Origin of the sequence: Micromonospora violae, from assembly GCF_004217135.1 — a bacterium.
GTDB lineage: Bacteria > Actinomycetota > Actinomycetes > Mycobacteriales > Micromonosporaceae > Micromonospora > Micromonospora violae.
Genome location: NZ_SHKK01000001.1, coordinates 1998194 through 2226932, shown reverse-complemented (window position 1 = coordinate 2226932; position 228739 = coordinate 1998194). Strand labels below are relative to the sequence as shown.

Here is a 228739-nt window from a genome sequence, read left to right as displayed (position 1 = left end):
CCGTGGGCGAGCGGCCTGAGCTGACGACGCCGGCCCGGGCGGGCGGCGCGACGACGCGCACCGCCCGGGCCACCCGACCAGCAGTTCGGAGTACCCACCGTGACAGTCCTCTTCGGTCAACTCTTCACCGGCATCAGCATCGGCGCGGTGCTGCTGCTCATCGCGCTCGGCCTCGCGCTGACCTTCGGCCAGATGAACGTGATCAACATGGCGCACGGTGAGTTCATCATGGCCGGCGCCTACACCACCTACGTGCTGCAACAGAGCATCACTGGTGCCGGCCTGTCGTTGGTGGTCGCGCTGCCGGTGGCGTTCGTGGTCGCCGGCACCATGGGTGCCCTGCTGGAGGTGCTGCTCATCCGCCGGCTCTACGCCCGGCCACTGGACACCCTGCTGGTCACCTGGGGTGTGTCACTGATGTTGCAACAACTGGCCCGGGACATCTTCGGCAGCCCGAACGTGCAGACCCGCGCACCCGAGCTGCTCACCGGCAACGTGGCGCTGCCCGGCGGGCTGACCGTCGCCAACAACCGGCTGTTCATCCTGGTCCTGGCGCTGGCCGCGGTGGCGGCGCTCACCCTGGCCCTGCGGCTCACCCCGCTCGGGCGTCGCATTCGCGCGGTGGTGCAGAACCGCGACCTCGCCGCCGTGTCCGGCATCGCCACCTCCCGGGTCGACCGGACGACCTTCTTCGTCGGCTCCGGCCTGGCCGGGCTCGCCGGGGTGGCCCTCACCCTGCTCGGCCCGATCGGCCCGACCATGGGCACCAACCTGATCATCGACGCCTTCCTGGTCGTCGTGGTCGGCGGGATCGGCCAGCTCAAGGGCAGCGTGATCGTCGCCTTCGCCCTCGGCGTGCTCCAGGCAACCGGGGAGTACCTGACCACCCTCAGCGTCGCCAAGGTGATCGTGTTCGTGGCGATCGTCGCGTTCCTCCAGTGGCGGCCACAGGGCCTGTTCACCCTGCGGACCAGGAGCCTCGCATGACCGCCGTCACCCCCGCCCGGCCCAGCACCGCCGTCCAGCCCGCACCCGTCGGGGCCCTGCCGCCGGGCCGGCCCGCCGGCGGCTCGCGGCTGTGGACGGCCGCCGGTTTCGCCTTCGGCGCGGCGCTGCTGTTCGCCGTCGCGCCGCTGGTGTTGTCGGACTTCCGGCTGGCCCTGCTCGCCAAGTACCTCTGCGTCGCCATGGTCGCGGTCGGCATCGGGATCGCCTGGGGCCGGGGCGGGATGCTCACCCTGGGCCAGGGCGTCTTCTTCGGCCTCGGTGGCTACGCGATGGCCATGCACCTCAAGCTCGCCGACGCGGGTCCAGGAGGGATGCCCGACTTCATGCAGCTGTACGGGCAACTCGACGAGCTGCCGCTGTGGTGGCGGCCGTTCGCCAGCCCGTGGTTCGCGTTGCCCGCCACGGTGCTGCTGCCGATGGCGGTCGCCTTCGGACTCGGCTCGCTGGTCTTCCGCCGCCGGGTCCGCGGCGCGTACTTCGCCATCCTCAGCCAGGCGCTGGCCGCCGCGATGGTGATCCTGCTGATCGGTCAGCAGGGCACCACCGGCGGCACCAACGGGCTCACCGACATCGAGGGCTTCTTCGGCTACGACCTGGACGACCCGGTCAACCAGCGGATGGTGTACTTCATCATCGCCGCCACGCTGCTGGCGTTGCTCGCGCTGACCCGCCAACTCATCCACAGTCGCTACGGCGAACTGCTGGTGGCGGTCCGCGACGGTGAGGAGCGGGTCCGCTTCCTGGGCTACGACCCGGCGTCGGTCAAGCTGGTGGCGTACGTGGTCGCGGCGGGGATGGCCGGGCTGGCGGGAGCGCTGTTCGTGCCGGCGGTGGGCATCATCTCGCCCGCGCTGATCGGCATCGTCCCGTCGATCGAGTTCGTCATCGGCGTCGCGGTGGGCGGCCGGGCGACCCTGCTCGGTCCGGTGCTCGGCGCGGTTGCGGTGGCCTGGGCGCGTACCGCCCTCTCCGAGCGTTTCCCGGGCACCTGGACGTACCTTCAGGGGTTGCTCTTCGTGGTCGTGGTGGCGTTCCTACCCGGCGGTTTGGCATCGCTGTGGGCGTTGGCCCGCCGCCCTGAGGCCGGCGCGCCACCACCGCGGCGCGGGTGGTCACCACTGGGCGGGCGACGCGCCGAGCGGACGGAGGTGCCTGCTCCATGAGCGGGGAACGGTTGGACGGGTTGTCCGTCCGTGACGTGCGGGTCAGCTTCGACGGTTTCACCGCCGTCGACGGCGTCAGCCTGGAGGTGCCGGCCGGCGACATCCGGTTCCTGATCGGGCCGAACGGCGCCGGCAAGACCACCCTCGTCGACGCGATCACCGGCCTGGTCCGGGCCACCGGCTCGGTCCGGTTCGGCGCCGACGAACTGCTCGGCCGGCCGGTGCACCGGATCAGCCGGCTGGGCGTCGGGCGGACCTTCCAGACCTCGACGGTCTTCGAGGAGCTGTCGGTGTTGCAGAACCTCGACATCGCGGCGGGGGCCCGGCGTAGCTGGGCGACCCTGGCCCGCCGTCGCCGGGGCGTGCCCGACGAGGTGGCCGCCGCGTTGGAGACCATCGGCCTGACCGAGCGGGCCACCCATCTCGCCGGGACGCTCGCGCACGGCCAGAAGCAGTGGCTGGAGATCGGCATGCTGCTGGTGCAGGACGCCCGACTGCTGCTGCTCGACGAGCCGGTCGCCGGGATGAGCCACGAGGAACGCGACGCCACCGGTGCCCTGTTGGAGACGGTGAGCCGGGATCGCACTGTCGTCGTGATCGAGCACGACATGGACTTCCTGCGTCGCTTCGCGCGCAGCGTCACCGTGCTGCACGCCGGCCGGGTGCTCAGCGAGGGCACGGTGGCGCAGGTCCAGGCGGACCCGCGCGTGCAGGAGGTCTACCTTGGCCACCCGGTCGACGCCGGGTCGGCCCGTACCGGCCGGGAGGCATGATGCTGACGCTGCGCGGGGTGCACGCCGGGTACGGGCGCTCTCGGGTGCTGCACGGGGTCGACCTGGCCGTCCCGCCGGACGGGGTGGCCGCCGTACTCGGGCACAACGGTGCCGGTAAGAGCACCCTGCTGAGGGTCGCCGCCGGGCTGCTCCGCCCGAGCGCCGGCACCGTCGAGTTGGACGGCGTGGACGTCACCCGCGCCGCGCCGCACGAGCGGGTGGCGAGGGGGATGGCGTACGTCCCGCAGGGCCAGCAGTGTTTCCCGCACCTGACCGCCGCGGAGAACCTGCGGTTGGTCGCCGACGGTCGACGCGACGGTGCGGTGGCCACGGCGGAGGTGCTGGATCTGTTTCCGGCGCTGCGCCCGCTGCTGCGGCGTCGGGCCGGGCTGCTCTCCGGCGGTCAGCGCCAACAGTTGGCCATCGCCCGCGCCCTGATCACCCGGCCGCGGTTGCTGATGCTGGACGAGCCGACCGAGGGCATCCAACCGTCGGTGGTCGCGGAGATCCAGGAGCGGATCGTCGAGTTGACCCGGCAGTCCGGGTTCAGTGTGCTCCTCGTCGAGCAGCACCTGGGCTTCGCGCTGCGGGTGGCGGACCGCTACCACGTGCTGGAGTCCGGCCGGGTCACGTCGCACGGCGACGGGGGTGTCACGGCGGAGCGGGAGGTCCGGTCGGCCCTGGCGGTCTGAGTCGGCGAGCCGTCCGACCGGTCCGAGCCTCGGCGCGGGCCCGGGCTGGGCTAGACCGCCGCGTAGTGCAGGGACAGCCCGGTGGCGGCCCGGTCGGCGGTGATCTGCACCATGCTGCCCACCATCGTCGCCCGGTCCGTCACCAGGGCCGTCCCGTCGGGCGCGTACGTGATCCGGTCGCTGACCAGGACCGGCGCTCCCTCGGCCTCGTCCAGGTGCCGGGCCACGTCCGCGCTCAACACCTCCGGTCGGATCGTCTCCGCCGCCCGGGCCACCACCACCCCGAGGTCGGCCAGGGCCGCGTACAACGACGTAGCGGTGAAGTCCACGTCGTGCAACCGGGTCGCGTGCGGTTCGCGTACCCAGGAAATCTGGTGAATGGCGCGGCGGCCGGCGAACGCGCGGACCCGTTCGAGGCGCAGGCCCGTCTCGGCCTCGCGGACCCGCAGCCGGGCCGCGACGCGCGAGGGCACGCGGCGCTGCGCGCGGGAGATCACCGTCGTGTGGACCTGGTGGCCCTGCTCGCGCAGGTCGTCGCCGAAGCTCCGCAGAGATCCCAGCTGGTACGCCGCATGCGACGGTGCGACAAAGGTGCCCTTGCCGGGCTGCTGGACGATCAGCCCTTCGGTGCTCAGCTCGCGCAGGGCCTGCCGCAGGGTCATCACGGTGACGCCGTACGCCGCGCTCAGTTCACGTTGCGCGGGCAGCGCCTCGCCCGGCAGGTAGTGGCCGTCGCGGATCTTGGCGGCGAGGTCGGCGGCGATGGCCCGGTAGCGTGCCACTGTTCTGCCTCCCGATGCGCCGACTGTCCGCCCACGTCGTCGACGGCCACCGCCGATCATCGCACGGGGGCCACCGGAGTCAGCGCGGCCCGCAGCGACGCCACGAAGGCCCCGACCTCCGAGGTCCGCCTCCGCGATCAGGGTGGCCACGTCCTTGTCACCGCGCCCGGAGAGGGTGACGAGCACCGTCGACCCGCTGGGCAGCTCCGGCGTGCCGGCGGCGCGAATGACCCAGGCGAGCGCGTGGGCCGACTCGATGGCGGGCAGCACGCCCTCCGCCCGCGCGAGCCGGACCGCGGCGGCGATCGCCTCCCCGTCGGTGGCGGTGACGTACCGGGCGCGCCCCAGATCGCGCAGGTACGCGTGCTCGGGGCCGACGCCCGGGTAGTCCAGCCCGGCCGCGATCGAGTGCGCCTCCTTGATCTGCCCGTGTTCGTCCTGGAGGAACAGCGACCGGAAGCCGTGCAGGACGCCGACCTCACCGTTCGCCGCGCCGGAGCCACCGTCGGCTTCCACCCCGACGAGCTTCGCGGACGTCTCGACGAACCCGGCGAACGTGCCGGCCGCGTTGCTGCCGCCGCCGACGCAGGCGACCACGTAGTCGGGGACCGCAGCGGGCAGTTCGGCCGCGCACTGCTGCCGGGCCTCGTCACCGATGACGCGCTGGAATTCGCGGACCATCGTCGGGTAGGGGTGTGGACCGATGACCGAGCCCACGCAGTAGTACGCCTCGTCGGCGTCCGTCACCCAGTGGCGCATGGCCTCGCTGGTGGCGTCCTTCAGCGTGCGGCTGCCGGTGGTCACCGCGACGACCTCGGCGTTCAGCAGCCGCATCCGGAAGACGTTGTGCGCCTGGCGTTGCATGTCGCGTTCGCCCATGAACACCGTCACCGGTAAGCCGAGCAGGGCGCCGGCCGTGGCTGTCGCGACGCCGTGCATGCCCGCTCCGGTCTCGGCGATCAGGCGCGTACGCCCCATGCGCCGGGCCAGCAACGCCTGCCCGAGCACGTTGTTGATCTTGTGTGATCCGGTGTGCGTCAGGTCTTCGCGCTTGAGCAGCACCGTCACACCGAGTTCGGCCGACAGCCGCACGGCCGGCGTCAGCGGGGTCGGCCGTCCGACGTGCGCCGACAGCAGCGCGGCGAGGCTGCCGCGGAAGCGGGGATCGGCCCACGCCTCCGAGAAGGCCTCGGCGACCGCCTCGCAGGCGGGGATCAGGGACTCCGGCACGAACCGCCCGCCATAGCTTCCGTACCGCCCCGGGGTCACCATCGATCGCACTGTTATAGAACTCATGAGGCAGTTATAGAACAGTCGGGTACGTCCTGGCAACCGAAGCTGAGCCTCGTCATCTGTCGACCTGCGCCGCGACGCCCGTCCGCTTCGTAGAATTCCTGCCATGCCGGAGATCGTTGAGTTGTTGGCCTCGCCCGTGCACCGCTTCCTGGGCCGGCCCGCCGACGGCCCGGCACCCGCCCCACCCGGCGAGCTGGTCGACGCCGTCCGGATCCGAGCCGGCCTCGGCATCGTCGGCGACCGGTACTTCGGCCAGCAGGCGCACCGCGACGCCAGCGTCACCGTCATCGCCCAGGAATCGCTGCCGGACGGCATCGGCCTGGCCGAGGTACGGCGCAACATCCTCACCACCGGGATCGCCGTCGACGAGTTGATCGGCAGAGTGCTGGTGCTGGACTCCGGCGACGGGCCGGTCAGCCTGCGCGTCAACCGGGCGGCCCGACCCTGCGCCTGGATGGACGTCACGGTCGGCCCGGGGGCGTGGAAGGCGCTGCGCACCACCGGCGGCATCCGCTGCACACCCCTCAACGACGGCACCCTGCGCGTCGGCCCGATCGACGCCGTCGTGAACTGAGGAAACGGCTCGACGTCAGCGCCGCGGACCGGCATGGTGTGCACCGGAGAACGGCCCTCTGGGCGGTCGACGGCGCTCGGGGAAGGCGGCGGCAGTGCAGCACACGCTGACGGATCAGCTGGTCGACGATCACACGATCCTGCAGGTGGTCGTCGGTTCCCGGGCGTTCGGGCTGTCCAGTGCGGCCTCGGACACCGACCGACGCGGGGTGTTCGCCCTGCCAGCCTCGGCGTTCTGGGGGCTACGCAAACCCGCGCGCCACCACGACGGTCCGCTCGACGAGCAGGTGCGGTGGGAGGTGGAGCGCGTCTGCACGCTCGGGTTGGCGGCGAATCCCACGGTCCTGGAAGTGCTGCACTCTCCGCTGATCGAAACGTGCACCCCGCTGGGCGCGGAGCTGCGGGCGCTCACGCCGGCCTTCCTGTCCCGGCGCGTGGCCGACACCTACCTGCGCTACGCCACCGCCCAGTTCGCGAAGGCCGAGCGCGGGATCGCCCGTACCGGCGCTCCGGTGTGGCGGCACGTGATGCACCTGGTCCGGCTGCTGACCGCCGGCGGTGACCTGGTCCGCACCGGCCGCCTGGTGCTGGACGTGGGCGCGGACCGGGATCGTCTGCTGGCGGTCAAGGCGGGTGAGGTGCCCTGGGCCGACATCGTCGCCTGGCGGGACCAGTTGGTGCGCCGGATGACGACGGACCTGGCCACCAGCCCGTTACCGGATCAGCCCGACGAGGGCAGGGTCGAGCAGTGGTTGATCTCGGTCCGGGAGCGTTCCGTGCGGTGCTCATCGTGACCGCCTGGGAGGGCGCCGGCCTGCCGGTCGACGTCGACCTGGCCGGCATCGTCGCCGAACAGCCGCACCCGCTGGTGTTCGCCACCGTCTCCGGCGCCCACCTGTACGGGTTCCCGTCCACCGACTCGGACGTCGACCTGCGCGGCGCGCACCTGCTCGCGGTCGAAGACGTGATCGGGCTGGCGCAGCCGGTCGAGACCCACACGGTGATGACGGACCGCGACGGTGTGGAGCTGGACCTGGTCACCCACGACCTGCGCAAGTTCGTCCGGCTGATGCTGCGTCGCAACGGCTACGTGCTCGAACAGCTGCTGTCACCGCTGGTGGTGCACAGCAGCGCGGTGCACCTGGCGCTGGTCGAGCTGGCACCGCAGGTGCTGACCCGGCACCACGCGCACCACTACCGCGGCTTCGCTGCCGGTCAGCGGCGGCTGTTCGACACGACCGGCGAGCTGAAACCACTGCTCTACGCCTTCCGCGCGCTGCTCACCGGCGTCCACCTGATGCGCACCGGTCGGATGCTGGCGCACCTGCCGAGCCTGCTGCTCGCCGAGGGCGCGCCGGCGTACCTTCCGGAGCTGATCGCCGCGAAGCGGTCCGCCGAACACGGCGGGCTGGGCGACCTGGTCGCGGGCCCGGTCCTCGGCCGGGACCTCGACGAACTGGTGGCGCGGCTCGACCAGGCGCAGCAGGACAGCCGGCTGCCGGAGCAACCCGCCGGGCTGACTCAGCTCGACGACCTGGTCGTGACGGCCCGGCTGGCGGAATCGGCGAGGTGACGCCCCGGCGGGCTGGTGCGTGGTAGAACCAAACCGCGCATCGGCTCGCGGGTCTCCGGGCAGCCGGGACCTCATCCGAACAGAGGTGGTGCAGTGAACCCCGAGCTGCGGCAGCTCATCGAGGAGCTGCGGGCCGATCTGGCCGACCTGCCGGACAGCCTGGCGTACGCCGAGTTCGGCGAGGGGGCGGCCATCGACGCCCTACCGGCAGGGCTCCCGACCGACCTGCGGGATCTCCTGCTGGTCACCGACGGGCTGCGGGCGGGTCGGATCGAGCTGGCGTCCTCGTCGACCCTCGCCGGCATCCAGTACCACCTGGACTACGCGCCGGACTTCTCGTCCATCCCGCAGGACCGGGCGGGCTGGCTGGTGGTCGGCACCCGCAGCGACGAGCCGATCTTCATGGACCGTGGCACGGGCGCGATCTGGTACTTCCCACCGAACGGCACCGAGTGGTTCATGTCCGACGCGTTCGAGGAGCTCGCCCCCGACGTGGAATCCTTCGTGGACTACTACCTGCTCGGGCCGGGCTACGCCGACCTCACCCCCGCCGACGACAGGTGGTTCGCGTTCCTCGACGAGCAGGGCCTGCTCGACGAGGACGACGAGGATGAGGGCTGAGTCAGACCGGGGTGATGTGCGCGGCCAGGACCCGCCAGCCGTGCGGGTCGTCGTGGACCCAGGTGCGGGTGTAGCGCAGCCGCGCCGTGAACGGCGCCCCCTCGAAGACACCCGACACCTGGCCCAGGAAGAACGTCACCCCCGTCGCGCCGGCGACGAGCAGGTCCAGCTCCTCCTCCACCAGCTCCTGCACGACCGAGCGGCCGTCCCGGTGGGCGGCCAGGTCGTCCTGCTTGGTGTGGATACGCCCGTCGGGGCCGACGGCGATCAGCTCGTCGACCAGCAGCTGATCGAGGGCGGCGACGTCGCCGGCCAGTTGGGCGGCCTGCAGGGTGCGCTCGGCGTCGAGCAGCTCAGCCTCGCGTGCGCTGTCCGGCATCGTGCCGTCCTCCCGTTTCGGGTCCGACCCGGTGTCACCGTCGGTCCGGGCTGTCCGCATTGTGGCAGCCGACGCGGCCCGGGCGGGCGGGGATCGCCGCCGATGCTCACAGACTCAAGCGAATCCGTACGACGGTCTCGCCGGGGCTGCTGAGCACGGCGACCTCGTCACAGACCTGCTCCACGATCGCCAGCCCGCGACCCCGTACCGAGTCGGCGGCCGGCATGTTCCGGCCGAACGCCCGGGTCGGCCCATGGTCGACCACGTCGCAGAACACCTGGCCCGGCTCGGCCCAGAGCCGGACCCAGCCGCCGCCGGTGGTGTGCTGCAACGTGTTGGTGGCCAGCTCGCTGACCGCCAGCGTCAACAGCTCCACCCGCTCGGCCGACAGGCCGTGGGCCAGCGCCCCGGCGCTGACGAACGCGCGCAGCGCTCGTACGTCGGTCGCGACCTGATACGCCATGGTGCCCGCGGGGTGGGTGGGGGCACCATGTTCGGCCACGGCCTCCCGTGGCTCGCCCGGCATCAGCTCGTCCGCTGCGGCTGCCCGGCCAGCGGCACCGCGATCCGCGCGGGTGTCGTGGGCGGGAGAGCCTCGAAGTGCGCCATCAGGCAGCCAGAACCCTCTCGTAGCGACAGTTCGTGTCGCCACATCATGTCATCCACTGCCCCCTGGGACGTCTCGTCCGTTCGGCGGTTGATCACCTGCGGGCCGGGTGAGCAGTCTCGCCGGCCCGGCAGGGGAGTCACGTCAGGGAATCGCATCGAAGGCGATCGACTCGCTCAACTCCCGCCACCGCGCGTCGGACGCGGCGAGGCCCGCAGCGGCCGCCTCGGCGGCCGCCACCGCGTCGGCGCCGAGCAGCAACCGCAGCGGCGGGTCGTCCACCTGGGTGATTCGGATGATCGCCTGGGCGGCGCGGGCCGGATCGCCCGGCTGCGCGCCGTCGGCCTGGCGCAGCCGTTGCACGGCCGCCTCGATGACCGGTCGGTACGGTTCGCTGATCGGCGGGGCGCTCATCGACGAGCCGGCCCAGTCGGTGCGCAGCCCGCCCGGCTCGACCGTGGTGACCCGGATCCCGAACGCCTCGACCTCCCGGGCGAGCACCCCGGACAAGCCGCTGACCGCCCACTTGGCGGACTGGTACGCCCCCAGACCTGTGCTCGTGACCCGGCTGCCGACACTGGAGATCTGCACAATGTGACCGCGCCCCTGCCCGCGCATTGTCGGCAGGGCAGCCCGGCACAGGTTGACCACTCCGAAGAAGTTGGCCTCGATCTGCGCCCGGAAATCGTCCTCCGAGATGTCCTCGATCGCGGCGACGTCGGCGTACCCGGCGTTGTTGACCAGGATGTCCAGCCGCCCGAACGTGTCCACGGCGGTGCCTACGGCGGCTCGCGCGGCGGCCGGGTCGTTGACGTCGAGGGCCACCGCGCGGACCTGGTCACCGTGCCGGTCGACCAGGTCGTCGAGCTGGGCCGGGTTGCGGGCGGTGGCCACCAGGTGATCGCCGTCGGCGAGGACCGCCTCGGCGAGGGCGCGGCCGAGACCACGAGAACAACCGGTGATGAGCCAGACTCGCGGCACCAGGGCTCCCTTCGGGTTGGTGGACCGGCTCGCCGTCAGGGACGGATGTCCAGGGCGCCGATCAGCCCATCGCGCAGCGTGAACCGGTACCGCAGCTCGATCGGGCTGCCGGGGAAGTCGCCGGACACCCGGGTGAGGGCCAGGTACGAGTCGCCGGCCTGCGGGGTGACCCGGACCGGCTTGGCGGTGGACGAGTACGCGTCCATCGTCTTCTGCCGCCAGGCGCGGATCGAGGCCCGCCCGTCGTGCAGCCGGTCCTCGTCGGCGACGCTCGCCGTGTCCGCGAAGCAGGCGACGAAGGCGTCCAGGTCCCGGTCGTTGGCGGCCCGGAAGTACCGGTCGATCACGTCGGGCAGGTCGAGGGCCATCCGCTCCTCCTGCGGCACGGGCCGCCGTCGGGCAGCCGTCGGGTTCCCGGTCCGACCTCACCGTACGAGAAGCCGACGGCACCGTGTGGGGCAACCAGCAGAACCATCCCGCTGCGGTTGCCGGGTTTGCTGCCGGGTGGCCCGGGTAGCCACGCGTTTCCGAAGCGAAGGGCGGGGGCATGGCCGAGCTGGCGTTCGTCGACAAGGTTGCGGCACGGGCGGGTGTTTCGCCGGAGCAGGCACGCCCACTGACCGAGGCGGTGCTGCGGACCCTCACCGAGCGGCTCTCCGGCGGTGAGGCGGGCGCGTTGGCCCCCCACCTGGCCGACGAGTTGAGCCCGCTGCTGGTCAAGGCGGCCGAGCCGCCCGAGACGTTCGACTTCGACGAGTTCCTGCGGCGGGTGGCCGACCGTGCCGGGATCGACCGTCCGGCCGCCGAACGGGGCACCCGTGCGGTGCTGCAGACGATGCACCGGGTGGTCGGGCATCGGGAGTTCGAGGACGCCCTGAGCCAGCTCCCGGCGGACCTGCGGGCACTGGCGCAGCCGCTGCCGCACGGCCCCTGACCGACGGCACCCGCAGCCGGACGCCTCGGGCGTCGGTGACCGTTCGGGCCCTGGTGTGTCGACACGACACCGGATCTACTGTGCGTTACCGATTGAACGCGCAGTGGTGATGGCTCCGCGCCCGTCCGCCGGGCCGTCGCCGCTCCGATCCGAGGAGCGTCCCGTGCCGTCCATGGTGTCCCCGCGTCCCCTGCTGACCGCAGCGACGACCGTCGTCGCGCTGATCACCCTCGCCCCCGTTTCCGCCGCCGCGTCCCCGCACGGCTACCGGGTCGTCGACCTCGGCACCCTGAGCGGAGGCGACGGCGCTGCCACGGCGATGAACGACCGCGGCGACATCGTCGGCTGGAGCACCGTCGCCGGCGGCGCCCGGCACGCCGTGCTCTGGCGCCACGGCGTCATCACCGACCTGGGCGTGCTGCCGGGCGACTCGGACTCCGCCGCCGTGGACGTCAATGAGTTCGGCGACGTGGCCATCACCTCGTTCGGCTCGGACTACGTGACCCGCGCGGTGCTCTGGCGTGACGGCCAACTCCACGACCTGGGCACCCTGGGTGGGGAGAACAGCGTGGCGATCGGGGTCAACGACCGGCGGCAGGTGCTCGGCACCAGCGAACCGGTCGGCGACATGCCGCACCGCTTCCTGTGGCGCAGCGGCGTCTTCACCGACCTGGGCCGGGAGTACTTCTACGAGTCCACCACCGACTTCAACAACGCGGGCGACGTGGTGGGCGGGTTCAACGTGCCGCCGCAGGACTACCCGTGCACCTGCGTCGGCGGTCGCCTGCGCGACGGGGTGCTCACCCAGATCGGCAGCGAGGCCCTCGGGATCAACAACCGCGGCCAGGTGGTGGGCGCGGCGAACGGGCGAGCGTACCGCTGGCAGAACGGGACACTGACCGACCTCGGCACGCTCGGTGGCGACTGGAGCCGCGCCACCGCGATCAACGACCGCGGCGACGTGGTGGGCCAGAGCAGCACCACCGCTGCGTGGCACCCGTTCCTCTGGCGCAACGGGGTGATGACCGACCTGACCACCCGGGGCCTGGTGGCGACCGACTGGATCGAGGACATCAATATCCGGGGTCAGTTGGTCGGTGCCCGAGGGAATCGGCCGGTGCTGTTCCGCTGAGCGTCGGTCATCCCCGTTGGGGTGGTTCGGGGCGTGGCCCGACCGGCAGGTCGGGCCACGCCCCTCGCCCGAGCTCAGCCGGTTACCCCGCTGCTGACCACCCACTTCTGGTGTGCGCCGCCCGCGTACGTGCCGAGCTGGATCTGGGTGCCGTTGGCGGTCGCGCCGCCGGCGGCCTCCAGGATCTTGCCGGACTGCGGATTGCGGATCGACCCGTCCGACTGCGGCTGCCAGACTTGCGCGCCGGTGCCGTTGCAGGTCCAGAGCTGGATCTTCGTGCCGTTGGTGGTGCCGCCGTTGTCCACGTCCAGGCACTTGCCCAGCACCCGGTACGTGTCGCCGATCCGGGTCCAGGACTGCGCGGCGGTCCCGTTGCACGTGTAGAGCTGGATCTTCGTGCCGTCGGCGGTGCCGGAGTTGTCGACGTCCAGGCACTTGCCGCCGATGCCGGTGATGGTGCCACCGAGCGGTGGGGGAGGGCTGCCCGGGATCGAGTTCAGCGTGTACCACGCCTCGGTGCTCCACAGCGACTGGCCACTGGTGGAGGTGAACGGGCGCGGCGAGCGCAGGTGCACCACCCGACCGGCCTTGCGGCCGGGCACCACGAGGCTGACCGTCCTACCGTCCGCCGAGAGGGTGGCCGAGGTGACGGTCAGCGTCTCCTCGTCGACCTTCGGGCCGCCGTAGTTCGACGTCGCCACGTACCGCCATTGCTTGACCTTGTAGCGGGCCGCCAGGTCGGCGGCGGTTCCCGCCGAGACGGGTTGGGTGTACTCCACCTCGAAGCCGGTCGTGGTGGCGCGCATCGCGAGCATCTCGAACGTGGTGGCGCTGTTCGGGGTGAGCTTCTGCAGCCCGTACGACAGCTTGCCGCTCTGGCCCCAGTTGCCGCCCGCGCCGAGCCCGCCGACGTAGATCGCGCCGTCCGGGCCGACGTTGACCTCGGAGACGCCCGCCTCCAGGCCCTGGGTGAGCCGGAACAGGGCGCCCTGGTACTCGCCGTTGACCTTCTCCACATTCGCCCGTTGCAGGCCGCCGTAGGTCACGTCGCCGATGACGAACTGGCCGGCGTACCGGCCGCTGGTCAGGTAGAGCGGCGTGCTGGGCGAGTTGGCGATTTCGTTCTGCGGCATCCAGAGCACCGGCGGGGTGACCGGGGCGGTGTCGAACGGCCCCGCCGGGTTCGTGTAGTGGTTGAAGAAGCGGCCCTGCTTGATGTGCACCACCTTCGACGAGGGCAGCCAGCCGCCCTGGTTGTCGGTGACGAAGATGCCGCCCTCCGGGCCCCAGCCGATGCCGTGCGGCGTACGCAGGCCGCCGGCGATGTAGCTGACCGCGCCGGTGTCCTTGTTGACCTTGAGGGTGGTGCCCCGGTTGGTGGCGGGTTGCGGGTTGGTGGTGGCGCCGCCGGAGTTGATCGACACCGACAGGTTCAGATAGAAAGACCCGTCGGCGTAGAGCAGGCCGAACGCGAACTCGTGGAAGTTGCCGCCGTACGGCCAGGTGGCGACGGTCTCCAGGCGCTCGGCCACCTCGTCACCGCCGGTGTTCACCAGCCGGGTCAACCGCTGCTTCTCCGTCACGTAGACCACCCCGTCGACGACCTTGAGCCCCATCGGTTCCTTCAGGCCGCCGGCGATCTTCTTGGTGGTCACGTTCCCCGGGCTCGTCGATCCACCGGTGTTGCCGAGGATCCAGACCTCACCGTCCTGGGAGGTGCCGGACTGGTCGCTGCCGCCCCAGGTGCAGATGACCAGTCGGCCGTCGGCCAGCCAGTCCATCCCGGTGACCTTCGGCTGGAAGCCGCTGGGCCGCAGGTTGGTCAGCGTGTAGCCGGGGTGCACACCGGTCAGCGGCAGGCCGTCGCCGGGGGAGTCGAAGACCCCCTCGCACTCCTTGCGCCCGGGCGCGGTCACCCGGACCACGCCGGCGTCGGTGCTCAGCGCCGAGTTCGGGACGACCACGAAGGTCGACGAGCCGGGCGTCTTCCACTCCAGGGTGATCTGCTGCCCGCCGCCACGCTCGAAGTGGTCGATGCGCAGCGAATGCAGGCCGGCGGTGAGGGTGACAGTGCCCTCCTTGGGCGGGGTCGCGCCGTGCAGACCGTCATGGTTGATCACCACGGCGTTGTCGATCGACAGCTTGGATCCGTCGTCGCTGCTGAGCCGGAACGTGTAGCTGCCGGCCTGGGTGGTGGTGATGTTGCCGAGCACCTGCGAGACGAAGTTGTCCTCGAAGCCGAAGTCGGCCGCGGAGGTCCAGTTGATGGTGGACATCAGCTTGTCCACGTTCGGGGTCTGGGCGGGCTTGAGGGTGCACAGCTCGGACAGCGGCACCTGTACGTCGAAGACGCGCAGTGTGACGCCTGGCTCCTGCGCGGGGGCGGCGGTGGCGGGGACGGCCCAGAGGCTGGTGGCGAGAACGAGTGCCAACGCGCCCAGGACGGGATGGTGGAGTCGGCGTAGCAGGGGTGTGCCCATCGTTCCTCCAGGAGGCAGTGGAGTGTCCGACGGCCGGCGTGGTTCAGCGGTGAGGATGACCGTCGGCCCCGGCTCCGTAACGTCCTCGACGCCGACGAGAGACAGTGCGGAAACACCGGGTGATGGGTCGAGACATTAAGGCGTTTCGATGGGACTGTCCATGGCTTCGCCTCGATACATCAAAAGTTTCCTATGTCCGTGCGAAAGTTCGTGAGGGTACGCGAAGAATGCCGGGCGCACCGGCCTGCCGCCCGGGTCGGCAGGGGTAGCGCCGCCAGCGGCCGTCGACAAGGCGGTCCACCGCAAGCCCAACGCCGCGCAACGCTGCTTGTGCCGCGTTGACGACGAGGCCCTCGATCATCGATGCTCGTGCCGGGCGGTCACCGGGGAGGTGTCATGGCGTTGCTGGATATCGCTGTCACGACGCTTGGCGGCGCGCTCTCGGCGACCGTCGGGGTTTTCGTCGGCGGACTGCTCACCCGCCGTGCCCAGGACCGACACTGGCTACGGGACCGGCAACTCGTGGCCTACCAGGACCTGCTGCGTGAGTACGCCACGTTCTCGATGATCTTGCGGCGCGCTCACTTGGGACGCACGGCCTGGGACTATGACTGGGGGCGTGGAGCGCCGCACTGATGTCAGCCAGCCTCGTCGCCCCGAGCGCGGTCACCGCCGAGATCGAAAACTTCGGCCACGCGGTGCAGCGACTCTTGGACGTCACCGCAGGGGTGGACACGACGACCGCGCCACTCTCGCAGGATCAGTTCGAGCAGGCGATGGTGGCGCCGGCCCGGGCGCAACTGGCCTTGGTCAATGCCATGCGCCGATCCGTAGGACGGAGTCAGGGACCGCTGTCGACGTGGCTGGGCGGAGCAGGCGGCCGCCCAACGCACTGGGAGACGGCTCGATCCTGACACCCTGCCAGGTGCCGGCCCGCGTCGGACCGGCCTACCGCCGTCCGCGCGAACCGCTGGACCGATTGCCGGGCTTGCGGGCCGGCGTGGCGGCCCTGCGGCCCGGGGTGCCGCCCTTGCCTGCCGAGCCGGCCGGGCGACGGCTCGGCGTGGTAGCTCCGCGCGTGGCGGGTCGACGGCGGGCCGCCGCCAACACGATCACCGAGACCACGACGACGATCAGGACCGGGACCAGCCAGGCCGGGAACCCACCGCCGCGCTGCTCCGGCGCGGCACCGGCCGGGTCGGTCGCCGGAGCGTCGGTGGCGGCCACCGGGCTGCCGGTGGCCCCGGCGTTGGTCGAGTGCCCGCCCTCGGCCTGGGCGAGCAGCGCCGGATCCGGCCCCGCCGTCGGCGCCGACCAGCCGGCCGGCGCCGCCGTGCCCGGACCCTGGTAATCGAAGGTCACCTCGCCCCGTACCGCCTCACCGTCGGAGGCGACCGAGAGGTAGCTGGCGGTGTAGCGGCCCTTCGCCGGCCAGTGGGCAACGGTCACCATGGCCGGGAAGCCGGTGTGGTAAAGCCGTGGCTCGAACACGCCGTTGACCATGAAATATTCGGTGACCGGCTTGTCCAGCCGCTTCGGCTCACCGTAGGACCAGCCATTGTCCACCCGCGACCCGCCCGGCCCGGTGATGGCGAAGTGCGCGTTGGCGGCCGGCTGCTCGGTGAAGTACAAGGCCAACTGGGTCAGCGGCTCGCGTACCACGGTGCCGGTCAGCGGAGTCGAGGTCGCCAACTGGCCGTGCGCGGATGCCGGGGCGACCGGCAGGAGCAGCGTCACCACCGCTGTCGCCGCCAGCGCCGCCACGGCACGACTCAGGACCTTACGCACAGTGACCAGCCTCGATCGCATTCGTTCATCATGGTCATTTCCCCGTCGCCGAACAAGACGTAGAGTTCTCCTCCCCGACGATCAACCCGACACCCGTCCCCCTCGCGTCGTTCGGAGTCCGCCCGTGTTCGCCCGTACCCCCGTCGCCCGCACCTCCGCCGCCCTCACCGCCGCCGCCCTCGCCGCCCTGCTCCTCGCCGGCTGCGGGCAGGACGACGACCCCTCGGTGGCCACCCCCTCCACGGCGCCCACGTCCGCCGCCCCGCCGAGCGCCACCGCGCCCACCCCCACGGCCACCGGCACGCCCAGCGCCACCGCCACCGCCACCGCCACACCCGTGGACCGGGAGATCACGGTCACGATCGCGAAGCGGAAAATCGATCCGCCGACCGGACGGGTCACCGTCAGTAAAGGCCAGCTGATCCGGATCACCGTCACCTCCGACGTGCCCGACGAACTGCACGTGCACGGCTACGACCTGGGTGCCCGGCTGCCAGCCGGCACGCCCGGCTCGGTGGAGTTCCGGGCCGACAAGACCGGGCTGTTCGAGGTGGAGACGCACGATACCGAGCTGGTGCTCTTCCAGCTCGTCGTCCGCTGACCAGCATGACGGCCGCTCCCACGCTGCTGGCCCACGGCGTCGGCGGCCGCCAGGACCTGCCGATCACACTGCCGCAGCTCATCGTCGCCGCCGCACTGACCCTCGTCGTCACGTTCGTGGCGCTGGGCCTGCTCTGGCGCGAACCCCGGCTCGACCGGGACGCCACCGGCGGCCGGCCGGTGCCGCACCGGCTCGCCCGACTCGTCGACGCGCCCGCGTTCCGGTGGGCCGTGCGCGGGCTCGGCCTGCTCGCCGCCGCCTGGTTCTGCCTCGGCCTGCTGGGCGGGCCGGACACCCCCGACAACCCGACCGCCGGCGCGCTCTACGTGCTGCTCTGGGTCGGACTGGCACCGCTGTCGCTGCTGCTCGGACCGGTCTGGCGGGCGGTCAACCCGCTGCGAACGGTGCACCTGCTCGCGGCGTTGGCGGCCCGCCGCGACCCGAACCGTGGGCTCCGGGAACTGCCCGACAGCGTCGGATGGTGGCCGGCCGCCGCGACCCTCTTCGGGTTCGTCTGGCTGGAACTGGTCGCCCCCGACCGGGCCACCCTGCCGGTCATTACCGCCTGGCTGGCCGCGTATGCGGTGGTCCTGCTGGCCGGCGCGGTGGTGTTCGGCGCGCGCTGGTTCGACCAGGCCGATCCGTTCGAGGCGTACAGCAGCCTGATCGGTCAGCTCGCCCCGCTCGGCCGGGCCGCGGACGGCGTCCTGGTGTGGCGCAACCCGCTGGACGGGATCGCCGGCCTGCGCCCCCGCCCCGGCCTGGTCGCCGTGGTGATCGTGCTGCTCGGCTCGACCATGTACGACAGCCTCTCCAACGCGCCGAGCTGGTTGCGCTTCAGCCAGGAGAACGGCCTGCACCCGGCGGTCACCGGCAGCGCCGGCCTGAGCATCGTCATCGCCGCCGTCGCGCTGGCGTACCTCGCCGCCACCGGCGCCGCGGCGCGCATCGGTCGCACCGACGCGGCCGAAGCCCGTGCGGTGCCGGGCGAGATCGCCCACTCGATCGTGCCGATCGCGGTGGGGTACGTGGTGGCGCACTACTACTCGCTCCTGATCCTGGAAGGTCAACGCACCCTCGCGTTGCTCTCCGACCCGCTGGGCACCGGCGCGAACTGGCTCGGCACCGCCGACTGGGAACCGCACACCGGGCTGGTCACACCCTCCGGGGTGGCGAGCCTCCAGATCACCGTCATCATCCTCGGGCACCTGCTCGGCACGCTGCTCGCCCACGACCGAGCCCTGTACCTGTTCCCCCGGGCCCGAGCGGTGGCCGGCCAACTACCCCTGCTGGCCCTGATGGTCGCCTACACCGTCGCCGGCCTGCTGCTGCTCTACGCGGGGTAGCAGCGCCCGGCTCCGACCCGTGCGCCATGATGGCGTGTGGATTCCGATCTTCAGCACTACCTCGACGACCTGGTCAACACCGCCCGGGACGTCCTCGGAGCCGACCTGGTCGGCGCGTACGCGGCCGGCTCGGTGGGGCTCGGGGCGTACCAGGCCGGCCGCAGCGACGTGGACGTGGCGCTGCTCAGCGCCGGGCCGCTCACCGAGACCACCAAACGGACGCTCGTCGCGCGGCTGCGACACGAGGCGCTGCCCTGCCCGGCGCGCGGGCTGGAGTTGGTCGTCTACGACCGGGCGGTGGCCGCCTCCGGCACCCCGGAGCCCGGCTTCGAGGTCGAACTGAACACCGGAGCCAGCATGCCGTTCCGGCGCACCCTCGACCCCGCCGACCGTCCGGTCGCCGACGGCCGATTCTGGTACGGCCTCGATCGCAGCATCCTGCACCAGAGTGGACTCCCACTGCTCGGGCCGCCAGCCGGCGAGGCGTTCGCCGACCTCGCCCCAGCCGACCTGCGCCGGCTGCTCATCGACGCGCTGACCTGGTGGCTGGCCCTGCCCACCCCGCCGGCCGACCAACCCGCACCCGGCACCGAGGACGCCGTGCTCGGCGCCTGCCGGTCGCTGGTACGCCACCGCGACGGCGTCTGGCTCGCGAAGGTAGCGGCCGGTCAGCGGCTGATCGACGCCGGCGACCGGGCCGAAGTGATCCATCAAGCGGTCGCCGCCCGGCACGGCGGGCCACCGCCCACCGGGGCGCAGGCCCGCGCCTTCCAACAACGGGTACGCGACGAGATCGCCGGGTAGCCGTCACACGCTTGTGGGGGCGGGCCGCACGACACTCAACGGACCGGGCGGGACCCCAGCGAGGCGAAGAGCAGGTTGAGACCCTCGGTCATGGTCGGGTGGGTGATGACCGCGTCCCGCAGGGCGGTCCACGGCATCCCGGCGAGCATGGCCAACTGCACCGAGGTGATCACCTCACCGGCCTCGGCGCCGAGCAGCGCCGCACCCAGAATCCGGTCGGTGCTGGTGTCGATGACCGCCTTCCACATGCCCTGGGTCTGGCGCAGGGTGCGGGCCCGGGGGATGGCGGCGACCGGCAGGTGGGCGACCTGGACGTCGTAGCCGGCGCGGCGCGCCTCGGTCTCGGTCAACCCGACCCGCGCCAGCTCCGGGGTGGTGAAGATTGTGTACGGGATCAGCCGGTCTACGGTGCTGCGCTGGCCTCCCGCGAGGTTCGCCCGGATGATCCGGTAGTCGTCCAACGAGACGTGGGTGAACTGGGGGCTGCCGGCGACGTCTCCGGCCGCCCAGGTGCGCTCGGCGCTGGTCCGCAGGTGCTCGTCGACCTCCACGAAGCCGTGCTCGCTGAGCCGTACCCCAGCCACGTCCAGACCGAGCCCTTCGGTGACCGGTTCCCGGCCGGCGGCCACCAGCACGTCGTCCCCGATCACCACGCCGCCGTCGTCCAGCGTCACCCGCAGCGAACCGTCGGCCTCCCGGTCGACCCGTGCGACCGCGACACCCACCCGTACGTCGATGCCGTCGTCGAGGAACACGCGCATCACCGCGTCGCTCACGTCGGGATCCTCGCGGGTGAGCAACCGTGGACCGCCCTCGACCAGCGTCACCGCGCTGCCGAACGCCGCGAACATCTGCGCGAACTCGACTCCGACGGTGCCGCCACCGAGCACCACCAGCCGGGCCGGCAGTCGATCGAGGCGCAGCAACTCGTCGCTGGTGAGCACCCCGGCCTCGGCCATCCCGGGCACCGACGGTAGGTGGGGGCGAGTGCCGGTGTTGATCACCACGTCGGTGCCGCGCAGCAGTCGCTCACCCCCGTCGGCAAGTGCCACCCGCACGGTCCGGGGGCCGACGAACCGGGCCTCGCCGATCACCAGGTGCAGACCGGAGTCGAGGAACTGCTGGCGATTGGCGGCGACCATCCCCTCGACCACGTCCTGCTTGTGCGCGCGCAACAGGTCCACGTCGACGCGTACGCCCTCCACCGTGAGGCCGAGCATCGACGCGTCGTGCAGGTGCCGGGCTGCCCGCGCGCTGGTCACCAGCGCCTTCGTCGGGATGCACGCGACGTTGATGCAGCTGCCGCCGATCATGCCGCGCTCGACCATGGCGACCCGCTGCCCGGATCGGGCGACGTCCATGCTCAACGTCTTCCCGGCCTTGCCGCCACCGACGACGAGCAGGTCGAACTCCTCCGGTTGGTCGGTCACCGGGCGCTCCTCTCGGTCACCGGCCACGCCGGCGGCCACCGCTGATGCGCGGCGGCCAGCCCAGCCTGCCAGCTCCGTCGGGCACGGTGATCCGGTTCCGGGCAGAATCCGCCCCTCTTCCCGCCCCGCCCCGCCCCGCCCCGCCCCGAGCTTGGGGCAGTTCGGCGAGCCCCGCTGAGGAATCATTGGTGGATGCCTGAACTCCCGCCGCAGTTTCGTGCACGGGTCCGCCATGAGCCGGATCGGTCCTACGCGGTGCTGGTCGAAGGACCTGACGGGGAGGTGCTGGTCGGCGGCACCGGCAGCCTGCGGGAGGTGCGCAGGGTGGCACGCCAGGGTGCGGCCCGCCTGTTCGGCGTGCCGGTGGATCAGATCGTCGAGGCCCGCCTGGACATAGTGATCCCCCAGCCGCCGTACGGGCGCGACGGGCAGTGGGTGCGCATTGTCGCAGCTGGCGACTCCACCGACGAGGAATCCTTCGACCTTGGTCTGGCCGGTCAGGCGCACTGGTTCGACCAACAGGGCGCCTGGTTCGTCACGGTGGCTCGCTCCGGCACCGGCGTCTACCCCAGCGAGTACCTCGACTTCGCCCCCGTCATCACCGAGGACGAAGTCGCTGAGCTGCGGAGCTACCTCGCTCGGACGCTCCTATGACGCGTCAAGTGGCTGGGGAGGGTTTTCGAGGCGCCGGTAGAGGTCTCGGGCGACGTAGCGTTTGAGGCAGCGTTTGATCTCGCGGTCGGTTTTGCCTTCGGCGCGGCGGCGCTCGGCGTAGGCGCGGGTGTCCTCGTCGCGTTGCAAACGGGTCAGGACGATGGTGTGTAGGGCGCGGTTGAGTTGGCGGTCGCCTGAGCGGTTGAGCCGGTAACGGACGGTCTTGCCGGACGATGCGGGGATCGGCGCGGCGCCAGCGAGCATGGCGAACGCGGCGTCGTTGCGGCAGCGTCCGGGGTGCGACCAGGCGGTGAGCACGGTGGCGGCGACGATCGGTCCGACGCCGGTGAGGTCGAGCAGGTCCGGGCGCCAGGAGCGGACGATCGCTCGGATCGCTTTTTCGTGTGCGGCGGCTTCGGCTTCGAGGAAGCGGACGCGGCGGGCGAGGTCCCGCAATACGCTCAGGCAGGTGAACACGTCGACATCGGCGCTGGTGGTGGGGCGTAGTCGGGTGGCGGTGGTAAGCATGACCCGGGTGCTCTGGCCGCGGAAGCGGGCTCGCACCACCTCCGGAGCGGTGATCACCAACGCGTGCAGCTGCCGTTGGGCATCAGCGCTGGCCTCCACGGCCGCTCGGCGGGCGGTCAGCCGCACCTGCAGCGCTGCGCGTTGCGCGCCGGTCTTGGGCTGCGCCAGCCGCGTGCGGGCCAGGGCGTCACGGGCGGCGCGTTCGGCGTCGATCGGGTCGGACTTCGCCCCGGCACGACGGGCTGGGCGCTGCGGCCGGTCCAATTCGACGACCAGCTCACCACTATCGGCCAGGTGCCGGGCCAAGCCAGCGCCGTAACCGCCGGAGCCCTCGAGAGCCCAGGCCCGCAGCCCCGAATGCTGTCCGGCTAGAGCCACCAACTGTGCGTAGCCGTCCGGGTCGGTGCTGACCGTGACACGGGCCAGCACTCCGCCCGTGCGGGAGTCGAGCACGGCGGCGGTGTGGGTGTCTTTGTGGGTGTCGACACCGATGACGACCTCGACCACGTCTGCCAGCATGGACATGCGTTCTCTCCTCACCGTGGGGACGCAATGGTCCGGTCCGGTGCGGAGATGGCAGGACTGTGATGAGACACGCCAGCCGCTAACTGGCGGTCAAGCTCCTGATCAGGCCAAACGTCTCCCGCCGGGCCGGCGCCGGCAGCAGCAGACGGACAAGTCCGGTCAAGGGCACGAAGCCAGTCAGGCCAAGAGTCACGCCCACCGCTGCCAGCTATCAGCTCACCACTGCTGAACCGACCCCGCCATGCTCACAGTCAGTCCAGCCTTCGTCCTGAGCGGCGGGGTCGTCGACCGACGACACGTCATATTCGGCGCGGCTCGGCTGCGTCCTGCCAGCGGTAGAGGTCGCGCAGCAGAGAAATCTCGGCGCCGTGATGGATCAGCTCCCGGTTGACGTGCAGGATGATGCCCTCCATGGGAAACCGCTCGGGGCCCACCGCGGGCGGACTTTCCAGGTCAGCGTCCGAGAGTTCGAGGACCCCCGCGTTCCATCTCCCATACATCTCATCGAGCTGCTTCAGCGCCTCGTCAGCGGTCCCCGCGTAAACGAACGTCTGAAAGTCGACGTCCTGCCCGCCGAAGTGCCATCCGACCCGATAGCCCAGGCAGGAGACGATGATGTGCGCCAGCCGCCAGGCAATCGTGGTCACAGGCGCCGGCGCCGGGGCCGGGTCGGCGGACGCGTAGTCCACCGTCCATTCCCCCGAACCTGCTGACATCGGTGCGGCCGACGTGCCACGTGGGCGGACGCTCCAGCAGTCGCGCACCGGCTCCCAGAAGTACTCCTCATCGGCGAGACCGTTCAGCCTCGGGCGCAGGTTCTTGTGCCAGTGCCGGTCCAACTGGTCCGCGAGTCGCTCGCCTCTTGTCATTTCCGCACACTACTGACGACGGAGGCTCGGCTGCGACCCGGCTGGCGGGGTCGTCGAACGACGACCGGGCGGTCGGCCCGGGCCCGCGCGGATTCGCTCCGGGCCCGGGGACGACCGTTGCTGAGGTCAGTGCCGGGCGGCGCCGTTCTCACTGACCGGCTGGCCGAAGGCCAGGAACGGTACGGGCGTCGGTGTGTCAGTGCCGATGTGCCGAGGGAAGATTGGCTCAGCGTCGTTGGCGGTCACCTCGGGGGCAGCCGTGCTGTCGGACGCCACCGAATCGTCCGCCACCGGTGCGCCAGCGTGCTCGCCGGTCACCTGCTCGTCGGGGGACTGGTCGGCAGTGCCACTGTCCACGGGGGCGTGGTCGACAGTGGCGCGCTCGGCGTCCGCGTCGTCGACTGTGGGTCGGTCGGCGGGGTGCCGGTCGACGGCGACACGGTCGAGGTTGAGCCGCTCGACGCCTACCCGCTCGGGGGCGGCTCGGTCGGCGCTGGAACGGGCACCCACCATCGGGTACTCGGCGGTCTCCGTACCCCCGGCTGCCGCGGCCATGACCGCGGCGGCCGCGAGGTCGGCGACCCGCTTCGCCTCCCGCTGCACGCGGGCGCGGACCTCCTTGGCGTGCCGCTCGGCGGAGTCCCCGGCCCGACGCGCCTCGTCCAGCCGGGCGTTCTCGGCGGTGAGGTCCCGACGGACCTCACTGAGCCGCTGCTGCATCCGGGACAGCTCGTTCTCCAGCGTCTCGCCCTCCTGGCGGACCTCGGCGAGCTGCTGACGACCGGTCTCCAGCTCGGCGTGCAGCTCGGCGGCCTCCTGCCGGCGCTCCTCAAGCTCCTTCTGGAGGGCGGCGAGCTGCTGCTGATGGCTGGCGGCCTGCTCGTCGGCGCGGTTGCGCAGCTCGGTCACGTGCTGCTGCGCCTCGGCCAGCAGCGCGGCGATCTGCTGCTCGGTCGCGCTGCGCTGCTCGGCCAGCTCCTGCTCGGCGGCGGCCTGCTGTTCGGCGATGTCCTGTTCGGCGGCGGTACGCCGTTCGTTGACCTCGCGCTCCACGTTGGCCTGCCACTGCGCCATCTCCTGCTGGTTCTTGGCGCGGGCCGACTGGAGTTCCTGCTGGATCTGGGTACGGGCCGACTTCATCAACGCGTCGGCGGCCACCCGGGTCTGGTTGAGCTGCTGCGCGCTCTGCTCGGTGATGCGCTTGGCCTCGTGCTGGGCGCGCTCGTGCGCGGCCTCACCGTCGGCCCGCAACTGCTCGGCGTGCTCGCGGATCGCCGTCAACTCGGCCTCGGCCAGGGCGCGCCGCTCCTCGTGCGCCTGCTCCTGCTCGGCGCGCCGGGTGGCCAACTCCTCGGACAGGTCCTGACGTGCCTGCGCGGCCCGCTCACGGGTGTCGGCGAGGATCCGCTCGGACTCGCTGCGCAGCTCGTTCGCCCGGTCGGTGGCCGACTCGGTGATGATGGCGGCCTGCTTCTCGGCGAGCGCCATGATTTCGCCGACCATCGGGCCCAGATCGTGGAACGAGGCGCGGTCCACCTGCACGGGTTGCTCCTGAAGCTCGGCCAGCTCGGCACGCAGCCGCTGCACCTCGGCGGTCAGTTCACGGACGCGGACGGCGGAGCGCCCATGCTCCCCACTCAGCATCGCGATCTGGCCGTCGAGCTGTTCCAGGTGCCGGTCCACCTGGCGTTTGTCATATCCGCGCAGGGCGAGCTCGAAGCTCGGCCGGGAGGCCGCATCGTCGCGTGCTGCGTGCGGCTCAGCGCCGATGGACATGCACCATCCTCCGTACGATCGGGGCGTCAGGGTCGGCGGTCGCCTGTCCCACGGGCCGTCAGTGTGGCGCAACGCTACCGCCGAGCGCACTTCATGCGAAGTCCTGCCCCACCACCTCTCACGTTGGCGTCCCGCCTCCCCCCTTTCCCGCGCCGATCATGGACTTGTGGTGCCGGAAAGATGGTGCTCCACCACCTTTGTCCACCACCACAACTCCATGATCGACGCAGGTCAACGGGGGACGGGGGGCGGGGGCGGGGCGGGGGTGGGGCGGGCGCGGGGGTGGGTTAGCGGCGGCGGGCTACCAGGACTGCGTCGTGGATGGTGACCTCCTCGCCGTTCGGGTCGGTGGCGGGGCGGGGGCGCTCCTGCGCCATCAGCACCTCCCAGTGGGCCGGGTCCAGGTCGGCGGCCACGTCCTGCGCGGTGTACATCATGTCCGGCATGTGCATCCGGTGCGCCGACGTCCACAGATCCGACGGGTGATGCCCGACGATCAGCAGGACGCCGCCGGGTGCCACCGCGGCGGCCAGCCGGCCGAACAACTCCCGCCGTTGTGCCGGGGGCAGGTGCATGAACTGCGCGGACACCAGGTCGTACGCCGCCTCGGCCGGTGGCTTGTCCCGCAGGTCGGCGTGGGTGAACTCGATCCGGTCGCCCACGCCGGCGGTCTCGGCGTGGGCGGCGGCGCGGGTCAGCGCCGTGGCGGAGATGTCCACCGCCGTCACCTGCCAGCCGCGCTCGGCCAACCACACCGCGTCGGCGCCCTCGCCGCTGCCCACGTCCAGGGCGCGCCCGGGGGCCAGGTCGGCGACCTCGGCAACCAACTGCGGATTCGGCCGGCCACTCCACACCGAGGGGCGGGACTGGTAGCGCTCCTCCCACGCCGGCTCCTCGAACGCCGTGGCCACCACCTGCCGGTACGCGGCCACCGCGGCGCGGGTGTCCTCGGCGATGAGGTCGGCGTTGATCGCCGCCGCGGCGTTCAGGCCGGCCCCGGCGGACGTGATCACCTGACCGCGCAGGTCGGCGACGTTGCCCGCCACCCAGACACCCGCGACGGTGGTCGCGCCGGTGGCGTCGGCCGGGATCTGAGCGCCGATGACGTGGTCGCCCATCGTCACCTCCTCCGGGGCCAGGCCCAGCCCCACCAGCAGGTCGGCGCGGGGAGTCAGCCGGGTGGCCACCACGATCGCGTCGAGCGCCACCACCCGGCCGTCCGCGAGCCGTACGCCGGTGAGCGCGTCGTCGGTCACCTCCACGGCGGCTACCGGACCGGGCACCACCGCGATGCTGCGGGCGGCGAGCCGTTCGGCGGTCTCCGCGTCCGGGGTCGGCGCGTCGTGCAGCAGGAGCAGCACATCGGCACTCCACTGTCGCCACATCTCGGCCTGGTGCACACCCAGCGGCCCGGTCGCCAGGACTCCGATGCGGCGGTCCCGAACCTCCCAGCCGTGGCAGTACGGGCAGTGCAACACGTCGCGCCCCCACCGCTGCGCCAGCCCGGGCACGTCGGGCAGCTCGTCGGTCAGGCCGGTGGTCACCAGCAGCCGACGGGCCCGTACCGACCCGCCGTCGTCGAGGCTGAGCCGGAACCCGTCGTCGTCGCGGGTCGCGGCCCGCACCCGCCCGGTGCAGAACTGCCCGCCGTACCCGGCGACCTCGGCCCGTCCGACCGCCAGCAGCTCGCCCGGCGGCGTCCCCTCCCGGCCCAGGTAGTTGTGCACCCGGTCGGCCGGCGCGTTGCGCGGCTCACCGGAGTCGATCACCAGCACCGAGCGTCGGGCCCGGCTCAGCGCCAGGGCCCCGCTGAGCCCGGCCGCGCCGCCGCCCACCACCACCACGTCGAATGTGTCGTCCACCGCTATCTCCCTCGTCCGTTGTCGGCTGCGACCACCATCCGTCGCGGCCGGCAAGGTGGCAACTATCCTTGCCGTTATGGCAAACGAAGACAGCGCCGCGCTGGCGGCCGTCGGCCCCCGGCTGCGTGCCCTACGCCACCAACGCGGGATTACGCTGACCCAACTCGCCGACCTGACCGGCATCTCGGTGAGCACCCTGTCGCGGCTGGAGTCCGGCAGCCGCCGACCCACCCTGGAGCTGCTGCTCCCACTGGCCAGGGCCTACCAGGTGGCGCTGGACGAACTGGTCGACGCCCCCGCCACCGGCGACCCCCGGGTACGCCCCAAACCGATCGTCATCCACGGCGTGACGTACCTGCCGTTGACCCGCCGACCGGGCGGCGTGCAGGCGTTCAAGCAGATCTTCCCGCCGGACCCGTCCGCCGGAGGCCGGATCCCGCAGGCCCACGAGGGGTACGAGTGGCTCTACGTGCTCTCCGGCCGGATACGCCTGCTGCTCGGTGACCGTGATCTGACGCTCACCCCCGGGGAGGTGGCCGAGTTCGACACCCGCATCCCACACCTCTTCTTCAACCCCGGCCCGGGCACCGCCGAAGCCCTCAGTCTCTTCGGGCCGCAGGGGGAGCGGATACACGTCCGGGCCCGCCCCGCCGGCCCGGACAAGCAGCAGTGATCACCTCGGGTTCCGTGCGGTCGGGGCGTCGCCGCGTCCGGGACGCCCCGACAACACCAACGGTCGGTGCGAAGATGGCGCGATGACCGACACGGCATCCCGGCCCTGGAGCGACCGGATCGAGCACCGTGACATCGTCGTCAACGAGGTCCCGGGCTTCCGCCCGCTCACGTTGGACCTGGTTTTGCCCGTGGCGGCCCCCCAACCCGTCCCGGTTCTGGTGTGGATCCACGGCGGCGCGTGGCTGTTCGGCTCGCCCAAGCAGCCGCCCGACTGGCTCATGGAGGTGGATCCGTTCACCGCCGCCATCCGGGCCGGATTCGCGGTCGCCTCCGCGCAGTACCGGCTCAGCGGCGAGGCGCACTTCCCCGCTCAACTCGACGACGTCACGGCGGCGGTGCGCTGGCTGCGCCGACACGGCCACACGGTGGGCGTGGACCGCGAGCGGATCGGGGTGTGGGGCGAGTCGGCCGGCGGGCATCTGGCCTCCATGATCGCCCTGACCGGGAATGACCAGGACGACACCCGCGTCCAGGCGGCGGTCTGCTGGTACGCGCCGTCGAACCTGTTGACCATCCAGTCGCAGGCCCACCCGGCCGGGACGATCGACCACGACGCGGCGGACTCTCCCGAGTCGCTGCTGATCGGCGCCCCGCTGGCCGGGAACCCGGCGCTGGGTCGGGCGGCCAGTCCGATCACCTACGTCACCGACCAGGCCCCACCCATGCTGCTGGTCCACGGCGACCAGGACCTGGTCGTACCGGTGGGGCAGAGCGAAGAACTTGCCGCGGCGTTGACCACGGCGGGTGCCGAGGTCGAGTTGTCGGTGGTGCGGGGGGCCGACCACTGCTTCGGTGGAGTGCCGCTGGAGCCGCTGATCCGCGACACTCTGGCGTTCTTCACCCGAGCCCTCGCTGGCTGAGCCGGGTTTGCGCGAATAGCGGTCGGACCGGGCGCACTTTCGAACTGTGCGCACCGTATCTCCGTGTTTATGATCGACAACCCCGATCGGGGATCCCGACCTGGCCGATCGGTTCTGGCCCGAAGCAGAGGTGAGGTGCGCGACGGTGAACCGCGAGGCGTACGCCTGCTGGGTGCGCGAACCCGGTGCGGCGGAGATCCGGCCGGTGTCGCTGACCGCCCCGGGCCCCGACGAGGTGCTGGTCCGGACCAGTTACTCCGGGGTCAGCCGGGGCACCGAGACGCTGGTCTTCGCCGGCCAGGTGCCCCCCGATCAGTACGCCGCGATGCGCGCGCCGTTTCAGGAGGGCGACTTCCCCGGCCCGGTGAAGTACGGCTACCTCAACGTCGGCGTGGTCGATCAGGGCCCGCCGGAGTTGCTCGGGCGGACGGTGTTCTGCCTGCACCCGCACCAGAGCGCGTACGTCGTGCCGGCCAGCGCCGTGGTGCCGGTGCCGGACGACGTGCCGCCCGCCCGGGCCGTGCTCGCCGGCACCGTGGAGACCGCCGTCAACGCGTTGTGGGACGCGGCGCCGCTGGTCGGGGACCGGGTCACCGTGATCGGCGCGGGCATGGTGGGCTGCTGCGTCGCGGCGCTGCTCGCGCGGTTCCCCGGCGTGCAGGTCGAGTTGGTCGACACCGACGCGCGTCGCGCGGGCGTGGCCGGGGCCCTCGGTGTCGACTTCGCCAACCCGGCCGACGCCCGTGGTGACCGGGACCTGGTCGTGCACGCCAGCGCCACCGCCGCCGGCCTGCAACAGTCGCTGGACCTGCTCGCGCCGGAGGGCACGGTCATCGAGCTGAGCTGGTACGGCGACCGCGCGGTGCAGGTGTCGCTGGGTGGCGCGTTCCACTCCGGTCGACTCACCGTACGCAGCAGCCAGGTCGGCATGGTGGCGCCCGCCCGACGGGGACGGCGCAGTTACGCCGACCGGCTGGCGCTCGCCCTGGACCTGCTCGACGACCCGGCCTTCGACGCCTTGATCACCGGTGCGTCCCGCTTCGCGGAGCTGCCCGACGTGCTCGCCAGACTGAGCTCGGGTGACCTGCCCGCCCTCTGCCACCTCATCACCTACGACGACGGAGAGTGACCGTGTTCAGCGTGACCGTTCGGGACCACATGATGATCGCCCACAGTTTCCGGGGCGAGGTGTTCGGGCCCGCCCAACGCCTGCACGGCGCGACGTTCGTGGTGGACGCGACGTTCCGACGGCCCGACCTGGACGCCGACGGCATCGTGGTGGACATCGGCCTGGCCACCGAGCAGCTGCGGGCCGTGCTGGGCGAGCTGACCTACCGCAACCTCGACGACGAGGCGGCCTTCGCCGGGGTGAACACCACGACGGAGGTGCTGGCCCGTACGGTCGCGGACCGGCTGGTCGAGCGGGTGCACGCCGGTCAACTGGGTGCCGGGGCCCGCGACCTGACCGGCATCACGGTCACCCTGCACGAGTCGCACATCGCCTGGGCGAGCTACGAGCGGTCGCTGTGACCGATGCGGGCCGGGCGGTACACGTCGTCCTGCCCGGTGACATCGACGACCCGGCCGCGCCCAGCGGCGGCAACGCCTACGACCGGCGGATCTGCGCGGGGCTGGGCGAGCGCGGCTGGTCGGTCCACGAACATCCGGTGCCCGGCGCGTGGCCGTACCCCGAGCCGACCGACCGGGCGACGCTGGGCGCGGTGCTCGCCGGCGCGCCCGACGACGCCGTGGTGCTGGTCGACGGCCTGATCGCCTCGACCGTTCCGGACCTGCTCGCCCCGCACGCCCGGCGGCTGCGACTGGTGATCCTGATGCACCTGCCGCTGGACGACGAGCCGGAAGCCCGCGCGTTGGCCACCGCCCGCGCGGTCGTCACCACCAGCGAGTGGACCCGCCGCGCCCTGCTGGCCCGGCACCCGACGCTCGCCGACCGGATCCGGGCCGCGCCGCCGGGGGTGCGGCCCGCACCGCCGGTGCCTGGCTCGGCGGCCGGCGACCGACTGCTCTGCGTCGCGGCGGTCACCCACCACAAGGGGTACGACGTGCTGGTCGACGCGTTGGCCACGCTGGTCGGCCGATCCTGGACGACGGTCTGCGCGGGCACTCTCGCCCGGGAACCGGACCTCGTGCACCGGCTGCGCGACCGGCTCACCGCAGCGGGCCTCACCGAGCGGGTGCGGCTGGTCGGCCCGCTGACCGGCGCGGCCTTGGACGACGCGTACGCCGCCGCCGACCTGCTGGTCCTGCCGTCCCGGGGCGAGACGTACGGCATGGTCGTCACCGAGGCGCTGGCCCGCGGCCTGCCGGTGCTGTGCACCGAGGTGGGCGGGCTGCCGGAGGCGCTCGGCCACGCGCCCGACGGTGACCGACCGGGACTGCTGGTCCCACCCGGTGACCCGGCGGCGCTGGCCGCCGCGCTGATCCGTTGGCTGGACGACGACGTGCTGCGCGCCCGGCTGCGGCATGCCGCTCTGGGCCGGCGCGACACCCTGACCGACTGGCCGGTGACCACCGCGCTGCTGGCCGGCGTGCTGAAGGAGGTGGCGGAATGACCGTCGAGGAGACCCTGCCGTTCGCCGACTGGCTGCGGTTGCGTGAGCCGGCCGACGCGGCGGCGCGCGCCGAGGACCTGCTGGATGCTGTCCGAGCCCGGTTGGCCGGGGACACCACGACGGTGATCCACGATCTGGGCAGCGGCACCGGTTCGATGAGCCGGTGGTTGGCCGCCCGGCTGCCCGGACCACAGCACTGGGTGCTGCACGACCGGGACGCCGACCTGCTGGCCCGTGCCGCCAAGGGCATGAGCGGGGTGACCGCCGCCGACGGCGCTCCGGTGACCGTGCACACCCGCTGTGGTGACCTCACCCGGCTCACCGCGGCCGACCTCGCCGACGCATCGCTGATCACCGCGTCCGCGCTGCTGGACATGCTCACCGCGGAGGAGATCGAACGGGTGGTGGACGCCTGCGTCGGCCGGCCCACCCTGTTCGCCGTCTCGGTGACCGGGCGGGTCCGGCTCACACCGGTCGACCCGTTGGACGAGGCGGTCGAGGCCGCCTTCAACGACCACCAGCGGCGTACCGTCGAGGGCCGGCGACTGCTCGGCCCGGACGCCGCCGCCGCCACCGCCGCCGCGTTCGCCCGACGGGGCGTCGACGTGCGGGAACGGCCCAGCCCGTGGCGTCTCGGCCCGGAGCAGGCCGACCTGGCCGCCGAGTGGTTGCGGGGCTGGCTCGCGGCGGCCTGCGAGCAGCGCCCCGAGCTGGCCGGCGCCGCCCAGGCGTACGCCCGACGTCGGCTGGCCGACGCGGCCGCCGGCCGACTCACCGTGCTGGTCGACCACAGTGACCTCCTCGCCGGCGGATGAACCGTTCACGCCCTGGGTACGTGGACTAGGGCAAGTGGACGATCTTCAAGGGGAGGGCCGGCGTCGATGTTCTGGGCCTGGGCACGAGTGGTCGGTGGGGTGGGTCTGCTCGCCGTCCTGCTGTGGCAGGTGGGCAGCGGCCCGTTCCTCGCCGGCGTCCGACTGATCGACGCGCCAGCGTTGGCGGCGGCGCTGGTCATCGGGGTGCTCACCACGGTCTGCGCGGCATGGCGGTGGAGCCTGGTCGCTGGCGGTCTCGGCGTCCGCCTGCCCCTGGCGACCGCGGTCGCGCACTGCTACCGGGCCGTGTTCCTCAACGCCACCCTGCCCGGGGGGGTGCTCGGCGACGTGCACCGGGCGGTACGCCACGGCCGGGACGCCGGTGACGTCAGCCGGGGCATCCGCGCGGTGGTCTGGGAGCGTACCGCCGGGCAGGTGGTCCTGCTCGGAGTCGCGCTGGTGGTGCTCGCGGCGTTCCCGTCCCCGGTGCGGCCGTACCTACCGGTGGCCGCCGCGCTGCTCGTCGCCGGCGGGCTGGTCGCCGTGCTGCTGGCGAGGGTGGTCCCGAACGCCGGCGGGTCACGGTGGGCGACGGCACTGCGTACCGCCGTGGCGGACGTACGGTCGGGGCTGCTGGCGCGGCGCACCTGGTTCGGTGTGCTGGTCGCCTCGGCCGTGATGGTCGCCGGTCACCTGGCCACCTTCCTGGTGGCGGCGCGCACCGCCGGGTCGGACGCTCCGCTGACCCGACTGCTGCCGTTGACGCTGCTCGCCCTGCTCGCGATGGGCCTACCGCTGAACGTGGCCGGCTTCGGGCCGCGGGAGGGGGTGGCGGCGTGGGTGTTCGGCGCGGCCGGCCTCAGCGCGGCCGAGGGTGTCGCCACCGCCACCGTCTACGGTGCACTGGTGCTGGTGGCCAGCCTGCCCGGCGCGGCGGTGCTGCTGGCCCGTCGGCGTCGAATCCCGGTCGCCGCCCGGGAAGCCGCCTGTGACGGCGGCTGTTGAGTCGGTTGTGAGACCGTACGCGTCGCCGGATGGCGGTGGCGCCGGACGAAGGAGTCCCATGCCCGAAGCATTGCCGGTTGCCACGATCCGCACGCAGGTCACGGTGCCGCTGGCGTTTCCCGACGGCTACCGAACGACCGCCCGGGTGTTCACCTTCAAGGGCCTGGTGGACGGTCGGGAGCACCTGGCCCTCGGCCTCGGCGACTGGGCGGGTGCCCTGGACCGGGCCGCCGCCGGGGGAGAAGCCCTGCTGGTCCGTCCGCACAGCGAGTGCCTGACCGGCGACGTGTTCGGCAGCGAACGCTGCGACTGCGGGCCGCAACTGCGCGAGGCGGTGCAGCGGATCGCCGAGACCGGAGGTTTCCTGCTCTACCTTCGGCAGGAGGGCCGGGGCATCGGGTTGTACGCCAAACTGGACGCGTATGCGTTGCAGGACGCCGGGTTGGACACCTACCAGGCCAACGTCGCCCTGGGCCGGGGTGAGGACGAGCGGGACTACACCGTCGCCGCGCAGATGCTGGCCACGTTGGGCGTGCCGCGGATCCGACTGCTGAGCAGCAACCCGGACAAGGCCGAGCAGTTGACCCGGCTGGGCGTGGACGTGACCGAACGGGTGCTCACCAGCGTCTTCCTCTCGGCGGCCAACGCGGACTACCTGGCGGCGAAGGCGGCCAAGGCGGCGGAGGTCGAGGCGGCGGAGGTCGAGGCAGCCGAGGCGCCGGATGTGCTTGCCGGTCGTACTCCTGAGCGGCCCGGCTCCCGATGAGCCGGCGGCCGTACGTGCTGCTGAGTTGTGCCACCTCCATCGACGGGTACATCGACGACGCCTCCGAGCAGCGGTTACTGCTCTCCAACGAGGACGACCTGGATCGGGTCGACGCGGTCCGGGCCAGCTGCGATGCCATCCTGGTCGGCGCCGCCACCGTCCGACGCGACAACCCTCGGCTGCTGGTGCGCTCACCCACCCGCCAGGCCGAGCGGGTGGCGGCCGGTCGACCCGCCTCGCCCACCAAGGTCACCCTGACCGCCCAGGGTGACCTCGACCCGGCCGCCCGCTTCTTCACCGCCGGTGATCCGACCCGGCTCGTCTACTGCGCCAGCGGCGCGTTGGAGAAGACCCAGGAACGGGTCGGCCGACTCGCCACCGTGATCGACGCGGGCGACCCTGTCGACCCGGCATGGCTGCTGACCGACCTGGCCGCGCGGGGCGTGGCGCGGTTGATGGTGGAGGGCGGCGGGACGGTGCACGCCCAGTTCCTCACCGCCGGGCTCGCCGACGAACTGCACCTGGTCGTCGCCCCGTTCTTCGTCGGTGACGGTCGGGCGCCCCGGTTCGTCGGCGAGGGTCATTTCCCCTGGCACCCGGGTCGGCGCGCCCACCTGGTCGAGGCCCGCCAGATCGGCGACGTGGTCCTGCTCCGCTACGCCCTCTCCGACCGTTTCGGCGAGGCCTGACGCCACCTCAGAGGTATTGAGCCTGGGGCCGGCTACTCCGTTGAGCGTGATGCCTGTGAATCATCATGATGACTCACAGGCATCACGCTTATCCCGGCCATGCCTGGCCGGCCGCAAGACGCCTGCGGTTGAGGCATCTCCACCGGCGCACGCCGACCTTTGTCAGCGCCATTGGAAAGAATCGAGCCTCGGGCGTCACGGAATGCGAATGCAACCCCGGTGATGGAGGGTTCGCAACCGTTCAAACCTCGCTCGACTGCCGTTTATTCAATTGTGATCATTTCGCGATTCCGTCGGCTTTCCGAAGCGTGACCCTCCACTTAGGATGATCAAGTAACTGCGCGCGGACATTGGCACGCGCACATTCTTCGTACATCCATTCTGGAGGCTTTACGTGGCCTGGTTCGTCAACCAGTCGCTGTTCATTATCCTGGCAGCTTTTCTGCTGGGATTGCTCGTCGGGTGGCTCGTCTGGGGAAACCGCAAGACCGCACCAGAGCCCGTCGCACCCCCACGAACCGATCCCGTCGAGCCTCCCCGCGAAGAGTTGGAGCGCATCGAAGGCATCGGCCCGAAGATGGCGAACGCGCTGCGCGCCGCCGGCATCCGCACCTTCCGTCAGCTCGCCGAGACCGATGACACCACCCGCCGCGCGGCCATCGAGAAGGCGGGCCTGTCCTTCGCCCCCAGCCTGGTGACCTGGGGCCGTCAGGCGCAGTTGCTCGCCGACGGCGACGAAGAGGGCTTCCTGAAGCTCACCGAGCTGCTGGTGGCCGGCCGCGACACCGGGCGGGCATGATGCTGCAGAACTGGAAGCCGAACACGTCGAACAACAAGCGCCGCTTCCGGCCCCTGGTCGGCCTGATCGTGGCCGTGCTCGGTCTGGCTGTGCTGATGGCCGCGCAGCAACTACCGAATCGGCACCGGATGGAGGCCGACCTGACCCAGCGTTCGACGCAGGCGTTGCACTCGGCCGGCCTCTCCGACGTGCGGGTCACCTTCACTGGACGCGATGGATGGCTCACGGCGGGCTCGCCCGCCGAAGCGGAACAGGCCCTCGACATCGTCCGGCCGCTGGAAGGCGTACGGGCCGCCGAAGCGCAGGTGCCTCCCGCACCAGCGAAGGCGGTGCTCGTACCACCGTCGGCGCTTGTGGTGATGGGCCACGGCACGGCATCGGTCAGCGGCACCGTGCCCAGCGAGAGCGCGCGAACCGCGCTGGTCGGCGCGGCCGCCGCCCTCGATGCCGAGAGCGTCGAGGACCGCCTCACGGTCGACGCTGGCGTGACCGACGCCGCGCTGCCCGGCTTGGCGGACGTGCTGCGCGCGATCGGCCACCGCGCCACCGGTGCGACGGTGCAGCTCGACGGCGGCACGTTGACCGTGAGCGGCGCGGTCTCCTCCGAGGCGCACAAGAACGCGGTGTTGACAGCGGCTCGGGCAACCGGCGCCCCGGTCGTCGACCAGCTCGCGATTCCGGACGTTGCACAGCAACTGCGCGACCTGCCGCAGCTCACGTTCGCCTCCGGCGGTGACTCACTCACCACCGCCTCCGAGGCGAGTCTGGTCATGGTGAGCCGGCTCCTCAAGGCCAATCCGAGCACCCGGCTGCGGATCGAGGGCCACACCGATGCCACCGGATCGGCCGAGTCGAACCTCGTTCTCAGCCGCGCACGGGCCGAGGCGGTGCAGGACTTCCTGGCCGCGCAGGGCGTCGCCGTCGACCGGCTCAGCGCCACCGGGTTCGGGGAGACGCGTCTCAAGGTCCCCGACACCTCCGCGGCCAACCGCGCCGAGAATCGACGGGTGGAACTGCTCACCGGTGACGGTCGCTCATGAACCGGAGACGCCACCGGTCGCCCCGAACCGAGTGATCAGCAGGGCGGCGGGGCCTGCGTACGATGCGGGGTCGAGTTCCCCTCGTTCGCGGCGGAGGTATCAGTTCATGGCAGGCCAGCACGAGGGTTTCGCTCTCGGCGTCGACCTCGGTACGTCCAACACGGTCGCGGTGCTGCGCTGGCCGGACGGGCGAACCCGTCCGTTGCTGATGGACGGTCAACCGCTCAGCCCGTCCGCCGTCTATGCCGATCCGGACGGCACCCTGCACACCGGCTGGGATGCCCGCCGGCTGGCCCAGACCGACCCGCTCCGGTTCGAGGCGAACCCGAAGCGTCGAGTGGACGAGCCGACCGTGCGACTCGGCGACCGCGCGTACCCGCCGGCCGACCTGCTCGCCGCGGTGCTGGCGGCGGTCGGGCGGGCCGCGGTGGGCGCGGTGGGTTTCCTGCCCCCGGCCGTGGTCACCTGCCCGGCCGCCTGGGACGCGACGCGGCGGCAGGTCCTCGCCGACGCGCTGCTGCGGGCGGGCTGGCCGCAGGCGGCCGAGCACACCCTCGCCGGGCCGACGCCGCCGGGCACCCGGTTGCTGCGCGAACCGGTGGCCGCCGCCCGCTACTACACGCAGGTGCTGCACCGTCCGGTGCCGGTCGGCGAGGCGATCGCGGTGTTCGACTTCGGTGGCGGGACGCTCGACGTCGCGGTGCTGCGCAACGAGGGCGCGGACCCCTGGGGTGACTCCGGCTTCAGCGTGGTCGCCGACGGTGGTCTGCCCGACCTCGGCGGCCTGGACCTCGACGCCGCGCTGGTGCGCCGGGTCGGTGAGCTGGTCGGTGAGCGGCACACCGCACAGTGGGCCCGGCTCACCCGACCGGCGGATCCGGCGCAGCGCCGCGACCAGATCCGGCTCTGGGACGAGGTGCGAGGCGCGAAGGAGACCCTGTCCCGAGCTGCGGTCGCACCGGTCGCGGTGCCGGGAGTGGCCGAGACGATCCAGCTGACCCGGGCGGACGTCGAGCGGGTGGCCACACCGCTGCTGCGGCGGGCGGTGCAACGGGCCCGGGAGGTGATCGCCGCCGCCGGCCTCAGCCCCGATCAGCTCGCCGGGCTGTTCCTCGTGGGCGGGTCGTCACGGATCCCGCTGGTGGCCCGCATGCTGCACGCCGAGTTGGGGATCGCGCCGACGGTGCTGGACCAGCCGGAGTTGCCGGTGGCCGAGGGCGCGCTGACCGACCTGCCGCTGCGCAAGCCGATGCCCACCCCGGCGTACGCGGGGGCGGCAGCCGCACCACCCGCGCCGGCTCCGGTGAGCCCACCCGTTCCGGCCGGAGCCCCCGCGCCGGTCGTACCGTCGCAGCCCTGGCCGGGATCCACTCCGCCGATGGGCCCGCCCTCCGGGCCGGGCCTGGCCGGTGCCACCCCGAGCCCGCCGGTCGGCGGGACCCGCTGGCGGTGGGCGCGCTGGGTGGTGCTCGGCGCGGTGCTGGCCCTGGTCGGGGTGTCCACCGCGGCGACGCTCTACCTGACCCGGGACCGCTACCCGGACTTGAAGTTCGACTCGCTGCGCGAGCTGGACCGCCGTCCGCCGGCCGGCGCCGAACGTCCGGCCGACATGTGGACGGCGGTGCTCGACGATCGGGCCTACCTCGCGTTTCCGCTACCCGACCGCCGGCTGGAGGTGGTGGCCGTCGACGCGGGCAACGGGCACGAGGTCTGGCGCAGACAGACCAAGGTGCAAGCCGACGACTGGGAGGGGATCATCGCCGTCCCCGGGGCGGTCGCGGTCGTCGCCGATGCACCAGGCAGCAGTGCCCCCCGGCCGCTTGCCGTCCTCGACGGTCGTACCGGTGAGCAGCGCTGGCAGCGCGTTGTCCGTGGTGACGACGATGTCTACTTCGCCGACGACACAGCGGTGCTGGTGGACCGGGCCGCGGACGAACTGGTCGGCCTGCGCCTGACCGACGGCTCGCCGAAGTGGACCCAACCCAACCCCCGCGACCAGTACGCCGGTGGGCGTACCGTCGTCAAGCCGGTCGGCACCGACGCGGCGGCGGGCGGGCCGGCCTTCGTCGACGGCACGCCCCGCAACCCGTGGACGGGCAAGGGGCGGCGACTCATCCAGGTGGGCGCGGACCGGTCGGTACGGCTGCTCGACATGGCCTCCGGCACGGTACTGCGCCAGTGGGGCAGCGTCGCCGACCTCGACGACCTGGTGGTCGCGCATGAGGACCGCCTGTACGTGGCCGCCAACGAGGGTGGATTCCAACTGCTCGCGTACGACCTGGGTTCCGACGCCGAGCCGGTGGTGCTGCACCGGTCCGGCAACGACGAGTACCGCCCGAAGGAACTGGTGGCCTGCGGCGCGCGGCGGGCGTGCCTGTTGCAGGTGCCGAACAATGACGCCGCGCGCACCGAGGTGGTGGCGGCCACCGAGGGCGAGCGGGTGATCAAGTGGTCGGCGCCGGGTGTCACCGGCCTGGTCCCGTTGGGTGAGCGGGTGCTCGCCCAACGGGAGTACCCGGAGCCGACCGTCACCGTCTTCGACGCTGCCGGCAAGCCGGTGCTGCGGGACCGGGGCGGGGTGGCGGTCCGCCTGGACGAGGGCAACCTGCTGGTCTTCGCCAAGGCCCCCAGCGTGGTCGCGGACAACCGGGTGCTGGCCGGGGTGTGGGCCAAGTCCGGGGAGGTCGACGAGTTGGGTGAGCTGAAGAACGTGCGCAGCTCGTCCTGTTCGTGGAACACCCACGTGATCGCCTGCGGGGCGGAGAAGGACTTCGTGCTGTACCGCTTCACCGACGACTGACGTCAGCGGCCGAGGCGCCGGCTCGTACGATGCTCCGGTGAATCTTCGAGGTACGGTCCGCGCCGATCGCCCGTTGGTGGTACTTGCCGTCGGGGAGGAGGCGCGCTACCTGCCGCCCGACCTGCCGGTCCTGCTCACCGGCATGGGCAAGGTGAACGCCGCCAGCGCGGTGGCGGCGGTGCTGGCCGCCGGGCCGCGCCCCGCCCTGCTGCTCAACCTGGGTACGGCCGGGGCGTTGCGCCCCGGGCTGGCCGGCATCCACGAGGTCGCCACCGTGCTCCAGCACGACCTGGACACCGACCTGTTGCGCACGCTCACCGGCGAGACGTACGGGGCGCCGCTGTCGCTGGCCGCCGAGGGCGCGGTGCTGGCCACCGGTGACACCTTCGTGGCCGACGACGCGGAGCGGGACCGGTTGGCGCAGCGCGCCGACCTGGTCGACATGGAGGGGTACGCGGTGGCCTGGGCGGCCGCGCAGGCCGGCGTGCCGTGCCGACTGGTCAAGCAGGTCAGCGATGAGGCCGGGGAGGGTGCGGCCCGGACCTGGCAGGAGTCCGTGGACGCCTGCGCCCGGGACCTCGCCGAGTGGGCCGGCCGACACCTGGCCTGATCGGTGCCGGTCATCCGACGGCCGGTCGTGGTCCGAGCCCTCGCCTGGTTTCCCGGCCGCCGCCGGGGACCAGGACGTGACCGGCCAGCCCGAGGGCCACGACCGCGCTGACCAGCACCGGTGGCCAGCCGCCGGCCCAGGGCAGCAGCACCAGGGGCAGCAGTTGCCACGCCACTCGCCGCCACGGCACACGGGCGGAGAGCAGATAGGTGAACAGTGCCCGGCCGAGCACGAACAGCAGCGGTCCGCCGACGATCAGCATCAACCACCGCACCGGGGTCGACCCGGTCGGTCGGTCGACGACCAGGTCGAAGGAGGCCGCCGTGACGGCCACGCCGATCAGCAGCACCAGATGGGTGTACGGAGCAATCCGGGTGGACCGGCCGGGCACTGACGCGGCCGCGGTCTCGAGCAACTCGCCGGCCCGGAAGACGTAGATCTGCCAGAGCAGCAGCATGATGACGAACCCGCAGATCAGGGCCGTTATTCGGAGGCGGTCGAACTCGCTGCGACCGAGTTCCAGGGTGGGCACCAGGATGATGTCGCCGAGGGCCAGGATGACGAACTGCTGGTACCGCTCGCCGAGGTGCGCTGTGGTGCGGTCGTACTGGTCGAGCGGCACCCGACCGAGCCCGGGTGTGGGGTAGCGCGCCGCCGCGGAGATCAGGTCGATCGCGATCGCGATGCTCCAGAGCCACCACCGCCCGCTGTCGGTCAGCGCGCCGACGATCCAGAGGACGCCGGACACCAGGAACCAGAACAGGAACCGGGCGGCCCGCGCCAGGGTCGAGCGGTGCTGCTGCCGGTACAACGTGCCGAGCAGGACGATGCCACGCACCACATGGGTGCCGACGTAGGCGAGCGCGAAGGTCGCGGCCTGCGCCCCGGTGATCATCGGCAGTGCTGCCGCCATCCCGACCGAGCCGACCATGGCGACCATCAGGATGACCTGGATGGGGCGCTGTTGCGGATCGTAGAACTCGGTCGTGGTGGAGGTGACCGACCACGTCCACCAGATCGCGATCAGCATTAGCATCACCGCGCCGCCGCGGGCCCAGGATTCCTGGTCGGCGAGGAGCTTCGAGGTCTGCGCGAGGGCGGCCACGAAGACCACGTCGAAGAGCAGCTCCAGCAGCGTGGCCCGGCTCGACCCGTCCAGCCGGCGTACCAGCGCCGCGGTGCCTCCGGTGGTCATGCCCGGCCTCCCGCCGTGTCTGCGAGGATTATCGGCGGTGCCGGCGCGGCCCGTCCCCGGATCGGCGATTCATTCGTCACTCGGGTTGTTCTGCCTCCACCCCCGGCCTGGTCTCCCGGTTTCCGCCCGGAACGGCGATGTGACCGGCCAGCCCGAACGCCACGGTCGCGGTGACGAGCACCGGCGACCAGCCGCCGGCCCACGGCAGGATCACCAGTGGCAGGAACAGCCAGGTCAATCGCCGCCACGGCACGACGTCGGACACCAGGAAGGTGAACAGGACGCGGCCGAGCACGAACAGCGTCGGGCCGCCGATGATCAACAGGAGCAGTCGGGTCGGCGTCGTTCCGGTGGGTTCGTCGACGATCCGTTCGAACGAGGCCGCCGTGGCGACCACGCCGGCCACCATCACCAGATGGGTGTACGGAGCCAGCCGCGCGGGCCGAACCATGTTGGACGCGGTCGCCAGCGCCAGATCGCCGGCCTGGAAGGCGTAGATCTGCCACAGCAGCAGCATGGTGGCGAACGCGCAGAGGAGGGCGATGATCCGGAATGCGTCGAGGTCGCCCCGGCTGACCTGCAGGGTCGGCAGTAGGAGGATGTCGCCGAGGGCCAGGATGATGAACTGCTGGTACCTCTCGCTCAGGTGCCCGGTGATCCGCCGGTACTGGGCGATGGGCACCCGACCCAGCCAGGGCGTGGGGTAGCGGGCCGCCGAGCCGACCAGGTCGATCGTGACGGCGATCGCCCAGAACCCCCAGTTCGGACCGTTGTGCAGCGCGCCGATGATCCAGAAGACGGCCGACACCGAGAACCAGAAGAGAAACCGGGTGGCCCGCTCCCGGGCCGTCTGGTGCCGCTGCCGGTGCAGGGCGGCGACCAGGATGACGCAGCGGATCACGTGCGTGCCGACGTACGAGAGCACGAAGAGCAGCATGTGCCCGACAGTGATCATCGGCAGTGCCACCGCCATGCCCACCGAACCGACCATGGCGATCATCAGGATGGCCTGGATCGGTCGCTGCTGCGGGTCGTAGAACTCGGTGGTGGTCGCGGTGATCGCCCACGTCCACCAGATAGCGGTCAGCATCAGCAGCACCTTGGCGCCGCCGGACCAGGAGTGCTCCTCGGCCAACAGCGTCGACGTCAGCGCGAGGGCGGCCACGAAGACCACGTCGAAGAGCAGCTCCAGCAGCGTGGCCCGGGTCGACCCCTCCATCCGGCGTACCAGCGCGGTAGTCCCTTTGGTGGTCATCCCCGGCCTCCCGCCGTGTCTCCGAGGATTATCGGCGGTGGCGGCGCGGCCCGTGTTCGGATCGGAGATTCCCGCCGGTCGGGGAAGAGGGCGGCGGGAGGTTGCCACGACGTCGTACGCCGGACGATGCTTGGGCGCATCCACAGATCTCGATCTATTCGGAGGTTCGGATGCGCCGCTCCCCGCTGGTCGCCCTCGTCCTGGCCATCCTGCTGCTCGTCGCGCCCGCAGCGGCGCAGGCCGCCGTCCCCGACCGTGCAGCCACGCCCACCGCCGACCCGGCAGCCATCCTGACCGGGGTACGCACCGCGGGCACCGCCTGGGGCTTCGATCCCGACGCCGGCCGGATGACCCTCACCGTCGACGACACCGTGGCCCCCAGCGAACTGACCGCCCTGCGGGCGGTGGCCGACCGTGCCGGGGCGCTGCTGCGCCGCGAGCCCGGAATCCTGCGCCCCCTGATCGCCGGCGGGCAGGGCATCTACGGCGGCGGCACCCGCTGCTCGCTCGGCGCGAACGCGCGCAGCGGCAGCACCTACTACGTGATCACCGCCGGGCACTGCACCACCACCGCCGCCACCTGGTACGCCGACAGCGCCCAGAGCACCGTGCTCGGCACCCGCACCGCCACCAGCTACCCCACCAACGACTACGGGCTGATCCGCTACACCGGGCGCATCGCCCACCCGAGCGCGGTCTACACCTACCCCGGCCTGCTCACCATCAACGGCCCCGGCAACGCGTACATCGGTCAGGCGGTGTGCCGCAGCGGCAGCACCACCGGTGTCCGCTGCGGCACGGTCACCGGTCTCAACCAGACCGTCAACTACGCCACCGGCGTGATCTACGGCCTGGTCCGCACCAACATCTGCGCCGAGCCGGGGGACAGCGGTGGGCCGCTCTACGTGGCCTCCACCGGCACCATCCTCGGCATCCTCTCCGGCGGCAGCGGCAACTGCACCACCGGCGGCACCACCTACTACCAGCCGATCGCGGAGGTGCTGGCCGCGTACGGGCTGACCTTGCCCTGACCGGCGGGACGCGGCTTGCCCGTCCCGCGCGCGACACCTAGGCTCGGCGACGCCCAGCACCCCTGCCGCGAGGACGTGTGCCCGATGCCGACCCACCCACGACCTGACCAGGCGAGCGTCCCGGCCGGCTCGGTGCCGGTCGAGGTGGCCGCGGTGGGGGAGACGATGGTGGTGCTCTGCCCCGCGCCAGGTGAGCCGCTGGAGCATGCGGAGCGGGTCGCCGTCTCGGTCGGTGGGGCCGAGTCCAACGTGGCCGGTTACCTCGCCCGCCTGGGACACCGGACGACGTGGGTGAGCCGGGTCGGCGACGACCCCTTCGGTCGGGCCGTCGTCCGGCACGTCGCCGCCGCCGGCGTCCGCGTCGACCAGGTGTGCGTGGACCCGGCCGCCCCCACCGGCCTGTACGTCAAGGACCCCCGCCCGGAGGGGACCGCCGTGCACTACTACCGGGCCGGCTCGGCGGCCGCCCGGATGGACCCCGCCACGCTGGCCGACCCGGCGCTGGCCGGTGCCCGGGTGCTGCACCTGTCCGGGATCACCCCGGCGCTCTCCGCCTCCTGCCGGGCGATGGTCGAGCACGCGGTGGCCGACCGGCCGCTGCCGCACGCGTTGGTCAGCTTCGACGTCAACCACCGGGCCCGGCTGTGGCCCGCCGAGCAGGCCGCGCCCGTGTTGCGTGACCTCGCCAACCGCTGCGACCTCGTCTTCGTCGGGCAGGACGAGGCGGAAACCCTCTGGGGCGTCACCGACCCGACGGCCGTCCGTGAGCTGCTGCCCGGCCCGGGAACGGTGGTGGTCAAGGACGGCGCGGTGGGTGCCACCGCCCTGCTCCGTGACACCGGGCCGGTCTTCGTGCCCGCTCCCCGGGTGACGGTGGTGGAGCCGGTCGGCGCCGGGGACGCGTTCGCCGCCGGCTACCTGGCCGGGCTGCTCCGCGACCTCGACCCGGTGCGACGGTTGCGCCTCGGCCACCTCGTCGCCGCGCAGGCGCTGACCAGCAGCGGCGACAACGCCCCGGTCCCACCATGGGCCTGGTTCGAGAAGCTGATCGACGCCCCCGCCGACGCCTGGTCGCCGCTCGACCTGACCGACCTGGGTGCGACGACCTGAGTCGGGCCGCCGGCCAGCGACCCGACCAGCAGTAACCGTGTCACCGCGACCTCGGATGGAGTGCACCATGACCACACCGGACTTCGACCACATCTTCGGCGGCGCGCGGGTGATGGCGATCCTGCGCGGCCTGCCGGTCGCCGAGACCGTTCGGCTCGCCGAACGTGCCTGGGACCTCGGCATCGACGTGGTGGAGGTTCCGGTGGCCACCGCCGACGCGGTGCCGGCGCTGCGGGCCGCCGTCGAAGCGGGGGCCGAACGCGACCGGATCGTCGGCGCCGGCACGGTGCTCGACGTCGAACAGGTCGCCGCGGCCGCCGACGCGGGCGCCCGGTTCACCGTCGCACCCGGCTTGGACCTCGCGGTCGCCGACGCTGCCGCCGCGCGCGGACTGCCGCACCTACCCGGAGTGGCCACCCCCACCGAGGCCCAGCAGGCGCTGCGGCACGGCCTCACCTGGCTCAAGGCGTTCCCCGCGATCTCCCTCGGCCCGGCCTGGTTCAAGGCGGTGGCCGGCCCGCTGCCGCAGGCGCGCTTCGTTGCGACCGGCGGCCTGGACGCGAGTAACGCGGGAGCGTTCCTGCAAGCCGGCGTACGCGTGGTAGCAGTCGGCTCAGCCCTGTCCGACGAAAACCAGCTGGACCGCCTGTCAGCCCTAACCCGCCCATCCCTGTAACACCCCCACCAGTCCCCGCCCCGCCCCGCCCCGCCCCGCCCGCGCCCTGCCCTGCCCGCTCCCGCCCGCGCCCCGCCCCTGCCGCGTCGATCATGGAGTTATGGTGGGGTGCGAAAGGTGCGTTTGGTGTTTACTCGGCACCACAACTCCATGATCGACGGCGGCGGGCGGCGGGCGGCGGGCGGCGGGCCGGGGGCGCGGGCGAGGGCGGCGCGGGGGCGGCGCGGGGGCGGCGCGGGGGCGGCGCGGGGGCGGCGCGGTGGCGGGCGCGGTGGCGGGCGCGGTGGCGGGTTTGCGTCATGGCGTAAGTGCGTCGGGGGACGGCGGGGTGGAGAGACGGGCTCTGCGTCGATGCTGTGGTGCGTACCACTTCTCGACACAAAGAGGTCATCGTGGCTCTGTCTCACCGGCGCCGCCGAACCGGGCTGATCGCCCTCGGCGCCGCCCTCACCCTGGCGGCCGGGTTCACCCCACCCGGCGCGGGAGCGGCCGCCGCGCCGCCGAACAACCCCCACCGCCCGGCGGGTCAGCCTCCGGCCGCCGCCGGACGCGTGTCCACCGTCACCCTGATCACCGGTGACACGGTCACGGTCACCACCTCGGCGGACGGCAGTACGGTGTCGACCGTGCGCCGCCCGGACGGCAGCACCCCGAGCTTCCACCGCACCGTGCGCGACGGCGACACCTACGTCTACCCGGACGCGGCGCTGTCCTACGTCACCAGCGGCGTGCTGGACCGGCAACTGTTCAACGTCACCGACCTCATCGCCGACGGCTACGACGACGCGCACACCGACGCGCTTCCGCTGATCGTCACGATGACCGACGCCGCCGCCCGCAACCGCACCCGTCCCGCCCTGGACGGTGCCGAGCTGGTCCGACCGTTGGACAGCGTGCAGGGCGCGGCGTTGACCCGTCAGCGCGCCACCGCCGACCGGTTCTGGGCAGCGCTCACCGCCGGTTCGGCGGCCCGTCGTACGGGCGACGCCCCGACTCTGGCCAACGGCATCGCGAAGGTCTGGTTGGACGGCCGGGTACACGCCGACCTGGCCGAGTCCACCGCGCAGATCGGCGCGCCGGCGATCTGGGCCGAGGGCAACACCGCCGCCGGTGTCGACGTAGCGGTGCTCGACTCGGGCGCGGACGCCGAGCACCCCGATCTGGTCGGCCAGATCGCCGGATCCAGCAGCTTCGTGCCGAGCGAGCCCGACATCCTCGACTACAAGGGCCACGGCACGCACGTCGCCTCGACGATCGCCGGCACCGGCGCCGCGTCCGGTGGCGCTGAGCGGGGTGTGGCCCCCGGTGCCCGGCTGCACGTCGGCAAGGTGCTCAACAGCGAGGGCAGCGGCCAGAACTCGTGGATCATCGCCGGGATGGAGTGGGCGGCCCGCGAACAGAAGGCCCGGGTCGTCAGCATGAGCCTGGGCGGTGAGGCCACCGACGGCAGCGACCCGATGAGCCAGGCGGTCGAGCGACTGAGCGCCGAGACCGGTGCCCTCTTCGTGATCGCCGCCGGCAACAGTGGCCCGGCCACCATCGGCAGCCCGGGTGCCGCCGACTCGGCGCTGACCGTGGGCGCGGTCGACAACACCGACCACCTCGCCGACTTCTCCAGCCAGGGCCCGCGCGCCGGCGACGGCGGGCTCAAGCCGGAGATCACCGCCCCCGGTGTGGACATTCTGGCGGCCCGCTCGCACTTCGTGCGGGGCGGCTCCGGGGATTACACGCTGATGAGCGGTACGTCGATGGCCACCCCACACGTGGCCGGCACGGCCGCGCTGGTCGCCGCCGCGCATCCGGACTGGACCGGGCAGCGCATCAAGGAGGCGTTGGTCAGCACGGTCAAGGCCACCCCCGAATACACCCCGTACCAGGCGGGTGCCGGCCGGGTCGACGCCGTCGCCGCCGTGCACGCCACCGTCTTCGCCACCCCGAGCGCCTACTCCGGCTTCCAGGCGTGGCCGCAGCAGCCGGGCAGGACCGTCGACCGTACGGTCACCTACACCAACGTGGGCAGCGCGCCGGTCGTCCTGAAGCTGGCCCTCGACGCGGCCACCGCACCGGAGGGCCTGTTCACGCTCTCCGCCGACCGGGTCACCGTGCCGACGGGCGGCACCGCCACCGTGACGCTGACCGCCGCGTACGACAAGCTGCCGGTGGAGAAGCAGGTCAGTGGCATGATCGTGGCCACCGACGAGGCGGGCTCGGTGCGCGGCCGGACCCTGATCGGGGCCGGCAAGGAGGGCCAGCGGCAGAACCTGACGCTGGTCGCCAAGGACCGGGACGGCAAGCCGCTCGTCGGCAAGGTGATCCTCACCGCCGACACCCTGTTCACCGCCGTGGACCTGCCCGAGAGCGGCACCGCCACGTTGCGGCTGCCGGTGGCGAGTTGGAACGGTTGGATCTCCGCCGACGTGCGCGGCGTGCACGGACCGCACTCCAAGGGCATGGCGATGCTCAGCTTCACCGATGTGTTCCTGGACCGGGACCGTACCGTCACCCTGGACGCGCGCGCCGCCCGCCAGGTGCAGGCCCGGGTGCCGCAGGAGGCGACGGCCAGCGCGCTGCGGATGGACATCCACCGGTCCACGAAGAACGGTCTCACCGAGAGTCAGGTGCTGCCCGACGACTCGTACGACAGCATGTGGGCGCTGCCGACGAGCCGACCGGTCACCGACGGCGAGTTCGAGTTCGGTGCCCGGTGGCGACTGGAACAGCCGGCGTTGACGGTCTCCGCGGGCGGTCGCTCGTACGACGATCTGCGGGTGAAGCGGGCGACCCCGGCGCTGCCGGCCGGTCGTCGCGACCTGGACGCTGTCTACGTCGCCGACGCGTCGGCGGCGGGGCTGGCCAAGCGGCCGGTCCGGGACCGGGCCGTGGTGGTGCGCCGCAGTGACAGCGTGGACATCGCCACCCAGGCGCAGGCCGCCGCGGCCGCCGGGGCGAAGCTGCTGCTGGTGGTCAACGACGGTGTCGGTCGGCTGCAACCGTGGGACGAGGCGGCGTGGAGCCCGGAGAGCCCGGCCCCGGTGACCGTGGCGACGCTCGGCGCCGACGAGGGTGGGCAGCTCATCGCCGCGCTGGAGCGCGGCCCGGTGCGGCTCACCGTCGAGTCGCACCCGGAGACCACCTACCTGTACGACGTGGCGCACCACTGGACCGGCACGGTGCCGGCCGACCCCACCTACCGGCCGACGAAGCGGCAGTTGGCCCGGGTCGACGTGGAGTTCCGCAACTACCGGCAGGGCAAGGCGCTGGAGTTCCGCACCGATGTCTGGCGCGGCTGGGCGTCGAGCAACCAGGAGCCGGCCCCGGCGCAGGGCCGGCGAACCGACTGGGTGAGCGCCGACCAGCGGTGGATCGACGACGCGTTCATCGCCGGGGAGACCGGTCAGCACCTGCAGGCGGTGACGACGTACCCGGCCGGCAAGCCGAGCGCCGTCACCTGGTTCGGGCCGATCCAGCGACCCCGGATGGGCGGCGGCTACGTGCCGCTGCGGTACCTGGACACCGTCTATCTCCCCGCGCCCGGGTGGGGCGACGGGGGCGGCCACATCGGTGAGGCGTACGCCAACTACGACATGGTCAACCGGACCACCCTCTACCAGGGTGACCAGGAGCTGAACTGGGGTAACGCCGAGTACCTCCAGGTCTCCGGGCTGGCGTCGCAGCGACTGCCGTACCGGCTGGTGGTGGAGAACGACCGGGCGGCCTGGACCAACCCGTACTCCCGGCAGACCCGCACCGAGTGGGGCTTCGGCTCGGCGGCCACCGGGGAGGAGTCGGCCGAGGTGCTGCCGATGATCCAGCTGGACTACCAGGTGGACATCGACTCCGCCGGTCGGGCGGCACGGCGGGCACCGCTGACCGTGGTCGCCTCCCACCTGCCCGACGTCACCGGCACGATCGGTGCGGTGACCGTCGAGGTGTCCTACGACGACGGGGCGACCTGGCAGAAGCAGCGGCTGACCCGGCACGGCGACGGCTGGCGTACCACGCTGGCCGCACCGGCGAAGGCCGGCTTCGTGAGCCTGCGCACCACCGCGCGGGACGCCGCGGGCAACACCGTGGACCAGCGCATCACCCGGGCGTTCGGCCTGCGCTGACGCCACCGCGGCCGGCCGCCGCCCGGGGTGCCTCGCGTACCCCGGCGGCGGCCGGCTCGGTCAGTCCCGTTCCTCGGTGAGCTGCTCCCAGTCTGTGCTGACCGGCAGCAGGTCCCCGGCCAGCCACGCGGCGCTCTGGTCGTCGTGGTGCGGGTCCCCGGGCACCCCGCAGGCGCCCAGCGGGACCACCCAGCGGCTGTCCGCACGACAGGCCAGGTCCCAGACGAAACGCGCCGCCGGCCCTCGGAAGCACCGGTGGGTGACCCCGGGCACGCTGGAGGTCGCCAACACGCAGTCGTGGTCGCCGTCGAGCCGGGGGCCGGGCCCGGCGTCCGAGCCGGGCAGGGCCCGCCACGACACCAGCCGGTGCAGGTCCCCCCAGGGCACCTCCTCGGCCGCCGCGCCGGCGACCTCCTCGGCCGCCGCGCCCACCAGCGCGGTGACGTCCACACCGGGCAGCGGGGTCGCGCCGAGCAGGTGCTCCAGCGCGTAACCGACGCGCGGCGTCAACGCCAGCCAGGGCGCGAAGACCTCGGGGTACGCGGGCGGCTCGGCCAGCTCGGCCAGGGCCGGGTGGGCGGCGATCCGGCGTACGACGGCCGCCCGCAGTGTGGCGTAGGCCGCCGCGTCCGTGCTGTCGGCAGCCATCCGGCGATCCCAGCGCAGCAGCCGTTCGCGCAGCGCGGCGGCGGCCGGGCCGAGCCCGGTCACGCCTTCCAACACGGTCAGCAGCGGCCCGGCCGCGCCCAGGTACGTGTCGGTGTGCACGGTGGCCAGCTCGCCGGCCGTCCAGGCCGAACCCGCGTCGAGCAGCTCGGCGATGCGGCGCGCCCGGTGCCCTGCGGCGAACTCCACTCCGAGTGGCGCCGCCAGCCCGCGTTCGTTGGCCATCACCGCCCGCCCGACCACCTCGGCGCGGGGCATCGGCGCGTGCCAACCCTGCCAGGAGTGCGCGGCGTCCCAGCCGGGGACCACCCGCCGGCCGTTCTCCGGGTGCCGGACCGGCACCGCCCCGGCGACCCGGTGCAGCAGCCCACCGGCGGTGTCCGCCGCCTGCACCACGTTGACCGGCTCCACCCAGTGCCGCAGCGCGTGGTCGATATCGGCCACGGTCCGGGCGCGAAGCAGCTCCGGGAGCGCCGCGAAACCGAGGTCACCCCGGACCCGGGGCGGGTAGCGCAGGCTCAGCGCCGTCTCGTCGTCCGGCCCGCCGGCGATCACCGGGCCACGGTCGGTCTCCACCACCTCGACCTGGACCGGGTCGGCACCGGCCACGTCGATCGTCTCGACGTGGCGGTGCGCCGGACGCCAGCCGTCCGGGCCGAGCGCCTGCACCCGGGTGCCGTCGCGGCGCAGCCGCTCCGCGTACACGTCCTGGTAGTCGGCCATCGCGTTGGTGATCGCCCAGGCCACCTTCCCGGTGTGGCCGAAGTGCGCGATGCCCGGCACACCCGGCACCGCCAGCCCGACCACGTCGTACTCCGGGCAGGCCAGCCGGATCTGCTGGTAGACGCCGGGGTCCTCCAGGAACCGGTGCGGGTCGCCAGCGAGCAGCGCGGCCCCGGTGCCGGTGCGCTCGGCGGCGAGCAGCCACCCGTTGCTGCCGGCCACGGCCGGCCCGTCGGTGGCGAACAGGTCGACCGCCTCCGGCCCGAGCCGCCGCGCCACGTGCTCGCGCCAGAGCTTGCCGGGGAACCCGGCGAACAGGATGTGGTGGCCCAGCCAGACCGCGAGCGGCGTCCACGGCTCCCACCGGCCCGGGCGCAGCCCGGTGGCGGCGAACTCCGGCGACCGGGCCGCCCCGGCGGCGAGACCGGCGTTGACGCCGTCGACGTAGGCGCCCACCCATTCGGCGGTCGCCGGGTCCAGTGCCGTGTGGCAGCGCCGTGCGGTGTCGTCGAGCCGGACCTGCCGGACGAACCGGTCCCAGCCGAGCGCGTCCGGGCCGAGGAACGCCGCGCTGGTGCCCCGGGACCGGTGCCGTTCCACCTCGATCTGCCAGGCCCGGTCGTACGCGGTCACCCGGCCCTGGGCCGTGGCGAGGGCGAGCGGGTCGTCGGCCCGCAGGTGCGGCACCCCCCACGGATCGCGGAACCGCCGGGCGTTCATGCCGGCTCGACAGCGCGGCGGCGGGCCGCGGGGATGACCAACGGGGTGCCCGTCTCGGGGTCGTCGATGACCCGGCAGGGCAGCCCGAACACCTCCGCCACCAGGTCGGCGGTGACCACCGACGCCGGCTCCCCGGCGGCCACCACGCGTCCGTCGCGCATGGCGATCAGGTGGGTGGCGTAGCGGGCCGCGTGGTTCAGGTCGTGCAGCACCGCGACCAGGGTGCGGCCCTGCTCCTCGTGCAGCCGGGCGCAGAGGTCCAGGATCTCGATCTGGTGGGCGATGTCGAGGTACGTGGTCGGCTCGTCGAGCAGCAGCAGGGGCGTCTGCTGGGCCAGCGCCATGGCGATCCAGACCCGCTGCCGCTGCCCGCCGGACAGCTCGTCCACCGCCCGGTCGGCGAGGTCGTCGACCCCGGTCGCGGCCATCGACTCGTCGACCACCCGTTCGTCCTCGCGCGACCACTGCCGCAGCAGCCCCTGGTGGGGGTAGCGACCGCGGGCGACCAGTTCGGCGACGCTGATGCCGTCCGGTGCGATCGACGACTGCGGCAGCAGGCCGAGCGTACGGGCCACCGTGCGGGCCGGCAGGTCGTGAATGTCGCGCCCGTCCAGCAGCACCGCACCGGCGCTGGGGCGCAGCATCCGGGACAGTGCGCGCAGCAGCGTCGACTTGCCGCACGCGTTCGGGCCGATGATCACCGTGAAGGATCGGTCGGGCACCGCCACGGTGAGGTTCTCGGCGATGGTGCGCTGGTCGTAGGCGAGGGTCAGCGCGGTGCCGCCGAGCCGGGAATCGCCGGGTCGCATGGGTGCTCCTTCGAGGGCGTCACGATTCTTCACAGCCGGCCCGCCCGGCGTTCCATCGCCAGCAGCCAGACCAGGTAACCGCCGCCGATCACGCCGGTCACCACGCCGACCGGGAGTTGGTGCCCGGCGAACGCGCGTTGGGCCAGCAGGTCGGCGCCGGCCAGCAGCGCCGCGCCGACGGCCATCGACGCCAGCAGGTTCGGGCCGGGTGCCCGAGTGAGGCGTTTCGCCAGGTGCGGGGCGACGAGTGCCACGAAGGCCACCGGCCCGGCGGCGGCCGCCGCGAACGACACCAGCAGCACGGCGGCGGCGAGCAGCACCAGGCGTAGCCGGCGTACCGGCACGCCCACGGCGCTGGCCGCGTCGTCGCCCAGCTCCATCATCCGCAGCGCCGGGGCGCAGCCGACGAGCACCAGCGGCGCCACGACGACCAGGACGGCGAGCAGCGGCCCGGCGTTGACCCAGCCGCGCCCGTCCAGGCTGCCGGTGAGCCAGAGCACCGCGCGGGCGGCGTCCATCAGCGGTGCCCGGGTCAGCAGGTAGCCGTTGACACCGGTCAGGATCGCGGCCACCCCGATGCCGACCAGGATGAGCCGGTAGCCGTGCACACCGCGCCGCCACGCGAGCGTGTAGATCACCAGGCCGGTACCGAGACCACCGACGACCGCCGCGCCCGCGAGGGCCAGGCTGCTGCCGCCGAGGACGACCACCACCAGCGCCCCGGTCGACGCGCCCTGGGTGAAGCCCAGGATGTCCGGGCTGCCCAGCGGGTTGCGCACCAGCGACTGGAACAGCGTGCCGGCGAGAGCCAGCGCCGCACCGACCAACAGGGCGGTGACCAGCCGGGGCAGTCGCAGCTCGTACACGATGAACTGCTCGGCCACGGTGCCACCGCCGGTCAGCGTGCGCAGCACGTCGGTCGGCCCCATCGGGTAGTCACCACTGCCCAGGGCCACCAGGCCGAACCCCGCCGCGAGCAGCGCCGCGCCGACGCCGACACCCAACGCGCGGGGGCGGAACCGCACCGACAACCCCCCAGGGGTACGGATGACGCTCACGGCTGGGCCACCGGTCGGCGGGTGACCAGCCACAGGAAGAGCGGGCCGCCCAGCACGGCGGTCACCATGCCGACCTGGAGTTCCCCGGGCCGGCCGAGCACCCGGCCGAGCACGTCGGCGCCGAGCAGCAACGCGGGCGCGAGCACCGCGCAGTACGGCAGCAGCCAGCGCAGGTCCGGGCCGGTCAGGGCGCGGACCAGGTGCGGCACCAGCAGCCCGACGAAGACGATCGGGCCGCACGCGGCGGTCGCCGCGCCGCAGAGCAGGGTGACCGCGACGATCACGGCGGCGCGGATCAGCGCGGGCCGGGCACCGAGGGCTCGGGCCGCGTCGTCGCCGAGCGCGAGCGCGTTCAGCGGACGGGCCGTGCCGAGCGCGACCAGCAGCCCGACCAGGATGAACGGCAGCACCCGGCGGACGGTCGCGGAGTCCGCGTTGGCCAGTGAGCCGACCGTCCAGAAGCGCAGCCGCTCCAGCGAGGCGGTGTCGAGCAGCATCACCGCGCTCACGTAGGAGTAGAGGGTGGCGTTGAGCGCCGCCCCGGCCAACGCGAGCCGGGCCGGGGTGGCACCCCGTCCGCCACCGACGGCGTAGACGAGTGCCGTCACCGCCGCCGCGCCGAGCAACGCGAACCAGACGTGGCCGCCGACGGCGGTGACGCCCAGGAACGCGGCGGCGGTGGCGACGGCCGCGGAGGCACCGGCGTTGATGCCGAGCAGGCCGGGATCAGCGAGGGGGTTGCGGGTCAGGGCCTGCATGACCGCGCCCGCCACCCCGAGGGCGGTGCCGGCGAGCAGCCCGAGCAGGGTGCGGGGCAGGCGCATCTTGTGCACCACGGCGTACTCGGTGGCGTCGCGGTGCAGCAACCCGGACCAGACGTCGGCGAGCGGCATGGCCTTCGCGCCGACCGCGATGCTGAGCACCACGATCACCACGAGCAGCGCCACGGCGGTGATGAGGCCGGCGGACCGGGCGGCCCGGCGGCCACGCCGGCTCGGGGGTGCGGCCGTACCCCTGGCCGGCACGGACGGTGCCGGTCGGGTGACGGTGGGTGTGGCGTCCAGTGTGGGCTCCGGGGTGGTGGCGACACGGCGAACCGCTGTTGACAATGACCGAGGTTAGGCTAACCTAACCCCGCTGCCCTGGTCGAGTCCGGCCAACCCTTGATCGAAAGACACCACCATGCCCGATGCCCTGTCCGCCCGTCGCCTCTCCCGTCGTGGCCTGTTGGCCGCCGGTGGCGCTGCCGCGCTGGCCACCCTGCTCGCCGCCTGTGGCAAGGACGACGCCGCGAAACCCGCCTCCGCCAACGGAAGTGGCCCCTGGTCGTTCACCGACGACCGCAGCACGAAGGTCGAGGCGGCGGCCCGTCCGACCCGCGTGGTGGCCTTCACCGGCGTGGCGGCGGCACTGATCGATTTCGGTCTCGACAAGCAGCTCGTGGGCGTGTTCGGTGAGACCAAGCGGGCCGATGGCACGGCCGACCCCCAAGCCGGTGACCTGAACATCGAGGGCGTCGAGATCCTCGGCAACGTGTGGGGCGAATTCAGCCTGGAGAAGTACGCGGCCCTGCGCCCCGACCTGCTGGTCACCCACATGTACGACCCGGACGCGCTCTGGTACGTGCCGGACGAGAGCAAGGCCAAGATCCTCCCGCTGGCGCCCAGTGTGGCGATCACCACCGCCCGGGTGCCGATGACCAGGCCCATCGAGCGGTACGCGGCACTGGCCGCATCGCTCGGCGCGGACCTGTCCGCGAAGAAGGTCACCGACGCGAAGGCCCGCTTCGAGGCCGCCGCCGAGGCGGTCCGGCAGGCGGTCAAGGCCAACCCCGGGATCAAGGTGATGGCCTGCTCCGGCAGCCCCGACCTCTTCTACGTCTCCAACCCGAAGGTCAGCACCGACCTGATGTACTTCGCCGAGTTGGGCGTCGACATCGTGGTCCCCACCAAGCTCGAAGCCGGCGACTACTTCGAGGCGCTGAGCTGGGAGAGCGCCGGCAAGTTCCCGGCCGACCTGATCCTGCTGGACAACCGCAGCACCGCGCTACAGGCCAAGGACCTCACCGCCAAACCGACCTGGCAGCAGCTGCCGGCGGTCAAGGCCAACCAGGTGAGCGCATGGGACGCGGTGCCCCGCTTCTCGTACGCCGGCTCCGCTCCGCTGTTGGAGAACCTCGCCACCGCCATCCGGAACGCGAAGAAGGTCAGCTGACGGACACCGATTCCCCAGGCGCACCGCCGCGCCTGGGGTCGGTTCCGGCGTCGAGAACGTGGAAGGACATTCCGTGACCGTGCCGACGTACCCCGTCGAGACCACCACGCCACCACCGGCGTCGACCACCGCACGGGCCCACCTGCTGCATGGCGGCTCGGTCGAGCAGTACCGCCGGACGATCGCCGACGGCGTCGACCGGGTCGCCCGCCGCGTGGCCACCGTGGACCGTCCCGGCACCGGGATCACGCCGGCCGAGCTGGCCCCGCTGGTCGACCGGGTGGACCTGGACCGTCCGCTGGGCGACGCGGGCGCCGCGCTGGACGAACTGGAGGACGTCTACCTGCGCGACGCCGTCTGGTTCCACCACCCCCGCTACCTGGCCCACCTCAACTGCCCGGTGGCCATCCCGGCACTGCTCGGCGAGGCGGTGCTCACCGCCGTGAACTCCTCCCTGGACACCTGGGACCAGAGCGCCGGGGCCACCCTCATCGAGCGCCGGTTGATCGACTGGACCGCCGAGCGGATCGGCCTCGGCCCCCGCGCCGACGGCATCTTCACCAGCGGCGGCAGCCAGTCCAACCTCCAGGCGCTGCTGCTGGCCCGGGAGGAGGCGTGCGCCGACGCCATCGGCCCGGCCGCGCGCGCCGAGCTGCTGCCCCGGCTGCGGGTGCTCACCTCCGCCGCCGGTCACTTCAGCGTGCAGAAGTCGGCCAAACTGCTCGGCCTCGCCCCGGACGCGGTGATCGCGGTACCCACCGACGCCCGGCGACGGATCCAACCGGCCGCCGTCCGCGAGGAGATCGCGCGGTGCCGCCAGGCCGGTCTGGTGGTGATGGCCGTCGTCGGCACCGCCGGCACCACCGACTTCGGCTCGATCGACCCGCTCACCGACCTGGCCGGGATCTGCACGGCAGCCGGCGTCTGGCTGCACGTGGACGCCGCGTACGGCTGCGGTCTGCTCGTCTCGCCCACGCGCCGGCACCTGCTCGACGGCATCGAGCGGGCCGATTCGGTGACCGTCGACTTCCACAAGTCGTTCTTCCAGCCGGTCAGCTCCAGCGCGCTGCTGGTCCGCGACCGGCGGGCGCTGCGGCACGCCACCTACCACGCCGACTACCTCAACCCGGCGCGGATGGTGCAGCAGCGCATCCCCAACCAGGTCGACAAGAGTTTGCAGACCACCCGCCGCTTCGACGCGCTGAAGCTCTGGCTCACCCTGCGGGTGATGGGCCCGGACGCGCTCGGCGCGCTCTTCGACGAGGTCGTCGACCGGGCCGCCGACGCCTGGCACCTGGTCAGCGAAGACCCGCGCTTCGAGGTGGTGACCCGCTCCGAGCTGAGCACCGTCGTCTTCCGCTACCTGCCCACCGGCCCCGGCCGTGAGCTGGCCGACGCCGCCAACCTGCACGCCCGCGAGGCCCTCGCCGCGTCCGGTCTCGCCGTGGTCGCCGGGACCCGGGTGGACGGCCGACACTTCCTGAAGTTCACCCTGCTCAACCCGGCCACCACCGTCGACGACGTCGGGTACGTGCTCGACCTGATCGCCACCCACGCCGGCCGGTACGTGCACGACCATGTCGCCGCCGAGCTGACCTGCCCCGTCGGCTGACGCCGATGAACCTGCCCCGTCGGCTGACGCCGATGAACCCGCGCCTGGAGACCCCGATGTCCACCCACGACTTCCTCGCCATCGGGCTGGGCCCGTACAACCTGGGCCTGGCCTGCCTCACCGCGCCGATCGACGAGCTGGACGGGGTGTTCCTGGAGGCACGGCCGAGCCTCGCCTGGCACCCCGGCATGCTGCTGGAGTCGGCCCGGTTGCAGACCCCGTTCATCGCCGACCTGGTCAGCCTCGCCGACCCGACGTCGCCGTACTCCTTCCTCAACTACCTCAAGGAGATCGGCCGCCTCTACCCGTTCTACATTCGGGAGAGCTTCTACCCGCTGCGCAGCGAGTACGACGCGTACTGCCGGTGGGCGGCGGCGAAACTGCCGAACCTGCGCTTCGGTCAGACCGTGACCGCGGTGGAGTACGACCCTACCGACGAGCGGTACGTGGTGCGGGCCAGCGCCGACACGGGGGAGACCGTCGAATACCAGGCCCGGCACCTGGTGCTCGGCACCGGCACCCCGCCGCACCTGCCGTCGGCCATCGCCGAGCTGCCCGGCGACGCCGTGCACAACTCCCACTACCTGGAGCACCGCGCAGCCCTGCGCACCAAGCGCAGCATCACCGTGGTGGGCAGCGGGCAGAGCGCCGCCGAGATCTACCACGACCTGCTCGGCGACATCGACCGGTACGGCTACCAGCTCAACTGGGTGACGCGGTCGCCGCGGTTCTTCCCACTCGAATACACCAAGCTGACGCTGGAGATGACCTCACCGGACTACGTGGACTACTTCCACGCGCTGCCCGAGACGACCCGCTACCGGCTGGAGTCCGAGCAGAAGGGTCTGTTCAAGGGAATCAACGCCGACCTGATCAACGACATCTTCGACCTGCTCTACGCGCACAGCGTCGACGGGCCGGTGAACACCCGGCTGCTCACCAACACCGAGCTGGTCAGCGCCGAGCACCGGGACGGGCAGTACACGCTCGGGTTGCGTCAGGTGGAGCAGGAGCGCGACTTCGCCCTGCGTACCGAAGGTCTCGTCCTGGCCACCGGCTACCGGTACCGGGTGCCGGAGTTCCTCACGCCGGTACGGGACCGGATCCGCTGGGACGCGCACGGCCGCTTCGACGTGGCCCGCAACTACAGCATCGACCACGACGGGCGGGGCATCTTCCTACAGAACGCGGGCACCCACACGCACAGCATCACCTCACCGGATCTAGGCATGGGCGCCTACCGCAACTCCTGGATCATCCGGGAGCTGCTCGGCCGGGAGTACTACCCGATCGAGAAGAGCATCACCTTCCAGGAGTTCGGGGTGTCGTCGTGAGCACCGTCTTCCGCCGCGCCGAGGAGATGCTCGGTGAGTTCGCGCTACGACCGCTCGACCCGGACGCCGACGCGGCGCTGCTGCACCGCTGGGTGACCCACCCGAAGGCGGCGTTCTGGCTGATGCAGGACGCCGATGAGGCCCAGGTGACCGAGGAGTACCGGCGGATCGCCGAGCACCCGCACCACGACGCGTACCTCGGGCTGTGGCGGGGGAGCCCCGCCTTCCTCGCAGAGCGCTACGACCCGGCTCACGTTGAGCTGGTCGGGTTGTACGACCACCAACCCGGTGACGTGGGCATGCACTTCCTCTGCGCGCCGGTCGACGCTCCCGTGCACGGCTTCACCCGGGCGGTGCTCGGCACCGTCATGGCGTGGCTGTTCGACGACCCGACGACCCGGCGGGTGGTGGTCGAACCGGACGTGCGCAACACCGCCGTGCACGCGCTGAACGCCGCCGTCGGTTTCACGGTCGTCGGCCCGATCGCCAAGCCCGAGAAGGACGCCCTGCTCAGCGTCTGCACCCGAGCCCAGTTCCAGGCCGCCCGCGAGCGCGCCGCCGCCACCCGTGCCGCCGCCACCCGAGTCGAAGGAGCCCCGGCGTGACCACCACCGCCGCCCCCGCCCACCCGCCCGTCGCCACCGCCTATTCCGCCTCCGGCGACCCGGTCGGGCATCTCACCCCGCAGCGGTGGGCCCGGGCCAACCGGCTGCTGGTCCGCAAGGCGCTCGCCGAGTTCACCCACGAGCGGCTGCTCACCCCGCAGGCCGTGGCCGGCCCCGACGGCCGGCAGTGGTACGAGGTCCGCAGCGACGACGGGACGGTCACCTACCGGTTCGCGGCGCGGGTGCTCGCCCTGGCGCACTGGCAGATCGACGCGGACAGCATCACCCGACACCGCGACGGCACGTCGCTGGCACCGGACGCGGTGGACCTCATCATCGAGCTGCGCGACACCCTCGGGCTCACCGCGCGGGTGCTCCCGGTCTACCTGGAGGAGATCACCTCGACGCTGGCGGGTACGGCGTACAAGCTGGCCCAGGCCGCGCCGAGCGCCGCCGATCTGGCCGAGGCGGACTTCCAGACCATCGAGACCTCGATGACCGAGGGACACCCCTGCTTCGTGGCGAACAACGGTCGGCTCGGCTTCGGTGTCGACGAGTACCACCGGTACGCCCCGGAGGCCGCCGCGCCGGTACGGCTGGAGTGGCTGGCCGCGCACCGGGATCACTCGACGTTCAGCAGCGCCGCCGACCTCGACTACGACACCCTCATCGAGGGCGAGCTGGACGCCGGGACCCGGGCCCGGTTCGCGGCCACGATGGGCGATCTCGGGTTGGATCTCGCCGACTACCACCTGATCCCGGCGCACCCTTGGCAGTGGTGGAACAAGCTGGCGGTCACCTTCGCCGGGGAGTTGGCCGCGCGCCGGCTGGTGCACCTCGGCCCAGGGCCGGACGTGTACCTCGCCCAGCAGTCCATCCGCACCTTCTTCAACGTCAGCGAGCCGGGGCGGCACTACGTCAAGACCGCGCTGTCGGTGCTGAACATGGGCTTCATGCGGGGGTTGTCGGCCGCGTACATGGCGGCCACCCCGGCGATCAACGACTGGCTGGCCGACCTGATCGCCGCCGACGAGGTGCTGACCGGCACCGGCCTGACCGTCATCCGGGAGCGCGCCGCGGTGGGTTACCGGCACCGGCAGTACGAGGCGGCCACCGACCGGACTTCCCCGTACCGCAAGATGTTGGCCGCGCTGTGGCGGGAGAGCCCGGTGCCCGACCTGGCGCCGGGGGAGCGACTGTCCACCATGGCCGCGCTGCTGCACGTCGACGACGAGGGCGACTCGCTGGCGGCGGCGTTGATCGCCCGGTCCGGCCTGGTGCCCGAGGCGTGGCTGCGTCGTTACCTGGACGCCTACCTGACCCCGCTGCTGCACAGCTTCTACGCCCACGACCTGGCCTTCATGCCGCACGGCGAGAACGTCATCCTGGTCCTCGACGAGCGGGACACGGTCCAGCGGGTGATCTTCAAGGACATCGCCGAGGAGATCGCGGTGATGAGTAACGAGGTCGAGCTGCCGGCGGCGGTGGAGCGGATCCGTGTCGAGGTGCCCGACGACACCAAGTTGCTGAGCATCTTCACCGACGTGGTGGACTGCTTCCTGCGCCACCTCAACGGGGTCCTGGTCGAGGCCGGTGTGCTCGCCGAGGGCGACTTCTGGCGTACGGTCGCGGCCTGCGCCGCCGACTACTTCGACCGGGTGCCGCACCTGGCCGAGCGGGTGCGCCACTACGACCTGTTCGCGCCGGAGTTCACCCTGTCCTGCCTCAACCGGCTTCAGCTGCGCGACAACCAGCAGATGATCGACCTCGCCGACCCGTCGGCGGCTCTCCAGTTCGTCGGCACCCTCACCAATCCGCTCGCCCCCCACGCCCCGGCCCGGTGACCGACCGGGCCGGTGTCGGCTCAGTCGGTCGGCTCCGCCGTGCCGGCCCGCTCGAAGGCGCGGGCCAGTGCGGCGAGGTCGAAACCCTCGAAGTGCTGGAGGAACCGGCGGCGTACGGCGGCCAGGTGGCTGGGCCAGGACTCTTCCAGGCGGGCGAAGCCCGCGTCGGTGAGGACGGCGTTCCAGCCGCGCGCGTCCTCCTCGCACCGTTCCCGCCGGACCAGGCCCTGCGTCTCGAGCCGGATGATCGTGCGGGTCATGCCACTGAGGGAGAGGTAGCAGAGCGCCGCGAGCTCGTTCATGCGCATCCGCCGCTCCGGTGCCTCGGAGAGGTTCATCAGCGCGGTGTACTCGGTGAGCGGTAGCTGACGGTCACCGACCATGTCCGCGTCGATCGCGCGGGGCAGGATGTGCATCACCTGGCCCAGGGCTCGGACCAGGGCTTCCTCGTCGGGAGTGAGCGGTTTGGGAGTCGCTGCGGAGGAGTTGGACATCCTCATATCATACTTGTTTGACTGAGCAAATGCTTACCCTCCGTGTGATCACGCCCATAGCGCAGACATTTGCTTGACCAATCAATCACTGGATAGCGTTCCCGTCGTCAGGCAAGGACCCCTCTGAAAGGCGCCACACATGACCAGGATCGGGATCATCCTCGGCAGCACCCGCCCGGGCCGTAACGGCGAGGCCGTCGCCCGCTGGGTGCTCGAGATCGCCAAGCAGCGCTCCGACGCGCAGTACGAGCTGATCGACCTGCTCGACTACCAGCTGCCGCACCTCGACGAGGCGTACCCGCCCTCGATGGGCCAGTACAGCCAGCCGCACACCAAGCGGTGGGCCGAGACGATCGCGTCGTACGACGGGTTCATCATCGTCACCCCGGAGTACAACCACTCCACCTCGGGTGCGCTGAAGAACGCGATCGACTTCCTGTACGCCGAGTGGAACAACAAGGCCGTGGGCTTCGTCAGCTATGGCTCGGTGGGCGGCGCGCGCGCCGTGGAGCACCTGCGGCTGATCTCCGGCGAGCTGCAGATGGCCGACGTGCGCTCGCAGGTCGCGCTGTCGCTCTTCACCGACTTCGAGAACTTCAGCACCTTCAAGCCCGGCCCGTTCCAGCAGGACGCGCTGACCACCACCCTCGACCAGGTGGTCGCCTGGAGCGCCGCGCTCGCTCCGCTGCGCAAGGCCTGAGCGTTTCGCGCACTCGGGAAACGGCCGCGGGGGATCCCGCGGCCGTTTCCGGGCGTTCAGGCATCTTCCGCGGCGGCGAGCAGATCCAGCGAGAGCTGCCACAGCCGCGCTGCCGCCGCCGGGTCAATGGCGTGATCGGCGACGCCCTGCAACGGCGTCTCCGGGCGGTGGCGCACCGCCTGCGCGCAGTCCTCGAAGTAGCGGCCGCCGACGCCCTCCACCTGCGGCCCGGCGGCGAGCAGTACGGAGGTCGCCGCGCCCTGCTGCGGGGTCTTGAAGTCGTACGCCGGAAGGTTCGCGTAGTCCTCCTCGGTGAGGTGCCGTCCCAGATTGGTGGCGACCGCGCCCGGGTTGGCCACGTTGACGGTGATGCCGTCGCCGGCCCAACGCCGGTTCGCCTCGACCGCGAACAGCGCGGTGGCGGTCTTCGACTCGCCGTAGGCGAGAAGACGGTCATAGGGGCGTTCCCGGAAGTTGACGTCCTCGAAGACCATCGGGGCCTGAACGTGGGCGATGGAACTCAGCGACACCACCCGGGCCCGGCCGGCCCCGGCGAGAGCCCGATGCAGCCCGTTGGCGAGGGCGAAGTGGCCGAGGTGGTTGGTGGCGAACTGCAACTCCCAACCCTCGGCGGTCCGCATCTCGGGGGTCGCGGACACCCCGGCGTTGTTGACCAGGATGTGCAAAGGGCCGTCCCAGGCGGCCACGAACGCGCTGACCGACCGCCGGTCGGACAGGTCCAGCGGCATGATCCGGAGCAGCCCGTTCGCGGCCCCGGTGCCGATCTCCCGGGCGATCCGCTCGCCGGCCCGCACGTCGCGTACCGCCAGGGTCACCTGGGCACCCGCCATGGCGAGCGCCCGGGCGGTCTCCACGCCGATGCCCGAGGAGGCGCCGGTGACGACGGCGCGCTGCCCCGTCAGGTCGACACCGGCCACGACGTCGGCGGCGGTGGACCGGGCGTTGAACGGCGTCGTGACGCGTGTTTCAGTCATGATCGAATTCCTTCGGTGGGGTGTCCTCAGGTGGCCTTCCGGCTCGCCGTCCAGGCGTACGGTGTGCCGGCACCACCCTTCGCACCGATCGTGCGCGCGGGTCTGCTCGGACCGCCAACACGCTCTTCCTGGCGTGGCTACAGTCTGTCCCTGTGGCCACACCTGAGCTGCGACAACTGCGGTATTTCCTGGTCCTCGCGGAGGAGTTGAGCTTCACCCGGGCCGCCGCCCGCCTGATGATCGCCCAGCAGTCGCTGTCGCAGCAGATCACCGCCCTGGAACGCGTCCTCGGGGCGAAGCTGTTCGAGCGGGACAGCCGCGGCACCACCCTCACCGACATCGGTGCCCTGTTCGTGCCCGAGGCACGCGCCGTGACGGACCGCGCCGAGCAGGCCGTCGCCGTCGTGGAGAGGGCCTTGCGGGGCGAGGTCGGCACCCTCCGGCTCGCCTTCCTGACCACCGTCGCCAACCACCTCCTGCCCCCGGTGGTCCGAGCCGTCCGCCGCCACCTACCCGACCTGCACCTGGCCACCGAGTCCGTCAGCATCGCGCCCCTGGTCCAGGGTGTCCTCGGTGGACGGTTCGACGTCGCCTTCACCCGGACCCCGCTGGTCGCCGGCCTGGAGTCCCGGAGACTGACGACCGAACCGGTCTGCGCGGTGTTACCCGAGGGCCACCCGCTCGCCGACCGTGCCGAGTTGACCCTCGCCGACCTGGCGGACGAGCCGTGGGTGATGACGCCGCGCAGCTCCTGGGAACCCTGGCACCGGGCCTACGAGGACCAGTTCCGGGAAGCGGGCTTCGTACCGACCATCGTCCAGGAGGAGGCCGGCGTGCAGGGTCTGCTCGGCCTGGTCGCCGCCGGACTCGGCGTCACCCGGCTCGCCTGCTCGGCGGCCAGTCTCCGCCGCACCGGCGTGGTGTTCGTGCCCCTGACCGGCGCCTACGCGTACACCGAGATGGTGTGGTTGCCGGGCAACACCACACCCGCGCTGCACCGGTTCCTGGACGTGGTCACGGAACTCGCGGCGACGACGGACCTGACCCGTACCGGCTGACGGTGTGGCAGCCGGTTCAGCGTGTTACGCGTAACCTTGGCGCGATGAGCCGGTCTGCTGCCGCTGGTCGAGCGCCGCTCTGGCGGGACCGGACCTTCGGCACGTACTGGGTCGCGCAGTCGCTCTCGGCGGCCGGCGACTCGTTCGCCTACCTCGCGGTGCCGCTGCTGGTGCTCCAGGCGACCGGGTCGGTGGCGCAGATGGGCGTGCTCACCGCCGTCGCCGGTGCGGCGTCCGTCGTCGCCGGGGTCTTCGGCGGGGTGCTGGTCGACAGGTACGACCGCCGCACGCTGATGATCGTGGCGGACCTGACCCGGCTGCTGCTCTACGCTCTGGTGCCGTTGGCGTGGCTCGCCGGCCCGCAGGTCTGGCTGCTCTTCGTCGTGCTGCCGATCTGCGAGGCGGCCGGCATGGTGTTCCAGGTCGCCGCGGTGACCGCCGTCCGCAACCTGGTCGACTCCGACCGGATCACCGAGGCCAACGGCCGGTTGCAGGCGACGTACGCGGCGGCGGCCGTCCTCGGGCCGCTGCTCGCCGGTGTGGTGGCGGCCCGCTTCGGCCCGGCGACCGCCATCGCCGTCAACGCGGCGAGCTTCGCGCTCTCGGCGGCCGGCCTGTGGCTGATCCGGCTGCGGCCCGTCCAGGTGGACGATGGGGTGGTCCGGCAGCGACCGCTGGCCGAGTTCCTGGCCGGCGCGCGGTTCCTGTGGCGACAGCCGGTGCTGCGCGCGCTCACCGTGCTGCTGTCGGTCTTCATCTTCCTCACCTACGGTTTCACCGACGTGCTGATCTACCACGTCACGCACGACCTCGGCGGCTCCGAGGGCACCGTCGGCACGGTGCTCGGCCTGGCGGCGCTGGGCACTGTCGCCGGCGCGCTGCTGGTGGCCCCGCTGCGTCGGCGGCGCGGCTTCGGCGTCACCTGGATCGGCGCGCACACGGTCTGCGGCCTCGCGGTGGCCGGCGTCGGCCTCGCCACCAGCGTGCCGGCGGTCACCGCGCTGACCGCCGTCTACCTGTGCTGTCTCAGCGTCGGTGGGATCTGCTCGATGTCGCTGCGCCAGGAGATCACCCCCGACCACCTGCTGGGCCGGGTGACGTCGGCGTTCTGGAGCACCCACTACGCCCTCGGCCCGGCCGGCGCTGTCGTGCTGACCTGGGCCGCCGGCCGGTACGGCGTACCAGCGGTCACGCTCACGGCGGGTGCGGGGTGCCTGCTGGTAGCGGTCGGTGGCCTCTGCACCCCGATCCGCCGCGCCGGCGCGGAGCCGGCCGCCGGGCAGCCCGGACTGCGCGCGGCCCCGGCCGGCGGCACCGTTGGTTGAGACGGGTGCCGACCACCACGTGGCGCCCCGAGCGAGCGGAGCGGGCCCGGTCAGAACTCCTGGTACATGACGTGCAGGCCGGTCCGGCCGAGGGTGGGGTGACGGAACGCGCCCGGCACCGTGCCGACCACCGCGAAGCCCTCCCGCTGGTACAACCGCACCGCCGACCGGTTGCTCTCCACCACGGCGTTGAACTGCATGCCGGCGTACCCCTGCTCGCGGGCCCAGGTCAGCGCGTCACGGCACAGTGCGGTGCCCACACCCCGGCCCCGGGCGTCGGCGGCGACCATGAAGCTCGCGGTGGACACGTGCGCGCCCGGGCCGGGCCGGTTCGCGCCCATCTTCGCGGTGCCGAGCACCCGCTCGCCGTCGACCGCCACGACGGTCCGCCCCGGCTTCGCCTCGACCCACATGCCGTACGACTGCTCGGCGGTCATCGCCGGGTCGTAGGGGAAGGTCTCCTGTGCCCGGATCACCTCCTCGATGATCGGCCACACCTGCGACCAGTCCCCGTCGACGAACTCCCGAATCAGCACGGGAAGCAGGCTAGGGGCGGCGCCGCTCCGAGGCAACGGGGATTCGTTCAGCTCGTGGCGAGTGCGGCGAGCTCCTCATCGAGCAGGGCCGCCAGCTGTTTGTGCCGCTCGGGATGGCTCTGCGGGGTCATCCCGCGGCTGGGCATCTCCACAGTCATCAGCAGGTACAGGTGCAACCGGTAGAGACCCAGCCGCCGCCGCGCCGACGCGTCCAGCACCAGCGGTTCGGCCACGGTGGCCCGGTAGCCGCGCAGCACGGGGTGCTCCGGCTCGTCCTCGACGCGTCGGAAGAGCAGCGGCGAGACCAGGTCCAGCAGTGGGTCGCCGTAGAAGAACCGCTCGCCGTCGACCAGCCCGGAGAGCCGCAGCCGGGCGTCGCCGTCGGGCGTGGCCAGCACATTGCCGTCCCAGCAGTCGAAGTGCAGCAGCGCCGGTCGTCGTACCTCGTCGAGCACGTCGGCGTGCCGGCCCACCAGTGCGTGCAGACGCTCCGGGGTCACCGGTAGTCGGACGTCCCAGTCGACCGCGTCGGCCAGGAACTCGTCGAGCATCGCCGTGAACGCCTCCCGCCAGGTCGGACCGGAGGCCCGGTCACCGTCGTACCCGAACCGTTCACCGGTCACCGTGTGCAACGTGGCGAGAGCCACCCCGAGGTCGTAGCGCACCGGGCCGTCGTCGACCGCGACACCGGCCTCGGCCAGGTCGAACAGCGACCGGCCGGGCAGCATCTCGGTGACCAACCACTCGCCGTACGCCGGGTCGGTGCCGTGCCACAGCACCGGGGGCACCGGCACCTGCGGCGCCCGCTGCGCGACGAGTCGGAAGTAGCGGTCCTCGGCAGCGCAGAGCCCGCGCTCGTAGCGCAGCAGCGGCGTACCACTTGGCGGTGCCAGTTTCAGCACCACCCGGCGACCGTCGTCGAGCAGTGCCCACCAGACCGTCGCGAACCCGCCGCCGCTCAGTGGACCGCAGTCGCGGACCCGGGTGTCCGGCCCGAACGACGCGTCGAGCAGGTACGCCACGTCGGCGCTGGTGAGGGACCGCTGGGTCGGGCTGACGCCGCTCATGAGGTGGCACCTCGCCGCGCGCGCGGTGCGGAACCCGCGGTGGTGCGGGTGGACCGTGGGACGGGACCGGCGGTGTCGCGGCGGACCAACTCGGCGGGCAGCACCTCCACCCGGGGCGTCGGTGTCCCGACGCCGAGCACCAGGGACATCGCTCGCACTCCCATCTCGACCAGGGGCAGTCGTACGGTGGTCAGCGCCGGGGTCACGTCCCGGGCGATCGGCATGTCGTCGAAACCCACCACCGACAGTTGCTGCGGCACCGCCAGCCCACGCGCGCGCAGGGTGGCGAGCGCGCCGATCGCCATCGAGTCGTTGAGCGCCACGATCGCGGTCAGACCCGGGTCGGCGTCGAGCAGTCGGGCGGTGGCCTCGGCGCCGCCGTCGCGGTCGAACTCCGCGTACCGGATGCGTCGTTCGGGCAGCTCGCGGCCCTGCTCGATGAGGGCCTGGCGGAGGCCGGCCAGTCGGTCGGTCGTGGTGGTCAGGATCCGGGGGCCGGCGACCACCCCGATCATCCGGTGCCCCAGACCGCACAGCTCCCGCCCGGCGAGGTAACCGCCGGCGCGGTTGTCCGGCATCACCGCGTCACCGGAGTGCTCGTGCCGGCCGATCACCGCCACCCGCCCACCGCTGGCCTCGTACGCGGCCAGCTTCTCGTTGAGCTGCCGGGTGAACGCCTCGTCGTGGTAGCCCGAGCCGGCCAGGATCAGCGCCGCCACCTGGTGGCCGCGCAGCAGCTCCACGTACTCCAACTCGCGGTCCGGGTCCCGGTAGCTGTTGCAGATCATCAGCAGCCGGCCCTGGTCGGTGGCGACCCGTTGCAGCCCTCGGGTGATCTCGGCGAAGTACGGATCGGAGACGTCGTGCACGATCACGCCGACCGCGCTGCGGTGCGAGCGGGCCAGCAGTTGGGCGTGCGCGTTCGGCACGTACTGCAACTCGGCGACGGCGGCGAGCACCCGTTCGCGCAGCTCGTCGGTGACCGGCTTGCTGCTGCCGTTGATGACGCGGGATGCGGTGGCGGGTGAGACGCCCGCTCGACGGGCCACATCGGACAGGGTCGCCATGGCCCGCCCCCTCGATCTGTTGACGGCGTTTCGTCGTGCCGGCTAGCGTCACCGTACCGCAGAGAAAGCCCTTTCCCGCAGGGAGGCCCGGCCGTGTCCGATCGCTTCGCGGTACCTCACCTCGACGAGTATGTCGATGCCTGAGCGGCCGGCGCCACTGCCCGGCGGGATCGGGGTCTCCCAGCTGCGCGTCTACGACACGGTGGCCTCGGACGGCCTGGTCGGCGGCACTCCGCACGTGCACCTGTGCTGCACCGAGGGGTACGTGGTGACCGGCGGCGAGGGTGCGGTGCAGACCCTGACCATGACCGGCTTCCGGGAGACGCCGCTGCGGCCGGGGGTGGTGGTCTGGTTCGAGCCGGGCACGGTGCACCGCCTGGTGAACGGTGGCGGGCTGACCATCGTGGTGCTCATGCAGAACAGCGGGCTGCCCGAGGCCGGCGACGCGGTGCTGACCTTCCCGCCCGAGGTGCTGGCCGATCCGGCCGCGTACGCCGCGGCGGCGGCGTTGCCCGACGGGGGAGCGCCGGGCGCGGACGTGCACGCCGCGTACCGCAGGCGGGATCTGGCGGTGACCGGCTTCCAGGCGCTGCGGTCCGGCGGGCCGGCGGCGCTGGTCGCCTTCCACGCCGCCGCGATGGCGCTGCGCCAGCCGTTGGTGACGCGGTGGCGGCAGCGGTGGGAGGTCGGCGCGGGTCGTGCCGCCGCCGACACCGCCGAGCAGCTCGACGCGCTGGGGCGGGGCGATCCCGGGCACCTGGGCGACGCCGGGGTGTACGCGGTGCACGAGCCGGTCGAGCGCGGCCGGCTGGGCATGTGTGGGCTCCTCGACACCTACCCGGCCGCCGGCTGACGTCGCGTGTCGCGCTGGTCGGCAATGGACGAATAGATCGAGGAAAGGCCTTGCCCCGGCGTGAGGGGGCCGCCTACGCTCCCAGGAAAGCGTTTGCCTGATCCGCCGACCGGCCCGGTTCCCGGGTGTCGTGCCGGGCCCCGAGGAGGTTCCGCGTGACCGAGAACTCTCTGGACACGGCGGGCCGGCAGGCCCCCGTCGATGGCGCGGCATCATCCACGGTGGTGGCGTCGTCACCCGGCCGTGTCCGTCCACCACGTCCGACGATCGGTCGCCGGGCGGTGGCGTTCGCCGACTCGCTCTGGCGCCCGGCGCTGGTGCTCGCGGTCTTCTTCGCCGCCTGGTGGTTCGTGGCGGCCCGGGAGTACGTCCCGAACTACCTGGTGCCCACCCCCGGCCAGGTCTGGGAAACGATGACCACCCAGTGGTCCGAGTTGGCCCGGCACACCCTGGTCACCCTCTACGAGACAGTCCTCGGCTTCGTGCTGGCAGCCGCGCTGGGGCTGGTCACCGCGGTCGCCATCGCCTACTCGCGCACCCTGGACAAGGCGCTCTACCCGATCGTCCTGTTCGCACAGGTCATCCCGAAGATCGCCATCGCGCCGCTGCTGGTGGTCTGGTTCGGGCTCGGCCTCACCCCGAAGATCATCCTGGCGGTGCTCATCGCCTTCTTCCCGGTGGTCATCTCCGGAGTGGCCGGGCTGCGCTCCACCGACCCGGAACTGCTCGACCTCGCCGCCACGATGGGCGCCGGGCCGTGGCGCACCTTCCGCAAGATCCGCTTCCCGAACGCGTTGCCGCACCTGATGGCCGGCCTGAAGGTGGCCGTCACCCTCGCCGTGGTCGGCGCCGTGGTCGGTGAGTTCGTCGGCGCCAGCGAAGGGCTCGGCTACGTCCTGTTGCTGGCCAACGGCAACCTCGACGCCCCGCTGCTGTTCGCCGACCTGATCCTGATGTCCGCCATCGGCATCGTCCTGTTCGTCCTGGTCGAGATCGCCGAGGCACTGCTCATCCCGTGGCACGCCAGCCGCCGGGCCGGCGTGTCCCTCACCACCTCCTGACCGACCCCATCACGGAGGCACCGATGAAACGCACCGCCACCACCATCCTGGCCACCGCCGCCCTGCTGCTCGCCGCGACCGGCTGCGGTGGGGACGACTCCGCCGGCAGCACCAACGCCGACGGCAGCAAGCAGGTCACCCTCACCCTCAACTGGGTGCCCTACGGCGAGCACGCGCCGTTCTACTACGGCCTGCAGAAGGGCTACTACTCCGCCGAGGGCATCGACCTGAAGATCCTGCCCGGCAACGGCTCGGGCAACACGGTCAAGCAGGTCGCCCAGAAGCAGACCGACTTCGGCTGGGCCGACAGCCCGGTGCTGCTCAAGTCGGTGGCCAGCGGGATGCCGGTGCGCAGCCTCGGCGCGTACCTGGAGAAGGGGCCGTCCTCGGTGGAGTTCTTCACCGAGGAGAACATCACGACCCCGGCCGACCTCAAGGGCAAGACCGTCGGCGGCACCCCCGGCGACGCCCTCTACGCCACCTTCCCGGCCTGGCTGGAGAAGAACGGCCTCAAGAAGGACGACGTCAAGGTGGTCAACGTCGACGCCGCCGGCAAGATCGCCGCGCTGGCCGAAGGCAGGGTCGACGCCATCATGGGCTTCTTCCACGACCAGGCGCCCACCATCGAGAGCAAGACCGGCAAGAAGGTCGACGTGCTGCTCTTCGCCGACTACGGGATGAACCTGCTCGGCACCGGTCTGATCGCCAACACCCAGACCCTGCAGAAGGACCCGGAGCTGGCGCGCAAGTTCGTCCGCGCCACCCAGAAGTCCTGGGCCGACGCCGCCCGGGACCCGGCCGGCGCGGTGAGCGCGATGGCCGCCCTGGCCGAGAACGAGCCGGCCCCTGAGGTGCTCACCAAGCAGCTCACCCTCAACCTGCCGTTGCTCGGCGCGGACGGCCCACCCGGAGTGAACACCGAGGCGCAGTGGACCGAGACCATCGACCTGATGTCCCGCTACGCCGAACTGAAGGACCCGGGCGCGCCCAGCGCGTACTGGGACTCCTCGTACGCGGCGCAGGGGTGACCCGGTGACCGCCGCGCCGGCCGCCACCGGCACCGCCATCGGGATGTCCCGGCTGACCGTCCGGTTCACCACCCGACGGACGCAGACCACCGCGCTTCAGGACGTGTCGCTCGCCATCGAGCCGGGCGAGTTCGTCACGATCGTCGGCCCGTCCGGCTGTGGCAAGTCCACCCTCCTGAAGATCGTCGCGGGGTTGGTCACGCCGACCAGCGGTGAGGTGTCGCTGCTGGAGCGCCCGGTGCGCGGCCCACAGAAGAACATCGGCTTCGTCTTCCAGAAGGCCGCCCTGCTCCAGTGGCGCGGCGCCCGAGCCAACATCCTGCTCCAGGCCGAGATGCGCGGCATGGACCGGGCGCAGGCGGCCCGCCGCGCCGACGAGCTGATCGAGATGACCGGCCTGACCGGTTTCGAGAAGGCGTTGCCACACGAGCTGTCCGGCGGCATGCAGCAGCGGGTGGCGCTGTGCCGCGCGCTGCTGCACTCCCCGCCGGTGCTGCTCATGGACGAGCCGTTCGGTGCCCTCGACGCGCTGACCCGGGAGCAGATGAACGCCGAGCTGCACCGGATCTGGCGGGAGACCGGGACCACCGTGGTGCTGGTCACCCACTCCATCGCCGAGGCGGTCTTCCTCGGCACCCGGGTCGTGGTGATGAGTCCCCGGCCCGGCCGGATCATCCGCACCTTCCCGGTCGAGCTGCCGGCGCACCGCGACTACGCGTCGGTGATGTCGGATCCCCGCTTCGACCGGCTCGCCACCGACCTGCGTGGGTTGCTCGGCAGCGCGGCCGCCAACCACTGAGCGCGAATCGGCACGACCAGCACGACGGAAGGAACACCATGACCCGCAGGTCGATCGGCATCATCGTCAACGGCGTGACCGGACGGATGGGCTACCGGCAGCACCTTGTCCGGTCACTGCTGGCCATCCGCGAATCCGGCGGTGTGGCGTTGGCCGACGGCACCACCATCTGGCCGGAACCGGTCCTGGTCGGGCGCAACGAGACGAAGCTCCGGGAGATCGCCGCGCGGCACGGCCTGACCGACTGGACCACCGACCTGACCTCCGCGCTGGCCCGCGACGACGTCGAGATCTACTTCGACGCGCAGGTCACCCAGCAGCGGGAGAAGGCGATCCGGCAGGCCATCGAGGCCGGCAAGCACATCTACACGGAGAAGCCCCTCGCGGAGGACACCGCGGCAGCGCTCGACCTGGCCCGGGCGGCGGACGCGGCCGGCGTACGGACCGGTGTGGTGCAGGACAAGCTCTTCCTGCCCGGTCTGCGCAAGCTCAAGCGCCTCGTCGACGGCGGCTTCTTCGGCCGGATCCTGTCGGTGCGCGGCGAGTTCGGGTACTGGGTGTTCGAGGGCGACTGGCAGCCCGCCCAGCGACCGTCGTGGAACTACCGGGCCGAAGACGGCGGCGGCATCGTGGTCGACATGTTCCCGCACTGGCACTACGTGCTGGAGGAGCTGTTCGGCCGGGTCACGGCCGTCTCCTGCGTGATCGCCACCCACATGCCCGAACGGGTCGACGAGGCCGGCCACGCGTACGCCGCCACCGCCGACGACGCCGCGTACGCCACCTTCGAGCTCGACGGCGGGGTGATCGCGCAGATCAACTCGTCGTGGACCGTGCGGGTGTACCGCGACGAGCTGGTGGAGTTCCAGGTCGACGGCACCGAGGGCAGCGCGATCGCCGGCCTGCGCACGTGCCGGGTGCAGCACCGGGCGGTCACCCCGAAGCCGGTGTGGAACCCGGACCTGCCGGTCACCGAGGACTTCCGCGCCCAGTGGGCCGAGGTGCCCGACAACGAGGACTTCGACAACGGCTTCAAGGTGCAGTGGGAGGCGTACCTGCGGCACGTCGTGGCCGGCGAGCCGTTCCGGTGGGACTTCCTGGCCGGCGCGCGCGGGGTGCAGCTCGCCGAGCTGGGGCTGCGCTCGGCCCGTGAGGGTGGTCGGGTCGAGGTGCCGGAGCTGCGCTCATGACCGCCGAGGTGGTGCTGCCTGGTGGACGGCGGCACCGGCTCGCCGGAGGCGGGGGTTTCGACCGCCCGGCGGCGCCGGCCACCAGCCGGATCGCGTACGCCGCCGCGCACGTGGTCGCCGACCCGCTGGCGGAGAACGTGCCGGGTGCCCCGGCGGCGGTGGACTGGGACAGCACCCTCGCCTTCCGGCGGCACCTCTGGTCGTACGGGCTGGGGGTCGCCGAGGCGATGGACACGGCCCAGCGGGGGATGGGGCTGGACTACCCGGCCACCCGGGAGCTGATTCGGCGTAGCGCCGCCGAGGCCCGCGCGGTGGGCGGACGGATCGTCGCCGGGGTCGGCACCGACCACCTGCCGGCCGGCCCGGCCACCCTGGCGGCGGTCGCCGCCGCGTACGCCGAGCAGTTCGACGACGTGCGCGCGGCCGGTGCCCGGCCGGTGCTGATGTGCAGCCGGCACCTGGCCGCCGCCGCGCGTGGCCCGGAGGACTACCTGCGGGTGTACGACGAGCTGCTGAGCGCCGCCGACGAACCGGTGGTGCTGCACTGGCTGGGCCCGATGTTCGATCCGGCGTTGACCGGCTACTGGGGTGCGGTCGACCTGGATCTGGCCGCCGACACGGTCATCGAGCTGATCAAGGCGCATCAGTCCAGGGTGGACGGCATCAAGGTGTCACTGCTGGACGCCGACCGGGAGGTCGCGTTGCGCCGCCGCCTTCCGGCCGGGGTACGCCTCTACACCGGCGACGACTTCCACTACCCGGAGCTGATCCGGGGTGATGAGGTGGGTCACTCCGACGCGCTGCTCGGGGTGTTCGCGGCCATCGCGCCGGCCGCCGCCGCCGCGCTGAGCGCCCTGGACCGGGGGGACCGGACGGTGTACGACGAGATCTTCGCACCCACCGTGCCGCTGGCCCGGCACCTGTTCGCCGCGCCGACCTGGCACTACAAGACGGGGATCGTGTTCCTGGCCTGGCTGGGCGGGCACCAGGAGCACTTCACGATGGTCGGAGGCGCGCAGTCCGGCCGATCACCGGCGCACCTCGCGAAGCTGCTCACCCTGGCCGACGCGGCCGGTCTGCTGCCGGACGCCGACTTGGCCGCCGCCCGCGCCCGGGCCATTTTCACGGTGGCGGGAGTGGCCCAGTGAGCGCGAGGAGTGAGCCGGTTTTGCGAGCCCCGCAGTCGCGAACGGAGACGAGCCCAGTGAGCATCGCCCGGTTCTCGTTCAACCAGGCCACCGCGCAGGGTTGGCCGCTGCCGGACGTGGTGGCGGGGTGCGTGGCGGCCGGCGTGCCGGGCATCGGATTGTGGCGCGAGCCGGTCGCCGAGTACGGGCTGGCCCGCTCGGCGAAGCTGGTCCGCGACGCCGGCCTCGCCGTCACGTCGCTGTGCCGGGGCGGGTTCTTCTGCGCCGACGACTGGTGGGCGGAGAACCTGCGGGCCATCGAGGAGGCCGCCGCGCTCGGGGCCCCGGAGTTGGTGCTGGTCTCCGGTGGGCTGCCACCTGGCAGCCGGGACATCGACGGGGCGCGGCGTCGGGTCGCCGACGCGATCGGCGAGCTGGCCCCGCACGCCGAGGCCGCCGGGGTGCGCCTGGCCATCGAACCGCTGCACCCGATGTTCGCCGCCGATCGGTGCGTGATCGCCACCCTCGGCCAGGCGCTGGACATCGCCGAGCGGTTCGACCCGACGGTGGTCGGCGTGGTCGTCGACGCGTACCACGTCTGGTGGGACGACACGGTGTACGAGCAGATCGCCCGGGCGGGTGAGTGGATCGCCGCGTTCCAGGTCTGCGACTGGGTGACGCCGCTGCCCGAGGGGGTGCTGCTCGGCCGGGCGCTGCCCGGCGACGGCTGCATCGAGCTGCGCCGGTTGCGCGAGGCGGTCGACGCGGCCGGTTACGCCGGTCCGATCGAGGTGGAGGTCTTCTCCGCCGAGGTGTGGGCGCGCCCGGGCGCGCAGGTGCTCGACGCGGCGATCGCCGGCTACCTGCGCCACGTTGTCTGACCGTCCCGACGGCAAGCCGGGCGGCGCGCGTCCGTCCACGGTGGGTGGACCGGCCGGTGGTCGGCGCTGGCCGGCGGCCGTCGGCGCGTGGTTGGGCATCGGCACGGCCCCCGCCACACTGGTGCTCGGCGCGGCGATGGCCGCCCGGCACGGCGGTGCGGTGCCGGTGGCCGGGCTGCTGGTCGGCGGGGCGTTGATGGCGGCCCTGCTCTGGGGGCAGGGCCGGATCGGTCTGCGCCGGCCGCTGGGCGACGGCGGGACGTTGACCGCGGTGCTGCCCGCGTACCTGGGGGACACCTCACGGCTGCTGCTGGCCGGGGTGCTGGCCGTGTCGATGGTCGGTTGGAATGGGTTCAACGTCGGGCTCGGCGGGGCCTCCCTGGCCGCGCTGACCCACCTGCCGGGCTGGGCCGGGCCGCTGCTGCTGGAGGTGGCGGTCCTCGCCGTCTCCTGGGGGCCGGCCCGGCTCGGCAACCGGGTCGCGGTGGTCACCACGCTCAGCGCGGTGGTGCTGGTGGGCTGGTGTCTGACGGTGCTGCCACCGCCCGGTGCGCCGGTCCGGCTGGCCGCCGGTGGGCTCGCCGACGCCGCCGCGCTGATCGGGTACGCGGCTGTGTTCGCGCTGCGCGCCCCGGACTTCAGCGTGGGCCTCGCCCGTCAACGGGACCTGGCCTGGTGTGTGGGGCTGCTGATCGGGCCAGCGCTGCTCGGGGTGCTCGCCGGTGCCGGCCTGTGGCTGCGGACCGGCTCAGCCGATGTGGTCGCGTTGCTCGCCGCCGGTTCGGGGCTGGCCGCGTACGCGAATCTGTTCGTCGCGGTGGCGGTCTTCGCGGCGGCGCTGACCACCACGTATTCCGGTTCGTTGGCCGTGCGTGGCGTGGCGCCCCGGGTGCCGACCCGGGCGGCGATGCTGCTCGTCGCGGTGCTCGGCGGGGTGTTGGCCGTGGCGCGGTTCGACCGCCTGGTGCTGCCCTGGCTGACCCTGCTGGCCGCCGCGCTGCCGGTGCTGGTGGTGCCGATGGCGGTGGAAGCCGCGGCCCGTCGGCGTGGGCGTGTCCCGCGTACCGTGCCCGCCTGGTGCTGGATGCCGCCGGCGCTGCTCGCGGTGGCCTGCACGCTCGCCGGGGTGGGCGTCGCCCCGCTGCTGGGACTGGCCCTCGCCGGGGCGCTCACCCTGCTGTGGCGGCGTCGAAGAGCCGCGACCTAGCTGGCACCCCGGTTCGTGGCCACCCAGTCGCGGGAGATGGTGAACTTCTCGACCGGGTCGCCGAGGACCGACCACGGCCACTCGGTGACCATTCCGTCGAGCAACGCGAACGCGCGCGCCGCCGCGTCGAACTCCTCGGCCAGTTCGAAGGTCAGTGCGAAGATCGCCAGTCGCGGTGCCCAGCCCGGGCCGGCGGGGATGTAGTCCGGGTGGAAGATCGAGTTCTCCGCCGCGGTGAGCAGTTCGGCGCGGATCTCGTCCGAGTCGAAGTAGGCGTTGCCCTCGTCCGGGTCGGTGGCCTCCCACCTCTCGAAGTGGGCGACGGGCACCAGCTCGTGCAGGAGGCTGTTGGGCCCGGCCGTCGCTACGGCGTCCCGCGCGAAGTCGAACATCTCCTCGTGACTGCCCGACCACTTCGCACACAGGTACTGCAACCGCTGCTCGTGCGCGACCACATGCCCCGGGTGGAGTCGAGTCACCGCCTCGAAACGTTCCCGCGCCTCCACGGCCCCGACGCCCAGGCCCCGGGAGCTGGTGACCAGCCAGGCCCGCGCGGTCACGTTGTCGGGTTCCTGGGCGAGCACCTTCTCCAACAACGCCTCGGCGTAGCGCAACCGCTCATGGAACCCCTGGAACTGGGCGTCAGTGGTGTACTTCGCGCGCTTGCCGCCACGTGCCTCCCACGCCCAGTGCACCGCGTGACAACCGGCGACCAGCACGGGCAGCGTCGAGTCAGGCTCGGCGTCGATCCATTCGGCGATCCAGTCCTGGACGCCGTCGACCTGGCCGGCCGCCTCCATGAGGAAGGCCATCTCGTCCGGGTCGGCGGCCATGGTGAACAGCTCCCGGGCGAACTTCCACCTGCGCTTCTCCAACGCCCGGATCAGGGCCTTGCGGTGCGGGTCACCATAGGTCGGGTCCAGGACCGGAGCCTTTGGCCGCTTCACGAAAGGCCACATGGGACCGAACCCCCCTCGTCGTACGTCAGGTGGCCGCTGATCCTAGATCATCACGCGGCGGACCTGACCGGTGCGCGCCGCGACGGCGGCAGCCATCGGCGGATGGGGCTCGATGGGTGGCCGAGGCATTGTGATCTTATACGCATCAGTGATCCGTAACACCGCGCACATCGACGATTAACCGTCGATGACTTAGGTGGGGGAGCGCTCCCATTGGCGGATCGCGATGGAACAGGACAGCTCCACAAGGGAGCACTGAGAGGAGCCTCGTGGCTACCAGCACGAGCGGAAACAGGCTGCGAAGACTGGCGCTACCAACGCTGGTCCTCGCCCTGGTCACCGGTACCACCGGTGTCGCGGGACCAGCGTCGGCGGCACCCGCGGGGTCGTCGGGTAACGGCGGCGCCGGCTACTTCAAGCGCGGGTCCGACGAGAAGGTCACTCTGACCGACGGCGCCGACCGTCGGCCGGGCGGCAGGAACGCGGCCGACCAACAGGCCGCCGTGAACGACACCCGCCCCGGCATGTACATCGTCGAGTTGGCGGAGGAACCGCTGACCTCGTACGCCGGCGGGTCGTCCGGGCTGGCGCGAACCCGCCCGGAGGCGGGTGACCGGCTGGACGTGACCTCGGCGCCGTCGCGGGCCTACCGCGGCCACCTCGACGCGCAGCGCAGCGCCGTCGCGGCCGCCGCGAAGGTCCAGGTCACCGCCGCCTTCACCACTGCCTTCAACGGGTTCTCCGCGAAGCTGACCACCCAGCAGGTGACCGCGTTGCGGGCGGACAAGCGGGTCCGCGCCGTCACCGCCTCGCGGACGCTCGGCACCCCGACGCCCCCGCCGACCGCGCCGACCCCCGGCAAGCCGGGCAAGCCCGGTGAGCCCGGTGAGCCCGGTAAACCCGGTGAGTCTGGCAAGCCCGGCAAGCCCGGCAAGCCTGGCCCCGGTACCGGCGCGGGCATGGTGATCGGCGTCCTGGACACCGGCATCTGGCCGGAGAGCGCGTCGTTCGCCAAGAAGATGCCCGCCCCGGCGAACTGGCGCGGGACCTGCCAGACCGGTGTCGCCTTCGTGGTCGAGCACTGCAACGGCAAGATCGTCGGTGCCCGTTACTTCGCCGACTCGTGGCTCGCCTACGGTGGCTCGATTCCCGAGGGTGAGGTGCTGTCCCCTCGTGACATGGCCGGGCACGGCACGCACACCGCGTCCACGGCGGCCGGTCTGCCGCAGCCGAACGTCACCATCGACGGTCGCGACTTCGGTGCCGTCTCCGGAGTGGCCCCGGACGCCCAGATCGCCGTCTACAAGGTGCTCTGGGGCGGCATGGGCAACGACGCCGACATCATCGCCGGCATCGACGCGGCCGTCGCCGACGGCGTGCAGGTGATCAACTTTTCGATCGGCTCCCAGCTCGGTGACTGGGAGGCCAACACCCCCATCGGCGTCGCGTTCCTCAACGCCACGCTGGCCGGGGTCTTCGTGGCGGCGTCCGCCGGCAACACCGGCATCGTGAGCGGGGCGATCAGCAACGCGGCGCCGTGGGTGACCACGGTCGGCGCGGCGGTGACCAAGCTCGACGAGGCCACGATCAAGCTGGGCGACGGCACGAAGCTCGTCGGCGGTTCGCTCGACGCCCTGCCCTCCGGTGACTCGCGTCCGATGGTCTTCGGCGACCAGGCCGGCTCGGCCGATCTGGGCGCGGTCTACTGCGAGCCCGGCAGCCTCGACCCGGCCAAGATCAAGGGCAAGGTCGTCGCCTGCGCGTTGTCCGACATGTTCGGCTCCGCCGCCGAGATCAAGGCCAAGGGCGGGGCGGCGATGGTGGTGTTCGACCCGGTCGGCAACTACCGGATCAACTCCATCTTCAACTTCCCGGTGATCTACCTGCCGACCGAGAAGCAGGCTGGCACCCTCTTCAACTATCTGATGCGCCACCCCACCGACGCGAAGGTCTCCCTGCGCGCCGGCGGTGACGGCTCCAGCGTCCCGGGCCTGCCCAGCGTGGCGGACTTCTCCTCCACCGGCCCGGACAAGACGACCTTCGGCGTCTTCAAGCCGGACCTGGTCGCGCCGGGATCGAACATCATCGCGGCGGTTTCGCCGGCGGGCAACTTCGGGCGCAGCTACGACGCGTACTCCGGGACCTCGATGGCCTCCCCGTACGTGGCCGGAGCGGCGGCGATCCTGCGCGCCACACACCCGGACTGGTCCCCGGGCGCGGTCGCCTCCGCGTTGCGGACCACCGCCACCGACACCGTCGGCACCACCAGCCCGTTGGAGCAGGGCAGTGGGTTCATCAACCTGGCCAAGGCCACCGACCCCGGCCTGGTCATCCAGCCGACGGCGAAGGAACTGGTCACGTTCAGCGAGACGGCCCAGCCGGACGGCAAGGAACTCAACCTGCCGGCCATCTCGTTGCGCGAGTACGACGGGACGCACCCGGTGACCCTCACCCGCACCCTGACCAACGTGGGTAAGGCGAAGGAGACCTACCGTTCGTCGGTGACCGGCCTGCCCGGCATGAAGGTCACCGTGTCCCCGGCGTCGGTGACGCTGGCGCCAGGCGCGTCCGCGACCGTGACCATCACCGTACGGCGGGGCAGCGCCCCCTGGGACCGGTACGTGACCGGGTCGATCACCTGGCAGGGCAGGGCACACAGCGCCCGCATCCCGGTCGCCGCCCGCCCGTGGGGCATCAGCCCCCGGCCGTACGCCGACGACGGCGAGGAGTTCGGTCGGATGACCAACGGCGCGTTCGGCGCGCTTCAGCCCGGCTTCACCGGCCCGCTGGCCGGTCGCAGCACCGGCTACACCCCGATGCGGCGGACGTCGTACTCGATGCCGGCCGGCGTCTACGGCGGTGTGTTCGACCCGAGCGCCACCGGGGTGAAGAAGGTCGACTTCACCGTGCCGGCGAACACCGCCGGCATCGTGCTCGAGACCACCACCGACGACCCGAACACGAACCTCGACCTCTACCTGTACAAGGGCGACAAGCTGATCTACAGCAGTGACAGGTACTGGACCAGCACGGAGCAGGCGTACAAGTTCCTGCCCGAGCCGGGGCGCTACACGGCGTACGTGTTCGCGCAGTTCCCCGGTGGCCCGGTCGTCGACTTCCAACTCGGGCACGCCATCATCGGTCGAAACGCCACGTACGCGGGTGCCACGCTGGAGCCTCCCGCCACCGTGGAGCGCGGCCTGACCTACGGCTTCACGCTGAAGCCGAAGAAGCCGCTGGCTGACGGCGACTTCTGGGCCTACACCGAGTGGAGCACCAACGGCACCGTCATCCCCGGCAACCTCGTCTACACGCAGCAGAGTTCCTGGCAGTAAACCGCTCCGAGCGGTGGCGGCGGTGATCAAACCGTCCGCCACCGCTCGGCGATCAGGTGACCGTGACGGTCAGGTTCATCGAGCGGGTCTCCCCGGTGCTGTAGGTGGTCGTCACCCGGACGGTGAAGGTGCCCCTGCGGGGGTAGCTGTGGGCGACCGACCGCAACGTCGCCCCGTGCGCGATGGCGCTGTTGTCGCCGAAGTCCCACGCGTAGTCGGTGATGCTCTGCCCGGACGGTGCCGTGGCGGTGGCGGTGAGCGTGGTGTTCAACGTGCCGGTGCCGCTGGCCGGGTTGGCGGCCAGGGACAACGTTCCGCCCGGCTCCTGTTTGACCCCGGCGCCGTTGAACCGCAGCCAGTCCAGTGCGAGCAGGTCGGGGGTGCCGCCGGTCTGGGCGGTGTTGACGAACTTCGCGTACAGCGTGGTGGTGCCGGTGGGCTTGTTGGTCAGCGTGACGGTGGGGGAGACCAGGTTGTCCCACCCGCCGGTGGAGCCGATGACGGCCGACCCGATCAGCGTCCCGGTCGGTGAGCCGGTGCGCAGTTCGATGGTGCCGCCGACCCCGCCGTTGGTCACCCCGAGCGTCACCGAGCCGATGTTGCGCAGGTCCGCCGGCCCGTACGCCACCCAGTCGTTGTGGTCGACGTCGCCGAGCCGCTTGCCGGCGCGGGCGGTGGCCCGGTCGTTGACCGTGATGCCGGACTGGGCGCTGAAGTGCTCGGCCTCCTTGCTCTTGGGCTGCAACTGGACGCGGGTCGAGCCGGTCAACGCCGGTACGCCGCCGGCCGCGCCGCCGTCGGTGTACTGCGCGGTGATCAGGGTGTAGAGGTTCTGCCCCGGCCCGTGCCCGTCGCCGGCGTCCGCCTCGGTGGCGAGCAGCCCGGAGCAGCCGGTGTAGACGTCCAACGGGTGAGCGTGCTGGTCGTGGCCGAGCTGCGTCTGCACGGTGACCTTGGCGCAGTCGATGGTGGTGTCCTCCGGGTCGGTGACCGTCACCGTGTACGGGATCTTGTCGCCGAAGTCGAAGAACCCGCCGTCGGGCACGGTGATGGTCACCGTCGGGCGGGTGTTGCCGACCACCACGTCGGTGACCGCGGTGGCGGTCAGCCCGTTGCCGCTGTTGCGGACGGTCAGCCGGGCGGTGTGCTTCCCGGCCGTCGAGTAGGTGAAGGACGGGTTGGCGGCGGTGGAGTCGGTGCTGCCGTCGTTGGTGAAGTCCCAGGCGTAGCTGAGCGTCGACCCGTCGCCGGTGGACGACCCGGCCGAGGAGAACGTCACCGCGAGGGGTGTGCGTCCGCTGTCCGGGGTGGCGGTGAGCTTCGCCGTCGGAGGTCGCCCGTTGGCGACGTAGTCGATCCGGTAGATGCCCGCGCCGGCGTTGCTGCCGCCGCGACCGCTGCCGGTGCCCTCACCGAAGTCGATGACGTAGAGCGACCCGTCCGGGCCGAACTCCGCCTCGAACGGCTGGATCCAGCTCATGTTGCCGAAGATCCCGTTGATCGACTGGAGGTCGCCGACGGCGGTGGGTCCGAAGCGCGCGTTGGTGAAGGTCTGCGCCGTCTTGTGGATCGAGAGCGTCTTGAACCACTGGCGGGTCAGCTCATAGGTGATCCACTTGCCCTCGAAGTACTCGGGGAACTTCGTGGTGCGGGTGTTGGCCGGGTCGTAGTCGTAGACCGGGCCGCTCATCGGCCCGCCGCCGCCGGTGCCCAGCTCGGGGAACTGGGTGGAAGCGGAGTACGCGTACCAGACCAGCGCGGACTTCGCCGCCGGCAGGGTGGTCAGACCGGTGTTGTTGGGCGAGTTGTTCACCGGTGCGGCGCAGGTGAACTTCGCCCCCGAGGTGTTGGTGGCGAAGTTGTAGTCGTTGAACGGGATGTTGTTGCCCACGCAGTACGGCCACCCGAAGTTGCCGGCGCTGGTGATCCGGTTGAACTCGACAGTCCCCTCCGGGCCACGGTTGGGGTCGGCGGCTCGGGCGTCCGGACCGTAGTCGGCCACCAGCACCGCGTTGGTCTGCGGCTCGATGGTGATGCGGAACGGGTTGCGCATGCCCATCGCGTAGATCTCCGGGCGGGTCTTCGCGGTGCCGGCGGGGAAGAGGTTGCCGCTCGGCACGGTGTACGTACCGTCGGATTGCGGGGTGATCCGCAGGATCTTGCCGCGCAGGTCGTTGGTGTTGCCGGCGGTGCCCTGGGCGTCCCAGGCGGCGCGCCCGGCGCGCTCGTCGATCGGGGTGTAGCCGCTGGAGGCGAACGGGTCGGTGTTGTCACCGATCGCCGCGTAGAGCCGTCCGGCCGCGTCCATGGCCAGCGATCCACCCATGTGCGAGTTGGCCCGGCCCTCACCCCGGTAGGTGGGGACGGTCAGCAGGCGTTTCTCCGAGGAGAGCGCGACGCTGTTGTTGGCCACGGTGAACCGGGACAGGTTGAGCTGTTTGAGGGTCTTGTCCGACCAGAGCAGGTAGATCCAGCCGTTGCTGGCGAAGTTGCGGTCCAGGGTCATCCCGAGCAGCCCGTCGGACTGGTCGGTCATCGCCGGGGTGTACGCGAAGTCCAGCAGGGTGGTGACCTGGAGGGTGTCGGAGTTGACCACCTTCAGCGCGCCGGTGCGTTGGATGTAGTAGACCTTCCGGTCGGGGGCGACGGCCAGTTCGAAGGGGTCGGCCAGGTTCTCGGTGACCAGGCCCACCCGTTCGAAGTTGCTGGTCTTGGTGGCCGAGCAGTCGCCGGCGACCGCGCCGGCCGCCCACTCGATGCCGTAGCGCAGGTGCTCCAGGAACGTCGGGGTGCTGAACTGGGAGCTGGCGTGCCCACCGGCGGTGAACCAGGACCGGCCGCCGTCGTAGCGCTGACACCAGGAGTACGCGTGGTCGACGCCCTCGTCCAGGCCGTTGATGCCGTCGCGCACCTTGATCTGCGCGAGGGTGTGCACGTTGCCGGTCGGGTTGGTCCGCCAGTTGTACCACTCCTCGCTCTGCTCCCAGAGCTCCGGCAGGTTGCGCGTCGAGGGGTGCGCCCGGTCGAGCACCTTGACCCGCCCGGGGAAGGTGCCGCCGGTGGAGGAGAAGTCGGGGTGGTAGTCGAAGATCGTGCCGACCAGGCCCTCGTACCACGGCCAGTCGCGTTCGCTGGCCGAGGCGGCGTGCAGGCCGGCCCAGCCACCACCGTTGCGGATGAAGGTCTGCAACGCTGCCCGTTGGCTGGCGTTGAGCAGGTCACCCGAGGTGGGCAGCGAGTTGGTGTTGTTGAAGACCAGGGCGTCGAAGGTGGCGAGGTTGGCGTTGGTGAACGCGCTGGCGTCGGTGGTGGCGACGACCTCGAAGTTGTGCGCGGCGCCGAGCTGTTGGATCGCGGCGATGCCGGCCGGGATCGAGTCGTGGTAGAAGTTGGTGATCTTGGAAAAGACCAGCACCCGGAAGCGCGGGGCGGCCTCGGCGGGCAGGGCGGTGGTGGTGCTCACCACGGTGGCGATGGCGAGCAGGATCAGGCAGAACGCACGGAGGTATCGGGGCATGGGGGGGCGCTCCCTGTCGGACGGTGAGGGTCGGAAAGCGCTTTCTCGCTGCCCGCATCACGGTACTGACAGCCAGTGACGACCGTCAATAGCCTTGTGGTAAGCGTTTTCCCGCAGCAGGACGCCGTACCCCGCGCCCGCGCCGAATTCGCCCGCTTCTTCAGCGGCCTGGAGTTGGCCGAGCCGGGCATCGCCCCGGTCACCGAGTGACGGCCGCAGGTGCCACCGGAGCGGCGGCCCCCTGACCGACGCCTCCAGCTACGGCGCGGTGGCCCGCAAGCCCTGACACCGGGAGCGGGTGCCGCGACGATGGGCGTGGGCGTAGGGTGCGGTCGATGATCGGTGACGCACGGTTGGATGGGTCTTCGTCGTTGTCGTCGCTGCTGGGCGGGCTGGCGAGAAACCCGGCAGCACCGACCGACGTGCTGCTCCGCCTAGTGGAGAGGTGGCCGGAGCAGGTGTGCGAAGGGCTACAACGCCGCCGCGAGCTGCCGCCGCCGGTGCGGGATGCGATGCTGCGACATCCCTCGCCCAGGATCCGCGGAGCGCTCGCCACCCACCCACAGGTCGACCCTCTGGCGCGTACCCGACTGCTGGCCGACCCGGTGTGGCGGGTGCGACTCCGCGCGTTTGGCCGACCCGGTCAGGCAGCGCTTCCTGACGATGTGCTGGTCAGGTTGTTGGCCGAGCTCGACGGTCCACCCTCCGACATGCCGCTCAGCCGCGAGGAGCTGATCGGCGAGTTGTTCGACGCAATGGGGTACGACCGGCGTCTGCTTCGGCTGGCCGCCGCGCACCCTCGGTCAGGTGTGCGCCGGTTCGCGGCCGGTTCGTTGTACCGGCTGGACGAGTGGTCGCGCCAGGCGCTGCTGGAGGATGAGGTGCCCGAGGTACGGGCTACCGCCGTTGCGGCCGTCGCGCACTGTCGGCAGGTGATGGAGCCCGCGGATCTACCGGACCAGCCCAGTCACGGATTCTGGACCGTGCTGCAGCGTCCACTGTCCCGGGCACTGATCGATCAGGTGCTCGCCAGCGGCGACACGGCGGTGCTGCGGGTGGTGGCCGAGAACCCGAGCGTCCCGCCGGACGTGGTCGAGACGCTGCTGCGCCATCCCGACCCGTCGGTCCGGCAGGGAGTCGCCGGCCGCGTCGACCTGAGCAGCGACCAACTTGTCGGACTTGCCAGCGACCCAGCGGTCGAGGTCCGAACCGCGGTCTCCACCCATCCCGGCCTCAGCGAACCGCAGCGAGCAGGCATCGGCATCGACGTGACCACGGTGCCGGGCGACGGACACTTCGGCTCCGCGGACGTACGCTGCCGGGGGATCGCATATCCCGCCAACGCCGCACCGGAACTTCCCGAAGCGCTGCGCTGGGCCCGTTCGGTCAATCCGCTGCTGCGCCGCCGAGCGGCCCGCAACGCCGAGTTGCCGGCGGACATCGTCACCATCCTCGCTGACGACCCCGACCTGGGCGTACGGGTCCTGCTCGCCCAGCACCACCCGGCCGCGCCGCCAGCACTGCTGCTGCGCTGCTTCCTCGAGTACCACTGCTGCGGCCGGGACCGGTTGAGCGGGCTTCCGCAGTTTCCCACCGATGGGTTGGCCCGCTTCGCCGACGACCCCGACCCGACGGTACGACGGCTCGTCGCCCTCGACCCCCACGCCAACCCCGAACTCGTCGACCGGTTGAGCACCGACCCGAGCGCCACCGTGCGACAGGCGATGGCAAGCAGCCCACGCCTCCCGGCACGGCGGATCGTCGCGCTTCTCGATGATCCTGAGCTGGCCGAGGCTGCCGCGGCCAACCCGGCGCTGGCGGTCGATCAGATGCAGCACATCCTGGACAGGATGACCTGATGCCGCTACCAGATGATGATGCCGCCGTGTACCACCCTGGCGCGCTCCACAGCGTGCCGCATAGTGGCCAGGTAATGGAGAATTCGGTCCGCGTCGTATCCGGTCGCGGCGGATAGTTGCTCGACGGCCTCCGCCAGGAGTACGCACTCCTGCTCGAAGGCGTCGAGCTGGCCGGGCAGGACCTGAAGATGCCCACGGTTGTCGACCGTGATGTCGGCAAGTTGCGGCAGGAACGTCGCGCCGAGACGCCGAACGGCTGCGGAACCCCACAGCTCATAACGAAGACCTTCAGCTCCTACGCCGGTGCTGGTGCCCGGCGGATCCACGACAACGTCCCGACCGGCGTAGGCGTCGCCGTCCGGTATCCAGACTGAGATATCGAGGCTCATCCCACGCTCCCGCCATGTCTCGAACCGCAGCTACTGTAATGGTGTCGCGGTGCCCGTCAGTCGTGGTCGGCGGGCCCGAACCGGTTGGTTGCTCCGTAGCCCGCCGCTCACGGTGCACAAGGGCCCGCCGCTGGCCCTCCTTGATCGGGGGCAGGACTGCTACGCCTGGGCGGAACGGGTGGCCAACCGGTCCGAGAGGCCACAGGTCAGGCTCGAAGGCGTACGGCTGGCGCTCGCGGTCGCCGTCGTGCGTCCGCCTCGGCGAGTGCTTGACCGGCCGTTGTCAGACCGCGGGTGCCGGTTCCGCCGGCCGGCTGAAGAAGCGAACGATGTCCTCGGCCGCGGTGGGGGAGAGCATCATCGCCTGGACCCGTGCGGACATCGCGGCGATCGGGTGGATCCTGGCGAACATCGACTCTTCGTACGCCCGGATCGCCGTATCCGGGTCGGTGGGATGGGTGGCGAGGTGGCCGGCGAGTTCGGCGGCGTCGAGCATGGCCTGGTTCGCGCCCTCGCCGACCGGTGGCATGAGGTGCGCGGCGTCGCCGATGAGGGTGACGCCCGGTCGGCTGGTCCAGCGCGTACTGGTGGGCATGGCCTCGATCAGGCGCGGCGTCGGCGCGCCGTCGGCGGCCTCGATGAGTGCGGTGAGGCGGGGGTGCCAGCCGGCGAACATGTCCAGCAGGGCGCGCTTGCTGCGGTACGTGTCGAGGGGCTCGTTCTCTGCCCGCAGCGAGACCCCGACCTGGAGGCTGCCGTCGCCGAGACGTTGCGCCGCCAGGATCTGGTTCGCGCCGACACACCACAGGTTTCCGGGGCCGACCAGCTCGGCGAGGTCGGGATGACGCCGGTCGACGTCGGCGACGGTGAATTGCACGAGCGTCGCCACATAGGACAGCGCGACGTCGGTCAGCAGGGACCGTGCGACGGAACGTGCGCCGTCCGCGCCGATGAGGATGTCGCAGCTGGCTCGGTGGCCGTCGTGGAACGTCAGGTCCCAGCCCTGGTCGGGTCGCGGGGTCGTCGCGACGAGGCGGTGCCCCCAGCGCACCGTGTCGCCGGGCAGCGAGTCGAGCAGGAGGTCACGCAGCACGCTCCGGTCGATCTCGGGACGTCCGGAGAAGGAGTCAGGTTGCGGCACATGGTGTATCAGCGTGCGTCCGGCCGGGTCGAGGATGCGATGCTCCTCGCCCTCGGACCGCGCCTCCGACCGGAACCGGCCGGCCAGGCCCGCCTGCGCCAGGGCCCGTTGCCCGGACTCCGGGTGCAGGTCAAGGGAGCCGCCCTGGTGGCGCTCGGAGCGGCTCGTCTCCCGGTCGTACACGGTCGTGTCGATGCCGTGCTGGTGCAGGATCCGGGCCAGCGTCAACCCACCGAGGCCGCCACCGACGATCGCAATTCGCGTTCTCACGCCGTTACCGTACACTGTATTTGTGAATACACCGTACAGCAGCGAGTTGCTGTCGATCTGGGAACGTCCCGAACCTCAGCCGCGGGCGGTGCCGGTGCCGTTGAGCCGCGAGAAGATCGCCGCTACGGCCATCCGGCTCGCCGACGCGCACGGCCTCGACGGGCTGTCCTTGCGCAAGATCGCCAAAGAGCTCGGTGTCGGCCCGATGCGGCTCTACGACTACGTGATCAACAAAGCCGAGTTACTCGATCTGATGGTCGACGTCGTCTACGCCCGGATCGCCGAGGTCGGCCAGCGCCCCGGGTGGCGCGACACCGTGCTGGCCATCGCGCACGCGACCCGCGCTGCCGCCCTCGACCATGAGTGGTTCTCCGACGTGCTCGGCGGACGGCCGCACCTGGGCCCACACGCGCTCGCCGTGGGCGAAGCGACCGCCGCGGCGCTCAACCAGGCCCCGAGCGTCCGCGACATCGACGATCTCCAGCGAGCTGTGGGCGCCCTCAACGCCTTCATCATCGGAGCGGTCCGCAGAGAGGTCACCGAGCGACGCACCGCACGCTCCACCGGCACCGACGAAGTGGCCTTCCAGGCGAGCCTCGGCCCCTACCTCACGCGCATGTTGAACACCGGCAGGTACCCCACCGTCGCCCGGCTCGTCATCGACGGCGCCCACCTCAACGCCGAGGAGACCTTCACCCACAACCTGACCACCGTCCTGGACGGCATCACCGGCCAGCCTCGCACGTGACCACTGCGCCGGGGGCAGCGGTTGACGCCTCGCCGATGCGAGGTCACCGGGCATCCAGACAGGAGTCGACGAGTGCACGTCAGTTTGGCGACGAGCGCCGGTAGGGCCGACCGTCCGAACGAGGACTTCGTCGGTGCGGTTCCCGGTGCCGTCACCCTGCTCGACGGTGCCGGCATTCCGGGAGCCGAATCGCTCTGCTCCCACGGCGTCGCCTGGTACACGCGCCGCCTCGGCGGCGCGCTGCTCGGCCACCTGTCGCGCGGTGACGGGAAAGACCTCACCGCGATCCTCGCCACCGCCATCGCCGAGATCGCCGGCGAGCACGGCGAGACCTGCAACATCGCTGACCCCGGCAGCCCACAGGCCACGGTCGCCATCGTCCGCGCCCACCAGGGCCGCGTGGACTGGCTCCTGCTCGCGGATTCCTTCCTCGTCCTCGACCAGACCGACGCCGACCCGCAGGTCATCACCGATGAGCGCGAGGTGACGGCCCGGCGCGAATGCTCGGCGTCGCTGGCCGGCGTTGCCCAGGGAACACCGGAGTACGACAGTGTGCTGGCCGGCTGCGTCACCGCGCTGCGGGCCCGGCGGAACCGGCCCGGCGGCTACTGGATCGCCAAGGATGACCCCCGTGCGGCGTGGGAGGCGGTGACCGGCAGTCGCTTCCTCACCGACCTGAACGGCGTCGCGCTGCTCAGCAACGGTGCCAGCCGCATCGTCAGCCCGTATGGCCGGACCGATTGGCCGGGCGTGCGGGATGTGTTGCGCGCCAGCGGGCCGGCCGCCGTCATCGCCCGCGTCCGGCAGGCCGAGGCGCAGGCCGCCGCCGACGCCGGTGCGCCCATCCCGGACGACGCCACCGTGGTTCACTGGGATCTTGCCCGGGACGCCCGGCTGGCGCTCGCCTGACCGATCCGCTGTTCGTGTGCTGGCTCAGCAAGCGGACCCGCGCGGTCATCTGATCGGGCCGTGCCCCGGCGCGACCCCGGGTACGGCGGCTGTGCGAGCCTTCAACCCGTCGGTGACAACGCACCCCCTGGAGGCCCGGTGTTCGCCCTGCCGTTGACCGAGGAGGCCGAGCTGCGCCCGTTGGACCCGTGGCGGGCTGAGGAGTTCCTCGCCCACCTCGACCGGGCCCGCGAGCACATCCGGCCCTGGGTGTCGCCGTCCTTCGTCGCCGACGACCTGCCGTCGGCCCGTGCCGTGTTGCAGCGCTACGCCGACCGTTGGGCCAGCGACAGCGGTGGCATCTGGGGGTTGTGGTGGCGGGGCAGCCTCGTCGGCGGGGTCCTGTTCGTGTCGTTCGACGTGACCCGGGGCGTCTGTGAGGTCGGTTGCTGGGTCGAGCCGGCCGCGCAGGGCAGGGGCCTGGTCGCCCCGGCGGCGCGCCGGATCGTCGACTGGGCGGTACGGGAGCGCGGCATCCAGCGGGTGGAGTGGCGTACGAACGCCGACAACACCCGCAGCAAGGCCCTCGCCCAGCGGCTCGGCCTGCGCCTCGACGGCACGCTGCGCCAGGTCAGCCCGGGTCCGGATGGTCGGATCGACCTGGAGGTCTGGTCGGTGCTGGCCGACGAGTGGGTCGCCGCGTCACCCACCGTCCACTGACGACGGCGGATTGTTGTCGTACCCGCGCGGCACCATGCATCCATGGCCGTTCCCGCGCTCACCCCTCGTTCCGACCCGCCGCGTTCCGTGCCGCTGCGTGAGGCGCGCACCCGGTTCAGTCAGCTCGTCGCGCTGGCCGAGCTGACTGACGCGGTCACCGTCGTCACCCGCGACGGCGATCCCCGCCCGGTCGCCGCGATCGTCCCCGCCGCGGCCGCCCGCAGCGGCGCGCAGGCCCGCGCCGACGCTGACCGGCTCGCCACGGTCACGGCCGGTTGGGCTCGCCGCCTCGATGAGCAGCACCGGCGCAGCAGTCAGCGGCACGCCGTCGAGCTGGATGCGGTGCGCGCGGCGCTGGCCGAGGTGTGGGCGGAGCTGGATCGCCGGGTCGTTCCGGGCAGTGACCCGGCGCTGGCCCGGCTGCGCGCCGCACACGCCGACCTGCTCGCAGGCTGACTCGCCGGCCCGGTGGCCTCCGGGTCAGCCGGTGGCCGGGTAGGCGTGCGTCTCGGTCGCCTTGACCGCCACCCAGACCTGTTGGCCGGGGATCAGCCGCAGGTGGGCGGCGGCGGCCGGCGTGACGTCGGCGGCCACCCCGATCGGCCCGTCCAGTTGCACCCGCACGTTGTCACCGTGTCGTTGGACGCCGGCCACCGTGCCCGCCCAGGTGTTGCGGGGGCTGCCGTCCGGTCGGGTCGGGTGCAGAGCGACCGCGGCCGGGCGGAATGCCACGAACGCCTCGCCGTGCAACCGCTCGGCGACCGTGAGGGTCAGCTCCGGTGAAACCCGTAGCGCGTGCCCGTCGGCGCGACCCCGGTAGAGGTTCAACCCGACCAGCTGGGCGACGTAGTCGGTGCGCGGGCGGGCGGTGACGGTCGGCCCGTCGCCCTCCTGCACCACCCGGCCACCCTCCACGATGACCAGTCGGTCGGCCAGCGCGAGGGCGTCCAGTGGGTCGTGGGTGACCAGCACCGTCGCGCCCGCGTGGGCGGACAGGTGCCGGTGCAGTTCCGCGCGGGTGTCCAGCCGGGTGCGGGCGTCCAGCGCGGCGAGTGGCTCGTCCAGCAGCAGCAGTGACGGCGTCACGGCCAACGCGCGGGCCAGCGCCACCCGCTGCGCCTGACCGCCAGAGAGCTGCCGGGGCCGGCGTTGCGCCTGCGCGTCGAGCCCCACCCGGGCGAGCCACTCCCGGGCCGTGGCGCGGGCGGCCCGCCGGTCGACGCCGTGCCGGCGCGGCCCGAAGGCCACGTTGTCCAGTGCGCTGAGGTGCGGAAAGAGCAGGTAGTCCTGGAAGACCACGCCGATCGACCGGCGCTCGGTGGGCACCCAGCCCCGCGTCGCCGGGCGGTCCAGGTCGAGGCCGTCGAGCGTGACATGACCGTCGGTGAGGGGGTGCAGCCCGGCCAGCGCCCGCAACGCGGTGGTCTTGCCCGCACCGTTCGGGCCGAGCAGCGCCACCACCTCGCCCGGAGCGACCCGCAGCGGCACGTCGAGCCGGAAGGCGCCCCGGTCGACGACGAGCCGGGCATCGAGGAGTCGAGCGCTCATGCGGTGCTCATCCACCGGTCCCGCAACGCGACGAGGATGCCCACCGACACGACGAGCAGCACCAGGCTGAGCACGATCGCGGACTCCAGGTCGGTCTCCAACGCCAGGTAGACGGCGAGCGGCATGGTCTGCGTCCGACCGGGGTAGTTGCCGGCGAAGGTGATGGTCGCGCCGAACTCACCGAGCGCCCGCGCCCAGCAGAGCACCGCCCCGGCAGCCAGGCCGGGCGCCACCAGCGGCAGCGTGACGTGCGTGAAGGTGGTCCACCGGTTCGCGCCCAACGTCGCCGCGGCTTCCTCGTAGCGGTGGTCGGCGGCGCGCAGCGCACCCTCGACGGCGATCACCAGGAACGGCATGGCGACGAACGACTCGGCCAGCACGACACCCGCCGTGCTGAAGGGAAGGGTGATGCCGAACGTGGCGTCGAGCCAGCCGCCGAGCAGGCCGCGGCGGCCGAAGACCAGCAACAGCGCCACCCCACCGACCACCGGCGGCAGCACCAGCGGCACGGTGACCAGCGCGCGTACCAGCCGACGGCCGGGGAACTCGACCCGGGCCAGCACCCAGGCGAGCGGGACCCCGAGCAGCAGGCAGAGCGCGGTGGCCAGGGTGGCGGTCTGCACTGACAGCCGCAGAGCGGTCAGCGCGCCCGGCGCGGTGAGCCGCTCCGGCAGGCTCGTCCAGGGTGCCCGGACCAGCAGCCCGGCCAACGGCAGGACGAGGAACAGCAATCCCAGCCCGGCGGGGATCAGCAGCGCCGCCGGCACCCGCCCCCGCCGTCGTGGCGTGGCCTGGCGTTCGCGGGGAGCGTCGTCGCGGACCTGCTGCGTCACGGGGCCTGGAAACCCGCCTCGGCGAGGACCGCCTGCGCCGGCGCCGAGTGGACGTACGCGACGAAGGCCCGGGCACCGGCCGGATTCGGCGCGTCCTTCAGCGCGACGATCGGGTAGTCGTTGACCGCCCGCGCCGACTCGGGAAACTCCACCCCGGTCACCTCGGCGCTGGCTGCCCGCACGTCCGTACGGTAGACCAGTGCCGCGTCGACCTCGCCGAGCTTCAGCTTGGCGAGCGCGCCCTTGACGTCCTGCTCCAGGGTGACCGGCGTCAGCGCGACGCCCGCCGCCTCCAGGGCGGTGCGGGCCGCCGCACCGCAGGGCACCTGACCGGCGCAGAGCGCCACCTTCACGCCGGGCCTGCTCAGGTCGGCCAGCCCGGTCACAGCTTGAGGGTTGCCCCGGGGCACGGCGATGACCAACTGGTTGCGGGCGAAGGTGGTCGGTGTGCCGTCGGCGTTGCCCGACTCGGTGACAGTGGCCATGTTCGCCGGGGCGGCGGAGGCGAACACGTCCGCCGGCGCGCCCTGGCTGATCTGGTTGGCCAGGGCGGAACTGCCGGCGACGTTGAGGGTTACCGTGCTGCCCGGGTTGGCGGCCTCGAAGTCCTTGCCGATCCGGCGGAACGACTCGGTCAGCGAGGCGGCCGCGAACACCGTCACCGCGCCGGTGACCCGGCCGTCCGCGGCACCATCGGAGGCCCGGTCGTCGCCCGCGCCGCAGCCGGCGACCGTCAACGCCATGACCACGGCCATCGCCGTACGCGCCGCCCGCCCGGTCATCCGCCCGACCTTCCCCTGGTCGCGGCTGGTGCGGCCCGCTCCACCACCACCGTGGTCGACTTGATCACCGCGACGGCCACCGACCCGACCCGCAGATCGAGCTCGTCGACCGCCTCCCGGCTCATCAGCGAGACGACGCGGAACGGGCCGGCCTGGATGTCGACCTGGGCCATCACCGCGTCCTTGCGGACGTCGACGACGATGCCGCGCAGCCGGTTGCGGGCCGAGGAGAACCCGGCGCCCGCGTCCGGGTCGGTGGCCTGGGCGCGGGCGAACGCGGCCAGATCGACCCCGGCGATCACCCGGTGGCCGTGCTCGTCGCGCCCGGCGGTCAACCGCCCGGCATCGACCCAGCGGCGAATCGTGTCGCTGCTGACACCGAGCAGGTCGGCCGCCTCGCCGATCCGGAACATCGTCACGGGGCTCACCCTAGCTGCCGCATCTGCGAGCGCAAAAGGCCGTGGCGAGTCGTGTCTGCGTACCTCTTCGGGCTCGTCTGGCCGTAGTTGCGTGGCGGGTGGACCCGCTGGAATTTCCGACGGGTCCACCCGGTTCCCTCAGCAGTTGCGCAACTCCGGCGACTGGTTGAGCAGTTGGCCACGGGTCGACACGAAGCGGCGGTACCGCTCCCCGTCCACGGCCGACGGGCGGAACGCGGCGACGCGGTGGCAGTTCTGGAACGCCAGGCGTACGCCGAAGTGCCGTTCCAGACCGCCGCGGATCGCGTCGCTGGCCAGTGCGCGGAGCAGTTGTCCCCGGTCGGCGTCGGTGGGCGGCGGAACGACGTTGTCGGCCAGGTCGTCGTCGCCGGCCTCCAGTTCGGCGACCACCCGGCTGACGGTGGCCCAGGCGTACGGGAGGGAGTCACGGACGCAGGTGATGAAGGCCTCGTCGTCGATCGGGCCTCGTTCGGCGGCGTCGAGCAGGGCGGGCGGGACGGTGAGCGACATGGTTCTCCTCCGCATCAGCTAACGATTACCGTTTTCATTAACGGCGTGGACTGAGCAGACCACGTCCTCGGATGGACGTCAACGACCTGCGGGCGTGCCGTGGAAGAAACCGCGAAGGAAGAAGGTCAGGGCCGGCGGGGGTGGCCCTTGAGGTGCCGGCCCAGCTCGCGGGCGATCTCCCGGTTGGCGTCGCGCTCGGCCAGTGTCTGGCGCTTGTCGTAGGAGCGCTTGCCCTTGGCGAGGGCCAACTCGACCTTGGCGTAGCCGTTCTCGAAGTACATGGACAGCGGAACCAGGGTCACGCCGCCCTCGCGGACCTTGTCCAGGATCCGGTCGATCTCGGCCCGGTGCAGCAGCAGCTTGCGGTTGCGGCGCGGAGCGTGGTTGGTCCACGTGCCGTAGGCGTACTCGGCGATGTGCAGGCCGTACAGCACGATCTCACCGTCGCGCTCGTGCGCGAACGCGTCCACCAGCGAGGCCCGCCCCTCGCGCAGTGACTTCACCTCGGTGCCGACCAGCACGATGCCCGCCTCGTACGTGCGCAGCACCTCGTACTCGTGCCGGGCCTTCTTGTTCGAAGCAATCAACCGGCGTGCGGGCTGCTTGGACGGAGTCACCCCGCGACGATAGACGGAGTCACCCCGCGACGACATCTGGTATCGGTGTCACCGTGCCGGCCGGCTCAGTCGCGCGCGATGGGGGCGGGGCGCAGCCGCGCGATGAGGTCCCGTTCCGCCTCGGTGAACGCCTCCTGCGACTCGCACGGCCAGTGCCCCAGGATCGGTGGGGGAACGCTGTCGCTGGGCGCCGGCACCACGTCCTGCGGGTCGGTCAACCGCCGATCCACCGTCGCCACCGGCCCGGTCAGCGTCACCGCCTCCCCGGGCCGGTGGGCGGCGAACATCCAGCCGCCGATCGGGTCGGTGTCGCGCCACAGGTTGATCCAGCGCCAGCCGACCCGCTCACCGATCTCCCGCAGCGCCGGATCGTCGGCGTACGCCGGGAACAGCCGGGAGTACAGCCGGCCCAGCGGCGACCCGTAGGTCAGCAGGGCGACCCGGTCGGTGATCCGGGTAGGCAGTTGCAGCACCGTGGCGGCGAGCAGCACCGAGCCGTGGCTGTGCCCGGCCAGCAGCACCCCCTGGCCCTGGTCGACCAGGTAGGAGATCCGCTTGGTCAACTCCGGGACGGCGCGCTCGGCGTAACAGGGCGGCGCGAACGGGTGCGCCGCCCTGGGCCAGAAGGTGCCCAGATCCCAGAGCACGCCCACGTACCGGCGGAACTGCGCTGTCCGGTACGCGAAGATGCCGCCCACCACGAGACCGAGCAGGATCGCGGCGATGACATAGCTACCCGACCCGATCAGGAAGTTGACCATGCTCTCCGGCACTCCCACGTAACGCTGCGTCACCTCACCCGGTGGGAGTTGGAGCAGACCGAGCACGCTGGTGGCCAGGCCGAGCGCCGCCAGGCAGGCGTACACCACGGAGAGCGGTTCCAGGTTCTCGGTGAAACGGGCCCGTGCCACCGCCTGCTCGACCCGCCGCAGCCGGTCCGCCGCCTGCGCCGGCGCGTGCGGAAAGTCGGCGGCCACGATCGCCCGCGCGGCCCGCCGCCGCTGACCCCGGGTCATCCTGGTGACCAGGCCGGCCACCAGCAGAGCGGTCACCACCGCCAGGAAAAACCCGAAGATCGCCCACTTGTACGCCAGCGGAGGGCTGGTCGCCAGACCGTCAGCGGTCGTCCCGCGGCGATCGAGCAGATCCGCCACCCGGTAGACCAGCTCGGCGGAGAACGCCACGGCGAGCCCGGCCGAGATCGTCATGAAGACCGGCGCTCCCAACGCGCGCAGAGGTGACCGGCGCTGCCCACCACCCCGCCGCCAGATCACCAGGGCGGCGAGCATGACCACCAGCACGGTCTGGCTGACGAACAGCCAGGCCACGATCGCGCCGTAACCGGGCAGCGAACCGCCCTGCGGCCACGGCGCCGGGCTGATGACGACGTGCACGATCACCAGCATCGTCACGCCGGCGGCGATCGTGCGCAGCCCGCGACAGACGCCGTCCACCCGGGGCGACGGATCGGTGTGGTCGATGCTCGCCACCACGGTGACCAGGACCAGGCAGGCCAGCAGCACCGCCCCGGTGGCCGCCAGCAGGACCACCATCACCCACGAGCGGTGCTGGCTGGCGCGTGCGGCCAGCAGGCTGCCGCTCAGGGTGGCGAACGCCGCCGCGACGTGGACCGAACGCAGACGACCCACCAGCGGCTCGCCGTCCCACTGGCCGACTGCGCTCAACTGGTGCTTCGACGTCGTGGTCGCGGGCGTCCGGAACGCGTCGAACGAATGGCCCGGGCGAGCGCCCAGCCACCAGACGAGCCCGATGGCGGCGACCGGCACGAGCGCCAGCACACCCAGGCGCAGCCCGGGCGGGCGTCCGCCGAGCCAGGACAGCCCGCTCCGGCCGGCCAGGCACGACGGGGTGTCCATGCAACGCCAGGCGATCAGGTCCAGCGCCACCCCGACGATGGAGAGCACGTAGAGCGCGGTGAGGGTGAGCGCGAGCACCCGGCACAGTGCCATGAAGCCGCGCTTCGAAGCGGTCTCCGCCGGGCGCATCCAGAGCGCGACGTTGCAGAGCATGAACGGCAGCAGGAACACCAGCGACAACGTCCGCACGGCCGTGCCGGACGGCAGGTCAGACCAGCGGTACGCCTCCAGCGTCACCCCGTCCGTCCCGGTGGAGTCCGGGTAGCCGGGACGCGGTCGGTAGAACCCGCCGCTGCGGTCCCCGGCGACCTGGTGCACGTGCGGCCGGTCCAGCACCTGGTCCGCCCCCGCGCCGGAGACACCGTGCACCCGCAGTTCCACGATCCCGCCCGACGTCGTCGGTCCGGTCGCTGTCGCGTCCGCCATGGGCCCCCCGAGGTGTGCGCGGCAACCGGGCGGGTCGTCGATGTCCGGCCACCCGCGCGGCTTTCCGGCTTACCCGTCTACGTGACGGTCAACCGTGGGCCGGTGTCGGGTGGTGGTGCGGTCGACCCTCATCAGGTGATTTCATGGCGTCCATGGCAAACCCGGTGATCCTGACCATCGACGACGATCCCGTGGTGTCCCGGGCGGTGGCCCGCGACATCCGGCGCCGCTACGGGGACCGGTACCGGGTGTTGCGGGCGTCCTCCGGGCCGGAGGCGCTGGACGCGCTGCGCGAGGTCAAGCTGCGCGGTGAACAGGTGGCGTTGCTGCTGGCCGACCACCGGATGCCGGAGATGACCGGCGTGGAGTTCCTCGAGGCGGCCATGGACATCTTCCCGGCCGCCCGGCGGGTGCTGCTCACCGCGTACGCGGACACCGACGCCGCGATCGAGGCGATCAACGTGGTCGACCTGGACCACTACCTGCTCAAGCCGTGGCATCCGCCGGAGGAGAAGCTGTACCCGGTGGTCGACGGGCTGCTGGAGGCGTGGGCGGCCACCCCGGACGCGGCGAGTGCCGAGATCCGGGTCGTCGGGCACCGGTGGTCGGCCCCGTCGTTCAAGGTCCGCGACTTCCTGGCCCGCAACCTCGTGCCGTACCGCTGGTTGTTGTCCGACGACCCGGAGGGTGCCCGGTTGCTCGACGCGGCCGGTGCCACCGAGGCGGACGTGCCGCTGGTGGTGACCCCCGAGGGCAAGGCGCTGATCGCCCCGAACGAGGCCGAGCTGGCCGCGTTGGCCGGGCTGACGGTGGTGCCGGCGTCCGACTTCTACGACCTGGTGGTGATCGGCGGTGGTCCGGCGGGCCTCGGCTCGGCCGTGTACGGGGCGTCGGAGGGGTTGCGTACCGTGCTCGTCGAGCGGCGGGCGACCGGCGGGCAGGCCGGGCAGAGCAGCCGGATCGAAAACTACCTGGGCTTCCCGGACGGCGTCTCCGGCGCGCAGTTGACCGATCGGGCCCGGCGGCAGGCGGTGAAGTTCGGCGCGGAGCTGCTCAGCGCCCGGGAGGTGGTCGGTCTCAGCGAGGCCGGCGGTGCCCGGCTGCTGCGCTTCGGTGACGGCACCGAGATCGCCGCGCACACCGTGGTGTTGGCCACCGGCGTGTCGTACCGGGTGCTCGACGCGCCGGGGCTGGCCGACCTCACCGGGCGGGGGGTGTTCTACGGTGCCGCCGCCACCGAGGCGCCGAGCTGCGTCGAGCAGGACGTCTACATCGTCGGCGGGGCCAACTCCGCCGGTCAGGCCGCGGTGCACTTCTCCCGGTACGCGTCGCGGGTGCACCTGCTCATCCGCGGTGCGGACCTGACCGCGTCGATGTCGCGGTACCTGATCGACCAGCTGGAGCGGATCGACCGGATCACCGTGCACCCGCACACCGCCGTGGTCGGCGCGGTGGGGGAGGACCACCTGGAACGGCTCACCCTCTGCGACACCCGCACCGGGGAGGCCCGCTCGGTCGACACCTCCTGGCTGTTCATCTTCATCGGGGCGGAGCCGCGCACCGACTGGCTGGACGGGGTGCTGGTCCGCGACGAGCGTGGATTCATCGTGACCGGCCCCGATCTGCTCGCCGGGGGGCGGCGTCCGGCGGGCTGGTCGCTGTCGCGCGACCCGTACCACCTGGAGACCAGCGTGCCGGGCGTGTTCGCCGCCGGGGACGTGCGGGCCGAGTCGGTCAAGCGGGTCGCCTCGGCCGTCGGCGAGGGCGCGATGGCCGTGTCGCTCGTGCACCGCTACCTGGAGGCCCAATGAGCACCCCGTCCGATCGGCTGACACCGGCGCAGTTGCGCACCCTGTTCCTGTTCGAGGCGCTCGACGACGCGCAGCTGGACTGGCTGGCCGAGCACGGCCGGGTCGAGCAGCGCGCCGGCGGCACCCTCGTCTACGGCGAGGGCGAGCCCGCGACCTGCTTCTTCGTGCTGGTGCGCGGAGCGGTGGCGTTGAGTCGTCTGGTGCGCGGCGACGATGTCGAGGTCAGCCGGACCGAGCAGCGCGGGGTGTACGGCGGGGCCACGCAGGCGTACCTGGGTGACCAGGTCGAGCAGATCTACCGCAACAGCCTGCGGGCGGTGACCGACGCGGAGTTCTTCGTGCTGCCGGCGGAGGATTTCGCGTACGCCCTGCGGTCCTGGTTCCCGATGCCCATGCACCTGTTGGAGGGGCTGTTCTTCGGGATGCGGGACTCCCAGGCCATCGTCGGCGAGCGGGAGCGCCTGTTGGCGCTGGGATCGCTGTCGGCGGGGTTGACCCACGAGCTGAACAACCCGGCCGCGGCGGCGGTGCGGGCCACGTCGGTGCTGCGGGACCGGGTCGCCGGGATGCGGCACAAGCTCGCCATGATCGCCGACGGGCGGCTCGACGGCAGCGCCCTGCACGGCCTGGTCGCGTTGCAGGAGGAAGCGGTCGCCCGGGTGGCCACCGCGCCGAAGTTGACCCCGATGGCCACCGCCGACGCGGAAGACACGCTCACCGACTGGCTGGAGGAGCACGGGGTCGAGGGGGCCTGGGACCTGGCACCGATCCTGGTCGGCGGAGGGCTCGACGCGGCCTGGTTGGCGCAGGTGAAGGCGGCGGTCGGGGCAGCGGACCTGGAGGCGGCGGTGCGTTGGCTCACCTACACCGTCGACACCGAGCTGCTGATGCGCGAGATCGGCGACGCGGTCACCCGGATCTCCGGGCTGGTGGGCGCCGCCAAGCAGTACTCACAGCTGGACCGTGCGCCGCACCGGGTGGTGGACGTGCACGACCTGCTCGACGCCACGCTGGTGATGTTCAAGGGCAAGATCCCCGCCGAGGTCAAGCTGGTCCGTGAGTACGACCGGAGTCTCCCGCCGGTCCCGGCGTACCCCGCCGAGCTGAACCAGGTGTGGACCAACCTGATCGACAACGCGTTGGGCGCGATGGGGGAGAAGGGGGTCCTGACTGTCCGTACCGGGCAGGTCGGCGACCTGTTGGCGGTGGAGATCACCGACACCGGGCCGGGCATCCCGCCGGAGGTGCGTCCGCGCATCTTCGAGCCGTTCTTCACCACCAAGCCGGTCGGTGCGGGCACCGGCCTGGGGCTGGACATCTCCTACCGGATCGTGGTGCGCAAACACCACGGCGACATCCGGGTGGAGACCGAGCCGGGGCGAACCACCTTCCGGGTCCTGCTGCCGATCGCGGCAACCCCACCGGACGCGCCGACCACCTAGACCACCGCCCGACCCCTGTTGATCAAGAGGTTTGCGTCAGGAAACAGGCGCCGGGTGACCGAAACCTCTTGATCAACCCGGCTGGGTGGGGGTGAGGAAGTCGGCGAGGACCCGGGTGTGGGTGGAGAACGCCAGCTCGACCGGGTCGGTGAGCACCAGCCACTCGGTCGCCTCCTCCGTCGGCGTCGAGGGTGGCAGGTCCTCGATCCGCTGCTCGGGCAGCACCCCGAAGATCATCATCGTGTTGCCCGCCGGTGCGCCGTGCACCGCGAACAGGCGGGCGTCCTCGGCCGCCGCGATCAGGCCGGTCTCCTCCCGCAACTCACGCACGAGCGCGTCGGACCACTCCTCGCCGTACTCGATGAAGCCGCCGGGCAGCGCGAGCAGGCCGCGGGCCGGCTCGATGTCCCGGCGGACCACCACCACACCCAGGCCCTCGGCCGTGCGGACCGGCAGCACCGCGACCGCCACCGGCAGGGGGTTGCGCCAGACGGTCTCGCCGCAGGCCGCGCAGACCCGCGGCCAGCCGGTGGCCGCCGGGTAGGCGGCGCCACAGTAGGAGCAGTGCGAGTACGGCGTGCCGGTCATGTCGCAGCACGCTACTCCGACGACCCCGGAACCTGCCGCGCCGCCGCCCGCGCTCAGAGCTCCGGGGCGCCGGTGTAGAAGGCGGTGGTGCGTTCGGCGGCGGCCTTCGCCTCGTCGGCGTCGGTGCCGGCGGCGATGCTCGCCTCGCACCACAGTTGGCTGCTCAGCTCCATGGCCCGTCGTCCCTGCTCGGAGGCGGTCCACTCGGCGCCCTGCTCCGGGGTGATCCCGCTGCCGTCGGCGGCCAGGTGCGAGGCGAGACCGAGCAGGCCCAGGTCCCAGCCGACACCGACCGCGCCCGGCCCGAACTGGGCCCACCGGTCCTGGTCGACGTGCGCGATGTGATCCAGGTCCAGGCGGGCCCGCTCGCCGTCAACCGGGGTGACGCTCACCTCGATCCAGCTCACCTCGCCGCCCATCTCCCAGGTGGCGGTGAAGCGGTGCGGCGGCTCGCAGCTCTCGATGGTGCCGTGGGCGTTGCCCTGAAGTTGGTACGTGCCGCCCAGCCGCAGGTCACCGGAGATCGGCAGGAACCAGCGCGGGATCCGCTCGGCGCTGGTGCAGGCGTCCCACAGGTCCTCGACCGTCGCCTGGTAGGTCTGGCTGATCGTGGTCACCCGCGCCTCGCCGGCCTCCAGGGTGCGGCTGCCGACCGCGCGTTGGACGGCGTTGATCTGCTCGGTGGCGTCAAACATCAGGGTTCCTCTCGTCGGATGGGTCGGCTTGTCCGCGCAGTCGACGCTCACGTCGACCCCGGGCCAGCTCGGTGGCGAGTGCCGCCAGGGGTGGGGTCCAGAACCGGCGGAAGTGCTCCAGCCAGCCGTCGACCTCGCGCAGCGGCCGTGGGTCGACCGCGTAGAGCCGCCGGGCGCCCTCCGGCCGCACGGTGGCGAAGCCGTTGTCGCGTAACACCTTGAGGTGCTGGGACACGGCGGGCTGGGAGATGCCGAACTCCTCGCGGATGACCGCGCTGACCGCGCCGGCGGTCTGCTCGCCCCCGGCGAGCAGCTCCAGGATGCGGCGCCGGACCGGATCGCCCAGCACGTCGAAGGCGTGCACGCGACAGTTGTATCACCCGTGGCTTATTTAAGCCAGACCCGATACTCCGATGAGCTTGTCCAGCCGGATCGGCAACTCCCGGATCCGTACGCCGGTCGCGTGGTGCACCGCGTTGGCGACCGCCGCCGCCGTGCCGACGATGCCGACCTCACCGATGCCCTTCACCCCGGCCGGGTTCAGCTCGTCGTCGCGCTCGTCCAGCCAGTACGCCTCGATCGACTCCACGTCCGCGCAGCCGGTGATGTGGTACGTGGCCAGGTCGTGGTTGACCCAGTCGCCGTACCGCTCGTCGAGCAGGCCCTCCTCGTGCAGCGCCATCGACAGCCCCATCGTCATGCCGCCGATGAGCTGACTGCGCGCCGTCGTCGGGTTCACCACCCGCCCCGCCGCGAACACCCCGAGCATCCGGTTCAGCCGCACCTCGCCGGTGTCCGCGTCCACCCGCACCTCGACGAACTGCGCCCCGTACGCGTACCGGGGCAGCGCCGGCTGCCCGCCCACCTCCTCGGTGGTGTCCGCCGCGGCGGTCACCTCGCTGGTCGGCGGCGTGCCGTCGCGCAGCTTCTCGCGTAGCGCCTGAGCGGCCCGTATCACCGCCCAGCTCCAACTGGAGGTGCCCATCGAGCCCCCGGCCACCGGCGCGGTCGGCAGGGCACTGTCGCCGATGCGGATCTCCACCCGCTCCGGCGGCACCCCGAGGGCGTCGGCGGCCACCTGCCACATCGCCGTCCGCGCCCCGGTGCCGATGTCGGTGGCGTTGACCCGCACCAGGAAACTCCCGTCGGGCCGGGCGGTGGCCGTCGCCGCCGACGGCCGGGACCGGGCCGGATAACTCGACCCGGCCACCCCCGTCCCGATCAGCCAGCGCCCGTCGCGCCGGGACCGGGGTGCCGGATCACGCCCCGCCCAGCCGAACCGTTGGGCGCCCTCGCGCAGGCAGGCCACCAGGTTGCGGCTGGTGAAGGGGCGTCCCTGCTCGGGGTCGACAGCGGTGTCGTTGCGGATGCGCAACTCCACCGGGTCGATGCCGACGGCGACGGCCAACTCGTCCAGCGCGGACTCCAGGGCGTACGCGCCGGGGCACTCGCCGGGGGCGCGCATCCAGAACGGCGTGGGCACGTCGAGGCGGACCAGCCGGTGCGTGGTGCGACGGTGCGGCGCGGCGTACATGCTGCGGGTGTAGACGGCGGTCTGTTCGGCGAACTCCTGGATGGTCGAGGTCTGGCTGATCGCGTCGTGGCAGATGGCGGTGAGCCGGCCGTCGGTGTCGGCGGCGAGGCGGACCCGCTGGATGGTGGGGGTGCGGTAACCGATCGGCCCGAACAGTTGCTGGCGGGTCAGCGCCAGCTTGACCGGGCGGTCCACGTGTCGGGCGGCGAGGGCGGCCAGCACCACGGCGGCCTTGGCGTACCCCTTGCTGCCGAAGCCACCGCCGACGTGCTCGGCGACCACCCGGACCGACTCCGGCGGCAGCGCGAACAGCTCCGCGAGGGTGGCCTGTACCGAGGACGCGCCCTGGTTGGAGTCGTGCACCACCAGCCGTCCGTCGTGCCACTGCGCGGTCGTGGCGTGCGGCTCCATCGGGTTGTTGTGGTAAGCCGGCGTCCGGTACGTGGCGTCCACCCGCACCGGGGCGGCCGCGTACCCGGCGTCGAAGTCACCCTCGGCGGTGTCCGTCGGGTAGCTGGGGTTGACGTGCTCCGGCGCGTACAGGCCGGGGTGGTCGTCGGTGAGAACGGTGCTGTGTGGGCCGGTGTCGTAGTCGATCCGGACCAGCCGGGCGCCCTCGCGGGCCGCCTCCAGCGTGGTGGCCACCACCACGGCGACGAACTGCCCCCGGTAGTGCACCGTCGGTTCCTGCAACAGCCGCAGCTCCGACGGTGGGCCGGGCGCGATCCGGGGCGCGTTGCCGTGGTGCAGCACGGCCAGCACGCCGGGCGACGCCAACGCCTGCGTCGTGTCGATCCGGGTGATCCGGCCCCGCACCACCGCCGACGGCACCGCCCAGCCGTAGCTGACCCCGTCCACCGGGTACTCCACCGCGTACCGGGCCGCGCCGGTGACCTTGGCGGGGCCTTCCAACCGGGGGTACGCCCGTCCAACCGCCCCGGTGCTCACGACGACGCCAGTTCGGTGAGCGCCCGCACGGTGATGGCCCGGGTCAGTGGCAGCTTGAAGCCGTTGTGCCGCAGCGGGCGCGCCTGCGCCAGCTCCGCGTCGGCGGCCCGGGCCGCCAACTCCGGGCTGAACGGACGGCCGCGCAGCTCCTCCTCGGCCCGGTAGGCCCGCCACGGCCGGTGGGCCACCGCCCCGTACGCCAGGCGCACGTCGCGGACCACGTCCCCGTCGAGGTCCAGGACGGCGGCCACCGAGCCGGCGGCGAAGGCGAACGAGGCCCGGTCGCGCACCTTGAGGTACGTCGAGCGGCGCGCGGCCGGCAGCGGCGGTAGCCGGACGGCGGTGATCAGCGTGCCCCGGGTCAGGGTGGTCTCCCGTTCCGGGTGGGCGCCGGGGGAGCGGTACAGCTCGGCGATCGGGATGTCGCGGGGGCCGTCGGCTCCGTGCACCTCCACCACCGTGCCGAGCGCGGTCAACGCGACGGCCAGGTCGGACGGGTGGGTGGCCACGCACTGCTCGGACCAGTCCAGCACCGCCAGGTCGCGGTTCTGGCCGTGCAGGGCCGCGCAACCGCTGCCCGGTTCCCGTTTGTTGCACGCCTTCCCGGTGTCCTGGAAATAGACGCAGCGGGTGCGCTGCAACAGGTTGCCGCCGGTGGTGGCCATGTTGCGCAGCTGTCCGGACGCGGCGGCGAGCAGGGCGCGGGCCAGCACCGGGTAGTCACGGCGCACCACCGGGTGGGCGGCGAGGTCGCTGTTGCGGACGGTCGCGCCGATGCGCAGCCCACCGTCGGGCACCTCCTCGACGGTGTCGAGCGGCAGCCGGGTCACGTCCACCAGCACGTCGGGGCGCTGCACCCCGAGCTTCATGAGGTCCACCAGGTTGGTTCCGCCGCCCAGGTAGGCGCCCTGCGGTTCGGCGGCCAGCACGGCGACCGCCTCGGCCACGTCGGCGGGCCGGTGGTAACGGAACGCCCTCACGACGACGCCGCCCTCATCGCGCGGGCCGCCGGCTCGCGCGCACCCGCCGTCTCCCGCACGGCCGCGACGATGTGCGGGTACGCCGCGCAGCGGCACAGGTTGCCGGCCATCCGCTCGCGGATTTCCGCGTCGGTCAGTTCGACGCGCGTGTTCAGGTCCTCGGTGACCGCGCTGGGCCAACCCCGGGAGACCTCGTCGAGCATGCCGCGGGCGGAGCAGAGCTGCCCGGGGGTGCAGTAGCCGCACTGGAACGCGTCGTGCGCGACGAAGGCGGCCTGCAACGGGGACAGGCCGTCCGGCCCGGCCAGCCCTTCGACGGTCACCACGGAGCGGCCGTCCACGGTGACCGCGAAGATCAGGCAGCTCTTGACCCGGCGGCCGTCCAGCAGCACCGTGCAGGAGCCGCACTGGCCGTGGTCGCAGCCCTTCTTCGCCCCGGTGAGGTCGAGGTGTTCGCGGAGGGTGTCGAGCAGGGTGGTGCGGTTGTCCAGGGTGACTTCGCGGGACGCGCCGTTGACCTCGATCGTCACCCGGGACGAGTGGCGCTCGTCGGTCGTCGTCGCGTTCTCCGGTCCGCCCTGCACCGGCCCAGACTAGCTTTGTCGGTATATCTCAGGGCGAATAACGCAAAGCCCTCGCTAGGGGAGGTGACGACGGTGACCGCCGGGCTGCTGCTGGCCGCCGGCGCGGGACGCCGCTACGGCCGGCCGAAGGCGCTGGTCGAGCTGGACGGTGAGCCGTTGGTACGGCGCGCGGTCCGGCTGCTCGGCGACGGCGGCTGCGCACCCGTGCACGTGGTGCTCGGCGCGGGCGCGGACCAGGTGCCCGACCTGCCCGGCGCGGTGTCGGTCCGGCACGACCGCTGGGCCGACGGGCTGGGCTCGTCGCTGCTGTGGGGCCTGGCCTCACTGCCGGTCGCCGTACCGGCCGCCGTCGTGGTCCTCGTCGACCAGCCGCTGCTCAGCCCGGTCGCGGTGCGCCGGGTACGCGCGGCGTACGCCGACGGTGCGGTCGTCGCGGTCGCCACCTACGCCGGCCGGCGCGGGCACCCGATCCTGCTGAGCCGGCCGACCTGGCCGCTGCTGAACGGGTACGCCGTCGGCGACCGGGGCGCCCGCGACCTGCTGCGCGACCGACCGGACCTGGTGGTCGAGGTGCCCTGCGACGACGTCGGCTCCCCGGTCGACGTGGACACCCCGGCCGACCTGCTCCGACTGACACCCCGGCCGACCTGCGCCGACTGACGCGGCGGCCGGCACCGGGGCCGGCCTGACACCGGGAACCGCGTCGGCCGGTCAGCGACGGGTGAGCCAGCGGGGCAGCCCTTCGCTGGTGACCGCGTGATAGGCGATCATGACGATGACGCCGATCAGGCCCAGCACCGGACTGACGAACCAGCCGAGCAGACCGCTGAGCCCGTACAGGATCAGGCCGGTGATCGGCCGCAGCCGCTGCGTCCGCACGTACGCGGGGGTGACCCGACGGTCCAGCAGCGCCGGGTGCCGGTGCAGGTAGCCGAAGAACACCAGCCAGGGGGCCGACATCAGGGCCGCGGCCAGGGCGTACAGGGCGACGGCAGCGCGTTGGTCGTCGGTGTCGCCGTGGGTGAACGCCGACGCCAGCACCGCCGTGGGGAAGGGAATGATCACCGCGCCGAACAGCACGGCGAGGTTGATCCAGCTCAACGCGAGAGTGGTGCCACGGATCAGCCGCAACAGCGCGTGGTGGTTGAGCCAGAGCACCCCGATGTAGACGAACGACACCACGAAGGCCAGGTAGGAGGCGCCCTCACCGAGCAGGCCGCTGAGCAGCTCGCCCTCGTGGTATTCCGGCACCCGCAGCTCGATGACCAGCAGCGTGATGACGATGGCGAAGACACCGTCGCTGAAGGCCGTCATCCGGTCGGTCGGGGAGACCCGCCCCCGGGGACCGGGCTGCTCGACCTCGTCGGGTGCTGCGGACATTGCCGCAGGCTAGCCACTGGACAACGCAGCCGGCGGCGGTTTCGGCCGATCGGTAGATGAACGGCCGCCCGGGGTCGACACCCGGGCGGCCACTCGCACCGCCCCCGTTCAGGCCACCGGCGTCGCCGTGCCGGTGGTGCGGGCGAGACGCTGGTGGGCGCGGATCAGCTCGGCGTAGCGCAGACCGCTCGCCTTCACCGTCCGGCGCTGGGTGGCGTAGTCGACGTGCACCAACCCGAAGCGCTTGTCGTAGCCGTACGCCCACTCGAAGTTGTCCAGCAGCGACCAGACGAAGTAGCCGTCCAGCGGAACACCCCGGGCAACCGCCGACGCGCAGGCGGCCAGGTGCTGCTCCAGGTGGTCGGTGCGCTCCTTGTCCTCCACCGTGCCGTCCGGGGTGACCTCGTCCGGCCACGCCGAGCCGCTCTCGGTGACGATGATCCGGCCCGGCCGGTACTCCTCGTGCACGTCGACGAGCAGCCGCTCCAGCCCCGCCGGGTACATCTCCCAGCCCATCGCGGTCTCCACCGAGCCCGGCACCGGCACCTGCCGGGCGTACGGCGCGACGCCCATCGGGTCGTCGACCACCAGCTGACGGAAGTAGTAGTTCACCCCGAGGAAGTCCGTCGGCGTGGCGATCACCGTCAGGTCGTCGCCGCGTACCGGCGGCTCGACCCCGTACGTGGCGATCATGTCGGCGGGGTAGCCGCGCCCGTGGATCGGGTCCAGCCACCACCGATTGACGTGCCCGTCCGCCCGGCGGGCCGCCGCGACGTCCTCGGGTCGGTCGGTCGCCGCCTCGATCGGGCTGAGGTTGAGCACCAGACCCACCGAGGCCGGCCGGGCGGCGTTGGCGCGGATCGCCTGGGTGGCCAGGCCGTGCCCGAGCAGCACGTGGTGCGAGGTGTGCACCGCGCGGGTGAGATCCCGCTCCCCGGGGGCCATCCGCCCCTCCAGGTGCCCGATCCAGGACACGCAGAGCGGCTCGTTGACGGTGTTCCAGTCGGCGACCCGGTCACCGAGGCGGGCGGCGACCACCGCCGCGTAGTCGGCGAACGCCTCGGCGGTGGCGCGCTGCGGCCACCCGCCCCGGTCCTGCAGCACCTGCGGCAGATCCCAGTGGTAGAGCGTGACGAACGGCCGGATCCCATCGGCGAGCAGCGTGTCGACGAGCCGATCGTAGAAGTCCAACCCGGCCCCGTTGACCCGCCCGACGCCGTCGGGCATGACCCGCGGCCAGGCCACCGAGAAGCGGTACGCGTCCACCCCGAGTCGGCGCAGCAGCGCCAGGTCCTCCGGCCACCGGTGATAGTGGTCGCACGCCACCGCGCCGGTGTCGCCGTTGTCGACGTTGCCCGGGGTCGCCGAGAAGGTGTCCCAGATGGACGGCGCCCGGCCGTCGACGTCGACGGCCCCCTCGATCTGGTACGCCGCGGTGGCGACACCCCAGAGGAAGTCGGGTGGCAGCTTGGACAGGTCGGGCACGGGACGGATCTCCTCTGGGGTTGACTGACTCACTTGACCGCGCCGGCGGTGAGGCCGGCGACGAAGTACCGCTGCAGGGCCAGGAACCCGACCACGACCGGGATGCTGACCACCAGCGAGGCGGCCATGATCTGGTTCCAGTAGACGTTGAACTGGGTGGAGTAGCCCTGCAGGCCGACGGCCAGGGTGCGGCTGCCCTCGTCGGTCATCACCGACGCGAAGAGCACCTCACCCCAGGCGGTCATGAACGCGTACACGGTGACCGCGACGACGCCGGGGACGGCGGCCGGCAGGATCACCTGGAACAGGGTGCGCAGCGGACCGGCACCGTCGACCTGCGCCGCCTCGTCCAGACCCCGGGGGATCGAGTCGAAGTAGCCGACCAGCATCCAGATCGAGAACGGCAGCGAGAAGGTCAGGTACGTGATGACCAGGCCGGTACGGCTGGCGTACAACTCGATGCCGGTGGCGTTACCCAGGTTGACGTAGATGAGGAACAGCGGCAGCAGGAACAGGATGCCGGGGAACATCTGGGTGGACAGCACCGTCACCGAGAAGACACCCCGGCCGCGGAACCGGTACCGGCTCACCGCGAACGCGGCGAAGATGGCCACCGCCACCGAGCAGACCGCCGCGATGCTCGACACCACCAGACTGTTCACCAGGTACCGGGCCAGCGGCACGGTGCTCCACATGTCGACGAACGGTTGCAGGGTGGGTCGGCTGGGCCACCAGGTGAAGCCGTTCTGCACGTCCTGCAACGGCTTTGCCGCCGAGGTGACCATCACGTACAGCGGGATGACGACGAAGAGGGCGAGCAGGGTCAGCACGATGCGCCGGCCCCACCGCTCACCGGCGGTCTCACGCATGGTCGTCCCTCCGACGGTTGGTGATCAGCAGATACCCGGCCGAGACGACCAGCAGGAACAGCAGCAGCGCCACCGACATCGCCGACCCGGAGCCGAAGTCCCAGGTCTTGAAGGAGCTGCGGTAGATGTGGATGGAGATGAGGTCGGCCTGCTCCGGTGCCGAGCCGCCGAACAGCACGAACGGGGTGTTGAAGTCGTTGAACGTCCACAGGAACAGCACCAGCAGCAGCACCAGGTTGACCGGCCGCAGCATCGGCAGGGTGACCGAGCGCAGCCGGCGCCAGAACCCGGCGCCGTCGATCGCGGCGGCCTCGTACAGCTCACCGGGCACGTTCTGCAGCCCGGCCATCAGGCAGAGGAACGCGAACGGCCAGTTGCGCCAGACCGACACCACCAGCAGCGAGGCGAAACTGTTGTCGCCGATCAGCCAGAACGGCCGGTCGTTGAGCAACCCGAGCTGGTCGACGAGGACGTGGTTGACCAGGCCGGTGTCGCGTTGCAGCAGGAAGCTCCACGTGATCACGGCGGCGTAGACCGGCAGCGCGTACGGGGTGAGGAACAGCGCCCGCAGGAGCGCCCGTCCCCGAAACGGCCGTTGCAGGACGACCGCGGCGGAGATGCCGAGCAGCCAGGCGAAGCCGACCGAGAGCAGGCTGTAGGCGAGGGTGACCCAGAACGAGTGCAGCAGCTCCTTGCCGGCGGCGCTGTTCAGGTCGAGCGTCGCCCGGTAGTTCTCGAACCCGACGAAGGGCGCGGTGGACCAGTCGCGGATGTGGAACTGGGTCAGCTCCAGCAGGCTCATCCAGACCCCGACGGCCATCGGGACCACGTGGACGGCGAGTTCCAGCACGACGGCCGGGGCGAGCAGCAGATACGGCAGGAGCGAGCGGCGCGGGCCGCGGGGCCGGCGGACCGGTCCCCGGGCCGGCGACCCGGCCCGGGGTTCGCGCCGGTCGGCGTCCGGCGCGGTGGTGCTGGTTGCCATCGGGGTCCTCTCGGAGGCGGTGGCCGTGGCCGGGCTCAGCGCCCGACCACGGCCACCGGTGACGCCTGGGTCAGCGCATCTTCTGCTGCGCGTCGGTCAGCTTGGCCTTCACCGACTCCTCGGTGACCGGCTTGCCGCTGGCGGCGTCGGCGAACAACTCCTTCATCGCGGTGCCGACCAGGGTCTCGAAGGTGCTCTCCTCGGGCACCTGCGGCAGCGGGGCCGCGGTGGTGACCAGGGTCTCCTGGATGGTCTTCTGCTCGGTGGCGGTGAACGCCGGGTCGGAGGCCGCGGTCTTCACCGCCGGCAGCGAGCCGTACGTGCGGTTGAGGATCGTCTGCTCCTCGTCGCTGGTCATGAACTTCACGAAGCTCAGCGCGCCGTCGCGGTTCTTGGTGTGCTTGAAGACCGCCATGTTGATCCCGGCGACCATGCTGTTGACCTTCTTGCCACCGGCCGGCGGGTTGGCCAGGAACGGCACCGGGGCCACCCCGTACGCGTCGGCGGGCATGTTCTGCGTCTTCAGGTTCGACCCGGCGGACTGCCAGAGCAGCATGGCCGCCTTGCCGTTGGCGAAGTCGGAGACCGACTGGTTCTGCGCGTACTCGGCGTTGCTCGGGTTGGTGATCTTGTCGGCGGCCATGAAGTCGATGTACCGCTTGATCGCCGAGACGTTCTGCGGGGTGTCGAAGGTCGGCTTGCCGGCCGAGTCGAACCACTCGCCGCCGTACTGCTGGCTGAAGGTGAAGGCGTGGTGGGCGTTCTCCGACGGGTTGGCCCCCTCGATCGCCAGGCCCCACGTGCCGCCGGTGCTCAGCTTCTTGCCGTACTCGACGACCTGCTCCCAGGTGGTGGGGGGTGCGGTGATGCCGGCGTCGGCGAACAACTTCTTGTTGTAGTACAGGCTGTACGCCATGCTGTAGAGCGGCACGGCGGCCGGCGGTTTGCCGGGGGCGCCGGCGGCGGCGAGCGCGGCGGGCACGATCCGGTCCTTGCCGCCGACGGCCGTCAGGGCGGCGTCGTCGAACTCGACCAGCGCGCCGGTGGCCTGCAACGACGCCGACCAGGTGTTGCCGATGTTGACCACGTCCGGGCCCTTGCCGGAGGTGGCGGCGGCCAGCAGGCGGTTGAGCAGGTCCGACCAGGGGACCACCTCGACGGTGACCTTGATGCCGGTCTGCTTCTCGAACTTGTCCAGCTCCGGCTGGAGGATGGTCTTGTCGGCCTCCAGGCTGGCGCCCTGGTTGCTGGCCCAGTAGGTGAGCGTCTTGGCGCTGGCGGCGGAGTCGTCGCCGGAGCCGCCGCAGGCGGTCAGCGAGGCGGCGGCCAGTACGGCGGCGGTGAATATCCCGAGGTGTCGTCTCGACACGGGTCAGCCCTTCCGGTGCGTGGTGGGGGTCCGCCGACCGTCGTCGTCGATAGGGGTCGGGGCGACGAGGGTCGGCTGCGGACAGGGTTCGGGGGTGCGCCGTCGAGGTCCGTCGGCGTTTCCCGGGAGTTACATCACGGCTTAATTTATGTCGTCATTAAAGTTGCTGGCCGGTGGGTCGTCAAGCACGAGGCGGTTACAGTCGCCTCGAACGGCCGACGGGAACGAGGTGACGAGTGGAGCTGGCGCGTGCCACCAACCGCAGCGTGCGGCTGCGCAACAGGTCCGCCCTGCTGACCAGGCTCTTCCTGGACGGCCCGCTCACCCGGCAGGATCTGGTGCGCAGCACCGGGCTGAGCCAACCCGCGGTCAGCAACGTGGTGGCCGACCTGATCGACGAAGGGCTGGTCGCCGAGGCCGGGGCCGCCGAGTCCGACGGCGGCCGGCCCAGCATGCTGCTACGGATCGCACCCCGCTTCGCCTTCGTGATCGGCGTGGACGTCGGCGAGACCCGGGTCCGGGTGGAGCTGTTCGACTTCGCGATGACACTGCTGGCCAGCGTCGAGTACCCGCTCGACCCGGCCCGTACCGAGCCCGACCTGGTGGCCGGGCACGTGCTGGCCGGCATCGACGCGGTGACCGGGCCGGCCGGGGTGGCCCCCGCCGACGTGCTCGGCGTCGGCATCGGCGTCTCCGGCGTGGTCGAGCAGGGCAGCGAAGCCGTCGTGCACGCCCAGGCCCTCGGCTGGGACCGGGTGCCGCTGGAGCGTCTGATCGCCGCCGGCACCGACCTGCCGCTGCACATCGACAACGGCGCGAAGACCCTCGGCCAGGCCGAGATGTGGTTCGGCGCCGGGCGGGGCGCCCGGCACGCCGTCTTCGCGTTGGTCGGCTCCGGGGTGGGCGCGTCGGTGGTCACCAACGGCGCGACCTACCGGGGCGCGTCCAGCAGCGCGGGGGAGTGGGGGCACACCACCCTGGTGTACGGCGGCCGGGCCTGCCGGTGCGGCGCGCGCGGCTGCCTGGAGGCGTACGTGGGCGCGGAGGCGATCATCGACCGCTACCGGGAGGCGCGCCGGGGTCGACCGGTGCCGGGCGAGGACGAGGAGTCCCAGATCGCCGCGCTGGTCGCCGCCGCCGAGACCTCGGCCACCGCCCGCCGGGTGCTGGACGACACCGCCGGCTACCTCGGTGCCGGGGTGGCCAACCTGATCAACCTGTTCAACCCGGAGCGCGTGGTGCTCGGCGGCTGGGCGGCGATGGCGCTGGGCGACCTGCTGCCGGCGGTGCGGGAGGCTGCCGGCCGGCAGGCGCTGCGTCAGCCGTACGGGCAGGCGTCGATCGAGCTGTGCCGGCTCGGGGTGGACGCGGTGGCGCTGGGCGCGGCCACCCTCCCGATCGCCCGCTTCCTCACCGCGGGCGGCGTCCGCCGTTGAGCGGGGACGACGTCAGCGCCGTCGGCAAATTACACAAAAAGAATCGTCGGGATAAATAACAGTCTTATAGATCGATGTCTTGACGCCGCCGCAATCTCGCCGCAACACTCCTACGAGAGCGCTCTCCGACCCGCGACGCCGCATCGGCGGCACCACCCACGGCGCCACGGGGCGAGCCGATCCCATCCGCGCGGCACCCCCCGTAACCCCCTATCGACAGGTGATGTCATGACATCTCGTGCAACATCCGTACGCCCGCGTCCGCGACGGGCCGTCCGGCACCTGCTGGTCGGACTCACCGTGGCCCTGGTCGCGGCACTCACCCCGACCGGCCCCACCGCGCCCGCGCAGGCCGCGCCCACCCTGCTGTCCCAGGGCCGCCCCGCCACCGCCTCGTCCACCGAGAACGCCGGCACCCCGGCCGCCGCCGCCGTCGACGGCAACACCGGCACCCGCTGGGCCAGCGCGTTCAGCGACCCGCAGTGGCTCCAGGTCGACCTGGGCACCCGGGCCACCCTCAGCCAGGTGAACCTGCTCTGGGAGGGCGCGTACGGCCGGGCCTTCCAGCTCCAGACCTCCGACGACGGGGCCACCTGGACGACGATCTACTCCACCACCACCGGCACCGGCGGCACCCAGAACCTCACCGTCACCGGCACCGGCCGCTACGTACGGATGTACGGCACCGCCCGGGGCACCGGCTACGGCTACTCGCTCTGGGAGTTCCAGGTGTACGGCGAGACCGGCGGCAGCACGCCGACCTGCGGCAGCACCAACGTTGCCCAGGGCAGTCCGGCGACCGCCTCGTCCACCCAGGACGCCGGCCTCGCGGCGGCCGCGGCGGTCGACGGCAACCCCGGCACCCGCTGGGCCAGCGCCGCCAGCGACCCGCAGTGGCTGCGCGTCGACCTCGGCAGCACCCGCACCATCTGCCGGGTGGTGCTCACCTGGGAGGCCGCGTACGCACGGGCCTTCCAGCTCCAGACCTCGACCGACGGGGCCACCTGGACGACGATCCACTCCACCACCACGGCCACCGGCGGCACGCAGTCCCTGACCGTCAGCGGCACCGGCCGCTACCTGCGGATGTACGGCACCGTCCGGGGCACCGCCTACGGCTACTCGCTCTGGGAGTTGGCGGTGAACACCATCGGCGGCACCAGCGAGCCCCCGGTCGGCACCACCGACCCGTACAACCCCAACCTCGGCCCGAACACGTTCGTCTTCGACCCGAGCACGCCGACGTCGACCATCCAGAGCCGACTGAACACCCTCTTCACCCAGCAGGAGACCAACCAGTTCGGTCCGCAGCGCTACGCGGTGCTGTTCAAGCCCGGCACCTACACCGCCGACGTCAACCTCGGCTTCTTCACCCAGGTCGCCGGGCTCGGCATGAGCCCCGACGACGTCAACCTCAACGGCCACGTCCGTACCGAGGCGTTCTGGATGGGCGGCAACGCCACCCAGAACTTCTGGCGGGCCGCCGAGAACCTCTCGGTCACCCTGCCCGCGGGGCAGACCGTGGAGCGGTGGGCGGTGTCCCAGGCCGCGCCGTACCGGCGGATGCACCTGCGCGGCGGGCAGAACCAGATCCAGCTCTGGAACGGTGGCGACGGCTGGTCCAGCGGCGGACTGCTGGCCGACACCCGCATCGACGGCCTGGTCGTCTCCGGCTCGCAGCAGCAGTGGTACTCCCGCAACAGCGAGTTCGGCAACGGCTGGACCGGCTCGGTCTGGAACATGGTGTTCCAGGGTGTCGTCGGCGCACCGGCGCCGAGCTTCCCGAACCCGTCGCACACCGTCATCGCGCAGACCCCGCAGGTCCGGGAGAAGCCGTTCCTCTACGTCGACGGCACCGGCGAGTACCGGGTCTTCGTGCCCGCGCTGCGCGCCAACTCCACCGGCACCAGCTGGTACAACAAGACCCCGGCTGGCTCGTCCATCTCGCTGTCGCAGTTCTTCGTGGTCCAGCCCGGCACCAGCGCCGCCACCATCAACGCGGCCCTCGCCCAGGGACGGCACCTGCTCTTCACCCCGGGCGTGCACCATGTCACCGAGCCGATCCAGGTCAACCGGGCCGACACGATCGTCCTCGGTCTGGGTCTGGCCACCATCCAGGCCGACAACGGCGCGGTGGGGATGCGGGTGGCCGACGTGGACGGTGTGAAGGTGGCCGGCCTCATGTTCGAGGCCGGCACGACGAACTCGCCGGTGCTGATGGAGGTCGGGCCGTCCGGCTCGTCCGCGAGCCACGCCACGAACCCGACCTCACTGCACGACGTGTTCTTCCGCATCGGCGGGCCGCACGTCGGTAAGGCCACCAACACGCTGACCGTCAACAGCGACAACGTGATCGGCGACCACATGTGGCTGTGGCGGGCCGACCACGCCGCCAGCGGCGTACCGACCGGGTGGACGCTGAACACCGCTGACACCGGGCTCACCGTCAACGGCGACAACGTCACCATGTACGGCCTCTTCGTCGAGCACTACCAGAAGTACCAGACCATCTGGAACGGCAACGGTGGGCGGACGTACTTCTATCAGAACGAGCTGCCGTACGACGTACCGAACCAGGCGGCCTGGATGAACGGGTCGACCCGCGGCTACGCCGCGTACAAGGTGGCCGATTCGGTGACCAGTCACCAGGCGTGGGGGCTGGGCAGCTACAGCTACTTCAACGTCAACCCCGCCGTGGTCGAGGAGCGATCGTTCGAGGTGCCCACCAACCCGAACGTGCGCTTCACCAACATGGTCACCGTCTCGCTCGGTGGCGTCGGCACCATCAACCGGGTGATCAACAACGCCGGTGGCACCGCCAACGCGGCCAACCAGACGGTGTACCTGACCACCTACCCCTGACCCGGGCGCCCGCGCCGGCCCCGGTCGTCTCATCAGACCGGGTCAGCAGGGGTCGCACCGTGGGCCGAGCCGGCCCGGTCCCGCCGAGACCGGGCCGGCTACGGTCGTGCCAGCACCTCCGTCGCCGCCCGCTCGCCGGCGCGCACCGCACCCTCCAGGTAGCCGGTCCAGCGGGTCGCCGTCTCGGTACCCGCCCAGTGCACCCGGCCCACCGGCGTCCGCAGGTGCGGACCGTACGCGTTCCAGGCCCCAGGGGTGAGCGCACCGCAGAAGCAGCCCCGCGTCCACTCCTCGGTCGACCAGTCGTACTCCACGAGGTCGACGGGGTCACCGGCGGCCGGCCCGACGACTGCGGCGAACGCGTCCAGCAGGCACTGCCGCCGCTGCTCGGGAGACATCTCGCGCAGCACGGCGGCGTCCGAGGCGTAGCTGAAACCGGTCAACACCCCGAGCGACGAGGTCGGTGTGGAGTTGTCGACCGTCTCGGTGAGCGGGCCGGTGGTGCTGGTGGACACCCCGGAGAGCCCGTCGGCGCGCCAGAACGGCTCCGGGTAGACGGCGTGCACCTTCAGGGCCGAACCCATCGGCATCCGCTGGGTCAACCCGTCGCGCAGCGGGGGCAGCGGCGGGGCGTACCGGATTCGGCCCGCCAGAGCGGGGGCCAGCGCGACGACCAGGAAGTCGCCGTTCACGCGCCCGGTGTCGGTCCACGCCGTCACCCCGTCGACGTTCTGCTCGACGGCCCGCACCGGTGCGGCCAACGTCAGCGCCTCCGGTGGCAGGGCGGCGGCCATCCGCTCGGCCAACGCCGGTGGTCCGCCCACGATCCGGTCCTGCTGCGCGCCGCCCGCCATCCCCAGCAGGGGCCCGGTCCCGCCGGCGCTGCGCAGGTAGAGCAGCAGATGCAGCAACGACACCTCGTCCGCGCCGGTGGCCAGCAGCCCGCCGGCGAGCAGTCGCCCCAGGTAGTCGGCGGTATCGTCGTCTCCGGCCGTGGCGCGCAGCCAGCCGCCGAGAAGCGTCCGGTCCCACTGCGCGGCCTCCGGCGCCTGCCAGGGCGCGGTCGGGTCCAGGCGGGCGGCGTACTCGTCGAGCAGGCCGAGGACCCGTGCGCCCCGCGCCGGCGGCTCGGCCCGGCGCTCGCCGCCCCAGAGAACGGTGGGCGCGCCGAGCGCCGCCGACGGGAACGTGGTCAGCCCGTGCTCGGCGACCAGCGCGTACATCCGGTCCTGTGTCGGGCCGATCCACTGCGCGCCCAGGTCGAGTTGGGTCGCGTCGGGCAGCCAGCGGGTCAACACCCGACCTCCCACCCGGTCGCGGGCCTCCAGCAACCGCACCTGTGCGCCGGCGCGGGTGAGCGCCAGCGCGGCGGCGAGCCCGGAGAAACCGGCGCCGACCACGACCACCCGCAAGCCGTCGGCCACACCGGGGGTCTACCCACAACCGCCGAAGGCATGACTACCGGCGCCCGTAGCGGCTGCCCGCCTCGGTCGCGGCTGCGGCTCGGGCGGATCGTGCCCCTGCCCTCCGTCCTTTGCTCTGCACCCGCGGAGGCACCACCCGGGCTGGCGCCCCCGTCGCATTCGTGGGTGCAGAGCAAAGGACGCGCCCCCACCGGGCCTTGGGCGGGCCGGGCCTTGGGCGGGCCGCCGAGCTTTCATCGACGTGCCGGACCTGGACGACGCCCTGGACTGGGGTCGACGCTACGCGCTGGCTACCGCGCCGCCGATCGAGGTCCGCCCCCTGGGCCGTACCAGATCCAGGCCGCGATCGCCGCCGTGCACAGTGTCGCGGCGCGCGCCGCCGACACCGACTGGGGCCAGATCCTGCAGAATTACGACCACCTGACGGCGCTCGCCCCAGCCCGGTGGTTGCGCCGAGCCGGGCTGTCGCCCTCGCCGAGGTGGCCGAACCGGGCTGTCGCCCTGACGGACAACGCGGCCGGACGGGCCTTTTTTACCGCCCGCGCGACGGCCCTGGCGCCGCAGTGGCCCGGCGCGGGCGCTACTGGTCCGCCGCCGTCGACCGGCGCGTCGGTTGGCCGGGAACGGTCGGCGGGTCGGCGATGATGCCGCCCATCACGTCTTTGACGTTGGGCACCTGGGCGAGTTCGCCCAGCCCTTCGACGTAGCGCAGCAGCCGGAGCTGCATCGCCGCCAGCTCCGCGCGGCACGCCGCGTCGTCGGGCCAGGCCGACTCGGGCCGGTCGGGGTTGGCCTGCTCCCACGCTCGCAGGCGCGGATGCCAGGTGGAGAGGAAAGGCCGAAGCTCGTTGTTGAGCATGGCGATCCCGAGGTGTTCGACGGTCGGGCGACCGGTGGTCCGAATGGTGGGCGCGGCCTGGCTCAGCACCTCCCGGGTGATCCCGAACAGCTGGTAGAGCGAGGTCAGCGCCTCCCGGACGAGGCCGGTGCCGGCCGCCAGCGGCTGGCCGGACACCCGGGTGACCGCCTCGACGAACAGCCGCCACGCGGTCTGCTTGTTGTCCCGGGTGACGGCGAACCGCAGCTCACTGAACTGCGGAACCGAGACGGTCACCTCCGCCAACTGGAAGAACCGCGAGTAGGCGGACGCCACCACCGCCGCGACGCCACCCGCCGTCGTGCCGCAGAGCGCGAAGAGCGCCGGCCCGGTCAGTCGGCTGGCCAGATAGACCGCCAACCCCACGGCGGCACCGGCCACCAGACCCAACGCGATGTGGAACCACCGGGAACCGCGCCAACGCATCAGCATTTTTGCATCTTCCCAAATTTCCGCCACCTCGATGGTACGGCCACGTCGCGCGCGAACGCGTTTGCCGAGCGGCGAGCCGGGAACCCGAACGGCCCCGGCCACGGGTCCACCCGTGGTCGCCGCAGTGGATGGAGGGTGATCATGGCGTACCGTCCGGCAACGGTCACGGACACCGCACCCGACCTGTCCATCCTCACGCTCGGCGTGGAGGAGGAGTTCCTGCTGATCGACCCCGTCAGCGGCCGGAACCTGCCCGTCGCCGACCAGGTGCTCGCCGCGCTGCGGGGTCCCGCCCGGGAACAGAGCCGCCAGGAGTTCCGGCACAGCATGGTGGAGATGGTCACCCCGGTCTGCGCCGACCTCGGCGAGCTGCGCGCGCACCTGGTGACGCTGCGCCACTCCGCCGCCGAGGCCGCCGCGGCGGCCGGGGCGCGACTGGTGGCGGTCGGTGCCACCCCGGTGACCGAACCGCACCGGACGGTCCCCGACGAACCGCGCTACCACGCGATGTCGCGCCGGTACGGGCCGGTGGCGCACGACCCGGCGGTGTGCGGCTGTCACGTGCACGTCGGGCTGCCGGACCGGGAACTGGCCGTGCAGGTCTGCAACCACCTGCGGGTGTGGCTGCCGGTGGTGCAGGCGATCACCACCAACTCACCGCTGCACGACGGGTACGACACCGGGCACGCCAGTTGGCGCTCCATGCAGTTGGAACGCTGGCCCAGCATCGGTCCGACCCCGTACTTCGACTCCGCCGCCGACTACGACCGCACGGTCGACGAGCTGATCGCCGCCGGCATCATGCTCGACGCGGCGATGGTCTACTGGTACGCCCGGCCGTCGTCGACGTACCCGACGGTGGAGGTGCGCGTCGGTGACGTCTGCTCGGACGTGGACGACACGGTCCTGGTCGCCGCGCTGGTCCGGTCCCTCGTCGCCACCGTCGCCGACGACGTACGCGACGGCGTGACCGCCCCGAACGTTCGGGACTGCCTGGTCGCGGCGGCGCACTGGCGGGCCGCCCACGACGGTCTCGACGGCGAGCTGATCGACCTGCGGGGCGGTGGCACCCGGCCGGCCTGGGCGTTGGTCGACGAGTTGATGGCGGTGATCGCCCCGGCCCTGCTGCGTCACGGCGACCTCGGTTACGTGTTGGCGCAGCTGGCCCGGCTGCGCCGCGACGGCACCGGCGCGACCCGGCAGCTGCGGGTGCTGGAGCGGACCGGGGACCTGCGCGCGGTCATCGACGACCTGGTCGCCCGCACCGCCGCCGTCTGACCGGGTACGCGTCAGCTGATGTCGTGCGTCTGGAGCCACAACTCCAGTAGGCCGAGCTGCCACAGCTTGTTGCTGCCGGCCGCCGCCTCCGCCTGGTCCGGCTCGGCGAGCAGACGGGCCACGTACTCCGGGCGAAACAGCCCCCGCTCCCGCGCGGCCGGCGCCTGCAACGCCTCGGCGACCAGTTCGCGTACCGGGCCGTCCACGTTGCGCAGCGCCGGCACCGGAAAGTAGCCCTTGGGCCGGTCGATCACCTCGGCGGGCAGCACCTCCCGGGCCACCTCCTTGAGCACGCCCTTACCGCCCTGGGCGACCTTGTGCTCCGGCGGGCAGTGCGCGGCCAGGGTGACCAGGTCCTGGTCGAGGAAGGGCGTGCGCACCTCCAGACCCCACGCCATGCTCATGCTGTCCACCCGCTTGACCGGGTCGTCGGGGAGCATCAGGTGGGTGTCCAGGCGAAGGACGGCGTCCAGCGCGGTCTGCGCCCCGGGCGCGGCGAGGTGCCCGGTGAGCAGGTCCCGGCTGGCGTCGCGCTCCAACGCGTACGACGGGCCGACGACGCGGCGCAGCTCGTCATGGTCCCGGTCGAAGAACGCGGCGGCGAACGTCTCGGCGGCGCCGTGCCGGGGCGCGTCGACCAGCGGCTGGTGGTAGCCGTAACCGGCGAACACCTCGTCCGCGCCCTGCCCCGACTGGGCCACCTTCACGTGTCTGGCGACCTGCTCGGAGAGCAGGTGGAAGGCGACCACGTCGTGGCTGCCCATCGGCTCGGTCATGGCCAGCACGGCCTGTCGTACGGCGGGCACCAGGTCGTCGTCGGCCAGGCGGATCCGGTGGTGGTCGGTGTCGTACGCGCGGGCCACCAGGTCGGAGTAGTGGAACTCGTCGCCGGACTCGCCGTCGCGGCTGTCGAAGCCGATGCTGAAGGTGCGCAAATGTTGCTGGCCGGCCTCGGCGAGCAGCGCCACGATGAGGCTGGAGTCCAGTCCGCCGGAGAGCAGCACCCCCACCGGTACGTCGGCGACGAGTCGTCGGCGTACCGCCGCGCGCAGCGCGTCGCCGATCGCGGCCCGCCAGTCGGCGGCGTCCATCCCCGCGTCGGCGGGCTCCCGCACGTAGTCGGGTCGCCAGTACACCTCCTCGCGGCTGCGCCCGTCCGCCTCGATCACCCGCAGGGTGGCCGGCGGCAGCTTGCGGACACCGCGCAGCACGGTGCGCGGCGCGGGCACGATGGAGTGCCAGGACAGGTAGTGGTGCAGCGCCACCGGGTCGATGTCGGTGTCGACGTCGCCGGCCCGCAACAGCGCGGGCAGGGTGGAGGCGAACCGCAGCCGCCCCGGGGTCTCGGCGAGGTAGAGCGGTTTGATGCCGAGCCGGTCGCGGGCCAGGATCAGCCGCCGCCGGGCCCGGTCGACCAGCCCGATCGCGAACATGCCGACCAGGTGGTCGACGAACCGTTCACCCCAGTGCGCGTACGCCACCAGGATCACCTCGGTGTCGCTGGTGGATCCGAAGGCGTACCCGGCGCGGCGCAGCTCCTCACGCAGCTGCGGGTAGTTGTAGATGCAGCCGTTGAAGACCAGCGCCAGGCCGAGGTCGTCGCGGACCATCGGCTGCCCGCCCGCGTCGGACAGGTCGATGATGGTCAGCCGGCGGTGGCCGAGGGTCACCCAGCCGTCAGTGAACAGGCCCTCGTCGTCCGGGCCGCGTGAGCGCATCGCCTCGGTCATCCGGGTGACCGCCGCCGCGTCGGGTGAGCGGCCGTCGAATCGCGCCTCCCCGCTGATCCCGCACATCAGCCGGGGCGGTGGTGGTTCAGGGCAGACATGGCCCCTCCTGTCAGGTCTCCCCGACTGGTGGTGGCGGGGCCCGCGGTGGGAACGGGGGCGCTGGCTACCCGGGCAGCGGGCGGGCAAACCCGCAGGTGAGACCCGCGTCCGGGTCAGCCTCGGAGGGTACGCAGGATGCGGGCCAGCTCGGCGCGGTCGGTGTCGTCGAGGTGGCCGAAGAAGCGGTCCGCCTCGGCGCGGCGGGCGGCCCGGATGGCGGTGCTGACGCGGTCGCCCTGCTCGGTGAGCGCGACCAGGGTCGCCCGCCGGTCGGCCGGGTCGGGGCGGCGCTCGACCAGCCCACGGGTCTGGAGGTCATCGACGACCTCGGTCGCGGAGCGGGGCGCGATGCGCAGGTGCTCGGCGAGGGTGCCGGGGCGAACCTCGCCGTGGCGGGCCAGCACGCCGAGCGCCCGGGACTGGCTGGGGGTGACATCCCAGGGCGCCAGCGCGTCCCGGGTCTGCCGGCGCAGGTGGGACGCCACCGCCCAGAACGTCTCCGCCAGGCTCTCGTCGTCGGCGCTGTCGACGGTGTGCTCGGTCACCGGAATACGGTAGCAGGAGATGTGGTTGCTACCTCATGATGAGGTAACCTCAGCAATGTTGTCGACGAGAGGCAGTGTCCCCTTGGAACCCACCCCGATGGGCCGCGATCGCGGCCACCGCACCCTCAGCGCCGAAGAGAAGACGCAGGCCCGCCAGGTGTCGCTGCGCCGCATCGGCCGCCTGTTCACCCCCCACCGGCCCGCGTTGGCCGCCGTCACCGCGATCATCGTGCTCTCCTCGATCATCGCGATGGCCAGCCCGTTCCTGCTCCGCGCGGTGATCGACCGGGCGCTGCCGCAGGGCGACGTGACCCTGCTGGTCTGGCTGGTCCTCGGCATGGTCGCCGTCGCCGCGGTGACCTCCGCGCTCGGTGTCGTGCAGACCTGGATCTCCACCCAGGTGGGCCAGCGGGTCATGCACCGGCTGCGCACCGACGTCTTCAGTCACCTCCAGCGCCAGTCGCTCGGCTTCTTCACGCGCACCCGCACCGGCGAGGTGCAGTCCCGGATCACCAACGACATCGGTGGCATGCAGTCGGTGGTCACGTCCACCGCCACCGCCGTCGCCGCCAACCTCACCACCGTGGTCGCCACCACGGTCGCCATGGTCGCGCTCTCCTGGCAGCTCTCCCTGGTCTCGCTCGTGGTGCTGCCGCCGGCCATCTGGCTGACCCGCCGGGTCGCCCGGATGCGCCGCGAGATCACCGCCCAGCGCCAACGTGAACTCGCCGACCTCAACGTCACCGTCGAGGAAGGGCTCTCGATCAGCGGCGTCCAGTTGGCCAAGACCCTCGGCACCGGGCCCGCGCTGATCGACCGGTTCACCGCCTCCTCGGCCCGACTGGTCGACCTGGAGCTGCGCAGTGAGCTGGCCGGCCGCTGGCGGATGGCCTCGATGAGCATCATCTTCGCCGCCGTACCGGCGGTCATCTACCTCGCCGCCGGGCTGCCCGGCACCGCCGGCACGCTGAGCATCGGCACCCTGGTCGCCTTCACGGCCCTACAGGGCGGCCTGTTCCGGCCACTGATGGGGCTGCTCAACGTGGGTGTCTCGCTCACTGCGTCGCTGGCGCTCTTCGCCCGGATCTTCGAATACCTGGACCTGCCGGTCGACGTGGCCGACCCCACCGAGCCGGTCCGCCTCGACCCCCGCCGCGTACGTGGGCACCTGCGCCTGGAGGACGTCACGTTCGGCTACCCCGGCAGCGACACCGCCGCTCTCGCCGGGATCACCCTGGACGTGCCCGCCGGCACCAGCCTCGCCCTGGTCGGCGAGACCGGCTCCGGCAAGAGCACCCTCGCCGGGCTGGTCAGCCGGCTGCACGACCCGACCGCCGGCCGGATCACCGTCGACGGCGTCGACCTGCGCGACCTGCGCCTGGCCGACCTGGCCGCGATCGTGGGCGTGGTCAGCCAGGAGACGTATCTGCTGCACACCACCGTCCGGGAGAACCTGCGCTACGCCCGGCCGGAGGCCACCGACGCCGAGATCGAGGACGCCGCCCGCGCCGCCCAGATCCACGACCTCATCGCCGGGCTGCCCGACGGGTACGACACCATGGTCGGATCGCGCGGCCACCGGTTCTCCGGTGGGGAGAAGCAGCGCCTCGCCATCGCCCGGACGCTGCTGCGGGACCCGCGCATCCTGGTCCTCGACGAGGCCACCAGCGCGCTGGACACCGAGACCGAACGGGCCGTGCAGCAGGCCTTCGACGCGCTCGCCCAGGGGCGCACCACGATCACCATCGCGCACCGGCTCTCCACGGTCCGCGACGCCGACCAGATCGCGGTGCTCGACCACGGCCGCGTCGTCGAGGCCGGCACCCATGACAGCCTGCTGAACCGCAACGGCCGCTACGCCACCCTGGCGGCCTGAATCCCGGTTCACAACCGTCTCGAAACAGTCTTAGAACTGTCTCATTATGACGCGGTCAGGTGCCGGTAGACGGTGGCCCGCGAGACACCCAGCTCGGCGGCGATGGCGTTCACCGAATGGGTGCCCGCCGCGTGCATCCGCCGGGCCGCCTCGATCTGATCCCGGCGCAGCGCAGGTGGCCGTCCCGGCCGCCGACGCCGGCTCGCCATCGCCGCACCGCCGCTCACGCCCGACGGCGTCGTCGGGGCCGCGCCGCCCGGGGCCGCGTCCCTCGCGGTCGCGCGTGGCGGTGTTTCCCCCGCTGGCGCCGGGATCGTCGTGCGCGCCCCGCCCGCCGGCGTCCCGGCGTCCGCGGGCAGCGGTGCCAGCAGCCGGCGTACGCCGTCGAGCATGTCGGCGCGCAGCACCTCGTCGGGTACGTCGGTGAAGAACACGATCGGATCACTGCACGCCGCGATGGCCTGCACCGCGCGGACCCGCTCCCGACGCCCGGCGTCCGGCCCCGCGATGAGGTCGTTGGCGCGCATCGCGATCACTATCAATCGGTGGTACGTGTCGCCACGGCCGACCAGCGCGATGTCGTGGAAGAGCATCCCGAGCGGCCGGCGATGGGCGAGCATGATGTCCACCCAGCCCTCCAGGACCGCCCACCTGGCCTGCTCGGTGGGCTGTGCCTGGGCCGAGTCGAGCAGTGCCTCCAGGTCCGCCAACAACGGCTCGACCAGGGCGGCGAGCAGATTCTCCTTGGCCGGGAAGTGATACAGGATCGCGGTCTTGGTGAGCCGTAGCCGCTCGCCGATCTGGCGCAGCGAGGTGCGCTGGTAGCCGTGTTCGGCGAACAGGTCGAGCGCGGCGCGCAGGATCCGGGTGCGGGTGTCGTCCGCGGGATCGGCGGTCATGCCGGCCAGCCTAGCGACGTCCTGACCGATGGGCACAATGACCGTTGATTCCACTGACCATCGGTCAGTACAGTGAGGGTGGTCGACGCAGCCAACGGCAGGAGGGGCGATGCCCGTCATCTCGATCGGCAATCTGGTCAAGACGTTCGGCGCCATCCGGGCACTCGACGGGCTGGACCTGCACGTCGAGCAGGGAGAGGTGCACGGCTTCCTCGGGCCCAACGGCTCCGGAAAGTCCACCACCATCCGGATTCTGCTCGGGCTCCTCCGCCGCGACTCCGGCGACGCCCAGGTGCTCGGCGCTGACCCGTGGCGCGACGCGGTCCGCCTGCACCGCCGGCTGGCGTACGTGCCGGGAGACGTCAATCTCTGGCCCAACCTCACCGGCGGGGAAGCCATCGACCTGCTCGGTCAGCTGCGCGGCGGCCTCGACCGACGCCGCCGCGACGAGCTGCTGCACCGCTTCGACCTGGACCCGACGCGCCGCTGCCGCACCTACTCCAAGGGCAACCGGCAGAAGGTCGCCATCGTCGCCGCCTTCTCCTCCCCGGTGGAGCTGTACGTGCTCGACGAGCCGACGTCCGGCCTCGACCCACTGATGGAGGCGGTGTTCCAGGACGAGGTCCGGCGGGTCAAGCACGCCGGAGCCACCGTGCTGCTCTCCAGCCACGTGCTCGCCGAGGTCGAGGCGCTCTGCGACCGGGTCAGCATCATCCGCGAGGGCCGCACCGTCGAATCCGGCACCCTCACCGAGCTGCGCCACCTCACCCGCACGGCGGTGACCGTCGAGACCACCCGCCCGGTCACCGGCCTGGACACGCTGCCCGGCGTGCACGACGTGCACGAGGTCAATGGCCGCACCCACCTGGAGGTCGAACCCGCCCACCTCGACGAGCTGCTCGGCCAGCTCATCCGTTTCGGCGTCCGCGCGCTGACCAGCACGCCACCCACCCTGGAGCAGCTCTTCCTGCGCCACTACGGTGACGACCCCGCCGCCGCGGCACCGGGCACCCCGGCCGCCGCCGCGGCAGGCGCTCCCGCCGCCGACGCCTCGCACGCCGACGCCCCGCAGGGGGGTGCCCGGTGACCACCCTCACCGGCACGACCCGGCTGGCCCGGCTCGTCCTGCGCCGCGACCGGATCCGCCTGGCCATCTGGATCCTCGGCACGCCCCTGCTCGGCTACGCCCTGGCCGGCAGCGTCGCCGGCATCTACCCGGACCAGGAGGCCCGGTTGGGCTACGCCGTCACCTCGGCGTCCAGCCTGGTCGCCCGTGCCTTCAACGGCCCCATCCACGGCACCGACCTCGGTGCCGTGGTGGTCGCCGAGACGTACGTGACGTTGGCCCTGATCGTCGCGCTGCTGAGCACCTTCGCGGTGACCCGGCACACCCGCCAGAACGAGGAGACCGGTCGCGCCGAACTGCTCGGTGCCTCCGTCGTCGGCCGGTACGCGCCGCTGACCGCCGCGCTGCTCGTCATCGTCGCGGCGAACGCCCTGGCCGCCGTAATGCTCGCGGTCGCGCTGGTCGGCGCCGGTCTGCCGCTCGCCGGGTCCGTCGCGGCAGCGGCCGCGATCGGCGGTGTCGGGGTCGCCTTCACCGCGATCGCCGCGGTCACCGCCCAGCTCTCCGTCACCGCACGCGGCGCCAACGCCCTCGCCGCCGCCACGGTCGGGCTCTCCTTCGTACTGCGCGCCGCCGGCGACGTGCTCGGCGAGCAGAGCGCCGACGGCACCCGGGTGCAGAGCGCCTGGCCGTCGTGGATCTCCCCGCTCGGGTGGGGCAACCAGGTACGAGCCTTCGACGGTGAACGCTGGTTGGTGCTCGCCCTGCCCGTCGCGCTGCTGCTCGCCGGAGTGGTGGCGGCGTACGCCCTCGCCGAGCGACGCGACCAGGGCGCCGGGCTGATCGCCCCCCGCCGCGGCCCCTCGACCGGCGCGCCACGGCTGCTCAACCCCGCCGGTCTGGCCTGGCGGATGCAGCGCGGCACGCTACTCGGCTGGGCGGTCGGGGTGGCCGTACTCGGCTTCTCCATGGGTATCGCCGGCGACGAGTTCAACGACATGATCGGCGCGAATCCGGCCGCCGCCGAAGCGATCAACGCGATGGGTGGCGGAGCCGACCTGATCAACGCGTACCTGGCCGCGATGCTCGGCCTCTTCGCCCTGACCATCGGCGCGTACGTGGTGCAGGCCCTGCTCCGGGTACGCGGCGACGAAGCCGACGGGGTGCTGGAGGCCGCCCTGGCCACGGCGGTCAGCCGCACCCGCTGGCTCGGCACCCAGGTGCTCGCCGCGACGCTCGGCGCGGTCGCCCTGCTGCTGCTCGCCGGCGTGAGCACCGGCCTCGGCTACGGCATCGTCACCGGCGACCCGCTCGGCCAGGCCGTCGAGCTGGGTGGTGCCGCGCTGCTGCGCCTGCCCGCCCTGCTCGTCGTCGCCGGGGTGGTCACCGCGCTCTTCGGGCTGCTGCCCCGCTGGTCGGTCGTGCTGTCCTGGACGGCGCTGCTGGTCTTCCTGCTCCTCGGGCAACTCGGCGCGGTGCTGGAGCTGCCGCAGGCCGCGCTCAACGTCTCGCCGTACACCCATGTGCCGTCCGTGCCCGCGGTCGACCCGGCAGCGCTTCCCCTGCTGGTGCTGGCGGCGGTGGCCGCGGCGCTGCTCGCCGTCGGCGTGGCAGCCTTCCGCCACCGCGACGTCCCGTCCTGACCCTGCGTTTCTTGATCGTTGGCAGTGGAGCGACTCGAAACGCCGACACCAGCCCTCTTCAACTGCCACCGATCACCTGAGCAGCTAGCACATCTGGGCGGCGGCCGGGTGTTCGTGCACAGGTTGGCCGGTGTCCACAGAGGGCGGTGGGGTGTGGTTGCGGAGGGTGGGGCGGGGCGTCACGGTTCGGTGCGTGAACTCGGTGCTTCGGGAACTCGTGGAGCTTGGCGCAGGGCTGGTGACGCGCGGGGCGGCCGGGCAGGTGGTGCCGTCGTGGACTCTTCGCCAGGCCTGTCGTAACGGCGAATTGGTACGGGTGCTGCCCGAGGTGTTCGTGGCGGCGCACCTCGTCGGTGGGCGACCCGGTGCCCCGGCTCTGAGTCGACTCGACCCGGCCCTTAGTCTGCGGGCGGCTCTCGCCTGGGCCGGCGGAGACGGCGCGCTCAGTCATCTCAGTGCGCTCGCCGTGTGGGGGTTGCGCTCGGAGGAGGTTGGTGACCTCGTGCACCTGAGCACACCGGCGAGTGCGAGCCTGCGGTCCCGGCCCGGGGTGATCGTGCATCGACGCCGTGGCCTGAGCATCGAGCCGCCGCAGGTGGTCGTCCGGCGAAGCATGATGGCGATCGTGTGCGCGGTTTGTTGGACGCTGCCGCGACACTGGGGCTTCCTCGACCGGGGAGGTGCCTTGTGCCATACGTGAGGTCACACACCAGGAAAGGTGGCGCGCGAGTTCGGGCGCACTACCGAAGGCGGCGTACCGGCAGGGTTCGGCGCAGATCCACGGTCCGCCGCGTGGCTGGCGGCGGCAGGTCGGCCAACGCCTGGATGTTCGCGGTGGCTGCCGTCGTCGGCCTTGTGCTCCTGCGCGCGGTCATCGACTTCGTGCGACAGCATCCATACTGGACCGCGCTCCTGGTGAGCCTCGTCGTCGCGGGGGCGGTCGCGGTGTTTGTCGTGGTGTCGAAGCAGCGCGCCCGCGAGCGGGCCGATCAGGCCCAGCGGGACCGGCTGATCGCGGTGACCGACGCGATGAGCGGCCCCGAGTTCGAGCAGTGGTTCGCCCGGCTCCTGGTCGCCTCCGGGTTTCGCGATGTGACGGTGTGTGGCGGCCCCGGTGACCGGGGAGCCGACGTCGTGGCGTTGGCTCCCGACGGCCGACGCGTCGTGGTGCAGTGCAAGCGCCAGAGCGCCGACAACCGCGTGGGCAGCGCCGCGATCCAGCGGTTCGCCGGCACCTGCCGGGTGATCCATGGCGGTGAGATCTGCATCCTCGTGACGAACAGCTTCTTCACTGCGGGCGATGGCATCCAGATCGCCCGGCAGCTCAACATCACGCTCATCGACCGGCACGCATTGGAAATGTGGGCCTGGACGGGAAGACCTCCGGTTGACGCAGTTTGAGGGACGCGGCCGGCCCTGAAAGATCACGGACAGCGAATTGACGGTGCGGGAACTACTGTGCCGGCATGGCACCGCCAATTCCCAGAAGTGTCAGTGCGAACGACGTTGCCGACACGGTGAGCGGCCGTGTCGACGGCGGGTCGACGTTGCCCTCGGTACCGAAAGACCTGGCCAGCCGACAGATGTGCAGCGCCATGCACCTGCATCCGCCGTTGGCGGCGCAGGTGTTGCTGGATTACAGCATCGACAACCCGAAGGCGTGGTGTCCCCCTTTCGGGGTGGATGCGGTTGCGCTGGTGCGGCACGCCCAGGCGGCCCACACCCATTGGCGGAAGTTGTACGACGCGGTCGCGCTGACGCGTTATTCGTTGCTCGGCCTGGTCACGCTCGCTGCCTTCCTCCTCTGGCGCGACGGGCTGGCGACGGCGCTACTCTCGCTGCCTCTCATCGCCGTGGCGTGCGGAGTCGGGTGGCGCACGACCTTCCTCAGTCTCCAGGAAACCCGCGCGGCGGCGATCGGCATCATGGCGGAGGAGGAGGCTCTGGGCGCCCAGGCGCCAGAGGTCGAATCAGACCTGGAAGACGAGCTTGCCGCTCTGCACGATGCCAACATGATCGTCTTCGGGGTTGCCGCGGCCAGCCCGTTCGTCGGCAGCGGCACTGAGATCGGCCGCTGGGCCCTGTCGCCCATCGACATCGGTCGCGGTCGCGGTCGCGGTCGAGAAGAGAATCGAGACGCCGCACGACCACCGGCGACCTTCACCATCCGAGAACTGCACGACGACCTGATCCGACTCGCCCGGTCCCGGCTCGGCCTGAGCGACATCGAGGTCACCAAGCGGATCTACGTGCGAGGGGACGTGCTGCCGGATTGTGAGGGGTTGTTCCATCCCGACGAGATGCGCCCGCCTTCCCGCCTGGAAACCTCATGGGTGGACCTGGGCAGCGACGCGCCAGGGGAGCAGGCCAGGACGTACGTGTGTCTGGCGAAGAGCCTCGTGGGTGGCCGGATCGTCGTCACCCTCGTCGCCCGCTACACCCTCGACCAGGGCATTCTGTCCTGCGAGTTCGCGGCCCTCGTCCTGCCGCCGGTCCTGCGCGGCTCCGCGCCCGCCACCGGGTTCTATGGCCTGTTCGGGGAGGATCTGAGCCCGCTTCGTGGACGCTCGACCACGTGGGCCCTCGCCATCGCGGCATGGCGCACCTACGTTGCCGAACTGTTCCTGCGCTCGGAGCGGGGCATCGATCTGGCCAGGGCGCGCGAGGAACGGGCGCTGCATCACTACGAGGCGCTCCAGGAGGGTCGACGCTACGACTACGGGTCGCTCTTCAGCGCCCGGGAACTCGCGGCCAACGCGAGCATCGAGAGCTATTTCGAAGTCGCGGATGTGCGTGATTGTCTGTTGCGGATGCAGCGAGGAGTGATCGACTGTCTGATCGCGTTCCTGACGGACAAGGGCATCGACACATCCGAGATAGCCGCCGGACAGCGGCGGATCATCAACAACATCACCAACATCGGGGAGGTGTCCGGCCGGGGCAACATCTTCGGCAACCACGGACGGGTGTCGAATGTCGAGCACGTTGACCAGTCGGACTGATCGGTTTGTGGCCCCGGAGGTCCGGCCGTCGGGCGACCAGGAAGGATGAGTCAGTGAGTCAGTTCAATTTCGGCGGCGACATCAGCGGTGAGGCGAACGTCTTCGGTGACCACGCGCAGGTGCACAACCGGAGCAACGACTTCAGTCGAGGCTCGGATCTCACCGGGCTCGTCGCTGCTCTGGTCGACGAGATCGCGAAACACCGGACGGAGGTTCGCGAGGCCGAACGGCTGACCCAGTTGGCGAGCACGGCCGCGGCGTACGCCGCCGAGCCGCGGCCCAACGTGGAGGGCATCCGCAGCCTGCTACCGGCCCTGCTGGCAGGCGCCGGAACGGTGACCGCCGTTGCCGATGCCGTTCTGCGCGTCTCCCAGGCCGTCAACAGCCTGTAGCGGCTGTCAACGTCGCCTGGCGGCCCGACACCTGACGACCGTCCGGCCCTTCGCACACGGCCGGTTTCCCGACAGCGTTCGCAGCCCCAACGGCGTACCGTCCGGGTCCAAACAGGGAGGAGCCGGATGAGTTTCCTACGGCAGGCAGAGCGGTCCGCGGACACTGAGCGGATCTTCGACACCGACACGAAGGCGATGGGCTACCTGCCCAACTACACCAGGTTGTTCGCCCACAACCCGGCGGCGTATCTGGCATGGCAGCAGCTCAACGGTGCGGTGAAGGACGGGATGGAGTTGCGCCGCTATGAGTTGGTGACCCTCGCCGCGGCCCGGGCCCTGAAATCCTCCTACTGCGGTCTGGCACATGGAAAGGTCCTGCGCGACAAGTTCTTCGACGCGGCGACTGTCGCCGCCATCGCGTCGGACCACGGCAGCGCCGGTCTCTCCGCGCAGGAGGTCGCAGTCGTCAACTTCGCCGGAAAGGTCGCGGCCGATGCGAACTCCGTCACCGAGGCCGATGTAACGGGCCTGCGTGCTCACGGCCTCGATGACACGGATGTCTTCCGCGTCATCCTCGCCGTTGGCGCGAGATGCTTCTTCAGCACCGTCCTCAGCGCGGCCGGGGCTGAGCCCGATCCGCAGTACCAGGAGAGCCTGGACGCGGATCTGCGGCAGGCGCTGAGCTTCGGCGGTTAGGCCCAGCGAAACGCATCCTGCCCAGGGTTGATGCAGCGGGCGTGGGAGCGCGGCGAAGGCCGGCGAGTTGGACGTATATCTCGCGTTTGGCGGTCGCGTTGCCTCGGCGGTTGAGGACGTAGCCGGTCAGCCAGATCCAACCCTCGTACGTCGGCTGGTCGCAGACCGAGACGACGCGGAAGGTCAGTGCACGATCCCCGGCGAACTGCACCGATGCTCGGCCGTCGATGATGAGCAGGTCGCCGGGGGAGGGGCGCGCGGTCACCAGTGGCCGGAGTTGCGGCCCTGCTCCGGGGCCGACGTGCACTCCCGCGCGTGCATGGTCTGCCAGTCGCGCAGCGCCCGCTTGATCCGGTCGTTCTCCTGGCTGAGCAGCCGTACCGTCTCGTTGAGCATGGCCAGCTCATCTGACACCCGGGCCTGGAACTCGCGTACCTCATCGGGGTCGACGCCGCGCCGGCACGCGGCGAACGCGCGGGTCCGCACCTCGTGCGGCGTCAACCGACCTGGGTAGCCGGCGGGGTAGGGCTGGCCACCTCGATACACCTGAGCCACGGCGGTCCTCTCTGGGGGCAGGCGGGAGCGCGGAAGGTCCGTGCGGTGGGTCGGGACGGGCACCCGCACCCGCCCCGACCGAGGGGATGAGCCGAACTCGTTGCCACGCGAGGAGCAGCTCCTGCATAACCATATATGCCTAAGTCGCGTGTTGCAACGCATAGTTGTCTCACCGGTGCGTGTCGTGATCAAATTGGCGTGCCACGCAAGGAGTGCCATGCCACAGACACCGGACTACATCCGGATCTCGGACGAGATCATCGGGGACCTGCGCAGCGGGAAGGTCAAGCCGGGGGACAAGCTGCCCTCGATCGCTGACATGTCTGATCGCTTCGACGTCAGTTCATCAACCATCCAAATGGTCTACGTCCGTCTGGAAGCGTTGCGGGTGATCCGGAGGCATCAGGGCAAGGGCATCTTCGTGACCGACCCGAAGACCTGGATGCGGGAGCCACGGTAGCGAGCCCGGCACGACGCCGCGCGTCTGTCAGCGGCTGGCGGCCACGCTCGATCCGGGAGAGGGTCGCCGCCGAATATCCGCAGCGCTGGCCGGCCTCCGCGAGGGTGAGCCGAGCAGCGTCACCGCGCTGGTCGGCCTCGCCGCCAGCCACTCTCGTCGGAATGACCAGCAGTGACATTGACTACCTGGGCCCCCGGACCGCGGGCCGCCTACCTTTCCTCTACCTGATCGGCCGGTGCGCGTCGGCCGGGCCACCAGGGCCGGCGCGGCCGTGGGGTGGCGGGAGTAGCCGTCGTGGTCCTTTCCACCGGTGCGGTGCCGTTCAGGTTGGCCAGGGTCAGGTGCCGGCGTGGCCGCTGCGCCGCCCGGAGGTCGTTGAACCATCGCACGAAGGTGCCGATGAAGATGCCGTCCGGGTCGTTGATGATGTAGATGCCGGTCAGTTCGACGGTGTCCTCGCGGGGCCGCCCGTCGACGTGCTGGTGCATCTGCCAGATCAGCCGGCCACCGTACTTTCCGTCTGCGGCGTTCTGGACGAGCACGAAACACGTCGGGTATTTGCCGAGCACCGCTTCCAGCACGGCTTCTTTGCCCTGTTGGCCGGCCTTGACGATTTCCCGATAATGCGCCAGGTAGTTCTCCGCCACGAGCTCCGAGATCGATTCGTCGGGGTGGCGCTCCAGCCGGTTCATGTCGAAGTGCGACAGCTGCACGATGCGGTGGTAGGTGACCTTTCCGAGCTTCCGATTGAGTGATTCGAGGTAGCGCAGGCTGTGATCTTTGACGTGAACGTCGCCCGGTTGGACGCCGACTTCCACGAATGAGTTGACAGCGTAAATGCGGGAGTCGCCGTCCTCCTTTGCCGACTCGATGACCATCCGTGCGGCCGCGTAGAGGGCCCGCGCCTTCTCGTCGCGCTCCGGCGAGTGCTGGCCGGGGTCCAGCGGATAGTACTGAATGGAGAGCCCGGCACGTCGGGTCAGCTCCTCGACGCTGCCGCGCAGCGAGGCGAGGATGGCGATCGCCACGATGAGGATGAAGATGAGCACCACGGTGAGCCACGTCGATTGAGTGGTGGCTTTGTCGGCGACGTTCTGACCCAGTTGTCCGACCAGCGCCTGACCGAGCACCGCGAGCGTGAACGCGATCCCCGCGCCGAGGACGGCGACGAGTGGACTCTTTCGGAAGAACAGCCAGGTCCTACGCATCAGCCCACCCGTCCTGGAGTTGTTTTCTAGGCGTGGCGCCGACAGAGCCGCCCGCCTTCGCATTTCGATGTTTGCATGCCGATCAAAGCATCGAGAATGACAAAAATCTGACAGCCGTTGCTCGCTGGGCCGCCTTAACTCAGCGGGCGTTGGGCGAGCAGCTCGTCAATCCACCGGATGGCTTCTCGCTGCCTGCTGAGCAGGTGCTGGCGTGCGGTGGCCAACTCCGGGTCGCCACCGGCCACCGCGAGGTGTTCGTCCAGGATCACCACCCACCGGCGGCTGAGTTCCTCGGCGTACCGCGCCTGCTGTAGGTGCTCTTCAAGGCGACATTCGAGGCTGACCAGGCGATCGATCTGTGGCTGAACCGCCCGTCTGATGGGCTCGTCGAGCCGGACGGCGACGTCCGGCGTGCAGCTGACCTCAAGGTCACCTCGCTGGTAGCACCACGGGCTCTGCGTGGCGAGCGCCTGCTGTAGGTGTATCTCCAGGTCCGCCGCGCGATGTGGGGCCAACTCCCGGGCGGCGTCGGCGGCGAGCCGGGTCAGCCGCTGGACCGCCTGCGGCATGAAGTAGTCGGCGTACCAGGTCAGCACCTCGGCACGCAGGCTGACCGTCGACGACCAGGCGAACGTCGCGCGGATGTGGAAGGAGTACACGTAACCCTGGGCGGGCACCACGATCTGCCGGGGAGCGGTGCGCTGCTCGATGAGCGGGCCGGACGGCGTCGCGGGGGCGCCCAGTCCGACGGGCTCCTCGTCCTGGAGGGCCGCGACCAGTCGATCCCAGTTTCGCGCCCACCACCGCCAGCCGCGGGCACTCGCGCCCCGGGTGGCGGTGAGGCTGCGGATTGCCCAGTGCGGCCGCGCCTCCGCCGGTCTCGGCCGGCCGTCGGAGGTGTCGGCCATGCCACCCCTCCCTGGTCACGGATTCGCGTCCCACGCTAACAACGGGTAACCGATCTGATCGTCGCCACGCCGACACGACGCCGCACCGAAGCGGACACGTCACCTCGGGTTTGCCGACGAGGGGTGTTGTCGCCGCCCGGCAGCGGTGAGACTGGTCCCGATCCGACAATCACGCGGATCGATGGATTGGATGGTCTGGAGGCAGCCTGTGTCCACCCTCGTGTCCCCGCTGGCCACGCTCGGCGCGATCCGCCGGCGTACCACCAGCCTCGTTCTGCTCCTCGCCATGGTCGCCGCCGCGCTGGTCGGCCCGTCCGTGGTCGCCCCCCGGTTGACCGACCCGGCCTCGGCGGCGGTCTACAGCTCCTGCACCATGAGCCGCTGCGCGGACGCCCGTACTGCCCGCTCGGGCTGGTCCGCCAAGGGTTTCCCGACCAGTCGCGGCTGGTACTCCTGGAGCGGTGGGAAGTCAAACTTCGCCGGCGGCCAGTTCTACAACTACGAGGGTCAACTGCCCACCAACGCCACCTACCACGAGTACGACGTCTACCCGCGTACCCAGGGCGCCGCCCGGGACGCGTACCGGATCGTGGTGAACCGCAGCACCGGCGTGACCTGGTTCTCGCCCAACCACTACACCGACTTCTACCGGCTCTGACCGACAGTGGACCGACCGGTCGGACGCGGCCTCGCGTCCGACCGGCCCAGCGGTTTCGATGCCTGACCACCGGGAGGCACGTGATGGCCGACGAGGACGACGGGCGGTGGCCCGACTGGTTGACCGTGTGCGGCGACGACGCGCCACACGCGCGGGGCGCGGTGGTGCTGGACGGTGCGGCGACCCGGACCCGGCCGGGGCTCTTCGCCGCGATGGCCGAGGCACTGGCCCTGCCGGCCCACCTGGGGAACACCTGGGACGCCCTCGCCGACGCTCTGCGGGACCGACTGGACGCCGGTCCGCTCACCCTGCTGGTCGGCGACGCCGGTCAGTTGCTGGTCGACGAGCCGGCGGGTCAGTACGCTCTGCTGCTCACCGTGCTCGGCGACCTCGCCACGACCGCACCGCACCCGTTGCGCGTCGTCCTCCACGAAGTTCCGCCCGCCTGACCACGTTCCGGGCCTGCGGTGAACCGGCTGCCGGCCGTAGGACCGGCCCCACGACCCACACCCCCGACATCCGTCCTTTGCTCTGCACCCGCGGGCGCGCCACTCACGGTCTGTAGCTGGTGCATGGGCGGGTGCAGAGCAAAGGATGCGCATGAGGCAGGTGAGGTGAGGGAGCGAGGCGCGCTGGGGTGGGGCGCGGTGGGGCCGGTCAGTGTGTTGCGGGTGGGATGCTCTGCTCGTACTGGAAGACGTTGTGCGGGTCGTACTTCGCCTTGATCTTGCGCAGTCGGGGGAAGTTGTGCCCCCAGTAGGCCTTTTCCCACTCGGCCATGCCGATGTTCGGCACGTTGACGTAGGCGCCGTCCACATAGGGGCGCAGCGCCTGGCTGAACTCGGCGATCCAGGTCTGGGCGATCGGGGTGACGGCGTCGTCGCTGTCGGGTTCGCCGCGGGTTCCCCAGCCGACGCCGGGCTCGCCGTAGAAGAGCGCGTCGCGGTGTGGGAAGGCCGCGCCACCGAACGGCTCCTGCCGTTGTGCCCCGCGGCCGAAGGCCTGGGTGAAGTAGTTGCTGTCGGGCGAGGGGGCCTTCTCCATGAACGCCTTGACTATGCTGACCGCCTTCTCCGGGAACGGTTCCCGGGTGAACTGGGAGAAGAACTTCCACTTTCCGGGCTCGTCCTCGTTCGGGATCTGGAAGCCGGCGTAGACGTCATCCCAGCCGCCGGTCTGGGCGGTGACCGTGGGGTTGCCGATCGACAGGATCGGCGCCAGCAGCTTCCTGGCCTCCGCCTCGGAGCCCTCCGCGAGCACCGCGAACAACAGGATCTCATCCGGGTGGACCTCGACCTGGGTGCCGAGCCGGGGGTCGGTGAAGGGTGCGAGGCGTTGCCAGGCGTCGAAGACCTCGTGCAGGTCGCCGAGACCGGGCCAGGTCACCTGCAGGTAGGCGACGCTGCTGAGCGGAGCGACCTTGTAGGTCAGGGAGGTGACGATCCCGAAGTTGCCGTTGCCCGCGCCGCGCAGCGCCCAGAGCAGGTCCGAGTGGTTCCACGGGTCCACCTCGAGCACCTTCGCCCCGTCGGCGCCCGCCGCCACGACGATCTCCACGCCGATCAGATTGTCGCAGGCCATCCCGAGGTAGCGGGTGAGGAAGCCGAAGCCGCCGCCGAGGGTGGCCCCGGAGAGGCCCACGGTCCCCTCCGTACCGGTCGTCGCAGCCAGGTCGTACTCCCCGAGGGCGGCCACCGCCTCCGACTGGTTGAGCCCCGCCCCGAGCTTTGCCGTGCGGCTGGCGGTGTCGATGTGGACGTCCTTGAGCTCACTGACGTCGATCACGATGCCGTTGTCGACGTTCGACCAGCCTTCCAGGTTGTGCCGGCCACTGCGTACCCGCAGCGCGACGTCGTGCTGCCGCGCCCAGGTGAGCGCGTTGACCACGTCCTGGGTCTCCTGCGCGAAGACGATGACCAGCGGATAGTGCACGAACAGCTCGTCCCAGCCGAGGCTGGCTTCCGGGTAGTCGGGGCTCTGCGGGCGGACGATACGCCCGGTCAGCTGTGCCGGGGGGTACTTGGTGTCGGCGGCCCAGCCAGGACCGTCGTCCGCGAGCGCCGAGCTGCCGGCGATCATGCTCGGGATAGCGACCGCTCCAGCACCGACGGCCGTGGCCCTGAGCAGGTCGCGACGGGAAAGGTCGCGCATGGTCCGAGTCCTCTCGATTGGTGGCACGCCCGAAAGATGAACCTGAGAGGGCGTTTACCTCTCATCTGGCGCAAACCAACCGTAATGCCCGAGTTGACCGACAGACCTGAGCTTGATCTTTAACCTGTGCGGCGTGGCCGGGAATTGACAGTCTTCGTCTTCTTTGTGGCCGATGTTTTGGCGTTCGTGGTGGTCGCGATGTGGACGTCGTATCGCGGGGTGGGGTGGGTGTTGCGGCGGCCGGGTGGTCGCCCCGGGCCTGGCCGGGCGGGTTTGGGTGCACCGGCCGGGCAGGTCGCCTTCGCGCGGAGGTGCCGAAACCCTCGGCGGACGCGGGCGGGTGACAGACGCTGCGGTGGTGCGGGTTGCTCCCAGGGGCGGCGCAGGTCGGCGGCGAGGGCGCGGGCCAGACGGAGCTGGGTGTAGGCGGCGAGGATCAGCCAGGTCCATAGGTCGGCGGCTTGCGGGGTGCGGATCTTCGGGCAGGTCCAGCCGAGGGTCTGTTTGAACAGGCGGAACGTGTGTTCGATGTCGAAGCGGCGTAGGAACGTCTGCCAGAGCAGGTTCACGTCATCCGAGGTGGCGTCGACGCCGGACCACCACAACCACACCGGCTTCGGTGTCGCGCCGCTGGGTAGGTGGTCGACTTCCAGGCGGATGACGGTCCCCTCGATGACCGGCAGTACTTTAGCCGCGGCGGTCCAGGCGGATCGGTGGGTCAACCGAGGGTGCAACCGATCCCAGGCGCGGGCCCACGCCGTGCCGTAGAGACGGGTGTCGGTGACCGTGGCCGCGTCGGGCTCACCCCAGGTGGCGGGATCACCGAAGACGAACTCGCCGCCGTGGCGGGGCGGACGGCCGACCGTTCCCGGTCGCCGGGGAGGCGCTGCCCGGCGGAGTACCCGGTCTGAGCGCATCCGCGCGAGGACCTGCACGGGCAGGTCACGCAGGAGGAAAGCCAGTCGAGGTGCGTCGTAGCCGGCGTCGGCCACGACCAGAATGTCCAGATCCCCGAGCCGCCACTGTCCGGCCGCGATCAGCCGCCCCACGATGTCTCGCAGCTGCCCGGCGGTGACCATGGCCGCGTCATCACCAGGCGCCAGCCGCACCGCGTCCAACGGCGCGGTCCACGAACTACGGCCCGACTCCAGGGCCACGACCATCGAATACGGCCAGCCCGGGATCATGATGGTCTGATCCTTTCCGCGTCCGTAGGTGTGACACAGGATCCGCTGCGGTGAGGTGTGCGCGTCCGGCCGCAGCCAGCAGGTGATGTCGACCGCCAGGACGAGACGGCCGTCGGCTGCCCGGGGCAGCGGCACCCCGGCGAGAGCAGTGCGCAACCGGTCAATGTCCAACTTCCCGCAGGCGAGGGCGTCATACAACGCCCCGTGACCCCGGCGGTGCTCACCCACCAGCGACAACTCCACCAACGACCGGACCGGCCCATCGGCGCACAACACCGCGTCGGTCAGGTCGAACAACGCGTCAGCCCGAGCGGTCAAGCAGTCGTAGAACTCCCGCCGGAACCGGTCCAGGTCCCCGACGGCATCAGCCGGACCACGGTCATGCACACTGGTCACCAGAACAGCCCTTGGTTATTGATGTTCTTCCCTAGACAAGAAGATCATCAACCAAGGGCTGTTTCCGTGATCGTTCGGGGTCCCCGCGGGACCTCAGAGGGTTAAAGATCAAGCTGAGAACTTGTCACGGAACCCGGTCGGGTGATCCGAGGACGGGTCAGTTCGGGGCGGGCTGATCGAGGATGGCGCTGAAGCGCTCCTCGGCGAGGTCCAGTTGGCCGAAGATGTGCCGCTTCACCGCCGGTGACAGCGGGGTGTCCGGCCGGCCGATCAGGTCCCGGAAGAGCGGCACCAGCGGCCGGTACTTGCGGGCGGACGAAATCACCTTCGGCCCGACCGTGTGGATCACGCCCACGCCGTTGTCGGTGAAGTCCGACACCTTGATCACCCGAGCCCAGGGCTCCCGGTCCAGGCTGATCGCCAGGTGCTCCCGGTACTGGACGTTGCGGTCCCGCTCGGGGTCGTACACCGGGTTGGTGACCGCGGCGACCAGGGTGGCCACCCGTGGGCCGAACCGCGCGGCGAGCGCCGCGAGCGCGGCCCCGGTCGGGTCGGCGCCCGGGTCGCCGTCGACCAACTCGGCCGGGTGGTCCTCGACCGCGTCGTGCAGCAGGCCGGCGACGATCACGTCCACGTCGCGCACCTGGTAGTGGTGCATCAACCGGATCGCCACCCGCAGCAGGTGGTTGAGGTACGGCTCGCGGACACGTCGGTCGTCGCGGTGCAGGTCGGCGGCGAGGTCGAGCGCGGCGGTCAACCGGGCGCGGGCGTTGTCGTCGAACTGTTGGACCTCCAACCGGAAACGCTCCAGCAGGCCCGGTTCGCCGTGGATCTCGGTGATCGCGTGCATCGGCATGCTGCCCAGGTGCGGCGGGAAGTCCATGCGTCACTTATAGCCGATCTTCACCACATCGATGAGCCGCTACGTCGTAGACCCGACCCCCTACCCCGGTCGATCATGGAGTTGTGGTGGGGGACAAAGCACCTGTGCGATGCCAAACCGGGCACCACAACTCCATGATCGACGGGGCTCGACGGGGCTCGGCGGGGGCGGGACGGGGGCGAGCGAGGGCGCGACGGCGGCTGGGAGGTCAGACCGGGAGGCGGTTGGCGCCGGCGAGGGGGTCCACCAGGAGCGGGACCAGCGGCGCCGGCAGGGCGGGGTCACGGCGCAGGGTGGGCGTCCAGCCCGCGTCCGCGCCCAGGTCGGGGTCATGGGTCGCGTTGTACGCCGCCAGCAGGTCGACCGGTCGTGGCGCGCCGCCGCCGTGGCGGACCCACGAGCCTCGCTCGGTCAACGCGGTGCCACCCCAGTCGTAGAGCAGGTTCGCCGGGTCGACAGCCGAGTCCAGTGTGAAGAAGTTGTCCTGCGCGTGGATCGCCGACTGGACACCCACGCCGAGCGCGTACTGGAAGTCCGCCCCACCGAGTCGGTAGTGGTTGTTGTAGACGTCGACCTGACCGAAACGCACCCGGGGCAGCCGTTGCAGGACACCGTCGAAGAGGTTGTGGTGCAGGGTGACCTTCAGCCGGTCCACGTCCGGGCCGACGGTGTTGGACGAGCCGATCAGCAGCAGCTTGTCCCGGCCCGTGAAGCGGTTCCACGACGCGGTGACCAGGCTGGCGGTGTGGGTGACGTCCAGCGACCCGTCGTGAACCTGGTACGGCCGACCGAAGTACACCGGCTGGGCGCTGTCCGGGTTGTCGCCGTCGGTGAAGGTGTTGTGGTCCACCCAGACGTTCTCGCTGCGGCGTACCGAGATCTGGTCGTACTGGCTGTTCCAGTTGCCGGCTTCACCGTCGGTCGGTGACCAGGCGGGGAAGCAGTCGCGGGCGTCGACGAGGGTCAGATTGCGGACGATGACGTTCGACGCCCGGTCGATCATGAGGGTGAGGCCGGTCAGCCGGGCACCGCGCAACCCGACGATGGAGGTGTTCGGGCCGACGTTGATCTGGGTCTGGCGGGTCTGGTTGGCGACCGAGCGCACCCGAGCCTCCTCCAGCGGCCCGCTCGGTGGCACCCGTCCCCACACCGCCGGGTCGTACGCGGCCAGGTACGCGTCGAGCCGGTACGCCGGGTCGGCCAGGTCGGCGCAGCCCAGCGGGGTTCCGGCCGGTCCCTCGAAGCCGTCGATCGCCCCGTCGACGTAGATGAGCTTCGGGGTGGCGTCGGTGGCGTTGCTGGCGTTGTCACCGCCCAGCGCGGCGACCAGCTCCGCCCGGTTGCGGACCACCCGGGTCCGCTGCGGGCTGGCCGCCGAGCCGCCGACGGTGCCGGCGCCGTCGGCCGCCCAACCGTCGCCCGCGGGCAGCGTTTGACGCCCGAGGTGACGGGCCGACCAGGAGAGCCGGTCGGCGGACGGATGCTCCGGGCGTGCGGCGGCGGCCGGGGCGGCGCCGAGGAGGAGGGCGATCACTGTGACGCCGCCGAGGATTCTGCGCATCGGCTCTCTCCGTTCGCGGGTGGTGGGGGCCTGTCGGTCGTGCGTCTATCCCGCCAGCTCGGCGCGGTACGCGGCGGACGCCCACGGCACCGCCAGTTCGCTCGGCAACGCGCCCCGCTCGGCCGCCCGACGCAACACGTCGACGACGCCCCGCAGGTGGCGGACCCGCTCCCCGCCCGCGCCGAGGGTGGTCACCAGGTCGCCGTCGAGCAGTCGGGGCTCCGGTGCGGCGCGCAGGGCGTCCAGCAGCGCGGTGAACGGTGCGGTACGGGCCAGCGGTGCGATCAGCGGCACGCCCGCCGGGTCGACCCGGTGGGCGAGCAGGTTCTCCAGCAACCCCAGCCGCCCCGGCACCCGGCGGGTCACCACGTCCCCGGGCAGGCGCAGCCGGTCGGTCGGGTACTCCAGCACCGCCTGCCCCGACGTGCCGGTCACCACCACCTCGCCCGCCACGAACTCCTCGGCGGCCAGGGTCACCGCCACCAGCATCGGCGGCCCGGCGCGGAACTGGACGCGCAGCACGGCCGTCTCCTCCACCTCGATCGGCCGGACCCGGTAGCGCTCCACCTCGATCGCGGCCGGCCAGGGCATCGCCCCAGCCAGGGCCTCGGCGATCGCCAGGCACTGCATCACCGCGTGCGCGAACGGGTTGGCGAGTGCGCCGTCGAGCACCGGCCGGCCGTCCAGACTCCGTCGCCCGGCCCAGGGGGAGCGGGCGTAGTAGGCGTCCGGCCGTTGCCACGCGGCGATGGTGGAGATGCGGGTGACCGTGCCGAGTCGGCCGGCGGCCAGCGCGTCGGTCAACGCGGTGAGGGCCGCCGAGCCGAGCGCCTGGAAGCCGACCTGGGCCACCCGGCCAGCGGCGGTGAGGGCCCAGGTCAGCTCCTCGTGCTCGGCCAACGACAGCACCGGCGGCTTCTCCAGCAGCAGGTCCGCGCCGACCGCCAGGGCGTCGCGGGCGATCGCCAGGTGGGTGTGCGGCGGTGTGCAGATCACCACCACGTCCGGCCGGGTGGCGACGAGCATCGCCCGGTGGTCGGTGAACACCGCCACGCCGGGCGGCACCGGGGCGTCCGGGTCGTCCTCCACCGGCCGGACGTCAACCAGGGCGACCAGGCGCAGCCGCCCGGCGGCGTGCAGGGGCGCGATGACCCGCCGATGCCAGCGCCCGTGCCCGTTCGCCCCGATCACCGCCACCGTGGGCGGCGGGGTGGCCCCGCTCACCGCCGACCGGCCGGTGTCGGCCCGGTCACCGGGCGCCCGCCAGGGTGGCTTCGACACCGTGCCGTTCCAACGCGGTCAGCCAACCGATCACATCGGCGCGGACCTCCTCGTCCTCGGCGACCTCCACCGGAATGACCTCCCGCAGCGCGAAGACCGCGTCGACGGCGCCCGCAGGGCTCTGCGCCCCCTCGTCCAGCGCGGCCCGGATCGGCCCCGCCAGGGGGTCCTGGAACGGCAACGGCCGGCCGTCGTCGGCGTACCCCAGCGCGAAGCGCAACCAGGACGCCACGACCAGCGCACCCCAGCGCGCGGACCGCCCGGCCGCGCGCAGGTCGGCGATGGTGTGCAGGACGCGCTGCGGCAGCTTCTGCGAGCCGTCAATCGCCACCTGCAGGGTGCGGTGGTGGATCGCCGGGTTACCGAACCGGGCGAGGGCCTGTTCGCCGTAGTCGACCACCCGGACCCCGTCCGGTGGGGTGAAACTGGCCGCCACGTCCTCGGCGATCAGCCGGCGCAGCACGTCGCGCAGGTGCGGAATCTCCAGCGCCTCGGCGATCGTCTCCCGACCGGCCAACGCCCCGAGGTACGCGATGGCCGAGTGCACGCCGTTGAGGGTGCGCAGCTTCAACCGCTCCCACGGGCCGGCGTCGTCGGTGAGCACCGCCCCGGCGTGCTCCCACCCCGGCCGTCCGCCGGGGAAGTCGTCCTCGATCACCCACTGCGCGTACGGCTCGGCGGCCACCACGGCCAGGTCGGTCACCCCGAGCGCCCGGCGGGCCGCCTCGATCGTCTCCGGGGTGCTGGCCGGCACGATCCGGTCCACCATGGTGCCCGGGCAGGTGACGTTGCCGGCCACCCACTCGACCAGCCCGGCGGGCACGCCGCCGGCGCGGCCGACCGCCTGGTCGAGCATGCCGCGCAGTCGTCGACCGTTCGCCGGCAGGTTGTCGCAGCTCACCAGGGCCACCGGCCCGGCGTCCGCGGCGGCCCGGGCGGCCAGCCCGCGCAGCAGCAATCCCGGCACCGTGCGCGGCGGGGCCCCGCCGGCCAGGTCCGCGGCGAGCGCCGCGTCCGGGCACAGCTGACCGGTCACCGGGTCGAGTTGGTACGCCTTCTCGGTGACGGTCAGGGTCACCACCCGGACCGCCGGGTCGGCGAGCAGCGCCACCACGGCGTCCGGGTCGCGGGGGGCGTGTCGTACGCCGCTCAGCGCACCCACCACCCGGGTGGTGCTGCCGGCGGCGGAGAGCGTGCTGACGCTGAACAGGTTGTCCTGCGCGGCGAGCGCCTCGACCACGGCGGTGCTGCGCGGGGCGACGCCCACGATGCCCCAGTCACCGCCGGCCGCGCCGACCGCCGCCTCGGTGAAGACGGCCTGGTGCGCCCGGTGGAACGCGCCCAGCCCCAGGTGCACGACGCCCGTCGGCACCGTACCCGGCCGGATCAGGGGGCGGGCCTCGGCGGGCAGCCGGCGCAGCATGCCCAGGCCGAGCCGGGACGCGCCGACGGTCACCGCCATGCCGGGCCGTCCGGGAAGCGGAACTGCGCGATCGACGCGGGTTTCATGGTGGCGCTGTAACCGGGCCGCTCGGGCAGCAGGTAGCGGCCACCGCGGGTCCGTACCGGATCGACGAAGTGTTCGTGCAGGTGGTCGACGTACTCGATCATCCGGCCCTCCAGGCCGGTGCCCACCCGCAGGTAGTCGAAGATCGCCAGGTGCTGGACGTACTCGCAGAGGCCCACGCCGCCGGCGTGCGGGCAGACCGGCACGCCGAACTTCGCCGCGAGCAGCAGCTCGGCCAGGACCTCGTTGACGCCACCGACCCGGGCGGCGTCGACCTGCATCACCCCGATCGCCTCGGCCTGGAGCAGCTGTTTGAAGACCACCCGGTTGGCGGCCACCTCACCGGTGGCCACCCGACAGCGGCCGGCGGTCAACTCGGTCACCGCGCGGGCGATCCGGGCGTGCCCGAGGATGTCGTCGGCGTGGGTGGGCTCCTCGATCCAGTACGGGTTCACCTCGGCCAGCGCCGCCATCGCGGTGATCGCCTCGTCGACGTCCCAGACCTGGTTGGCGTCCATCATCAACAGCGCGTCCGGGCCGATCTCCTCCCGGATGATCCGCGCCCGCCGCAGGTCGTCGGCGAGCGGGCCGCCGACCTTCATCTTCATCGCCCGCCAGCCGTCGGCGTACGCCTGCCGGGTCAACGCCCGCACCTTGTCGTCGGGGTAGCCGAGCCACCCGACCGAGGTGGTGTACGACGGGAAGCCGTCACGGTCGAGGGTGGCGAGACGGTCGGCCAGCCCGTCGCGTCCCTTGTCGAGGATGGCCGCCGCCTCGTCCGGGGTGAGCGCGTCGGTGATGTGCCGGAAGTCGACGCTGGCCACGAGGTCGTCGGTGGGCAGTTCGGCGAGGAAACGCCACATCGGCTTGCCGGCCACTGTGGCCCGCAGGTCCCACACCGCGTTGACCAGCGCGCCAGTCGCCATGTGGATGACGCCCTTCTCCGGGCCCAGCCAGCGCAGCTGCACGTCGGCGCTGAGCGAGCGCCAGAACGCCACCGGCTCGGCCGCGATCTCCTCGATGGTGCGCCCCCGCACGTGGTGGGCCAGGGCCCGCACCGCCGCGCAGGTGATCTCGTTGCCCCGGCCGTTGGTGAAGGTGAACCCGGCGCCCCTCGGGCCGGCGTCGGTGCCCAACTCCACGTACGTCGCCGAGTAGTCACCCCGGTTGATCGCGTCGGAGCCGTCGCCCCGGGCTGCGGTGGGGAACCGCACGTCGTGCACCTCGACCGAGGTGATCCGCACCGTCATCGAGTCTGTCCCTTTCCGAAGTTGAAGACCCGCTTGGGCAGCCGGTACGCCAGGTCGACGATGGTCTCGGCGGCCTCGTCCATCGGCAGCCGGTGCTCGGCGACGAGGCGGGCCAGGAAGCCGGCGTCCACCCGGCGGGCCACGTCGTGGCGTACCGGGATGGAGCAGAACGCCCGGGTGTCGTCGACGAACCCGGCGGTGTTGTAGAAGCCGGCGCTCTCGGTGACCGCCTCCCGGAACCGGCGCAGCACCTCCGGGGAGTCCAGGAACCACCAGGGCGCGCCGAGCAGCAGCGCGGCGTACCCGCCCGCGAGGGGGGCCAGCTCACGGGTGAAGGTGTCCTCGTCGAGGGTGTAGAGCACCACTGTCAGTCGGGGGTCGTTGCCGTAGCGCTGAAGCAGCGGGGCGAGCGCGTGCACGTACTCGGTGGCCTGGGGGATGTCACCACCGACGTCGCGGCCGTGCCGGGCGTGCAACCACCGGTTGTGGTTGCGGACCGCGCCGGGGTGCAGCTGCATGACCAGGCCGTCGTCGAGCGACATCCGGGCGAACTCCACGAGCATGTGCGCCCGGAACGCCTCCGCGTCGGCGGCGTCGGCCTCGCCGCGCCGGCCCCGGTCGTAGAGCCGTTCGGCCTCGGCCGGGGTCAGGTCCAGGGTGCGCGCGGTGGGGTGGCCGTGGTCGGAGGAGGTCGCGCCGGCGGCGATGAACGCGGCGCGTCGGGCCCGCAGCGCGGCCAGGTAACCGGCGTACGTGCCGGTGTCCTCGCCGGCCCGGTCGCCGAGCCGGTCCACATTCGTCGACCAGCCCTCGAACTCCATGTCCACCACGTCGTCCGGTCGGAATGTGGTGACCACCCGGCCGCCCGGCCCGCCCCACCCGTCGGCGGCGAGTTTGGCGTGCTGCGCGAGGTCGTCCAGTGGCGACTCGGTGGTCGCGAGGACCTCGATGCCGAACCGTTCGAACAGCGCCCGGGGCCGGAAGTCCGGCTCGGCGAGCCGCGCCGCGATCTCGTCGTAGACGGCGTCGGCGGTGGCCGGGCGAAGCGGGGTGTGCACCCCGAACACGGTGCGGAAGGTCTGCTCCAGCCACAGCCGCGACGGGGTGCCCCGGAACAGGTGCCAGTGCGCCGCGAAGCGCCGCCAGATCACCCGACCGTCGGTCTCCACCGGGCTGCCGTCGCGGGTGGGCACCCCCAGGTCCGCCGGGGGTACGCCCTGACTGAGCAGCATCCGGGTCAGGTAGTGGTCGGGCACGATGAGCAGCTGCGCCGGGTCCGGGAAGGGGCGGTCCTCGGCGAGCAGGGCCGGGTCGACGTGCCCGTGCGGCGAGATGATGGGTTGCTCCGCCGCGAGGGCGTACAGGTCCCGGGCCAGCGCGCGCTGGCCCGGTTCGGGGGGCAGGAGCAGGTCGGTGTGGTCGAACGTGGGCACGGGGTGCGGCTCCTCGTCGTGTCAGCGGGGGGTGAGCAGGTCGGCGACGCGGACGGGTTGACCGGTCTCGAAGGACCGGTTGGCGGCCAGGCCGGTGAGCAGGGCCAACGCGCCGTCGTCGGCGGTCGCGGCGCGGTCCAACGGGTCGGGTTGACCGCCGAGGAGCACCCCGGTCATCCGGGCGTCCGCGCCGCCGTGCCCGTGCCGACTACGACCCTGCACCGGGATCTGCCGGGGCGGGGCCCAGAACGGGCGCAGGGTCAGCGTCGCACTCCCGCCCTCGGGCGGCGACTCGGTGCCGTGCAGGGCGGCACCCTTGACCGCGCCGGCGGTGCCCCGGTCGACGAAGTCGTTCTCGGCCACGTCCAGCTCCAGTCGACCCCGGCTGCCGTTGACCATCACCCGGTAGCCCTCCCACGGCGCGTACGCGGTGAGGTGGTAGGTCATGGTCGCGCCGGTGGAGTAGCGGGCCAGCACCGCCATGTCGTCCTCGATGCTCACCCCGGGCGCGAAGACGTTGCGGTCGCGCTGGTAGCCGTCCTCGGCCTCGGCGTCGAGGTACAGCTCGCGCAGCCGGGGGTGCGCGTCCAGCCGCAACGCGAACGGGTCGTCCGCGGCGGCGGGGGAGCCGTACGCCCGCTCGTAGTCACGGGCGTAGCCGTGCCGGCGACCGTCCGCGCCGTAGAAGAAGAGCCGGCCGGCCGCGTACACCTCGACGGGGGTGGCGGCCAGCCACCAGTTGACCAGGTCGAAGTGGTGGCTGGCCTTGTGCACCATCAGCCCGCCCGAGGTGGCCTTGTCGCGGTGCCAGCGGCGGAAGTAGTCGGCGCCGTGGCGGACGTCGAGCAGCCACTCGAAGTGCACCGACCCGATCTCGCCGACCGCGCCGTCGGCGAGCAGCCGGCGGACCTGTTCGTGCAGCGGGTTGTAGCGGTAGTTGAAGGCGACCGTGACCCGACCGCCGGTCTCGGTCACCGTGTCCAGGATCCGCCGGCAGCGCGCCGCGTCCACGGTCATCGGCTTCTCGGTGACGACCTGCCGGCCGGCGCGCAGCGCGGCCACCACGTACTCGTCGTGGGTGACGTCCACGCTGGTGACCAGGACGACGTCGACGCGCTCGGAGTCGAGCATGGCGGTGAAGTCACTGGCCGGGTACGTGGGCACCCGGCGGTGCCCCAGCTCGCCCAACCAGCGGTTGTGCGCGTCCATCCGGGCCTGGTTGATGTCGGCGAAGGCGACCAGTTCGGTGGTGTCGGCGTGGTCGAGCACCAGCGCCCGGACGAACATCTCCGCCCGCGCGCCGGTGCCCACGACGGCGTAGCGGACCCGTCCGGCGGCTCTCGATGACATGCGGTCGCCTCCCGTGGCGCTGCAAAGGTTTGCAATGAAGTAATCACGATCGATCCGATCGCGTCAACGACGGCGGCGGGATCGGCGTCATATGTCAGTTTTCGTGGGGTAGCAGATCACCAAGTGGAGCATGGGTGCCGCAAAACCGTAACCATTGGCCGTTGACACTGGCGCAACCGTTTGCATTAATGGGCCACACCCACGTGACCGCCACCACATCGGACGAAGGGGCCGCCGTGCCAGTCACCATCCGGGACGTCGCCCGGGCGTCCGGTGTGCACATCTCCACCGTGTCCCGCACCTTCTCCGCCCCGCACCTGGTCAACCCGGAGACCCGGGTCCGGGTGCTGGCGTGCGCGGAGGACCTGGGCTACCGGCCGAACCGCGCCGCCCGGGCCCTGATCACCGGGCGCACGCACAACATCGGGCTGATCATCGCGGACATCGCGAACCCGTTCTTCCCACCGCTGATCAAGGCGGCGGAGAGTCAGGCCCGGCACCGCGACTACCACGTCTTCGTGGCCGACACCAACGAGGACCCGACCGCCGAGGAAGAGCTGGTCCACGCGCTGGCGAAACAGGTGGACGGGGTGCTGCTGTGCAGCCCCCGGATGAGCAACAGCCTGATCGAACAGCTCAGCCGCGAGGTGCCACTGGTCGTGGTGAACCGCCAGGTGACCGGCCTGCCCTGCGTCCTGATGGACGTCGGGCAGGGCGCCCGCTCGGCGATCGAGCACCTGGTCGGCCTGGGACACCGCAGCATCGCGCTGCTCGGTGGCCCCCGCAGCTCGTGGACCAACCGGGAGATGCGCCGTGCCGCCGGCGCGGCCGCCCGGGCCGGCGGCGCGGAGCTGACCGTGCTCGGCCCCAACGCGCCCACCGAGGTCGGCGGCTCCGCCATCGCCGAGCAGGTGCGACGCAGCGGCGTGTCGGCGGTGCTCGCCTACAACGACCTGATGGCGATCGGCCTGATCGAAGGACTGGACGCGCTCGGGGTCCGGGTGCCGCAGGAGGTGAGCGTCGTCGGGGTCGACGACATCACCCTGAGCCGGCTCACCCGCCCCAAACTGACGACGGTGGCCACACCCACCGGGGCCGCCGGCCGGACGGCCGTCGACATGCTGCTGCAACAGGACATCGAGTCACCGCGCGGTGCGCGGGGGTCCGGTGCCGGCACGGCGCTCGGCGTCCGTCGTACCACCGCACAGGTAATGCTCCAGACCGACCTGGTCATCCGCGACTCGACCGGCCCGGGCCCGTACGCCCGACCGGCACGTCCCCCGGCCGCACCACATGGCCCGGACCCGCATTGCCCTGCGGGCCCGGGCATCCCGACCGCGGCCACCGGTGACGCCGTCGCCTCCTAATGCCGAGGAGTGAGCGCACATGCACCCCGCAACGCCCCCCACCACTGACGCGCCCGACGGGCGCGCCCACCGTACCCCGCTGCCTCGGCGGCGCCTCCTGCGTGGCCTGCTCGCCGTGACGGTCGCCGCACCGCTGATGTTCGGCGCCGCCGCCTGCGGAGACGACGGCACGGCCGCCGATCCGAACGCGCCGGTCAAGCTGTCCATCTTCTGGTGGGGCGGTGACGCCCGGGCCAAGCTGACCGAGGACGCGCTGGCCCTCTACACCAAGAAGCACCCCAACGTGACCTTCGAGAAGACCTGGCAGGCCAACCAGGGCTACTTCGACAAGCTGGCCACGCTCACCGCCGGCGGCAACCCCCCGGACCTGTTCCAGATCGACGACAACTACCTGGCCGAGTACGCGGCCCGCAACACCACGCTCGACCTCACCTCGTACCAGGAGTCCGGGAAGCTGGACACCTCCAAGTTCCCCAAGAGCCTCTGGCAGTACGGCGTGGTCGACGGCAAGCTCGCCGGCCTGGCCGCCGGGGAGAACACCCAGGGCCTGGTCTACAACAAGACGTTGCTGACCAAGCACAACCTGCCCGAGCCGACCACCGGGATGAGCTGGGAGGAGCACATCGCCTGGGCCGAGCAGGTCACCGCGAAGACCAAGGTGCCCGGCACCCAGGACCCGAGCGCCGACTACAAGGCGCTCTGGGTCTGGCTGCGCCAACAGGGCAAGGACCTCTACCGGGGCAAGGAGTTGGGCTTCACCGCCGAGGACGTGACCAGGTGGTTCGAGCTGTGGAAGGGCGCCCGGGACCGCAAGGCCACCCCGACCGCCGACGTCATCCACGAGGGCAACTCCAGCGACGTCACCAAGCAACTGGTGGTCACCGGCAAGTCGGCGACCTCCTGGGTCTGGGCCAACCAGATGCCGGACCTGAAGAAGAACACCAAGGACGAGCTGGGTGTGATCGCCTACCCCGGTGACCCCAGCGCGCAGTGGGCCCGGGCCTCGATGTACTGGTCGGTCTTCAAGGGCAGCAAGCACAAGGACGTCGCGGTCGACGTGATCAACTTCCTGAACAACGACGTGGAGGCGGTCAAGCTGCTCGGCACCGACCGCGGCCTCCCGTCCAACCTGGACCTACGCCGCGTGGTCAGCGACGACACCACCGACCCGGCCATGAAGCAGTCGATCGCCGTCGAGGCGGAGCTGACCCAGAAGTTCGGCGAGTCGCCGCAGGTGCCGATCAAGGGGCACAGCAAGGTGAAGTCCGAGCTGATCAAGGCCGCCGAGAACGCGCAGTACGGTCGCGCCACCCCCGCCGAGGCCGCCACCCAGTTCGTCGAGGCGTGCACGTCCGCCATCGCCTGACCGCCGCGCGAGGCGAGGAGAGGAGCTGTTCGTGGCGTTGACCACGGCGCCCGACCCGACCCGACGCGGCCCCGGATCAGCCCGGGCCCACGCCTCTCGGCGTGGGCCCGGACGCTTCCGGCACAGCGAAGGTCTGGCGGGGTACGTCTTCCTGTCGCCGTGGCTCATCGGCCTGATGGGTGTCACGGCGGTCCCCATGCTGCTGTCGCTCTACCTGAGCTTCACCAACTACGACATCCTCACCCCGTTCTCCGAGGTCCAGTGGGTGGGGCTGGCCAACTACGAACGGATGTTCACCGCCGACCCGTCGTACTGGCACGCGGTGCGGGTGACAGTGACCTTCGCGCTGATCGCCGTACCGCTGAAGCTGGCCGCGGCGCTCGGCGTGGCGCTGCTGCTCAACCGCGCCTGGCGTGGCGTCGGGCTGTTCCGCGGGCTGTTCTACCTGCCGTCCCTGCTCGGTGGCAGCGTCGCGCTGGCCATCGTCTGGGTCAACATGTTCAACCGCGACGGCGCGTTCAACTCGCTGCTGAGTCTCTTCGGCATCACCGGCAAACCATGGGTCAACGACCCGGACTGGGCCCTGGAGACGCTGATGGTGCTGGCCATCTGGCAGTTCGGCGCACCGATGGTGATCTTCCTGGCCGGGCTCAAGCAGGTGCCCACCGAGCTGTACGAGGCCGCGTCGGTCGACGGGGCCGGCCGCCTGCGCCAGTTCCGCAACGTCACCCTGCCGATGCTCTCCCCGGTCATCTTCTTCAACCTGGTGCTGGAGACCATCAACGGCTTCCAGGGCTTCACCGCCGCGTTCGTGCTCAGCAACGGCACCGGCGGCCCGGTCGACTCCACCCTGATGTACACGCTGAACCTCTACATCACCGGCTTCACCGACCTCGAGATGGGCTACGCCTCGGCGATGGCCTGGGTGTTCCTGCTCGCCATCGCGGTCATCACCGCGGTCTTCTTCAGCACCGGACGGTTCTGGGTGCACTACTCCGACGGGGAGGAGCGGTGATGGTGACGGTGACCCCGACGGCCGACGCGCCGACCGCAGCGCCGCCGACCGCGCGCCGACGGCCCAGCGGACGGCCCGTGCTGCGGCTGCTGATCCTGGTGGCGATCGTCGCCGTGGTGCTCTACCCGCTGATCTGGATGGTGGGCACCTCGCTGAAGTCCCAGGAGGAGATCGTCAACAACGTCGGGCTGCTGCCCGAGCGGTTCACCCCGGGCAACTACACCGCCGGCTGGTCCAACTTCGACGTCGGCTTCGGCCGGTTCTTCCTCAACAGCGCGATGGTCAGCCTGCTCACCGTCGTCGGCAACGGGCTCTCCTGCCTGCTGGCCGCGTACGCCTTCGCCCGGTTGCGGTTCCGGCTGCGCGGCATGTGGTTCGCCGTCATGATCGGCACGCTGCTGCTGCCCCAGCACGTCCTGATCGTGCCGCAGTACATCCTGTTCCGCACGCTCGGGCTGGTCGGCGGCGACTGGCCCTACCTGCCGCTGCTCATCCCGCAGTTCCTGGCCACCGAGGCGTTCTTCGTCTTCCTCATGGTGCAGTTCATGCGCGGCGTCCCCCGGGAACTGGACGAGGCGGCCCGCATCGACGGCGCCGGCCCGTTCGGCATCTTCCGGCACATCATCCTGCCGCTGAGCCGCCCCGCGCTGGTCACCACGGCGATCTTCTCGTTCATCTGGACCTGGAACGACTTCTTCCGCCAACTGGTCTTCCTGTCCCAACTGGAGGACTACACCGTGCCGGTCGCGTTGACCCTGTTCATCGACTCCACCAGCCAGAGCGCGGTCGGACCGATGTTCGCCATGTCGGTGCTGTCGCTGCTGCCGGTCTTCCTGTTCTTCGTCGCGTTCCAGCGGATGCTCGTCGAGGGGATCAACACCAGTGGCATCAAGGGCTGAACCAACAGCACGGGCCGAAGCCGTGGAGACCGGCGCTCGGCGGGACTGGCGCGACGTCGCCCGCGACGCCGCCGACCTCGCACTGCTGGGCATCCTGCTGACCCTCGCGGCGGTGCCGCTGCTCACCGCCGCCGCGGCGGCGGGCACGGCCAGTGCGGCCGTGCAGGACTGGACGCGTACCGGCAGTTGGCCGTCGGCGCGCACGACCGTGCGCCGGTTCGGCCGCGCGGTGCTGCCCGGTGTGCCGGTCAGCCTGCTCGCGCTCGTCGGCGCCGCGCTGCTCGCCGCCGACCTGGCGGCGCTGGCCACCGGCCGGGTGCCGGGCGGCCCGCCGGCGCTGCTGGTGACGGCGCTGATCGCCGCCGGCCTGGCCGGGTACGCCGGGCTGGTCGTCGTCGAGGTGGGCGGCAACGGGGGCGGGCGGTGGCGGGCCTCGGCCCGGTCCGCGGCCCGCGCCTGCCTCGACGCGCCCACCCGCTGGGCGGCGCTCACCGGGGTCGTCGCGCTGGCCGGGCTGCTCACCGTCCTGGTCACCCCGGTCGCGGTGCCGATCCTCGCCGGCTACACCGTGGCCGCCCTGCACGCCGTCGCCACCCGCCGGCCGGTCCCGGCCGACTCCACCGCCAACCCGCAGCGGGCAGCCGGGCCCACCGTCCGCCGGTCGGTCTCGGCCGCCGGCATCGGCCGCCGGGAGCTGCCGTGACCGGGGCGGGGGAGCCGGTACGGCTGACGGCCGGGGTGGGGGAGTCGGTACGGCTGGCGGCCGGGGCCACCGAGGTGGCCGAGTACCTGCTCGACCCGGGGCTGGACGTGCGGCACGGGCCCCGACCGTACCTGCACCCGGTCCGCACCCTCGGCGGCACGGTGGTCACCGACGCGCTCCCCGCCGACCACGTGTGGCACCTCGGCGCATCCCTCGCGGTGCAGGACGTCAACGGCAGCAACCTCTGGGGTGGGCGTACCTACGTGCGCGACGTCGGCTACACCTGGCGTGACGACCACGGCGTCATCGTGCACACCGGCGAGGTCGAGCGGTCCCCGGGCCGGTACGCGCACGATCTCCAGTGGCGCGACCGGGCCGGCGGTGTGCTGCTGACCGAGCGCAGGTGGCTCACCGCGTCGGTGGTCGCGCCGGACGCCTGGCGGCTCGAGGTGGAGTCCGTCCTGGTCGCCCCGGACGACCGGGAGGTGCGCCTGGGCAGCCCGGCCACCAACGGTCGCCCTGGTGGCGCTGGTTACGGCGGTTTCTTCTGGCGGGCGGCCGCCGACGGCGAAGCGGCCGTGTTCACCGCCGACGCCGCCGGGGAGGGGGCGGTGAACGGCACCGCGGCACCGTGGCTCGCGTTGACCGGCGTGCGGTCGGGCGGCGGGGCGTACACCCTGGTGTTCGCGGGTCTCGGCCGCGGCGACCGGTGGTTCGTGCGGACCGGGATGTATCCGGGGGTCTGTGTGGCGTTCGCGTTCGACCGGCCGGCGGTGGTGCCGGCCGGCGGGAGCCGGCACGGCCAGTACCGGGTGTGGGTGGCCGACGGAACCCTCGACCGCGACGGTGCCGCCGCCCTGGCCCGCCTCAACGGGACGCGGCTCGGGCTGGCAGGGCGGCGGTGACCCGGATGGCCTTGACGATCGCCGGGATCGAGCCGATGAGCAGTACCAGGCCCCAGATGATCGCGATGATCGCGAAGACCAGCGCCGCCACGTCGTCGACGATGCTGACCAGGATCACCGGCACCAGGTTGTGCAGGAACTCCAGCACGACCGTGCACAGCAGAGTGGTGAGGATCAGCAGGACGAGGCCCTTGTTCTGCAGGAACCGCGGCTGGGCCAGCACCAGCATCCCGGCCCACACCAGCTTGAGCAGCAGCACCAGGCCGAGCAGCACCGCCGCCTCACCGACCGGGAAGAACCCCCACAGCGCCAGGTACGCCAGGGTGCCGAACGGCACGGCCAGGAAGAGCGACACCATGATCATCAGCTCGACGAACGCGACGACCAGCGCGATCAGCCCGACGATGATCAGGATGATCGAGAAGATCAGGCTGGCGACGCCCTGCATCCGACCCTGGACGCGCTCGGGCAGCAACAGACCCAGGCAGAACAGCCCGGTGCTCCAGACCGCCACGGCGTCGATCAACGCCAGGTAGCCGGTGCCCCGGCCGGACGGCTCGCTCACCCCGGAGACGTCGTCGATCTCCACGTCGAGCGCGCCGGCGCTGTCCGCGAGGGCCGCACCGGCGTCGGCACCGCCGAGCAGCAATCCGGCACCCAGCTCCACCCCGATCGCCAGGACGATGGCGAGCATGGCCATCAGCAGGAACGGCTTGCGCAGGTCACCCACGGCGGCACCTTCCTCTCAGTCCAGGTCGTGGGTCACGACGATCCAGTCCAGGTCGTGGGTCACGACGATCCACTCCAGGTCGGCTCAGGTGGTGGCCACGACGACCGTGCAGCTGCCCAGGCCGGGGCAGACCAGGCCCACTTCGGTGGCCTGGTCGACGGCGATCTTCGCCACCGCGCCGGTGCCGTCCGCCGCTGGCTCGACTTCGTCGCGGATGGTGAGGTCGGCGTCGCCGGGCGCCGGGGCGACGACCGTGAACCGCGTCGCGCTGCGCAGCACCAGGGTGCGCAGCGCACCGGGGTCGGCGACCCGCAGCCGGCAGGTGCCCGAGAACTCCAGCCGGCCTGTCTCGTCGGCGCAGTCCGCGCTGACCGTCGCCGGATCGACAGCGGACCGTTCGCCGGCCAGCGCGCCCAACCGGTCGATGAACCCGGGTCGGGCCCCCGGATCGCCCTGGTCGTCACGGCCCACGCCGACCGCCACCACGAACACCGCCACCAGCAGGACGGCGAGCAAACCCAGCAGTGCCTTCTGCCCACCGCTCATCGCGCCACGGCCTGCGCCACGATCTCGGTGAACCGGATCTCGTCGATGCCCGCGAAGTAGCGGTTCGTGCCCTGCGTCTTGCCGACCACCAGCAGGGTGACCTGGTGCGGGCCCTTGCTGAGCTGGACCGAGCCGACGTCCAGCAACTCCGTCGTGCGCACCGTCGGGCTGAAGCCGAGGAACGTGCCGCCGACCTGGTTGCCGTCGATCGTGAAGACGGTGTTGGCGTAGTCGAAGGAGGTGGTGCGGACCGCGGCGAAACGCCAGGTGCCGTCGGCCGGGATCTGCACCGTCACGGTGACCTTGTCACCGATGGCCAGCCCCTGGAAGAACAACTGCTTGTCGCCGGACCAGACCACCCCGCAGCAGTTGGGTTGCTCCTCCACCTTCGCCGCGCTCTTGCTCGGCGACTCCACCACGGCACCCGACACCAGGCTCTCCGCCTCGACGGTGACCACCCGCGGCTCTCCGGGGGTCGGCTCGCCGCCGCGGGTCAGCAACACCACCCCCACGGTCACCACCACCAGCACCAGCGCCGCCGCGGCGGCGATCCACAACCACGGGGTACGCCGTGGCGGCGCGACCGCCCGCACCTCGTACGTGACCCGGCCGCTGGAGCGGGAGCTCTCCTCCGGCGCGGTGTTCGCCGAGTACGCGAACCCGGTCATGTCGTAGCGCCGGGGCGGGGTGCCGGCCGGTACGGCGAGCTTGACCAGGAACGACACCGAACCCTGGCCGGGCACCACCCGTTGGGGCTCGGTGACGGTGAACCACCCCCGCTGGGAGCCGTCGCCGGGCGCCACGTCGAACACCACAGTGTCCGGCGCGTTGCCCGGATTGGAGACGGTGAAGGTCAGCTCGCCGCTGTTGCGCGGGTCGAGGGTGAACTGCTCGGCGGCGGCGACGACCGCCCACTCGGTGGTCATGACGGCTCCTCTTCCAGGACGATCTCGACGGTGGCCGAGGCGGGCTTCTCCGCCTCGACGATGCGGGTGATCACGGGGAGCTGGTCGGCGGCGGCGGCCGGCACCCGCACCACGACGTGGAAGGGCTGCTCGGCGGGTTCGTCGATGGTGAAGCCCGACGTCCCGGTGGCCAGCTCCAGGGCCCGACGGATCCCGTACGGGGTGCCGCGCCACCGGGCCAGCAGGGCGGCGTTGGCCACCAGGTCCCGCAGCCGACCCACCGGCAGCGGCAGCGGGGCGTCCGGCCGGGGCGAGGCCACCACGTGGTCCATCGCCACCCAGCGGGTCAACCGCACCACCAGCCCGTCCGGTGCCCGGTACGGGTCGAACAGCGCGTCGACCTCGGCGAGGATCGCCTCGTCCGGGGCGTGCAACCCCTCCATCACGTCGAGCAGCGCCCAGAGCACGCTGCCCGGCACGCAGGCCCGTTGGTAGGCGGCGGGCAGCAGCCGCTCAATCGCCGAGCGTCGCATCCTGGCGCACCACCTCGATGTCGTGCTCGCCGGAGCAGAGCAGCCAGGTGTCGGGGACTGTCACCACGTCGGCGGTGGCCTGGTTGGCGCTGGGCGTCCAGGTGACCGCGTCGGCGCTGCGGTGCACGCCGCGTTCGCCGCTGGCCAGGATGAGCCGTTCCGCCGCGCCGCTGCCGCCGGTCGCGCCCCCGCCGGTAGCGCCGCCGGCCGTCGGGCCGCTCACCGCGATCGCGTCGACCGGCACGAACCGGGTCCGGTCCCGCAACGGCAACCCGCAGTTGACCGACACCGCCTGCCACTGTGGTTGCGCGGCCAGGGTGTCCAACCGCAGCACCCCGCCGCTCTGCGTGGCCGCCACCGCCTGCTGACCGGCGAAGGCGAGGTCCCGGCAGGTGCCGCCGAGCCACCCGGACTGCATCGACTGCCACTTCACGTCCGACTCGAACAGTCGGGTGCGGTGGCAGCCCTGGCCGGGCTTCCTCGGGTCCGGCTCACCGGCGCCGCTCCACAGCAGCGTGGCCGGGCCGTCGTACTGCACCGCGAGGACCCGGTTGTCCACGTTGGCGAGACCGACGTGGGTGAAGCTGCCGGGCCGACCGCCGCTGGTCGACAGGTACACCCCGAAGCTGGCCTGGGCGGCCACCGCCACACCCGGCGCGCCCCGCTCGGAGACGAACGTGCGGACCGCGTAGAAGCCCCGGTCGGCGTCGGACGGGTCGACCAGGATCTGCAACGGCACCGCCCCGGGCAGCAGCGACACCTCGTACAGGCCGGTGTCGGTGGCCACCAGCAGCGCGCCCGCGCCGTCGCGGTCCAGCCAGGCCACGTCGGAGATCCGCGAATCCAGGTCGGTGAGCAGCGACCAGGTCTCACCCAGGTCGGTGCTCAGGTGCACCCGGGAGCCGCCCGAGGCGCGCAGCGTCACCACGGCCACCGAGCCGGCCCGCGCGACGATGCCCGGCCGCACCGGAGCGGGCGCGGGCGCGACCCGCAGCACCGTCTCGTCGTCGAAGCGACCGGCCGGTTCCCAACCCGCGCCGCCGTTGCTGGAGCGGAACAGCACCGGACCGCGCCCGGCATACCAGGTGCGCGGCTGGTACTGGTCCACGGCGAGGGCACGGACGTCGGCGTCGGGGGCCTCGTCGACCACGAACCGCACCGACTCGACGTAGCGCACCCCCGGCTCGGCGTGCTCCAGCAGCCGGTACACGTTGGACGCCCGCAGTGGCTCCCCGAACGGCCAACCGGTTGGGTTGAGCGCGGTGGGCAGCGGGCTCAACGTCTGGTGCAGCCGGTCGTGGATGCGGCGACGGACCGCGTCCACGTCCTCCTCGCGGCGCACCACCACCCGGGCGCGTACCGACACCGCCTTGAACCGGGCCCAGGTGGCCCGGGAGCGGATACCGACCATCCGGCGTTCCTCCAGGTCCGCCTCGACCCGGTGGCGCGCCTCGGGCACCTCGTGCTCGCGCAGCACCGCCACCGGCAGCCGACCACCTGGCCGGGCCGCCTCCGGCACGTACGGCACCAGCACCACCTCAACCTCGCCCGGTCGGGCGAAGCTGTACACCGCCGCGCGGGTGAACGCCCGCGCCCGCGCCACCGCCCCGGAACTGGTCGCGAGGACCTCGAAGTCGCGGGCGGTGACCGCGCGCTGCTGGGCGAAGAACTCGTACGGGCCGCGCAGCAGTACCGATTCCAGCGCCTCCATGTCCCGGCCGCCGGCCGCCGGGGCGGGGTTGTCGACGCGTACCCCGGGTAGCGGGTCACGCAGACTGGTCAGCGTGCCCGCCGCCACGTTGCCGGTGGGCCCGCCGCCGGCGCGGTACCAGAGCCGGACCTGCCGCCCGGCCGGCGGCACCGCCGCGACGGTCACCGGCGTCGACCCGGCCGGCGCGGCCTCGGCCACCGGCGTCGCCCCGGCGGCCGGTCGCAGATCGAGGGCCGGGGCGAAGATGACAGTGCCCGAGCAACGGTCGACCAGGTACGCCTTGGCCTGCGGGCCGAGCCCGGCGAAGCTGTCCACCGGTTGCCAGATCTCGAACGTGCGACCGTCGTGCTCGCGGGCCGCCGCGCCCAGCTCCACAGTGCCGGCCGGCACCTCCACGCCGAGCAGCAGGTCCAGCGCCTCGGCCGTGTGCGTCAGGGGCGCGTGCGCCGCGCGCAGCACCTGCCCGGGCTGGCCGGTGCCGACACCGAGCAGCTCCGCCTCGACCGGTTCGCAGTGGTGCATCCGTACCGTCACCGACGTCTCGTCGGCGGGCAGCAGCGTCGGTTCGGTGGTGACGAACACGACCGGCCGGGGGTCCGCGCCGCGGGCCGCCGCGACCCGTAGCCCGGCCGGGATCCGCACCGCCGCACGGTCGGTGCCGGTGCGGGTGAACCGGACGTCCGCCCAGGCCGCGGTCGGTGCGTGCCGGGTGACCCCGAGCAGGTTCAGGAACGAGACGTACGCCTTCTCCGGCAACTGGTTCAACCGGTAGATCATCACCTCGGTGAGGTGCGCGAACGTCTCCACCAACGCCATGCCCGGGTCGTGCGCCGACAGGTCGGTCCACGCCGGGCAGGACTGCCGGATCCGCTCCCGGGCCTCGGTGACCAGGTCGAGGAAGCCGCGATCGTCCAGATGCGGCACGGGCAGCGTCATGACGCTCCTCCCTGGGCGGGCTCGTCGGCCGGGAGCAGGTCAACGGAGAAGACCAGTTGCCCGGGTGTCAGGCTGGCTTGCACCCGGTAGTCCAACCGGATCACCAACCGCCACGCGTCGTCCGGGTCCGGCCCGGCGTCGGTGTCGATCACCTCGACCCGGGGCTCCCACCGCGCGATGGCCTGCCGGACGTAGTGGATGGCCAGACCGGCCGTGGTGTCGTCGTTGGGGGCGAAGACCAACCGGTGCAGCCGGGACCCGTACCCGGGTCGCATCAACCGCTCGCCCGGTGTGGTCGACAGGAGCAGGAACAGCGCCTGCCGTACGCTCTCGTCGCCCTCGGTCATCGCCAGGCCGCCGGCCGCGGTGAGCGCCAACCCGCCGCTACGACCGGCGTCGAAGCCGGCGCCGACGAAGCGGAAGGCCCTCATCGGTCCGCCCCCAGGAACCCCTGAGCGGGGTCGCGCACCGTGTGCTTGACCAGCCCCGGCGGTGTGCCGTTGGTGAACCCCTCCAGGTGCGACAGCACCACCCGGTGCCCGTCGACGCGGATCCAGTCGCTGTAGCCGACCCGCACGGTCAGCGTCGTCGTGCACGGCTTGATGGTGGGGCCGTAGTTCGGGCAGGCGACGATCTTTCGTCCCTCCGGGTCGTCGTCGACGAGCACGGGCACCCCGGTGACGCTCACCCACTGCCGCGACGGTCGGTTCTCGACCCGGCCGTCGTGATCGCAGGTGATCACCGAGTCCCGGTGGATCCAGCGCATCAGCCGCCTCCTTCGTGGTGGGCGCGGGCAGGCGTTCGGGCCTGCTCCGCCGCGGTGGTCGGGTCCTCGGTCGCTACGGCGTGCAGGAAGTCCACGCTGCGGGCGCGCACCACCATCGCCCGCCCGGGTGCGGAGATCACCAGGTCGGACGCCGCGTGCAGGGTGGCCAGGTCGGGGGTCAACTCCAGGAAGCTGCCGCCCTCGGTGGCCAGCCGGAGGCTGCGGCGCACGTCGTCGACGACGATCGACTGTCCGCCGGCGGTGCGCATCGTCCAGCGGCGGGCCTTGCCGTCGTCGATGCCCGCGTCGTACGGCTCGACGGTGCCGAACAGCGAACCGAGCACGATGCCCGAGGCCGGTTCGCCGCCGGGTAGCACCACCAGCACGGTGTCGTCCGGATCGGGGAGCGCCACCAGACCCTTGCCCGGCCCGGCACCGGGGCAGAGCACGGCGAGCCAACCGGCGTCCAGGTCCCCGTACGCCGGCAGGGTCAACCGGACGCGGCCCAGCCCGTCGGGGTCCGCGACGTCGGTGACGGTGCCGAGGGTGACCACCGCGCCGCCGGTCGGCGGCGCGGGCGTGGCTGGCGGGACCGTGGAGAAGCGGGTCAGGTGCCCGTCACCGTCCACGGTGTGCACCACCTCGGTCAGCACGTACGCCCCGGCGACCGGGTCGGGCACCCCGCCGAGGTCGACGCGGCGGCCCGGTCGTAGCGCCGGATCGCCCTCGGCCACCCCCTCGGCCGTGACCAGCGCCGCCGCCCGGGTGTCCAGTCGGGCCTGGGCCAGCGCCGCCAACTCGTCGTCACTGCGGCCGGGCTGGTCCACCACGGTGCGCACGCCGTCGGCACCCACGTCGGCCGGGTCGGGGCGGTCGTCGGCGGGTCGACCGCAGCGCGCCTCGTCGACCTGCTGGCTGATCACCTCGGCCCGCTGCGGGTGCCAACCCAGGGCGGCGCTGGCCCCACTGGCCTGGTCGGTGTTGGTGGACAGCCGCAGGCGGTGCACCTGCTTGCCCAGCGTCATCGCGATCGGCTCCCCGTAACCGGCGAGCGTTACCAGCCGGACGCCGTCGCCGTCGGCGGCCAGGTGGAGCCCGGCCCGGCCGGCCACCTCACGCAGCAACTCCAGGTCGCTGTGCCGGTGCTGGAGCAGCCGCTCCAGCCGAGGGCCGTCGTCCTCCGCCGTCACCGTCAGCCCCGCCGCGCCGCACAGCTCCCGGGCCAGCTCGACGGCGGTCACCGAGGTGAAGACCCGCAACCCCTGCCGCTTGCGCAGCCGGTGCAGCGGGTCGTACGCGCGCAGCCGCAGGACCGCCGCCCCGTCGGGGGCGTACTCCACCTCCACGCAGGTGACCTCACCGGTGAACAGGGCGTCCGCCTGGTCGGTCAGCCGTACGTCGAGGGTCGTGCCGGGGCGTACCGCCGGGTCGAACGCGCCGGCCCCCGCGGTGGTGGCGAGCACCAACTCCGCCTGGGTGGGCTGGTCGAGGCGGGCCGCCACCCGCAGTGAGCGGATTCGTTGACGGGCCGCGCCGACCACCTCGACGCCGTCGAGCAGAACGGTCAACGCCCGGGGCGCGATGCTGGTCATGGCGTACCTCCGGGGTTGCCGGGCCCGTCCGGTCCTGCGCCGGCCGGGCCGGTGGTGGCGCCCCACGACCCGGGCGCGCCGGCGATCGCCGCGCCCAGGTACGACGCGCCCGCGCCCACCGCGTCGGCCACCGTCCGAGCCAGCCCGGTCACCGACCCGCCGACGGTCGATCCGCCGGGAGCGGTCGGTGGGACGGCGAGGGTGGTGCCGGCCGGTACGGCGAGCGGATCGGTGATCCGGTTGTGTTCGGCCAGCAGCCGCCAGCGCAGCGGCGAGCCGAGCGCGTCGTTGGCGAGCAGGTCGAAACGCACCCCGGAACGTCCCGGCTCGGCCGCGCCGTCACCGGCGGCGATCACCGCGCTGCCCGGCGCGGCGGTCGGGGTGCTCGCGGCGGCCAACTCCTCGGCGAAGCCGGCCTCGGCCTGATCGGCCGTTTCGGCGGCGCGGACCAGCTTGAGTCGCAGCCAGGACCGTCGGGGCGACCCGGTGCCGGTGAACGCGTCGAAGCGTTCCGCCACCGCGATGATCACGCCGGGCACGTTCCAGGTCTTGCCCCAGACCAACCGGACCAGTGGCGGTCGCAGCCAACCGTGCTCCGCGGTCGAGTTCTCCGCCAGCATCCACAGCGGGCGGGTGAGCACCCGAACGTCGGCCGGGCGCAGCTGCGCCTCCACGAAGTCGACGTCGAAGAGCAGGTCGAGCACCAACTCGGTACGGCCGCCGCCGGTGAAGACCAGCGGGTCGTCGGCCAGGCCGGACCCGGTGAGCTGCCCACCGCCGGCACCCCGCTGGCGGACGCCGGCGAGCCGGGTCACCTGCACGGTCTCCGGGTTGAGCAGGCAGTCCACCCGAACGCCCGAGGAGTCGATGAGGAAGGCGACGCGTTCCATCAGTCACCCGCCTGTTCCCGGTCCAGCCGGGTCAGCTGGTCGGTGTCCAGCGCCGCGCTGGTCACCGACCACAGCGCGCTGTCGTCGGGCAGCGCCGGCCACGGATCGACGCCGCCCGCCGCCACGGTGGGCGGCGGCCCGTCGACGCCCGTCGCGCGGTGGCGGCCGAGCGTTCTCGCCCCGCCGTCGGGCAGCGCGCCCGATGGTCCGGGTGGTACCGGTTCGCCGGGCAGGGCCAGCCAGGGCCCACCGTCCACGACCCCCGCCGGGTGCTCGCGCCCGATGGTCGGTGTGCGCCCGCCACCCGGGGCGGTGGGCCCGATCCAGGATGCGTCGACCCCGACCGGGTTCGGCCAGGCCAGCCGCAGGTGCGCCGGCACACCGGCCGGCACCGCGTCGACCCGCGTCGACCGGCCCGCGCTCGGCGCGTCGTCCGGCCGGTCGGCCGCGTACCCGTGCTGATCCTCCCGGGGCGGGCGGTCCGCCTCGGCCCGGACCCCGTCGCGACCACGCGAGCGTTCCTCGGCGGTGGATCGTGCGGGGGACGAGCCCGTGGACCGTCGGTGACCGTGGCCGACCGCGCCGGACCAGGGTGCGTCCAGGGGCGGGGGTGGGGTGCTTCGGGCCGGTACGGCCTCCGGCGGGTGGGGGTGGCCGCTCGGCGCATGGTGCGGCCTGACGACCATCGAGGGGACCGGCCGCGGGGGCCCGTCCGATCGCGCTGGCCTGCTCGCGTCGACCGCCGTGGTGGTGCCCCGGTTCGCCGGTCGTACCGGAGGCACCGCGTCCGGTCCCGCCGGCCCGCCCGGCGAGGTTGTCACGTCCGGCCGGGTGGACGTGTCGGAGTGGGACGCCGGCCCGCCGCCGGACGGGCTCACGACCCTGCTCTGCGTACCGTCGGGCTGGTCGGCGGAGCGCGACGGGCGACCCGGCCTACCGAACCCGCCGTCCGCGACCGGGGACGCGGCGTCGACAGGACCCGACGACTCGCCGTGCCCACCGTCGCCGGCACCGGCCTCGACGTTGCCGCCCCGGGAGGCGTCGAGCTCCAGGTCGTGCAGCAGACCGGGCGCGTGCGCGGCGACCAGGTCCAGCCAGTGCTGCGGAGGCGCCCCGAAACGGCGCGGTGTCGCCACCGGCGTCTGCTCCGGCAGCGGCGGCGGGCGGTGCGCGGCGGGCTCGACCCGCCCGGCGAGGCGTTGCAGCGCCCCGGCCGCCGAGCGCAGCCGGCCCGCCAGCCAGCTACGCGGGTGTCGGCGCGGTGGCACCGCCGGTCTCCAGCTCCAGGCCCTCGTAGCGCAGGGTCAGCGAGGCGATGGCGATCTCGTGGCTGAGGGTGTTGAGGTGGGCGCCCCGCCAACGGGTCGGCCAGGCGTCGATCAGGTTCCAGCGCAACACCTCAGCCGTTCCGACCGAGTCGAGCAGCACCACGGAGACGTTGCGCCGGTTGAGGGTGCCCTGCGCGGTGGCGTTCACCCAGTCCCACAGCTCGCGGGACGCGGTGAGGCCGAAGTGCAGCGTCACCGGCTCGTACTCGGCCTGGCCGGGCACCATCCGCATCCGTCCCAGACCGTGCTCCCGGTACGGCTGCCCGGGGATGTTCACCTCCAACCCGGTCATCTCGGTGAAGTGGCCGTTGGTGACCCCGTTGATGAGCAGTCGGAAGTTGTACGCCCGGTACGGGTCGACCGGGGCGCCGGGCTGCGGGGTGGCGGTGGTGGGCATGTCAGCCTCCGATCGTCTCGGTCTCGGTGCCGCCGGCCCACTGGCTCAGCTTGAACACCACGAATTCGGCGGGCTTGACGACCGCGATGCCGATGTGGGCGATCACCATGCCCGCGTCGCGGACCTCCGGCGGGTTCGTCTCCTCGTCGCACTTGACGAAGAACGCCTCCTCGGGGCTGCGCCCCAGCAGCGCGCCGTCGCGCCACACCCGGGTGAGGAACGCCCCGATGTCGCGCCGGATCGAGCGCCACAGGGTGAAGTCGTTGGGCTCGAACACCATCCAGCGGGTGCCGTTGGCGATGGCCTGCTCGATGGCGATGCTGAGGCGTCGCACGTTGAGGTAGCGCCACTCGCTGGCCTCGGCGGCGAGCGTACGGGCGCCCCAGACGCGGATGCCCTCGCCGGCGAAGTACCGGATCACGTTGACGCCCTTGGGGTTGAGCACGTCGTGTTCCGGCCGGGTGACCAGGTAGCCCAGGTCGACGGCACCGCGTACGGGTTCGTTGGCCGGTGCCTTGTGCACACCGCGCAGGGCGTCGGTGCGGGCCCAGATGCCGGCCAGGTGCCCGCTCGGCGGGGTGAGTTCCAACTCGCCGCTGATCGGGTCGCGTACCCGCAGCCAGGGGTAGTAGAACGCGCCGAACTCGGACTGCCGCGGCCGGTAGGCCGGCCCGTCGTGCCCGCCGGAGCCGCCCGGTTGGGTCGCGCCCCCGCCACCGGCCGTGCCGCCGCCGCTGCCCTCGGTGGGCTTGGGGGGTTTGCCGGACGACGGCGTGGCGACCCGGGTCAACGCGGAGATGTCGTCGATGTCCGGTGCCGGGTCGCAGATCGCGACCATGGTGCGGGTGCGCTCGGCCATGCTGAGCAGCGCCTCGTGGGACACCACGTCGTGGAAGCCGGGCGCGGCGATGATGGAGATCTCGTCGACGGCCTCCAGCAGTTGCAGGCCACCGCGCCGCTGCCCGGTGCCGGTGATCGCACCACCCTCGCCGACGTTGACCACCCAGCAGCGGGCGCCGCCGTTGTCCAGGAAGCCGAAGACCGCCCGGGCCAGCGGGGTGCTCTCCACCCGCTCGCCGGCGGCGAAGAGTCGCAGGAACTCCGTCCAGTTGTTGACCGGCACCGCCTTGCCCAGGTGGGCGGAGCGGTCCGGGGCGACGCCGACGAAGGCGGCGATGCTGGTGCTCGCCGGCCCGATCGGTCGGGCGCCGCTGGGGACCTCCTCGACATAGATGCCGGGGGAGAAGTAGCTGGGCATCGGTCCTCCTGTGCGGGTGGGTGTCAGTGGGTCGGTGGCGCGCAGACGATGACGATGTCGTCGTCGCCCGCGTCGACGTCGGCGGTGAGGACGAGCCCGCGTCCGGTCAACCGCAGTCGGACCGGGCCCGGGTGCTCGGGGTCGTGCGGGACGCCGACGATCAGGAACCGACCCTCGGGGTCGGTGCGGGCCACCGACCCGGTGCCGGGCAGCTCCACCCGCATCTCGGCCAGTGGCTGGTCCTGCGGACCGACCACCCGTCCACTGAGGCTGCGCACGTCGAGGTGCCGCAACCGCAGCGGTTGCAACACCGGCGGTGCGGCCGGAGTCGGATGGTCCACCTGCGCCGCCACGTCGATCAGCAGCGCCGGGCGGGGTGCCGCGCCGAACGCCGTCCACAGTGCGGCGTCTCCGGCCTCCAGCACCACGGGGTAGCTGCCGTCGGTGGTCGCGGCGGTGAGCACCCGGTCCAGCCGGGGCAACCCGGCCGGACCGGTGACGCAGAGCAGGTGGCGGACCGTGAACCGGTACGGTTCGCGGACCGCGCCGCTGGAGCGGGTCTGCCGGGCCGGGCGCAGTTCGAGGGGCCAGAGGGTGAGCCCGTCGGCGTCGTCGCACGCGCGGGGCGGGCCGACTCCGACGGGTTCCCCCGCCGAGCGGGTCACCCAGGTGACCAGTTCGGCGGTGGCCGTCTCGATCGGTCCGCGCCCGTGGGTGTTCATCGCGGCGGCGTCCCCTGGATCCGGTACGCGATGGCCTCGTTCCACACGTGCGGGTAGACGCCGATCTCGAAGTACCGGGTGAAGCGGTTGATCGGCGCGTTGGTGTGGTCGTGGTAGAGCAGCCACACCGGCGCGATGGTGAACAGGACGTAGTTGGCCAGGACCAGCGGGATGTAGAGCGGCCCGAGCAGGCGACCCTGGAAGATGTGCACGTCCTCGTGCCGCTGGATGCCCGAGCTGGAGCCGGCGCAGACGGTGCCGATGGTGGTGGCGTACCGGGGTGAGACGCCCTCCACCACACAGATCCGACCGCTGCCCAGCGACGTGGGCCGGTCCAGCGAGTGCCCGAAGATCAGGTGCACGGTCAGGTAGATGGCGCCGACGACCGTGTTGAGCAGACTCCAGGTGTGGTCGACGACGAAGAGGAAGATGCCGCGGGCGTCCGCGGCGTACACCCCGGCGGAGGCCACCGACCAGCCGAAGACCGCGCCGACCACCAGGCCCACGACGGCCCCGATCAGCAGGCCGATCGGGCCACCAACGAGGAACCCGAGCAGGGCGCCGAAGCCGACCTGAACGCTCGCGCTGAGAATTCCGAAGACCATGACGGCACCCCTCAGACCCAGGAGCGGAAGATTCGGGGCTCGCGACCCTGCGCGACCTGGGTCGGCGACGGCTGGGTCGCCTGCCGGTTGCCGGGCGGGAGCTGGTTGATGCCGAGCGCGGCGGAGAAGATGACGAGCGCGTTGAAGAACGCGATGACCCACTTCTCGCCGCTGGCGTCGTCGGCGAACGCCGCCGTCACGTAGGACAGCAGCAGCGCGATCGCGATGGCGATCCACTTGCGGTACTTGTCGCCGCTCGGGCCGATCAGCCCGCCGATGACGTTGGTGGCCAGCAGGGTGGCGGCGCTCGCGCCGGCGATGCTCCCCAGGGCTGCCCAGGTGTAGAGATCGTTCACGGCGATCCCCCTTTTCTGCGATGGTGCGACCGGATGTGGTGGTGGTGAGGGCCGGTGCCCCTCGGGGCACCGGGGCCGGTCGCCGTCGCGTCGGGGGCGGCCGGGGCCGGGCGTGGCCGGCCGGGCCGGCCACCAGATGGATCAGCCAGGCCCCGGGGCGCCAGCGGGCGGGCCTGGCGGCGGGGTCGGGCCGGGTGCCGCAGCCGGCGCCGCGGGACGTCGGCGGTGCAGCAGGAGTACGCCGACCGCGGCGAGCAGCAGCAGGAGGAGGACACCGCCGACGACCAGCAGCCAGGGGAACCCGGCATCGTCCGCATCGCCGGCGGCGGCCGGCGAGGTGGACGGTCGAGGTGGTGCCTCGGCCACGGCCCGCAGCTCGGCCGGCTTCTCCTGGTTCGGGTCGACCTTCCAACTGACCGATCGGCCGTTGACGGTGCCATTGCTGTCGATGACCCGGCCGGGAAAGGTCACCGAGATCTCGAACGACATGAGTTTGAGGAACGCCTGTTGGTTTTGCGGATTCTGTTCCGCAACCTTTCCGCCGTATTTCTTGGGGTCGAGCGGCAGTGTGAAGCGGTACAGGTCCCCGTCCCTGATCAATTTCACGCTCTCGGTGTCGAAACCGGCCAGCGGCGCCTTGCGGTAGCTGATCTGGGAGCCGTAGAAAGTGTCGTCCTGGTAAAGGGTCTCTTCTCCGGCCGGCAGGGCGGGGATGTTCTGTCGCAGCTCCGCGAAGGCCGCCGGGATGTTCTTGTTCCGGGAGGTCAACACGGACTTCTGGGCGGTCAGCAGCAGTTGCCCGTCTACCGTGTCGTCGGCGTTCACGGTCAACCCCATGTTGAGTTGCATGCAGCCGCTCAGTGCGGCGAGAAGAAGGAGGCACACCGCGACGCGGAGTGCCGTACCGCGGTTGGCTCTCCTGTTCATGCGCTCAGTGTGTGTGATCGCTTTCATCATCAGCAGTCAGCGATCGGTCACAACGAAGTCGCCGATTGTACCGGCGCGCTGTCGCCTTTGATTAGTTCGGACGACGACCCGAATGACTATTCTGGAATTTTGGGGCGACGACGGTTCGTCGTCGGCCATGGTCTGGTCGGATGAGAATCGTCGCGTGCGTCCGGAGCGGACCGCCGAGCGGGAGCTGTGGGGCGGCCGGGTCGCCGGGCCGGCTCAGCCCGCCGGCGGCCGCCAGTCCGCGTAGCGGGCCATGCTGCGCAGGGCTACCCGGCCCGGGGTGAGCCGCAACGCGGTGTCCCGCATCGCGACAGCGAGCGGGTGGTGCAGCTGCTGTCCGAATCGGCCGGCGGTGAGGGAGGCCCGGGCAACGGCCTGGCTGCGCGGTCGGCGCTGCTCGTCGTACGCGGCCAGGGCGGCCGGCAACCCCTCGGCGCCGCCCGCGCAGACCGCGCCGAGCACCACCGCGTCCTCGATGGCCTGCCCGGCGCCCTGCCCGAGGTTGGGTGTCATCGCGTGGGCGGCGTCGCCGAGCAGCGCCACCCGTCCCCGCACGTACGAGGGCAACGGCACGGGCAGGTAATGGATGTCGTTGCGCAGCACGACGTCGGGTGGGGTGGCCGCGAGCAACGCCGGGATGGGGTCGTGCCAGTCGCCGAAGTGCTCCCGCAGGGCCGTCAGCTCGTCAGGGGCGTGGCCGCCGGGTGGGGCGTTCAGCGCGCCGTACCAGTAGAGCTGGCCGTCGCCGATCGGCACCATGCCGAACTCGGCGCCCCGCCCCCAGCTGATGGCGGCCGGGACCGGGTCCGGGAACGCGATGGCCGCTCGCCACGTCGTCGATCCGGCGTACACCGGGCCAGCGTGGTGCGGCCAGAGTTGGGCGCGGACCCGGCTGCGCAGGCCGTCGGCGCCGACCACCAGATCGGCGCTCAGGCTGTGCACGCCGTCCTGCCTCCGAAAGCGCACCTCGGCACGGTCCGGGCCGGACTCGACGTGCTCCACCGCGGCGTCGGTGTGCAGGGATGAGGCGGGCAGGGCCTCGCGCAGGGTGCGGTGCAGCGTGGCCCGGTGCACGCCGAGCGCCGTGGTGCCCAGCTGCCGGACCATCTCCGTGGCGTCCACCCGGGACAGCCACCGCCCGTGCCGGTTGCGGATTCCGCCGGGTGCCTCGCCGTGTCCGCTGCGGCGCAGGGCCGGGCCGAGGCCGAGGGCGTCCAGCGCGCGCACCGCGTTGGCCATCAGGCTCAGGCCGGCGCCGACCTCGCGCAGCTCGGGGGCGCGCTCCAGCACGGTGACCCGCCACCCGTGCCGGTGCAGGGCGAGCGCCGCGCTCAATCCGCCGATACCGCCGCCCACCACCACCGCGTCTGAGTCCATGTCGATCCTCCTTCTACAGCTGTAGAAGAGTAATACTGCCTGCGGACCAACGGGAAGGGGGAGCGCCATGACGGCGCGGGCGAACCGGGTCACGACGTTGACCGACGCGGCCATCGAACTGATCGCCGACGGTGGCATGCGAGCCCTGACCCACCGGGCGGTCGACGGCCGCGCCGGAGTGCCGCCGGGCACCACCTCCGCGTACCTGCGGACCCGTCAGGCGCTGATCGAGGCGGTCGTGGGCCGGCTCGCCGAACGGGACCGGGCCGACCTGGCCGCGTACGACCTGCCGACCGACCTGCCACCCCCGGCGCCCGCCCCCCGGCTCGACAGCGCCGACCTCGACGCGCTGGCCGCCGGCGTCGCCGAGGTGCTCGACCGCTGGTTGAGCACCGGACGCAGCCGAAGCCTCGCCCGCTACGCCTGCCTGCTGGAGGCGGTGCACCGGCCCGAGCTGCGCAGCATCCTGCAGCACGGCACCGGCCTGCGGATGCAGGCCCGGGACCTACTGACCCGGGCCGGGGCGACCGACCCCGATCGGCAGGGGGACCAGTTCGTCGCATTCGTGGACGGGCTTCTCTTCGACCGACTGGCCGGCGCGGGCGCGCTCACCGCCCCGCAGCCCGGCAGCGCGGCCAGCCGCGCCGACCTGAGCGCCGCCGTCCGCACGCTGTTGCACGCCCTCACCGGAGGCTGACCCGCAGACCGCAGACCGTCGAGGCGGGCCCGGCGGCGCGGTCTGTCGAGAGCGTGGGCGCGCCGGCACCCGGGCGGGGGTGCCGGGGCAGCCCGGTGAGCAGGTCCGACGCGTGATGGGAGACGATCACCTCGGATACCGTGGGCCGCCGGCGTGGTGCGGTGGGTTGGCCTTTGGAGCTGAATCGTTTACGACATCGAGCCAGATCCGTTTGCGACATCGAGCTTGATCCGTTGACGGCCGCGAGCTTGATCGTTTGCGGCATCGCGCCTGATTCGTCTACGGCATCAGCTCCAAAGGGGAAGCGGACGGGCCTACGCAGGTGGGCCGGCGGTGTCGTGGGTTGGCGGTGGTGCCGGGGGTGACGGCGTCCCAGGCTATGACCCCGGGGTTCGCCTCGGCCGCCCGGCCCGGCAGGGCTGGGCAGGGGCAGGGGCGGACCGGGGCGCGTGGCGCGGGTGGGGAGAGGTTGGGCGATGGTGCGGTTCAGCGGCCTGCGGACGGCCGGCGGGCGGCTGCGGCACGGCTGGCGGCCGGTGCTGGAGGCGACCGTTTCGGCGACCGTGGCATGGCTGCTGGCCACCCGGTTGCTCGGGCACCCACAGCCCTTCTTCGCGCCGGCCGCCGCGCTGATCGTCCTCGGTCAGGCCCGGGGGCAGCGCATCCGTCGGGCCGTCGAGGTCGTCCTCGGCGTCGCCGCCGGGGTGCTCGTCGCCGACCTGGTGGTGCAGGCGCTCGGCCCCGGCAGCACCTGGACGGTCTTCACCGTCATTCTGCTCACCGTTCTGCTCGCGGTGGCCTTCGGCGCCACCGGCGTGACGCTGGTGCAGGCGGCGGTCTCCGCCCTCTACCTGGTGGTGGTCGCACCGCCGGACGGGTCGCTGGTGCCGTTCCGGTTCGTCGACGCGCTGGTCGGCGGCGCGGTCGCGCTCGCGGCCAGCCTGCTGGTCGACGCCCGGCATCCGCTGGCGCCGCTGATCGCCGAGGTGCGGCGGACCTTCGACGAACTGGCCGGGTTGCTGGGCAGCATCGCCGACGCGCTGGATGACCGCGACGAGCCGGCGACGGTGGCCGCGCTGCGGCAGGCGCGGGGGATGGACGCCCGGGTGGCCGGGCTGCGCGACGGAGTGCTGGCCGCCGGTGAGGCGCTGCGGCTCAACGTCCGTCGACGCCGGCACCTCGGTCGGCTGCGCTCGGTGGACGAGTCGATCCGGCAGATCGACTACGCGGTCCGCAACGTCCGGGTGCTGGCCCGCGCGGGCGTGACCCTCAGCCGGTCGCACACCCCGGCCCCGCCCGAGTTGGGCGCCGCCCTGCGGTCCCTGGCCGAGGCGGTCCGTTCGGCCGGAGCCGCCCTCGCCGCCGACCTGAACGGGGAGGAGGAGACCGCCGACCGGTACGCCACCCGGGCCGACGAGTCGGCGTTGGCGGCCGTGCGCGTCGCCGGGCACCTCTTCGGCTCCACGCAGACCCTTCCCCTGGCAATGATCATCGGTCAGGTCCGGGCCACCGCCATCGACCTGCTGCGCGGCGTCAACCCGCAGGACGACGCCGCCGTCCTCGCCCGCGTCGACGATGCCCTCGGCCTCCCCCCGATCTGACGTCCGCACCGATCACTGCGGTGTCCCGGCCCGTGGGGGATGGGCGGTGAGCCAGGTGACGGCGGAATCCCGGATCGGGGTGGGGATGTCATGGCCGCCGGGGAACTCCTCGTAGGTCACGTCGTAGCCGAGGCCGTGCAGGTGGGGTACGAGGCGGCGGCTGCACACGTCGATGGGCAGCACCCGGTCGTCGACGCCGTGCGAGATGAAGATCCGGGGTCGACCGTGGGTGACCGGTGGCGCGGCGAAACCGGGGGAGAAAGCCAGCACCGCGTCGATCAGATCGCCGTTCGCCAGGCCCAACGACAGTGCGTAGGAAGCGCCGTCGGAGAAGCCGCCGACCGTCACGTCGGACACCGGGTAGCTGTCGAACACGGTCGCCAGCAGCCCGTCGATACGCCCCACGTCCGCCCCGAAGCCACCGGCGATCAGGTCCCAACTGGCCGCCGACGAGTCCGGGGCGACCAGCAGCAGCCGCTGCGCGTCCGCGACCGGCAACAGCAGGTCCAGCCCCTGTCGCGCCGAGCCGCCCGCGCCGTGCAGGAGCAGCACCAACCGGTACGCCGAAGCGTCGGTCGCCGGCTCCGGGGCGTACCCGAGGGCCAGCCGATCGCCGTCGGGGCCGGTCATCGGCACGAGCCCGGTGCGGCCCGGCGTCCCCGGCGGGTGGCGGCGGGCGGTCAACCGGCCGTCGCGGGGGCTCGGCGGCGCGTCCCAGTGCGACGGCGCGGAGTCGGACACGTCTCGGTGCTCCTCGCGGTGGACGAAAGGTCCGACGCGGTTACCCGGCCCGTCCGGGGTTAACCGTCGGCGTCCTGCACCGCGCGTCGACTCAGGCGCTGGCCCGTGCCACCAGGGCGGACGGGAAGAGGGTCACCGGAGCCGCCGGGCGCCCGTCCAACAGGGCGGTCGCCGCCGCGGCGGCGATGCGGCCCACCGGATGACTGGCCGTGGTCAGCGCCGGGGCGGTCATCCCGGCCAGCGGAATGTCGTCGAAGCCGGCCACCGCCACGTCGGAGGGCACCCGCGCACCGGCGTCCCGCAGGCCCGCGATCACCCCGAGCGCGGTGTCGTCGCTGATCGCGTAGATGGCGTCGATGTCCGGCCAACGGCGCAGCGCCTCGCCGGCCGCCGTCCGGCCGCGCGCCGCCCGGAAGTCCCCGGGGAGGATCCGTTCCGGTAGGCCCGCCTCGGCCATGAGCCGACGGTACGTCCGCACGGGGCGTTGCGCGCAGGGCAGCCACCGGGGGCCGGTCACCATGGCGATCCGGCGGCGACCCGTGGCGTACAGGTGGCGCAGCACCGCCTCGGAGCCGGCCGCGTTGTCGACGTCGAACGACGGCACGGCCGCTGAGCCGACGCCGATCGAGACCACCCGACCGTGCAGCGACCGGGGCACCGCCTCCAGCAACTCCTCGGTGGTGTTGACCAGGATCACCCCGCACACGCTGCGGTCCCCGTCGAGTTGGTCGAGGCTGCGGGGGTCGCCGAACGGCAGCCAGTACAGCGCCACCCCGACACCGGCGGGCGTGCACACCCGGGCGGCGGCGCCGACCACCTGGTGCACGTACGGGTCGTCCAGCACCGCGGCGCTGGTGCCCAGGACGGCCACGGCCAGGCGTACGCCGCCGCCGCGGACCAGCGCCCGGGCGGCCGGGTTGGGCACGTAGCCGAGCTGGTCCACGGCTGCCGTGACCTGTCTGCGGGCGGCCGGTGAGGCGAACCCCGTGCCGGCGACCACCCGCGACGCGGTGGACCGGGACACCCCGGCAACCCGGGCCACGTCCTCAAGAGTGGCCGGTCGGTGTGCCGCTGTCGTCATCGTCGCCTCCCGGGGTGGCTCGTCCGGTCGGACAATCGCCTGCGCACATCATGCCCCGGCCGAAACAGCAGCGGTAAGGGGCGGTTGCCGGTTGTGGTGGTAGCGCTCTCAGGTGTGCGATCGTGCCAGGAGATCACCCCGAGAAAGAGGACCCACCCTCGTGAGCGCCCCCACCAGTCGACCCGAAACCCGCGACACCGCACCGCTGACGGTGCGGACGGTGCGGCTCGCCCGCAACGGCGTCGCTGGCACCTTCACCCTCAACGGGCTCGCCGTCGGCAGCTGGTTCTCCCGCGTCCCGGCGGTCCGTGAGGCGTTGGACCTCTCCGCCGGCCGACTCGGGCTGCTGCTGTTGGCGATGAGCGTCGGTGCGCTGCTCGCCATGCCGACCGCCGGCCTGCTCGCCCAGCGATTCGGCGCGGCCCGCACCGTCACGATGGCCACCGCGTTGGTCGCGGTCGGCCTGACGGTGGCGGGGCTGGGCGCCACGATGACCGGTTCGTTCGCGGTCGTCGCCGTGGGGTTGGTCGCCTTCGGCTACGGCTCCGGCGCCTGCGACGTGGCGATGAACGTCGAGGGCGCGGCGGTGGAACGGCGGCTGGGCCGTACGATCATGCCCCGCTTCCACGCGGGCTGGAGCCTCGGCTCGGTGGCCGGAGCGGCGCTCGGCGCGGGGGCGGCCCGGTTCGACGTGTCGGTCGGCGCGCACCTGGTGGCGGTGGCGGTGATCGTGTTGACCGGCACCGCGCTCGCCGCCCGGACCTACCTGCCGGTGGGCAGCGACCACCCCGGCGACCCGGCGGACGCCACCCCGGCCGCCCGGCGCCGGGCGCAACTCGCCGCCTGGCGGGAACCGCGCACCCTGCTGATCGGGCTGTTCGTGCTGGTGGCGGCCTTCACCGAGGGCGCCGCCAACGATTGGCTGGCCGTTGCGTTCATCGACGGACGGGACCTGAGCGAGGCGGCCGGCGCGGCGGTCTTCGCCGTCTTCGTGGTGGGCATGACCGTCGGGCGCACCGCCGGCACCGTCGCGTTGGACCGGTGGGGTCGGGTGCCGGTGCTCAGCGCCACCATCGGGCTCGCCGTGGTCGGCGCCGGCCTGGCCGTACTGGCGGGTTCCGGGCCGGTGGCCATCATCGGCGTCGCGCTGTGGGGCCTCGGGGCGTCACTGGGCTTCCCGGTCGGGATGAGCGCGGCGGCCGACGACGAGGCGCACGCGGCGGTGCGGGTGAGCGTGGTCGCGGTGATCGGCTACACCGCGTTCCTCGGTGGCCCGCCGTTGCTGGGGCTGATCGGCGACCAGGTCGGCACCCTGCGGGCGCTGCTGGCGGTGCCGCTGCTGCTGCTGCCGACCCTGTTGCTGGTGCCGGTGCTGCGCCCGCCGCACCCGGCTTCGTCCGCCATAAGAAACTAACCCACCCCGCCGCCGGGCGGTATCGGGTGTGTGGCCGACTGCGCCGCGCACCCGTGCTGGTTACGGTCGCCCGATGCCAACCGACAAGATCACCGCCGCCGGGGCGGGCACCTGGACCCTGGGCGATCGCACCGTGCACAGGATGGGCTTCGGCTCCATGCGGATCACCGCGAACCCCGACCGTGACCGGGCCGTCGCCCTGCTGCGCCGCGCCGTGGAGCTGGGCGTCAACCACATCGACACGGCCGCGTTCTACGTCTCGCCCGGCGGCACCCTGCGCGTCGGCACCGGCCCGGCCCGCTACGCCACCGAGTTGATCCGCGCGGCGCTCGCCCCGTACCCGGAGGAACTGGTGATCGCCACCAAGGTCGGTTTCGGGTACGACCCGGAGGCGGGTTTCACCGAGGCGCTCACCGCAGCGCAGTTGCGGGCCCAGGTCCAGGAGAACCTTCGCCGGCTCGGCCGCGACCAGCTCGACGTGGTGAACCTGCGCCTCGGCCGGGGGTCGGGCCCGGTGCCGCTGGCCGACCGGTTCGGCGCGCTCGCCGAGATGCGGGCCGAAGGGCTGATCCGGCACCTCGGCCTCTCCAACGTCCGCCCCGAGCAGCTGGACGAGGTGGCCGGCATCGCGCCGGTGGTCTGCGTGCAGAACAACTACGGGGTGGACGCCTACCGGGAGCAGGACGCGCTCGTGCGGCTCTGCGGTGAGCGGGGCATCGCCTACGTGCCGTTCTTCGCCCTGGCCGGCACCGGGCGGGAGGCGGGCGTGAACGCCACGCGCAGCGAGGCCGTCGAGACGGTCGCCCGCGCGCACGGCGTCACCCCGCACCAGGTACGCCTCGCCTGGACCCTGCACCAGGGCCGCCACGTGCTGGCCATCCCCGGCACCGCGGACCCGGAGCACCTGGTGCAGAACGTGGCGGCCGGTGCCCTGCGCCTGACCCCGGAGGACCTGACCCAGCTGCGGTGACCGGCCGCCCCGCTACCGCTCAGGCCCGCACGACGTGGACGACGACCTCGTAGCCGTTGCCCACGGTGCCGGAGAAGCCCTCCGACAACGCGTCCACCACGGTCAGCTGGAGCGCGAGGGTCTCGTGCGCGATGAGCAACTGATGCGTGGCGATCGCCGCCGCCACCTCGGCGGGGGCGGCGATCGCCACCGTGATCCGGTCGGACACCTCGAAGTCAGCGTCGCGGCGGGCCTGCTGGACGATGCGGACCACATCGCGTGCGACGCCCTCGGCGGCCAGTTCGGGGGTGATCTCGGTGTCCAACGCGATCGTCGCGCCGCGCTGGGACTCCACCACCCAACCGGTGCGCGGCACCTCCGTGATCAGGAGATCGTCCAGGCCCACCTCGACCTGGTCACCGTCGACCGACAGCGGGTACGTCCCGTTCGCGCGGACGCCATCGACCAACTCCCGGGCGGCCACGCCGGCGATGGCCTTCGCGACGTGCTGGGTGCGGTTGCCGAACCGGCGGCCCAGGGTCCGGAAGTTCGCCTTGACCTGCACGTCGATGACCCCGCTCTGGGGATCGAGCGGTTCGAGGACCTTGACGTTCAACTCGTCGCCGATGTCGTCCAGCAACGCCTGCGGGAGCACGGTGCCGGCCGGCAGCCCCACCAGTGCGCGGCGCAACGGCTGACGGATCCGCAGACTGCTCGCCTTGCGCGCGGACCGGCCCGCCTCCGCCAACGCCCGCGCCGCCGCCACCTGGGCCGACAACTCCGTGCTGATCAGCGCGGTGTCGGGGGTGGGCCAGGTCGCCAGGTGCACCGACTCCGGGGCCGACGCGGCCCCCCGCCGGACGACCTGCTGCCACACCTCCTCCGTGACGAAGGGAATGAACGGCGCGAGCAGCCGAGTGAGGATGTCGAGGCACTCGTACAGGGTGGTGAGCGCGTCGGGGTCGCCCTCCCAGAAACGCTGCCGCGAGCGCCGCACGTACCAGTTCGACAGGTCGTCGATGAAGTCGGCGAGCAGTCGGCCGGCGCGCGCCGTGTCGTAGTTCCGCATGCGCTCGTCCACGGCGGCCGCGAGGGCGTGGACCTCGCCGACGATCCAGCGGTCCAACACCGGTCGCTGGGCGACCGGCTGCGCCAGGTGCGGCGCCCACGTCGAGTTGGCCGCGTAGAGGGAGAAGAACGCCGCGGTGTTCCAGTACGTCATCAACACCTTGCGGACGATCTCGTCGAGTGGGCCGGGCCCGATCCGGCGCGGCGACCACGGTGAGCCGGAGCAGGCCATGAACCAGCGCACCGCGTCGGCGCCGTGCGTGTCCATCAACGGGATCGGCAGCAGGATGTTGCCCAGGTGTTTGCTCATCTTGCGGCCGTCCTCGGCCAGGATGTGCCCGAGGCAGACGACGTTCTCGTACGGGGACCGGTCGAAGACCAGCGTGCCCACCGCCATCAGCGTGTAGAACCACCCCCGCGTCTGATCGATCGCCTCGCAGATGTACTGCGCCGGGTAGGTGCGCTCGAAGATTTCCCTGCTACCCGGCACGTGGGGGTAACCCACCGACGCGAACGGCATCGCTCCGGAGTCGTACCAGGCGTCGATGACCTCGGAGACGCGGGTGGCGGTCCGGTCGCAGTCCGGGCAGGCGAAGGTGATCTCGTCGACGTACGGGCGGTGCGGGTCCAGCTCGGACAGGTCGGCGCCGGCCAGCTCTCCGAGTTCCGTACGCGAACCGACAGCGGTCACGTGGTTGTCCGGGCACCGCCACAGCGGCAGCGGGGTGCCCCAGTACCGGGAGCGGGACACCGCCCAGTCGATGTTGTTCTTCAGCCAGTCGCCGTACCGGCCGTGTTTGATGTGCTCCGGGAACCAGTTGGTCTTCTCGTTCTCCCGCGTCAGCTCGTCGCGGACCTCGGTGGTCCGGATGTACCAGGATGGCTGCGCGTAGTACATCAGCGGGGTGTGGCACCGCCAGCAGTGCGGGTAGGGGTGCTCGAACGGCTCATGCCGGAACAACCGACCCGACGTGCGGAGACGGTCGATGAGCAACGCGTCGGCGTCCTTGAAGAACACGCCGCCGACCAGGTCGATGCCGTCGTTGAACCGCCCGTTCGGGGCGACCGGGTTCACCAGCGGCAACCCGTACGCGCGGCACACGGCGAGGTCGTCCGCGCCGAAGGCCGGCGCCTGGTGCACCAGGCCGGTGCCGTCCTCGGTGGTGACGTACTCGGCGAGGACCACCCGGTGTGCGTCCGGGATGTCCACCAGGTCGAACGGTCGCTCGTACCGCAGACCCTCCAGGGCCGACCCCGGCACGGTCGCCAGGATCTCCGCCTCGTCGCCGAGGACCCGCCCGGTCAGCGGTTCGGCGACGACGAACGTGCCCTGCTCGGTGCGGGCGACCGTGTACGTCACGTCGGGGTGGACGGCGACGGCGGTGTTGGACACCAGGGTCCACGGGGTGGTGGTCCAGATCAGCAGGTCGACGCCGCGGTGTCCGGCCACGTCGCCGCGCACCGGGAACCGCACGTACACCGACGGGTCGGTGACCGTCTCGTACCCCTGCGCCACCTCGTGGTCGGACAGGGTCGTGCCGTCGCGGGTGCAGTACGGCGCGACCCGGAAGTCCTCCACCAGACGTCCGCCGTCGTGGATCTGCTTCAGCGACCACCAGACGCTGTCCACGTACTCCGGTGACATCGTCTCGTACGGATGCTCCAGGTCGATCCAGTAACCCATCCGCTCGCTGAGCTGGACGAACTCGTCGACGTGCCGAAGCACCGAGGTGCGGCAGTGCGCGTTGAACTCGGCGATGCCCATCTTCTCGATGTCGGGCTTGCCGCCGAGGCCCAGTTCCTTCTCGACCGCGAGCTCGACCGGCAGGCCGTGACAGTCCCACCCGGCGCGGCGTGGCACCGAGAAGCCCCGCATCGTCCGGTACCGGGGAAACAGGTCCTTGAAGACCCTCGCCTCGATGTGGTGGGTGCCCGGTGTGCCGTTGGCGGTCGGCGGCCCCTCGTAGAACACCCACGGCGTCCCGTCGGCCGTCTGCTCCAGGCTCCGGCTGAACACGTTGTTGGCCTGCCACCACTCGATGACCGCACGGTCCAGCACCGCAAAGTCGATCTTGGTGGGTAGTGGCACGAATGGCGACTTCGACGGACCGTCCGGCACCGACACTCTCCCTACACTCCACATCCGCTCACGCGGGCATCAGCTCACTGCCCACGCGGGGACGAAGCGCCGGGCGTAGGGCCAGGACTCCGCGGTACCACCCCGCTTGCGCCCCGACCGTGCGGGCGCCGCTCGATTTCCGCGACGTGACGTGCCGCTACGTCCGGTTCTACTGAGGCAGCGAGCTGCCCGTTCTTCCGGAGGCTCCCCGGTGATGGCCGGATCGGTGCCGATGCCGTGCAGCATAGCGGTCCGTGCGGAGGACCCGTGGCCGGAGCGCTAGCCGTGCAACCAGACGCGCAGCGGACCGGTGGTGGCGAAGCCAGCGGAGAGCGCCGGCGTCAGGTCCGGGGTGGTCTCGTAGCCGACCAGCGGCGCATCGGGAACGGTGGCGCACACCGCGCCCCAGATGTCGCGGGAGCAGTCGGTGCGGGTGAACAGGTTGGAGACACCGTACGGACCGCCACCGCTGAGCACCGCCCCGCCGGTGATCTCACCCCGGTGGTCGTGGCGGGCGAGCACCCGTACCCGTGGGTCGGCCAGGAGCGCGGGCCGGAACAGGCTCCCACCGCCCTGTGCCGCCGCCCAGGACGCCAGGCCGTCAGTGGTGGTGACCGGGTCGAGGGGTGCGTCGCCCGGCAGGTCCGCTGGTCGCCGGTGGATCCACTGCGCGTCGAAGAGCACACGGAATCCGTACCCGGACAGGTCGAGGTCGGCGAAGCTGTCCTTCACCGACGCGCCGGGCCCGGCGTCGATCCGGGCCAGCAGGGCCTCGGCGTCGACGCCCGGTCGCAGGGTGACCGCGTCCGGGTACCACGGAGGCGAGCGGCGGGGGACAGACCAGGCGTCGGCGTCGGTACGGCCGACCAGCCCATGGCTGCCGCAGACGATGTCGCACCACTCGGCGTTGTTGCGGGCCGCCGTCCGCACGTCCTCCAGCACGTCAGGGAGCTTAGCCAGGGTCAGCGAAGCCGGGTGACCAGGACCCGGCCGCCCTCATGGACGCCGCCGTCGATGGCGATGACCCTGCCGTCGGCGTACCGCAGCGCAGCTGTGACATCCTGCGGTGCCACACCGAAGTGCTTGGTGAGGGTGCTGTGGCCGTGGACGAGCACGTTGCCCCCGAGCGTGCGCAGCATCATCGACACCCGATCGTCCGGGCTCGCCGGCGTGGCGTCCCGAAAGGCGCCCCGATCGCTCATCCGGCCACAGAGGGTCAGCCAGGTCGCGGGATCGCCGGAGTCGAGGGCCGTGGTGACCGCCGCGTTCACGGTGGCCACACTGGAGCCGAACTCCAGGTATCGGGCGGTGTCGGAGTGCACCAGCAGGAACCCGTCGACGACCGTGACCGCGGGCAGCCGCGTCATCCACTCGACATGTGATGGCGTCAGCTGATGAAGGTCCTTCTCACGTCCGCCGAACCGGGCCCAGCCACCCCGGAACCCGCCGGGCTCGTCCCAGCCGGCAACGGGCGTGGTGCCGAACCAGTGCGCGGCGAGCAACTGCACCTCGTGGTTGCCCACCAGGGCCCCGAGGTGGCCACCCGCCGCACGTGCCGAGACGGCGAGCCGCTGGACGTCGTTGATGACGCCGATCCCGTCCGGGCCGCGATCGACGTAGTCACCGAGCAGCCACAACCGCGCGCCGCCCCCGGACCACTGGCCGGTGCTGTCGACGAGCCCGGCCTCGCGAAGTGCCTCCCAGAACTCGGACCGGTGACCGTGGATGTCCGCCGCCACGTACAGCGGCGTCATGCCGCTGCCGCCAGCTCACCCAGGTGGATCGCCGCGTGCCAGTACGGCTCATGACCCGGGACGGTCATGACGTGCCGCGCCAGCTCGCCCATCGACCGTGACGTCCCGTCCGATAGATTGACCGGCGCCGACCACCGCTGTTCATCGTATCGGCTCAGGTCGTCGATCAGCGCTCCCCGGGCCACCAGGTCACGCAGCGATTCGCAGAAGTGGCCCAGAGGGCCACCCCGCACCCGATACCCTGCGGACAGCTCCTCCTCGGTGCGATCCGCGGTCCGGTCCATCAACACGTCCCGGTCGGCGGCCAACCGCCGAACCGTCTCGTCGAGCGTCACCATGGCCGCCACGGTAGGGGGCACCGCTGGCCGGCAACCAATGCCTGCCAATCTTTGGCAGGGAATCAGCGACGGAGCACGTCGAGCAGATCGGCTCCAATCGTCTGGATGGCGGACGCCTCCAGGGAGTACCGGACGAAGCGCCCGGCCCGCTCCGCGCGAACCAGTCCGGCGACGCGCAGGGTGGAGAGGTGCTTGGTCACCGCGGTCTCGTCGAGGCGCCAGAGCCGGGCGATCTCCCGCGCTGACCTGGGTTCGACAGCTATCGCGCGGCACACCTCCAGGCGCGCTGGATGAGCGAGCACGTCGAGCCGCCGCAGCGTCAGTCGCCGATCGGCCGCACGCTCCGGCGGCGGGAACGGGTAGTGCACCACCACCGGTCGGTTCGCCTCGTCGGCGACGTACACATGTGGGGCGCCGAACACTGTGGGGACCAGCACCAGCCCGCGTTCGGACACCGCCAACGACTTGCTCTGCACCTTGTCGACGGTGACGCGGCCGTCCTCACCGATGGCCACCGCAGGAGACAGGCCAGACAGCACGGCGCGGAGGTCGCCGCCTGCACCCAGGCGCGATCGTGCCCGCACCTCACCACCCAGCGCGGGCTCGATCTGGCTCCACTCAGCCGCGAAGAAGGCCGACCAGCAGCCGTCCAGAATGTCGATCACGGCGGCCTGCGCCGCGGCGGGCCTCTCCAGGAGCAGGCGCACCGCCCGTGTCGCCCCAGCTCCCCGCGCCCGCGACAGCGCCATCAGCTCGGCACCCACGCGATGATCGGCCACGTCGGCGGATCGACCGCCCACCCGCAGCAGCGGCCGAAGCATCGCGGCGGCGAACTGCCGGGGAGGCATCCTCCGGAGTGCCGCCACCGCCTGAACCCAGTCGAGGGTCGGCGGCAGCGTCGGATCCGCGAACACCGTCGCACGGACGGCTCGCACCGCGAACGACCATGCGTTCAACTCTGCGGCCAGGTCGTCCGGCAACTCACCGAGGACCCGCTCCGCCCACTCTGCACGCTCGGGGTGATGCTCGGTGCCGACCAGCACATGCCATGCCCAGGCCAACTCCAGCAACGGCGAGACCGCGAACGTCACCGCTGTGGATCGATTCGCAGGGAGCTGAAAGGTGATCGGCACGACCACACCCTAAGCGGCGGTGACGGCGGGGATGGGCCAGGACCATCGCTGAGGCCGGGTCAGGTCAGGGGGCGTAGACCAGGTCGATCGTGTCGGTGTGCCCGGACCAGCTCAGGTCGAGGCGCCAGCAACCGGCCTGGGGCAGATCGATGATCGACGGGCCGGGGCCGCCGGCGACCTCCCGGATCACCCGGGTGTCGGTGCCGTCCAGCCGGGCGGTGATCACCAGGGTCGCCGGCGCGGTCGGGTCGGGTGAGGTGGTGTCGGCACGGGCCACCCAGAGGATCTTGTTGTTCGACCCGTCCTCGCGAACCTGGCGCAGGGGATGGGCGAACAGCACCGCCACGATGTCTCCGTTCGCGCTGAAGACGTGCGGGACCCTCGCGTCGCCAGAGAACCCGGTACGCGCCCAGTCGGGTAGGGACCCGGTCTCCACCCGTGCCGCGCAGGGGGCCGGGGTGCTCGCCGTGGTGGTGGCTGTGGTGGCGGCCGGTGCGGCCGTCCCGCCGCTGGCCGTGCTCGTGCACCCCGCCAGCAGGACCACCGATGACACCAGCAGCATTCTGCCCCGTGAACCCATCTCCACCCCTTCCGATACACCGGCCGTCGTATCTTCAGGACACCGGCCATGGCCGGCAGGTTCCCCCTTAGCGCAGCGAGCGGGCGATCTCGATCGCCTCGGCCCTGGCGAGGTGGCCCTCCAGCCGGTAGCTCACCTCGTCGTCCTGCCAGATCAGGGTGGCGGCGGCCAGTCGGGCGGTCTCCCGCCGGATCCCGCCCGCCCGGTCCACGTAGGACAGCACGTGCGGGCCGTCGACCCAGACGGCGAAGTCGCCGTTGACCTGGACCCAGTCCGCGCCCGGCGGGGTGACCTCCTTGTGAAAGGCCAGGTTGAGGTGACCGTCGAACGCGTCGACGCGCAGCGCACCCCCGTCGTAGAGCAGCGTCGCCACCCGGTACCTGCCGGTGGCGTCCGGGTCGGCGACCAGCACCCGCTCGGGTGGGCCCAGCTTCGCCGGCAGGCGGATCGGAAACCGTACCGCCCGTTGCGCCTCGTCCAGGGCGACGGCCCGCTGACCGGGCAACGGCGACGCGGCGCCGACGGGCGGCACCGGGGCCGGCGAGGTGGCGATGCTGACGCCGGCGAAGCGCAGCAGCCCCGTGACGACCTCGGCGATCGCGGCTCGTGTCGACGGCAACACCGCCACCAGCAGGGCGACGAGCGCCGCCGCGGCGAGCGAACGCCACCGCCACCGTCGGGGCGCGGGCGTGCTGAGCCGTACGCGGACGCGGGCCGTCACATCGGGCGGATCGGGGGTGTCCAACCAGGCCGAGAGATCCCGCAGTTCCCTTTCGAGGTCACCCATGCCGGACCTCCGCACCGTCGAGCAAGCCACGAAGTTTCGCCAGCGCCCGGGACGTGCGCGACTTCACCGTGCCCCGGGGCCAGCCCAGAGCCGACACCGTCTCCTCCTCGCTGAGATCGAGGAAGTACCGACACACGATCACCTCGCGGTCGCGTACCGGCAGTTGTCGCAGTGCCTGCACCAGCGACGCCCGGCGCTCCCCGGCGAGGACCGCGCCGACCGCGTCGTCCTCGGCGATCTCGGAGGTCGGGTCCGCTGCCGCCGCGCGCAGGACGAGCCCGTCGCGCCGGCCCCGGGAGCGGTGCAGGTTGCGGGTCTCGTTGGCGACGATCGCGAGCAGCCACGACCGGAAGGACGCCTCACCCCGGTACCGGGACAACTTTCGGTACGCCTTCACGAACGCCTCCTGGATGACGTCCTCGGAGTCCGAGCCGGCACCGAGCAGCACCGCCGTCCGGTACGCGGACGCGGTGTGTCGGGCGACCAGGAGGTTGTACGCCTCCAGGTCACCGGCCCGGGCGCGGGTGACGAGCGCGTCGTCGTCCAGGGGGACCTCCGTTCGGATCACACTCATGACACCGCCCACCCGCCACGGGTTCCACCCGGTTTTCGCGACGCCGGTCAGCGCTCTCCCATCCGGCGTGCAGCGTATTGCCAGGAATCGGTGCTGCACTGGAGGGACGTCGAGGAGAGGGGCGGGGCATGAGCTGGTTCAACCGCCGAGCACGGGGTGCCGAGGCGACCCCGACCAAGCTGGACCGGGAGGCGACCCGCGACGACCTCGCGGCGCTGGAGGCGTTCGTGGCCACCCGGCGGGGCGTGGAGTTCTACCTGGAACCGGAGACGACCGCGACGGACACCACGGTGGTGGCGATTGCCCACGACGGCGAGTGGATCCGTCGTCGTACCGGAACGCCCCGTGCGGCGGGGGCCATCGCCCGCAAGCACGCGGTGCCGCTGTACGAGGCGGCACGCACCGGCTACCCCGAGCGGATGCGGACCTGGAGCCGGGCCCACCCGGAACGCCACGCCCGCTGAGGCTCGTTCGTTCAGGTGGTCTCGACGGCTGACCGGGCCTGCTCAGCCGTCATCGGCTCGGCGTGGCTGGAGACGTACCACAGGTAGTCGTCCTGGAGCAGTCGGCGGACCAGGACCAGGTCGAGGCCGTCGTCGGGTCGGCGCAGGTGTGCCGGCGGCGGGTAATAGCAGTCGCCCAGCAGCATGACGCCCGAGTCCGGCACCAGCACGATTGTCGAGTCCGGGGCGTGCCCGCCTCCGACGTGCCGCAGCCCGACGCCCACCGGCAACTCGTCGACGTCGGCGAAGGTCCGGGTTGGCGGCAGGACGGCGAAGTCCGCCCAGGAGTCCATCGCGCGTGCGCGCGCCCGGAAGCTCGGGCCGAGGCGGGGATTGGCGCGTACCTGCTCGTCCAGGTAGTGGTGGCTCCACGGCCGGGCGGCCTCCGTGCGCAGCAGCGGCACTGCCGTCTCATGTCCGACGATCTCCACCCCGGGCCAGGCGCACGCTCCCCAGACATGGTCCCAGTGGTGGTGGGTGTAGACGAGCCAGCGCGGCTGCGGCAGCCCGGCCGCCGTGAGCGCGGCCTGGATCTCGCGGGCGTGCGTGGGGCTCTGCCCGGCGTCGATCAGCACACTGCCGCGCTCGTCGGCCACGACGGCGACGCCGGCCTGGACCGCCTCGGGGTCGGGATCGCCCGGGCAGACCCAGACACGGCCGGCCAGATGCTGGAACTGCGGGACGGCCATGGTGATCGAACTCCGACATTGATTGCGGATCACTGGTCTGGTTTGCCGATCCTAGGTCAGCACACCGTCGGGCACCGTCCTCCCGGACAGGCCGGCGCAGGCAGCGCGCGACGTCACAGTGTGGTGCCCGGGCGTCTGCCGCCCGGGCACCCCGACTCTCCGACGACTACTCGCTGCGGGCGGTCTCCGGCCCGGTGATGCGTTCCAGCAGTGGCAGGGTGGAGGCGATGACGCCGAGGCAGGCGGCCAACCCGACGACGACGATCACGTAGAAGCGCGGCTGCGGCGCGACGAGGGTGTAGTCCATCTGCGCCCGCAGGAACAGGTGCGCGGCGAGCAGACCCATTCCGATGGCGACGGCGGCGACGGCGAGCATCGGTACGGCACTCTCCAGGGCCACCACCCGACGCAGCACCCGCACCGGCGCGCCACTGAGGCGCAGCAGACTGAACGGGCGTCGGCGTTCGGTGAGGCCGCCGATGACGCTGACCGCGAGGCTGCACCCGCCGAGCGCGAGACTGGCCACGATGACGACGTTGGCCAGTTGCTCCCAGCCGCGCAGCGTGTCGGCGAAGTCCGACTCGAAGTCGCCGGGCACGTTCGGCCCCACCCAGAAGGTCGGGAAGGCGATCTCCAACACGGTGCGGGTGCGCTCGATGGCGGTGGCGGAGCCGTCCGTGCCGACGACGATCGACGTCACCGGGAGCCGCTGGAACTCGTCGAGCGTCAGCGACGCGGCGGGCCAGACCGTCGCGGACGACGCCGACTCCCGCCAGTGGCTGAGGCCCAACGGCACCTCGATGACGTTCGCGCCGTCGGCGCACCGGCCGTACGTGCTGGGAAGGTCGGTGCACGCGATCACCCCGACCTCGCCGCCGTCCATCATGGTCGGGTTCTCGCGGATGGCGGTCGCGGACCGCACGCCGGGAATCGCCCGCAGGTCGGCGAAGAGGGTGTCCGGCACCGTCGGCGTCTTCTCGTCGAAGACGGTGGTGACCGTGCCCGCGTCGGTCGAGCCGACCGGTGCCGGGCCCCGGTTCGCCACGATCGTGGTGATCACGCCGACGGCGACGCTCGTCACGAAGAGCGCGAGCATGATGCCGCTGATCGCCCGGAAGCCGGCTTTCGGGTTGTCGGCCAGGCGTCGGGCGGCGATGAGCGCAGCCGGGCGGTTGGCGTACCGGGCCATGATCCGGGCGCCGACCATCGTCAACCAGGGGCCGGCGAAGACCAGGCCGACCATGATCAGCAGCAGCCCGGGTAGGAACACCGCCGCCTGGCCGTCGGACGTGGCGGGCCGGAAGCCGATGGCGAAGACCAGCACGGCGACGCCGAGCACCATGGGGATCAGCCGATACGCGCGCGGGGCGCGGGGGGTGACCCGCCGGGTGACGCCCAGCGGGGAGATCCGTACCCGGCGCAGCGAGACCTGGGCCGCCAGCGCCGCGCCGGCCGGGACGCCGAGCGCCACCAGCAGGACGTCCAGCACGCCCAGGGACATGTCGCTGGGGAAGAACGGCATGCCGGTGAACGGGATGCCCGCGAGCGGGTCGCGGAAGGCGTAGAAGAGGGCGAAGCCGACGGCGGTGCCGGCGACGGCGGCGGCGGCCGCCTCCACGGCGGCGACCGTCGAGATCTGCCGAGGTGTTGCGCCAACCAGGCGCATCGCGGCGAAACGCTGCTCGCGGCGGGCGGCGCTGAGCCGGGTGGCGGTGCCGATGAAGATCAGCACCGGGAACAACAGCCCACCGGCGACCACACCCAGGATGAGGTTCATCGTGGTCTCGGGCAGCGCGCGGGTGTTCCCGATGCTGGTGATCTGCCGCGCGTTGGGCAGTGTGGCGACCTGGTCGGGGGTGCCGCCGGCGATGACGAGCAGGGTGTCCGGCGAGGTCAGCCCGGCCGGGCCGACGGTGCCGAGGTCACGTCCCGGGTAGCGGTCGCGCAGCTGGTCGGCCGGGTGGGCGGCCAGCAGGTCGCGGAACGCGGGCGAGGCGTAGTACTCCCCGGGACCCGGGGTGCTGGGGATGCCGACCGGGGTGGGCGAGGTCGCGCCGGTGGCGGCGACGTCGATGCGGATGATCTGCTCGCCACGGAAGTAGTCGTCGCGCGTCGACCACCACAGGGGGTCGGTGTGACCGGCCGTCGAGGCCTGGGGATACAGCGACGCGTACCGGGTGAGTTGAGCGTTGACCGCGTTGACCCCGGCGAGGGTGGTCAGCAGCAGACCGCTGCCGACCGCGACGGCGGCGGCGATGACGATCAGGCGGGTGAGCGCCTCACGGCCGCCCGCCACAGCGAGGCGGAGCCCGAAACGGATCATGAGGCGATCCGGTCCGGCGCGTTGACGCGCCCGTCGCGGACCATGACCTCACGGTCGGCGTACGCCGCGATCCTGGCCTCGTGGGTGACCAGGATGACCGTGGTGCCCTGCTCGCGGGCGGCGCTGACCAGCAGGTCCATCACCTGCTCACCGGTGAGTGAGTCGAGCGCGCCGGTCGGCTCGTCGGCGAAGAGCACCTGCGGCTCGGCGACCAGGCCACGGGCCAGGGCGACGCGTTGCGCCTGCCCACCGGAGAGCTCACCCGACCGGCGCTGCTCCAGGCCGTCCAGGCCGAGGCGCGCGAACCAGGCGCGCGCCTTCGGCAGCGCCTGCGACCGGTGTACGCCGCTGAGCAGCAACGGCAGTGCGACGTTCTCCACCGCGGTGAGCTCGGGGACGAGCTGACCGAACTGGAACACGAAACCGAACCGGTCCCGGCGCAGGCTGCTGCGCTCGGTCTCGGCCATGGCGTGGACCTTCGCTCCGTCGAGGAGGATCTCGCCGGAGTCGGGCACCAGGATGCCGGCCAGGCAGTGCAACAGGGTGGATTTGCCGGAGCCGCTGGGGCCCATGATGGCGACGATCTCGCCCGCCTCCACGGCGACGCTGGCGCCGCGCAGGGCGGGGGTCTGGCCGAAGGAGAAGGTCACCTCGCGCGCTTCGATCATGATGCTCACGACCGCACCTCTTTCCGTAGGGCGTCCAGGCGGGCGTTGGTCATCTCGATCCATCGCAGGTCCGCCTCCAGGTGGTAGAGGCCGTGGTCGGCGAGCAGCGCGTCGACCAGGTTGCCGGCGCGTTTGATCTCGGTCAGCTCACGCATCCGGCGCAGGTGTGCGCTGCGCTGGGTGTCGAGGTATTCGCCGGCCGGCCGGTCCAGCATCAGCGCGAGCACGACCTTGGCGAAGAGCACCGTCTGCAGGTGTGGTTCCGGGTCGACCGGCTGGGTCAGCCACTGCTCGACCTCGGTCGCGCCGACGTCGGTGATGATGTAGCGCTTGCGGTCGGGCCCGGCGCCCGGGGCGACGTCGCTGATCACCACCTTGCCGTCGCGGGCCAGTCGGCTGAGGGTGGAGTAGACCTGGCCGAAGGGCAGTGGCTTGCCCCGGCCGAAGAAGGCGTCGTAGTCGCGCTTCAGGTCGTATCCGTGGCTGGGCTCTCGTTCGAGGAGGCCGAGAAGGGTCAGTGGCACGCTCATGCCAGCAGACTACACCGAGGGTATACCTCGCGTATATACCCTCGGTGTGTTGCTGGTCGACGTCTCGGATCAGCCGGTCAGGGCACCTGCCAGGGCGTAGCCGGCGGTGGCCGCGGCGAGCCCGGCGGCCACGCTGCCGAGCACGTTGGCCAGCGCCAGGAGCCGGTGACCGCCCCTGGTCAGCCGCAGCGTCTCGTAGCTGAACGTGGAGTACGTGGTCAGCGCGCCGCAGAACCCGGTGCCGAGCAATGCGCTGACCGCCGCGCTGGCCGGCCACCCGGCCAGCGCGCCGAGCAGCAGCGACCCGACCACGTTGACCAGCAGGGTGCCCCAGGGGAACGCCGAACGGTGCCGGGACTGCACGGCCCGGTCGGTCAGGTAACGCAACGGCGCGCCGACGGCCGCGCCCAGGGCGATGAGCAGGACGGTCACCGGGCCGCCCTGCGCAGCAGCCCGGCGGTGACCGCGTCGCCCAACCCGACCGCGACGAGCGCGCCGAGCAGCGTCGCGGCGAGGTACGCCAGCGCGGTGCCCGGCACGCCCGCGACGATCGCCTGCTGGACGTCGACCGCGTAGGTGGAGAAGGTGGTGAACCCGCCGAGCACCCCGACCCCGAGGAACGGGCGGGCCAGCGGGTGCCCACCGCCGAGGTGCCCGAGCACCGCCATCAGCACGCCGATCAGCAGGCAACCGGACGTGTTGACGGTGAACGTCGCCCACGGGAAGCCGGTCGGCGCGTGCGGAACGGCGTGTTGCAGACCGGCCCGGGCCAGCGCGCCGAGCACCCCGCCGGCCGAGATCGTGGCGAGGATCGTCGCGGGGCGCGCGGTCAGCTCGCGGCGGTCGGCGGGGACGCCCAGGTCGACATCGGGGTCGGTACGCGGCTCGAACGGCTCTGACACGGGTCCTCCCTACCAGCACGGGCATCACTGGCAGGGACCGTTGGCGAGCGGTGTCGCGGTTCTCCCGTGATACAAGCCGGGACGGCGGGCCCCACCGCCGGGAGTCGTACGCTCCGATTCCACCCTAACGCCACGGCGATCCGGGGAGGGCGGAGGGTCAGCGCACCGCCGCGACGGCGGCGTCCGGGCCGCCTCGCCAGACCGTGCCGACCTCGCTGAAGCCCGCCGCGGTGAGGGCGGCCAGGTGCCAGGAGACCGGCGGGTTCCACTCGGGGCTGTGCCCGGTCGGGTAGATCGTGTGTCGCCGGGCGACCAGCGGGGCGAGCGCAGGGTCGGCGCCGGCCCGGTCCCACCAGTCCGACCAGGACGGCATCGAGGCGGCGGCGTACCGGGCGTTGCGCCGGTCCCGGGCCCGCTCCATCAGTCGCTTGGTCAGCTCCGGCAGGGTGTCGTCCGGCATGTGGTCGGCGTTGATGAAGACACCGCCGGGCCGCAGCACCTCGCGCAGCTCGGCGTAGAGCTGGCCGAGCCGGTCGGCCGGCAGCCAGTGCAGGGCGGTGGCGGTGAGGACGGCGTCGTACTCGCGGTGGGGGAGCGCGGCGCGCCACTCGGGGGTGCCGAGGTCGGCCGTGACGATGGTGGCCCGGTCGGCCAGCGAGGCGCTGGCGATGGCGAGCAGCGCCGGGTCGAGGTCGACGAGGGTCATCTGTGCGGTGGGGAAGCGGGCGAGGGTCCGCAGCGAGATGGTGCCGGTGCCGCCGGCCAGGTCGAGCACGCGCGGTGGCCGGCCGTCGATGACCGCGTCGACGGTGTCGAGCATGGCCGTGAACCGGTGTTCCCGGTCCGGGAGGTAGGCCTCCTGCTGGCGGTCCCAGCTTTCCTGCCAGGCCCAGGGATCATCGATGTAAGGAGTCATAGCGATCAGGCTAGTTACGCCACGAGTGCGTTGTCCAGACCTTGTTGCACATCTTTTGCAATTGCGAGAAGATGGCGGGGCGATGATCGGAGCGACGCCGGGCCGGCGCGTCCGCCCGGCCCGGCGTCCTCCTCCCGCGCCGTCAGACCGCGACGTCCACCAGGCCCTCGTCGGCGCGGGTCGGTTCCTCGCGACGGGCCAGTCGCGGCGCGGCGAGCAGGACGCCCAGGCCAGCCAGGGTGACGGCGGCGCCGGCCCAGATCGGCGAGGTGTAGCCGAGGCCGGCGGAGATGGTCACCCCACCGATCCAGGCGCCCAGCGCGTTGCCGAGGTTGAACGCCGCGATGTTCGCTCCGGACGCGAGGGTCGGCGCCTGGTGGGCGTACCGCATGATCCGCATTTGCAGTGGTGGCACGGTGGCGAAGCCGAACCCGCCCATCAGCACCAGCGCGACGATGGTCGCCACCGGGTTCGTGGCGGTCAGCGCGAAGCCGACGAGCACCACGGTGAGCGCCGCCAGGACGGTGACCAGGGTGCGCGACAGTGAACGGTCCGCCGCCCGGCCGCCGAGCAGGTTGCCCGCGAAGAGCCCCACCCCGAAGAGGACGAGCAGCCACGGCACGGTGCTGCTGGCGAAGCCGCTGACCTCGGTGAGCGTGTAGGCGATGTAGGTGAACGCCCCGAACATCCCGCCGAAGCCCAGGACGGTGATCACCAGGGAGAACCAGACCTGCGCGTGGGTGAAGGCCCGCACCTCGCCGCGTAGCCCGCCCGCCGGACGGTCGGCGTTGGCGGTGTCACCCGTCGGGACGAGCACTGCCAGCCCGACCAGGGCGACCACTCCGATGGCGGTGATCGCCCAGAACGTCGACCGCCAGCCGAAGTGCTGCCCGAGGAAGGTGCCGAAGGGCACGCCGAGCACGTTCGCGATGGTCAGTCCGGCGAACATCATGGCGATGGCGCCGGCCCGGCGGGCCGGCGCGACCAGGCCGGCGGCGACCACCGCGCCGATGCCGAAGAACGCGCCGTGGCAGAGCGCGGCGACGATCCGGCCGGTCATCATCACGGCGTAGTCGCCGGCGACGGCGGAGAGCAGGTTGCCGATGATGAAGAGCACCATCAGGCCGAGGAGCACCGGTTTGCGCGGCAGTCGGGTGACCGCGGCGGTGAGGGCGACCCCGCCCACGGCCACGCTGAGCGCGTAGCCGGAGATCAACCAGCCGGCGACCGGCTCGGTGACCGCGAAGTCGGCGGCCACCTCGGGCAGCAGCCCCATGATCACGAACTCGGTGAGCCCGATGCCGAACGCGCCGATGGCCAGCGCGATCAGGCCGGGCGGCAGGGACTTGTGGGGTACGGACATGGTCTTCCCATCGGGAGGAGGCAGATATGCGGCGCGTGCAACTACGCGCGCCAGCAACGAAATACTTGCACGCGCTTTATATCGGCGCAAGCGTGGTAGCCTGGGGTTCGTTCAGATCACACCGAGGAGGCCGCCATGGGCATCGCCGACGACGCGGTCGAGATCCGCGCACAGGGCTGGCGCACCCTCGCCGCCCTGCACGGGCTGATCGAGACCTCCCTGGAGCGGGCCCTGCAGTCCAGCCACGACCTCTCCGTCGTCGAATACACGGTGCTGGACGCGCTCTCCCGGCAGGACGGCTGGCACATGCGGATGAGCCAGCTCGCCCGCGCCGCCGCGCTCTCCGGCAGCGCCACCACCCGGCTGGTCACCCGCCTGGAGCAGCGCGGGCTGCTCACCCGGATCCTCTGCGCCGACGACCGGCGCGGCATCTACACCGAGCTGACCCCGGCCGGCTCCGAACTGCTCGCCCAGACCCGACCGACCCACGACCGGGTGCTCACCGAGGCGCTCGCCGCAGCGGAGGCCACCCCCGAGCTCGCGCCGCTGGTCGACGCCCTGCACCGGCTACCGGCCGGCCGCTGACCACCCCGCCGGCCCTCACGGCGGCGGGCGTACGGTACCCGCAGCCCCACCGGGACCGCCGCACCAAGGAGGCAGCCGATGCAGGACCGCACCCCTCGTCCGGAGGAGCTGGAGCCGATCGAGCGCGCCAGCATCGACGAGCTGCGCGCCCTGCAACGCGACCGACTGCGCTGGTCGTTGCGGCACGCGTACGACAACGTGCCGCACTACCGCCGGGCGTTCGACGCGGCCGGGGTGCACCCCGACGACTGCCGTGAGCTCGACGACCTGGCACGTTTCCCGTTCACCGGCAAGGCGGAGCTGCGGGAGAACTACCCGTTCGGCATGTTCGCCGTACCCCGGGAGCAGGTGGCCCGCCTGCACGCCTCCTCCGGCACCACCGGCCGTCCGACCGTGGTCGGCTACACCCGCGACGACCTGCGCACCTGGGCGCGCCTGATGGCCCGCTCGATCCGCGCCTCCGGCGGTCGCCCCGGCGACCGGGTGCACGTCGCGTACGGCTACGGGCTCTTCACGGGTGGCCTGGGCGCGCACTACGGCGCCGAGGAACTGGGCTGCACGGTCATCCCGGTCTCCGGGGGGATGACCGAGCGTCAGGTCATGCTGATCCGTGACTTCGAACCCGAGGTCATCATGGTCACGCCCAGCTACCTGCTGGCCATCGTCGACGAGATGCGCCGCCAGGGCATCGACCCGCGTGCCACCTCACTGCGGGTGGGCATCTTCGGGGCCGAGCCGTGGACCGAGGACATGCGCCGGGAGATCGAGCAGCAACTGGACATCCACGCCGTCGACATCTACGGGCTCTCCGAGGTGATGGGCCCCGGCGTGGCGACCGAGTGCGTCGAGACCAAGGACGGGCTGCACCTCTGGGAGGACCACTTCTACCCGGAGATCATCGACCCGGTCACCGGGGCGGTGCTGCCCGACGGCGAGCGCGGTGAGCTGGTGTTGACCTCCCTGACCAAGGAGGCGATGCCGGTCGTGCGCTACCGCACCCGCGACCTGACCCGGCTGCTGCCCGGCACCGCCCGGCCGATGCGCCGGATCGAGAAGATCACCGGACGCACCGACGACATGATGATCCTGCGTGGGGTGAACATCTTCCCCACCCAGATCGAGGAGCTGATCCTGCGGACCCCGCAGCTGTCGCCGCACTTCCAGTGCGTCCTCGATCGGCAGGGCCGGTTGGACACCCTCACGGTTCGGGTGGAGCGACGCGCCGGCGTCGAGCCGGACGCCGCCGAGCGGGCCGGCGGCACGCTGGTTCAGCTGGTGAAGAACACCATCGGGGTGAGCGCGGCGGTCGACGTCCTGGCCCCGGACACGGTGGAACGGTCGATGGGCAAGATGCGTCGCATCGTCGACCAGCGCCGGTCCGGCTGACACCGGCCGACATCCGGTCCCGTCCCGGACCGGGGCGCTGGTCCGACGCGCGCCCCGCGTGGCCACACCGGACGGCCGCCCAGCTGGGGCAGGATGACCGGATGCGACACGTCGTGCTGTTCCACTCCGTGTACGGGCTGCGGCCCGCCGTGCGCGCCGCCGCCGACCGGTTGCGCGCCGCCGGGCACCAGGTCAGCGCTCCCGACCTGTACGGCGTCCCGGCCGCCGACACCGTCGAGGACGGCTTCGCGCTGCTCGACAAGATCGGCCACGATGCGGTGCTGGACCGGGCCCGGGCCGCGCTGCGTGACCTGCCACCGGAGACGGTGCTCGCCGGCTTCTCGATGGGCGCCGGTGTGGCCGGGGCGCTGCTGGCCGAACGCCCCGAGGCGGCCGGGCTGCTCCTGCTGCACGGCACCGGCGGCGCTCCGGACGCGGTCCGACCCGGCTTGCCGGTGCAGATGCACCTCGCCGACCCCGACCCGTACGACAGCCCGGACGAGGTCGACGAGTGGCGGCAGGCCATGCTCGCGGCCGGCGCCGACCTGACGGTCTTCGGCTACCCGGGTGTGGGTCACCTGTTCACCGATCCGGACGTGCCCGAGTACTCCCCGGACGCCACCGCGGCGACCTGGCCGCGGGTGCTGGCTTTCCTGGCCGCTCCCTGATCACCAAGCCCGACGTCGCAGCCCGGCTGCCGGCGCGATGTCAGCGGGCGGTGGCGCCGATGCGTGGGGGCGTCGCGGTGCCGTGCACCCGCTTGGCCTGGCTGGCGAACACCCGGGGTGCGATGATCGGCATGAGCAGCCGCGCCGGCAGCGGGGCGTGCGCCAGCACCGCCTTGATCACCTCCGGGTCACCCTCGTACATGGCCAGACCGAAGGCCAGCGTCAGCTGCTTCTTCGAGGACTTGCTCATTCCGTGCTCGCCGAGCCGCATCCACTCCCGGGCGGTGACGTACCGCTGCGCCAGCGGCAGGATCTCGCTCTCCTCCAGGGCCATGTGCTCGATCAGGACGGTGCGGAGCTGCTCCAGGGCGTCCGCCAGCGGCGCACCGTCGCGTCCGGTGCGGCGCCACTGGGGGAGGAGGGCGACCACCGCCGCGTGGGCGTCCTCGATGGCGTGGTGCTGCGCCTCCATGGCGGGGACGATCGCCGCGGCCTCCGCGCCCGCGCGCTCCAGCAGCCGGGGCCACAGCAGCAGGTCCTCGCCCTCGTGATGCATGTGCAGGATGTGGCAGAGCAGCTCGGCGTGGGCGCCGACGACCTCCGCGCGTGTGGCGTCGCCCGGTGTGACGTCGCGGACGAGCTGCGGCAGCAGGCTGAACTCGCGACGGAGCGCCGAGTGCGCCATGTACATGTCGCGCACGTCGGCCATGGCTTCGCGGTGGTTCTGGTTCACGGTGACCTTTCCGAGGGATCAACTGGCACAGATCTGTTGATCATGCTCGGGGCCACTTGGAACCGGCTTGGAATCCACCAACCCGCGACGGTCAGCCGGCCAGGGCCGCCGTCGCCTCGGCCAGCCAGTGCGGCGACCCCCACCGACGGGCCACCCGCGCGGCGAGGGTGAAGTGCCGGGTCGCCTCCTCGGCCTGACCCAGGAGCCGGAACAGCTCCCCGAGCGACAACGCGACCGGCCGCACCACGGCCGCGGTGGTGGAGAAACCGGCCAGTTGGTCGCGTACCGGCAGCAGCGCGTCGATCACCGGCTGGGCCAGGTCCCGCCGGCCCAGCGCCACGATCACCATCCCGCGTACGGTGAGCAGCGCCGACTCGTAGTAGTCCGGGCGGTACGTGTGCTGCCCGATCGGCATGGCCCGCGCCTCGTCCGCCCGTCCGCTCTCGATCAGCGCCAGCGCCAGCAGGTCGTCCACGATCGGGCCCAACGACCGCCGAATCCGCCGGGTCGCCTCCAGGTGCTCACCGAACCGTCCCTGACTGATCAGCAGGGTACCCAGAGAGATGTAGCGGAAGGTGTCGGCGTGCAGCGAACCCTGCCGCCGCATCTGCCCGGCGACCTCGTCGTAGCGCCGCCGCGCGGCGGCGAAGTCGCCGGCGACGTGCGCGAGGGTGCCCAACGCACACAGGTTGATCGTCTGCGCCTCGTTCAGCTGGTACGTCTCGGCCAGCCATCCCTGCCGGGCGACGCTCAGGCGCAGCTCGTCCGGCTCGTTGAGCGCGGCGGCGCAGTGGCCCAGCACCTGCTCGGCGACCGAGCGGTAGGTCACCAGCCCGTGCTCCTCGGCGAGGTCGCGCAGCTCAAGGGCGAACTCCCGACGCTCCGACGCCTCCCGCTCGTAGCTCATGGTGCGCATCCGCGCGGCCAGCCCGAGGGCGCGCAGCTCAGGGTCGTCCACCTGCCGCGAGAGGGCCAACGCCTCCCGTCCGGCCGCCACGCCACGCGGATCGGACTCACCGTCCAACTCCGTCGCCAACGCCTCGAGCAGCCGGCAGCGGGCGACCGGGTCCAGGTCGTCGGCGCGCAACAGCCGGGTGAGCAGCTCGACGACCCGTAGGTCCACCGCGCCGTACTCGTGGGTCAGCCACGGGGTGGGGACGGTCCACGCGGTGAACGCCGCGACCAGCAGGTCGTCGCGGCCGGACGCGGCGGCGACGTCGATCGCCCGGGCCCGGGTCTGTCGGGCGGCGGCCACCGCACCGGCTCGCGCCTGGGCGCGCAGCAGCCGTCCGAGCAGGTCGACCCGGAGCGCGTCGCGGTCCCCGACGACCGTGGCGGCGGCCTCGACGGCGTTGCCGAGCACCTCGATCGCGGCGTCGTACGCGTAGCGCCGCTCGGCCAGTTCGGCGGCCCGGATGGCGTAGTCGACGGCGAGCGGCGCGGTCTCGGCCGACGCGGCGCGGGCGTACTGGTGGGCCAGGGCCGGGTAGTCGTCGGGCCGCAGCCGGCGGGTGGCGGCGGCGATCCGTGCGTGCAGTCGGGTACGGCGCAGCTGCGGCAGGTCGGTGTAGATGGTGTCGCAGACCAGGCCGTGGACGAATCGCACCCGCCCGGGTGCCGGTTCGGTGAGCAGCCCGGCGGTCAGTGCGGCTTCCAACGCCTGCAGGACGGTGCCCTCGTCGGTACCGGCGGCGTCGACGAGCGTCCGCACCTCCGCCTCCCGCCCGACGGCCGCGGCGAGGCGCAGCACCGAGACGGCGCTCGGCGGCAGGCGGGAGAGTCGGCGGCGCAGCACGTCGCGTACTCCCTCGGGCACCTCGGACGTGGCGACGAGCGTGCCCTCGGCGGCGAGCAGCCGCGCCGACTCCCGGACGTAGAACGGGTTGCCGCCGGTCCGCTCGGTTAACGCGGCGACCGTCTCCGGGTCGACGGTGGTCCGGGCCAGTGCGCCGAGCATCCGTTCGACCTCGGACGTGCGCAGACCGCCCAGCGCGATCCGGTGCGGTGACCGGCGGGCCAGCACCGCCATCGTGTCGGCGAGCCGGTCGGCGCTCTCCGCAGGTCGCAGCGCCACGACGAACAGGACCGGGCCGGTCGTCATCTCGGTGACGCTCTGCAACAGGAGCAGCGTCTCGGCGTCGGCGGCGTGCAGGTCGTCGAGGACGACGGCGACCGGTCTGCGGGCCGCGGCGGCGTCCAACCAGGCGCCCACGGCGCGGTGCAACCGGAACCGGCCGGCGGTGACGTCGCCGCCGGGCTCGCCGTCGCCCCCGCCGAGCAGCGGGGCGAGCGCGGGCGCGAGGTCGCCCGGGGGCGCCTGCTCGGCGAGTTGCCGCAGCGCCTCGACCCAGGCCCAGGCCGGCGGGGCACCCTCGACCTCGGGGCAGCGACCGACGGTGACCAGCCAACCATGGGCGCTGAGTCCGGCCCGGAAGCGGCCGAGCAGACTCGTCTTGCCGGCACCGGCCTCACCGCTGACGACCGCCGCGCGCGGTCCGCCCGCCACCGCCTCGGCGGCCGCCTGCCCAAGCGTGTCCAGCTCAGCCTCCCGGCCGACGAAGACCTCCTCCGACACCGGCCGCTCGGCGACGCGGACAGCGGTCGCCGCCACCGGAGGCAGCAGGTCGAGCCGCTGGCCCAGGATCGCCGACTCCACCTCGCGCAACGCCGGGCCCGGGTCCAGACCGAGCTGGTCGGCCAGGGTCGCCCGCGCCCGGCGCAACGCGGCGAGCGCGTCGCCCTGCCGACCGGTACGCCACAACGCCAACGCCAGCAGCCGCCAACTCTCCTCCCGCAGCGGCGCCTGCCGGGTCAGCGCCTCCGCCTCCGGCACCGCCTCGGCCGCGTCCCCGCAGCGGACCGTCACATCGAGCAGCGACTCCCGGGCGCTCAGTCGCAGCTCCTCCAGGCGCAGCACCTCCGGCTGCGCCCACGGCTCCCCGGCGAATTCGGCGTACGCCCGACCGCGCCACAGGTCGAGGCCACCGCTGAGCAGCTGACGTGCCCGCTGCGGGTCGGTGGGGCCGACCGCGCGCGCCTCAGTGAGCAGCGTCTCGAACCGATCGGCGTCGACGGCATCGGCGGGCAGCCGCAGCGCGTAGCCCGGTGCCGCGGTGACCAGGAACCGGGCCGGCGCGCGGCGTTCGCGGGCCGGCTCCACCAGGCGGCGCAGGTGCGAGATGTACGCCTGCAGGGAGGCGATCGCCCGTGGCGGCGCGTCACCGCGCCACAGATCCTCGATCATCTGACCGACGGAGACGACCTCGCCACGGGCCGCGAGCAGCAGCGCGAGCACAGCGCGCTGACGGGGGCCGCCGAGGTCGACCGGCCCGCCTGTGTCGATCTCGACCTCGAGCGGCCCGAGCACCCGTAGCAGCATGACGGCACCAATCCTAGTCGCGCTGGTGAGCGACTCACCCGTTCCCACTGGTCACCGGGCAGCCAGCGCACGGCAGGTGCGGGCGGCGGACCGCCACCGCGCGGGGCGCCGCCGAAGACGCCTCGTTCGATATCGTGGCGCCACCATCAAGATCCTCGAAGGGGCCTGGCGATGACCACGACGGCCTTCGACGACTACGAACGGTCGCGCTGGGCCGGGCGCGCGGGAGCGTACGACCGCAGTCTCGCCGCGCTCTGCGCGTACCCCGTACCAGCGTTGTTGGACGCCGCCAACGTCGGGGCGGGCACGCGGCTGCTCGACGCGGGCACCGGCTCCGGCACGGCGGCCAGCCTGGCGTGCGCTCGCCGCGCCACCGTCGTCGCCGTCGACGCCGAGCCCAGCATGGTCGACTTGGCGCGCGAGCGCCTGCCGTCCGTCGACGAGGTCCGCCTCGCGTCGCTGCCGCACCTCCCGTTCGGTTCCCGGTCGTTCGACGCGGCCGTGGCGAACTTCGTGATCAACCACGTGGGCGATCCGCTGGCCGCGATCACCGAGCTGCGACGGGTCGTCCGGTCCGCTGGTCGGGTCGCGGTCACCGTGTGGCCGCACCCCCGCCGGAGGCACAGAGCCTCTGGGGTGAGGTCTTCGACGCCGCTGGGGTCGACCGTCGCGCCGCCGCCCCGATGGTGGACGCCGACCGGGACTTCCCCCGTACCCCCGATGGGTTGGCGGGGCTGCTCGACCAGGCCGGGCTCACCGACGTGCGCTGCGACACGATCACCTGGGCGCACCGCACCGACCCGGAAGCCTGGTGGAGTGGCCCCGCCAACGGCGTCAGCAAGCCAGGTCTGGTGATGGAGACCCAGCCGGCGGCGATGATCAGCCGCATTCGTGCCGCGTACGACGAGCTGACCGCCCGCTACCGTGGCCCCGACGGCCTGCTCACGCTACCCACCGCAGCCCTGCTAGTGCTGTGACCACCAACGTTCACCGGGTTGTCGGTGGTGTTGTGGTTCCTCGCCCAGACGTTGTCGGAGCGAGCGACTCCCCACCGGTAGTGGGGCGGGCCTCAGCCGGCCAACCGACCCTGACGCCCACCCCGCCCCGCCCCACCCCGTCTCCGCCCCGCCCCACCCCCACGCCGGTCGATCATGGAGTTGTGGTGCCGGACTTGTTGGTCGCCGGGGCTTTTGTCACCCACCACAACTCCATGATCGACGGGGCGGGGCGGGGCGGGGCGGGGCGGGGTGGTTAGGCGGTTGCGGGTAGGCCTTCCAGGGGGTGGGTCGACGGGGGGCGGGGTATTGCCCGCACCGCGCCCGGCGGAGTGCCGGCGTCGGCGAGTGTCCACTGCCCCGCCGAACTCGCCGGTCTGGGGCGGATCGGCGTTGAGAGCCGCCCGACGTCCCGCGACGGGGCACCGTCCGCGCCGTGCTGAGGTCGGGACGCCGCTGTGGCCGGAGTCGGCGGTACGTCGCCCGCCGAGGCCACGGCTCGGAGTCGACGTGGGACCGCCGCACGGCTGCCGTCGTGACCCGACGCCGCGTGACCCGACGCGGCGGGACGGGTGGCCATCGTCGGGGTGGGGTTGGCGCGCCTCAGCGCGGTCGGGCCGGTGGCACCGTCCGGCCCGGCCGGGGCCAGCGCCGCGAAGACGGCGTCGAGGCGGCCGGTCCGAGCGCCAACGGTGTCGAGGCGCACGATCTCCGCGCTCCTGGCCGCCGAGCGCTTGAGCGCACCGGCGCGCGAGTCGCGCGAGTCGGGCGGGCTGGCGTCGCGGTGCACGGCGTCGCGGTGCGCGGTGTCGAGGTGCGGCAGGTCGGCGGCCCGGCGTTGGAAGACGCCCCGCAGGGCGCGGGGCAACCGCTCGGCGGCGACCTGGCGCAGCGCAGGTGCGGCGAACGCGTAACCGTCGACGTGGTGGGGGAGCAGCAGGCCGGCGGCGACCAGCCCGCGTAGGGCGGGTGCGGACCGGCCGGGCGTCCAGCCGAGTGCCCGGTCCACGGTCGCGCCGCTGATCAGGCCACCGAGGGTGCCGGCGGCCATGAGCACCGCCCGCCGCTCACCGTCGAGGTGGTCCAGTTCCGCGCCGACGGCCCGGCGGATCACCTCGGGTAGGGGGAGCGCCGCCGGGTCGGCACCGTCCACGACCGACCTGACGTACGCCGCCGCGTGCCCGGGGCGGCCCCCCACCAGCGGCAGCAGCCGGTCGACCAGGGCCACCGGCTGCCCGGCCCGGGTGAGCAGGTGGCGCAGCAGCCGCCCGGACTGCACCGTGGCCAGCGGTCCGATCGTCAGCCGTCGGGCCGGGCCGGGCCGGGTGTCGGCCCACTGCGGCTGATGCACGGTGAGCAGTGCCAGCGGCAGCGCGCGCTCGGTCGCCGCGCTGAACAGTGCGTGCAGGAACCGGCTCACCACCGGCGCGGCCCGGTCCAGGTCGTCGACGGCCACGATCAGCGGCCGGCGGACGGCCAGGCGCAGCAGGACCTCCCGGCAGGTCGCCGCGCCCGCCAGGGCGGCGGCGGAGCCGTCCGGGGTGGTCAGCATCCGGTGGAGCTCCGGGACCGCGGTGGCCACCCGGGTCGGCGGGAACAGCGGTGTCAGGGCGGCGACGAGCCGGTCGTGGACCGCCGCCGGGCCGTCGCTGTGTCGGATCCCGGCGAGGCTGCGGAGCAGGTGCGCGACCGGTGCCAGGACCTGATCGGGGTACGGCTGGCAGGCGGCCACGCACCAACGGATGGGCGAACCGTCCACCGTGGTCAACCCGCGGGTCAGCTCGTGCAGCAGCCGGCTGCGGCCACTGCCGGTGGGGCCGACCAGCGAGATCCAGCGTGGCGTGCGGTCCCGGATGGCCCCGCTGAGCTGGTCGCGGATGGTGGCCAGTTCACGGCGGCGCCCGATCAGCGGGCCGTCGTGCCGGTCGGCGCTGGGGCGTACCGGACCGACGGCGTGCCAGACCGGCACCGGCGGCACCCGGCCGGCGACCGGCACCGGCGTCAACTGACGTTGGGTGATCAGGCCGGCGGTGGCGCGGGCGGTGGCCGCGCAGAGCGCGACGGCACCGGGTGCGGCGTACTCCTGCAGGCGCGCCGCCGTGGTGATCACCGCGCCGCTGGCCACACCGTGCCCGCCGGTCACCGCGTCGCCCAGGTCGACCACGGCCTCGCCGGTGGCGACGCCGACCCGCACGCGCAGCCTGATGTCGCCGACCATGGGCCGCCGGTCCAGCGCCGCCTGGATCTCAAGCCCGGCGCGCACCGCCCGGTACGCGTCGAAGCCGTCGGAGTGCCGAGCGCCGAACAGCGCCATCACGGCGTCGCCGATGTACTTCTCCACCACCCCCTGCCAGCGGTGCAGCACACCGGCGACGGTATCGAAGTAGGCCCGCTGCATCGCTCGGACGTCCTCCGGGTCGAGGCGGTCCACCAGGGCCGTGGAGCCGACGATGTCCGCGAAGAGGACGGTGACGATGCGCCTCTCCTCGGGTACCGGCCAGAGCGGGGTGACGGTCCGCTGCGCGTCGACGATGATGCTGGTGTTCATGGGTGTCGCACCGGCCTTTCTCCCCGCTGTCGCCTGATCACCTCCGGAGATTGGCACTCCTGGGCCGACGGGGGATCTGCCGAACGACGTATGTCGGCCACCTGCAACCTTTAGTCGCAAAGTCGACGCGAGGAGTACCACAAGCGACCGGCGGCCGTAGAACGGTGTGGGGCCCTGTGATTAGGCTGCGTGGCATGGCCAGCGATGTGGACACCGCACCGCTCGTGGGCCGGGCCGAGCTGGTGCAGACGGTTCGGTCCGCGTTGCTCGGTGACGGCGCGCACGGGCAGACCGCGGGGGTCTTCCTGACCGGCGAGAGCGGTGTGGGAAAGACCCGGCTGTTGGGCGAGCTCGGCGATCACCTGCGGGAGCGGGGCGCCGTGGTGCTCACCGGCAGTTGCCTGGACATCGGCGACGCCTCACCGCTGCACCCACTGTTGCAGGCGCTGCGCCGGTTCGACACCGAGGTGTCCACCTCGCACCCGCGCACCTCCTCGGCGGTGCGCGGGCTGCTGCAGATGGTCGCCGACGAGACCGCCGGCCCGGACGGCGCGGGCGCGTTGCTGGAGCGGGTCTCCCGTGGCCTGCACCTGATCGCCGAGGGCCGCCCGCTGGTGCTGATCCTGGACGACCTCCAGTGGGTCGACCGCAGCACCCGGCAACTCCTGCTCTACCTGCTCGCCGGCCTGGGCGATCTGCAACTGTCGGTGCTGGCCGCGGTGCGGGCCGAATCCTTGCAGGGCGCGCACCCGCTGCGCCGGGTGCTCACCGAGCTGCGCCGGCTCCGCACGGTGCGGGTGCTCGACCTGGCGCCGCTGGGCCGGGCCGACACCGAGACGCTCGCCGCCGCCGTGGTCGGGCGGACGCTGACCGCAGACGCGGCCGAGCAGGTGTGGCAGCGCAGCGGTGGCAACCCGTTCGTCATCGAGGAGTTGGCCCGGGATCTGCGCGACGGCCGCGACGGCCTCTCCGAGACGCTGCGGGAGATCTTCCTCGACCGGGTCGACGCGCTGCCCCAGCACGCGCACGCCGTGGTGCACGCGGTGGCCGCCGGCGTCGAGCCGGTGCAGCACTGGCTGCTGGCCGAGGTGCTGCGGATGCCGGAGGACGAGCTGATCGCCGCGGCCCGGGCCGCGGTGGCGCACCGGCTGCTGGTCGGCGCCGACGACGGCTACCGGCTGCGGCACCGTCTCGTCGCCGAGGTGCTGGCGCACGAGCTGCTGCCGGCCGAGCGGTCCGGGCTGCACCGCCGCTACGCCGAGGCGCTGACCACGGCGCCCGGTGAGCTGCACCAGGCCCGGCTGGCGCACCACTGGCGGCTGGCCGGCGAACCGGCGCGCGCCCTGCCGGCGGCGGTGGCCGCCGCTCAGGAGGCCGAGCGGCTGCACGGTTACGCCGAGGCACACCGGCACTGGTCGGTGGCGTTGCAGTTGGCCGCCGATCCGGGTCCGCTGACGGTGGACCGGGTCGAGTTGCTGGAGAACGCCGCCGAGGCGGCCCACCACTGTGGGGAGCACGCCCGCGCGTTGGCCCTGCTGGAGGAGTTGGCCGCGCTGCGCGGTGGCGAGCCGAGCTGCGCGGTGCACATCCGGCGCGCCCGCTACCTGGCCGCCGCCGGACGCTCCGCGCTGGCCGAGGAGGAGTACCAGCGGGCGTTGAAGGCGGCGGACTGCTCCCCACGGGACCGGGCCACCGCCGCCGCCCGCCTGGCCGAGCTGCTGCTGCACCTGGGCCGGTACGCCGACGCCGGTGAGCGGGCCCGTGAGGCGCTGGAGTTGGCGGAGAACGTGGAGGGCTCGGCCACCGAGGTCGTCCTGGCCAGTTCGGCGCTGGGCTTCAGCGACGCCTTTCTGGAAGACCCGGACGCCGGTCTGGCGGTCATGCGCGACGCCCTCGACACCGCCGAGCGTGCCGGTCAGCCCGAGGACGTGGCCTGCGCGTACCTGCACCTGGCGGAGCTGCTGACCGGGCCACTGAACATCCTCGAAGAGGGCGTGGTGGTGGCCCGTCGGGGTGCCGAGCGGGTCGCCGAGCTGGGGTTGGGTCGCACCTGGGGCACCCGGCTGCTGGCCATCGCCATCAACGGGCTGTTCCGGGTGGGTCAGTGGGCCGAGGCGGAGAAGGTGGTGGCCGCGGCCCTGCGGCACCGACCGTCCGGTGCGGACGCCGTGGAGCTGCTGCTGGCCCGGTGCCGACTCTCGGTGGGCTACGGCGACATCGAGGCCGCCGGTCGGGACCTCGACGCGGTGGCGACCCTGCTCGCCGGCGGTGGGGCACGACACGTCATTCCCCTGCTCACCCTGCGCTCCGGGCTGGCCATGTGGGAGGGCCGACACGACGTGGCCCGGCAGGCGGTGCAGCGCGGCCTCACCGAGAGCCGTTCCGACGACGTGATGATCCTCTCCGCGCTGGTCTGGCACGGCCTGCGCGCCGAGGCGGAGGCGCACGCCAGCCGCAGCGTCGAGGTCGACCCGACGGCGGTACGCCGGCTGCGCGACGTGGCCGAGCGGATGGCCCGCAAGAGCGCTGCCGCCGCCCGGCCGGTGCGTTCGGTGGTGGAGGGCTTCCTGGCGCTGTGCGCCGCCGAGGTGAGCCGCCTCGACGGCAGCGACCCGGAGCTGTGGGCCGCGTCGGCCGCCGAGTGGGATCGACGTCATCACCCGTACCCGGCGGCCTACTCCCGGCTGCGGCAGGCCGAGGCGCTGCTGGCCCGACGTAGCCGGGTGGCCACCGCCGGCAAGCTCCTGCGGGAGGCGTACGAGGTCGCGCAGGGGTTGGGCGCGGTGCCGTTGACCTCGGAGATCCGCGAGCTGGCCGGGCGTGCCCGGGTGTCGCTGGACGAGCGCGACACGTCGGCCGGTACGCGTAGCGCAGCGGCCGAGGCGTCCGACGACGAGTTGACGGCGCTCACCGCACGGGAGCGGGAAGTGCTCGCCCTGGTCGCGGAGGGGTTGACCAACAGGGAGATCGGGCAGCGGCTGTTCATCAGCGAGCGGACCATCGGCGTGCACGTGTCGCACATCTTCGACAAACTCCAGGTCCGGACCCGGGTGCAGGCCAGCGCGATCCAGTTGCGCAACCAGCGGGGCTGACCGACCACTGTGACGTATCCCGGCGCGTGTGCGCGCCGGGATACGTCGTTCTACTGATTCGGCGGGCCGGTGTCGGCTGAAAGGCTGAGCCGCGTCGACGACGGCACGGGGGATGCCGCCGACCACGATGGAGGAGAAATGATCGAACCGGTCTGGGGGCCCGTGCACCGGGACATCGTCGACCTGCTCGCCGATCACCCCGCGGACGTGCCAGCCGTGGTCGATCACCTGACCAAGCTCCAGGACATGCTGGTCCGGTTGCCCCCGTTGGGGCCGAGCTGCCCCCTCGCTGACTTCAACAAGCTCTACCTGACCATCACCAGCAGCGTGTTGGACGGGCTGTACGACGACCGTTTCGTCGACCCGGTCTTCCTCTCCCGGCTCGACGTCGAGTTCGCCGCCCGGTATTTCGACGCGATGCGTCTGTGGACCGACTCCAGCCCCGGCACCCCGAAGGCGTGGTCGTGCCTGTTCCAGCGGATGCGGGGGCCGGACGCCCGCCCGCTGCCGTCGGCGGCCGCCGGGGTGAACGCGCACATCAACTTCGACCTGCCGTTCGCGCTGGTGACCACGTTCGACCACCTGGAGTCGGAGCCGGTCGACGGCAGCGACCAGCACCACGACTACCTCGAGATCAACAACATCTTCGCGGACAAGATCCCCGGGCTGCGCCGGGGCTATCTGGAGCGGTGGCAACTGCTCATCGACATGCTCAACGGCGACATCGACGACTGGTACCAGGGGGAACTGGTCGAGTACACCCGCGATGTCGCCTGGCGTAACGCGCAGAAGATCTGGCGGTGCCGGCACGATCCGGACGCCCGCGAGTGTGAGCGCACACGGTTGGACGACAACGCCGCAGCGCTCGGCCGGCTGCTGCTCTCGCCCCTCGGGGCGTTCCTGCAGTAGCCGGGACGGGGGGTCCCCGCGCTCCGCCCCGTGGGGGGCGGCGGAGCGCGGGGGCGCGTCCCACCAGTTCCACCCCGCGTGGCCGGCCGACATCGGGTCGGGCCGCGGTGGGGGACAGCCGGTCGGCCCCGGGGGGTGTCGACCGTCTGCCACCGTCGGCCGGCCCGGGGGGTGTCGGCCGGCGGTGGGGGAGCGCCGGGCCGGGTCACGTCGACGGCGCGAGGATCCGGGGGTGTCGGGGGCCTCGGATCGGGTACGCCCGCGCCATGACCGTCCTGGCCCGGCGTCGGCCCGCCGCCCGCCCTCGGCCCGCGCGTCCCGGCCCCCTGCGGCCGGGTGGCCCGGTGTCGCGACCCACCGCTCGGCCCGGCGCTCAATGACCGCCGTCGCGACGCGGTTTCCGTTCCGCTTCGATCCGGTGTTCCGCCCGATGCTGGCGCTGCTGGGCGTCCGGCCGGCGACGGCCTGGGTCGCCGTCACCGAACGGGACCTGATGATCCGGTACGGGCCGTGGCGGCTGCGGACCGACCGGGGCAACATCACCGCCGCCGAGCTGAGCGGGCCGTACCGCTGGTGGCGGGCGATCGGCCCGCGCCTGTCGATGGCCGACGGGGGTGCGACCTTCGGCAGCAGCACCGCCGGCGGGGTGTGCCTGCGCTTCGCCGTACCGGTGCCGGCGCTGGTGCCCGGGGGACGGCTCCGCCACCCGGCGGTCACGGTGACCGTCGCCGGCCCACCCGCGCTGGCCCGGCTTCTCGCTCTGCCGGACCGGCCCTGACCAGGCCGAACAGGTGCCCGGTTCGGCCGACCGGGTGCCCGGGCAGCGCCTACCGTCGGATCAGGACCTGTGAGGGTGGGACGGGCGATGGGTGACGAGCACCAGGCGAAACCACGACGCTGGAACGGGCGCCGCCACGCGCCGACCGGGCCGGACCCGGCCCTGCGGGCGGCCCGCGATCCGGCGCGCCCGCACCGGGGCGGCCGGCCGGGGGTGGTGGTGCCCGAACGCGTGGCCAGCCCGGCCCGGTCGGCGCCGCCGACCAGCCCGCTGCGCCGGTGGCTCTTCCAGCACCAGGTGCAGCCACCAGGCCCCGAGACGACCGAGGGGCAGAACCGTCGACACGCCTGGTGGCAGGTGATGTGCCTGACCGGCGTGGACTACTTCTCCACCCTGTCGTACCTGCCGGGCATCGCGGCGGTGGCGGCCGGTGCGCTCTCCCCGCTGGCGACCCTGTTGATCGTCGTGCTGACCCTCTTCGGGATGCTGCCGATGTACCGGCGGGTGGCCCAGGAGAGCCCGCACGGCCAGGGCTCGGTGGCGATGCTGGAGAGGTTGTTGCCGTTCTGGCGGGGCAAGATCTTCGTTCTCGTGCTGCTCGGCTTCGTGGCCACCTCCTGGATCATCACGATCACCCTCTCCTCGGCCGACGCGACCGTGCACCTGTTGCAGAACCCGTACCTGCCGGACGTCATGCACGGGTCCCTGGTGCCGGTCGTGGTCACGGTGGTTCTGCTGCTCATCCTCGGCGGGGTGTTCCTGCTCGGTTTCCGCGAGGCGGTGATCGTGGCCATCCCTCTGGTCGCGGTCTTCCTGGTGCTCAACGCGGTGATCGTGGTGGTCGCGGTGACCCGGATCGCCGAGGACCCGGGCATCGTGTCGGACTGGAGGGCCGCGGTGACCATGACCGGTGGCGGCCCGGCTCATGTGCTGTTCACGGCGGTGTTGGCGTTCCCGCTGCTGGTGCTGGGGCTGTCCGGTTTCGAGACGGGGGTGAGCATGATGCCCCTGATCACGGCCGACGGTCCGGACAAGCAGGCCCGGCTCGCCGCCCGGATCCGCAACACGCGTCGGTTGCTCACCACCGCCGCGCTGATCATGTCGGTGTACCTGGTCGCGACGACCTTCGTGACCGTGGCGCTCATTCCGGAGGAGGAGTTCCGGCCCGGCGGCGCCGCGAACGGGCGGGCGTTGGCGTTCCTGGCCCACACCTACCTGGGTGAGGAGTTCGGCAGCGTCTACGACGTGAGCAGTGTGCTCATCCTCTGGTTCGCGGGCGCCTCGGCGATGGCCGGGTTGATCAACATCGTGCCGCGTTACCTGCCGTCGTACGGCATGGCGCCGGAGTGGGCGCGGGCGGTACGACCCGTGGTGATCGTCTACACCGTCGTCAGCGTGGCCATCACGGTCGCCTTCCGCGCCGACGTCAACGCCCAGGCCGGCGCGTACGCGACCGGGATCCTGGCGATGATGGTCTCCGGGGCGGTGGCGGTGACGATCTCCGCGGCCCGTCGCCACCGGCGCGCCTCCGCGATCGGCTTCACCGTGCTGACTCTGGTGCTGCTGTACGCGTTGCTGGAGAACGTCGTCGAGCAGCCGGACGGGATCACGATCTCCGCGCTGTTCATTCTCGGCATCATCGTGGTCTCGCTGGTCTCCCGGGTAACCCGGACCACCGAGCTGCGCGCCGAGCGGATCGAGTTCGACGAGCCGGCCCGCCGGTTCATCACCGAGTCGCTGGCGCACGACGGGCAGTTGCACCTGATCGCGAACAAGCGGCAGAAGGGGTCGGTGAAGGAGTACACGGTCAAGGAGCGGGCGCAGCGGGGGATGAATCCGGTGCCCGGGGCCGCGGACGTGCTGTTCCTGGAGATCGAGGTGGTCGATCCGTCCGAGTTCAGCCAGGTGCTGCGCGTCCACGGGATCGAGGTGGGCGGCTTCCGGGTGCTGCGGGCCAACAGTCCGGCGGCGCCCAACGCGATCGCCGCGATCCTGCTGGCCCTGCGTGACGTCACCGGGGTCCGTCCGCACGCGCACTTCGAGTGGTCGGAGGGGAGCCCGATCGCGCACCTGGCGCGCTACCTCATCCTGGGTCGGGGGGACACTCCACCGGTGGTGCGGGAGATCATCCGTCGGACCGAACGGGACCCGCTGCGTCGGCCCGGCATCCATGTCGGCGGGTGACGTCGATGGCGATCTGACAGCTTTGAAGATGAAAGAGTGCACTATTCACGTTCACACCTTCCTGTCCGTATTGCGGACTTATCGTGACGTTTGGTGGCCGGCGAGCAGTCGAGCCCCCCGCGCCCGGCTCGGCGCGCGGTCACGTCAGGTAGGCAGGAAGGTAGGCACCGTTGATGTCCACGTACCGAGAGGGAGACCGCGCGACTCGACCAAAACGGCGGTCCCGGTGGTTCTTAGCCAGCGGTCTGCTGGCGGGGAGCCTGGTCGTGGGAGCGGCCGGGGCGGCTGCCGCCGCCGACCGCGCCCTCGCCCTTCCAGGTCTGGCCCGCTTGACCCCCTCCGCCGACGACGACCGCCGCGACGGCGACCGGTGGGGTGCGGAGGATGAACCGGACGGCGCGGAACGGGCCCGCCCGACCACCCCCGGCACCGGCAAGCGGGGCGTGGTCTCGGTGCCGTGCGACGCCGCGAAGCTGGTGGCGGCGCTCGTGGCGGCCAACGCCGAGGGGGGCGGCGAACTCCGGCTCGCGCCCAAGTGCCGCTACACCCTCACCGAGGCGTTCCACGAGACCGATCAGTACGACGGTGGGATCCGCGACGCGCGGGAGGCCGCCGACGCGGCGGAGACCCCGGGCGACGCCGAAGCTCCGCCGCACAACCCGGCCGACGACACCGCCGGCCTGCCGGTGATCTACCAGGCCATCACGATCGACGGCGCGGGTGCCACCATCGCCCGGGCCGCCCAGGCCGCCCCATTCCGCTTCTTCACCGTCCGCGACGGCGGCGAGCTGACCCTGCGGGACACGGAACTGCACAACGGCCGCTCGGCCATCGAGGGCGGCAGCGTGCACGTGGTGCACGGCGCCACCGCCGTGCTGGAGCGGGTCACCGTCACGCAGAGCACGTCGCTGTCGCCGGAGGGCGGCGGCGGGGGCGTCTTCAACGACGGCAACATGGTGGTCACCGACTCCACGTTCGTCGGCAACAGCGCCTCCGGCGCCCAGGGCAAGGGCGGGGGCCTGCTCAACGGCGGTGTGCTGACGCTGAAGCGCTCCGAGTTCCACCGCAACAGCGCCAACGGGTACGGCGGCGGACTCGGCAACTACCGTGGTGCCGCCGAGGTGGAGAGCGTGTCCTTCACCCAGAACAGCGCCGCCCAGGGCGGCGGGCTGGCCAGCTTCTCGGCCCGGACGAAGGTCTCCGACACCGAGTTGCTGAACAACACCGCACAGGTCGGTGGCGGTGCCGCCAACTCCGACGCGGTGCTGGTGCTGCGCACGATGACCATCCGCGGCAACACCTCCACCGTCAACGGCGGTGGCATCTCGACCGTGAAGGGTCTGACGCCGCTGGACGACAGCGTGGTCGAGGGCAACACCACCCACGGCCTCGGGGCCGGCATCTACGCCGAGAAGGCGAACCTGCTGGTACGTGGCAGCGACGTGACCCGCAACGAGGCCGTCGGCGCGGCGTCGCAGGGGGGCGGCATCTATGCCAGCGCGGGCTCGGTGGCGATCTACACCAGCAAGGTCACCCACAACGCGTCGACGCTGAAGCCGGGCGGCATCTTCGGCATGCACGCCCAGGTCAAGATCGACGACGAGAGCGTGGTTGTCGAGAACGAGCCGACCAACTGCGAAGGCAGCCAGGTGCCGATCGCCCACTGCTTCCGCTGACCGTCGACGCGGGTCGCTCATCGTCCTGACCGCATCCATCCTGAACACACCGCCCGCCCGGACAATTGTCCGGGCGGGCGGTGCCGTCCTGCTCGGCCACCGAGCAGGACAAGCCGATGCCAGCAAACCAGCCTCCTAGGATGCCGTACGCGGTGTGCGCGCTGTCACAGCAGGCACGGCCGGGCCGCCGCTGAACGATCCCGCCACGAACGAAACCGGCCCGCGCCCCGGAGCAGGGGCGCGGGCCGGTTTCCGTCTGCTGTCCTACTTGGAGGGCTCGGGCAACTTGCAGTCGACCTTCGGGTTGGCGCCGATGTAGTTCAACGGCCCGGCCACGATCGTGACCAGGATGGTGCCGGCTTCGGCGCAGTTGGTGTCGTCGCCGCTGTAGTAGCCGCGTTGGCCGGCGGCGATCGCGCCGATCACCAACCAGATCACGACGATGACTCCGAGAATCGAGGTGCCGCGCATCGCTGCCTCCTGACGTATGTGGTGGATCTGAGGTGCAGGCGTTGTACCCAATCGGGTCGCGCGGCTAACGGTTGCGTGCTAGGGGCCCGTCGGATCCTCCATCCGGCCGATGTGGTCCGCCGTTGCGTACCGCCCGGGCATCCGCCGCCCGCACCAGGTAGCGCGGGTTCGCTATCGGATCGGCGACCGACCTCGCCGCGATCCGGGCCAGTGGACGTAGAACTGCCTCACGGCCCCGCCGAGGAGGACTCATGGACGCCCCGACACCGCCCCTGTACATCGACCGCCCCGAGGACGTCGCGGTCGCGGCCCGCGCGTTGGCTGGCGGCGCGATCGTCGCGGCGGGGTTCGCCAACTTCTACGCCCTCGTCACGCGCCCCGACGCGGCCACCGTACGCCGGGTCAACCGGGCCAAGGGCCGACCGGTCCAGCAGGTCGGCAGCATCACCACCGTGATCGGCCGGATCCCGGGAATGTTCGACTGGACGCGGATCTCCCCGCGCCTGCCGGTCGGTCGGGTGCGCGCGCTGATGGACGCCCTCTACGGGGCCGGGCCGTTCGGCTTCCGTGGGCCGGCGGCCGACCGGCTGCCCGACCACCTCACCCACGTCGACCAGGGGGTGCGGACCACCCAGGTGATCGCACCGGGCCTGACCTGTCCGTCCAATGCCCTCTTCGACCGGGCGCTCGCCGAGACCGGATCGGACCACCTCTACATCACCTCGGCGAACCGGTCCCGGCAGGTGACCGGCGCGGCGGAGGAACCGGCGCACTGGAAGGCGGGTGGCCTCGCCGCCGACTTCGCCCACCTCGACGATCTGGTGCTGCTCGCGCACCGCGACGAGGCGGCGGCTCGTGCCGCGTACCCGGGTTACCTGACCACGTCGGTCACCCTGCTCTCGTTCCACGCCCCGGAGGGTGACCTGGAGGAACCGCCGGTGCTCACCGTCGACCGGCACGGATCGCTGCACCTGGACGACGTCCGCCGCGCCGCCGTGCCGCTCGGCCTGCAGGTGCGGCTGGCCGGCAGCGCCCGGCAACGGTTGCAGGTCCGGGGGTACGCCGAGGCGCTGGTGTAGGCCGCCACCGCGGCTGCCCGGTGGCTGCCGGTGGCGGGCTGTGCTCAGTGCGGCGGTGAGGGGAGCTCCGCCGGTTTGCCGTGGCTACGCCGGAAGTCCGCGTAGGCCACGCCGGCCAGCACCAGCAGCGCGCCGAGGGAGGCGAACACCGGTGGCAGGTACAGCGCGCCGGGGGCGATGGTCAGCAGTGCCAGCACCCCGCCCGGCCGGGACCAGGACACCCGGCTGAACACCTCGTACTCGAAGGAGGCCCGGCCGGCCAGGAACAGCGCCGGGCCGCCGAGGATCACCGCCAGCCAGGCCGGCGGGGTCCGTCCGGACGGTTCGTGCAGCACCAGGTGGAAGCCGGACGCGGTGGTGACCACGCCGGCAATCATCAACAGATGGGTGTACGGCGCGGTGAACAGGAACTTGCTGGGTGACGTGGCCGCCTGGATGGCGGTCGGTAGCAGCTCGCCGGACTTGTGTACGTAGATCCGCCAGAGCAGCAGCGTGGTCAGGAACGCCACCGCGAACGCCCCGATGTTCTCGACCTCGTTGTGCTCCATGCTGAACATGGTGCCGATCGTCAGGATCGCGTCGCCGAGCGCGATGATGAAGAACTGCTGGTAGCGCTCGGAGAGGTGCTCCGCGGTGACGTTGCGCTGCTGTTCCGGCACCACGCCGAGCCCCGGCACCGGGTACGCGAGCCGGAAGCCGATGTAGTCGATGGCGAGTGCGATGCTCCAGCACACGATCCGGGCGTCCCCGCTGACGAAGGCGCCGATGAGCCAGGGGATCGCCGACACCAGAAACCAGACGAAGATGCGGGCGGCCCGACGCTGGGTCTGCGGTGCGCGGCGTACCGCCGGCATCAGGAACAGTCCACGCCCCAGGTGGATCGCCACGTAGGTGCCGGCGAAGACGAGCCCTCGGGCGTTGAACGCCTCCGGGATCGCCGTGGTCATCAGCAGCGCGCCGAACATCACGGCGCTGATCAGCAGCTTGATCTCGGTGCGTTCCGGGTTGTACAGGTCGGTGACCAGGGTGGTGATCGCCCAGGTCCACCAGACGGCGGCCAGCATGATCAGTGCCTGTGCGGCGCGGTGCCAGTCGAGCTGGTCGACCATGCTGCGGGAGATGAGCGCCAGGGCGACCACGTACACCAGGTCGAAGAAGAGTTCGAGGAGGGTGACCCGGCGCGGGGCCTCCGGGTCGCGCACCGGGGATCTGTTGGCGCGCGGTGACCCGGGCTCCGGCGCGGCGAGGTGCACGGGATTCTCCTGCGGAACCGCTCGACTCGGCGGACCGGTCCGGTCCACCTCAACGGACGGTAGCCAGCGATCGATGGTGCGATCGCGTGTTCGTCCCCGCGTCCCTCGACCGGGTTCATCGATGCGGGCCCCGGCTGCCCGGGGTGTTTACCGAGGTTGGGGTGTGGGCGGAAGCTGCTGCCCACGGGGAGCGGCGAGGGCGTCGACCAGGCGGCGGGCCGAGCCGGCGAGGTTCCAGCGTTGGGCGAGTTCGAGAAGCCGGTCCGGGTCGGCCGGCGCGGTCGGGAGCGCGGTGGGCAGCTCCGGCAGGGGCACGTCCAGGGCGACCCGGACCACCGTCGGCGCGACGCCCAGATAGTCGCGTGCCGCGACCAGTTTGGCGCGCAGGCCCGGCGCGAAGGACGAGTCGGAGTCGTCGAGCGCGGCCAGGATGCCGGCGACGCTGCCGTAGCGTTCGATCAGCCGGGCGGCGGTCTTCTCGCCGACGCCGGCCACCCCGGGCAACCCGTCGCTCGGGTCGCCGCGCAGCGCGGCGAAGTCGGCGTACCGGTCGGCGGGCACGCCGTAGCGGGCGCGTACCGCGGCGTCGTCGCAGTCGTCGAGTTTGGCGACGCCGCGCCCCACGTAGAGGAGCCGGACCGGCCGGGCGTCGTCGATGAGCTGGAACAGGTCCCGGTCTCCGGAGACCACCTCGACCGGGCCGGGCTGGGTCACCGAGAGGGTGCCGAGCACGTCGTCGGCCTCGTAGCCGCTCGCGCCGACGGCGGTGATGCCCACCGCGGCCAGCACTTCCAGGATCATCGGCACCTGCGGGGAGAGGGTGTCCGGGACGATTTCGCCGCCCTCGGGGGCGACCCGGTGGGCCTTGTAGGACGGCAGCAGGTCGACCCGCCACGCGGGGCGCCAGTCGTGGTCCAGTGCGCAGATCATCCGGTCGGCGCCCCGGACCCGGATCAGGGTGGCGAGCATGTCGAGGAAGCCGCGGACCGCGTTGACCGGGGTGCCGTCCTCGGCGCGGGCGGCGGACTCCGGAATGCCGAAGTAGGCGCGGAAGTAGAGGCTGGCTGCGTCGATCAGCAGGATCGGGGGTCGGTGTGCCACGCCGGACAGCCTGGCACAACCGTCTGACGATCGGGGGTAGGCCCGGCCGCCGCTGGTGTCAGCGTCGCTCGTCGGAGCGGTAGAGGGCCTCCCGTCGGGCCAGGTGCTGCACGATGTAGCTGGTCACCAGCAGCAGGATCGCGACCACCACCTCGACCCAGGCGGCGATGCCGTCGGCGACGGTGACGCCGATGATCAACAGGACCAGGCCGACGAGGGCGAGGACCCCGGCCCACAGTTGGCGGCGACGGCGTGTCGCCGCTCGGCTCGCCTGGTTCGCTGCCACGTCGGTCCTCCCGGTCGGGGAGTCCGCGCGGCTCCCCGCTTCCAGGCTAGGGCTCCCGGTGGGGTTCGAGCCGGGAAACCGACGCGTGGGCCGTGGGCTGCCCGGGATCGATAACGTTCCAATCTGAAACGGACTATAGTCGGGGCGGAATCCACGGAGGTTGCCGGTGCGGCGAGAGGATCTTGTCGACGCGGACTGCGGTATCGCGCAGGCGCTCGGCGTGCTGGGGGACTGGTGGACGTTCCTCATCGTCCGCGACGTCGCCGGCGGCACGACCCGCTTCGACGCGCTCCAGCGGGAGCTGGGCGTGAGTCGGCGGGCGCTGACCGAACGCCTCGCCTCGCTGGTCGAGCACGGCGTGCTGGAGCGTAGGCCGTACTCGCAGCACCCACCCCGCTTCGACTACCTGCTCACCGCGCGGGGCGAAGGGCTGTTGCCGGTGCTGATCGCGTTGCAGGACTGGGGGACGAGGCATCTCATGGGCGACGGTGCGGTGACCGCGACGGCCGACGCCGGCTCGGCCGAGGCGCGCCGTGTGCACGAGTTGATCGGCCGGCGGATGCCCGAGGTTGTCCTGCCCGCCGCCGACGGGCAGCCGGTCGCGGTGGCCGCGACGGACGGGTGGACCGTGCTCTACCTGTTCCCCGGGGCGTACGCGCCGGGAACGGACGGCTACCCGCCCGGCTGGGCGGATATCCCCGGTGCGCGGGGGTGCACCCTGGAGTCGCACACCTACGCCAAGCGTCATCCGGACTTCGTGGCCGCCGGTGTGCGGGTGTACGGCGTCAGCACCCAGCGGCCCGACCAGCTCGCCGACTTCGCCGCGCACGCCGGACTGCCGTTTCCACTGCTCTCCGATCAGGATGGCCGGTTGGCGGCGGGGCTGTCGCTGCCCGTGTTCCGCGCGGGTGGGATGACCCGGTTCAAGCGGCTGACGCTGCTGGTCGGCCCGGCGGCGGTGGTGCGGGCCGTGCAGTTCCCGGTCAGCGACCCGGCCGGCTCGGTGCAGGAGATGCTCACGGTGGTCCGGGAGTTCGCCGAGGTCCCCGGCTGACGCTGTCGCGTCGACCGGGGACCGTGCGATCCGGCTGGCCGGGTCCCGCCGGCCTCCTTCCGGGGCGTCAGGCGGGGAGCGTCCAGCGCTGGTTGGCGCCGGCGAAGCAGTCCCAGATCTGCAACCGGGTGCCGTCGGCGGAGCTGTTGTCGGTGGCGTCGAGGCACTTGTTCGACTGCGGGTTGCGCAGCGTGCCGTTGGACTGGGCCTGCCAGACCTGCGCGCCGGTGCCGTTGCAGTCCCAGAGTTGGACCTTCGCGCCGTTGGCGGTGGCGCCGCTGGTGATGTCGGCGCACTTGCCGAGGGCGCGCAGGGTGCTGTCGCTGGCCACGGTCCAGGTCTGCGCGTTGGTGCCGTTGCAGGTCCAGAGCTGGATGGCGGTGCCGTTGGCGGTGCTCGCCGAGGCCACGTCGACGCATTTGCCGCCGATCCCGGTGATCCGGCCGGTGCGGCCGGTCGGCGGCGGGGTGGTGCCGCCCATGATGGTGTCGTACATGGCGCTGAGCAGCGAGGTCGAGCCGGACATGTCCTGGCTCAGCTCCCAGTTCATCACGCCGCCGGCGTTTGCGAGGGCCCACTGGGTCTTGCGCTTGACCGTCGGGATGCCGTTCCAGCACTGCTGGCTTCCGCCGATGGTGGCGCAGTCCCGGTTGGCGTTCGCCGGGTCGAGCCCGACCAGGTACGAGTAGTTGTAGTACACGGGTCGGCTGTAGAACGGGATGCCGAGGACGGCCTTGCTGGCCGGCAGCCCGCGGGCCTTCCACAGGTTGACGCTGTTGATCGACCAGTCGTAGTTGGCGTGCGGGCTGCCGCCGTCGTACGCCATGATGTTGAGCCAGTCGACCTGGTTGAACACGGCCGTCTGGACGCCCTGGACGCTGGGGCCCTCGGAGACCACGGCGGCGGTGAGCAGCTTGCCGCGACTGCGCATGGCGCTGCCGAGCTGTGTCATGAGCGCCGTGTAGTTGTTCGCCGAGGTGCCCGGGTCGGGGTATTCCCAGTCCATGTCGACGCCGTCGAGGTTGTACTGGTTGACGAGGTTGACCAGGTTGTTGACGAAGGTGGTCCGGGTGCCGGAGTTGGCCGCGAGGGCCTCGAAGGCCGAGTCGTTGCCGTCGTTCCAGCCGCCGACGGCGATGGAGACCTTCACGTTGTTGGCGTGCGCCTGGGACACCAGCGAGGAGAGCCGGTTGCCGTCCACCCCCTGCAGGCTGCCGTTGCTGTTGGGGAGCACGAACGCGTAGTTGATGTGGGTCAGTTTGTTGTACTGGATGGTGTTGATGTTGCCGGCCCAGGAGGGCAGGTAGCCGACGCTCTTGAAGTTGTTCGGCAGCACCACGGCCTGCGCGGCGGTGGGGACGAGGGCGAGGGTGGAGGCGGCTGTGGCCAGCGCGAGTGTGCCGGCGGCGAGGGCGCGGCGCAGTGGTGAGGACATCGGGGGCCTTCCCGTGGGCGGGGGATGACACCGCCCGCGCAGGGTGTCGCGGGCGGGGCGTGCGGGACGCAGGTACGGGTGGGCCTCGAGGCAGCCAAATCTTAAAGAGTGTTAACTGTCGGAGTCAATCAACAACTGTGGATTTCCGGCCGGGATGGTGCCGATAGGGAGTTTGCCCAAACGACCGTTAAGCTGACGGGGTGGGAATCGACGAGCTGTACCCGCCGGATCGGCTGATTGCCGCACAGCGCGCCACCGCCGCCGCCGGCCTGGACGCCCTGCTGCTCACCCCCGGCTCCGACCTGCGGTACCTGACCGGGTACGACGCCCACGCGGGGGAGCGGCTGACCTGTCTGGTGCTGCCCGCCGAGGGCGAGGCGACCCTCGTCGTGCCCCGACTCGAACGCCCCGCCGCCGAGGCGTCCCCCGCGCCGACGACCGGGGTGCGCATCGTCGACCACGTCGACGGCACCGACCCGTACCCCCTGGTCGTCGCCGCCCTCGACGGCCCGGTCGCGGCGGTCGGGCTGGCCGACCGGATGTGGGCCGAGCAGGTCCTCGGCCTGCGCGCGGCGCTGCCCGACGCCGCGCAACGGCTCGCCGGCGAGGTGCTGCGCGAGCTGCGGATCCGCAAGTCCCCGGCGGAGATCGCGGCGCTCGCCGAGGCCGGCGCGGCAATCGACGAGGTGCACCTGCGGATGGGCGAGTGGCTGCGCCCCGGTCGCACCGAGGCCGAGGTCGCCACGGACATCGCCGCGGCGATCCGCGCCGCCGGGCACGTCACCGTCGACTTCGTCATCGTGGCGGCCGGCCCCAACGGCGCCAGCCCGCACCACGGCACCTCCGACCGACCGATCGGCGTCGGCGAGCCGGTGGTGGTCGACATCGGCGGCACGATGGCATCGGGCTACCGCTCGGACTGCACCCGCACCTACCTGGCGGGCGGAGCGGCGCCGGCCGACTTCCTGGACTACTACGCGGTGCTGCGCGACGCGCAGCGCGCCGCCGTCGAGGCGGTGCGGCCCGGGATCACCGCCGCGGCGGCCGACGCCGCGGCCCGGGCGCCGATCGCCGCCGCCGGCTACGGTCCCGCGTTCCTGCACCGCACCGGCCACGGCATCGGGTTGGACGGCCACGAGGAGCCGTACCTGGTGGCGGGCAACGACCGACCCCTCGATGCCGGTATGGCGTTCTCCATCGAACCGGGCATCTACCTGGCGGGCCGGCACGGCGCCCGCATCGAGGACATCGTCGTCTGCACCACAGACGGCGTGCAACGGCTCAACACCACCCCCACGGAGCTCATCGCGCTATGACTGTCGACCGGATCCTCCCCACCGACGAGGCCCACGACCTGCTGGGTCTCGCCACCGAGCTCGCCGACGGCGAGCTCGCACCGAAGGCCGCGGCCTTCGAGGAACGCGCCGAGTTCCCCCGCGAGGTGCTGCGCACGCTGGGCCGGGCCGGCCTGCTCGGCCTGCCCTACCCCGAGGAGTACGGCGGCGCGGCCCAGCCGTACGAGGTGTACCTGCAGGTGCTGGAGATCCTCGCCAGCCGCTGGCTCGCGGTCGCCGAGGCGGTCAGCGTGCACACCCTGTCCTGCTACCCGGTGGCCGCGTTCGGCAGCGACGAGCAGCGCAAACTGCTGCCGGACATGCTCGGTGGGGAGTTGCTCGGCGCGTACTGCCTCTCCGAGCCGCAGGGTGGCTCGGACGCGGCGGCGCTGACCACCCGGGCCGATCGTGACGGCGACGCGTACGTGCTCTCCGGCACCAAGGCGTGGATCACCCACGCCCGCACGGCCGACTTCTTCAACGTGTTCTGCCGCACCGGAGGGCCCGGCCCGAAGGGGATCTCCTGTCTGCTCGTCGATGCGGGCACGCCCGGCATCACCCCGCAGGCGGCCGAGCGGACGATGGGGCTGCGCTCCTCCCCGGTGGCGCAGCTCGCCTTCGACGAGGCCCGGGTGCCGGCCGACCGGTTGATCGGCGGCGAGGGGGTGGGCTTCACCATCGCGATGTCCGCGTTGGACTCCGGCCGGCTGGGAATCGCGGCGTGCGCGGTCGGGCTGGCCCAGGCCGCCCTGGACTACGCGGTCTCCTACGCGCGGGAGCGGCAGCAGTTCGGGCGCTCGATCATCGACTTCCAGGGGTTGGGGTTCCTCCTCGCCGACGCGGCGACCCAGATCTCCGCCGCCCGCGCGCTGACCCTGGCGGCGGCCCGGCTGCGCGACGCCGGCCGCCCGTACGCGATCGAGGCGGCCAAGGCGAAGCTCTTCGCCACCGACACGGCGATGCGGGTGACCACCGACGCGGTGCAGGTGCTCGGCGGCGCGGGTTACGTGGCCGACCACCCGGTGGAGCGGTACATGCGTGAGGCGAAGGTGCTCCAGATCGTGGAGGGCACCAACCAGATCCAGCGGATGGTGATTTCTCGGGCCCTCGCGAAGGGCTGAGAACGGTGGTGCTGGCGGCCGCGGTGGGTGCACCGCGGCCGCCGTCCGCGCGCGGTGCCGGTTACGTCGTCGCCGTGCGACGGTTTTCCCGGTAGGTTGCACGCCGTGGAGGAGATCGACCGCGCTATCGTCGCCGCGCTGACCGCCGACGGCCGTCTGTCGTACACCGACCTGGCCGAGCGGGTGGGGCTGTCGGTGTCCGCCGTGCACCAGCGGGTCCGCCGGCTGGAGCAGCGCGGGGTGATCAAGGGGTACGCCGCCCGGGTGTCGTTCGAGGCGCTGGAGCTGCCGTTGACCGCGTTCGTGGCGATCCGGCCGTTCGATCCGTCGCAGCCGGACGACGCTCCGGAGCGGCTGGCCCACCTACCGGAGATCGACTCCTGCTACTCGGTGGCCGGGGAGGACTTCTACCTGCTGTTGGTGCGGGTGGCCAGCCCGACCGATCTGGAGCGGGTGCTCCAGGAGATCCGTACCTCGGCGAACGTCACGACCCGCACGACGGTGGTGTTGTCCACGCCGTACGAGAGCCGGCCGCCGAAGATCAGCGCTGCGGCGTCGGGTCGGTCGCGGTCCCGGGGGCCGGAGGAGCCGGCTGGTTCCACCGCAGGATGACCTGCCGGCCGTGTTCCTGACCGAGCGCGCTGACCGTGGCGGTGTCCAGGCGTAGCCGCCCGCCGGCGGACGGGGGCAGGCCGATCCAGCGGGCGCCGAGCACCCGCAGGCTGTGGGCGTGCCCGACCAGTGCGACGGTGCCCCGGTCGAGCAGTGGGGTGACCCGGGCCAGCACTCGGTCGAGTCGTTCGCCGACCTGCGCGGGGGACTCCCCGCCGGGGCAGCCGTCGGTCCAGATGTTCCAGTGCGGGTCGTCGTCGTGGATGTCGACGGTGGTGCGGCCCTCGTACTCGCCGTAGTTCCACTCGCTGAGGTCCTCGTCGACGCCGTCGACGGTGAGCCCGGCCAGCTGCGCGGTGCGTAGCGCCCGGGAGCGGGGGCTGGCCAGCACGCTGACGAAGCGCCGGCCGGCCAGGAAGGCGGCCAGGGTGCGGGCCTGTCGCTCGCCGTCGGGGGTCAGCTCCAGGTCGGTGTACGAGGTGTGCCGCAGGCTGGCGCTCCAGGTGGTCTCGCCGTGCCGGATCAGCAGGAGCTCTCCCATGCGGTCAGTTAACCACCGTGATCCGCGCCGACAGGCCGTCCTCCCTCAACCTATCGTCCTAGGATGCCTTAGCGGGTGTGTGCCACCCGGCACCACCGGTTTCGGCACCGAAAGACCGGGCAAGCGAGCCAGGACAACCGCCAGACCGAGGAGGCGCGATGAGCTTCACCGAGAAGGCCAAGAACAAGGTTGAGCAGATGGCCGGCGCGGCGCGGGAGCGCGTCGGCGATATGACCGACAACGAGCGGATGCGTGGCGAGGGCGCCAGCCAGGAGAGTGACGCGCGCGCCAAGCAGGCCGGTCAGAACGCCAAGGACGCCGGTCGCAACATGAAGGACGCCTTCACGAAGTGACCTGAGCGGTCTGCGGGTCCCCGGACGCCTCGTCGTCCGGGGACCCGTCGTGTTGCGGCTAGTGTCGCGGGGGTGACCGTGCTGCGTTCCCTCGTGTTGTTCGCGCTGGCCGCGTTGGCCGAGATCGGCGGCGCCTGGCTGGTCTGGCAGGGCTGGCGGGAGCAGCGGGGCCTGTGGTGGATCGCAGCCGGGGTGGTCGCGTTGGGCTGCTACGGGTTCGTCGCGACGTTCCAGCCGGACGCGAACTTCGGCCGGATCCTGGCCGCGTACGGTGGGGTGTTCGTGGCGGGTTCGCTGGGCTGGGCGATGGTGGTGGACGGCTTCCGCCCCGACCGCTGGGACGTGGCCGGGGCGGCGCTGTGCCTGCTCGGCGTGGCGGTCATCATGTACGCCCCGCGCGGCGGTTCCGCCTGACCCGTGCGAGGCTGCCGCGCGGGGCAGTGAGCCGGTCTCGCGTCTGCGATGATCTTCGGCGTGATCCGAGCTCGGCGTCGCCGGTTTCTTGGCGTCCTGGTGGTGGCGGCCGTTCTGGGCGGTGCGGGGTGTGCGGCGTCCCGGGTGCCGCCGTCGAACCCTCCGGTCTTCGCCGGCTCGTCCGCCTCGTCGACCCCGTCCACGACGTCCGTCGCGCCAACAGTCGACGCCTCGCCAGCGACGCCGTCCACAGCTGTTTCCCCGGCCGTGCCGTCGGTTGGCGCCTCGTCGACGCCGGCGGTCGCCACGGTGCCGGGCGCGACGCCGATCGGAGTTCGTGCGCCGGTCGTGGACCACGGGCCGCGGACCGGCAACAAGGTGGCGTTGACCTTCGACGCGGACATGACCGACGCGATGCTGGCCAACCTTCGTGCCGGTCGGGTGACGTCGTACGCCAACCTGCGCATCCTCGACCTGCTGGAACGGGAGCAGGTGCCGGCGACGTTCTTCCTGACCGGCAAGTGGGTGCGGCGGTACCCGGATGTGACCCGTCGGATCGCAGGCAATCCGCGCTTCGAGTTGGCCAACCACACGTACGGGCACGCGGCGTTCACCCGCGACTGCTACGGCCTGCCTTCGCAGCCGGTGGGCGAGTTGCGCGACGACGTGGCGAAGACGTTCGAGGTGATCAAGCCGTACGGGGGTCGGCAGACCCGGTACTTCCGGTTCCCGGGGCTCTGTCACGATGCGGCGGCGTTGGACGCTCTGGCCCCGCTGGGTGTGACGGTGGTCGACGGGGACGTGGTCAGCGGGGATCCGTTCGCGAAGGCGTGGAGGCCGTTGGTGCGGGCGGTGCTGGACCACGCCCGCCCGGGGTCGGTGGTGATCATGCATGTGACCGAGGCGAACGCGACGATGACCGACGAGGCGTTGCCGCACATCCTGGCGGGGTTGCGTGAGCGGGACCTGGTGCCGGCGCCGTTGTCGGAGGTGTTGACCGGCGCCTGAGCGCGCACCCCGTCCGATTGATCAAGAGGTTTGCGTCAAACCGGAGATCACCGTTGACGCAAACCTCTTGATCACCGAAGAGCGAGGTGGTGGGTCAGTCGTCGCGGTGGGCGTTCCACCACTGCTGGCCGTCGGCGGGGAGGGTGTCGATCGGGTCGTAGTAGGCGTAGCGCTTGTTGAGCGCCTCCAGGTCGGCCGATTCGATGGAGGTGCGGTAGTTCTTCGTCCAGTAGGAGATGCCGCGCTCACGGTCGTATTCGGTGAGCATGTGCACCCAGCGCTTGCCGACGAAGGGGACGTCGCAGACGATCCGGGGGGTGGCGTAGCCGGGGAGGTAGCCCATGATGTCGTGCTGGAGCTGCTGGGCGTGCCAGACCGGGACCCGCCAGTGTTCGGCGTTGGGGATCATGTCGCACATGTAGAAGTAGTACGGCAGGATTCCGGCCTCACCTTGGAGGGCGAAGCAGAGGTCGAGCAGTTCCGGGGTGGTGGCGTTGACGCCGCGCATGAGGACGCCCTGGTTGCGGACGTCGCGGACGCCGACGTCGAGGGCGGTCTGGGCGGCCTTGGCGACCAGTGGGGTGAGGGACTGGGCGTGGTTGACGTGGGTGTGGATGGCGAGGTTGACGCCGCGGCGGGCGGCGGTGCGGGCGACGCGCTCCAGGCCTTCGACGACGTCGGGCTGTAGCCAGTGTTGGGGTAGGCCCATGAGGGCTTTGGTGGCGAGCCGGATGTCGCGGACGGTCTCCAGTTCCAGCAGTCGCATGAGGTAGGACTCGAGGTTGCGCCAGGGGACGTTGGCGACGTCGCCGCCGGAGACGACCACGTCGCGGACGCCGGGGTGGGCCTTGAGGTAGGCGATGTGGGCGTCGTAGCGGTCGACGGGTTTGAGGGTGAGTTTGAGTTTGTCGACGGCGGGGGTGGAGTTGCCGACGAGGTCCATCCGGGTGCAGTGCCCGCAGTACTGGGGGCAGGTGGAGAGCAGTTCGGCGAGGACCTTGGTGGGGTAGCGGTGGGTGAGGCCTTCGGCGACCCACATGTCGTGCTCGTGGAGGCTGTCGCGGCTGGCGTAGGGGTGTGAGGGCCAGTCGGTGCGTCGGTCGGAGGCGACCGGGATCATGTAGCGGCGGATGGGGTCGGCGAGCAGCGCTTCGGTGCTGGGGGTCGCGAACGGCACCATCGTGTTGATCATCTGGGGTGGCACCAGCATGGACATGGTGGCCAGGGCCTTTTGGTCGGCCTCGAGGTCGGCGTAGAAGGTGTCGTCGATCAGGTCGCCGAAGACGGCGCGGAGCTGCTTGATGTTCTTGACGCAGTTGACGCGCTGCCACTGGGCGGATTCCCACTGGTCCCGGGTGACGTGGCGCCAGCCGGGGAAGCGGGTCCAGTCGGGTTCGACCAGGGGGCGGCGGTGGTATTCGTAGGGCTGCCCGGCGGTCGGTACGGCGACCGGGGCGTGACGGGGGTGCGGGATGGTCTGGGTCACGGCCCCTCCTCGGTGGTGCGATGGTCAACGGGCCCGAAGGCTACTGGAAAATATTCGGTACAGAAACTAGTCTGCCGTAAGTTTTCCCGTTACGCGAGCCTTGACCGGGGCTTCGGGCGGCTGGACAGGGGAGGTCGGCGTGACGTCACCGGTGGGACTGCACCGCGTCGTGGAACCGGCGGGGGTGTTGCCGCAGGCGGCCTGGCGCCTGGACGCATCGGCCGCGATCGCACCGAACGAGGTGCGGATCCGGGTGCAGCGGCTCAACCTGGACGCGGCGAGTTTCCGGCAGTTGTCGGAGAAGCACGGCGGGAACGGGGACGCGGTCCGCGCCGAGGTGTTGGACATCATCGCGGCCCGGGGGAAGATGCAGAACCCGGTGACCGGGTCCGGTGGGATGCTGATCGGCACGGTCGAGGAGGCCGGTCGGCGGTCCCCGCTGGGGCTGCGGGCGGGGGACCGGGTCGCCACCCTGGTGTCGTTGACGCTGACGCCGCTGGTCATCACCGACGGGTTGGCCCAGTGGGACGGACGCAGCGAGCAGGTGCCCTGTGCTGGGTGGGCGATCCTGTTCGCGCGTTCCATCGCCGCGGTGCTGCCGCCGGACGAGGACCCACAGTTGTCCCTGGCCGTGCTGGACGTGTGCGGGGCGCCCGCGCTGACCGCCCGGGTGGTGTCACGGTATGTGGAGGAGCGTCAGCGTAGCGGTGATCCGACGCCGGTGCGGGTCGCGGTGATCGGTGGGGCCGGTAAGAGCGGGTCGCTGTCCCTGGCCGCGGCGCGGCGTGCGGGCGCCGCTCGTACCGTCGGGGTGGTGCCTGTGGCGGCGGAGCGCGACGCGCTGACGGCCGCCGGGTTGGCGTCGGTGGTGGCGTTGGCCGACGCGCGGGACCCGGTGGGGTTGTCCACGGCGGTGACCACCGCGTTGGGTGTGCCGGCGGACGTGACGGTGGTCTGCGTGGACGTGCCGGGGTGTGAGCACGGGGCGGTGCTGGCGACCGCGGACGGCGGCACAGTGATCTTTTTCTCGATGGCGACGAGCTTCTCGGCGGCGGCGTTGGGCGCGGAGGGGTTGGCGGCGGACGTGACGATGCTGGTGGGCAACGGGTACGTGCCGGGGCACGCGGAGTTGGCGTTGGGGTTGCTGCGCGCCGAGCCGGGGGTGCGTCAGCTGTTCGCGGCGCGGATCGCGGCAGACTGAGGTCATGACGAACCCCTCGACGTTGTACCGCGGCGGTGTGCTGTACTGCCCCGCCGATCCGAGTGCGACCGCGCTGTTGGTGTCCGGTGGGCGGATTTCCTGGTTGGGGGTTGACGGTGACGCGCCGCCGGCCGACCGGGTGGTGGATCTGGACGGGGCGTTGGTGGCGCCGGCGTTCGTTGACGCGCACGTGCACGCCACCGACACCGGGTTGGCGTTGTCCGGGCTGGAGTTGTCCGGGGTGCGCTCGGGCGCGCAGTTGTTGGACGCGGTGGCCGGGTTCGCGGCGGGTCTGCCGGCGGACGCGGTGGTGCTGGGGCACGGGTGGGACGAGTCGGGTTGGTCGGATCCGGCAGTGCCGGACGCGGCGGCGCTGCACCGGGCGGCCGGTGGTCGGCGGGTGTACCTGTCGCAGGCGTCGATCCACTCGGCGTTGGTGTCGTCGGCGTTGTTGGCGGCGTGTCCGCAGGTGGTCGAGGCGGCGGGGTACGACGCGTCGGGGTGGTTGCGGCGCGACGCGCACCATGTGGTGCGGGCGGCCGCGCAGGGGTCGGTGAGTCGGGCGCAGCGGGTGGCGGCGCAGCGGGTGGCGTTGGCGCACGCGGCGTCGTTGGGGATCGCGGCGGTGCACGAGTGTGGTGGGCCGCAGATCTCCGACGAGGAGGACTTCACCGGTCTGCTGGGCATCTCCGGCGCGGGGTTGCCGGAGGTGTACGGGTACTGGGGTGAGTTGGGTGGTGCGGCGCGGGCCCGGGAGTTGGGTGCGGTGGGCGCTGGTGGGGACCTGTTCGCCGACGGGGCGTTGGGGTCGCGCACGGCGCACGTGTCGGTGCCGTACGGCGACGGTGACGGGTGCGGGCACGGGTACCTGTCGGTGGAGCAGGTGCGCGATCACCTGGTGGACTGTGCGGCCCAGGGCATGCAGGGCGGGTTCCACGCGATCGGTGACGCGGCGATCGGCACGGTCCTGGACGGTTTCGCGGCGGCGGCGCGGACGGTGGGTGTGGAGCGGTTGCGGGCGGCCCGGCACCGTATCGAGCACGCGGAGATCATGAACAAGCGGTTGATCGCGGGGTTCGTGGAGTACGGGGTGGTGGCGAGCATGCAGCCGGCGTTCGACCGGTTGTGGGGTGGCGCGGGTCGGATGTACGAGGCGCGGTTGGGGTTGGACCGGTCGTTGGAGTCGAACCCGATGGGTGCGATGCACTCGGTGGGGGTGGCGTTGGCGTTCGGGTCGGATTCGCCGGTGACGCCGTTGGATCCGTGGGGGTCGGTGCGGGCGGCGGTGGCGCACCACAACCCGGCGCAGCGCATGGGTGTGCGGTCGGCGTTCGCGGCGCACACGCGTGGTGGGTGGCGGGCGGTGCACCTGGATGCCGAGGGGGTCCTGGCGTTGGGTGCGCCGGCGACGTTCGCGGTGTGGTCGACGCCGGCGGGGGTGCGGCAGGGCCTGCCGGTGTTGGTGGCCGAGGACCCGGAGGCGCGGGGTGCGGACGATCCGACGCCGCTGCCGGTGTGCCGGCGTCTGGTGCTGCGCGGTGAGGTCATCTATGAGGAAGGGTCGCCGTGATCGGGCGAGCCGTCAGGCACAGCAACGAGTGGATGGTCGATGAGCAAGCTTGATCTTGATCCGGTGTTGGTGGCGCGGGCGCGGGAGTTGGCGCGTCGGGCCGG

Annotated in this window: 213 protein-coding genes and 3 pseudogenes (2 of these 216 cut by a window edge); 106 read left to right on the top strand and 110 right to left on the bottom strand. The window is 72.1% G+C overall.

The annotated features are described in order from the left end of the window. The 5 genes from urtA to urtE all read left to right on the top strand — a co-directional run. Positions 1–24: the 3' portion of an urea ABC transporter substrate-binding protein gene (urtA, locus tag EV382_RS10165; protein ID WP_208758358.1), read on the top strand. It extends 1221 nt beyond the left edge of the window; 24 of the gene's 1245 nt are visible here — the last part of the coding sequence; its start codon lies beyond the left edge, outside the window; the stop codon is at positions 22–24. Positions 25–99: 75 nt separating this feature from the next. Continuing rightward, on the top strand, positions 100–987 hold the full coding sequence (urtB, locus tag EV382_RS10160; protein WP_130401313.1) for an urea ABC transporter permease subunit UrtB: 888 nt from the start codon (positions 100–102) through the stop codon (positions 985–987). Continuing rightward, entirely contained in the window at positions 984–2171 is a 1188-nt protein-coding gene (gene urtC / locus EV382_RS10155; protein ID WP_130401312.1) for an urea ABC transporter permease subunit UrtC, read from the top strand. The genes urtB and urtC overlap by 4 nt, the downstream gene beginning before the upstream one ends. Then, positions 2168–2944: an urea ABC transporter ATP-binding protein UrtD gene (gene urtD, locus EV382_RS10150; protein ID WP_130401311.1), complete on the top strand. Its 777-nt coding sequence runs from the start codon at positions 2168–2170 to the stop codon at positions 2942–2944. The genes urtC and urtD overlap by 4 nt, the downstream gene beginning before the upstream one ends. Continuing rightward, positions 2944–3636, top strand: a complete 693-nt coding sequence (gene urtE, locus EV382_RS10145; protein WP_130401310.1) for an urea ABC transporter ATP-binding subunit UrtE — start codon at positions 2944–2946, stop codon at positions 3634–3636. Before urtD ends, urtE begins: the two co-directional genes overlap by 1 nt. A gap of 50 nt (positions 3637–3686) precedes the next feature. Here urtE and EV382_RS10140 read toward each other — a convergent pair whose 3' ends face one another. Together EV382_RS10140 and trpB are read right to left on the bottom strand one after the other, a co-directional pair. Then, positions 3687–4478 (bottom strand): GntR family transcriptional regulator, encoded by a 792-nt coding sequence (locus EV382_RS10140; protein WP_244236925.1) that lies wholly within the window; start codon positions 4476–4478, stop codon positions 3687–3689. An 81-nt stretch (positions 4479–4559) separates the two neighbouring features. Continuing rightward, positions 4560–5705 (bottom strand): annotated as a pseudogene (trpB, locus tag EV382_RS10135) (tryptophan synthase subunit beta); the annotation flags it as partial. 112 nt (positions 5706–5817) lie between these two features. Here trpB and EV382_RS10130 point away from each other — a divergent pair. The 4 genes from EV382_RS10130 to EV382_RS10115 all read left to right on the top strand — a co-directional run bounded on the left by EV382_RS10130 (position 5818) and on the right by EV382_RS10115 (position 8481). Beyond that, positions 5818–6288 (top strand): molybdenum cofactor biosysynthesis protein, encoded by a 471-nt coding sequence (locus EV382_RS10130; RefSeq protein ID WP_130401309.1) that lies wholly within the window; start codon positions 5818–5820, stop codon positions 6286–6288. A 94-nt stretch (positions 6289–6382) separates the two neighbouring features. Then, complete coding sequence (locus EV382_RS10125; protein WP_130401308.1) at positions 6383–7081, top strand: nucleotidyltransferase domain-containing protein; 699 nt, start codon at positions 6383–6385, stop codon at positions 7079–7081. Between the two features lie 20 nt (positions 7082–7101). Then, positions 7102–7860 (top strand): nucleotidyltransferase domain-containing protein, encoded by a 759-nt coding sequence (locus EV382_RS10120; RefSeq protein WP_244236924.1) that lies wholly within the window; start codon positions 7102–7104, stop codon positions 7858–7860. A 93-nt stretch (positions 7861–7953) separates the two neighbouring features. Next, the gene (locus EV382_RS10115; RefSeq protein ID WP_130401306.1) at positions 7954–8481 is read left to right on the top strand and encodes an SUKH-4 family immunity protein; all 528 of its coding nucleotides are present in this window, start codon (positions 7954–7956) and stop codon (positions 8479–8481) included. Position 8482: 1 nt separating this feature from the next. Here the strand turns inward: EV382_RS10115 and EV382_RS10110 are convergent, their stop codons facing one another. The 4 genes from EV382_RS10110 to EV382_RS10095 form a co-directional block, all read right to left on the bottom strand. Beyond that, on the bottom strand, positions 8483–8920 hold the full coding sequence (locus EV382_RS10110; protein WP_244236617.1) for a nuclear transport factor 2 family protein: 438 nt from the start codon (positions 8918–8920) through the stop codon (positions 8483–8485). A 46-nt stretch (positions 8921–8966) separates the two neighbouring features. Continuing rightward, entirely contained in the window at positions 8967–9386 is a 420-nt protein-coding gene (locus EV382_RS10105; RefSeq protein ID WP_130401305.1) for an ATP-binding protein, read from the bottom strand. Positions 9387–9611: 225 nt separating this feature from the next. Further along, positions 9612–10448 (bottom strand): oxidoreductase, encoded by an 837-nt coding sequence (locus EV382_RS10100; protein ID WP_130401304.1) that lies wholly within the window; start codon positions 10446–10448, stop codon positions 9612–9614. Positions 10449–10483: 35 nt separating this feature from the next. Further along, positions 10484–10816, bottom strand: coding sequence for a nuclear transport factor 2 family protein (locus EV382_RS10095; protein ID WP_130401303.1), 333 nt, complete (start codon positions 10814–10816; stop codon positions 10484–10486). A gap of 179 nt (positions 10817–10995) precedes the next feature. Here EV382_RS10095 and EV382_RS10090 point away from each other — a divergent pair, with 179 nt between their 5' ends. Together EV382_RS10090 and EV382_RS10085 are read left to right on the top strand one after the other, a co-directional pair. Further along, a complete protein-coding gene (locus EV382_RS10090) occupies positions 10996–11382 on the top strand; it encodes a DUF2267 domain-containing protein (RefSeq protein ID WP_130401302.1) in 387 nt (128 codons plus the stop codon). A 172-nt stretch (positions 11383–11554) separates the two neighbouring features. Then, positions 11555–12514, top strand: coding sequence for a hypothetical protein (locus tag EV382_RS10085; protein WP_244236923.1), 960 nt, complete (start codon positions 11555–11557; stop codon positions 12512–12514). 74 nt (positions 12515–12588) lie between these two features. Here the strand turns inward: EV382_RS10085 and EV382_RS10080 are convergent, their stop codons facing one another. Next, entirely contained in the window at positions 12589–14994 is a 2406-nt protein-coding gene (locus EV382_RS10080; protein WP_130401300.1) for a ricin-type beta-trefoil lectin domain protein, read from the bottom strand. 396 nt (positions 14995–15390) lie between these two features. Between EV382_RS10080 and EV382_RS33065 the strand changes: the two genes are divergently transcribed. Both EV382_RS33065 and EV382_RS33060 read left to right on the top strand, forming a co-directional pair. Further along, positions 15391–15630, top strand: a complete 240-nt coding sequence (locus EV382_RS33065) for a hypothetical protein (protein WP_208758357.1) — start codon at positions 15391–15393, stop codon at positions 15628–15630. Beyond that, on the top strand, positions 15630–15908 hold the full coding sequence (locus tag EV382_RS33060) for a hypothetical protein (RefSeq protein ID WP_208758356.1): 279 nt from the start codon (positions 15630–15632) through the stop codon (positions 15906–15908). Before EV382_RS33065 ends, EV382_RS33060 begins: the two co-directional genes overlap by 1 nt. A 34-nt stretch (positions 15909–15942) precedes the next feature. Here the strand turns inward: EV382_RS33060 and EV382_RS10070 are convergent, their stop codons facing one another. Further along, positions 15943–16782, bottom strand: a complete 840-nt coding sequence (locus EV382_RS10070) for a copper resistance CopC family protein (RefSeq protein ID WP_244236616.1) — start codon at positions 16780–16782, stop codon at positions 15943–15945. A 124-nt stretch (positions 16783–16906) separates the two neighbouring features. Between EV382_RS10070 and EV382_RS32675 the strand changes: the two genes are divergently transcribed. From EV382_RS32675 to EV382_RS10055, 3 genes are read left to right on the top strand one after another with little or no spacing between them, the layout of a single operon-like run. Beyond that, on the top strand, positions 16907–17383 hold the full coding sequence (locus tag EV382_RS32675; protein WP_165435753.1) for a cupredoxin domain-containing protein: 477 nt from the start codon (positions 16907–16909) through the stop codon (positions 17381–17383). A gap of 5 nt (positions 17384–17388) precedes the next feature. After that, positions 17389–18729 carry a hypothetical protein gene (locus EV382_RS10060; RefSeq protein ID WP_130401297.1) on the top strand — a complete coding sequence of 447 codons (1341 nt, stop codon included), beginning with the start codon at positions 17389–17391 and terminating at the stop codon, positions 18727–18729. Positions 18730–18765: 36 nt separating this feature from the next. After that, positions 18766–19533, top strand: a complete 768-nt coding sequence (locus tag EV382_RS10055; RefSeq protein ID WP_130401296.1) for a nucleotidyltransferase domain-containing protein — start codon at positions 18766–18768, stop codon at positions 19531–19533. A 35-nt stretch (positions 19534–19568) separates the two neighbouring features. On the opposite strand, the gene EV382_RS10050 is transcribed toward EV382_RS10055, so the two are convergent. Then, on the bottom strand, positions 19569–20963 hold the full coding sequence (locus EV382_RS10050; protein ID WP_130401295.1) for a dihydrolipoyl dehydrogenase family protein: 1395 nt from the start codon (positions 20961–20963) through the stop codon (positions 19569–19571). A gap of 192 nt (positions 20964–21155) precedes the next feature. On the opposite strand from EV382_RS10050, the gene EV382_RS10045 reads away from it, so the two are divergent. After that, on the top strand, positions 21156–21617 hold the full coding sequence (locus EV382_RS10045; RefSeq protein WP_130401294.1) for a hypothetical protein: 462 nt from the start codon (positions 21156–21158) through the stop codon (positions 21615–21617). Here the strand turns inward: EV382_RS10045 and EV382_RS10040 are convergent. The 4 genes from EV382_RS10040 to EV382_RS10025 form a co-directional block, all read right to left on the bottom strand. Next, a complete protein-coding gene (locus tag EV382_RS10040; protein WP_130400442.1) occupies positions 21612–22670 on the bottom strand; it encodes an IS110 family RNA-guided transposase in 1059 nt (352 codons plus the stop codon). The genes EV382_RS10045 and EV382_RS10040 overlap by 6 nt on opposite strands. Positions 22671–22969: 299 nt before the next feature. Continuing rightward, positions 22970–23539: a DinB family protein gene (locus EV382_RS10035; protein ID WP_130401293.1), complete on the bottom strand. Its 570-nt coding sequence runs from the start codon at positions 23537–23539 to the stop codon at positions 22970–22972. 126 nt (positions 23540–23665) lie between these two features. Then, positions 23666–25315 carry a coiled-coil domain-containing protein gene (locus EV382_RS10030; protein ID WP_130401292.1) on the bottom strand — a complete coding sequence of 550 codons (1650 nt, stop codon included), beginning with the start codon at positions 25313–25315 and terminating at the stop codon, positions 23666–23668. A gap of 287 nt (positions 25316–25602) precedes the next feature. Beyond that, on the bottom strand, positions 25603–27183 hold the full coding sequence (locus EV382_RS10025; RefSeq protein ID WP_425271981.1) for an FAD-dependent oxidoreductase: 1581 nt from the start codon (positions 27181–27183) through the stop codon (positions 25603–25605). A gap of 70 nt (positions 27184–27253) precedes the next feature. On the opposite strand from EV382_RS10025, the gene EV382_RS10020 reads away from it, so the two are divergent. The 13 genes from EV382_RS10020 to EV382_RS09960 all read left to right on the top strand — a co-directional run bounded on the left by EV382_RS10020 (position 27254) and on the right by EV382_RS09960 (position 39869). Beyond that, a complete protein-coding gene (locus tag EV382_RS10020; RefSeq protein ID WP_130401290.1) occupies positions 27254–27850 on the top strand; it encodes a helix-turn-helix domain-containing protein in 597 nt (198 codons plus the stop codon). An 82-nt stretch (positions 27851–27932) separates the two neighbouring features. Continuing rightward, positions 27933–28772 (top strand): alpha/beta hydrolase, encoded by an 840-nt coding sequence (locus tag EV382_RS10015; RefSeq protein ID WP_130401289.1) that lies wholly within the window; start codon positions 27933–27935, stop codon positions 28770–28772. A 145-nt stretch (positions 28773–28917) separates the two neighbouring features. Beyond that, on the top strand, positions 28918–29901 hold the full coding sequence (locus EV382_RS10010) for a zinc-dependent alcohol dehydrogenase (RefSeq protein ID WP_130401288.1): 984 nt from the start codon (positions 28918–28920) through the stop codon (positions 29899–29901). A 2-nt stretch (positions 29902–29903) separates the two neighbouring features. Further along, positions 29904–30302 carry a 6-pyruvoyl trahydropterin synthase family protein gene (locus EV382_RS10005; protein WP_130401287.1) on the top strand — a complete coding sequence of 133 codons (399 nt, stop codon included), beginning with the start codon at positions 29904–29906 and terminating at the stop codon, positions 30300–30302. Then, positions 30299–31345 carry a glycosyltransferase family 4 protein gene (locus EV382_RS10000; RefSeq protein ID WP_130401286.1) on the top strand — a complete coding sequence of 349 codons (1047 nt, stop codon included), beginning with the start codon at positions 30299–30301 and terminating at the stop codon, positions 31343–31345. The genes EV382_RS10005 and EV382_RS10000 overlap by 4 nt, the downstream gene beginning before the upstream one ends. Beyond that, positions 31342–32160, top strand: a complete 819-nt coding sequence (locus EV382_RS09995; protein ID WP_130401285.1) for a class I SAM-dependent methyltransferase — start codon at positions 31342–31344, stop codon at positions 32158–32160. Before EV382_RS10000 ends, EV382_RS09995 begins: the two co-directional genes overlap by 4 nt. Positions 32161–32226: 66 nt before the next feature. Beyond that, complete coding sequence (locus tag EV382_RS09990; RefSeq protein WP_130401284.1) at positions 32227–33165, top strand: lysylphosphatidylglycerol synthase transmembrane domain-containing protein; 939 nt, start codon at positions 32227–32229, stop codon at positions 33163–33165. A 58-nt stretch (positions 33166–33223) separates the two neighbouring features. Then, the gene (locus EV382_RS09985; RefSeq protein WP_130401283.1) at positions 33224–33931 is read left to right on the top strand and encodes a GTP cyclohydrolase II; all 708 of its coding nucleotides are present in this window, start codon (positions 33224–33226) and stop codon (positions 33929–33931) included. Then, the gene (locus EV382_RS09980) at positions 33928–34620 is read left to right on the top strand and encodes a RibD family protein (protein ID WP_130401282.1); all 693 of its coding nucleotides are present in this window, start codon (positions 33928–33930) and stop codon (positions 34618–34620) included. The genes EV382_RS09985 and EV382_RS09980 overlap by 4 nt, the downstream gene beginning before the upstream one ends. Positions 34621–35014: 394 nt before the next feature. Further along, a complete protein-coding gene (locus EV382_RS33350) occupies positions 35015–35419 on the top strand; it encodes a helix-hairpin-helix domain-containing protein (protein WP_244236615.1) in 405 nt (134 codons plus the stop codon). Then, positions 35416–36459, top strand: coding sequence for an OmpA family protein (locus EV382_RS09970; RefSeq protein WP_130401281.1), 1044 nt, complete (start codon positions 35416–35418; stop codon positions 36457–36459). Before EV382_RS33350 ends, EV382_RS09970 begins: the two co-directional genes overlap by 4 nt. 106 nt (positions 36460–36565) lie before the next feature. After that, positions 36566–39259 (top strand): Hsp70 family protein, encoded by a 2694-nt coding sequence (locus tag EV382_RS09965; RefSeq protein ID WP_130401280.1) that lies wholly within the window; start codon positions 36566–36568, stop codon positions 39257–39259. 37 nt (positions 39260–39296) lie between these two features. Further along, on the top strand, positions 39297–39869 hold the full coding sequence (locus EV382_RS09960) for a nucleosidase (protein WP_130401279.1): 573 nt from the start codon (positions 39297–39299) through the stop codon (positions 39867–39869). Between the two features lie 10 nt (positions 39870–39879). Here the strand turns inward: EV382_RS09960 and EV382_RS09955 are convergent, their stop codons facing one another. Then, complete coding sequence (locus EV382_RS09955; RefSeq protein ID WP_130401278.1) at positions 39880–41064, bottom strand: low temperature requirement protein A; 1185 nt, start codon at positions 41062–41064, stop codon at positions 39880–39882. A gap of 76 nt (positions 41065–41140) precedes the next feature. Further along, positions 41141–42319, bottom strand: coding sequence for a low temperature requirement protein A (locus EV382_RS09950; RefSeq protein ID WP_130401277.1), 1179 nt, complete (start codon positions 42317–42319; stop codon positions 41141–41143). A 170-nt stretch (positions 42320–42489) separates the two neighbouring features. On the opposite strand from EV382_RS09950, the gene EV382_RS09945 reads away from it, so the two are divergent. The 4 genes from EV382_RS09945 to EV382_RS09925 all read left to right on the top strand — a co-directional run bounded on the left by EV382_RS09945 (position 42490) and on the right by EV382_RS09925 (position 49245). Further along, positions 42490–43350 (top strand): S1 family peptidase, encoded by an 861-nt coding sequence (locus EV382_RS09945; RefSeq protein WP_130401276.1) that lies wholly within the window; start codon positions 42490–42492, stop codon positions 43348–43350. Between the two features lie 84 nt (positions 43351–43434). Then, entirely contained in the window at positions 43435–44460 is a 1026-nt protein-coding gene (locus tag EV382_RS09940) for a sugar kinase (RefSeq protein WP_130401275.1), read from the top strand. Between the two features lie 67 nt (positions 44461–44527). After that, the gene (locus EV382_RS09935) at positions 44528–45136 is read left to right on the top strand and encodes a bifunctional 4-hydroxy-2-oxoglutarate aldolase/2-dehydro-3-deoxy-phosphogluconate aldolase (protein WP_130401274.1); all 609 of its coding nucleotides are present in this window, start codon (positions 44528–44530) and stop codon (positions 45134–45136) included. 392 nt (positions 45137–45528) lie between these two features. Then, positions 45529–49245, top strand: coding sequence for a S8 family serine peptidase (locus EV382_RS09925; RefSeq protein ID WP_130401272.1), 3717 nt, complete (start codon positions 45529–45531; stop codon positions 49243–49245). A 60-nt stretch (positions 49246–49305) separates the two neighbouring features. On the opposite strand, the gene EV382_RS09920 is transcribed toward EV382_RS09925, so the two are convergent. Genes EV382_RS09920 through EV382_RS09905 form a run of 4 tightly spaced genes read right to left on the bottom strand, consistent with a single transcriptional unit; the run spans position 49306 to position 54330 of the window. Beyond that, positions 49306–51354 (bottom strand): penicillin acylase family protein, encoded by a 2049-nt coding sequence (locus tag EV382_RS09920; RefSeq protein ID WP_130401271.1) that lies wholly within the window; start codon positions 51352–51354, stop codon positions 49306–49308. Beyond that, a complete protein-coding gene (locus tag EV382_RS09915) occupies positions 51351–52163 on the bottom strand; it encodes an ABC transporter ATP-binding protein (RefSeq protein WP_130401270.1) in 813 nt (270 codons plus the stop codon). The genes EV382_RS09920 and EV382_RS09915 overlap by 4 nt, the downstream gene beginning before the upstream one ends. Positions 52164–52192: 29 nt before the next feature. Further along, on the bottom strand, positions 52193–53221 hold the full coding sequence (locus EV382_RS09910) for a FecCD family ABC transporter permease (protein ID WP_130401269.1): 1029 nt from the start codon (positions 53219–53221) through the stop codon (positions 52193–52195). Next, complete coding sequence (locus tag EV382_RS09905) at positions 53218–54330, bottom strand: FecCD family ABC transporter permease (protein WP_425271881.1); 1113 nt, start codon at positions 54328–54330, stop codon at positions 53218–53220. The genes EV382_RS09910 and EV382_RS09905 overlap by 4 nt, the downstream gene beginning before the upstream one ends. Before the next feature lie 73 nt (positions 54331–54403). Here EV382_RS09905 and EV382_RS09900 point away from each other — a divergent pair, with 73 nt between their 5' ends. The 5 genes from EV382_RS09900 (at position 54404) to EV382_RS09880 (ending at position 60830) form a co-directional block, all read left to right on the top strand. Continuing rightward, on the top strand, positions 54404–55435 hold the full coding sequence (locus tag EV382_RS09900) for an ABC transporter substrate-binding protein (protein ID WP_130401268.1): 1032 nt from the start codon (positions 54404–54406) through the stop codon (positions 55433–55435). Between the two features lie 73 nt (positions 55436–55508). After that, complete coding sequence (locus tag EV382_RS09895) at positions 55509–57047, top strand: pyridoxal phosphate-dependent decarboxylase family protein (protein ID WP_130401267.1); 1539 nt, start codon at positions 55509–55511, stop codon at positions 57045–57047. A 56-nt stretch (positions 57048–57103) separates the two neighbouring features. Next, complete coding sequence (locus tag EV382_RS09890) at positions 57104–58381, top strand: lysine N(6)-hydroxylase/L-ornithine N(5)-oxygenase family protein (protein WP_130408649.1); 1278 nt, start codon at positions 57104–57106, stop codon at positions 58379–58381. A gap of 26 nt (positions 58382–58407) precedes the next feature. Further along, complete coding sequence (locus tag EV382_RS09885; RefSeq protein ID WP_130408647.1) at positions 58408–58986, top strand: GNAT family N-acetyltransferase; 579 nt, start codon at positions 58408–58410, stop codon at positions 58984–58986. Then, on the top strand, positions 58983–60830 hold the full coding sequence (locus tag EV382_RS09880; protein ID WP_130401266.1) for an IucA/IucC family protein: 1848 nt from the start codon (positions 58983–58985) through the stop codon (positions 60828–60830). Before EV382_RS09885 ends, EV382_RS09880 begins: the two co-directional genes overlap by 4 nt. Positions 60831–60850: 20 nt before the next feature. Here the strand turns inward: EV382_RS09880 and EV382_RS09875 are convergent, their stop codons facing one another. After that, a complete protein-coding gene (locus EV382_RS09875) occupies positions 60851–61324 on the bottom strand; it encodes a MarR family winged helix-turn-helix transcriptional regulator (protein ID WP_130401265.1) in 474 nt (157 codons plus the stop codon). 139 nt (positions 61325–61463) lie between these two features. Here EV382_RS09875 and EV382_RS09870 point away from each other — a divergent pair, with 139 nt between their 5' ends. Continuing rightward, entirely contained in the window at positions 61464–62024 is a 561-nt protein-coding gene (locus tag EV382_RS09870) for an NADPH-dependent FMN reductase (protein ID WP_130401264.1), read from the top strand. A 56-nt stretch (positions 62025–62080) separates the two neighbouring features. Here EV382_RS09870 and EV382_RS09865 read toward each other — a convergent pair whose 3' ends face one another. After that, a complete protein-coding gene (locus tag EV382_RS09865) occupies positions 62081–63019 on the bottom strand; it encodes an SDR family NAD(P)-dependent oxidoreductase (RefSeq protein WP_130401263.1) in 939 nt (312 codons plus the stop codon). Positions 63020–63171: 152 nt separating this feature from the next. Between EV382_RS09865 and EV382_RS09860 the strand changes: the two genes are divergently transcribed. Beyond that, positions 63172–64077 (top strand): LysR family transcriptional regulator, encoded by a 906-nt coding sequence (locus EV382_RS09860; RefSeq protein ID WP_244236614.1) that lies wholly within the window; start codon positions 63172–63174, stop codon positions 64075–64077. Between the two features lie 44 nt (positions 64078–64121). Beyond that, positions 64122–65402 (top strand): MFS transporter, encoded by a 1281-nt coding sequence (locus EV382_RS09855; protein ID WP_130401262.1) that lies wholly within the window; start codon positions 64122–64124, stop codon positions 65400–65402. Positions 65403–65452: 50 nt separating this feature from the next. Here EV382_RS09855 and EV382_RS09850 read toward each other — a convergent pair whose 3' ends face one another. From EV382_RS09850 to EV382_RS09840, 3 genes are read right to left on the bottom strand one after another with little or no spacing between them, the layout of a single operon-like run. Beyond that, entirely contained in the window at positions 65453–65938 is a 486-nt protein-coding gene (locus tag EV382_RS09850; RefSeq protein WP_130401261.1) for a GNAT family N-acetyltransferase, read from the bottom strand. Positions 65939–65985: 47 nt separating this feature from the next. Beyond that, the gene (locus EV382_RS09845; protein ID WP_130401260.1) at positions 65986–67005 is read right to left on the bottom strand and encodes a phosphotransferase family protein; all 1020 of its coding nucleotides are present in this window, start codon (positions 67003–67005) and stop codon (positions 65986–65988) included. Continuing rightward, positions 67002–68072, bottom strand: coding sequence for a LacI family DNA-binding transcriptional regulator (locus EV382_RS09840; RefSeq protein WP_130401259.1), 1071 nt, complete (start codon positions 68070–68072; stop codon positions 67002–67004). Before EV382_RS09840 ends, EV382_RS09845 begins: the two co-directional genes overlap by 4 nt. 136 nt (positions 68073–68208) lie before the next feature. Between EV382_RS09840 and EV382_RS09835 the strand changes: the two genes are divergently transcribed. From EV382_RS09835 to EV382_RS09800, 8 genes are all read left to right on the top strand, one after another. Continuing rightward, positions 68209–68925, top strand: coding sequence for a cupin domain-containing protein (locus EV382_RS09835; protein ID WP_130401258.1), 717 nt, complete (start codon positions 68209–68211; stop codon positions 68923–68925). Positions 68926–69080: 155 nt separating this feature from the next. Then, on the top strand, positions 69081–69986 hold the full coding sequence (locus tag EV382_RS09830) for an ABC transporter permease (RefSeq protein ID WP_130401257.1): 906 nt from the start codon (positions 69081–69083) through the stop codon (positions 69984–69986). A 23-nt stretch (positions 69987–70009) separates the two neighbouring features. Next, a complete protein-coding gene (locus tag EV382_RS09825; protein ID WP_130401256.1) occupies positions 70010–71014 on the top strand; it encodes an ABC transporter substrate-binding protein in 1005 nt (334 codons plus the stop codon). 43 nt (positions 71015–71057) lie between these two features. Further along, positions 71058–71813: an ABC transporter ATP-binding protein gene (locus EV382_RS09820; RefSeq protein WP_425271980.1), complete on the top strand. Its 756-nt coding sequence runs from the start codon at positions 71058–71060 to the stop codon at positions 71811–71813. Between the two features lie 38 nt (positions 71814–71851). Beyond that, complete coding sequence (locus tag EV382_RS09815; RefSeq protein WP_130401254.1) at positions 71852–73003, top strand: Gfo/Idh/MocA family protein; 1152 nt, start codon at positions 71852–71854, stop codon at positions 73001–73003. Further along, positions 73000–74151 (top strand): dihydrodipicolinate synthase family protein, encoded by a 1152-nt coding sequence (locus tag EV382_RS09810; protein WP_130401253.1) that lies wholly within the window; start codon positions 73000–73002, stop codon positions 74149–74151. The genes EV382_RS09815 and EV382_RS09810 overlap by 4 nt, the downstream gene beginning before the upstream one ends. Positions 74152–74213: 62 nt before the next feature. Further along, entirely contained in the window at positions 74214–75011 is a 798-nt protein-coding gene (locus EV382_RS09805) for a sugar phosphate isomerase/epimerase family protein (RefSeq protein ID WP_208758592.1), read from the top strand. Continuing rightward, positions 75004–76218, top strand: a complete 1215-nt coding sequence (locus EV382_RS09800; RefSeq protein WP_130401251.1) for a purine-cytosine permease family protein — start codon at positions 75004–75006, stop codon at positions 76216–76218. Before EV382_RS09805 ends, EV382_RS09800 begins: the two co-directional genes overlap by 8 nt. On the opposite strand, the gene EV382_RS09795 is transcribed toward EV382_RS09800, so the two are convergent. Next, positions 76215–77165 (bottom strand): DUF4034 domain-containing protein, encoded by a 951-nt coding sequence (locus EV382_RS09795; RefSeq protein WP_244236613.1) that lies wholly within the window; start codon positions 77163–77165, stop codon positions 76215–76217. The two genes, EV382_RS09800 and EV382_RS09795, sit on opposite strands and share 4 nt — an antisense overlap. Positions 77166–77446: 281 nt before the next feature. On the opposite strand from EV382_RS09795, the gene EV382_RS33780 reads away from it, so the two are divergent. Then, positions 77447–80512, top strand: coding sequence for a S8 family serine peptidase (locus tag EV382_RS33780; RefSeq protein ID WP_130401249.1), 3066 nt, complete (start codon positions 77447–77449; stop codon positions 80510–80512). A gap of 52 nt (positions 80513–80564) precedes the next feature. Here the strand turns inward: EV382_RS33780 and EV382_RS09785 are convergent, their stop codons facing one another. Further along, entirely contained in the window at positions 80565–84029 is a 3465-nt protein-coding gene (locus EV382_RS09785; RefSeq protein WP_130401248.1) for a ThuA domain-containing protein, read from the bottom strand. 75 nt (positions 84030–84104) lie between these two features. Here EV382_RS09785 and EV382_RS33055 point away from each other — a divergent pair, with 75 nt between their 5' ends. Further along, on the top strand, positions 84105–84239 hold the full coding sequence (locus EV382_RS33055; protein WP_130401247.1) for an SAM-dependent methyltransferase: 135 nt from the start codon (positions 84105–84107) through the stop codon (positions 84237–84239). Positions 84240–84364: 125 nt separating this feature from the next. Further along, entirely contained in the window at positions 84365–85888 is a 1524-nt protein-coding gene (locus EV382_RS09775; protein ID WP_244236612.1) for a hypothetical protein, read from the top strand. A gap of 5 nt (positions 85889–85893) precedes the next feature. Here the strand turns inward: EV382_RS09775 and EV382_RS09770 are convergent, their stop codons facing one another. Beyond that, positions 85894–86277, bottom strand: coding sequence for a hypothetical protein (locus tag EV382_RS09770; protein ID WP_130401246.1), 384 nt, complete (start codon positions 86275–86277; stop codon positions 85894–85896). Between the two features lie 283 nt (positions 86278–86560). Next, the gene (locus EV382_RS09765) at positions 86561–87688 is read right to left on the bottom strand and encodes an FAD-dependent oxidoreductase (protein WP_130401245.1); all 1128 of its coding nucleotides are present in this window, start codon (positions 87686–87688) and stop codon (positions 86561–86563) included. A 22-nt stretch (positions 87689–87710) separates the two neighbouring features. On the opposite strand from EV382_RS09765, the gene EV382_RS09760 reads away from it, so the two are divergent. From EV382_RS09760 to EV382_RS09745, 4 genes are all read left to right on the top strand, one after another. Beyond that, a complete protein-coding gene (locus tag EV382_RS09760) occupies positions 87711–88436 on the top strand; it encodes a TetR/AcrR family transcriptional regulator (protein ID WP_244236611.1) in 726 nt (241 codons plus the stop codon). Positions 88437–88508: 72 nt separating this feature from the next. Further along, complete coding sequence (locus EV382_RS09755) at positions 88509–89345, top strand: hypothetical protein (RefSeq protein ID WP_130401243.1); 837 nt, start codon at positions 88509–88511, stop codon at positions 89343–89345. A gap of 138 nt (positions 89346–89483) precedes the next feature. After that, a complete protein-coding gene (locus EV382_RS09750) occupies positions 89484–90044 on the top strand; it encodes a GNAT family N-acetyltransferase (RefSeq protein ID WP_130401242.1) in 561 nt (186 codons plus the stop codon). Between the two features lie 42 nt (positions 90045–90086). After that, positions 90087–90500: a type II toxin-antitoxin system Phd/YefM family antitoxin gene (locus EV382_RS09745; RefSeq protein ID WP_130401241.1), complete on the top strand. Its 414-nt coding sequence runs from the start codon at positions 90087–90089 to the stop codon at positions 90498–90500. Between the two features lie 24 nt (positions 90501–90524). Here the strand turns inward: EV382_RS09745 and EV382_RS09740 are convergent, their stop codons facing one another. The 7 genes from EV382_RS09740 to EV382_RS09710 all read right to left on the bottom strand — a co-directional run bounded on the left by EV382_RS09740 (position 90525) and on the right by EV382_RS09710 (position 97077). Continuing rightward, positions 90525–91592, bottom strand: a complete 1068-nt coding sequence (locus EV382_RS09740) for an ABC transporter ATP-binding protein (protein WP_130401240.1) — start codon at positions 91590–91592, stop codon at positions 90525–90527. Further along, positions 91589–92425 carry an ABC transporter permease gene (locus EV382_RS09735; RefSeq protein ID WP_130401239.1) on the bottom strand — a complete coding sequence of 279 codons (837 nt, stop codon included), beginning with the start codon at positions 92423–92425 and terminating at the stop codon, positions 91589–91591. The genes EV382_RS09740 and EV382_RS09735 overlap by 4 nt, the downstream gene beginning before the upstream one ends. Beyond that, entirely contained in the window at positions 92422–93207 is a 786-nt protein-coding gene (gene modA, locus EV382_RS09730) for a molybdate ABC transporter substrate-binding protein (protein WP_130401238.1), read from the bottom strand. The genes EV382_RS09735 and modA overlap by 4 nt, the downstream gene beginning before the upstream one ends. Next, positions 93204–93626, bottom strand: a complete 423-nt coding sequence (locus EV382_RS09725; protein WP_130401237.1) for a TOBE domain-containing protein — start codon at positions 93624–93626, stop codon at positions 93204–93206. The genes modA and EV382_RS09725 overlap by 4 nt, the downstream gene beginning before the upstream one ends. Before the next feature lie 138 nt (positions 93627–93764). Beyond that, positions 93765–94157, bottom strand: coding sequence for an SCO5389 family protein (locus tag EV382_RS09720; RefSeq protein ID WP_130401236.1), 393 nt, complete (start codon positions 94155–94157; stop codon positions 93765–93767). Positions 94158–94282: 125 nt separating this feature from the next. Continuing rightward, positions 94283–94810, bottom strand: a complete 528-nt coding sequence (gene smpB, locus EV382_RS09715; protein ID WP_130401235.1) for an SsrA-binding protein SmpB — start codon at positions 94808–94810, stop codon at positions 94283–94285. Positions 94811–94839: 29 nt separating this feature from the next. Continuing rightward, positions 94840–97077 (bottom strand): hypothetical protein, encoded by a 2238-nt coding sequence (locus tag EV382_RS09710; protein WP_130401234.1) that lies wholly within the window; start codon positions 97075–97077, stop codon positions 94840–94842. A gap of 143 nt (positions 97078–97220) precedes the next feature. Here EV382_RS09710 and EV382_RS09705 point away from each other — a divergent pair, with 143 nt between their 5' ends. Together EV382_RS09705 and EV382_RS09700 are read left to right on the top strand one after the other, a co-directional pair. After that, positions 97221–98888, top strand: coding sequence for an NAD(P)/FAD-dependent oxidoreductase (locus EV382_RS09705; protein ID WP_244236610.1), 1668 nt, complete (start codon positions 97221–97223; stop codon positions 98886–98888). Beyond that, positions 98885–100330 (top strand): ATP-binding protein, encoded by a 1446-nt coding sequence (locus EV382_RS09700; RefSeq protein WP_130401233.1) that lies wholly within the window; start codon positions 98885–98887, stop codon positions 100328–100330. The genes EV382_RS09705 and EV382_RS09700 overlap by 4 nt, the downstream gene beginning before the upstream one ends. Positions 100331–100402: 72 nt before the next feature. On the opposite strand, the gene EV382_RS09695 is transcribed toward EV382_RS09700, so the two are convergent. The 6 genes from EV382_RS09695 to EV382_RS09670 are packed head-to-tail and all read right to left on the bottom strand — an operon-like array spanning position 100403 to position 105605. Then, on the bottom strand, positions 100403–100918 hold the full coding sequence (locus EV382_RS09695; protein WP_130401232.1) for an NUDIX domain-containing protein: 516 nt from the start codon (positions 100916–100918) through the stop codon (positions 100403–100405). Positions 100919–100971: 53 nt separating this feature from the next. Further along, positions 100972–101613 carry an SRPBCC family protein gene (locus EV382_RS09690; RefSeq protein ID WP_130401231.1) on the bottom strand — a complete coding sequence of 214 codons (642 nt, stop codon included), beginning with the start codon at positions 101611–101613 and terminating at the stop codon, positions 100972–100974. Continuing rightward, entirely contained in the window at positions 101606–101977 is a 372-nt protein-coding gene (locus EV382_RS09685; RefSeq protein ID WP_130401230.1) for an ArsR/SmtB family transcription factor, read from the bottom strand. The genes EV382_RS09690 and EV382_RS09685 overlap by 8 nt, the downstream gene beginning before the upstream one ends. A 27-nt stretch (positions 101978–102004) precedes the next feature. After that, entirely contained in the window at positions 102005–104095 is a 2091-nt protein-coding gene (locus EV382_RS09680) for a xanthine dehydrogenase family protein molybdopterin-binding subunit (RefSeq protein ID WP_130401229.1), read from the bottom strand. Next, the gene (locus EV382_RS09675) at positions 104092–105075 is read right to left on the bottom strand and encodes an FAD binding domain-containing protein (protein WP_130401228.1); all 984 of its coding nucleotides are present in this window, start codon (positions 105073–105075) and stop codon (positions 104092–104094) included. The genes EV382_RS09680 and EV382_RS09675 overlap by 4 nt, the downstream gene beginning before the upstream one ends. Next, positions 105072–105605, bottom strand: a complete 534-nt coding sequence (locus EV382_RS09670; protein WP_208758589.1) for a 2Fe-2S iron-sulfur cluster-binding protein — start codon at positions 105603–105605, stop codon at positions 105072–105074. Before EV382_RS09670 ends, EV382_RS09675 begins: the two co-directional genes overlap by 4 nt. 126 nt (positions 105606–105731) lie before the next feature. Between EV382_RS09670 and EV382_RS09665 the strand changes: the two genes are divergently transcribed. Beyond that, positions 105732–106319, top strand: a complete 588-nt coding sequence (locus EV382_RS09665) for a nucleotidyltransferase family protein (RefSeq protein WP_244236609.1) — start codon at positions 105732–105734, stop codon at positions 106317–106319. A 51-nt stretch (positions 106320–106370) separates the two neighbouring features. On the opposite strand, the gene EV382_RS09660 is transcribed toward EV382_RS09665, so the two are convergent. From EV382_RS09660 to EV382_RS09640, 5 genes are all read right to left on the bottom strand, one after another. Continuing rightward, positions 106371–107039 (bottom strand): TMEM175 family protein, encoded by a 669-nt coding sequence (locus tag EV382_RS09660; protein WP_130401225.1) that lies wholly within the window; start codon positions 107037–107039, stop codon positions 106371–106373. Between the two features lie 108 nt (positions 107040–107147). After that, complete coding sequence (locus EV382_RS09655) at positions 107148–108524, bottom strand: GH1 family beta-glucosidase (RefSeq protein ID WP_130401224.1); 1377 nt, start codon at positions 108522–108524, stop codon at positions 107148–107150. Positions 108525–108553: 29 nt separating this feature from the next. Beyond that, positions 108554–109393: a carbohydrate ABC transporter permease gene (locus tag EV382_RS09650; RefSeq protein WP_130401223.1), complete on the bottom strand. Its 840-nt coding sequence runs from the start codon at positions 109391–109393 to the stop codon at positions 108554–108556. Next, the gene (locus EV382_RS09645) at positions 109386–110378 is read right to left on the bottom strand and encodes a carbohydrate ABC transporter permease (protein ID WP_130401222.1); all 993 of its coding nucleotides are present in this window, start codon (positions 110376–110378) and stop codon (positions 109386–109388) included. Before EV382_RS09645 ends, EV382_RS09650 begins: the two co-directional genes overlap by 8 nt. 70 nt (positions 110379–110448) lie before the next feature. Next, complete coding sequence (locus EV382_RS09640; protein ID WP_130401221.1) at positions 110449–111747, bottom strand: ABC transporter substrate-binding protein; 1299 nt, start codon at positions 111745–111747, stop codon at positions 110449–110451. A 236-nt stretch (positions 111748–111983) separates the two neighbouring features. On the opposite strand from EV382_RS09640, the gene EV382_RS09635 reads away from it, so the two are divergent. Both EV382_RS09635 and EV382_RS09630 read left to right on the top strand, forming a co-directional pair. After that, a complete protein-coding gene (locus tag EV382_RS09635) occupies positions 111984–113183 on the top strand; it encodes an ROK family transcriptional regulator (protein WP_130401220.1) in 1200 nt (399 codons plus the stop codon). 228 nt (positions 113184–113411) lie between these two features. After that, positions 113412–116045, top strand: coding sequence for a discoidin domain-containing protein (locus EV382_RS09630; protein WP_130401219.1), 2634 nt, complete (start codon positions 113412–113414; stop codon positions 116043–116045). A 98-nt stretch (positions 116046–116143) separates the two neighbouring features. On the opposite strand, the gene EV382_RS09625 is transcribed toward EV382_RS09630, so the two are convergent. Together EV382_RS09625 and EV382_RS09615 are read right to left on the bottom strand one after the other, a co-directional pair. After that, entirely contained in the window at positions 116144–117469 is a 1326-nt protein-coding gene (locus EV382_RS09625) for a flavin monoamine oxidase family protein (protein ID WP_130401218.1), read from the bottom strand. Positions 117470–118049: 580 nt separating this feature from the next. Next, positions 118050–118778, bottom strand: a complete 729-nt coding sequence (locus EV382_RS09615) for a hypothetical protein (protein WP_130401217.1) — start codon at positions 118776–118778, stop codon at positions 118050–118052. Between the two features lie 141 nt (positions 118779–118919). On the opposite strand from EV382_RS09615, the gene EV382_RS09610 reads away from it, so the two are divergent. Then, positions 118920–120056, top strand: a complete 1137-nt coding sequence (locus EV382_RS09610) for a carboxylate-amine ligase (protein ID WP_130401216.1) — start codon at positions 118920–118922, stop codon at positions 120054–120056. Positions 120057–120067: 11 nt separating this feature from the next. On the opposite strand, the gene EV382_RS09605 is transcribed toward EV382_RS09610, so the two are convergent. Further along, positions 120068–121852, bottom strand: a complete 1785-nt coding sequence (locus EV382_RS09605) for an N-acetylglutaminylglutamine amidotransferase (RefSeq protein WP_130401215.1) — start codon at positions 121850–121852, stop codon at positions 120068–120070. Between the two features lie 146 nt (positions 121853–121998). Beyond that, positions 121999–122430: a MarR family winged helix-turn-helix transcriptional regulator gene (locus EV382_RS09600; protein WP_130401214.1), complete on the bottom strand. Its 432-nt coding sequence runs from the start codon at positions 122428–122430 to the stop codon at positions 121999–122001. Positions 122431–122527: 97 nt separating this feature from the next. On the opposite strand from EV382_RS09600, the gene EV382_RS09595 reads away from it, so the two are divergent. Next, positions 122528–124306: an ABC transporter ATP-binding protein gene (locus EV382_RS09595; protein WP_208758588.1), complete on the top strand. Its 1779-nt coding sequence runs from the start codon at positions 122528–122530 to the stop codon at positions 124304–124306. A gap of 44 nt (positions 124307–124350) precedes the next feature. On the opposite strand, the gene EV382_RS09590 is transcribed toward EV382_RS09595, so the two are convergent. Further along, positions 124351–125205: a TetR family transcriptional regulator gene (locus tag EV382_RS09590; RefSeq protein ID WP_165435752.1), complete on the bottom strand. Its 855-nt coding sequence runs from the start codon at positions 125203–125205 to the stop codon at positions 124351–124353. A gap of 109 nt (positions 125206–125314) precedes the next feature. Between EV382_RS09590 and EV382_RS09585 the strand changes: the two genes are divergently transcribed. The 7 genes from EV382_RS09585 to EV382_RS09555 all read left to right on the top strand — a co-directional run bounded on the left by EV382_RS09585 (position 125315) and on the right by EV382_RS09555 (position 132004). Beyond that, positions 125315–126292 (top strand): ABC transporter ATP-binding protein, encoded by a 978-nt coding sequence (locus EV382_RS09585; RefSeq protein ID WP_130401211.1) that lies wholly within the window; start codon positions 125315–125317, stop codon positions 126290–126292. After that, a complete protein-coding gene (locus EV382_RS09580; protein WP_130401210.1) occupies positions 126289–127914 on the top strand; it encodes an ABC transporter permease in 1626 nt (541 codons plus the stop codon). The genes EV382_RS09585 and EV382_RS09580 overlap by 4 nt, the downstream gene beginning before the upstream one ends. A gap of 193 nt (positions 127915–128107) precedes the next feature. Next, entirely contained in the window at positions 128108–128614 is a 507-nt protein-coding gene (locus EV382_RS09575; RefSeq protein WP_208758355.1) for a hypothetical protein, read from the top strand. Between the two features lie 92 nt (positions 128615–128706). Then, a complete protein-coding gene (locus EV382_RS09570) occupies positions 128707–129315 on the top strand; it encodes a restriction endonuclease (RefSeq protein ID WP_208758354.1) in 609 nt (202 codons plus the stop codon). Positions 129316–129380: 65 nt separating this feature from the next. Continuing rightward, positions 129381–130916 (top strand): hypothetical protein, encoded by a 1536-nt coding sequence (locus EV382_RS09565; protein ID WP_130401209.1) that lies wholly within the window; start codon positions 129381–129383, stop codon positions 130914–130916. Between the two features lie 53 nt (positions 130917–130969). Beyond that, positions 130970–131308 (top strand): hypothetical protein, encoded by a 339-nt coding sequence (locus EV382_RS09560; RefSeq protein ID WP_130401208.1) that lies wholly within the window; start codon positions 130970–130972, stop codon positions 131306–131308. Positions 131309–131434: 126 nt separating this feature from the next. Continuing rightward, positions 131435–132004, top strand: a complete 570-nt coding sequence (locus tag EV382_RS09555; RefSeq protein WP_244236608.1) for a carboxymuconolactone decarboxylase family protein — start codon at positions 131435–131437, stop codon at positions 132002–132004. A 261-nt stretch (positions 132005–132265) separates the two neighbouring features. On the opposite strand, the gene EV382_RS09545 is transcribed toward EV382_RS09555, so the two are convergent. Next, on the bottom strand, positions 132266–132559 hold the full coding sequence (locus EV382_RS09545; protein ID WP_425271879.1) for a DivIVA domain-containing protein: 294 nt from the start codon (positions 132557–132559) through the stop codon (positions 132266–132268). Positions 132560–132776: 217 nt separating this feature from the next. Here EV382_RS09545 and EV382_RS33050 point away from each other — a divergent pair, with 217 nt between their 5' ends. Beyond that, positions 132777–133019: a winged helix-turn-helix domain-containing protein gene (locus tag EV382_RS33050; protein ID WP_030327471.1), complete on the top strand. Its 243-nt coding sequence runs from the start codon at positions 132777–132779 to the stop codon at positions 133017–133019. A gap of 28 nt (positions 133020–133047) precedes the next feature. Here EV382_RS33050 and EV382_RS33960 read toward each other — a convergent pair. The 3 genes and pseudogenes from EV382_RS33960 to EV382_RS09525 all read right to left on the bottom strand — a co-directional run. Then, positions 133048–133197 (bottom strand): annotated as a pseudogene (locus EV382_RS33960) (helix-turn-helix domain-containing protein); the annotation flags it as partial. Positions 133198–133228: 31 nt separating this feature from the next. Next, entirely contained in the window at positions 133229–134227 is a 999-nt protein-coding gene (locus EV382_RS09530; protein ID WP_130401206.1) for an ABC transporter permease family protein, read from the bottom strand. Between the two features lie 134 nt (positions 134228–134361). Then, on the bottom strand, positions 134362–135135 hold the full coding sequence (locus EV382_RS09525; RefSeq protein ID WP_130401205.1) for a hypothetical protein: 774 nt from the start codon (positions 135133–135135) through the stop codon (positions 134362–134364). 208 nt (positions 135136–135343) lie between these two features. Between EV382_RS09525 and EV382_RS09520 the strand changes: the two genes are divergently transcribed. Then, on the top strand, positions 135344–135793 hold the full coding sequence (locus EV382_RS09520) for a ribonuclease domain-containing protein (RefSeq protein WP_244236606.1): 450 nt from the start codon (positions 135344–135346) through the stop codon (positions 135791–135793). Positions 135794–135876: 83 nt separating this feature from the next. Beyond that, positions 135877–136242, top strand: a complete 366-nt coding sequence (locus EV382_RS09515) for a barstar family protein (RefSeq protein ID WP_130401204.1) — start codon at positions 135877–135879, stop codon at positions 136240–136242. Between the two features lie 208 nt (positions 136243–136450). On the opposite strand, the gene EV382_RS09510 is transcribed toward EV382_RS09515, so the two are convergent. The 9 genes from EV382_RS09510 to EV382_RS09470 all read right to left on the bottom strand — a co-directional run bounded on the left by EV382_RS09510 (position 136451) and on the right by EV382_RS09470 (position 148792). Beyond that, positions 136451–137944: an FAD-binding oxidoreductase gene (locus EV382_RS09510; protein WP_130401203.1), complete on the bottom strand. Its 1494-nt coding sequence runs from the start codon at positions 137942–137944 to the stop codon at positions 136451–136453. Between the two features lie 119 nt (positions 137945–138063). Further along, positions 138064–139527: an NF041680 family putative transposase gene (locus tag EV382_RS09505; protein WP_130399899.1), complete on the bottom strand. Its 1464-nt coding sequence runs from the start codon at positions 139525–139527 to the stop codon at positions 138064–138066. Between the two features lie 157 nt (positions 139528–139684). Continuing rightward, positions 139685–140410: an HD domain-containing protein gene (locus tag EV382_RS09500; protein ID WP_130401202.1), complete on the bottom strand. Its 726-nt coding sequence runs from the start codon at positions 140408–140410 to the stop codon at positions 139685–139687. Positions 140411–140618: 208 nt separating this feature from the next. After that, positions 140619–141971, bottom strand: a complete 1353-nt coding sequence (locus EV382_RS09495; protein WP_130401201.1) for a pectate lyase family protein — start codon at positions 141969–141971, stop codon at positions 140619–140621. A 45-nt stretch (positions 141972–142016) separates the two neighbouring features. Further along, positions 142017–143195 (bottom strand): Gfo/Idh/MocA family protein, encoded by a 1179-nt coding sequence (locus EV382_RS09490; protein ID WP_130408631.1) that lies wholly within the window; start codon positions 143193–143195, stop codon positions 142017–142019. 25 nt (positions 143196–143220) lie between these two features. Continuing rightward, positions 143221–144714: a mannitol dehydrogenase family protein gene (locus EV382_RS09485; protein ID WP_130401200.1), complete on the bottom strand. Its 1494-nt coding sequence runs from the start codon at positions 144712–144714 to the stop codon at positions 143221–143223. Then, positions 144705–146009, bottom strand: coding sequence for an enolase C-terminal domain-like protein (locus EV382_RS09480; RefSeq protein ID WP_130401199.1), 1305 nt, complete (start codon positions 146007–146009; stop codon positions 144705–144707). Before EV382_RS09480 ends, EV382_RS09485 begins: the two co-directional genes overlap by 10 nt. After that, positions 146006–147442 (bottom strand): glucuronate isomerase, encoded by a 1437-nt coding sequence (uxaC, locus tag EV382_RS09475; RefSeq protein WP_130401198.1) that lies wholly within the window; start codon positions 147440–147442, stop codon positions 146006–146008. The genes EV382_RS09480 and uxaC overlap by 4 nt, the downstream gene beginning before the upstream one ends. Positions 147443–147463: 21 nt before the next feature. Beyond that, entirely contained in the window at positions 147464–148792 is a 1329-nt protein-coding gene (locus tag EV382_RS09470) for a Gfo/Idh/MocA family protein (RefSeq protein WP_130401197.1), read from the bottom strand. A gap of 236 nt (positions 148793–149028) precedes the next feature. Here EV382_RS09470 and EV382_RS09465 point away from each other — a divergent pair, with 236 nt between their 5' ends. From EV382_RS09465 to EV382_RS09440, 6 genes are read left to right on the top strand one after another with little or no spacing between them, the layout of a single operon-like run. Further along, the gene (locus tag EV382_RS09465) at positions 149029–150159 is read left to right on the top strand and encodes a LacI family DNA-binding transcriptional regulator (protein WP_130401196.1); all 1131 of its coding nucleotides are present in this window, start codon (positions 149029–149031) and stop codon (positions 150157–150159) included. A 19-nt stretch (positions 150160–150178) separates the two neighbouring features. After that, positions 150179–151525, top strand: a complete 1347-nt coding sequence (locus EV382_RS09460; protein WP_130401195.1) for an ABC transporter substrate-binding protein — start codon at positions 150179–150181, stop codon at positions 151523–151525. 31 nt (positions 151526–151556) lie between these two features. Beyond that, positions 151557–152540: a carbohydrate ABC transporter permease gene (locus tag EV382_RS09455; RefSeq protein WP_130401194.1), complete on the top strand. Its 984-nt coding sequence runs from the start codon at positions 151557–151559 to the stop codon at positions 152538–152540. Further along, a complete protein-coding gene (locus EV382_RS09450) occupies positions 152540–153439 on the top strand; it encodes a carbohydrate ABC transporter permease (RefSeq protein WP_130401193.1) in 900 nt (299 codons plus the stop codon). The genes EV382_RS09455 and EV382_RS09450 overlap by 1 nt, the downstream gene beginning before the upstream one ends. A gap of 22 nt (positions 153440–153461) precedes the next feature. Continuing rightward, the gene (locus EV382_RS09445; RefSeq protein WP_208758353.1) at positions 153462–154142 is read left to right on the top strand and encodes a hypothetical protein; all 681 of its coding nucleotides are present in this window, start codon (positions 153462–153464) and stop codon (positions 154140–154142) included. Then, complete coding sequence (locus EV382_RS09440) at positions 154139–155047, top strand: DUF6807 domain-containing protein (RefSeq protein WP_130401192.1); 909 nt, start codon at positions 154139–154141, stop codon at positions 155045–155047. Before EV382_RS09445 ends, EV382_RS09440 begins: the two co-directional genes overlap by 4 nt. On the opposite strand, the gene EV382_RS09435 is transcribed toward EV382_RS09440, so the two are convergent. The 17 genes from EV382_RS09435 to EV382_RS09355 all read right to left on the bottom strand — a co-directional run bounded on the left by EV382_RS09435 (position 155010) and on the right by EV382_RS09355 (position 170653). After that, positions 155010–155777, bottom strand: a complete 768-nt coding sequence (locus EV382_RS09435) for a hypothetical protein (protein ID WP_130401191.1) — start codon at positions 155775–155777, stop codon at positions 155010–155012. The two genes, EV382_RS09440 and EV382_RS09435, sit on opposite strands and share 38 nt — an antisense overlap. Before the next feature lie 84 nt (positions 155778–155861). Continuing rightward, positions 155862–156323: a hypothetical protein gene (locus tag EV382_RS09430; RefSeq protein WP_130401190.1), complete on the bottom strand. Its 462-nt coding sequence runs from the start codon at positions 156321–156323 to the stop codon at positions 155862–155864. After that, positions 156320–157249: a carbohydrate-binding protein gene (locus EV382_RS09425; RefSeq protein ID WP_130401189.1), complete on the bottom strand. Its 930-nt coding sequence runs from the start codon at positions 157247–157249 to the stop codon at positions 156320–156322. The genes EV382_RS09430 and EV382_RS09425 overlap by 4 nt, the downstream gene beginning before the upstream one ends. Next, on the bottom strand, positions 157246–157761 hold the full coding sequence (locus tag EV382_RS09420; RefSeq protein ID WP_130401188.1) for a phage tail protein: 516 nt from the start codon (positions 157759–157761) through the stop codon (positions 157246–157248). The genes EV382_RS09425 and EV382_RS09420 overlap by 4 nt, the downstream gene beginning before the upstream one ends. Then, complete coding sequence (locus EV382_RS09415) at positions 157742–160408, bottom strand: putative baseplate assembly protein (protein ID WP_130401187.1); 2667 nt, start codon at positions 160406–160408, stop codon at positions 157742–157744. The genes EV382_RS09420 and EV382_RS09415 overlap by 20 nt, the downstream gene beginning before the upstream one ends. Then, entirely contained in the window at positions 160405–160839 is a 435-nt protein-coding gene (locus EV382_RS09410) for a GPW/gp25 family protein (RefSeq protein ID WP_130401186.1), read from the bottom strand. The genes EV382_RS09415 and EV382_RS09410 overlap by 4 nt, the downstream gene beginning before the upstream one ends. Beyond that, positions 160836–161174 carry a hypothetical protein gene (locus tag EV382_RS09405; protein WP_130401185.1) on the bottom strand — a complete coding sequence of 113 codons (339 nt, stop codon included), beginning with the start codon at positions 161172–161174 and terminating at the stop codon, positions 160836–160838. The genes EV382_RS09410 and EV382_RS09405 overlap by 4 nt, the downstream gene beginning before the upstream one ends. Next, complete coding sequence (locus tag EV382_RS09400; protein WP_130401184.1) at positions 161174–162766, bottom strand: contractile injection system protein, VgrG/Pvc8 family; 1593 nt, start codon at positions 162764–162766, stop codon at positions 161174–161176. The genes EV382_RS09405 and EV382_RS09400 overlap by 1 nt, the downstream gene beginning before the upstream one ends. Then, on the bottom strand, positions 162763–163656 hold the full coding sequence (locus EV382_RS09395) for a CIS tube protein (protein WP_244236605.1): 894 nt from the start codon (positions 163654–163656) through the stop codon (positions 162763–162765). The genes EV382_RS09400 and EV382_RS09395 overlap by 4 nt, the downstream gene beginning before the upstream one ends. Next, complete coding sequence (locus EV382_RS09390) at positions 163656–164924, bottom strand: hypothetical protein (RefSeq protein WP_130401183.1); 1269 nt, start codon at positions 164922–164924, stop codon at positions 163656–163658. The genes EV382_RS09395 and EV382_RS09390 overlap by 1 nt, the downstream gene beginning before the upstream one ends. Further along, complete coding sequence (locus EV382_RS09385) at positions 164899–165381, bottom strand: phage tail protein (protein ID WP_030327509.1); 483 nt, start codon at positions 165379–165381, stop codon at positions 164899–164901. The genes EV382_RS09390 and EV382_RS09385 overlap by 26 nt, the downstream gene beginning before the upstream one ends. Before the next feature lies 1 nt (position 165382). Further along, entirely contained in the window at positions 165383–166639 is a 1257-nt protein-coding gene (locus tag EV382_RS09380) for a phage tail sheath family protein (RefSeq protein ID WP_130401182.1), read from the bottom strand. Between the two features lie 23 nt (positions 166640–166662). Further along, positions 166663–167361 (bottom strand): carboxypeptidase-like regulatory domain-containing protein, encoded by a 699-nt coding sequence (locus tag EV382_RS09375; RefSeq protein ID WP_130401181.1) that lies wholly within the window; start codon positions 167359–167361, stop codon positions 166663–166665. Next, positions 167358–167966 (bottom strand): glycine zipper family protein, encoded by a 609-nt coding sequence (locus EV382_RS09370; RefSeq protein ID WP_130401180.1) that lies wholly within the window; start codon positions 167964–167966, stop codon positions 167358–167360. The genes EV382_RS09375 and EV382_RS09370 overlap by 4 nt, the downstream gene beginning before the upstream one ends. A gap of 11 nt (positions 167967–167977) precedes the next feature. Continuing rightward, entirely contained in the window at positions 167978–168322 is a 345-nt protein-coding gene (locus EV382_RS09365; protein WP_130401179.1) for a hypothetical protein, read from the bottom strand. A gap of 141 nt (positions 168323–168463) precedes the next feature. Then, the gene (locus EV382_RS09360) at positions 168464–169249 is read right to left on the bottom strand and encodes an LppM family (lipo)protein (RefSeq protein ID WP_130401178.1); all 786 of its coding nucleotides are present in this window, start codon (positions 169247–169249) and stop codon (positions 168464–168466) included. 243 nt (positions 169250–169492) lie between these two features. Further along, a complete protein-coding gene (locus EV382_RS09355; RefSeq protein ID WP_130401177.1) occupies positions 169493–170653 on the bottom strand; it encodes an FAD-dependent oxidoreductase in 1161 nt (386 codons plus the stop codon). A 67-nt stretch (positions 170654–170720) separates the two neighbouring features. Between EV382_RS09355 and EV382_RS09350 the strand changes: the two genes are divergently transcribed. Continuing rightward, positions 170721–171350, top strand: a complete 630-nt coding sequence (locus EV382_RS09350; RefSeq protein ID WP_130401176.1) for a TetR/AcrR family transcriptional regulator — start codon at positions 170721–170723, stop codon at positions 171348–171350. Here the strand turns inward: EV382_RS09350 and EV382_RS32670 are convergent. Then, positions 171337–171480: a hypothetical protein gene (locus EV382_RS32670; protein WP_165435751.1), complete on the bottom strand. Its 144-nt coding sequence runs from the start codon at positions 171478–171480 to the stop codon at positions 171337–171339. The two genes, EV382_RS09350 and EV382_RS32670, sit on opposite strands and share 14 nt — an antisense overlap. A gap of 346 nt (positions 171481–171826) precedes the next feature. On the opposite strand from EV382_RS32670, the gene EV382_RS09345 reads away from it, so the two are divergent. After that, entirely contained in the window at positions 171827–172951 is a 1125-nt protein-coding gene (locus tag EV382_RS09345; RefSeq protein WP_130401175.1) for an FUSC family protein, read from the top strand. Positions 172952–172963: 12 nt separating this feature from the next. Here the strand turns inward: EV382_RS09345 and EV382_RS09340 are convergent, their stop codons facing one another. Both EV382_RS09340 and EV382_RS09335 read right to left on the bottom strand, forming a co-directional pair. Further along, positions 172964–173692: an alpha/beta hydrolase gene (locus tag EV382_RS09340; RefSeq protein WP_130401174.1), complete on the bottom strand. Its 729-nt coding sequence runs from the start codon at positions 173690–173692 to the stop codon at positions 172964–172966. A 91-nt stretch (positions 173693–173783) separates the two neighbouring features. Beyond that, positions 173784–174773: a LacI family DNA-binding transcriptional regulator gene (locus tag EV382_RS09335; protein WP_130401173.1), complete on the bottom strand. Its 990-nt coding sequence runs from the start codon at positions 174771–174773 to the stop codon at positions 173784–173786. Positions 174774–174933: 160 nt separating this feature from the next. Between EV382_RS09335 and EV382_RS09330 the strand changes: the two genes are divergently transcribed. Then, positions 174934–176187 (top strand): MFS transporter, encoded by a 1254-nt coding sequence (locus EV382_RS09330; RefSeq protein WP_130401172.1) that lies wholly within the window; start codon positions 174934–174936, stop codon positions 176185–176187. Positions 176188–176260: 73 nt separating this feature from the next. Continuing rightward, on the top strand, positions 176261–177157 hold the full coding sequence (locus EV382_RS09325) for an aldo/keto reductase (protein ID WP_130401171.1): 897 nt from the start codon (positions 176261–176263) through the stop codon (positions 177155–177157). A gap of 19 nt (positions 177158–177176) precedes the next feature. On the opposite strand, the gene ileS is transcribed toward EV382_RS09325, so the two are convergent. From ileS to EV382_RS09285, 8 genes are all read right to left on the bottom strand, one after another. Next, positions 177177–180323 carry an isoleucine--tRNA ligase gene (ileS, locus tag EV382_RS09320; protein ID WP_244236604.1) on the bottom strand — a complete coding sequence of 1049 codons (3147 nt, stop codon included), beginning with the start codon at positions 180321–180323 and terminating at the stop codon, positions 177177–177179. A 279-nt stretch (positions 180324–180602) separates the two neighbouring features. Beyond that, a complete protein-coding gene (locus tag EV382_RS09315) occupies positions 180603–181265 on the bottom strand; it encodes a hypothetical protein (RefSeq protein ID WP_130401169.1) in 663 nt (220 codons plus the stop codon). 20 nt (positions 181266–181285) lie between these two features. Then, positions 181286–182077: a metallophosphoesterase gene (locus EV382_RS09310; protein WP_130401168.1), complete on the bottom strand. Its 792-nt coding sequence runs from the start codon at positions 182075–182077 to the stop codon at positions 181286–181288. Next, positions 182074–182415, bottom strand: coding sequence for a hypothetical protein (locus EV382_RS09305; protein WP_130401167.1), 342 nt, complete (start codon positions 182413–182415; stop codon positions 182074–182076). Before EV382_RS09305 ends, EV382_RS09310 begins: the two co-directional genes overlap by 4 nt. A gap of 62 nt (positions 182416–182477) precedes the next feature. Beyond that, positions 182478–183548, bottom strand: a complete 1071-nt coding sequence (locus tag EV382_RS09300; RefSeq protein ID WP_130401166.1) for an ArsR/SmtB family transcription factor — start codon at positions 183546–183548, stop codon at positions 182478–182480. 64 nt (positions 183549–183612) lie between these two features. Then, positions 183613–184110: a hypothetical protein gene (locus tag EV382_RS09295; RefSeq protein ID WP_244236920.1), complete on the bottom strand. Its 498-nt coding sequence runs from the start codon at positions 184108–184110 to the stop codon at positions 183613–183615. 85 nt (positions 184111–184195) lie between these two features. Then, positions 184196–184915: a hypothetical protein gene (locus tag EV382_RS09290; protein WP_130401164.1), complete on the bottom strand. Its 720-nt coding sequence runs from the start codon at positions 184913–184915 to the stop codon at positions 184196–184198. Then, a complete protein-coding gene (locus tag EV382_RS09285; protein WP_130401163.1) occupies positions 184908–185489 on the bottom strand; it encodes an RNA polymerase sigma factor in 582 nt (193 codons plus the stop codon). The genes EV382_RS09290 and EV382_RS09285 overlap by 8 nt, the downstream gene beginning before the upstream one ends. A gap of 128 nt (positions 185490–185617) precedes the next feature. Here EV382_RS09285 and EV382_RS09280 point away from each other — a divergent pair, with 128 nt between their 5' ends. Further along, positions 185618–185953, top strand: a complete 336-nt coding sequence (locus EV382_RS09280; RefSeq protein WP_130401162.1) for a hypothetical protein — start codon at positions 185618–185620, stop codon at positions 185951–185953. Positions 185954–185964: 11 nt separating this feature from the next. Here EV382_RS09280 and EV382_RS09275 read toward each other — a convergent pair whose 3' ends face one another. The 8 genes from EV382_RS09275 to EV382_RS09240 all read right to left on the bottom strand — a co-directional run bounded on the left by EV382_RS09275 (position 185965) and on the right by EV382_RS09240 (position 193383). After that, positions 185965–186681 (bottom strand): MBL fold metallo-hydrolase, encoded by a 717-nt coding sequence (locus tag EV382_RS09275; protein ID WP_130401161.1) that lies wholly within the window; start codon positions 186679–186681, stop codon positions 185965–185967. A gap of 166 nt (positions 186682–186847) precedes the next feature. Next, positions 186848–189004: an FtsX-like permease family protein gene (locus EV382_RS09270; protein WP_130401160.1), complete on the bottom strand. Its 2157-nt coding sequence runs from the start codon at positions 189002–189004 to the stop codon at positions 186848–186850. After that, a complete protein-coding gene (locus EV382_RS09265) occupies positions 189001–189681 on the bottom strand; it encodes an ABC transporter ATP-binding protein (RefSeq protein WP_130401159.1) in 681 nt (226 codons plus the stop codon). Before EV382_RS09265 ends, EV382_RS09270 begins: the two co-directional genes overlap by 4 nt. Beyond that, the gene (locus tag EV382_RS09260) at positions 189678–190202 is read right to left on the bottom strand and encodes a PadR family transcriptional regulator (RefSeq protein ID WP_130401158.1); all 525 of its coding nucleotides are present in this window, start codon (positions 190200–190202) and stop codon (positions 189678–189680) included. The genes EV382_RS09265 and EV382_RS09260 overlap by 4 nt, the downstream gene beginning before the upstream one ends. A gap of 69 nt (positions 190203–190271) precedes the next feature. Continuing rightward, positions 190272–190634: a fluoride efflux transporter CrcB gene (crcB, locus tag EV382_RS09255; protein ID WP_130401157.1), complete on the bottom strand. Its 363-nt coding sequence runs from the start codon at positions 190632–190634 to the stop codon at positions 190272–190274. Beyond that, on the bottom strand, positions 190631–191104 hold the full coding sequence (locus EV382_RS09250) for a fluoride efflux transporter FluC (RefSeq protein WP_130401156.1): 474 nt from the start codon (positions 191102–191104) through the stop codon (positions 190631–190633). Before EV382_RS09250 ends, crcB begins: the two co-directional genes overlap by 4 nt. 157 nt (positions 191105–191261) lie before the next feature. Beyond that, entirely contained in the window at positions 191262–192020 is a 759-nt protein-coding gene (locus EV382_RS09245; RefSeq protein WP_130401155.1) for a class I SAM-dependent methyltransferase, read from the bottom strand. A 142-nt stretch (positions 192021–192162) separates the two neighbouring features. Further along, positions 192163–193383 carry an MFS transporter gene (locus tag EV382_RS09240; protein ID WP_244236603.1) on the bottom strand — a complete coding sequence of 407 codons (1221 nt, stop codon included), beginning with the start codon at positions 193381–193383 and terminating at the stop codon, positions 192163–192165. 135 nt (positions 193384–193518) lie between these two features. On the opposite strand from EV382_RS09240, the gene EV382_RS09235 reads away from it, so the two are divergent. The 3 genes from EV382_RS09235 (at position 193519) to EV382_RS09225 (ending at position 196022) form a co-directional block, all read left to right on the top strand. Further along, on the top strand, positions 193519–193968 hold the full coding sequence (locus EV382_RS09235; protein ID WP_130401154.1) for a MarR family winged helix-turn-helix transcriptional regulator: 450 nt from the start codon (positions 193519–193521) through the stop codon (positions 193966–193968). Between the two features lie 78 nt (positions 193969–194046). After that, positions 194047–195354 carry a phenylacetate--CoA ligase PaaK gene (gene paaK, locus EV382_RS09230; protein WP_130401153.1) on the top strand — a complete coding sequence of 436 codons (1308 nt, stop codon included), beginning with the start codon at positions 194047–194049 and terminating at the stop codon, positions 195352–195354. A gap of 101 nt (positions 195355–195455) precedes the next feature. After that, positions 195456–196022 (top strand): dienelactone hydrolase family protein, encoded by a 567-nt coding sequence (locus EV382_RS09225; RefSeq protein ID WP_130401152.1) that lies wholly within the window; start codon positions 195456–195458, stop codon positions 196020–196022. Between the two features lie 40 nt (positions 196023–196062). Here the strand turns inward: EV382_RS09225 and EV382_RS09220 are convergent, their stop codons facing one another. Next, the gene (locus tag EV382_RS09220) at positions 196063–196755 is read right to left on the bottom strand and encodes a hemerythrin domain-containing protein (protein WP_130401151.1); all 693 of its coding nucleotides are present in this window, start codon (positions 196753–196755) and stop codon (positions 196063–196065) included. A gap of 91 nt (positions 196756–196846) precedes the next feature. Continuing rightward, positions 196847–200134, bottom strand: coding sequence for an ATP-binding protein (locus EV382_RS09215; protein ID WP_208758352.1), 3288 nt, complete (start codon positions 200132–200134; stop codon positions 196847–196849). A gap of 171 nt (positions 200135–200305) precedes the next feature. Here EV382_RS09215 and EV382_RS33955 point away from each other — a divergent pair. Then, a pseudogene (locus EV382_RS33955) lies at positions 200306–200680 on the top strand (class I SAM-dependent methyltransferase); the annotation flags it as partial. A gap of 53 nt (positions 200681–200733) precedes the next feature. After that, entirely contained in the window at positions 200734–201111 is a 378-nt protein-coding gene (locus EV382_RS33315; protein ID WP_244236602.1) for a hypothetical protein, read from the top strand. A gap of 274 nt (positions 201112–201385) precedes the next feature. On the opposite strand, the gene EV382_RS09205 is transcribed toward EV382_RS33315, so the two are convergent. Continuing rightward, a complete protein-coding gene (locus EV382_RS09205; RefSeq protein WP_130401150.1) occupies positions 201386–203677 on the bottom strand; it encodes an adenylate/guanylate cyclase domain-containing protein in 2292 nt (763 codons plus the stop codon). Positions 203678–203871: 194 nt separating this feature from the next. On the opposite strand from EV382_RS09205, the gene EV382_RS09200 reads away from it, so the two are divergent. The 5 genes from EV382_RS09200 (at position 203872) to EV382_RS09180 (ending at position 212316) form a co-directional block, all read left to right on the top strand. Next, complete coding sequence (locus EV382_RS09200) at positions 203872–206769, top strand: helix-turn-helix transcriptional regulator (RefSeq protein WP_130401149.1); 2898 nt, start codon at positions 203872–203874, stop codon at positions 206767–206769. A gap of 138 nt (positions 206770–206907) precedes the next feature. Then, positions 206908–207678: a DUF5995 family protein gene (locus tag EV382_RS09195; RefSeq protein WP_130401148.1), complete on the top strand. Its 771-nt coding sequence runs from the start codon at positions 206908–206910 to the stop codon at positions 207676–207678. Between the two features lie 418 nt (positions 207679–208096). Next, entirely contained in the window at positions 208097–208456 is a 360-nt protein-coding gene (locus tag EV382_RS09190; RefSeq protein WP_244236601.1) for a hypothetical protein, read from the top strand. 87 nt (positions 208457–208543) lie between these two features. Then, entirely contained in the window at positions 208544–210640 is a 2097-nt protein-coding gene (locus EV382_RS09185; RefSeq protein ID WP_244236600.1) for an APC family permease, read from the top strand. 173 nt (positions 210641–210813) lie between these two features. Further along, a complete protein-coding gene (locus EV382_RS09180) occupies positions 210814–212316 on the top strand; it encodes a right-handed parallel beta-helix repeat-containing protein (RefSeq protein ID WP_130401145.1) in 1503 nt (500 codons plus the stop codon). 264 nt (positions 212317–212580) lie between these two features. Here EV382_RS09180 and EV382_RS09175 read toward each other — a convergent pair whose 3' ends face one another. Then, positions 212581–212787, bottom strand: a complete 207-nt coding sequence (locus EV382_RS09175) for a hypothetical protein (protein WP_030327576.1) — start codon at positions 212785–212787, stop codon at positions 212581–212583. Positions 212788–213038: 251 nt separating this feature from the next. Here EV382_RS09175 and EV382_RS09170 point away from each other — a divergent pair, with 251 nt between their 5' ends. After that, positions 213039–213866 carry a hypothetical protein gene (locus EV382_RS09170; protein ID WP_130401144.1) on the top strand — a complete coding sequence of 276 codons (828 nt, stop codon included), beginning with the start codon at positions 213039–213041 and terminating at the stop codon, positions 213864–213866. A gap of 44 nt (positions 213867–213910) precedes the next feature. Here EV382_RS09170 and EV382_RS09165 read toward each other — a convergent pair whose 3' ends face one another. From EV382_RS09165 to EV382_RS09155, 3 genes are all read right to left on the bottom strand, one after another. Further along, positions 213911–215167, bottom strand: coding sequence for a low temperature requirement protein A (locus EV382_RS09165; RefSeq protein WP_244236599.1), 1257 nt, complete (start codon positions 215165–215167; stop codon positions 213911–213913). A 99-nt stretch (positions 215168–215266) separates the two neighbouring features. Beyond that, positions 215267–216220, bottom strand: a complete 954-nt coding sequence (locus tag EV382_RS09160; protein WP_130401143.1) for a 5'-3' exonuclease — start codon at positions 216218–216220, stop codon at positions 215267–215269. A 58-nt stretch (positions 216221–216278) separates the two neighbouring features. Next, entirely contained in the window at positions 216279–216506 is a 228-nt protein-coding gene (locus EV382_RS09155) for a hypothetical protein (protein ID WP_130401142.1), read from the bottom strand. Positions 216507–216672: 166 nt separating this feature from the next. Between EV382_RS09155 and EV382_RS09150 the strand changes: the two genes are divergently transcribed. Continuing rightward, positions 216673–217560 carry a winged helix-turn-helix transcriptional regulator gene (locus tag EV382_RS09150; RefSeq protein WP_130401141.1) on the top strand — a complete coding sequence of 296 codons (888 nt, stop codon included), beginning with the start codon at positions 216673–216675 and terminating at the stop codon, positions 217558–217560. 67 nt (positions 217561–217627) lie between these two features. Here EV382_RS09150 and EV382_RS09145 read toward each other — a convergent pair whose 3' ends face one another. Continuing rightward, positions 217628–218995, bottom strand: coding sequence for a glycosyl hydrolase family 18 protein (locus EV382_RS09145; RefSeq protein ID WP_130401140.1), 1368 nt, complete (start codon positions 218993–218995; stop codon positions 217628–217630). A 200-nt stretch (positions 218996–219195) separates the two neighbouring features. Here EV382_RS09145 and EV382_RS09140 point away from each other — a divergent pair, with 200 nt between their 5' ends. The 3 genes from EV382_RS09140 (at position 219196) to EV382_RS09130 (ending at position 222062) form a co-directional block, all read left to right on the top strand. Next, positions 219196–220311, top strand: coding sequence for a M24 family metallopeptidase (locus EV382_RS09140; RefSeq protein ID WP_130401139.1), 1116 nt, complete (start codon positions 219196–219198; stop codon positions 220309–220311). Beyond that, positions 220308–221450: an acyl-CoA dehydrogenase family protein gene (locus tag EV382_RS09135; protein WP_130401138.1), complete on the top strand. Its 1143-nt coding sequence runs from the start codon at positions 220308–220310 to the stop codon at positions 221448–221450. The genes EV382_RS09140 and EV382_RS09135 overlap by 4 nt, the downstream gene beginning before the upstream one ends. 105 nt (positions 221451–221555) lie before the next feature. After that, positions 221556–222062, top strand: coding sequence for an Lrp/AsnC family transcriptional regulator (locus tag EV382_RS09130; RefSeq protein WP_130401137.1), 507 nt, complete (start codon positions 221556–221558; stop codon positions 222060–222062). On the opposite strand, the gene EV382_RS09125 is transcribed toward EV382_RS09130, so the two are convergent. Further along, positions 221992–222603 (bottom strand): histidine phosphatase family protein, encoded by a 612-nt coding sequence (locus EV382_RS09125; protein WP_130401136.1) that lies wholly within the window; start codon positions 222601–222603, stop codon positions 221992–221994. The genes EV382_RS09130 and EV382_RS09125 overlap by 71 nt on opposite strands. 158 nt (positions 222604–222761) lie before the next feature. On the opposite strand from EV382_RS09125, the gene EV382_RS09120 reads away from it, so the two are divergent. From EV382_RS09120 to EV382_RS33310, 3 genes are all read left to right on the top strand, one after another. Next, entirely contained in the window at positions 222762–222956 is a 195-nt protein-coding gene (locus EV382_RS09120; protein ID WP_130401135.1) for a CsbD family protein, read from the top strand. 72 nt (positions 222957–223028) lie between these two features. Then, the gene (locus EV382_RS09115; RefSeq protein WP_130401134.1) at positions 223029–223370 is read left to right on the top strand and encodes a YnfA family protein; all 342 of its coding nucleotides are present in this window, start codon (positions 223029–223031) and stop codon (positions 223368–223370) included. A gap of 60 nt (positions 223371–223430) precedes the next feature. Next, complete coding sequence (locus EV382_RS33310) at positions 223431–224378, top strand: polysaccharide deacetylase family protein (protein WP_244236598.1); 948 nt, start codon at positions 223431–223433, stop codon at positions 224376–224378. A 94-nt stretch (positions 224379–224472) separates the two neighbouring features. On the opposite strand, the gene EV382_RS09105 is transcribed toward EV382_RS33310, so the two are convergent. After that, the gene (locus tag EV382_RS09105) at positions 224473–225864 is read right to left on the bottom strand and encodes a KamA family radical SAM protein (RefSeq protein ID WP_130401133.1); all 1392 of its coding nucleotides are present in this window, start codon (positions 225862–225864) and stop codon (positions 224473–224475) included. Between the two features lie 139 nt (positions 225865–226003). Here EV382_RS09105 and kdd point away from each other — a divergent pair, with 139 nt between their 5' ends. The 3 genes in view from kdd to kamD are tightly spaced (at most 39 nt apart) and all read left to right on the top strand, a layout consistent with a single transcriptional unit that may run on beyond the window. Beyond that, a complete protein-coding gene (kdd, locus tag EV382_RS09100; protein ID WP_130401132.1) occupies positions 226004–227065 on the top strand; it encodes an L-erythro-3,5-diaminohexanoate dehydrogenase in 1062 nt (353 codons plus the stop codon). A 4-nt stretch (positions 227066–227069) separates the two neighbouring features. After that, a complete protein-coding gene (locus EV382_RS09095; protein ID WP_130401131.1) occupies positions 227070–228635 on the top strand; it encodes an amidohydrolase in 1566 nt (521 codons plus the stop codon). Positions 228636–228674: 39 nt separating this feature from the next. Beyond that, positions 228675–228739: the start of a lysine 5,6-aminomutase subunit alpha gene (kamD, locus tag EV382_RS09090; RefSeq protein WP_130401130.1), read on the top strand. 1495 nt of this gene lie beyond the right edge of the window; 65 of the gene's 1560 nt are visible here — the first part of the coding sequence; the start codon lies at positions 228675–228677; its stop codon lies beyond the right edge, outside the window.

Bases quoted from the DNA above. Each gene is read 5' to 3' on its own strand.
- EV382_RS09645 (WP_130401222.1), bottom strand. From the start codon at position 110,378: ATGGCAACCAGCACCACCGCGCCGGACGCCGACCGGCGCGAACCCCGG.
- EV382_RS09820 (WP_425271980.1), top strand. From the start codon at position 71,058: ATGTCCCGGCTGACCGTCCGGTTCACCACCCGACGGACGCAGACCACC.
- EV382_RS09245 (WP_130401155.1), bottom strand. From the start codon at position 192,020: ATGACTCCTTACATCGATGATCCCTGGGCCTGGCAGGAAAGCTGGGAC.
- EV382_RS09955 (WP_130401278.1), bottom strand. From the start codon at position 41,064: ATGACCACCGGAGGCACCGCGGCGCTGGTACGCCGGCTGGACGGGTCG.
- EV382_RS09605 (WP_130401215.1), bottom strand. From the start codon at position 121,852: ATGTGCGGGATCAGCGGGGAGGCGCGATTCGACGGCCGCTCACCCGAC.
- EV382_RS09530 (WP_130401206.1), bottom strand. From the start codon at position 134,227: ATGCGTAGGACCTGGCTGTTCTTCCGAAAGAGTCCACTCGTCGCCGTC.
- EV382_RS09370 (WP_130401180.1), bottom strand. From the start codon at position 167,966: ATGGTCTTCGGAATTCTCAGCGCGAGCGTTCAGGTCGGCTTCGGCGCC.
- EV382_RS09200 (WP_130401149.1), top strand. From the start codon at position 203,872: ATGGCCAGCGATGTGGACACCGCACCGCTCGTGGGCCGGGCCGAGCTG.
- EV382_RS09825 (WP_130401256.1), top strand. From the start codon at position 70,010: ATGAAACGCACCGCCACCACCATCCTGGCCACCGCCGCCCTGCTGCTC.
- EV382_RS09495 (WP_130401201.1), bottom strand. From the start codon at position 141,971: ATGCGCAGAATCCTCGGCGGCGTCACAGTGATCGCCCTCCTCCTCGGC.
- EV382_RS09555 (WP_244236608.1), top strand. From the start codon at position 131,435: ATGAGTTTCCTACGGCAGGCAGAGCGGTCCGCGGACACTGAGCGGATC.
- EV382_RS09845 (WP_130401260.1), bottom strand. From the start codon at position 67,005: ATGAGCGGCGTCAGCCCGACCCAGCGGTCCCTCACCAGCGCCGACGTG.
- EV382_RS09360 (WP_130401178.1), bottom strand. From the start codon at position 169,249: ATGAACAGGAGAGCCAACCGCGGTACGGCACTCCGCGTCGCGGTGTGC.
- EV382_RS09565 (WP_130401209.1), top strand. From the start codon at position 129,381: ATGGCACCGCCAATTCCCAGAAGTGTCAGTGCGAACGACGTTGCCGAC.
- EV382_RS09125 (WP_130401136.1), bottom strand. From the start codon at position 222,603: ATGGGAGAGCTCCTGCTGATCCGGCACGGCGAGACCACCTGGAGCGCC.
- EV382_RS10045 (WP_130401294.1), top strand. From the start codon at position 21,156: ATGCCTGAACTCCCGCCGCAGTTTCGTGCACGGGTCCGCCATGAGCCG.
- EV382_RS09400 (WP_130401184.1), bottom strand. From the start codon at position 162,766: ATGACCAGCATCGCGCCCCGGGCGTTGACCGTTCTGCTCGACGGCGTC.
- EV382_RS33065 (WP_208758357.1), top strand. From the start codon at position 15,391: ATGGCGTTGCTGGATATCGCTGTCACGACGCTTGGCGGCGCGCTCTCG.
- EV382_RS09700 (WP_130401233.1), top strand. From the start codon at position 98,885: ATGAGCACCCCGTCCGATCGGCTGACACCGGCGCAGTTGCGCACCCTG.
- EV382_RS09990 (WP_130401284.1), top strand. From the start codon at position 32,227: ATGTTCTGGGCCTGGGCACGAGTGGTCGGTGGGGTGGGTCTGCTCGCC.
- EV382_RS09940 (WP_130401275.1), top strand. From the start codon at position 43,435: ATGCCGACCCACCCACGACCTGACCAGGCGAGCGTCCCGGCCGGCTCG.
- EV382_RS09180 (WP_130401145.1), top strand. From the start codon at position 210,814: ATGTCCACGTACCGAGAGGGAGACCGCGCGACTCGACCAAAACGGCGG.
- EV382_RS09585 (WP_130401211.1), top strand. From the start codon at position 125,315: ATGCCCGTCATCTCGATCGGCAATCTGGTCAAGACGTTCGGCGCCATC.
- EV382_RS09720 (WP_130401236.1), bottom strand. From the start codon at position 94,157: ATGTCGCTCACCGTCCCGCCCGCCCTGCTCGACGCCGCCGAACGAGGC.
- EV382_RS09865 (WP_130401263.1), bottom strand. From the start codon at position 63,019: ATGACTGAAACACGCGTCACGACGCCGTTCAACGCCCGGTCCACCGCC.
- EV382_RS09205 (WP_130401150.1), bottom strand. From the start codon at position 203,677: ATGAACACCAGCATCATCGTCGACGCGCAGCGGACCGTCACCCCGCTC.
- EV382_RS09350 (WP_130401176.1), top strand. From the start codon at position 170,721: ATGACGGCGCGGGCGAACCGGGTCACGACGTTGACCGACGCGGCCATC.
- EV382_RS09185 (WP_244236600.1), top strand. From the start codon at position 208,544: ATGGGTGACGAGCACCAGGCGAAACCACGACGCTGGAACGGGCGCCGC.
- EV382_RS09980 (WP_130401282.1), top strand. From the start codon at position 33,928: ATGAGCCGGCGGCCGTACGTGCTGCTGAGTTGTGCCACCTCCATCGAC.
- EV382_RS09885 (WP_130408647.1), top strand. From the start codon at position 58,408: ATGCTCGGTGAGTTCGCGCTACGACCGCTCGACCCGGACGCCGACGCG.
- EV382_RS09595 (WP_208758588.1), top strand. From the start codon at position 122,528: ATGGGCCGCGATCGCGGCCACCGCACCCTCAGCGCCGAAGAGAAGACG.
- EV382_RS09325 (WP_130401171.1), top strand. From the start codon at position 176,261: ATGCCAACCGACAAGATCACCGCCGCCGGGGCGGGCACCTGGACCCTG.
- EV382_RS09515 (WP_130401204.1), top strand. From the start codon at position 135,877: ATGGCCGACGAGGACGACGGGCGGTGGCCCGACTGGTTGACCGTGTGC.
- EV382_RS09260 (WP_130401158.1), bottom strand. From the start codon at position 190,202: ATGAGCGTGCCACTGACCCTTCTCGGCCTCCTCGAACGAGAGCCCAGC.
- EV382_RS09375 (WP_130401181.1), bottom strand. From the start codon at position 167,361: ATGAACACCCACGGGCGCGGACCGATCGAGACGGCCACCGCCGAACTG.
- modA (WP_130401238.1), bottom strand. From the start codon at position 93,207: ATGACCGGGCGGGCGGCGCGTACGGCGATGGCCGTGGTCATGGCGTTG.
- EV382_RS09345 (WP_130401175.1), top strand. From the start codon at position 171,827: ATGGTGCGGTTCAGCGGCCTGCGGACGGCCGGCGGGCGGCTGCGGCAC.
- EV382_RS10040 (WP_130400442.1), bottom strand. From the start codon at position 22,670: ATGTCCATGCTGGCAGACGTGGTCGAGGTCGTCATCGGTGTCGACACC.
- EV382_RS09450 (WP_130401193.1), top strand. From the start codon at position 152,540: ATGGTGACGGTGACCCCGACGGCCGACGCGCCGACCGCAGCGCCGCCG.
- EV382_RS09225 (WP_130401152.1), top strand. From the start codon at position 195,456: ATGCGACACGTCGTGCTGTTCCACTCCGTGTACGGGCTGCGGCCCGCC.
- EV382_RS09215 (WP_208758352.1), bottom strand. From the start codon at position 200,134: ATGCTGCTACGGGTGCTCGGGCCGCTCGAGGTCGAGATCGACACAGGC.
- EV382_RS09415 (WP_130401187.1), bottom strand. From the start codon at position 160,408: ATGACGCTGCCCGTGCCGCATCTGGACGATCGCGGCTTCCTCGACCTG.
- EV382_RS09285 (WP_130401163.1), bottom strand. From the start codon at position 185,489: ATGAGTGTGATCCGAACGGAGGTCCCCCTGGACGACGACGCGCTCGTC.
- EV382_RS09405 (WP_130401185.1), bottom strand. From the start codon at position 161,174: ATGCGCTGGATCCACCGGGACTCGGTGATCACCTGCGATCACGACGGC.
- EV382_RS09970 (WP_130401281.1), top strand. From the start codon at position 35,416: ATGATGCTGCAGAACTGGAAGCCGAACACGTCGAACAACAAGCGCCGC.
- EV382_RS09775 (WP_244236612.1), top strand. From the start codon at position 84,365: ATGATCGGTGACGCACGGTTGGATGGGTCTTCGTCGTTGTCGTCGCTG.
- paaK (WP_130401153.1), top strand. From the start codon at position 194,047: ATGCAGGACCGCACCCCTCGTCCGGAGGAGCTGGAGCCGATCGAGCGC.
- EV382_RS09120 (WP_130401135.1), top strand. From the start codon at position 222,762: ATGAGCTTCACCGAGAAGGCCAAGAACAAGGTTGAGCAGATGGCCGGC.
- EV382_RS09310 (WP_130401168.1), bottom strand. From the start codon at position 182,077: ATGACGCCGCTGTACGTGGCGGCGGACATCCACGGTCACCGGTCCGAG.
- EV382_RS09355 (WP_130401177.1), bottom strand. From the start codon at position 170,653: ATGGACTCAGACGCGGTGGTGGTGGGCGGCGGTATCGGCGGATTGAGC.
- EV382_RS10090 (WP_130401302.1), top strand. From the start codon at position 10,996: ATGGCCGAGCTGGCGTTCGTCGACAAGGTTGCGGCACGGGCGGGTGTT.
- EV382_RS09815 (WP_130401254.1), top strand. From the start codon at position 71,852: ATGACCCGCAGGTCGATCGGCATCATCGTCAACGGCGTGACCGGACGG.
- EV382_RS10140 (WP_244236925.1), bottom strand. From the start codon at position 4,478: ATGATCGGCGGTGGCCGTCGACGACGTGGGCGGACAGTCGGCGCATCG.
- EV382_RS09480 (WP_130401199.1), bottom strand. From the start codon at position 146,009: ATGACGGTGCGGATCACCTCGGTCGAGGTGCACGACGTGCGGTTCCCC.
- EV382_RS09420 (WP_130401188.1), bottom strand. From the start codon at position 157,761: ATGCGACGCTCGGCGATTGAGCGGCTGCTGCCCGCCGCCTACCAACGG.
- EV382_RS09395 (WP_244236605.1), bottom strand. From the start codon at position 163,656: ATGGAACGCGTCGCCTTCCTCATCGACTCCTCGGGCGTTCGGGTGGAC.
- EV382_RS09995 (WP_130401285.1), top strand. From the start codon at position 31,342: ATGACCGTCGAGGAGACCCTGCCGTTCGCCGACTGGCTGCGGTTGCGT.
- EV382_RS10095 (WP_130401303.1), bottom strand. From the start codon at position 10,816: ATGGCCCTCGACCTGCCCGACGTGATCGACCGGTACTTCCGGGCCGCC.
- EV382_RS09590 (WP_165435752.1), bottom strand. From the start codon at position 125,205: ATGACCGCCGATCCCGCGGACGACACCCGCACCCGGATCCTGCGCGCC.
- EV382_RS09305 (WP_130401167.1), bottom strand. From the start codon at position 182,415: ATGGTGACGCTCGACGAGACGGTTCGGCGGTTGGCCGCCGACCGGGAC.
- EV382_RS09810 (WP_130401253.1), top strand. From the start codon at position 73,000: ATGACCGCCGAGGTGGTGCTGCCTGGTGGACGGCGGCACCGGCTCGCC.
- EV382_RS09610 (WP_130401216.1), top strand. From the start codon at position 118,920: ATGGCGTACCGTCCGGCAACGGTCACGGACACCGCACCCGACCTGTCC.
- EV382_RS10080 (WP_130401300.1), bottom strand. From the start codon at position 14,994: ATGGGCACACCCCTGCTACGCCGACTCCACCATCCCGTCCTGGGCGCG.
- EV382_RS10105 (WP_130401305.1), bottom strand. From the start codon at position 9,386: ATGCCGGGCGAGCCACGGGAGGCCGTGGCCGAACATGGTGCCCCCACC.
- EV382_RS09855 (WP_130401262.1), top strand. From the start codon at position 64,122: ATGAGCCGGTCTGCTGCCGCTGGTCGAGCGCCGCTCTGGCGGGACCGG.
- EV382_RS09935 (WP_130401274.1), top strand. From the start codon at position 44,528: ATGACCACACCGGACTTCGACCACATCTTCGGCGGCGCGCGGGTGATG.
- EV382_RS09095 (WP_130401131.1), top strand. From the start codon at position 227,070: ATGACGAACCCCTCGACGTTGTACCGCGGCGGTGTGCTGTACTGCCCC.
- EV382_RS10060 (WP_130401297.1), top strand. From the start codon at position 17,389: ATGACGGCCGCTCCCACGCTGCTGGCCCACGGCGTCGGCGGCCGCCAG.
- EV382_RS09170 (WP_130401144.1), top strand. From the start codon at position 213,039: ATGGACGCCCCGACACCGCCCCTGTACATCGACCGCCCCGAGGACGTC.
- EV382_RS09785 (WP_130401248.1), bottom strand. From the start codon at position 84,029: ATGCCCCGATACCTCCGTGCGTTCTGCCTGATCCTGCTCGCCATCGCC.
- EV382_RS10015 (WP_130401289.1), top strand. From the start codon at position 27,933: ATGACCGACACGGCATCCCGGCCCTGGAGCGACCGGATCGAGCACCGT.
- EV382_RS09920 (WP_130401271.1), bottom strand. From the start codon at position 51,354: ATGAACGCCCGGCGGTTCCGCGATCCGTGGGGGGTGCCGCACCTGCGG.
- EV382_RS10030 (WP_130401292.1), bottom strand. From the start codon at position 25,315: ATGTCCATCGGCGCTGAGCCGCACGCAGCACGCGACGATGCGGCCTCC.
- EV382_RS09500 (WP_130401202.1), bottom strand. From the start codon at position 140,410: ATGGACTTCCCGCCGCACCTGGGCAGCATGCCGATGCACGCGATCACC.
- EV382_RS09410 (WP_130401186.1), bottom strand. From the start codon at position 160,839: ATGAGGGCCTTCCGCTTCGTCGGCGCCGGCTTCGACGCCGGTCGTAGC.
- EV382_RS09630 (WP_130401219.1), top strand. From the start codon at position 113,412: ATGACATCTCGTGCAACATCCGTACGCCCGCGTCCGCGACGGGCCGTC.
- EV382_RS09430 (WP_130401190.1), bottom strand. From the start codon at position 156,323: ATGAGCGGTGGGCAGAAGGCACTGCTGGGTTTGCTCGCCGTCCTGCTG.
- EV382_RS09425 (WP_130401189.1), bottom strand. From the start codon at position 157,249: ATGACCACCGAGTGGGCGGTCGTCGCCGCCGCCGAGCAGTTCACCCTC.
- EV382_RS09870 (WP_130401264.1), top strand. From the start codon at position 61,464: ATGACCAGGATCGGGATCATCCTCGGCAGCACCCGCCCGGGCCGTAAC.
- EV382_RS09240 (WP_244236603.1), bottom strand. From the start codon at position 193,383: ATGTCCGTACCCCACAAGTCCCTGCCGCCCGGCCTGATCGCGCTGGCC.
- urtE (WP_130401310.1), top strand. From the start codon at position 2,944: ATGCTGACGCTGCGCGGGGTGCACGCCGGGTACGGGCGCTCTCGGGTG.
- EV382_RS09195 (WP_130401148.1), top strand. From the start codon at position 206,908: ATGATCGAACCGGTCTGGGGGCCCGTGCACCGGGACATCGTCGACCTG.
- EV382_RS09710 (WP_130401234.1), bottom strand. From the start codon at position 97,077: ATGGCGGACGCGACAGCGACCGGACCGACGACGTCGGGCGGGATCGTG.
- EV382_RS09965 (WP_130401280.1), top strand. From the start codon at position 36,566: ATGGCAGGCCAGCACGAGGGTTTCGCTCTCGGCGTCGACCTCGGTACG.
- EV382_RS09510 (WP_130401203.1), bottom strand. From the start codon at position 137,944: ATGCGCGACCTTTCCCGTCGCGACCTGCTCAGGGCCACGGCCGTCGGT.
- EV382_RS09740 (WP_130401240.1), bottom strand. From the start codon at position 91,592: ATGAGCGCTCGACTCCTCGATGCCCGGCTCGTCGTCGACCGGGGCGCC.
- EV382_RS09835 (WP_130401258.1), top strand. From the start codon at position 68,209: ATGCCTGAGCGGCCGGCGCCACTGCCCGGCGGGATCGGGGTCTCCCAG.
- EV382_RS33060 (WP_208758356.1), top strand. From the start codon at position 15,630: ATGTCAGCCAGCCTCGTCGCCCCGAGCGCGGTCACCGCCGAGATCGAA.
- EV382_RS09280 (WP_130401162.1), top strand. From the start codon at position 185,618: ATGAGCTGGTTCAACCGCCGAGCACGGGGTGCCGAGGCGACCCCGACC.
- EV382_RS33050 (WP_030327471.1), top strand. From the start codon at position 132,777: ATGCCACAGACACCGGACTACATCCGGATCTCGGACGAGATCATCGGG.
- EV382_RS09690 (WP_130401231.1), bottom strand. From the start codon at position 101,613: ATGTTTGACGCCACCGAGCAGATCAACGCCGTCCAACGCGCGGTCGGC.
- EV382_RS09145 (WP_130401140.1), bottom strand. From the start codon at position 218,995: ATGTCCTCACCACTGCGCCGCGCCCTCGCCGCCGGCACACTCGCGCTG.
- EV382_RS09275 (WP_130401161.1), bottom strand. From the start codon at position 186,681: ATGGCCGTCCCGCAGTTCCAGCATCTGGCCGGCCGTGTCTGGGTCTGC.
- EV382_RS09745 (WP_130401241.1), top strand. From the start codon at position 90,087: ATGGCCGTTCCCGCGCTCACCCCTCGTTCCGACCCGCCGCGTTCCGTG.
- EV382_RS09875 (WP_130401265.1), bottom strand. From the start codon at position 61,324: ATGTCCAACTCCTCCGCAGCGACTCCCAAACCGCTCACTCCCGACGAG.
- EV382_RS09270 (WP_130401160.1), bottom strand. From the start codon at position 189,004: ATGATCCGTTTCGGGCTCCGCCTCGCTGTGGCGGGCGGCCGTGAGGCG.
- EV382_RS10130 (WP_130401309.1), top strand. From the start codon at position 5,818: ATGCCGGAGATCGTTGAGTTGTTGGCCTCGCCCGTGCACCGCTTCCTG.
- EV382_RS09290 (WP_130401164.1), bottom strand. From the start codon at position 184,915: ATGGGTGACCTCGAAAGGGAACTGCGGGATCTCTCGGCCTGGTTGGAC.
- EV382_RS09335 (WP_130401173.1), bottom strand. From the start codon at position 174,773: ATGACGACAGCGGCACACCGACCGGCCACTCTTGAGGACGTGGCCCGG.
- EV382_RS09175 (WP_030327576.1), bottom strand. From the start codon at position 212,787: ATGCGCGGCACCTCGATTCTCGGAGTCATCGTCGTGATCTGGTTGGTG.
- smpB (WP_130401235.1), bottom strand. From the start codon at position 94,810: ATGTCGTCGCGGGGTGACTCCGTCTATCGTCGCGGGGTGACTCCGTCC.
- EV382_RS09135 (WP_130401138.1), top strand. From the start codon at position 220,308: ATGACTGTCGACCGGATCCTCCCCACCGACGAGGCCCACGACCTGCTG.
- EV382_RS09485 (WP_130401200.1), bottom strand. From the start codon at position 144,714: ATGGCGGTGACCGTCGGCGCGTCCCGGCTCGGCCTGGGCATGCTGCGC.
- EV382_RS10110 (WP_244236617.1), bottom strand. From the start codon at position 8,920: ATGCGGACAGCCCGGACCGACGGTGACACCGGGTCGGACCCGAAACGG.
- EV382_RS09770 (WP_130401246.1), bottom strand. From the start codon at position 86,277: ATGAGCCTCGATATCTCAGTCTGGATACCGGACGGCGACGCCTACGCC.
- EV382_RS09950 (WP_130401277.1), bottom strand. From the start codon at position 42,319: ATGACCACCAAAGGGACTACCGCGCTGGTACGCCGGATGGAGGGGTCG.
- EV382_RS09695 (WP_130401232.1), bottom strand. From the start codon at position 100,918: ATGACCGGCACGCCGTACTCGCACTGCTCCTACTGTGGCGCCGCCTAC.
- EV382_RS09945 (WP_130401276.1), top strand. From the start codon at position 42,490: ATGCGCCGCTCCCCGCTGGTCGCCCTCGTCCTGGCCATCCTGCTGCTC.
- EV382_RS09380 (WP_130401182.1), bottom strand. From the start codon at position 166,639: ATGCCCAGCTACTTCTCCCCCGGCATCTATGTCGAGGAGGTCCCCAGC.
- EV382_RS09890 (WP_130408649.1), top strand. From the start codon at position 57,104: ATGTCCACCCACGACTTCCTCGCCATCGGGCTGGGCCCGTACAACCTG.
- EV382_RS09840 (WP_130401259.1), bottom strand. From the start codon at position 68,072: ATGGCGACCCTGTCCGATGTGGCCCGTCGAGCGGGCGTCTCACCCGCC.
- EV382_RS09650 (WP_130401223.1), bottom strand. From the start codon at position 109,393: ATGCGTGAGACCGCCGGTGAGCGGTGGGGCCGGCGCATCGTGCTGACC.
- EV382_RS09295 (WP_244236920.1), bottom strand. From the start codon at position 184,110: ATGCTGCTGGTGTCATCGGTGGTCCTGCTGGCGGGGTGCACGAGCACG.
- EV382_RS09385 (WP_030327509.1), bottom strand. From the start codon at position 165,381: ATGCCCACCACCGCCACCCCGCAGCCCGGCGCCCCGGTCGACCCGTAC.
- EV382_RS09900 (WP_130401268.1), top strand. From the start codon at position 54,404: ATGCCCGATGCCCTGTCCGCCCGTCGCCTCTCCCGTCGTGGCCTGTTG.
- EV382_RS09660 (WP_130401225.1), bottom strand. From the start codon at position 107,039: ATGTCCGCAGCACCCGACGAGGTCGAGCAGCCCGGTCCCCGGGGGCGG.
- urtD (WP_130401311.1), top strand. From the start codon at position 2,168: ATGAGCGGGGAACGGTTGGACGGGTTGTCCGTCCGTGACGTGCGGGTC.
- EV382_RS10020 (WP_130401290.1), top strand. From the start codon at position 27,254: ATGGCAAACGAAGACAGCGCCGCGCTGGCGGCCGTCGGCCCCCGGCTG.
- EV382_RS09985 (WP_130401283.1), top strand. From the start codon at position 33,224: ATGCCCGAAGCATTGCCGGTTGCCACGATCCGCACGCAGGTCACGGTG.
- EV382_RS10085 (WP_244236923.1), top strand. From the start codon at position 11,555: ATGGTGTCCCCGCGTCCCCTGCTGACCGCAGCGACGACCGTCGTCGCG.
- EV382_RS09705 (WP_244236610.1), top strand. From the start codon at position 97,221: ATGGCGTCCATGGCAAACCCGGTGATCCTGACCATCGACGACGATCCC.
- EV382_RS09470 (WP_130401197.1), bottom strand. From the start codon at position 148,792: ATGTCATCGAGAGCCGCCGGACGGGTCCGCTACGCCGTCGTGGGCACC.
- EV382_RS10035 (WP_130401293.1), bottom strand. From the start codon at position 23,539: ATGACAAGAGGCGAGCGACTCGCGGACCAGTTGGACCGGCACTGGCAC.
- EV382_RS09525 (WP_130401205.1), bottom strand. From the start codon at position 135,135: ATGGCCGACACCTCCGACGGCCGGCCGAGACCGGCGGAGGCGCGGCCG.
- EV382_RS09460 (WP_130401195.1), top strand. From the start codon at position 150,179: ATGCACCCCGCAACGCCCCCCACCACTGACGCGCCCGACGGGCGCGCC.
- EV382_RS09615 (WP_130401217.1), bottom strand. From the start codon at position 118,778: ATGCTGATGCGTTGGCGCGGTTCCCGGTGGTTCCACATCGCGTTGGGT.
- EV382_RS09915 (WP_130401270.1), bottom strand. From the start codon at position 52,163: ATGCGACCCGGCGATTCCCGGCTCGGCGGCACCGCGCTGACCCTCGCC.
- EV382_RS09235 (WP_130401154.1), top strand. From the start codon at position 193,519: ATGGGCATCGCCGACGACGCGGTCGAGATCCGCGCACAGGGCTGGCGC.
- urtC (WP_130401312.1), top strand. From the start codon at position 984: ATGACCGCCGTCACCCCCGCCCGGCCCAGCACCGCCGTCCAGCCCGCA.